Origin of the sequence: Aeromonas bestiarum (assembly GCF_028751155.1) — a bacterium.
GTDB lineage: Bacteria > Pseudomonadota > Gammaproteobacteria > Enterobacterales > Aeromonadaceae > Aeromonas > Aeromonas bestiarum.
Genome location: NZ_CP064746.1, coordinates 2,635,607 through 2,866,292, shown reverse-complemented (window position 1 = coordinate 2,866,292; position 230,686 = coordinate 2,635,607). Strand labels below are relative to the sequence as shown.

Below are 230,686 nucleotides of genomic sequence, written 5' to 3'. Positions count from 1 at the left end.
ACTGGAGGTGAAGAACCTGATGGACAGCCTGGATCTGGCTGGCTTGCCGAGCCTGATGCGCTACCCGCTGATGGATCTTGCCACCTTCATCGAACGTGCGCGCACCGCGTCAGCGCAGGAGCCGCACTCTGCGCCGACGGGCGGGGTCCCGTCTCAGGTGTGATGCCAGGCCCCCGGCATGGTGGCGGTAGTGACTGCGCGCCCAGAGGCAGCGGCAGGCCCAGACGCAAGGGAGCAAGGCCAGCAGGGCAGTGGCGTTGGGGAGGCGGGAGAGCAACAGGCCCAGCGCCAGCCAGACGAAGGGCTGCGCCTCGTACAGCCACTCCGGCTGAAACCAGCGTTTGGTCGGAAAGATGACCAGATCGGTGCGCCGATAGCTGGAGCGCATCATCCAGATGACGGCGCCTGCGACAAACAACAGGCTGCCCGCCAGCCAGAGCAAGGGGGTCTGGGTAAGCGTGAGCGTGCCGACCGCGGTCAGCAGATAGCAGACTGGTAACCTCTCATAAAGCCAGCGCGGGCACATGTTGCCTCCGCTCCTAGATCCACTCATCCTCCAAGTTTAGCCTGCGGTCAGCCTCCGCTCATGATGCTTTGTTCTACACAATGATGGTTTTGTTGTGAAATGGCGCGCCTTTTACGGTGCCAAAATAGCGATTGGCTATGTTACAATTGCGCGCCATTTTTGACTGAAGATTGACTGGGCATGTTGGATCAGATTCGTATCGTGTTGGTAAACACTTCTCACACCGGCAACATGGGCTCTGCGGCACGCGCCATGAAGACCATGGGACTGACTCAACTGGTGTTGGTTGATCCGCAGACCCTGCCAGATGACAGCGCCATGGCCCTGGCGGCAGGGGCCAGCGATGTCCTGGCCAATGCCCGTATCGTCTCGACGCTGGATGAAGCCATTGCCGATTGTGGTCTGGTCATAGGCACCAGCGCCCGTTCCCGGACCCTGAGCTGGCCCATGCTGGATCCTCGCGAAGCGGGGGAGAAGGTGGTGGTGGAGGGGGTGAAGCATCCGGTGGCTCTGGTGTTTGGTCGTGAACGCACCGGCCTCACCAACGACGAGCTGCAGAAGTGCCACTACCACGTGGCCATTGCGGCCAACCCCGAATACAGCTCCCTCAATCTGGCCATGGCGGTGCAGACCCTCTGTTACGAAGTGCGGATGCACTGGTTGCAGGATCAGGCACCCGAGGTGGAGAGCGAGGCGGATTATCCCAGTGCCGATCAGCTGGAAGGCTTCTATCAGCACCTGGAGCAGACCCTGCTCAAGACGGGTTTCATCGCCGATGATCATCCGGGGCAGGTGATGAGCAAGCTGCGTCGCCTGTTCAATCGAGCCCGTCCTGAAACGGTGGAACTCAACATTCTGCGCGGCATTTTGACCTCGGTACAGAAGCCGAAACCGCAGGATTAAACCTGACTGGTTTACTCAACCATATACTTGACTGTTTTAGTCGGGTATGTGACCATATGCCCATATTGATTGGTTCGCAAGACGGTAAGGCATATGAGACTGACCTCAAAAGGACGTTACGCTGTGACTGCCATGCTCGACGTGGCGTTGCATGCAGAGCAGGGGCCCGTGCCCCTGGCTGATATTTCGGAGCGCCAGGGCATCTCCTTGTCCTATCTGGAACAACTGTTTGCCCGCCTGCGCAAGCATGGTCTGGTGAGCAGCGTACGTGGCCCGGGTGGCGGTTATCGCCTCGGTCTGGCCCCTGACGCCATCTCGGTCGGTCAGGTGATCACCGCGGTCGACGAGTCGGTGGATGCCACCAAGTGCCTCGGCAAAGGCGGCTGCCACGGCGGCACCCAGTGCCTCACTCACTCCCTGTGGCGTGATCTCAGCGAGCGCATTTCCAGTTTCCTGGGGGATATCACCCTGGCAGAGCTGGTGGGTCAGGCGGATGTGCGCCGGATCGCCGGCAAGCAAGACGAACAAATGAAAACCGTGTTGTCCCTGGTTGATCGGGCAGAACGCGGCGATGTGAGCTTGAAAGTCCAACTATAAACAAACGTGCTTTCCACAGTCGGTCGATGTGTGACCCTGGCTGTAACGGAGAAAAACATGAAACTGCCTATTTACCTTGATTATTCGGCAACCTGTCCGGTGGACCCGCGTGTCGCAGAAAAAATGATGCAGTGTCTCACCATGGATGGCCTGTTCGGCAATCCAGCATCCCGTTCCCACCGCTTTGGCTGGCAAGCCGAAGAGGCGGTAGACCTGGCCCGTAATCAAGTGGCAGAGCTGATCGGTGCCGACCCGCGCGAGATCGTCTTCACCTCCGGCGCGACAGAATCCAACAACCTGGCCATCAAGGGCGTTGCCCATTTCTATGCTGGCAAGGGCAAACACATCATCACCTCCAAGACAGAGCACAAGGCAGTACTCGATACTTGCCGCCAGCTGGAGCGTGAAGGCTATGAGGTGACCTACCTTGAGCCGATGCCGAATGGCCTGTTCACTCTGGAGCAGATCGAAGGTGCCCTGCGCGATGACACCATTCTGGTCAGCATCATGCATGTGAACAACGAGATCGGCGTGGTGCAGAACATTGCCGCCATCGGCGATCTGTGCCGCTCCCGCAAGATCCTGCTGCACGTGGACGCAGTCCAGAGCGTGGGCAAGATCCCGGTGGATGTGGAAGCCCTGAAAGTGGATCTGCTCTCCATGTCCGCCCACAAGGTATACGGTCCCAAAGGCATAGGTGCCCTCTATGTGCGCCGCAAGCCGCGCGTTCGTCTGGAAGCCCAGATGCACGGTGGCGGTCATGAGCGCGGCATGCGTTCCGGCACCCTGCCGACCCACCAGATCGTCGGTATGGGCGAGGCCTTCCGCATCGCCAGGGAAGAGATGGTGAGTGAAGGTCAACGCATCATGGCCCTGCGTCAGCGTCTGTGGGATGGCATCAAGGACATCGAAGCCGTTTACATCAACGGTGACCTGGAACAGCGTGTGCCGGGCAACCTGAACGTCAGCTTCGCCTATGTGGAAGGGGAATCCCTCATCATGGCGCTGAAGGATCTGGCGGTCTCTTCCGGCTCTGCCTGTACCTCGGCCAGCCTGGAGCCCTCCTATGTGCTGCGTGCACTGGGTCTGAACGACGAGCTGGCGCACAGCTCCATCCGTTTCAGTCTGGGTCGCTTCACCACAGAAGAAGAGATTGATTACGCAATCAAGCTTATCCGTGACTCCATCGGTCGTCTGCGCGAGATGTCTCCCCTGTGGGAGATGTACAAAGATGGCGTCGATCTGAACACGGTCGAATGGGCTCATCACTGATCCACAGGATCAGTGATCAACGGAATTAGCAGGAGTTAGATATGGCTTACAGTGAAAAAGTAATCGACCACTACGAGAATCCCCGCAACGTAGGTGGCTTCGACAAGAACGATCCCAACATTGCGACCGGCATGGTTGGCGCCCCGGCTTGTGGCGACGTAATGAAGCTGCAGCTGAAGATCAGCGACGACGGCATCATCGAAGATGCCAAGTTCAAGACCTATGGCTGTGGTTCCGCCATTGCCTCCAGCTCCCTGGTGACCGAGTGGGTCAAGGGCAAGACCCTGGACGAAGCCGCCGGCATCAAGAACACCGACATCGCTGAAGAGCTGGCCCTGCCGCCGGTGAAGATCCACTGCTCCATTCTGGCTGAGGACGCCATCAAGGCCGCCATCGCCGATTACAAGCAGAAGAAAGGTCTCTAAGGTCAGGAGCGCAGTATGGCCATTACCATGACAGATGCCGCAGCGGCACGGGTTTCCTCTTTTCTGACCAACCGGGGCAAGGGCATTGGCCTGCGCCTCGGCGTCAAGACCACCGGCTGTTCGGGTCTTGCCTATGTGCTCGAGTTTGTCGATGAGCTGGCGGATGAAGATCAGGTGTTTGAGCAAAACGGTGTCAAAGTCATCGTCGATGCCAAGAGCCTGATCCATCTGGATGGCACCGAGCTGGACTTCGTCAAGGAGGGGCTCAACGAGGGCTTCCAGTTCAACAACCCCAACGCCAAGGGCGAGTGTGGTTGTGGCGAAAGTTTCAGTGTCTAACCGATTTGACGCACGGCATGTCTTGCCGCTTGAACTGGCCGGAAACGGCCAGTTCAACATCGCCAGCGCCAAGGGCGAGTGTGGTGATGGCGAACGTGTCTAAGAGGCTTGCATGAATCATTTCGAGCTGTTTGGGCTGGTTGAAGGCTTCGAGCTCGATACCCGTCAGCTGGCGGACACCTACCGTCAGTTGCAAACCCAGTTCCACCCCGATCGTTTTGCCACGGCTCCCGAGCGGGAGCAGCTGGTTGCGGTGCAACGTGCCGCCCAGATCAACGATGCCTTCACGACCCTCAAGGCGCCCCTGCGCCGAGCCGAGTATCTGCTCTCCCTGCGCGGCACCGAACTTCGTGGCGAGCAGCAAACCCTGCAAGACACTACCTTCCTGATGCAGCAACTGGAGTGGCGCGAGCGGCTTGCCGACCTGAAAGGGGAGCCCGAGCCTGAGCGCGCCATCAAGGATTTTCGCCACGAAATCAGGCATGATCACCAGTTGTTGATGCAACGCCTGACGCAGGATCTCGCCGCTGGCGATGATGTGAGCGCGGCTGATTGCGTTCGCAAACTCAAGTTTGTCGACAAGCTCCTCGAAGAGCTGGAACGATTCGAAGACTCGCTGTTCGAGTCTTGATCCTTTAACGCTGGAATTTTGATTACCCATGGCATTACTGCAAATCGCCGAGCCCGGCCAGAGCGCCGCACCTCATCAGCATAAACGTGCCGTTGGCATCGATCTTGGCACCACCAACTCTCTCGTTGCTGCGGTTCGCAGCGGCCACGCCGATACTCTCTGCGACGAGCAGGGACGCGATCTGCTGCCGTCCGTGGTGCACTATCAGTTCGACAATGGTCAGGCTGATGCGATCCGGGTCGGCTTCGACGCCAAGCGCGAGGCGGCCCTCGATCCGCACAACACCATCGTCTCCGCCAAGCGGATGATGGGCAAGGCGCTGGCCGATATCGATACCCGCCAGCAGCCTTATGAGTTCGTGGCCGCCGACAACGGCATGCCCCAGTTGCAGACCCGTCAGGGGCTGGTCAACCCGGTGCAGGTCTCAGCCGAAATCTTGAAGAAACTGGCCGAGCGGGGCGCCGCCGCACTGGGTGGCGAGCTGGATGGCGTTGTCATTACCGTGCCCGCCTATTTCGATGACGCCCAGCGTCAGGGCACCAAGGACGCAGCCCGTCTGGCCAGTCTGCACGTGCTGCGCCTGCTCAACGAGCCGACCGCGGCCGCCATTGCCTACGGCCTCGACTCCGGTCAGGAAGGGGTGATAGCGGTCTATGACCTCGGTGGCGGTACCTTCGACATCTCCATCCTGCGGTTGCACCGTGGCGTGTTCGAGGTGATGGCCACCGGTGGCGACTCAGCCCTCGGCGGCGATGATTTCGATCACCTGCTGGCGGACTGGATCAAGGCGCACGCCGGCCTTGAAGGCCAGCTCGACGCCCGTACCCAGCGCGAGCTGCTGGACGTGGCCGCCGCCGTCAAACACGGCCTGACCGATGCCGATCGGGTGCCCTGTGCCTTTGCCGGCTGGCAGGGAGAGGTGAGCCGCAGCCAGTTTGATGAGCTCATCATGCCGCTGGTCAAGCGCACCCTGCTGGCTTGCCGCCGCGCCCTGCGCGATACGGGGCTGGAGCAGGTGGAAGTGCTGGAAGTGGTGATGGTCGGTGGTTCCACCCGAGTGCCGCTGGTGCGCGAGCTGGTGGGCGATTTCTTCCAGCGTCCGCCGCTGACCAGTATCGACCCGGACAAGGTGGTGGCCATCGGCGCCGCCATCCAGGCCGACATCCTGGTGGGCAACAAGCCCGATGCCGAGATGCTGCTGCTGGACGTGATCCCGCTCTCCCTGGGGCTCGAGACCATGGGTGGCCTGGCCGAGAAGGTGATCCCGCGCAACACCACCATACCGGTGGCCCGCGCCCAGGAGTTCACCACCTTCAAGGATGGCCAGACCGCGATGGCGATCCACGTGGTGCAGGGCGAACGCGAGCTGGTGGCCGATTGCCGCTCCCTGGCCCGGTTCACCCTGACCGGCATTCCGCCGATGGCGGCGGGCGCCGCCCACATTCGCGTCACCTTCCAGGTGGATGCGGATGGTCTGCTGTCGGTCAGCGCCATGGAGAAATCCTCCGGCGTGCAGGCCGAGATCCAGGTCAAGCCCTCCTACGGGCTGGGGGAGGAGGACATACTCACCATGCTGAGCGCCTCCATCGCCAATGCCCAGCAAGACATGGATGCCCGCATGCTGGCAGAGCAGCAGGTGGAGGCCGATCGTGTGGTCGAAAGCCTCAACGCCGCGCTGGCCGCCGACGGCGATGCGCTGCTGAGCGCCGCCGAGCGCGCCGCCATCGACGGTGCTATCACCCATCTGCTGGCCATGCGCGCCACAGGGACAACCAATCAAATCAAAGATGCCATCGAGGCGGCGGACGCCGCCAGTGGCGAATTTGCAGCCCGCCGGATGGATGCCTCCATCCGCAAGGTGCTGACCGGACAAAACGTCAACAAGGTGTAATATGCCAAAACTGATTATTCTGCCCCATCCCGAGCTCTGTCCGGACGGTGCCGCCCTCGAAGGCAAGAGTGGCGAGACCATTCTGGACGTGGCGCTGCGCAACGGCATCGAGATCGAGCACGCCTGCGAGAAGTCCTGCGCCTGTACCACCTGCCACTGCGTGGTGCGGGAGGGGTTCGACTCCCTCGAGCCGAGCGATGAGCTGGAAGATGACATGCTGGACAAGGCATGGGGACTGGAGCCGGAATCCCGCCTCAGTTGCCAGGCCCGTCTGGCGGACGAGGATCTGGTGGTGGAACTGCCCAAGTACACCATCAACCTCGCCTCAGAACGCCATTGATGACGCCTTAATTACACATGAGTGAATTGAGCGTGCAGCATCCCATGGTGCAGTAATGATATGGTGAAGGCCGTGACCCTCGAGGGGAACGGCCTTTTTTGTGCTCGTTATTTCCCTGTTCATGAATGAAAGTGCCAATAAAAAGGAAGCAAGCGAAGATGGCTGACATGATGAAGGTTCTGTTGTCCACCCAGGCCGCCGCCGCCCATTGGGGCGAAGGCGCCCTGCTCAGTTTCAACGATGACCAGGTGCTGATCCATCTGGACCTTGCCCGCCAGGAGCCGGATGCACTGCGTGCCATCCAGCGTGCTGGCCGTCGACTCGAGTCGACCGGCATCAAGTGGGTCAAGCTGGCTGGTGACGCCTGGGATCTGGAGCGCCGCTATGCGTTCGCCCAGGGCTTCTATGCCGCCAAGGGCGTGCGTGAGCTTGACCTCGGTGAGCAGAGTGTTGCTGATGCACGCGAGCTGGATGCGCTGATCAAGGCGAGCCGCTGGGTGCGCGAGGTGACCAACGGTTGCCCGGAAGACATTTATCCCATGAGCCTGGCGGAATCCGCCCTGCTGCTCATTCGCGGTCTGGCCGGGGATCAGGTGACTGCCCGTATCACGGCTGGTGAGGCGCTGCGTGAAGCCGGCCATATCGGGATCTGGTCGGTGGGCCGTGGCAGCGAGCGCGAACCCGTGCTGCTGGAGCTGGACTACAACCCGACCGGGGATCGCAACGCCCCCGTGGTGGCGGCCCTGGTGGGCAAGGGCATCACCTTCGACTCCGGTGGCTACTCCATGAAGTCCTCTGACAACATGCTGCCGATGAAGTCCGATATGGGCGGCGCCGCCATGGTGACCGGTGCCCTGGCGCTGGCCATCAGTCGCGGTCTCAAGCAAAGGGTCAAGCTGATCCTCTGCTGCGCCGAGAACCTGGTCTCCGGCCATGCCTTCAAGCTGGGTGATATCCTCACCTACAAGAACGGTATCTCGGTCGAGATCCAGAACACCGATGCCGAAGGGCGTCTGGTGCTGGCCGACGGCCTGATGGCCGCATCCGACAGTGGCGCCGCCTATATTCTCGATGCCGCCACCCTGACCGGCGCCGCCAAGACGGCGCTGGGCCGCGACTACAACGCCGTGTTTGCCCTCGATGAGACCGAGCAGCAACGCGCCCTGGCGGCCGCCAAAGCCGAACAGGAGAAGGCCTGGGCCCTGCCGCTGGAACCCTGGCATGCCAGCCAGCTCACCTCCGCCTTTGCCGAGCTGGGTAACGTGGCCTCCGCCGAGGGCACGGCCGGTGCCACCACGGCGGCCGCGTTTCTGTCCCGCTTCGTGCGTGACGAGGGGCGGGGCTGGGTGCACCTGGATCTGGCGGCTTCCTATCAAAAATCCGGCAACGATCTGTGGGCGACCGGTGCCAAGGGCCATGGCCTGCGCACTATCGCTCGCTGGCTGCAGGAGGTGACACAATGAGTGTCTGGCTGAATCAAGAATTGGGTGATGGTTTGGGACAACCGGCGCAAAGAGCCACGGCCTGCGCATTATCGGTAGCCCGCAGGCTGCAGGAGGAGACAGCATGAACGTCTGGTTAAGCCGTGAGTTTGCGCCAGCCGAGTGGGGGGAGGGAGCGCTGCTCTCTCACCGCGCCGATGGCATGGTGATCCATCTGGTCACCGCCACGCCACTGCTCGATATCCAGCAGGCGGCGCGTCGTCTGTGCAGCCAGGGGATCCAGAAGGTGGCGCTGGCCGGTCATTGGGAGCGCGAACAGCAGTGGGCCTTCGCCCAGGGGCTGCAAACGCCCAAGGCCGAGGTCGAATTGCAGTGGGCCACCTCGTCGGAAGAGGACAGGGAAGAGCTGGAGGCACGCTGGCTGTGCGGGCGCTGGGTGCGCGAGATGACCAATGCTACCCCGGAGCAGCTGGGGCCGCTGGAGCTGGCGGTGGAGGCGGCGGCCTTCATCACAGAGCTGGCGCCGGACAAGGTGAGCCACCGCATTTTGAAAGGTGAAGCCTTGCAACAGGCTGGCTGGGTCGGCCTCTATCAGGTGGGCCGTGGCAGCGAGCGCGAACCCGTGCTGCTGGAGCTGGACTTCAACCCGGGGCGGGATCCCAAGGCGCCGGTGGCAGCCGCTCTGGTGGGCAAGGGCATCACCTTCGACTCGGGTGGCTACTCCATGAAGAGCTCGGAAGGCATGCTCACCATGAAGTGCGACATGGGCGGAGCGGCCATTGTCACGGGCGCGCTGGCGCTGGCCATCTTGCGCGGACTCGACAAGCGGGTGAAGCTCATCCTCTGCTGCGCCGAGAACCTGGTCTCGGGTCACGCCTACAAGCTGGGTGACATCCTCACCTACAAGAACGGCACCACGGTGGAGATCGTCAACACCGACGCCGAAGGGCGCCTGGTGCTGGCCGATGGGCTGCAACTGGCGAGCGACAGCGGGGCGCCGCTCATCATAGATGCCGCCACCCTGACCGGCGCCGCCGTGATGGCGCTGGGGGGACGTTACAACGCCCTGTTTGGCCTGGACAAGGGGCTGCTGAGCCGGGCCATGGTCTACGCCGATGCGGAGCAGGAGCCGGCCTGGCCGTTGCCGCTGGAGCCCTGGCATCGCCAGCAGTGTCCGTCCCACTATGCCGACACGGCCAACAGTCGTCCGGTCAAGGGCGGCGGTCCGGGTGGTGCTTCCAATGCGGCGGGCTTCCTCTCCCGTTTTGTCGCGAGCGAGGGGCAGGGCTGGTTGCATATCGATCTGGCCGCCTGTTTCAGCGACAACGGCGACAGCCTGTGGGCGCCGGGGGCCAATACCCTGGGCATGCGCACCATAGCGCATACCCTGCTGGCGGAAGCGCGCTGAGCAGAGAGACAATCGTCAAGGAAGGGCACCTGAGGGTGCCCTTTTCAACCGTGCTGGATGAGTGAGCAATAGGCAGGGTTTCAGAGGCTTAACATTGCTATCGTGCACAAGCGCACATTTTTTCCTGCTGCCCTGGGCCAAGATGAGTGGTGATGTTGTTTTAAGGACGTGTTTGTTTAATAAAAAGTTGCTTTTTTGTGTGTTATTTCGGTTTTTGTTTACGTATAATCGCCGCCGAACATGGATTCTAACAATAAAACTCTGTAGTTAAGGAAAGATCTCAATGGCCATCGAACGTACCTTCTCTATCGTGAAACCGGATGCTGTCAGCAAAAACCTGATCGGTGCCATCTACAACCGCTTCGAGAGCGCTGGCCTGAAGGTCATCGCCGCCAAGATGCTGCACATGAGCAGCGAGCAAGCCGCCGGTTTCTACGCAGAACACCAGGGCAAGCCTTTCTATGATGCGCTGGTCAGCTTCATGACCTCTGGCCCTGTGATGGTACAGGTGCTGGAAGGGGAAGAGGCCATCCGCCGTCACCGTGAAATCATGGGGGCGACCAACCCGAAAGAGGCCCTGGCCGGTACCCTGCGTGCCTGCTACGCCGAGAGCATCGACCGCAACGCGGTGCACGGCTCCGACGCCCCGGCCTCTGCTGCCCGTGAAATTGCCTACTTCTTCTCCGACGACGAGATCTGCCCGCGCGGCTGATCTTGCCCTGAGATGATCAAGGGAGCCTCGGCTCCCTTTTGTTTTTTGGCCTTTTGGTCAATATCCTCTTATTCTCCAGCTGGAAAGCCGGACCCATTATTTGTACAATGCCGCCCCCTGACATCGTCAGCCAATAATTTATGTAGTTTGTGGACTGAGGCCTTTGATGAGCGAAATAAAAACCAACCTGCTGGATCTTGATCGGGATGCCATGCGTGCCTTCTTCGTCGAACTGGGCGAGAAGCCATTCCGGGCAGATCAGATCATGAAGTGGATCTATCACTTCGGTTGTGATGATTTCGATCAGATGAACAACGTCAACAAGGTACTGCGCGAGCGCCTGAAGGCGATCGCCGAGATCCGTGCGCCACAAGTGAGCCGTGAACAGCGTTCCGCGGACGGCACCATCAAGTGGGCGCTGCAGGTCGGCGATCAGGAAGTGGAAACCGTCTACATCCCGGAAGAGGACAGGGCCACCCTGTGCGTCTCCTCCCAGGTAGGCTGTGCGCTGGCGTGCAAGTTCTGCTCCACGGCCCAGCAGGGTTTTAACCGCAACCTGAAAGTGTCCGAGATCATCGGCCAGGTATGGCGCGCCGCCAAGATAGTCGGTGGCAAGCGCCCCATCACCAACGTGGTGATGATGGGCATGGGCGAGCCGCTGCTCAACCTCGCCAACGTGGTGCCGGCCATGCGTCTGATGATGGATGACTTCGGCTACGGCATCTCCAAGCGCCGGGTGACCATCTCCACCTCGGGTGTGGTGCCGGCGCTGGATATCCTCGGCGATCAAATTGACGTGGCCCTGGCCATCTCCCTGCATGCGCCGAACGACAAGCTGCGTTCCGAGATCATGCCGATCAACGACAAGTACAACATCGAGGACTTCCTTGCCGGTGTGCGCCGTTATCTGGCCAAGTCCAATGCCAACGGTGGTCGCGTGACGGTGGAGTATGTGCTGCTCGATCATATCAATGACGACATGCAGCATGCCCACGAACTGGCCAAGGTGCTCAAAGATACCCCGAGCAAGATCAACCTGATCCCGTTCAACCCCTTCCCGGGCAACCCCTATGGCAAGCCGAGCAACAGTCGCATCGACCGTTTCTCCAAGGTGCTGATGGAATATGGCTTCACCGTCATAGTCCGCAAGACCCGTGGTGACGACATAGACGCCGCCTGCGGTCAGCTGGTGGGAGAGGTGATAGATCGCACCAAACGCACCATGAAAAATCGGATGCAACAGGATGGGATTTCCGTCAAAATGGTTTAAATTGCTAAGCCATTGTATAGTCAGGGAATGGATACACGTACATTGATCGTAGTGGCAGCGCTCTGCGCGCTGCCAGGCTGTGTTACCGAGACCACTTACGCGGGCCAGAATTCGACCCAGCGTGAGGTGGGTCCCGACCTCAAGGCGGCTGCCCAGACCCGTCTGGACTTAGGCATTCAATATTTGCGACAGGGCAATGCCGAACAGGCCAAGTTCAACCTTGATCGCGCCCTCCAGTACGACCCCGACAACCCTCAGGTCTACATCGGCTTCGCTTACTTCTACCAGCAGGTAGAGGATTACAAGGCGGCCGAGGAGAGCTACAAGAAAGCCCTCGCCATGGATCCGTCCAATGCTGACGCAATGAACAACTATGGTGCCTTCCTGTGCAACCGTGGTCGCTTCGACGAGGCGGAGAAGGCATTCCTGCAGGCGATCAGCCAACCCAATTACATCAAGATTGCCGATACCTATGAAAATGCGGCACTTTGCGCCGCGCAAAATCGCAGAAATGATAAAGCAAGCGAGTACTATCGCTTGGCCTTGGGGTATAATCCCCGCAATCCAAGGTTATTGCTGGACATGGCTGAGCTTTCCATGAAAGATGGCAAGCTGCCTGATGTGCAGGCCTATCTCGCTCGTTTCGCCGATGCGTCAGACGAGAACGAGAGCAGTCTCTGGTTGAGATTGCGGCTGGCTCAGGCCATGGACAAACCGGCACTCCTTCACCAATTCGGGACTGAGCTGGTAAGGCAATATCCCTCTTCGCAACAAGCCAAGCGTTACTTAGCCAATGACTACTGAACAGCCACACGATTTTCAAGACGACTCTCAGGCAGCAGGCCCAGGCCAGCTGCTGCGCAACGCCCGTGAACAGCTTGGCTGGACACGAGAACAGGTTGCGTCCCGCATTCACCTTCGTCTGACCCTGATTGCTGCGATCGAATCAGATACGTATGACAAGCACACTTCCCATACTTTCATTCGGGGCTACCTGCGTACCTACGCCAAGCTGGTCGGCATCCCGGATGAGACCATACTGGCCGCCTACGACAAGCTGGGGCTGACGCCCCCCGACAACATCGACATGCAGAGCTTCTCCCGTCGCTCGCGCCAGCAGGCCAACGACAGTCGGCTCAAGGTGGTGACCTGGCTGGTGATCCTGGTGCTGATCGCGCTCTCCGTCGCCTGGTGGTGGCAGAGCACGGCGCGCCGCTCCGCCGGTGACGAAGCTCTGGCGGCCACTGAAATGAGTGCGACCGCCAACCCGCAGGGGGCAACCCTGTCTTCTGCGGCGGATGTGGTCGACCCTGTGCTCATGCCTGTTGCCTCCGATGCGATGGCAACGGCCGCAGAGCCGACCGTGAGCGGCGCTGCTGCCACGGCGCCGCAGGTTGAGGCCAGCAGTGCCGCCGTGGCGACTGTGACCTCTGCGAGTGTGGCGACGCTGCCGGTCGCTGATGATGATGCGACCGTGGATCCCGCCAAGGCACCTCAGCTCAAGATGAGTTTCACCGCCGACTGCTGGCTGGACGTCAAGGACGCCAAGGGCAAGACACTGTTCAGCGGCCTGAAGAAGGCAAATGATCAACTGGTATTGGAAGGACCCGAGCCGCTCAAGTTCATCATTGGCGCGCCCATGGCGGTCAATATCGAATATCAGGGCAAGTCCATCGACATGAGCCGTTACAACAACGGCCGGACTGCTCGCCTCTCACTGCCGCAGGAGTAATCTGTCCGCCATGTCCGCTCACGAATCTCCCATCATTCGTCGTAAATCCAGGCAGATCATGGTCGGTAACGTACCGGTTGGGGGCGACGCCCCCATCACGGTCCAGACCATGACCAACACCAAGACCACGGACGTGGCCGCCACCGTCGAGCAGATCCGGCGGATCGAGCGGGTTGGCGCCGACATAGTCCGGGTCTCGGTACCCACCATGGAAGCGGCGGAAGCCTTCAAGCTCATCAAGCAGCAGACCCGTATCCCCATCGTTGCCGACATCCACTTCGATTACCGCATCGCCCTGAAAGTGGCCGAGTACGGCGCCGACTGCCTGCGCATCAACCCGGGCAACATAGGCAACGAAGAGCGGGTGCGTGCCGTGGTCGACTGCGCGCGCTACTACAACATCCCGATCCGCATCGGCGTCAATGGCGGCTCTCTTGAGAAAGACATTCAGGAGAAGTACGGCGAGCCGACCCCGGAGGCGCTGCTCGAGTCGGCCATGCGCCACGTGGATTACCTGGATCGCCTCAACTTCGACAACTTCAAGGTGAGCGTCAAGGCGTCTGACGTCTTCCTGGCCATCGGGGCCTATCGCCTGCTGGCCAAGCAGATCGAGCAGCCGCTGCACCTTGGCATCACCGAAGCGGGCGGTTTTCGCGCCGGCGCGGTGAAATCCGCCGTCGGGCTCGGCATGCTGCTGGCCGATGGCATAGGCGATACCATCCGCATCTCGCTGGCGGCCGATCCGGTGGAAGAGATCAAGGTAGGCTTTGATATCCTCAAATCCCTGCGCATCCGCTCCCGTGGCATCAACTTCATCGCCTGCCCCTCCTGCTCCCGTCAGGAGTTCGACGTGATCGGTACCGTCAACGCCCTGGAAGCGCGGCTGGAAGACATCATCACCCCCATGGATGTCTCCATCATCGGCTGTGTGGTGAACGGGCCGGGCGAGGCGCTGGTCTCCGATCTGGGGTTGGCGGGGGCCGCCAACAAGAGCGCCTTCTACGAGGGCGGTCAGCGGGTCGACCGGCTGGACAACAAGGATCTCATCCCGATCCTGGAGCGCCGCATTCGCGCCCGGGCGGCCATGCTGGATCCGGCCAACCAGATCCAGGTGGACGAGGGTTGAGCCAGTGCGGGGCCACCTAGGGTGGCCCCGTCTTTAGGTTGCTGATTTTAAATCCCGCATTGGAACGCCCTGATTTTACCTCTGGGTCGAAAATCCCTATAATGCGGCCAAATTTCACGTCTTTTTCTCGAGTATCAACGTGGCAAAACAGATCCAAGCTATTCGCGGTATGAACGATTGCCTGCCGGAGCAGAGCCCGGTATGGCAGAAAGTAGAACAGATACTGCGCCAAGTGGTCGCCAGCTATGGCTACAGCGAAGTGCGCATGCCGATCGTCGAGCAGACTCATCTGTTCAAGCGTGCCATCGGTGAAGTGACCGACGTGGTCGAAAAAGAGATGTACAGCTTCGAAGACCGCAACGGCGACAGCCTGAGCCTGCGTCCGGAAGGGACCGCCAGCTGTGTCCGCGCCGGTATCGAGCACGGCCTGCTTTACAACCAGGAACGCCGGATGTGGTACATGGGCCCCATGTTCCGCCACGAGCGCCCCCAGAAGGGCCGTTACCGCCAGTTCCATCAGTTCGGGGTCGAGCTGTTTGGCATCAACGGGCCAGATATTGACGCCGAACTCATCATGCTGACCCACCGTCTGTGGCGGCTGTTCGGCATCAGCGATCATGTCACCCTGCAGCTCAACACGCTCGGTCAGAGTGCCGAGCGCGCCGCCTATCGCGATGCGCTGGTGGCCTACCTTGAGCAGTACAAGGATCAGCTGGACGAAGAGAGCCAGCGCCGCATGTACAGCAACCCGCTGCGGGTGCTCGACTCCAAGGATGCCAAGGTTCAGGCCATTCTGGTGGATGCCCCGCGCCTGTTCGATCACCTGGGCGAAGAGAGCCTGGCTCACTTCGAGGGGCTCAAGCACCTGCTCACCTCCGCCGGTATCCAGTTCGAGGTGAACGAGCGTCTGGTACGCGGCCTTGACTATTACAACCTCACCGTGTTCGAGTGGGTCACCAACAGCCTGGGTGCCCAGGGCACCGTCTGTGCTGGTGGCCGTTACGACGGCCTGGTGGAGCAGCTTGGCGGTCAAGCGACCCCGGCGGTGGGCTTTGCCATGGGCATGGAACGTCTGGTGCTGATGCTGGAGACCCTGGAGCTCAATGCCGACATTCGTCCTGCGGTGGATGCCTATCTGTGCATGGTGGGCGAGGGGACTGAGCAAGCGGGCTTCCAGTTGGCCGAGCGTCTGCGCGATGCCCTGCCTGACCTGCGCCTGATGAGCCACTGCGGTGGCGGCAACTTCAAGAAACAACTCAAGCGTGCCGACAAGTGCGGCGCGGCCATTGCCCTGATCCTCGGTGAAACCGAGGTGCAAAACGGGGAGATCACCATCAAATATCTGCGTGGCCAGGCCGAGCAACAGACCGTCACGGTCGACGCCGCCATTGCCCTGCTGGCAGCCAAAGGAGAGTAAGCAGTGGAAGTTTATACCACCGAAGAACAACAGGTTGAGGTCATCAAGAGCTGGTGGAAAGAGAACGGAACCTCGGTGCTCGCAGGAACTGTTATCGGTCTGGTTGGACTCTTTGGCTGGCGTTATTACAACGAGCGTCAGCAGACCAATCAGGAAGCCGCTTCCCAGGCTTACAACGAGATCTCGGCCCAGCTGGCCAAGGGTGATGCCGCCGCCTTCGAACAGGTGCAAGGCTTCATCAGTGCCCACCAGGGTGACTCTTACGCCGAGCTGGCCGCCCTGCAACTGGCTGCCGCTGCCGTCAAGGCAAACAAGCTGGACTTGGCTGCCGAGCAGCTGACCCAGGTGGCAAACAATGGTGATGAGAGCATTCGTCCCATCGCCGCCCTGCGTCTGGCTCGCGTGCTCAACGATCAGGGCAAGGCCGACGAGGCCCTGGCCCAGCTTGGCAAGATCAGCAATGACGCCTTCAAGGCCCAGGTGGCGGAAGTGCGTGGCGACATCCTGCTCAAACAGGGCAAGGCCGAAGAGGCGCGCGATGCCTATCAGGCGGCGGCCGATGCCGGCGGCCTGCAGGGCAGCGCCGAGCTCAAGCTGAAGATGGACGATCTGGCGCTGCCAGCCGTGACCACGGGTGGAGCTCCGGATGCGTAATCTGTTCAAGATGGTGGCGTTGGGGGCGGCAGTCTCCTTCGCCCTGCAGGGGTGCTCCCTGTTCAGCTCGGAAGAAGATCTCAATCCCATGGCGCCTTTGCCCGTGGTTGAGTCTGCCTTCACCGCCGACACGGCCTGGTCCTCTTCCGTCGGGGATGGCATAGGCGACTTCTACTCCCAGCTCAAGCCGGCGGTGGAAGAGGAGCGCATCTATGCCGCGGCCCGCGATGGCGATGTGACCGCCTTCGATCGTGCCAGCGGCAAGGAGCTGTGGAGCGTGGATCTGGCTGACCTGCCCATCAACGCCGACAAGCGCAGCGCCCGTCTCTCCGGCGGTCTGGTTTCTCGCTACGGCAAGCTGTTCCTCGGCTCCGAGAACGGGGTTGTCTACGCCCTGAACGAAGAGAACGGGGAAGTGCTGTGGCAGACCACTGTGCCGGGTGAAGTGGTGGCAAGCCCCGCCGTCGAAGACGGTCGTGTGGTGGTGCTGACCACCTCGGGTCGCCTGGTGGCGCTCGATACCGATGAAGGCAAGTTGCAGTGGACCCTGGCGGAAGAGCAGCCGCCGCTGACTCTGCGCAGTGCCGGTGCCCCCATCATCACCAACGGCGCCGTGCTCTATGGCCGTGCCGATGGCAAGGTGGGCATTGCCCTGCTGAGCAATGGTCAGCCGGTGCGCCAGTCCAAGGTGGCCGATCCGCGCGGTGCGACCGAGCTGGATCGCATGGTGGACGTGGATGCGACGCCGCTGATCGCCGGTGATGAGCTCTATGCCATCGCCTACAATGGTCAGCTGATGGCGCGCAAGCTGATGACGGGTGACGAGGTGTGGAAGCGCAAGTATTCCGGCTACCGCGACATGGCGGTGACGGGCAATGCCATAGTGCTGACCGACAGCCGCAGCCATCTGTTTGCCGTTGACAGACGCAATGGGCTTGAGCTGTGGTCCAATACCCAGCTGGAAAACCGCACCGTGACTGCCCCCGTCATCCTGGGTGACTATGTGGTGGTCGGCGATGTGGAAGGTTACCTGTATTGGCTGGATCGTACCGACGGGTCCATCAAGGCCATGCAGCAGCTCGACAGCAGTGGTCTCTACGCCGCCCCTCTGGTGGACGGTGACACCCTGTATGTGCAGAGCCGTGGCGGCAAGTTGTACGCTATCAAGCGTCCCTGATCGTCCGATAATGTGAATATCCGGCTCCTGGTCTTCGGACCCGGAGCCTTTGTCGTCTTGAGAATGAGGCTTTTATGACTCCTGTAGTAGCCCTGGTGGGCCGCCCCAACGTGGGGAAATCCACCCTGTTTAACCGCTTGACCCGTACCCGGGATGCCCTGGTGGCCGACTTCCCCGGTTTGACCCGGGACCGTAAATACGGTCAGGCGAAGTTGGGCGAGCTGGAATTTATCGTGGTGGATACCGGTGGTATCGATGGCACCGAAGAGGGGATCGAGCTGAAGATGGCCGAACAGTCCCTGCTGGCCATCGAAGAAGCCGATGTGGTGCTGTTCATGGTGGATGCCCGTGCCGGTCTGACCGCGGCGGATCAGGCCATCGCCGAGCACCTGCGCAAGACCCACAAGACGGTGTTTCTGGTGGCCAACAAGACCGATGGCATCGACGGTGACTCCGCCGTGTCCGAGTTCTACGGTCTGGCGCTGGGGGAGGTCTATCAGATCGCCGCCGCCCACGGCCGTGGCGTGCTGAGCCTGTTGGAGCTGGCGCTGGCCCCCCACCTGGAAACCCTGGTCGACGCCGCTGCCGAAGAAGATGCGCAGGATGAAGAAGAAGAGGACTTCGACGAAGAAGCCCTGCTGCGCATGGTAGCTGCCGGTGATCTCGATACCAGGGAAGATACCAAGGAGACCCCGTTCGCCGACTTGCCCATCAAGTTCGCCATCGTCGGTCGCCCCAACGTCGGCAAATCGACCCTGACCAACCGCATGCTGGGTGAAGACCGCGTCATCGTCTATGACATGCCGGGGACCACCCGTGACTCCGTCTATGTTCCGATGGAACGTGACGAGCAGAAGTACGTCATCATCGATACCGCCGGTGTGCGTCGTCGTGGCAAGGTGCACGAGACGGTGGAGAAGTTCTCCGTCATCAAGACGCTCAAGGCTATTGAAGATGCGAACGTCTGCCTGCTGGTGATCGATGCCCAGGAGACCATCACGGATCAGGATTTGAGCATCCTCGGCTTCGTGCTTCACTCAGGCCGCTCAGTGGTGCTGGTGGTGAACAAGTGGGATGGCCTGGATCAGAAGGTGAAAGAGGACGTCAAGAACGAGCTGGACAGACGTCTGGGCTTCATCGATTTTGCCCGTGTCCACTTCATCTCTGCTCTGCACGGCAGCGGTGTCGGCCACCTGTTCGAATCCATCCAGGAGGCGTACCAGTCCGCCACCCGCCGTACCAGCACCGCCATGCTGACCCGCATCATGCAGATGGCGCAGGAAGATCACCAGCCGCCCATGGTGAACGGTCGCCGCGTCAAGCTGAAGTATGCCCACGCCGGTGGTTACAACCCGCCCCGTATCGTGATCCACGGCAACCAGTTGAACGACCTGCCGGATTCGTACAAGCGGTATCTCATCAACTACTTCCGCAAGTCGCTCAAGATCATGGGCTCCCCGATCCGGGTCGAGTTCCAGGAGTCGGCCAACCCGTTCGAGGGTCGGAAGAACACCATGACCCTGAGCCAGGAGCGTCAACGCAAGCGCCTGCTCAAGGCCAAAACCAAGAAGTAAGGCCCAGCGGCTGCCCTCACCGGCAGCCGTTTTTTCTTGGGGAGAGGCGAGGGGGATCTGCTGTGGGGCGACCCACAGCAGATCCACTTTGAGAGGAGTCGAGTATGAGTACCCTGATATGCCCGGCCTGCGGCGCCGAGCTGGATAGCCGCAGTCCCGAGGTCTGCTGTGGCCAGTGCCAGGCCCGTTATCGCATCCGCGCCCTGTGTCCGACCTGCCAGCAGGAGCTGGAGCGGCTCAAGGCCTGCGGCGCCGTGGATTACTTCTGCAACCACTGCAACAGCCTGGTGTCGAAGCGCGCGGTGCACTTCGAGGCGAGCCCGGCAGGGCAGGCGTGAGGCAATAAAAAACCCGGCAAATGCCGGGTTTATGCTGTGTGTTCTGCTATCAGCAAGGTGTAGGAGCGGTTTCTGCGCCATATCTTGCGTTTGGTGTCATTGAGCTTGAGTTTGCGTCTGGGGCTCCAGGCGCACTTTGCTTTTCTGACCAGAGTAGTTCTTCTACGAGCTCGCATCTTGGTCTCCTCCCATTGAATGGCCATCCCGGCCTCGATGAATGGAGCCCATCTGAAAATGCTGTCATCCAGCTGTCAAGCTGCTGAAATCAGGCGATAAAAACAGTTTCGGACAGGCCCCGGCACATCCGGATGGTAACAGAGAACCTACCGGTAAAACAAACTTGTCAACAAGGGCTCAACGCAGGGTGATCTGCTTGACCACTTCGGCGATGACGGTGGGACGTTCGGCACTGGTCGGCTCGCTGCTGTCGTCGTCATCCAGTTCCTCGCGGCGGTGGGCCTTCTGCTGCTCGTTGTCGAGCCAGAGCAGGCTCTGGTAATACTGGCGCACGTTGTTGACGTAGTTGCGCGCCTCGCCGCCCCTGGCATAGCCGTAGCGCGCCTTGCGGTGCCAGCGTGCCTGCTGCAGCAGGGGCAGCACCTCTTTCACGTCGCTCCAGGCGTCGGGATTCTTGCCGAGCTCCTTGGTCAGGCGGCGGGCATCCATCATGTGGCCGTAGCCGATGTTGTAGGCGGTGAGGGCAAACCACACCTTCTCGTCATCGGGCACTGAGGCGGGCACCTTCTCCATCATCTGTTGCAGATAACGGGCGCCGCCCTTGATGCTCTCCTCCGGGTGCAGCCGGTTGTTGACCCCCATCGCCTTGGCGGTGGGTTCGGTCAGCATCATCATGCCGCGCACGCCAGTATAGGAGCGCGCCTCCGGATCCCAGTGAGATTCCTGATAGCTGATGGCGGCCAGCAGGCGCCAATCCACCACGCTGGCGTGGGTCTTGAACAGATCCTGATACTTGGGCAGCAGACTCTTGGCCCGTTGCAGGAAGGTGCGGGTGTCGACGAAGTCGAAGTTCTGCACGTGGCCGAAGTACTTCTCGTCCAGCTTGGCGATGGCGCCATCCATGAAGCGCTGGCCGAAGAAGTCGATGATGCTGGCGTAGAGGCTGTCATCGGGCAGCTTGGTCATGGCCCAGGCCACCGTCTGGTTCTTGGAGAGGGTCAGCCCCTCGGTGAGCTCGGGGTAGTAGCGCTGGGTACGGGCCAGCACAGTATCCTGCACCACTGTGTAATCAATCTTGCCGTCGGCCACCTGCTTGAGCAGCTCTTCCACATCCGCGTCCCGGTTGGTGCTCCACTTCAGGTTGGGGTGCTGCTTGCCGAGCTCCTTGAGCAGATCTTCCCCGGTGGAGCCGGCAGGCACCACTATGGAGCCCTTGAGATCACCAATCCCCTTGGGCTTGGGGGATCCGTTGCGATAGACCAGCTTGGGGGAGACCTGATAAAAGCCGGGGCCGAAGCGAAACAGGGCACGCCGCTCCGGGGTGACCACGATGGCGGCGGCGGCGAGATCCAGCTTGCCCTTCTTGAGCAGCTCGACCAGTTCGGCGGTGGAGTAGACGGGGACTATGGTGAGCTTGACGCCCAACCAGTCGGCATAGCTTTTCGCCAGCTCGTAATCGAAGCCCTGGGCGGTCTCGTCACGCTGGTAATAGGAGGTGGGGCCATAGATGGTGCCAACCCGGATCTCGCCCCGTTGGCGGATCTGTTCCAGCTGGCTGGAGGGGGTGTAGAAGTCACAGCCGACCAGGGTCAGCAGCAACATCAGCCCGATAAACAGTCGAAAAATGCAGCGCAAGTAGGTGAGTACCCTTGTTGAAAAAATCGGCATTTGTCAAAAAAGAGGGACCTTTATACCAGAGAGTGTGCACCGAGTCACACTTGGCAAATCAAGAAAAACGTTTGTCCGGCGTCGGCCTGATCCCTATAATACGCGCGTCTCAATTCCCCCCCACTTTAACACTTGGTGAGAAAGGTCATATGGATATCTTGCGTGGTGCCCCAGCACTGTCTGATTTTCGTGTCCAAAAACTGCTGCAACGCTTCGCACAGATGAGAAAGGAGAGTGGAGTAGAGAGCGGAGTAGAGATAGAGGATGTCTATGCCGAATATGTGCACTTCGCCGAGCTCTCGAGCCCGCTGTCACCGCCCGAGCGAGCGACATTGGGCCAGCTTCTGCGCTACGGCCCGACCATCCCCGAACACACCCCCAGCGGTCAGCTGTTTCTCGTTACCCCCCGCCCCGGCACTATCTCCCCCTGGTCTTCCAAAGCAACCGACATAGCCCACAACTGCGGCCTGACCCAGGTCAAGCGGCTGGAGCGCGGCATCGCCTATTACGTGCAGGCCAAGGGCGAATTGACCCAGGCCCAGTGTGCTGACGTTGCCGCCGTACTCCATGACCGCATGATGGAAGTGGTGTTTGCCGAGATGAGCCAGGCGAGTGCCCTGTTTGCCCACCAGGCGCCGCGCCCCTTCACTCAGGTGGATGTGCTGGGCGGTGGTCGCGCCGCGCTGGCCTCGGCCAACGTGGCGCTCGGTCTGGCGCTGGCCGATGACGAAATCGACTATCTGGTGGAGAACTTCACCAAGCTTGGTCGCAACCCCAACGACATCGAGCTCTACATGTTTGCCCAGGCAAACTCGGAGCACTGTCGTCACAAGATCTTCAACGCCGACTGGACCATAGACGGTGAGCAGCAGCCCAAGTCGCTGTTCAAGATGATCAAGAATACCTTCGAGCAGACGCCGGATCATGTCCTGTCTGCCTATAAAGACAACGCCGCCGTGATGGAAGGCAGCCAGGGTGGCCGCTTCTTCCCGAGCCCGGCCAGCGGCGAGTACCAGTATCATCAGGAGCGCGTCGACATCCTGATGAAGGTGGAGACCCACAACCACCCGACCGCCATCTCCCCCTTCCCGGGGGCGGCCACCGGCTCCGGCGGCGAGATCCGCGACGAGGGCGCAACCGGCCGTGGTGCCAAGCCCAAGGCGGGTCTGGTGGGCTTCACCGTCTCCAACCTGCGGATCCCCGGTTTCGAGCAGCCCTGGGAACAGGACTTCGGCAAACCGAGCCGCATCGTCAGCGCCTTTGACATCATGCAGGAGGGGCCGCTCGGCGGCGCCGCCTTCAACAACGAATTCGGTCGTCCGGCCATTCTCGGCTACTTCCGCACCTTCGAAGAGGAGGTGCCGAGCCACAACGGCGTCGAGGTGCGCGGCTATCACAAGCCCATCATGCTGGCGGGCGGGATAGGCAACATCCGCACCGAACACGTCCAGAAGGGAGAGATCCCGGTCGGGGCCGCCCTCATAGTGCTGGGTGGCCCGGCCATGAACATAGGCCTGGGCGGCGGCGCAGCCTCTTCCATGGCCTCCGGTCAGTCGGCCGAAGATCTCGACTTTGCCTCGGTCCAGCGTGACAACCCCGAGATGGAGCGCCGTTGCCAGGAGGTGATCGATCGCTGCTGGCAGCTGGGGGACGATAACCCCATCGTCTTCATCCATGACGTGGGGGCCGGTGGCCTCTCCAACGCCATGCCGGAGCTGGTCAACGACGGTGAGCGCGGCGGTCGTTTCGATTTGCGCGCCATCCAGAGCGACGAGCCTGGCATGAGCCCGCTGGAGATCTGGTGCAACGAGTCCCAGGAGCGTTACGTGCTGGCGGTGGCGCAGGACAAGCTGCCGCTGTTCAAGGCGCTGTGCGAGCGTGAGCGCGCGCCCTATGCCGTCATCGGCACCGCCACCGAAGAGAAGCACCTCACCCTCTCTGACAGCCACTTTGACAACCAGCCCATCGACTTGCCGCTGGACGTGCTGCTGGGCAAGGCGCCCAAGATGCACCGTGACGTTGTCACCCTGCCTGCCCAGGGCAAGCCGCTGCAGCTCGACGGCACCACCCTCTCCGAGGCGGCCGAGCGGGTACTGCGTCTGCCGACCGTGGCGGAGAAATCCTTCCTCATCACCATAGGTGATCGCAGCGTGACCGGTCTGGTCAACCGTGACCAGATGGTCGGCCCCTGGCAGATCCCGGTAGCCGATTGCGCCGTCACCGCTGCTACCTATGACGGCTATCACGGCGAGGCCATGTCCATGGGCGAGCGCACCCCGGTGGCGCTGCTCTCCCATGCCGCGTCGGCCCGCATGGCGGTGGCCGAAGCGCTCACCAACCTGGCACCGGCTCACATCGGATCGCTCAAGCGGGTCAAGCTCTCGGCCAACTGGATGTCCGCAGCCGGCCATCCGGGTGAGGATGCCGGCCTCTATGAGGCGGTCAAGGCGGTGGGCGAGGAGCTCTGCCCGGCCCTTGGCATCACGATCCCGGTCGGCAAGGACTCCATGTCCATGAAGACCCGCTGGCAGCAGGATGGCAAGGAACAGAGCGTCACCTCGCCGCTCTCCCTGCTCATCACCGCCTTTGCCCGGGTCGAGGACGTGCGCAATACAGTCACTCCGCAACTGCGTACCGATCTTGGTGAGACAGACCTTATCCTCATCGATCTTGGCAACGGCAAGCAGCGTCTCGGTGCCTCCGCCCTGGCCCAGGTCTACCGCCAGCTGGGGGACAAGGCGCCGGATCTCGACAATCCGGTCCAGTTGAAAGGCTTCTTCAACGCCATTCAGGCGCTGGTGGCCGATCGCAAACTGATCGCCTATCACGACAGATCCGACGGCGGTCTCTTCGTTACCCTGACCGAGATGGCCTTCGCCGGTCACTGCGGCCTCGACATCCAGTTGGATCGCATCGGTGGCGAGCTGCTGCCGGCGCTGTTCAACGAGGAGCTGGGTGCCGTCATCCAGGTACGTCGCGACGACAAGGAAGCCGTGATGACACTGCTGGCCGGTCACGGCCTGGCCGCCTGCTCCCACGTGCTGGGCACGGCGCGCGAAGGTGATCTCATCACCCTGCAGCGTGCGGGCCAGGAAGTGTATCGCGCCAGCCGCACTGCACTTCGCACCCTCTGGGGCGAGACCAGCTGGCAGATGCAGCGCTTGCGCGACAACCCGGCGTGCGCCGATCAGGAACATGCCGCCCGTCAGGACGCCACGGATCCGGGTCTGCAGGCCAAACTGAGCTACAACCCGTCCGACGACGTGGCTGCGCCCTATATCGCCCGCGGGGTATCCCCCCGTCTGGCGGTGCTGCGCGAGCAGGGGGTCAACTCCCATGTGGAGATGGCGGCGGCGTTTGATCGGGCCGGGTTCGCGGCGGTGGATGTGCATATGAGCGACATCCTCAGCGGCCGGATCAAGCTGGAAGAGTTCCAGAGCCTGGTGGCCTGTGGCGGTTTCTCCTACGGCGACGTGCTGGGGGCTGGTGAGGGTTGGGCCAAGTCCATCCTGTTCAACGACAACGCCCGCGAGCAGTTCCAGCGCTTCTTCGAGCGTGGCGACACCCTCTCCCTGGGCGTGTGCAACGGCTGCCAGATGATGTCCAACCTGCGCACCCTGATCCCGGGAGCCGATCTGTGGCCGCGCTTCGTGCGCAACCGTTCCGAGCGTTTCGAGGCGCGCTTCAGCCTGGTGGAAGTGCAGGAGTCACCCTCCGCCTTCTTCGCCGGCATGGCGGGTTCAGTGATGCCGATTGCCGTCTCCCACGGGGAAGGGCGAGTGGAGGTGCGTGACGCCGCTCACCTGAGCGCGCTGCAAGCCAGCGGTCTGGTGGGACTGCGCTTCGTGGACAACCGCGGCAAGGTCACCGAGCAGTACCCGGCCAACCCGAACGGCTCGCCGGACGGCATCAGTGCCGTGACCACCACAGACGGTCGCGCCACCATCATGATGCCGCACCCGGAGCGGGTGTTCCGCACCGTGGCCAACTCCTGGCACCCGGACAACTGGGGCGAGGACGGTGCCTGGATGCGGATGTTCCGCAACGCCCGGGTGCAACTGGGTTAATCCCGCAGCGCAATCTGCAACAATAAAAAACCGGCCAGCAGGCCGGTTTTTTTATCTCTGCCTCCTGCTAGCCGTTGCCCAGCTCGTGGGGGGTGAAATCCCCCCGATCCAGAATGCGCAGACAGGCATCCACCACGGCCTCGTCCAACTGGGCTCCCCGCATCCGTATGATGTGTGCCCTGGCCTGGGGAATGCCGAGGGCGGCGCGGTAGGGACGATCCGAAGACATGGACTCGACAATGTCGGCCACGGTGAGAATGCGCGCCTCCAGCAAGATCTGATCCCCCACGAGACCCTCTGGATAGCCTGAGCCGTCGAGATACTCATGATGCTGGTGGATCATCTGGGCGATGGGCCAGGGGAAGGCGATGTCCTTGAGGACCTGGTAACCGGCGCCCGGGTGCTCCTTGACTAGGTTGAACTCCTGGGGGGTCAGCCTGCCCGGTTTGGTGAGGATGTCGACCGGTACCTGGATCTTGCCGATGTCGTGCACCATGGCCCCCAGATAGAGGCCGCGCAGCTGTTTGTCGCCCAGTACCAGCTCGCGGCCTATGGCCATGGCCAGGGTGGCGACATGCTTCTGGTGACCGGCTGTGTAGGGGTCGCGTTGTTCCAGTACGGCGGCGATGGCACCCAGGGCATCCTCCAGCGCCAGCTCCAGCTGACGGGCATGCAGCACCTTGTCCCGTTGTGCGGCGAGATAGGCCTGTTGAGTGCCACGGGCGTGCAGGCCATAGGCCAGGTAATCGGCCAGCTGGCTGAACAGTCGCACCTCCTCCTCGGTGAAGGCCCTGGCCTGCGGGCTGTGGATGAGCAGGGCGCCCCGCACGCTGGAATGCCACGGCAGCGGGAGCAGCAGGCGGGCCCGCAAGGTGGCCGAGTGATGGACAATCTCGCTCGCCAGTGCTTCGTTGCGTGGTTCGTCATCGCGGATGGCCTGACGCAAGGCCGGATCCCGGGTGAGCCAGCGGTCGTTGGCAAACCAGACGGCGTTGCCCGCCTGCGCCAGGATCTGCAGCGCATCCGGCTCCGCGGCCTCCTGCAGCACGGTAACGAGGGGAAAGCGGCCATCGAAGGTGATGGCGTCACAGATCTCCTGCAGCAGCATCTGCTCATTCCCCTGCCTGAGCATGGCATGGTGGGCGCGGCCAATGGCCTCCAGGGTCCAGGTATATTGCAGCAACTGCTCCTGCTGCTGTTTCTTCTCCGTGATGTCATCGAAAAAGACCCCGACGCCGATCACCTGGCCCAGCTCATCGCGCAGGGGAAACTTGGTGGTGCTGAGCCAGCGGGCCTCGCCGCCCTTGAGGTAGGGTTCTTCGTGCCGGTGCGTTGTGCCGTTGGTCATGACCCTGAGATCGTCATCCCGATAGCGCTGGGCCAGTTCGGCCGGGAAAAAATCAGCATCGCACTTGCCGATGATCTGGGCCGGCTCCAGGGCGAGATCATCGGCCAGCAGCCGGTTGCAGGCGGTGAAGACGGAGCGGGTATCCTTGAGCAGGACGCGATAGGGCAGCTGATCCATCACCTGAGCGAAGAGAGGGCCAGCGGGCAACGGCAGCTGGGCGTCGAGCTGATGGCGGGATGAGGGTTCCGGTCTTGAAGTCATCTGTGCTCCTGCGGCTGATCAGCTGGTAGTGAAACGGTAGCCCGCCTGCCACACGGCGAGACAGGCGTTCACCACCTGCTCGTCATAGTGGACGCCGGCATAGCGCGCCAGCTGGGCGAAGGCATCGGTCAGCGACATGGCGCGGCGGAAGGGGCGGTGCGCCGTCATGGCAGCCAGCGAGTCCGCCACCCGGATGATCCTGGCCTCCAGGCAGATGGCATCACTCTGCAGGCCCTGCGGGTAGCCGCTGCCGTCCATGTTTTCGTGATGCTGCTGCACTATGGTGGCGATGGGCCAGGGGAAATCTATCTGCTGCAGGATGTCACAGCCGGCCTGAGGGTGCAGCTTGATCAGTTCAAACTCCACCGGCCTGAGCTCACGGGGGCGGGTGAGGATTTCGGCCGGGATCTGCAGCAGGCCTATGTTGTGCACCATGGCCGCGAGACCGAGCCCATCCAGCCGCTCCTGTGGCAGTTGCAGATGTTGACCTATGGCCAGCGCCAGGTCGTGTACGCGCCTTTCATGGCCGGCCGTGCCGGGATCCTTGTGGGCGATGGCGGAGGAGAGTGCCGCTATGGTTTGAAACAGCAAGGTGCGCTGATGCTGCTCGCTCTCCTTGATATGGGTGATATCGACCAGTGCTCCTATGATGCCGGCCACCTTGCCCTGATGGTCATAGAAGAGATCCTTGAAGTTGAGCACCTGATAACGGTGGCCGCTGCGATCGAGCAGACTGTGCTCGAAATACTGCGGTTGCTTGCTGCGCAGTACCTCCATGTCCCGCTGGCTGTACTCGTCCGCCATCTCGGGCGGCAGAATTTCATCCACGCGTTTCCCCAGCAGCTCTGCCTTGCTGATACCGGTGATCTGGGTAAAGGTCGGGTTGCAACTGATGAAGCGCCCCTCGACGTCCTTGTAGAACACTGGGATGGGGATCGCCTTGAGCAGGGATTCGTTGAAGCGCTGCATGTCCACCAGCTCCGCCTGCTGACGCAGGGCCAGCTGCTCGCTGTCCCGGCACAGCTGGATGGCGCGAGCCAGGTTGCCGAGGATGGGGCTGAACAGGTGGCACAGCTGTTCACCCTCTTGTTCGGCTCTGGGGGAGAGCAGCAGCATGAGGTAGCCCCCTTCGATCCGCAAGCGGTAGGCAAAGGGATAGGGGCGGGAGCCGGGCAGGGGGATGGGGCCGTGCAGGGTGCACTGCTCGCCGTCACTGACCCAGGCGGGCAGCACCAGTGGTTGCCCGTGCTGCTGGATCAACTGCTCGTCCCCGATGGCCTTGACGATCTTGTACTCCCCCTGCGGCAACTGCTGCAGCACGAGACCAACCGGGCAGGCGCAGTGAAACAGAAAGCGTTGCAGCACCTTGGTCAGCAAGGCATCCAGGGTCACCTCGCGTCCGATGCAGAGGGCGAGATCGCAGACGATGGCCATGGCATGGTCGTTGTTCATGACGGCGTTGCTCCGTTGCAGAGAATGGCGCCATTGTGGAAGAGGGGATAATCCCCCGCCCGCAAACTGCCAATCTCGCCGAGTGAGAGGGCGCCGACCAGCTCGCGGGCGCCGCTATGGGTAAACAGCGTGCTCAGCTCGAGCTCGCTCTGCTGGCCAAAATGCTGCTGACGGCCGGCGCAGTAATAGAGCTCCAGCGTGTCGACCGGGCCGTGCTGGCGGAGCTTGCCGGCCAGTTCGATGGCATGGGCGGTCGGGCTATGGGGGGCCTTGAGCAGGGTGAGAATGCTGTGATCCGGCACCTCGCCGACACAGAGCAGGGCGCCCTCTTCGGTGACTGTGACCGGGATCCTCACGACCACGTCGCCATTGGCCCGCAGCAGACCCAGCGGCAGGTGGACGCCGTACTGATAGAACTGCGCCTGGGTCAGAGTCTGCTGAAATTGTTGCCGGACAAGCGACTGGTAGCGGCTGAAGGCGGGCTCCCAGTCGATGAAGGAGACCTTGTTGCCCTCCGTACTGGTGGCAAGCATGGGCTGGGCCATGAGTTGATAGCCATGCTCCAGCAGGGGATAGCTGTGATGGGGCAGTAGGCTGCAGATGACCGCCTGACTCGTCAGGGTCTGGCTGTCGAACAGGCAGGGCATGGCCTTGAACTGGCCGCTGCCCGCATTGACGCCTGCGTAGTTGACCCTGTCCGCCAGCCTGAGATAGATCCCCTCGAGGATGGAGGCGATGTTGGGGATCATGGCATCGAAGGTCAGAAAGAGGGTGGGGGGGCGGGCCGGATCCGGCCATCGCGCGAGCCGGGGCGCCAGCTGTTCGCAGAGCATGGCGGCAAGCCGGTCTGCATCGTCATTTTGGGGTAACGAGATCAGCCGGGGATCGTGGGATGACGGACGGGGCAGCAGCCAGGCGCCCCTGTCATGAAAACCCTGTCGGCTGATGAGGCGGGGAAAGATGGCGCCGGAAAGCGAAATCGCCAGCTGCCGGCATTCTTGCTGCAGCTCGGCGACACGGTCGATATCCTGTTCGGCCAGCAACACATCGAGTCGACCGCCTCGATAGGGGAGCAGTGCATCGACCAGTGAGCGGGCATCAAAGAGGCAAAAGGAGGGCTGCGTCATGGCTCCTGGCTCCATTCCTGTATCTCATGAATATATCAGCAAGGGGCGGGGTGATGATACTCAGCGGTGACCTGCTATGTGACATAAGTGGTTATAAATACGCATAAAAAAAGAGCTTGCCACCTTGCGGCCGTGATCTTGCTCAAGCAGCAATAAAAAACCGGCCACCTGGGCCGGTTTTGTGTTTCTGGCAGAGGCGCTACTTAGCGCAGCACCACGTTCTGGAAGCCCTGCACCAGGCTGATGACGGGTTGGGGGTAGATGCCCAGCGCCACCACTATGATGGCGGAAAGCAGGACCACCATGCCGCCCGAGGAGACGGCCCAGTCGGCCTTGGCATCGCGCAGCTGCATGCCGGGTTCCCGCAGATAGAGGGTGACCATGACGCGCAGGTAGTAATAGAGACCCAGGGCGCTGCCCAGCACTATGGCGCCGGAGAGCCACCACAGCTTGGCATCGACCGTCACCCCGATGAGATAGAACTTGCCGATGAAGCCCAGCGTCATGGGGATACCCGCTAGCGACAACATCATCACCGTCATGACGGCGGTCAGGTAGGGGCGGTGCCAGAACAGACCACGGTAGCTGTGCAGGGAGTCCGCATCCTTGCCGCGATAGGGGCTGGACATCATGCTGATGACGCCGAAGGCCCCCAGGCTGGTGAACAGGTACATCAGCAGGTAGACGCCGGCCGCTTCCACCGGCATCTGGCCGAGGCGGCTGGCGACGATCACCGCCAGCAGATAACCGAAGTGGGAGATGGAGGAGTAACCCATCATCCGCTTGATGTTGGTCTGCAGCAGGGCCAGCAGGTTGCCGATGACGATGGAGACGACCGCCATGGCGGCCAGCAGCCAGTGGATCATGGGATCTCCCGCCGCAGGCACCGCCAGGTAGAAGCGCAGCAGCACGCAGAACACGGCTATCTTGCTGACGGTGGCCAGGAAGGTGGCCACAGGTGCCGGGGCGCCTTCGTACACGTCAGGTGTCCAGAGGTGGAAGGGGGCCAGGGAGAGCTTGAAGGCAAACCCCACCAGCATCAGCCCCAGACCGCCCATCAGCAGCGGGTGGTGAGCCGGGGTGGTGGCCAGGGTCAGGCCGAGATCGCTGAAGCTCAGGCTGCCCGCCTGGGCATAGAGCAGCGCCATGCCAAACAGCAGGAAGGCGGTGGCGGCGGCGGAGAGCACCATGTACTTGATGCTGGCCTCCAGCGAATGGCGCTCGCGGTAGGCGTAGCCCACCAGACCGAACATGGGCAGGGTCAGCATCTCGATCCCGATGAACAGGGAGGCGAGGTGGCGGGAACCGGCCAGCACCAGGCCGCCGGCGGTGGCGATCAGCAGCAGCAGGTAGAACTCTTCCCGGTTGTCCGGATAGCCCTTGAGCCAGGAGCGACCGAAGGTGCAGGTGGCCAGGGCGCCGATGAGCACCAGCCCCATGTAGAAGACGGCGTAGCCGTCTATCTGCAGCAGCGGAGTGACCCCCTGATCACCCTGCGCCATGACGATGGGCAGGGAGAAGAGCGCCAGGTTGAGGCCCGCTATGGTGACGACGAAGGCGGTGTCGTCACAGCGCCGCCAGGCGATGGCCAGCATCAGGGCCAGCATGGCCCCCGTGGTCAGCAGCAGGGGCAACAGGGCCAGCAGTTGAGAAGCTGTGAATGTCATTGCAGTGCTCCTGTAATGGACAAGTAAGGCAACAGGGCCAGCGGTCGGGAAACAGTCAGGTTCATTGCAACGCTCCAGCGGACGGCAGTGCGTACCAGTGCAGCACGCTCATCAGGCTGCTGCCTGCGGTATCGAGCACCGGCTGGGGATAGACACCGAGCAGCACCAGCAGGCCGGCTATGGTCAGCATCATGGCGAGCTCGCGGCTGTCCAGTCCCTTGAGGATCTTGTCGTCCTTGGGCGCGCCGAAGCAGGCCCGTTGCAGCATGATGAGGGAGTAGACGGATGCCAGCACCAGACCGAAGGTGGCGATGATGGTGATGATGGGAGCGACCTGGAAGCTGCCGATGAGGATCAGGAACTCGCCGACGAAGTTGCCGGTACCCGGCATGCCAAGGGAGGCCACCGAGAAGAACAGCATGACGCCGGGCAGGTAGCGCAACCGGCCCCACAGGCCGCCCATCAGGCGCAAGTCACGGGTGTGCAGCCGCTCGTAGAGCTGGCCGCACAGGATGAAGAGGCCGGCGGCGGAGAGGCCGTGGGCTATCATCTGCACCACGGCGCCTTGCAGCGCCAGCTCGCTACCCGAGTAGATGGCGATCATCACGAAGCCCATGTGGGAGATGCTGGTGTAGGCCACCAGCCGCTTGATGTCGGTCTGGGCGAACGCCACTATGGCGCCGTAAACGATGCCGACCAGGCCCAGCAGCATGGCGTAGGGGGCGAACTCGGCGGAGGCCTCCGGGAACAGCGGCAGGGCGAAGCGCAGCAGACCGTAGGCGGCGGTTTTCAGCAAGATGCCGGCCAGGTCCACGGAACCCGCGGTCGGCGCCTGACTGTGGGCATCCGGCAGCCAGCCGTGCAGCGGTACCAGCGGCATCTTGACCGCGAAGGCGATAAAGAAGCCCAGCATCAGCAACCACTGGACGCCCTTGCTCATCGGGGTGTTGAGCAAGTCCTGATAGTCAAAGGTGAACACGCCGGTGGCTGCGTGGTGGGTCAGCACCAGACCCAGGATGGCGACCAGCATGATGAGGCCGCTGACCTGGGTGTAGATGAAGAACTTGGTGGCCGCGTTGATCCTGGACTTGCCGTCGGTGACCGAGTGGCCCCACAGCGCGATCAGGAAGTACATGGGGACCAGCATCATCTCCCAGAAGAAGAAGAACAGGAACAGATCCAGCGCCATGAAGACGCCGAGCACGCCCCCCAGGATCCAGAGCAGGTTCAGGTGGAAGAAGCCGATGCGCTGCACGATTTCCTTCCAGGAACAGAGGATGGCCAGCACGCCGATGAAGCAGGTGAGCATCACCATCAAGAGCGACAAGCCATCCACCGCCAGGTGCAATGAGATGCCGAAGCGGGGGATCCAGGGCAACTGCAGTTCGGCGGCCCAGGCGGACACGCCCGTCTGGGTTGCAAGGGAAAAGTCACCGCTCCACCAGATGGCGCCGGAGAGCAGCAGGCAGGCGCTCATGGACAGCAGGGCGACCCAGCGCACGAAGTATTCACCGAAGCGCTCCGTCTGCCAACAGAGCAGACCGCCGATGAAGGGTATTAACAAGATCCAGAGTAAGGTCACGATATCAGCTCTCGTCTATGTTCTAGTCACTGTGCAGGCCCGTGGGCTTGCTGCGAGTTCAGGGGCTGCATCACGGGATCAGCCGAGCAGCAGCAGGGCCAGGATCAGGGCGGCGCCCATCCCCATGGAGGCTGCATACCAGCGCAACTTGCCGGAAACGGTCCAGGCCAACAGCAGGTGGCCACTCTGTGCCAGCCAGGCCGGCAGGTTCATCATCCAGTCCAGCGGATCCTTGCCAAGCAGACGGGTGCTGAGCAGGTAGGGTTTGACCCACAGCTGATCGTACAACCAGTCAAAGCCCCAGGCATTGAACCAGAGGGTGCTGAGCAGACGGCCAGGCGCGCTGTTCGCCACGCTGGTGGCCAGTCGACGCTCACCCAGGAACAGGAAGGCGGCCAGGGCTATGCCCGCGATGGCGACTATCCCGGAGGCTATTTCCAGCGCATGACGACCCGCTTCTATGTGATCTCCCGGACCGGCCGGCAGTACTCCGGCCAGCGGCGGCACTATCAGGGCCCCGATCCCGGTGGAGAGCACCAGCAGCACCAGCAGCGGCAGCTGGTGGGCCAGACCGTGGCCGGCGTGGGCCTCGGTCTGCACCTTGCCGTGGAAGGCGATGAAGATGAGGCGGAAGGTGTAGAGGGAGGTCAGGAAGGCCCCCACCAGACCGGCCCACAACAGTGTGGTCTGGCCAGATGCCTGCACCTGCCACAGGATGGCGTCTTTACTGTAGAAACCGGCCGTGACCAGCGGCAGCGCGGCCAGCGCCGAGCCCCCGACCAGGAAGCAGGCATAGACCAGCGGCAGACTCTTGCGCAGGCCTCCCATCTTGAAGATGTTCTGCTCGTGGTGGGTCGCGACTATGACGGCACCGGCTGAGAGGAACAAGAGCGCCTTGAAGAAGGCGTGGGTCATCAGGTGGAAGATGGCCCCTTCCCAGGCGCCGACCCCGAGGGCCAGGAACATGTAGCCTATCTGGCTCATGGTGGAGTAAGCCAGGATCCGCTTGATGTCGGTCTGTACCAGGGCCGCAAAACCCGCCAGCACCAGGGTAATGGCACCGACCAGCGCCACCAGATGCAGGATCTCGGGGGCCAGCAGGAAGAGGCCGTGGGTACGGGCGATGAGATAGACACCGGCGGTCACCATGGTCGCGGCGTGGATCAGGGCCGAGACAGGTGTCGGGCCCGCCATGGCATCCGCCAGCCAGGTTTGCAGCGGCAGCTGGGCCGATTTACCGACCGCGCCGCCGAGCAGCATCAGGCAGGCGAACGACAGGGCAGGGGAGCCCTCGGCGAACATCGCGGGCGCGCGCACCAGCAGCTCATGGATGTTGAGGGTGCCCAGCTCCCGGTAGAGGACGAACAGGCCGATGGCGAGGAAGACGTCGCCGACCCGGGTCACCACGAACGCCTTCAGGGCGGCCGCCCCGTTGGCCGGGTTGCGGTAGTAGAAGCCGATCAGCAGGTAACTGCACAGCCCCACCCCTTCCCAGCCGAGGTAGACGAACAGCAGGTCATCGGCCAGCACCAGGAACACCATGCTGGCGATGAACAGGTTGGTATAGGTGAAGAAGCGGGAATAGCCCTCTTCTCCGCGCATGTACCAGGAGGCGAACAGGTGGATGAAGAAACCCACCCCGGTCACCACCCCCAGCATGGTCAGCGACAGGCCGTCCAGCGCCAGGCGGAAGGTGGGATTGAAGCTGCCCACCGACATCCATTGCCACAGGGTCTGGGTGTAGACACCGCCGACCGGCATGGTATTGAGGAAATCGATGCCGACCCACAGGGTGGTGAGGGCCGACAACCCTATGCTGCCGACGCCGATCAGTGCCGAGCTGCGCTCGCCGAAACGGCCGAGGGAGAAGGCCAGCACCAGCCATCCCAGCAGCGGGAATAGAAAAGTCAGGTATAAGAGGCTCATCCGCGCATCTCGCTCACAGTGTCCACGTTGAGGGTGTGGTAACGACGATAGAGCAGCAGTAACAGGGCCAGGCCTATACTGGCCTCCGCTGCCGCCAGAGAAATCACCAGTATGTACATGATCTGGCCATCGGCCTGGGCCCAGCGGCTGCCAGCCACCACGAACGCCAGCGCGGACGCATTCATCATGATCTCGATACTCATGAGGATAAACAGCAAGTTACGGCGGATCAGCAGACCGCACAAACCGATGCAAAACAGCACGGCGGCCAGCAGCAGACCGTGTTCCATGGGGATGCCACTCATTGCTGACCTCCTTCTTGAGATGGACTTGGTGCTGAGCGCACGGCAGTTTTGGGAACGGAAAGCACTTCTCCGCTCTTGTCTTCACGGCCCAGGTGGTAGGCGGTCACCAGACCCGCCAGCAGCAGGATGGAAGCGAGCTCCACCGCCAGCACATAAGGGCCGAACAGGGCGATGCCGACCTCTTTCGCGCTGACGTCGGTCAGACCAAGCTGACCCCCTGTCACGCCGAGGATGCCGTAGGCCAGAAAGCCCAGCAGGACGAGAGAGAGCAGACCCGGACCCACCCAGGTGGTGGGGGTGAGCCAGTTCTTCTCCTGATCTTGGGACGATCCCAGGTTCAGCATCATCACCACGAACACGAACAGCACCATGATGGCGCCCGCGTAGACGATCACCTGCAGGGCTCCCGCGAAGGAGGCACCCAGACAGAAGAAGATCATGGCCACGGCGATGAGCGAAATAATGAGATTGAGCAGCGCATGCATGGGATTGCTGGTGCTGATCACCCGCAGCGTGCTGTAAACGGCTACCAGGGCCGCGGCATAAAATGCCAGTTCCATGATTGACTCCTAGGGCAGCAGGCTCTTGACATCGATAGGTTTGGCTTCGTGCTCGGCATCCCCTTTCGGCTTGCCGTCGATGGCCATACCGCTCATGCGATAGAAGTTGTAATCCGGGTATTTGCCGGGCCCGCTGATCAGCAAGTCTTCCTTCTCGTACACCAGATCCTGGCGGCGGTATTCGCCCATCTCGAAATCCGGCGTCAACTGGATGGCGGTGGTGGGGCAGGCCTCTTCGCACAGGCCGCAGAAGATGCAGCGGGAGAAGTTGATGCGAAAGAACTCCGGATACCAGCGACCATCGTCCCGCTCCGCTTTCTGCAGCGAGATGCAGCCGACCGGGCAGGCCACGGCGCAGAGGTTGCAGGCCACGCAGCGCTCGTCGCCGTCCGGGTCGCGGGTCAGCACGATGCGGCCACGGAAACGGGGAGCGGCATAGACAGCCTCTTCCGGGTAACTCAGGGTTTCGCGCGGGCGCCAGGCATGGGAAAACACCATGCCCAGACTGCGAAGTTGGGTACCGACACCCTTGATTATGCTAACAATTTTCATAGTCGTGCCTCACTGCACATTCATCAGCACCACAGCCCCTGAGCCTTACATCCCGAGCGGGGTGCAAGGCGCGAGGCAAGCAGACGTTCCAGCCAAACGGCATCACAATGTTCATATCCATTCCGGTCTCACTGCGCACTCATCAGCACCACGGCACCCGTGATCAGCATGTTGATCAGGGTCAGCGGCAGGCAGACTTTCCAGCCAAAGGACATCACCTGGTCAAAACGCGGACGGGGCAGGGAGGCCCGCAGCAGAATGAAGAGCACCATGAAGCAGGCGGTCTTCAGGGCAAACCAGATGAAGGGCGGCAACCAGGGGCCGTGCCAGCCACCGAAGAACAGGGTCACTATGAGGGAGGAGATCAGCACTATGCCGATGTACTCGCCCACGAAGAAGAGACCCCATTTCATGCCCGCATACTCGATGTGATAGCCGTCGGCGAGCTCCTGCTCGGCCTCCGGCTGGTCAAACGGGTGGCGGTGGGTGACGGCAACGCCGGCAAACAGGAAGGTGATGAAGCCCAGGATCTGGGGCACCACGTTCCACAAGCCCTCCTGGGCCTCGACTATGTCTCTCAGGTTGAAGCTGCCGGTCTGGATCACTATCCCCATCAGGGAGAGCCCCAGGAACACCTCGTAGGAGAGGGTCTGGGCCGAGGCGCGCAGGCTGCCGAGCAATGAGTACTTGTTGTTGCTCGACCAGCCGGCGAACAGCACGGCATAGACCGCCAGTCCCGCAATGGCCAGTATGTAGAGCAGGCCCACGTTGAGATCCGCCACGCCCCAGGTGGGGGTGAGCGGCACCACGGCAAACGCCAGAATAAAGGCGGTAAAGGCGATGATGGGGGCCAGGATGAAGATCCGGCGATCCGCGAACGGTGGGATCCAGTCCTCCTTGAAGAACATCTTGACCATGTCGGCCGCCAGCTGCAGCAGGCCGAACGGGCCCACCCGGTTGGGGCCGTAGCGATCCTGCCACAGCGCCAGCAGGCGACGTTCGATGAAGCTCATGAAGGCGCCAGCCCCCACTATCCCCACCAGCACGATCAGCGCCTTGCCGACTTCAATCAGCAGCTCCATCAGGGAATCACTCATGCGATCGCCTCCTGCAGGTTGTTGATGTAGGCCTGTTGCAGCGCGGTCGGCAGACCGTTCACGCCGAGCGGCAGACCCAGCAGACCCTGTGCCAGAGCATGGCTTAGCCGCAGCTTGAGGCGCCAGTGGTTGCCACCCCAGGAGAAGCTCACCTGGTTGCCCGCGTTGAGGGCAAGGCGAGCCGCATCGGCCGGGTTCAGCACCAGCTCGGGCTCATTCATGCGGGCCTGGATCACCGGGCTGCGAGCGGAGAGCTCCTCGCCGCCAAACAGCTGGTCATAGTTGACCACCTGCAGGGCTTCCTGAGCCACGAAGGGGGCCGGTATGGCATCAAACCAGCCGAGATTGTCTTCACCCGGTTCCAGCAGGCGGCGACCGGGATCACCGGCGCGCAGCTTGCCGCCCACCTCGTCCTGGAACTTGTTCCAGGCTGACGGGGAGTTCCAGCCCGGCGCCCAGGCAAACGGCACCTGTTGCATCGGCTGGCGGGCACCGGCATAGCCTTCCATGGAGAAGTTGAAGGGGGAGTCCGGATCCTGGGCCACTCTCGGCTCGCTGACGTTCTGATCCGCCAGCATGGAGGTGCGGCCGCTGTAGCGGTGCGGCTCGCGAGCGAGCTTCATGCCACGGATCCGCAGCCCGGCGTTGGGCGAGGCTTCCAGCATGGGGGCGAGCAGCGGCGTCGAGGCGGCGCAGGCACCGCTGATCTCGTCAAGGTTCTGCCAGCGCAGGGGCTTGTTATCGAGAGCCCCCTGCAGCGCGGCCAGCCAGCGCCACCCTTCCCGGATCTGGATATCGGCGTTGTAGAAGGCCGGTGCATAGACCTGGAAGTAGCGCTGGGCACGGCCCTCCATATTGACGAGAGTGCCATCGGCCTCGGCAAAGCTGGCGGCAGGCAGCACCAGATCGGCCTTCTGGGCTGTCTGGGTATCCTGATGATCGACCACCAGCAGGTGTTGCAGGCGGGCGATGGCCGCATCGACCCGATTGCGCGGGGCGCGGCGATAGAGATCGTTCTCCAGGGTCACCAGCGCCAGGTTATCCTGGGCTTCGACGCGCTCAAGGGCAGCTTCCAGCGATTTGCCTGACGACTTGCCTGCATCCAGCATGGCCAGACCCAGACTGTTGGCTTCTTGCGCCACCAGTGCCAGGCTGACGTCCTGACCACGGCCCTTGAGGGCACGGGCTATGTTGCTGGCAGCCTCGATCAGTGCCGGAGTGCGGGCGCCGGAGCCTGCGATGATGAGCGGCTTCTTGGCGTTGCCAAGCAGGTCGGCCCAGCGAGCGGCTTGCGCCTGCTGTTCTTGGCCGAGATCGGCCAGGGCCGGGGCCGAGCTGTCGAGCAGATGGGCGATGGCAAAACCTAGGCGGGCCTGATCCGCGTGGGGGGCGTGCAGTTTTTCTGCCGCCACGTCGTCGAGGCGGGTGCTGTCCAGGCTGGTGATGAGCAGCGGGTAGCGCTCATTCTGGCCCAGGGTCTGCACTGCAGCGACCTGCCACAAGTCCACCTTCATCTTGCGGGCGATCTCGCGCGCCTTGCCCTTGACCGACTGGCGCAGGGCCAGGGCGATACGGGCGGCGCTCATGGTGACATCTTCACCCAGCACCAGAATGGCGTCGGCCTCTTCCATGTCCCGCAGGCTCGGCGTACGAATGCCGCCGTGTTGCAGTATGTGCAACATCTTTTGCAGGCACTCCCACTCGCTCTGCTCGACGCCGCAATAGAAGTTGTCGGCGCCCACCAGCTCGCGCAGGGCGAAGTTGCTCTCCAGCGAGGCGCGGGGAGAACCGATGCCGATGACGCCGGCCGCGGTGCGCAGGGCGTCGGCGGCGCGGTTCAGGGCGCCGTCCACCGTGATGGCCAGCTTGTCGTTGCCGTCACGCAGCAATGGCTGACGCGGGCGATCCGCCAGATTGACGTAGCCATAGCCAAAGCGGCCGCGATCGCACAGGAAGTAGTGGTTGAGGCCACCGTGGAAGCGGTTCTCGATGCGGCGCAACTCGCCGTAGCGCTCGCCCGGGCTGATGTTGCAACCGACCGAGCACTGCTGGCAGATGCTGGGGGCAAACTGCATGTCCCACTTGCGGTTGTAACGCTCGGAGTGGGTCTTGTCGGTGAACACGCCGGTGGGGCAGACCTCCACCAGGTTGCCGGAGAACTCGCTCTCCAGGGTGCCATCTTCGACCCGGCCGAAATAGACGTTGTCGTGGGCGCCATAGACACCGAGATCCTCGCCGCCGGCGTAATCCTTGTAGTAACGCACGCAGCGATAACAGGCGATGCAGCGGTTCATCTCGTGATTGATGAAGGGCCCCAGTTCCTGATTCTGGTGGGTGCGCTTGGTGAAGCGGTAGCGACGGCTGTTGTGGCCTGTCATCACCGTCATGTCCTGCAGGTGGCAGGCGCCACCCTCTTCACATACCGGGCAGTCGTGGGGGTGGTTGGTCATCTGCCACTCCACCACCGTCTTGCGGAACTCCTTCGCCTCCTCGTCCTCGATGGAGATATAGGTGCCATCGGTAGAGGGGGTCATGCAGGACATGACCAGGCGGCCGCGCTTGTCGTCGGCATTCTGATACTGCTTGACCGCACACTGGCGGCAGGCGCCGACGCTACCCAGCGCCGGGTGCCAGCAAAAATAGGGGACGTCCAGCCCTAAGGAGAGACAGGCTTGCAGCAGGTTGTCTGCCCCGTCTACCTCGTACTCTTTACCGTCTACAAAAATGGTGGCCATACAACTTCCCTGACATCAATTAGATAAAACGCGCAGATTGGATTAGCCGGCAGGCGTAATCAGACAATGGCGTCATCAAACATTCGTGAACTCTGGTTTGCACCTGTGTTGCATGAAACGGCCGATCAGGCTTCGCCCATCGGCCCTGCGTCCTCGTCTTACCAGCGTTCACCCAGCAGATTGGGCTGGATCCCTTTGAGCAGCTTGTGATTATCCTGCGGTCCCTTGATCCCGGCCTCGAACTCGGCGCGGAAATACTTGAGAGCACTGCCAAGCGGCTCGACGGCGCCAGGGGCGTGGGCACAGAAGGTCTTGCCCGGGCCGAGGAAACTGACCAGCTGTTCCAGCGTTGCCAGATCTCCTTGCTGACCCTCGCCCCGCTCCAGCGCCCGCAGCAGCTTGACGCTCCAGGGAAGGCCGTCGCGACAGGGAGTGCACCAGCCACAGGATTCACGGGCGAAGAACTCTTCCATGTTGCGCAAGAGCCCCACCATGTTGATGCTGTCATCCACCGCCATGGCGAGGCCCGTCCCCATGCGGGTGCCGACCTTGCCGATGCCGCCGGCATACATCTGGGCATCCAGGTGCTCGGGCAGCAGGAAGCCGGTACCGGCGCCGCCCGGTTGCCACGCCTTGAGGCGGTAGCCGGGCTTCATGCCACCGGCGTAGTTTTCAAACAGCTCGCGGGCCGTGATGCCAAACGGCAGCTCCCAGACCCCAGGGTTGTTCACCTTGCCGGAGAAGCCCATCAGCTTGGTGCCGTGATCTTCGGAGCCCGGCAGCGCCAGCCCCTGATACCAGGCAACCCCGTTGCCTATGATGGCGGGCACGTTGCACAGGGTCTCGACGTTGTTGACGCAGGTCGGCTTGCCCCAGACGCCGGAGACGGCGGGGAAGGGGGGTTTGGCGCGCGGGTTGGCGCGGCGCCCTTCCAGCGAGTTGATGAGCGCCGTCTCTTCGCCGCAGATGTAACGACCGGCGCCCGTGTGGACGAACAGCTCGAAGTCAAAGCCCGAGCCCAGGATGTTCTTGCCGAGCAGGCCGGCGGCCTTGGCCTCTTCCACCGCGCGGCGCAGGTTGATGGCGGCATCCACGTACTCGCCACGCAGGAAGATGTAGCCGCGATAGGCCTTGAGGGCCCGGGCACTGATGATCATCCCCTCGATCAGCAGGTGGGGCAGTTGCTCCATCAGCAGCCGATCCTTGTAGGTATTCGGCTCCATCTCGTCGGCGTTGCAGAGCAGGTAACGTATGTTCATGCTCTCGTCTTTGGGCATCAGGCCCCACTTCACCCCGGTGGAGAAGCCGGCGCCACCGCGACCCTTGAGGCCGGCATCCTTGACGGTGCCGACTATCTCATCCGGGCTCATCTGGCCGAGGGCTTTGCGGGCCGCGTCATAGCCCTGCTTGCTCTGGTATTCATCCAGCCAGACCGGCTGGCCGTCGTCACGCAGCCGCCAGGTGAGCGGATGGGTCTCTGGGGCGCGCGCGATCAGGTTGGCCGTGCCGATGGAGGCGAGAGGCGTGGTCGGCCGTGGGCTCATGGACATAGGTTGGCCTCCGGGGTCTTGTTGCGTTCAAGGCGCATGGGCAGATTGCCCTCGTGAAGACTCATGGGTAGGCCTCCAGGGTCTTGAGCAGGCTGATGGCATCGAGTCCGCCATAGGTGTCGTCGTCGATCATCAGCGCCGGCCCCTTGTCACAGTTGCCGAGGCAGCAGACGGGCAGCAGGGTGAAGCGGCCGTCGGCGCTGGTCTGGCCGGGGGCCAGATCCATCACTTCCTTGAGGCCGGCCAGCAGCCCTTCGTGGCCGTTGATGTAACAGACCATGCTGTCACAGACCCGGATGATGTGGCGCCCGACCGGCTGGCGGAAGATCTGGCTGTAGAAAGTCGCAACTCCTTCCACGTCGCTGGCGGGAATGCCGAGTTCGGCAGCGATGGCATGGATGGCACCGTCCGGCACCCAGCCGCGGGCCTGCTGCACTATCTTGAGCGCTTCTATGCTGGCGGCGCGGGGATCTTCGTAGTGGTGTATCTCATGCCGGATGGCATCGCGTTCGGCCTGGCTCAGGACGAAGCCGTCCCCCTTGCCCTGGCACTCACTTTGCCCCTGCGGGGTCTGATTGTTTTGGCACTGACATTGCTGGCTCATGGCTTAACCTTTTGTGGCTTGTCCTTTTTGTCGCGTAACGGTTGTTTAGTAACAGCGGTTACTCAACGATCCACATCCGACATAACGAAATCGATACTGCCCAGGTAGGCGATGAGATCCGACACCATGCTGCCCCGGATCACCGAGGGGATCTGTTGCAGGTGAGCAAAGCTCGGGGTGCGGATCCGGGTCCGGTAGCTCATGGTGGAGCCATCGCTGGTCAGGTAATAACTGTTGATCCCCTTGGTCGCCTCTATCATCTGGAAGGACTCGGCGGCCGGCATCACCGGGCCCCAGGACACTTGCAGGAAGTGGGTGATCAGGGTCTCTATGTCTTGCAGGGTGCGATCTTTGGGCGGCGGCGTAGTGAGCGGGTGATCCGCCTTGAATGGCCCCTCCGGCATGTTCTTCACACACTGCTCTATGATGCGCAGGCTCTGGCGCATCTCTTCGAGGCGTATCATGCCACGGTCGTACACATCACCGTTGGCACCGACCGGTACCTCGAACTCGAACTGATCGTAGCCCGAGTAAGGACGCCATTTGCGTACGTCAAAGTTGAGGCCGGTGGCGCGCAGACCGCCCCCCGTGATGCCCCACGCCAATGCCTGCTCTGTGGTATAGGGGGCGACGCCTATGGTGCGGCCGCGCAATATGCTGTTGCGCATGGCCGCCTTCTCATAATCCATCAGCCGCTTGGGCAGCCAGTTCAGCAGGTTATCCTGGATGAGACGAGCCCAGCCCACCGGCAGATCGTGCGCCACGCCGCCGATACGGAACCAGGCCGGGTGCATGCGCGCGCCCGTGATGGCTTCGATGATGGTGTAGATCTTCTGCCTGTCGGTGAAGGTGAAGAAGACGGGGGTCATGGCACCCACGTCCTGGATATAGGTCCCGAGGAACAGCAGGTGGCTCTGGATGCGGAACAGCTCCGCCAGCATCACCCGGATCACGTCGACCCGGTTTGGCACCTTGATGCCCGCCAGCTTCTCGACCGCCAGCACATAAGGCAGGTTGTTCATGACGCCGCCCAGGTACTCGACCCGGTCGGTATAGGGGATGTAGCTGTGCCAGGATTGACGCTCACCCATCTTCTCGGCACCGCGGTGGTGATAGCCGATGTCGGGCACGCAGTCGCGGATCTCCTCGCCATCGAGCTGCAGCACCAGCCGGAAGGCGCCGTGGGCGGAGGGGTGGTTCGGGCCGAGGTTCAAGAACATGTAGTCCTCGTTCTCGTTGCCCCGGTTCATGCCCCACTCTTCGGGTTTGAACAGCAGGTTGTCCTGCTCCTGATCCTGTTTGACCGCATCGAGCATGAAGGGATCGAACTCGGTGGCGCGCGCCGGATAGTCTTTGCGCAGCGGGTGACCCTGCCAGCTCTTGGGCATCATGATGCGGGTCAGATGGGGGTGACCATCGAAGTTGATGCCCATCAGATCCCACACTTCTCGCTCGTACCAGTTGGCGTTGGGGAAGTGGCGGCTGATGGTTGGCAGGCTCAGATCGCTCTCTTTGAGCGGCACCTTCAGCATCACATCGGCGTTGCGGTCGATGGAGATGAGGTGATAGAAGACGGTGAAGTCGCTCTCGGGCAGGCCGTCGCGATGGCTGCGCATCCGCTCGTCGGTGGCGCTGAGATCAAACAGCATCACGAACGGGGAGGGGAGCTTGCGCAAGAAGCCCATCACGTCCAGCAGCAGCTCGCGGGAGAGCCAGACCACGGGCACGCCGGTGCGGGTGGTCTGAACAGTGAAGCGCTCGGCGCCAAAGTGGGCAAACAGCTCGCGGACCACCTGGGCATCCTGGTGATCGCTCGGTTGCCACTGGGCCATGGTGTAGTTACTGGGGAATTCTCGAGTCAGTTTCATGATCAGATCTCATCCGGCGTGCGCAGGTTGGTAACGTTGATCCGCTCGCCGCGCTTGCGTTCCTTCTCGGCCTGCATCTGGGGACGGTAGATCCCCTGATCGCCCACCACCCAGGAGAGGGGGCGGCGTTCCTTGCCGATGGAGTCCTGCAGCAGCATCAGGGCTTGCAGGAAGGCCTCGGGACGGGGTGGGCAGCCAGGAATGTAGACGTCGACCGGCAGAAACTTGTCCACACCCTGTACCACCGAGTAGATGTCATACATGCCGCCCGAGTTGGCGCAGGCGCCCATGGAAATGACCCACTTGGGTTCGAGCAACTGTTCGTACAGGCGCTGTATGACAGGTGCCATCTTGATGAAGGGCGTCCCTGCTATCACCATGAAATCCGCCTGACGCGGCGAGGCTCGAATAACCTCGGCGCCGAAGCGGGCCACGTCATGGGGGGAGGTGAAGGCGGTACACATCTCCACGTAGCAGCAGGAGATGCCGAAGTTGTAAGGCCAGAGGGAATTTTTGCGACCCCAGTTGACGGTGTCTTGCAACACCTCCTCGAGACGCCCCATCATGATGCCGCGTTCAGCCTGTTGCGCCAGCGGATCATCGACTGTCTGGCGCTGTTCCTGGGGGTAGCGCTCAACCGGCGCATCCGGGTCAATCCGGGTCAGGGTGTACTTCATGGTGCAACCTCAAAGGGAATATCGGTAATTCAGTCTGGCTTCTTGTCAGTCAGAACGCGTTTCTTTGGTGCCCAGTCGAGGGCGCCGATGCGCCACAGGTAGATAAGACCTACCAGCAGCAGGGTGATAAAGATGGCGGCTTCAATAAAGCCGACCCAGCCACTCTCCCGAACGGAGACGGACCAGGCGAACAGATAGAGTGCCTCTACGTCGAAGATGACGAAGAACATGGCGACCAGGTAGAACTTGGCGGAGAAACGCAGACGGGCATTGCCAACCGAATCTATGCCCGATTCGAAGGGCTTGTTTTTGGCTCGACCGTAGGCACGGCCTCCCAGCAAGGCGGCCAGACCTATCATGATCAGGCACAGGCAAATGGCTGCAACGACATAGATAGCAAAAGCCCAATGCTGGACAGCAATATCAGCAAACATATAGGTTTTCCCTAACCGAATTAATCATGTGACTTAACAAGGGTGTTACGCATTATGCCACTTCCATACTGATTTACATGTCATTTCAAAGGATTAATTATTAATCATGGGGGGAAAAATCGGTTTTTGCTAGCAAGGTCAATTTTCTCATTTGAGAATCATTTTCAATGGCGCGAATAGACCCGGAGAACGGCGCGCCGCAGGGGCCTGTACAGCGTGGCATGCGGGGAAAATAGGGGATGCTGGTCGGATGACTGGGGCGATAACGGTTGGATGAGATGCAAAGAAAACCCCGCTGGGCGGGGTTTGCTGATCAGGGTTTGAGGATGGGGAGCGCCTCTTCGGCGGCCTTGCCCTGGGAGAGGGTGATCTCGACCCGGCGGTTGGCCTGTCGATGCTCAGGCGTGTCGTTGGCATAGCGCGGCTGGGCATCGGCTACCCCCTGAGCTATGACCCTGGTTGCGTCCAGCTTGGGGTTGGTGAGCAGGGTGTGGACGATGGAGGCCGAGCGCAGCACCGACAGCTCCCAGTTGCTGCGATAGAGCTCAATCGGCGCCTGCGAGTTGTCCGTGTGGCCTGTCACTACCACCTTGCCCGGGATGTCGGCCAGTATGCCGGAGATCTTGCTGACCAGCGGAATGAACTGGGGCTGCAGGAAGGCCGAATCGGCCGGGAACAGCGCCTTCTCGCCGATGCGGATCACCAGCTGGCTGCCGAGCTGCTCCACCTCCAGATCCTTGGATTCAATCTGTGCCTTGAGCTGCTGCTCGAGTTTCTTCTTGGTGACCTGTACCCACTCCTGTTCCTTGGTCTTGTGCGGCCAGGCCTCGGTGGCACTCGGCTTCTCCGAGGCCCCTATGGTTTCGTTGAAGGGATCTGCCGCCGCGGTCGGTGCCTCTTTTTCCAGCACGGTTTCTTTATCAGGGCTGCTGGGGGCCGTTCTGGATTCCGGCTCCAGGATCCCGGTGCCGCCCTGCATCACAGGGGAACCCGCAGGTGGAGAGATGAGGCCGATTTTACCCAGCGACTCGATGAAGCCCTGGATCAGCACCCGGGTCTCGGACTGTTTGGCCATGGCAAAGGAGTAGAGCACCACGAACAGGGCGAACAACAGGGTCATGAAGTCGGCATAGGAAACCAGCCAGCGCTCGTGGTTCTCCGGCGCTTCAGGCTTTTTCTTTTTGGCCACCATGGCCTCCCAGATAAGGTTCGAGGGTAACTTGTAACCGGGCTTGCGACTCGCCATCCACGATGCAGAGGATGCCGGTCAAGGTCATCTCCTTGTAGTGGCGGATATCATGGGCAAACCCCTTGTAGCGGTTACCGAAGGGAAGAAAGATCAGGTTGGCGGCACCCACCCCGTAGATGGTGGCGATGAAGGCCACCGCGATGGCACCACCCAGTTTGTCAGGGGCATCCAGCAGGCCCATGGCGTGGATCAGGCCAAATACCGCACCCACTATCCCCATGGTAGGGCAGTAGCCGCCCATGGCTTCATAGAATTTGACTGTTTGCTCGAGATCCTCATGCTCGAACTCGATCTCGTTCTCCAATACCTCGTGGATCTTGGTCTTCTCGTAGCCATCGACCATCATCTGTACCCCTTTTTGCAGGAAGGGATCCTTGATCTCGTCGATCATGCCCTCCAGGGCCAGCATGCCGCTGCGTCTGGCGTTGCCGGCCAGGGTTTCCAGCAACTGCGCCTGCTCCAGCATGTCGAGCTTGGGGGGGGCAAGCAGCCACTTGAAGCGCTTGAAGGTTTTACCGACGACGGAGAAGGGAAACTGGGTCAGTGCGGCACCAATCGTACCGCCTATCACTATGAGGAAGGCTGGCAGATCGAGCAGGGCGCTGGGATGGCCCCCCTCGATGATGTTACCGCCAAGGATACAGATTATTGCAAAAAGAAGGCCAATCAAGCTCATTTTTTGTACGTCCCTGGATATTGATAATGGCTAGTGTAGCTATTTAAGTATCAGTTTTTCAAAATGATATCCAATCGGTGAACAATAAATCAGAGCCGGGTCCGGCGGGAAAATATTTGACGGCGCAGGGCGGAACATCTGTCTGGACAGGGCGAGAAACCAGGCATGCTCATTCCTGGGTGGGCAAGGACGCCTGATAGGAAGGATGTCCCCAGAATAGTGCCTGTGTTTTTCGTGAGGAGGGTGAGAGCATTAGCCGCTCGAGAGCCGATGGCGCAGGCTAGAAAGCAAAAAGCCCGACCAATAGGTCGGGCTTTGCAATTTGGCGGTGAGGGAGGGATTCGAACCCTCGATACGTTGCCGTATACACACTTTCCAGGCGTGCTCCTTCAGCCACTCGGACACCTCACCAAATTTTTGTCTGTTGTTTAGGGTGCTCAGCCAGCACTTTGTTCGCCGCGCCGTTGCGCTGGAACGGGGCGTAATTTAGGGGAAAGGGCTGCCGGGGTCAACCACTTTTCCCCTTATTTTTCATAATCTTTATCGGATGCCTATCCCTTGAACAGAATGCCGGTTTTTTAAACCCGATCAGGGCTTGTCCAGGATGATCAGGCTGTCGGGCAGCTCATTCTGATCCCGGGTCGCCGGGAAGGCATCGGTCAGGATGGCGCTGGTGCGTTCCACGCACTCGATAAATCCCTGCTCCACTTCCCGGTTGCGCACCCGTTGGGTGAAGTCGTCGATGATCGCCTGCCACTGGGCATTGTCGATGTGCTGGGCTATGCCGTCGTCCACCAGTATCTCCACGTAGTGCTCGGCCACCGAGACAAAGATCAGCACCCCCAGCCGGTCTCGGGTGCGGTGCAGACCCTGTTCGATAAACTGCAGGCGAGCCATCAGCGCCGCCCTGTGCCGGCGTACCTTCTTCGGGATCAGGTACATCTTGATGGGGGTCCAGTGGAACAACAGGCTCAGCAGCAGCCAGACCGACCACTGTGCCAGCAGGATCTCGTACCAGCCGAGCCAGAAGCCGAGCTCAAACACCAGCAGGGGTGTGAGCATGGCAATCAGCGCTGCCCACAGGGTGGGAATATAGCGATAACCGTCACTGGCTGGCGCCAGCACTGTGACCAGTTCAGCATCCGTTTCCAGCTCAGCCTCGCGAACCTTGGCCTGCAGCGTGTGGAAGAACTGTTTAGAAATCATGGTGTCGTCTCTTCATTCCTGTATTCCTGTTACCAACCACCGGAGGCTCCGCCGCCGCCAAAACTGCCGCCGCCCCCGCTGAAACCGCCACCGCTGCCGCCACGGCCACCGAAGCTGCCGGCCCCGAAGCCTCCGGTCAGCAAGGCCGCGCGGCGTCGGCCACCGCTGCCCCCCCCCCCGCCACCGCCGCGCAGGTTGTGCAGCACTAGCATCACAATCACCATCAGGATGAACAGCCAGGGGCCGCCCAGCTTGCCCTCCTGTTTGTCGGTGTCCACCGGCGTGTACTCACCCGCCAGCGCCTGCATGATGCTCCGGCTGCCGGCGACCACGCCGGCGACCATGTCGCCACGCTTGAAGGCGGGCAGGATCCGGGTCTGGATTATGTTGGCCGCAATGGCGTCGGGCAGGGCACCTTCCAGCCCATAACCCACCTCGATGCGCACCTTGCGTTCATCCTGGGCGATCAGCAGCAGGACGCCATTGTTCTTGCCCTTCTGACCTATGCCCCAGTGGCGGCCGAGCTGGTAGCCGTACTCCTCTATGGTGTCGCCACCCAGCGTGTCGATGGAGACCACCACCAGCTGGATGCCGCTGCGCTTTTCAAACGCGGCCAGTTGCTGGGTCAGCTGATGGGCCTGCTTGCGGGACATCAGGTTCGCCTCGTCCACCACCCGGCCGCTGAGGGCCGGAAAGGTGGGGGCGGCTTGCAGCGCCGCCGTCCACAGCAGCAGACAGGGCAACAGCCAGCGAACAAGCCTGCTCATTGGAAGCTGACCTTGGGCGCCTCATCGGCACCTGGCTTGGCACTGAAGCTAGGTTTGGCTTCCAGATCCGAATAGAGCAACTTGGACCAGATGACGCCGGGGAAGGTGCGGATCTCGGTATTGAACTGGCGCACCGCCTCTATGTAGTCGCGCCGGGCCACAGAGATACGGTTCTCGGTGCCTTCCAACTGGGCCTGCAGGGTGAGGAACTGCTGATCCGCCTTCAGATCCGGATAGCGCTCGACCACCACCATCAGCCGGGAGAGGGCGCTGGAGAGCTGGTTCTGGGCCGCTTCAAACTCCTTGAGCTGGGCGGGATCGCTCACCTGCACGCTGCCGACCCGGGCACGGGCGTCGGTGACCGCTTTCAGGGTCTCCTGCTCATGGCTGGCGTAGCCCTTGACGGTGGCCACCAGATTGGGAATCAGATCGGCCCGGCGCTGGTACTGGTTCTCGACCTGGCCCCAGCTCGCCTTGACCTGTTCATCCAGGGTTGGAATGTTGTTCATGCCGCAACCCGTCAGTCCCAGCAGCAGGGTCAGGGTCAACAGGCTCTGCGTTGTCCTGCGCCAGAGTGAAGTGGCCATCTTGTTGTTCTCCATTGAAATTTCTAGCGGATATAGGTGCACCATAACAGCTTGTGGTCAACTGCCACAACGGGCGGGCAGCCTGGGTTTGCTGTACGCCATCGAGACCTTGGGCAATTGCGGCTTGTCCTTGAGCCAGGAGGCCAGCTCGGCGCCGCAGCCATTGCCGGGCGGGATAGGGGCCTGGGGCTGGCAATCCGGACTGCCAGCCGGACAGCGCAGGCGCACATGGAAGTGGCTGAAGTGGCCGACCCAGGGACGCAGCTTGGCGACCCAGGGTTCGTCGGCGGCCCGTTTGCACACCTCGCCCTTGAGCACAGGGTTGATAAAGATGCGGGCCACCTCGGGCTTGCTGGCCGCGAGGCGCAGCAGTTCCAGTTGCTGAGGGCCGAAGCGTCCCGGCAAGACCCGGTAACTGGGCTCGTCGATCAGTGCCCACTCCCTGGGGGCATCCTGCTCCCATTTGCTGATGGGCTGGTTGGCCATCCGAAACCAGATGTCGGCATCGAGCCCGGTCTGGTGGCTGCGATGGCCCGAGCTGAACGGGCCGCCGTGGGCCATGGCCAGATCGGCGATATAGAGATCCGGCATGCCGGCCATCCGGGTCTGGTTTGCCAGGGTCGTGAGGTAGTGAATAAGGTCGGGGTGACCGTAGTAGCGCAGTCGTTTGCTGCGGATCACTTGATAGCCGGGCCCTGTCAGCGGCAGGGCCATGCCATTTTTGAGGCAGCCGGCCGAATAGCCGCCAATGGCTTCGGGATCGATCGGGCGGGGGGTCCCGGTATGCAGGGCACTGGCCATGAAGAGCAGGGTGGTAGCAAGCATGAGACTCCCGACAATCACACTAAGAGGTGGGCTCAGATAGCCCCAATCATATCAAGAGTCTGGCAAGGTCGTCACCCGACTTGCCGGTCGGGTTGCATCTTGGCGTCCGGCTCCCGCACAATGCGCGCCACAGCCAGGTGAGCGCACGAGAGCATGAGGAGAAGGAGATGAAGGTGAGTGAGCTGGTGGAGAAGGCGGGGCTCTGTTGCCTGATGCCTCCCGCCCGACGTTTTTATCCTGTGATGGGGGTCTTGCTGCTGGCGAGTCTGGTAACCGTGCTGGCCGCCGTCGGCCTGGGTTATCCGACGATGGGTCTGCTGCCCTGGGTGGGTCTGGTGTTTGGCGGCATAGTGCTGCTGATGATGGTGCTGCCTCGCAACTGGCAGCGCTGGCGACTGGCCGAGCTCGCCTGGGACGATGAGCGCCTCTATCTGCTCAATGGCAGCGATGACAGGGCGCTGGCACTGCCAAGAGCGGCCTTGGTCGGCATAGAGCGGGATCGCAAGGTGGGCCACGACGGCCAGTGGCTGGAGTTCAGCCTGGATCTCAGGCTCGATGGTGAGCAGCTCGCGGCGGCGACCAAACTGATGGGGCTTGGCCGTGAGGGGACCCACGAGGTCGCGCCCGGCATTTATCGCTTTGGCTTTAAACGGGCCTGGCACGGTCGCCGTGCACTCAAGGAGATGCTCAGGGCGCTGCTCCCCATTTGAGCTGACTATTTTCTCGACAATCTACCTCAAAGCTCAGATACTGCCAGTGACTCGAATTGATCTTGCCTGTTCTGTTCGCCCAAGAGATCAATGACTTGAGTGAACAGGACGGGGAGTGCCTCGGCATGATGCCCTGGCAGGTCCGGCATGGAGGTTGTGCCCTTACTTCTGTGTTGGTGATTGGATAGAGAAGGCACCTTGAATCGAGAGTGGATGGCATGAAGATTTACGTAGGTAATCTGTCGTACCGGATGACGGCCGACGAACTGACAACCGTGTTCAGCCAATTTGGGCAGGTAGAAAAGGTCGATATCATCATCGATCGCGATACCGGTCAGTCCAAGGGGTTTGGCTTTATTGAAATGCCTGTCAATGGCGATGCCGAGAAGGCCATCGCCGGTTTGCATGGCACCGAAATCGGTGGCCGCACCATCACAGTCAACCAAGCCAAACCGAAGACAGATGCACCACGTGGTCGCCCCCAGCGTCATCGTTGAGTTGCCTCGATAATGCAAAACGGCATGGGTATCCCCCATGCCGTTTTTGTTGGTGCGGCGCCATGCCGCTGTCACTCAGGGTCAGGGCACGTCATACCCGAGCGCCGCCTTGCGAATGCGGAACCACTGCTGGCGAGTGAGCTCAATGGACTCGGCAGCCACGGCGGCGGCGATCCGCTCCCGCTTGCCTGATCCTATCAGCGGCAACGGCTGGCTTGGCAGCATCATCACCCAGGCGTAGACCAGCTGCTCTATGTGCTGAGCGCCCACTTCATGGCGGATCTGCTCGAGCTCGGCGCGCAGCGGCGCATACTCCTGGCCGTTGAACAGGCGTCCGCCACCGAGGCAGGACCAGGCCATGGGTTTGATGCGCAGTTGCTGGCATTGATCCAGGGTGCCATCCAGGGTGGTGCTCTGGTTCAGCGGCGAGATCTCCAGCTGGTTGGTGACCAGCGGGAAGGGCAGGCGCGACTGCAGCAGCTCGAACTGGCGAGGGGTGAAGTTGGATACCCCGGCGTGCTTGATCTTGCCTGCTTGCCTGAGGGTGATGAAGGCATCGGCCACCTCGTCGGCATCCATCAGGGGGTCCGGACGGTGGATCAGCAGCAGATCCAGATGGTCGGTGCCGAGCTTGTGCAAGGAGGCCTCGGCGCTGGCGATGATGTGTGCCTTGCCGGTGTTGTAGTGGTTGAGGGCATGTTCCGGCCTGGCGGTGAGGGCGATGCCGCACTTGCTGACGATCTCCATCCGCTCGCGCAGGGAGGGCTCGAGGCGCAGGGCCTTGCCGAACGCCTCCTCGCACTGGTAACCGCCGTAGATGTCGGCGAGATCCAGGGTGGTCACTCCCAGATCCAGGTGGTACTTCATCAGGTCGAGCAGCACGGCCGGGGAGAGTTGCCACTCCATCAGACGCCAGTAGCCCATGATGAGGCGGGAGAAGGTCGGGCCTTGATCGTGCAGGGCGACGCGAGATACAGACATGAGTGACTCCTTGGGAAATTAATGCTGCCAGCATCTTGGTCTCTTCTGCCTGGCAAGGCAATAATGCGGTTTTTGTTCACTCGAACTTTGGTTCTGACGGGATATATATGGAAGGATTTGCCGAGCGGTTGCGGAGTCTGATCGGGGCGGGCAGCATCAGTGCGTTTGCGCGTAAAGTCGGCTTGAGCGAAGCCCTGATCCGCAAATATCTGAAGGGGGCCGAGCCCGGCCTTGGCAAGGCAAACCAGATCGCCATGGGGGCCAACTGCTCGCTGGAGTGGCTTGCCACCGGCTGTGGTTATCTTTACCGACAGGCAGAAGTGGTGGATCGGGAGGCGCTGGCCGCCGCAGGCGCCCTGCTGCAGGAGCTGCAGCCGGCGCCATCCCTGCCTGATGAAAGGCAACTGGTCACCCTGCTCGCCTACTACCAGTTCCTGCGCAGCCACAAGAAGGCCGACGGCTTCCTGGATCTGGCGCTGGCGCGCGAATTTGGCAAGCACCTCAATGAGGCATGAACCCGGATGGGCATAGCCGGCCAACTCTTGGCGGCAGCCGGTTATTATTCTGATAACCTCTAAACAGACGGCAGATCCGGGGAGAGGGTGATGGGCTATCTGATCTTGGGCAGTGGTGGATTGGGCACGGCGCTGGCCAGGGAGCTGTCGGACCGGGGCGAGGAGCTGGTGCTGGCGGGCAGGCAACTGCCAAAAGGGCTGGATCCGGCCTGCTACTTCCCGTTGCAGGAGGTGGACCCACTCTCCTTCGATGCGCTGTTCACCCTCTATGACACGACCACCCTGCCGAGCGTGGTGATCAACACCATCGGCCTGCTGCACGACATCAACTTCATGCCGGAGCGGCGGGTGGAGGAGGTCAATCCCAAGTGGCTGTGCGACAGCCTGCTGGCCAATGCCTGGCCACATCTGGCCCTCGGCGCCTGCCTGAGCCGCCGCATGGCCCCGGATGCCAGCTTGTGGCTCTGTTCTCTCTCCGATCTGGCCGGCAGCCTGACCGCCAATGAGACGGGCAGCCGCTACAGCTACCGGATGAGCAAGGCGGCCCTCAACATGGGGGCCAGGACGCTGGCGCTCGAATGGCGGGACCGCTTCCCCTGCGCCGGGGTGATCACTGTGCATCCGGGTCCCATGGATACCCCCATGAACCAGCCCTTTCTCCATGAGCTGGCCCCCGCCAGCCTGCAGGATCCGGCCTGGGTCGCCCCCCGTTTGCTGGATCTGATCGCCGGTTTGTCGTTGGCACAATCCGGCGCCTTTGTGGATCTGCAGGGGCAGCCGCTGCCCTGGTAAGCCGTCACCGGGTTCACATTCCGGCGACGCCCTGCTTGCCAAGCCCGCCCGGGCTGGCTAACGTCGTCCTCCTGCACCAGGAGGGATGTCATGCGCTACATCGATTTACGAAGTGATACGGTCACCCAGCCCACGGATGCCATGCGCCAGAGCATGCTGCATGCCGAGGTCGGGGACGATGTCTATGGGGAGGATCCAGGCGTCAATGCGCTGGAAGCCTATGGCGCCGACCTGCTTGGCAAGGAGGCCGCGCTGTTCGTGCCGTCCGGCACCATGTCCAACCTGCTGGCGGTGATGAGCCATTGCCAGCGAGGGGAAGGGGCCGTGCTGGGCTCGGCAGCCCACATCTATCGCTACGAGGCGCAGGGTTCTGCCGTGCTGGGGTCTGTGGCCCTGCAACCCGTGCCCATGCAGGCCGATGGCTCGCTGGCACTGGCGGATGTGCGGGCGGCCATCGCCCCTGACGATGCCCATTTTGTCCAGACCCGCCTCGTTTGCCTCGAAAATACCCATAACGGCAAGGTGCTGCCCCTGTCTTATCTGCGTGAGATGCGCGAGTTTGTCGACGAGCATGGCTTGCAATTGCACCTGGACGGCGCGCGTCTGTTCAACGCCGTGGTGGCGAGTGGCCACACGGTGCGCGAGCTGGTCGCGCCGTTTGACAGTGTCTCCATCTGCCTCTCCAAGGGGCTGGGGGCGCCGGTGGGATCGCTGCTGGTGGGTTCCCATGCCTTCATCGCCCGTGCCAGAAGGCTGCGCAAGATGCTGGGTGGCGGCATGCGTCAGGCGGGGATCCTGGCCCAGGCCGGCCTGTTTGCCCTGCAGCAGCATGTGGTACGCCTCGCAGACGATCATCGCCGTGCCAGACGGCTGGCCGAGGGGCTGGCGGCGCTGCCCGGCATCAGGCTGGATCTGGCGCAGGTGCAGACCAACATGGTGTTCCTGCAACTGACGAGTGGCGAGAGTGCACCCTTGCTGGCCTTCATGAAGGAGCGGGGGATCCTCTTCTCCGGCTATGGCGAGTTGCGGCTGGTGACCCATCTGCAGATCCACGATGATGACATCGAAGAGGTGATCGACGCCTTTACCGAGTACCTCGGAGCGCATTGATACGGATTGTTTACTACAGAAATAGCACAGGGCGCCGCGGCGCCCTGTTTCATTTTTGAATGATGTTGTTCGTTACGCCTGTCGCTGGCCTGTCATCAGCATGGCCTCGTCGGTAGCATCGTAGATCATCACGGCGATATGGGTCACCTGACCGCCGAAATCGGCCAGCGGCACCAGGGTCAGATTCTGGAACATGTGGGGGGCCGAGCCCGTGATGGGGCGATAGTTGGAGAAACGCAGTAGATAAGGTTTCTGCTCCCAGGTGCTGAAGGCGCGATTGTTGAGCTTGAACACCATGTTGGCCTTGCGTTCGAACCAGGCCCTGTCCACGTCGGGGAAGAGATCGAACAGCACGCCATCGCGCACCTCACCGGCCAGCCGGCCGCTGTGGCTCTCCATGAAGCCGTTCCATACCTGCACCCTGTACTCCTTGTCGAGCACCACCAGCCCCACGTCCAGGTTCTGGACTATGTTCATCAGCCAATGAAATTCACGAATTTCCATGGTCACTCCCTAGAGCATGTGCATGATTTTGTTGTTCATGGTGGCGATGGAATCTTCGGTAAACAGCAGCAGCAGGTCACACTGCACCGCGTAATCCTGGACCCGGTAGTTGATCTCGATGGCCAGGGTGCGGCGCCAGCGGCTCTTGTTGGTGTTGATGAGATCCTTGATGGGCCTGTGCTGGCCGAGCACAACTGGGTGACCTTGGCTGAAGGGGGTATCGAGCTGGCTGGCGTAACCGCGCAGGAAGGCGCCGATCAGCACGTTGGCCGTGTCCATCAAGAGTTCCAGCTCGGCATTGCGATCCAGCGCGCCCTGATGGTTCATCAGCCGGGCCAGATCCTTGAAGCTGGAGTCGTGAAACAGGATCAGCGCTTCACCGGCGATCCCCGCCCCGATGAAGCCCTGGCAGACGGCGGAGAGGGTATCCGAATCGGCGGCGGCCGAGAGGGCCATGTGCAGCTCGGAGACTTCCAGTACGTTGACATTGGGGATGGGCAGCACCACGAAGGCGTTGAGCAGGCGGGCCAGCAGGTCGGCGGCCTGGCCCATGGAAACGTTGGCAAGCTCCTGGTAAACGTCGCGGATCTCGGGGGTGATCTTGACGCCGACATCGGCATCAGGTTCACCTGCCGCCAGGCCTTCGAGCAAGGCAGGCGCAGCGGCGACGCCGTTGGGTTGCCACAAACCGTGTTGTCTGAGCAGGGCGCTCAGGGTCTCGGGGGCGGCGGGTTTCTTGATGAAATCGAGGGCGCCCAGGCTCATGACCCTTTGATGCGCCTCGGGCTGGATGTCGCCAGACACGACGAACACCTTGTTGCGCAGCCCTTCCTGTTGCAGTGTCTCCAGCACCCCGTAGCCGTCCATTTCCGGCATGGTCAGATCCAGAAAGATCAGATCGCCATGCCCCATCAGCACCTGTTCCACCCCTTCGAGCCCGTTTGCGGCGTAATGCAGCGTCACATCCCAGTCGGAAGGAAGGGCGCGGGCCAGCTGCTTACGAGCGAATCCTGAGTCATCACATATCAATACATTCATAGTGTTAGGCTGGCCTGGTCAACGAGGATTGCTATAAGTGTGGCCCGCTGACGGTCAGATGCAATGGGACAAACTGGTTGCCGGTGAAAATTGGTTGTCCCATTGATGGTTCCGGTAGCGCGCTGAGTATTTTTCAACGAATTCAGCGAACATCTTAACACGCAGCGGGGCGAACTGAGGCTGGCAGCGCAACATATAGAAGGGGCGATTGCCGGTTTTCCAGTCCGGCAGCACGGCGACCAGTTGCTCATCCTGCAGGAAGGGGTGCACGTAGTGGCGCGGTGCATTGACTATCCCCAGATGTCGTCTGGCGGCCCTGACAGCCGCCTGGGTCTGGTTGACGGTGAGCTTGGCGGCGCGTTTGATCTGCACCGTCTGCTCGTCCCGGCCGGTCAGTTGCCAGTGCTGATGGGGCCAGCAGTAGATCAGGGAGTGTTCCTCCAGCTGGGCCGGGTGCGCCGGTGTGCCCATCTTTTCCAGATAGAGTCTGGAGGCGAACAGGCCGTATTCGATGTGACCTAGACACTGGGCATTGGTCATGGATTGGGGCAGTTCACCGTTGAAAAACACCAGATCCCGATCGTTGTCGAGCAGGTGTTGATGGTCGTTGGTCTGGGCGATGTCGAACCGCACCGCCGGGTAGTGGAGGCCAAAATCCGCCAGCATGTCGACCAGTATGGTGTTGGAGAGCGCGATGGGCGCGGCGAGGCGGATCACCCCGTTGATGTCGGCTTCCCGGCCCTGGATTTCACCCGTGGCCTGCTCAATCTCGGCCAGCGGGGTGCACAGACGCTCGTAATATCTGAGCCCGTCGTCGGTGAGGCGGAGTTTGCGGGTGGATCTGTGTAGCAAGGAGCAGCCGAGCTGCTCTTCCAGCTGAGAAATACGTCGACTGATGGTGCCGGTAGGCATGCCCAGTGCGGCAGCCGCGTGGGAGAAGCCTCCCTCTTGCACCACCTTGACGAACAGATAGAACTCTTCGATGTACTTCATAAGCGGTGTTCTGGGTGTAACAAGGCAGTGACCTTAAAAAGAGCCGCCCGCCTTGGCAAGTGCAATCCGGCGTTTAATTGATCTGGATTAGATTCGACTCCCGCTGGTATTGGTGCAACAGGCGGACAAATTCGGCCGGATCCCGGTCCAGACTGTTGTCCGGCACCAGCAAATCGTAACCGAGCAGGTCACGCAAGCGGGTCATGCGATTGGCCAGCATGGCGATCACCCCCTCGTAGCGCTGACCAGACGGGGAGCGAAAGTGGCTCTCTTCCAGCAATCCCTCCCCCTGAAAGGCATCACCGCAGCCGCCGCTGGCACAATCTTGTCGTTCACTGCGCAGGGCTTGCAACAGCACGGCCCGCTGTTCGGTCAGCAGGCGCACTGCCAATCTGGGTGTGATCAATGTCAAAAAATCGTCGTAATCTTTTATCTTCAAACCTATGTAGGGCAGGGCGACCAGATCCCAGCCCAGATGAATGCGTGGTTGGTCAATACGTTGAATATTTCTCCATTTCAGGATCCAACCGCCGTATTTATGGTGATATTGCAAACAATCGTGACAGAGCGAGAGGCTGAAATGGGGTTCAACCAGCTTCAATGAGCCGATAAATATCATCATCAGACCCGCCAACAGGCCGGAGACGAAGGGGATTAGTGGTTGTTCACGGAATAAAAAAAGTATAAAAATCATAGTAATGGTTACTATGATGCCCAACAATATCAAGGTGAGTCCGTTTTTCCTGACCATGGGTTTCACATGTAGCGTTTTCATATGAAGTCAGCCCCTGTGCGCATGCTTATTTCCAGATTATGGGCTGGATCCGATTTTGTACCAGCACCGGGCGTCCCGAGAGGGCGTCTTGTTGCAGGGTTTCCCTGTGATCACACATCATGAATCACCATATTAGATGAATACGCTAGACGAACGGTTATTGAACGGGATGGATGTGCTGCATACCCCGATCTGGGTTTATGACATCCGCCACCATCATATCTACTGGGCCAACCGCACCGCATTGGGGGTGTGGGAAGCCAGCTCGCTTGCCGAACTGCAATCGCGTGACTTCTCGGCCGACATGGCCGATGCCATCGACTTGTTGCTGCAACGCTATCTCGGTGATTTTCAGCAGGGGCGCAGCTACAGCGAGTGGTGGACTCTCTCGCCCAAGGGGGTCAAGAAGCAGATCTACCTGCGGCTGTCCGGCATTCAGCTGGCTGGCCGCCTGATGATGATGACGGAGGCGGTGATCGACGCCGATACCCTCTATCAGGAGTCCTCCCTCGCTACCGGCGACACCCTGGCCTGCCTGTTTGACAATCAGGGGCGGCTGGAGAGTGGCAACCACCATTTCGACATGTGTTTCGGTGGCCAGGTCAGCCAGCTCTCCCAGGTGTTTTCCGGCAACGACGAAGCCTTCTACCAGAAGCTCTCCCGACTCGATGAAGTGGTGGCCGAGGGGGAGTGCCGGACGCTCAAGGGGATGCGCTGGTTCCAGTACCAGTTTCGTCATATCCAGCAGGGGGCGCAGATCCTGCTCACCATGCGCGACATCACGGACCGCAAGCTGGAAGAGCTGGAACACCGCCATCTGGCCTGGCACGACTCGCTGACCGGGTTGCTCAACCGTTACGGCCTGATGAAATCCCTCGAGGCATATTGCGGTCTGGGTGGGCGTTTCGCGCTGGTGTTCATGGATCTGGACAACTTCAAGCTGGTCAACGACAACTATGGCCACAAGGCCGGGGATCGGCTGCTGGAGCGGGTGGCCGGTCGGCTCAAGCAGGTTTGTCCGCGAGATGTGGAGCTGGCGCGCCTCGGCGGGGACGAGTTCACCGCCCTGGTGCCGCTGACACACTCCAGCGATCGGGCGCAGGAAGTGGCCGATCTCATGCTCTCCCAGATGACCAAGCCGCTGCAGCTGAGCGGGGTGCCCGAGGTGACCATAGGTGGCAGCATAGGCATCGCCATCTACCCGGACGATGCGGATGACGGCGACAACCTGATCACCCGCGCCGACATGGCCATGTATCAGGCCAAGCAGATGGGGCGCCTGCGCTGGCAGCGTTTCACCCCCAGCATGCAGCAGACCCTGCACCGCAAGCTGACCCTGAAGCAGTTTCTGGCCAAGGCCATAGGTCGGCAGGAGCTGAGCCTCTGCTACCAGCCCCAGGTGGATGTGGCAAAGGGCAAGTTGCTCGGTTACGAGGCCCTGCTGCGCTGGCACAACCCTGTGCTCGGCCATGTCTCGCCGGTGGAGTTCATTCCGCTGGCCGAGGAGATGGGGCTGATCCGGGAGATCGGCAGCTGGGTGCTCTCGACGGCCTTGGCCCAGATGGCCCATTGGCAGCAGCAGTGGCGGGTGCGGGTGCCGGTTTCGGTCAATCTGTCCGGGTTTCAGCTCTCCTCCTCCTTGCCGGAGCTGGTGGCCCAGCAGCTCAAGGCGTATGGCGTGGATGCCAGCCTGCTGACTCTGGAGCTGACCGAGACAGTCCTTATGCTGGACATGAAGGGCTGCATCGAGATCCTCGATGCCCTGAGCGAGCAGGGGATCAAGATCGCCATCGACGATTTTGGTACCGGCTATTCGTCGCTGGCCTACCTGAACCGACTGCCGATCGACACCATCAAGCTGGATCGCTCGTTCGTGGTGGGGCTGAACCTGCCGGTGATCCGCGCCACCGTCGCCATGGCGACCAGCCTGGGGCTTGGCATCATGGCCGAAGGGGTGGAGGATGAGCATGAGCTCGCCGCGCTGCGTGCCCAGGGTTGTCACGTGTTCCAGGGCTTTTTGTTCAGCAAGCCGATGACAGTGGAGCAGGTGGAGGCCAGTGCCTTTCTGGTGTGCTGCAAGGCGGGCGACTATCCGCTGGCGGGATAGGGCCAAGGAAGTGCCTCTGTCATCGTCAGCTGCGAGGGGCCTTGGGCCCCTCCGTTTTTTTGGGTAGAGTGTGGGCTTCTTCCTGGAGGCATCATGAACCCGACCATAGACCTTATTCTCGCCCATAGATCCATTCGTCAATTTACCCCGGAGCCCATCACGGCGAGCCAGCTCGACCAGATCCTGAGTGCGGCCCAGTCTGCCTCCAGCTCCAGTTTCCTGCAGGCGAACAGCATCATACGGGTGACCGACATGGCCCTGCGCGCCCGGCTCGCCGAGTTGGCGGGGCATCAGGCCTATGTGGCCGAGGCCGCCGAGTTTCTGATGTTCTGCGCCGATTATCATCGCCACGGCCAAATCGTGCCGGATGCCCAGACAGGTTTTGTCGAGCAGTTGCTGATCGGGGCCATCGATGGCGCCCTGATGGCCCAGAATGCCCTGCTGGCCGCCCAATCGCTGGGATTGGGTGGCGTCTACATCGGCGGCATTCGCAACAATCCGGTCGCCGTGAGCGAGGCGCTGGGGCTGCCCCATCAGGCGATCCCCCTGTTTGGGCTCTGTCTGGGCCATCCGGCGCAGGCTCCCGAGCAGAAACCCCGCTTGCCCCGGGCGCTGGTGGTGCATGAAAACCACTACCAGGCCGAGCTGGACCGCCCCTTGCTGGCGCAATACGATCAGCAGATAGAGGCTTACTATCAGGCTCGCAGCAGCAATAACAAGCAGCAGACCTGGAGCAGCCAGCTCCGGGGCATCCTCGGCAAGGAGGCGCGCCCCTTCATGCAGGAATTCCTGCAATCGAAAGGGTTCAACCTCAAGTAATGGGCCCGATGGGCGATACTATGAGGTAATGGCAGTGTTGCCATCGCTGCGTGATCCTGATCTCCGCAGCCGATTTGTGGCTCCAAAGCACAATAAATCGTGGGTAAGCGCGGCGGTGCGGACTACCTTAAGTGGGTAAGCTGTTGTAGGATCACGCAATTGGATTGGGACAGGAGTTTGAACATCCTATGATTTTAACCTTGGTATTGCTGTCTATTGGCGCACTCCTGTTTCTGGTGATCGCCTATAACGTGATGCAGCAATATAAGCAGAAGGCAGAGGCCGACAAGCGCCATGCCATCGCTCGTCATAAGGCAGTGGCGGATGAAACCGAAGAGGTGCTGCTGAATGTCAACTTGGTGCCCTTCTCCAAGAACATAGTGCTGTTGCTGCAACACCGTATTCTGGATGCGTACCGGGCGATCGCCCTGGTGATGCCCAATGGCCAGATCAAGCAGCGCATCGCAGACGTGCAGACCCAGATCAAGAATGTGCAGGAGAATTACAGCAGCCAGGATGAGGGGCACTTCAAGACGCCCGAATCCGACCGCCAGGCCATTCAGATGCTGCAACTGGTCAAGAAGATGCGGGCCGTGCTGCGGGTCGAGCACAACAAGGGCAAGATAGATCCCCACGGTTTTGCTCAGGAGGAGCGTCGCCTCGAGCTGATGCAGCTCAAGATCAACATCTCCAATCTGGTCAAGCGGGCCATGGATGCCCAGATCCAGGGGCAATACGGAACCTGTCGTCAGCTCTATACCAAGGGGCTCTCCGCATTGGCCGGGGTGTCTGACAAGGATCCCTACCTGATGGCCCGTGAAGAAGACATGCGCCAGGGGCTGGCCGGACTGGATGCCCATCTGCAGCAGCACAGCGAGAAGGAGCTGCAGAACATCAAGGATAAAGAGGCGGACGAGCTGGACGTCCTGTTCCAACCCAAGAAGAAATGGTGATCATGTCCCACCCACTCGATACCACACTGGGGCCCATGGCCCCATTTGTTTGCCAGCTGCTGGCTGAACTGGCGCAACGGGCCGTCCATGTCGATGCCATCGACGTTGACCACCTCTGTTACCGTGCGGCCACGCTGGTCGAATATCAGGCCCTGAAACAGACCCTGGTGGCGCACGGTGCCCTGCTGGTGGAAGGCATGATAGGGGGGCGTCCTATTGCCACCTACCAGCTGCATCATCCCGTGTGCTGTGGCGACGTCAGCGTGCCCTGCATCGAACTGGCGGCGCCCAAACCGGGTCGCAGCCATCAGGCGGGGCTGGAGCACATAGAGCTGGTGGTGCCGTCACTGCCGGCGCTGGTGGCCGCGCATCCCGATGTGCCGTTCAAGACTGGCAACATGGATGATCTCCGCAACCCTGACGTGGGCTTGATGCTGACATCGGGCCAGATCAAGTTTCACCTGCGCTCTTTGGCCGAGGTGATCGAGGAAGAGCTGCACACTGGCGCCGTGGTGCCTGTGCCCGCCGATTATTACGACAACCTCTGATTGATGCGAGCGCGGGCACGGGTGCCCCTTGATGATGATGCTGTGTAGGCGTGGGGGCCGCTACCCGTGACTACGATGGCGTAAGGAGAGGGGGGGGGTGTTACGCCCCTTCAAGTGACCGAGCCAGAGGCTCAAGCCCGCGGTGATCACCAGCACCAGCTCGATGCCGAGCACCAATCCCCCCAAGCCACCCCGCTCCCAGAAGGGATGCAGGTAGAGGCCTCCCAGGCTGGCACCCAGATAATACCCCACCAGATAGAGTGATGAGGCGAGCGCCCGGTTGTGTTCCACGTGCTGGCCGACCCAGGCACTGGCACAGGCGTGGGCGAGAAAGAACCCGAAGCTCGAGATGAGCAGCCCCGTCAATATGGCCGCCAGCGAGCCGTGCAACAGCAGCGCACTGCCCAGCGCCATCAGCGAGATCCCCGCCAGCAGCAGGCGCTGTGCCCCCCAGCGGTGGGCGCAGCGACCACTCAGGGAGGAGGCGACCGTACCCGACAGATAGGTCAGGAACAGCATGCCGAGCCACTGGGTGGGCAGGGAGAAAGGGGCCTTGGCCAGCAGGAAGGTGAGGTAGCTGTACTGGTTCAAAAACACCATGAAGTTGAGCCCGCCGATGAGATAGGCACCGACCAGCAGCGGGTTGCCGAGGTGGCTGCTGATGGCCTGCCGGAACTGGCCCGGCTCGGCGATGACGGGCACGAAACGGGTCTGGGCCGGCAATAACCAGATGACGAGGGGCAGCAGGGTCAGGCTTATCAGGCCTATGCCGAGAAAGGTGTGCTGCCAGTCGCCAAACCAGCCGGCCAGCAGACCACCGACCACCCGGCCGGCGATCCCGCCGAGCGAGTTGGCGGCGATGTAGACGCCGACTGCGGAGAGCAGGGCGCGCTTGCTGAACTCTTCTCCCATGTAGGCGATGGCGGTGGCGGGCAGCCCGGCCAGCAACACCCCTTGCAGTATCCTCAGCAGCAACAGCGATTCAAACTGGTTCACCAGGCTGATGAGCAGGGAGAGCAGTATGGCGCCGGCCAGGCTCCACAGCATGATCCGTCGCCGACCGAACCTGTCCGCGAGGCGGGCGCAGAGCAGCAGCGAGGCGGCCAGACCTGCGGTGCAGCCAGCCAGTGTCCAGCCCGCCGCCAGCGAGCTGACAGAGAAGACATCTGCCAGCAATGGCAGCAGGGGATGAGTCTGGTAGAGGTTGAGAAACACCAGGAAGGAACCCAGGCTCAGGGCCAGGGTGGCGCGTATCCATTCGCGGCTGCCTACTTCGATCATATGCGGTTGTCCTGACGGCTTTTGTGCAGAGTAGTGCGCCGCAGAGCATAAATATAATATATTTAAGTTATCCAACTAATAAGATTAATTGATATGGATTTGAAACAGCTCACCTATTTGCTGGCGGTGCGGGATGCCGGTTCCTTCACTAAAGCGGCCAATGGCCTCCATATTGCCCAGCCCGCCATCAGCATGGCCATCGCCAAGCTGGAACAACAGCTCGAGTTGCGGCTGTTTGACCGGCAGGATCGCACAGTGCGGCTCACCCCGGAGGGGGAGGTACTCTGCCGTCATGCCGAGCGACTGTTGTTGCAGATGCACCAGGCGGAAGCCGAGATGGCCGAACTGAAAGGGCTGGAGCGTGGTGAGGTGCGTATCGGCATTCCCTACATGATGGGCTCTTACTACTTTCCGCCGATCCTGATGGCCTTCAAGCATCGCTATCCCGGCCTCAAGATCCGGGTGGAGGAGGCGGGCTCGCGTGAGCTGCTGAGCCGCATGGTGGATGGCACCCTGGATCTCGCCATCCTGATCACCAGCGATCTGCCGCCTGCATTGGAAGGGGCCCAACTGCTGCGTGAAGAGATGTTGATGGTGGTGGGAGAGGAGCACCCGCTGCGGCAGGCCCAGGCCGTCTCCCTGACCCAGTTTTTCGGCCAGGAGCTGGCCATGTTCCGGCGCGGTTTCTACCACCGCGAGCACATGGAAGCATTGGCGCAGGGGCTGGGCTGTGAGCCCAATATCGCCTTCGAGAGCAATCTCATCCCGCTGCTCAAGGCGGTGGTAAAGCAGGGATTTGCGGTGACCACCTTCCTGCGGATGGTGCTGGACGAGGAGACTGCCTTGACCGGCGTGCCGTTTGCTCCGCCTATTTTCCTCGATCTCTGCGTGGCGTGGCGGCGGGGGGATCCGCTCTCCATGGCGAACCGCGCCTTGCGGGATTTTTTGCTGGCGCAGGCCCGGCCATAAATGGCCAAGAAGGAAAGGCTATCAGGCAAAAGTTTGTTAGTATTAGTTCAAGTCGCCTTTAGAGCCTAACACCATGAAACTCCAACAGTTGCGTTATATCGTTGAGGTTGCCAACCACAGATTGAATGTGTCGGCAACGGCAGAGAGCCTCTACACCTCTCAGCCAGGGATCAGCAAGCAGGTGCGCATGCTGGAAGATGAGCTGGGGATCCAGATTTTCGAGCGCAGTGGCAAGCATCTGACCCAGATCACCCCGGCAGGGCGGGATGTGATCAAGATAGCCAACGAGATCCTGGGCAAGGTGGAGAGCATCAAGGCGGTGGCGAGCCAGCATACTCATCCCGAGCAGGGCACGCTGCATATCGCGACCACCCATACCCAGGCCCGCTATGCGTTGCCCGATGTGATCAAGGGGTTCATCAAGCGCTTTCCCAAGGTCTCCCTGCACATGCATCAGGGTACCCCGACCCAGATCAGCGAAGCCGTGGTCAAGGGCCAGGCCGACTTTGCCATTGCTACCGAGGCGCTGCACCTGTACGAAGATCTCATCATGCTGCCTTGCTACCACTGGAATCGCAGCGTGATCGTGCCCAAGGGCCACCCGCTGACCCAGGTTGGCAAGCTCTCCATTGCCGATATTGCCCGCTTCCCGCTGGTGACCTATGTGTTCGGCTTCACCGGCCGCTCCGAGTTGGATACCGCCTTCAACCGGGCCGGGTTCGAACCCAACATCGTCTTCACCGCCACCGATGCCGATGTGATCAAGACCTATGTGCGATTGGGGGTGGGGATCGGCGTGATGGCGACCATGGCGCTGGATCCCCAGGTCGATACCGATCTGGTGGCGCTCGATGCCAGCCACCTGTTCGCCCATAGCACCACCAAGATAGGGTTTCGCAAGGGCTCCTTCCTGCGCACCTACATGTATGACTTCATGACCCGTTTCGCCCCGCACCTGACCCGGGATGTGGTGGAGCGCGCCATTGCGCTGCGCTCAAGTGACGATGTGGATGCCATGTTCGCCGATATCGAGCTGCCCATCCGCTAGCGCGGCCAGTCTGAGTGTCTGCCAACAAAAACGCCTCCCGATGGGAGGCGTTTTTCATGCCGGCGTGTGGCGAGCCGGGATCACTTCTTGAACAGGTGATCCAGCTTGCTCGCCTTGGTCGAGAGATAAAACTCGTTGTGGGGATTGCGCCCTTCCTGCAGCGGAACCCGCTCCGCCACCGGAATGCCAAAGCTCTCCATCGCCTTCATCTTGCGCGGGTTGTTGGTCATCAGGCGCAAACTGGTGACGTGCAACGCCTTGAGCATGTCGGCGCAGATGGTGTAGTCGCGCATGTCGGCGGCAAAGCCCAGCGCCACATTGGCCTCAACAGTATCGGCGCCCTGATCCTGCAGGTGGTAGGCCCGGATCTTGTTGAGCAGGCCTATGCCGCGCCCTTCCTGGCGCACGTACAGCAAGACGCCACGACCGGCCTTGGCGATGTTTTCCATGGCGGCCTGCAATTGGAAACCGCAGTCGCAGCGCAGGCTGAACAGGGCGTCTCCGGTCAGGCACTCAGAGTGAATGCGGCCCAGCACAGGCTCATCACCCGTGACATCGCCCATCACCAGCGCAGCATGATCCTTGCCGGTACCGGTTTCCTGAAAGCCTACCAGCGTGAAGGTGCCCCAGGGGGTCGGCAACTTGGATTTGGCCACGAGGGTAACGCTGCTCATAGGTTGCTCCTTACTACAGCTGCTTAAAAAGGGCGGCCAGTTTAGCGCGCCTTGTCCAGAACAACCATAAGAACAAAACCTTGCACTGTTTAATGACTTGAGTCGCTGTACGCAAACCACGCGATCGCGACGGCTTCTGCGCAAATGTGCGCCTTGACGACTGCCAGGCTCGGCACATTTGGGTATAATCGGCGCCCATTACCCCATCCCTTCCGGGATGTGTGCAACAAGTGTGCAGGAGAGAAGTTATGCCTCAGATGGCCCCCGTGATGACAATCGATGGCCCGAGTGGTGCCGGTAAAGGCACTCTGTGCCAGTTGCTGGCTGAGAAACTGGGTTGGCACCTGCTCGATTCCGGCGCCATCTACCGGGTGTTGGCCCTGGCTGCCTTGCATCACGATGTAGAGCTCGATTCTGAAGCCGCATTGGTCCCACTGGCTGCCAACCTGGATGTGCAATTCCAGGTGGACAGCGAGCAGGTCAAGGTGGTGCTGGAAGGGGAGGATGTCTCCCGTACCATACGTACCGAAGAGGTGGGCAATGCCGCGAGCAAAATCGCCGCCTTCCCGCGGGTACGCGAAGCCCTGCTGCGCCGCCAGCGTGCATTTCGTCAGGCACCGGGTCTGATCGCCGATGGACGTGACATGGGAACCGTGGTTTTCCAGGAGGCCGAGGTGAAGATTTTCCTCGACGCCAGTGCGGAAGAACGCGCCCAGCGCCGCTATAAGCAGTTGCAAGATAAGGGCTTTGATGTTAACTTTGAGCGTCTTTTAACCGAGATTCGGGAACGTGACGATCGCGACAGAAATCGCGCCGTAGCGCCCCTTAAACCGGCAGAAGATGCTCTCGTGGTGGATTCTACCGCCATGACCATAGATGAAGTGCTGGCAACGGTACTCGCCTATGCAGAGCAACAACTTGGTGATGCCAGCGCAAGCTGACATCCGGTCGTCTGCACCAAGGATGGCGCAGATTATTTAAAACAGCCCCGCTTGTGCCGGATTGCAAGTGGATGTTTCATTTGTGACATAAACAATGATCGAATCTTTTGCTCAACTCTTTGAAGAGTCCCTGAACTCCGTTGAAACCCGTCAAGGTTCCATCGTCAAGGGTACTGTCGTTGCTATCGAGAACGGTTTCGTACTGGTTGACGCCGGTCTGAAATCTGAGTCCGCCATCCCGGCTGAAGAATTCAAGAACGCCCTGGGCGAGCTGGAAATCAGTGTGGGTGACACTGTTGACGTAGCTCTGGACTCTATCGAAGATGGTTTCGGCGAAACCAAGCTGTCCCGTGAAAAAGCCAAGCGCCACGAAGCCTGGCTGCAGCTTGAAAAAGCTTACGAAGAGCAAGCTACCGTTATCGGTATCATCAACGGCAAGGTCAAGGGTGGTTTCACCGTTGAGCTGAATGGCATCCGTGCCTTCCTGCCGGGTTCTCTGGTTGACGTGCGTCCGATCCGTGACACCGCTCACCTGGAAAACAAAGAACTCGAGTTCAAAGTCATCAAGCTGGACCAGAAGCGCAACAACGTTGTTGTTTCCCGTCGTGCCGTGATCGAGACCGAGAACACCTCCGAGCGCGAGAGCCTGCTGGCTAACCTGCAAGAAGGTCAAGAAGTTAAGGGTATCGTCAAGAACCTGACCGACTACGGTGCATTCGTAGATCTGGGCGGTGTTGACGGCCTGCTGCACATCACCGACATGGCGTGGAAGCGCGTTAAGCATCCTTCCGAAATCGTCAACGTTGGCGACGAGATCGCAGTCAAGGTTCTGAAGTTCGACCGCGAGCGTACCCGTGTATCCCTGGGTCTGAAGCAGCTGGGCGAAGATCCCTGGGTTGCTATCGCCAAGCGTTACCCGGAGACCACCCGTCTGTCTGGCCGCGTGACCAACCTGACCGACTACGGCTGCTTCGTTGAAATCGAAGAAGGCGTTGAAGGCCTGGTACACGTATCCGAGATGGATTGGACCAACAAGAACATCCACCCGTCCAAAGTTGTTAACGTTGGCGACGTGGTTGACGTGATGGTTCTGGATATCGACGAAGAACGTCGTCGTATCTCCCTGGGTCTGAAGCAGTGCAAATCCAACCCGTGGCAGCTGTTTGCCGAAACTCACGCCAAGGGCGACCGTGTTTCCGGTAAAATCAAGTCTATCACTGACTTTGGTATCTTCATCGGTCTGGACGGCGGCATCGACGGCCTGGTTCACCTGTCTGACATCTCCTGGAACAACCAGGGCGAAGAAGCAGTTCGTGAATTCAAGAAAGGCGACGAGATCGAAGCCGTTGTTCTGCAAGTGGACCCGGAGCGTGAGCGCATCTCCCTGGGTGTCAAGCAGATCGAAGAAGACCCGTTCAATAAGTACCTGTCTGATAACAAGAAAGGTGCTATTGTGAAGGGTAAGGTTACCGAGGTTGATGCCAAGGGTGCCGTGATCGAACTGGCTGACGGCGTAGAAGGCTACCTGCGTGCCTCCGATGCTGCTCGTGACCGTGTTGAAGACGCGACTCTGGTACTGTCTGTTGGTGATGAAGTTGAAGCCAAGTTCATGGGCGTTGATCGTAAGAACCGCACCGTAAGCCTGTCTGTCCGTGCTAAGGACGAGGCTGACGAGCGTGTTGCTATCGATAGCCTGAACCAACAAGAAGAAGTTGTGTTCAGCAATGCTATGGCTGAAGCGTTCAAAGCTGCCAAGGGTGAATAATCCTTGATGCAAGAAAAGGGCGGCTTCACGCCGCCCTTTTTTATATTGGCGTAATGAATATTGCATGTGATCGGGGAAGGAGATTTAATGTTATGACCAAATCAGATCTCATCGAACAATTGGCTGCGAGCCGCATGCATATGCCGGCCAAGGATGTCGAAGCTGCCATCAAGGAGATCCTTGAGCAGATGGCATCGACTTTGCAAAACGGCGATCGGATTGAAATCCGTGGATTTGGAAGTTTTTCACTGCACTATCGTGCCCCCCGTGTGGGTCGTAATCCCAAGACCGGGGACAAGGTTGAACTGACCGGGAAATATGTCCCTCACTTCAAGCCTGGCAAAGAGTTGCGCGAGCGCGTGAACATTATTGAATAATGCAGAAAACGGCATACTTGGGTATGCCTTTTTTGTTTTTATGGCCGCTATTGTGCCAATCGTCCGGTTTCTCCAAGTCTTTTCCCATTCGCTCTAGAGTCTGCCCGTGATTTTAAGGATAATCAGCCTTTCATTAGATACTGACAGGGAGCTCCTATGAAGCGTATCTTGGCCCTCATTCCGCTGGTGCTGGTGTTTATTCTGACTCTGGCCATCGGTTCGCAAAATGGTCAGCTGGTGCAGTTCAACTATCTGATTGCCCAAGGGGAGTTCTCGCTCTCCATGCTGCTGGGTTTCTTCTTTGGCGGTGGTTTCCTGCTCGGCTGGCTGGTATTCGGCCTGCTGTTTTTGCGCCTCAAGATGCAAAACCGCACCCTCAACCGCACCATGCGTCGTCAATCCCGCGAGTTGGAGCTGGCTCGGTCGGCAGTCAAGGAATAATGTCCCTCGATGCTTGAACTGCTTTTCCTGCTGTTGCCGATTGCCGCTGGTTATGGCTGGTACATGGGGCGCAGGAGTGTTCGCCAGGACACCCAGAAACAGAGTAACCAATTTTCCCGCCAGTACGTGGCGGGCCTCAACTATTTGCTGTCTGACGAGTCGGACAAGGCGGTTGATCTCTTCATCCAGCTGCTGGAAGTGGACAGCGAAACCATCGAAACCCACCTCTCCCTTGGCAACCTGTTTCGCCAGCGCGGCGAAGTCGACCGTGCCATCAAGATCCACCAGAACCTGGTGACCCGTGAGTTGACCCGTGAACAGCGCCAGCTCGCGCTGCAGGAGCTGGCGCGCGACTTTCTGGCCGCAGGCTTGCTGGACAGGGCCGAGGCGCTCTGGAACGAGCTGTGCGAAGACGGTGACTATGAGGAGACGGCGCTGGCCCAGTTGCTGATCATCCATCAGCAGTTGCGTGACTGGGACAAGGCCATCGAGGTCGCGGTGCGGTTGCAAAAATATCAGGGCAAGAAGCTGGCCGATCCCATCTCCCATTTCTATTGCGAGCAGGCAGACAGTGCCTTGCGCGACGGCGACAAGCCAGCTGGGCTTGCCAAGCTCAAGCGGGCGCTGGGGGTTAACCCTGCCTGTGCCCGCGCCAGCCTGCGGCTGGCCGAACTGGCGATGGAGGCGGGGGAGTATGAGCAGGCCGGCAAGGATCTGCTGCGGGTGTTCGAGCAGGACATCGATTTTGCCTCCGAAGCCATCCCCTGGCTCATCGAATGCTACCAGCGCCAGGGCCGCTCTCTCGAACTCATTCCCTTGCTGGAGCAGGCGGTGGAGGATCACGCCGGCGTCAGCGTGACCCTGGCCTTGGCCAAACTGGTGGAGGAGCGTGATGGCCTGAGTCAGGCCCGCGCGCTGGTGCTGCGCCAGCTGCGCCGTCACCCCTCCATGAAGGGCTTCTACCAGTTGGTGGGCTTCCAGCTTGCCAGCGCGGAGGAGGGGCCCGCCAAGGAGAGCCTGGAGTTGCTGCAGCAACTGGTTGGCGAACAGATCAAGATCAAATCCACCCACAAGTGTCGGCAGTGTGGTTTTGCCACCCACTCGCTGTTCTGGCAGTGCCCATCCTGCCGTCAGTGGGGATCCATCAAGCCGATCCGCGGCCTGGACGGCGAGTAAGAGCCGGATCAATTGAAAGTGAGATACCGGGGCTGCAAGTGCCGCCGCGGTGTCATCAGGTTGAACCTGGGCCTGGATGGTGAAGCCGCGCCCAGATGGTGAACAACAATCAATAGGAAGTGAGATGCTAGATCCCAAAGTACTGGTAGCGCTGGATTATCAGCACGAGGCCGATGCCTTCGCGTTCATTGAACGTATCTCTCCGGCCCAGTGCCGCCTCAAGGTGGGCAAGGAGATGTTTACCCTGTTTGGCCCTCAGTTTGTGCGTCAGCTGGTCGCCAAGGGATTCGATGTGTTTCTGGATCTGAAGTTTCACGACATTCCCAATACCGTGGCCAAGGCCGTGGCCGCCAGTGCCGAGCTGGGTGTCTGGATGGTCAACGTCCATGCCAGCGGTGGTGAACGCATGATGCGTGCCGCCAGAGAGGCCTTGCTGCCCTATGGCGACAAGGCGCCGCTGCTGATCGGGGTGACAGTGCTGACCAGCATGGAGCAATCCGACATGGCGCCCCTTGGCCTGGATGTGAGCCCGGCTGAGCAGGTGATCCGGCTGGCGACATTGACCAGGGCCGCAGGGCTGGATGGGGTGGTCTGCTCCGCCAATGAGGCGAGTGAGCTCAAGGCCCTGCTCGGCGCCGACTTCAAGCTGGTGACCCCGGGCATTCGCCCCACCGGGTCTGCGGCCGGGGATCAACGCCGGGTGATGACGCCGCTGGCTGCGATGCAAGCCGGCGCCGACTATCTGGTCATAGGTCGTCCCATCACCCAGGCAGAGGATCCCGCCGCCATGTTGGCAGGCATCAATGCGGAGCTGGCCGGGCGTTAAGGTTTGAAGGCCGGGTGAGCCCCGGCCTGTCTTTTGGTCAAGGCAACCAGGCGCTGGGCGCCATCACTCCTTGATGGCCTGGTTGCCGAGACTGACCGGCAACAGGCCAAGCAGCAGGCCCGCCACCGAGCCAATCAGATGTGATTCGATGTGAACCCGGGCGCCAATCAGTACAGAAACCGGGCTCTCGCCCGCGCTGTAGAAGTCCACTCCAAGCTTGATGGCCACCCCCAGCAGCATCAGCCAGCCCGAATAGCGGCGATAGCGGATGTCCTGCAAGGCTCCCCATACGAACAGGCCGTGCAAGGCGCCCGACAGCCCCATGTACCACTGGGTCTGCGGGCATAACCACCAGATGCCGAGACCGACGGCACCCCCCAGCAACAGCAGCAATACCGGCAGGCGGCAACCCGTCAGGTATTCACGAAACAGGCTGTAGAGCACGCACAGGCCGCTCAGGTTGAGCAGCAGGTGCCATAAATTGGTGTGGGCCAGATTGCCTGTTATGATGCGCCACCCTTCGCCTTGGGCGATCAGGGGGCGATCGAAGGAGAGCAAATGATTCGGTACTGTGAAGAAAAGCAACAAGCTGGCGAGTGAAAGCGTGATGACCCAGAGCAATCCTGATTTTTCTGACAACATGAAACAGCCCAACGACAAGAACAGCCGATACTGTACACGTTGCACCAGAGCCCTCAAAGCCTGTCTGTGTGATTATATTCGGCAGGTGCCGCATCTCGCTCCCCTCCATATTTTGCAGCATCCGAGCGAAGCGGGGCACCCCAAGGGCACAGCCGCTCTGCTCGCCGCCTCTCTCACCCAGGCCAGCATTCATGTGGGGGAGGATTTTGCCGAGGCGCATTGGCTCAATGCCTTGCTGGCGGATCCCGAGGTGCACTGCTATCTGCTCTGGCCTGACGAGCATGCGCTGGCGCTGGATCAGGTACGCGATCAACGGCATCAGGCAGGGGATCGCCGTCAGGTCTGCTTTTTGCTGCTCGATGGCACCTGGCGCAAGGCGTATCGCATCTTGCACAGCAATCCGGCGCTGCTAAGGTTGCCCAGGATCAAGCTCGGCGCCATACCGGGCCAGTACTCCATTCGCAAGAAGCCGTTTCCCGAGGCGTTGTCGACCCTGGAAGCGGGTTATCATCTGTTATCCCAGTGGGAGGGCGAGCCCGCGCGCTTCGCCCCGCTGATGAACCTCTTTACCCATTTAAACCGGCAGTGGCATGACTTTGCACAAGGTCGCCGTACTTGAACTGCCTGAAGGAGTGATAAACGTGAAAAAAGCCGTCGTAGTATTCAGTGGTGGGCAGGACAGCACCACCTGTCTGGTGCAGGCTCAGGCCCAGTATGACGAGGTGCACGCCATTACCTTTGACTATGGCCAGCGCCATCGGGAGGAGATAGAGACGGCTCGCCGACTGGCCGGCGCGCTTGGGATTGCGGCCCACAAGGTGATGGACGTGACCCTGCTCAATGAACTGGCGGTCTCGGCCCTGACCCGTGACGACATTCCGGTCAGCTGCGAGCTGCAGGACAATGGTCTGCCCAATACCTTCGTGCCGGGCCGCAACATACTGTTTCTGACCCTGGCCTCCATCTATGCCTACCAGGTGGGCGCCGAATCGGTGATCACCGGGGTGTGCGAGACCGATTTCTCCGGCTACCCGGATTGTCGCGACGAGTTCGTCAAGGCGCTCAATCAGGCGGTCTCCCTGGGGCTGGGTCGCGGCATCCGCTTCGATACCCCGCTGATGTGGCTCGACAAGGCCGAGACCTGGGCGCTGGCGGATCACTATGGTCACCTGGAGACGGTGCGCCAGCAGACGCTGACCTGCTACAACGGCATCGCCGGCGATGGTTGTGGCACCTGTCCTGCCTGCGAACTGCGTAGCCGGGGGCTGAATCTGTATCTGGCCGACAAGGCGGGCATCATGGCCCGGCTGTACGGGAAAACCGGGCTGGGCGAGAAAAGCGGACTGTGAGCCTGCGTCTTGCCTTCGCTTGGGGTATAATCCGCGACTTTTGCAACAAGCCGTGACCGAGATGTACTACCCAATCAACGAGATTTTCCAGACCATCCAGGGGGAGGGCATCTTCACCGGCCTGCCCGCCATCTTCGTTCGCCTGCAAGGCTGCCCCGTGGGCTGCCCCTGGTGCGATACCCGCCATACCTGGATTGTCGATCCCGCTCGTGAAGTGGGGGTTCAGGCGGTGCTCGACTGTTCCAATGAATCCGATGGTTGGAGCAAGATGAACACTGAGCAGATCCTGGCCAGTTTCCAGCAGCTCGGTTATCAGGCTCGTCATGTGGTGATCACCGGGGGAGAGCCTTGTCTGTATGACTTGCAGGCGCTCTCTTGTGCCTTGCTGGCAGCCGGCTATCAGGTGCAGATTGAAACCAGCGGTACCAGCGAGATCCAGACCCATGCCAATACCTGGGTCACTGTGTCGCCCAAGATTGGCATGAAGGGGGGCCTGCCCGTGCTGGTCTCGGCCCTCGAGCGTGCCAACGAGATCAAGCATCCGGTGGCGACCGAGCGCCATATCGAGGAGTTGGATGCCCTGCTGGCGACCGCCACCTTGCGACCTGACGTGGTGATTGCGCTGCAACCCATCAGCCAGAAGCCCAGAGCCACCCAGCTGGCGATGGCTACCTGCATCGCCCGTAATTGGCGGCTCTCCATCCAGACCCATAAATATCTGGACATCGATTAATATGGAGTGGCTCTCTGACGAGCGGGTGTTGCTGACCCTGGCCCACAAGATGCCTTACGGCAAATATCAGGGGCGGTGCATCATAGATATTCCAGAGCCCTATCTGGTGTGGATGGCGCGCACCGGTTTTCCCGCTGGCGCGTTGGGCCAGACCCTGGCCCTTGCCTATGAGATCAAGCTCAACGGGCTCGAATCCATGATTGTTCCCATTATTAACAGGATGTCGGTATGAGAATATATACGAGGCAGGGTGATAAAGGCATGACCCGACTGGCCGATGGTGTGCAATTGGCCAAGGACGATATGCGGGTGGAAACCTATGGCTATATCGATGAATTAAATTCTCATATAGGTCTACTCATTGCCGAGGTTCCTGCTGCTGAAACCGGCTTATTAGCCGACTTGTTATTATTGCAACAAGAGTTGTTCGATTTGGGCGGTGAACTGGCATTTTCCAGCGCTGGTCAGCAGGAGGCCATCTGGCAGGTGAATAATGAGTGGACCTTGCGCCTGGAGCGGCAAATTGATGGCTATAGCGCCAATTTGCCCGTGCTGCGCAATTTCATTTTGCCCAGTGGTTCCCGGGCGGTGGCGCAAGCCCATGTGGTGCGCACCCTGACCCGTCGCTGTGAGCGCCTGCTGCTGAGCCTGAGCCGTGCGGAGCAGATCAATCCGGCCATACTGCCTTATATGAACCGGCTGAGTGACTGGTTCTTCACCATAGCCCGCTACCTGCTGGCCTGTACCGCGACGCCGGAAGTGCTCTGGGTCAAGGCGGCAGAACGGAGTTGATGAGCTGATATCAGGCAATAAAAAACCTCGCAGTGCGAGGTTTTTTATTGGAGGTCGTTTGCCTGATCAGATGGCAAATTCTTCGACGGATTTACCGTCGGCAACGGCCTTGGCAATCACGGATGGCATGCGACCCTGACCGGTCCAGGTTTTTTCAATGCCGTTATCCAGATAGCGATATTTGGCCGGGCGAGGGGCGCGCTTGCCTTTGGCAGCTTTGGCCGGTTCAGTGGCAACCGTGCCCACCAGTTCGGCCGGATCAATGCCGGCGGCTTTCAGCATTTCGGCATATTCGTTAATCTTGCGCTGATGCTCTTCACGGGCCTGACGATCGGCGGATTCATCTTGCTGACGTTCGGCAACAATAGCAGAGAGTTTTTCCAGTCCCTCTTCCAATTGCTCCAGGGTCAGCTCACGGCAAGCTGCGCGCAAGCTACGGATATTCAGCAGTACTTTCAAAAATTCGTTCATAGTGTCCACCACGCGAGCAAAGGAGTGAATTAAATAAAAAAGAGTAATTTTGGGTAATTTATACGGCAGCTTGCTATTAAGTCAAGATAAGCGAATTAATAAATTCAGAGTGCAAATTAAGTGAACTATTTTGAATTCAGGCTGGATTCAGCAATATTGGCCGTCATCATACTCGACTGAGTTCTGGATAGATGAAAATAGCGACAAAACCAATATATTTGCACCATTTGACTACCACTTTGCCATTTTAAAACGCCCCATGTGGGGATTTAATCAAAAAACTTGCTATAACGTGCCGGCACGATAAAATGTGCCTCGAATACCTTTAAGTAGAGGCGCGCTGCCTATGACTACTTGTGCGGAGGGTGATGCCTGTGATGCATGAGGAAAGGAGTCAGCGCCGAAGTGGCCAGGCCATCATACCGGGCTGCTGGTTCTGCATCGAACAGGTGCAGGACTGCCATAGTCATCCACTATGGAGCGCTACCTGAAGGGGCTGAGGAGTATAACCTCCCCATGGGTTTTGTTTCTTTATCCTCTCGGTAGATCTCCACCTGCTGTCTTTAGGTGCAAAGAGATCATGGACATCGTTCATTACGCCGACTCCGGTTGGTCTGTCATTCCCCCTTTACTGGCCGTCGCTCTGGCGATAATCACCCGCCGCGTCCTGGTGTCGCTGGGGGTAGGTATTGTTGCCGGCAGCCTGCTGCTCAATCAGTTTTCCCCGCTCGATTCCCTGCATTACATGTTGAATACAGTGCTCAAGATCTTCTGGGTCGAGGGTGCACTCAACCGTGACAACGTCAACATGCTGCTGTTCATGCTGCTGCTGGGCGGCCTCATCAGCCTGATGAGCGTCTCCGGTGCGACCCGTGCCTTCGCCGAGTGGGCAGAGCGTCGTGCCAAGACCCGCAAGGGGGCCAAGGCGCTCACCGGCATGATGGTGTTTGCCTTCTTCATCGATGATTTCTTCCACAGCCTGTCGGTGGGGGCCATCTGCCGTCCGGTCACCGATCGCTTCCAGATCTCCCGTGCCAAGCTGGCCTATCTGCTGGACTCCACCGCGGCGCCCGTCTGCGTGTTGATGCCCATCTCCTCCTGGGGGGCCTACATCATCGCCCTGGTAGGTGGCATCATGGCGGCGCACGGTCTGACCGATCAGAGCCCCATCTCCGCCTTCGTCGAGATGATCCCGATGAACCTCTACGCAGTGTTCACCCTGATCATGGTGCTGGTGGTGATCGCATTCCAGCTCGACATAGGCTCCATGCGTCAGCATGAGCAATGGGCGCTGGAAGGCAAGCTGTGGGACGAGTCCAAGGGTCGCCCCATAGGTCTGGACATGGAGAGCCCGGAAGAGAGCAATGGCGGCATGATCGACATGGTGTTGCCGATCCTGACCCTGACCGCCGCCACCGTCTACTTCATGATCCACTCCGGTGCCGCCGTGCTGAGCGAGAAGGGGCTGCCGTTCAGCGTACTCGGCTCGTTCGAGAATACCAACGTCGGTTCTTCCCTGGTCTATGGCGCCCTGTGCAGCCTGGTGGTCTCCATCGGTCTGGCCATGCGCCTCAAGCTCGGCGCCAAGAACTGGATGAAGGCCGCCCCGCAAGGGATCATGGCCATGCTGCCTGCCATCAATATCTTGCTGTTTGCCTGGACCATAGGCGCCGTGGTGCGCGACGTGGAGACCGGCAAGTACCTGGCCTCCATGGCCAACGGCAACCTGCCGATCGAAGTGTTGCCGGCGGTGGTGTTCATCCTCTCTTGCGCCATGGCGTTTGCCACTGGCACCAGCTGGGGCACCTTCGGCATCATGCTGCCGCTGGCCGGTGACATGGCCGCCGCCAGCGACATCAGCCTGATGCTGCCCATGCTGGCCGCCGTGCTGGCAGGCTCGGTATTTGGCGACCACAGCTCGCCCATCTCGAGCACCAGTATACTGTCGGCCACGGGCGCAGGGTGCCATCACATCGATCACGTGATGACCCAGTTGCCCTATGCGCTGGCCATCGCCTTTGGTGCCGCGCTCGGTTACCTGGTCATGGGGTTGATGCATTCCGTGCTGGCGGGCTTTACGGTCAGCGGGCTCTGGTTTGTGATCTTCTCCGGTTACCATCTGCGCAAGGCTCGGCTCCATCGAGAGCTGGCTATCGCATAAATAGAACAAGGGGCCCACGGGCCCCTTGGTTTTGGCAGGGGCTTTGGTTAGCATGCGCCCCATAAATTCAGTTTCGGAACAACACCATGGCTTCACTGCACTACAAATTTGCCACCATGAATTCAGGCAAATCCACCCAGCTCATCCAGGCCCACTTCAATTATCTGGAGCGGGGCATGCAGCCCCTGGCCATGACTCCGGCTATCGATGACCGCTTCGGCGCGGGGGTGATCAGTGCCCGGGTGGGATTGGAGCTGAAGGTGGATGTGTTCAGTGACGGCTGCGATCTGTTCGAGATGGTGAAGGCGCGCCATGCCGAGAAGCGCATCGATGTGTTCATCGTCGACGAAGCCCAGTTTCTGACCCGCGAGCAGGTCTACCAGCTGGCGCGCATCGTCGATGAGCAGGATATTCCCGTGATGGCCTACGGTCTCAAGACCGACTTTCGCGGTGAACTGTTCCCCGGCTCCTACCATCTGCTCTGTCTTGCCGACAAGTTCGAGGAGCTGAAAAGCATCTGCTGGTGCGGCAACAAGGCGCACATGAACTCCCGGGTCAATGAAGCAGGCCAGGTGATGCGAGACGGCGAGCAGGTGGAGATAGGTGGCAACGATCGCTATGTGTCGCTGTGCCGCAAGCACTATCTGGAAGGACGGGCCTACAAGTGATCCGGCCGGGATAAGAGAGAAGGGCGCCAATCTGGCGCCCTTCTTGTTCGCGACTCAGTCGATCTCGATATCCACCGGCGCAATGATGGGATCGGCCACCGGCAGGCGATGGAACAGCTGGCGAAAATGTTGCTGAACCCGGCCTATGTCCACCAGCGACATGCCGGAGGCGAAGCCGAACCAGACGTAGAGCCCGGTGAGATCGCGAAACATGGGGGGCAGATAGCGGGGGGCATCGATCAGCCCTTCCAGATAGTGCTGATAGAGCACGGGGATGTCGTCCAGGGTCACCTTGCCGACGAACAGCATGGGCAGGATCTCGGGGACCCCTTCCAGCACGGCGCTGCGGATGAAGTTGACCGTCTCCACGTAGCCGCGCACGTAGGAGAGATCCTTGGTAAAGCAGGCGCCGCCGCCCACCATGCCGCCACGAAACACCCGCTGGGTGATCTTGTAGGCGTCGTGCTCGCTGGTGCCCTGTGCCACAAAATGCTGGAACACCTCGACAAAATTGGCGCCTCGCTCCGCCATGTCGATGGCCATCACCCGATCCGAGATGCGCTTGGCCCGATCCGGAAAGGAGCTGAAGGTGAGCGTCTCGATCAGGACCGCCAGCCCCTCCTGACAGGCGGTGATGCGCGGCGAGCCGGCGCTGAGCCAGGTGGCGTAGGGCTGCTGGCGGCCGTTGAGGGTGGTGCCCACGTGCACCCAGCCTTCGTGTACCTCCAGCACTTGCAGATCCAGCTCGGAGAAGCGGGCGTGGGAGTTGAGCTTGATGTAATCGCCGCCAGCGGCGGCGTCTGAGACGATGCCATCGCTCAGTTTGACCTGTACAGTGCCGTCGCTGAAATAGCTCGACAGCTTGCCTTGCAGCTTGGCGACTGCCGCTTCCCCTTCAAACTCCTTGGGGTAGGGGCGCACCAGATGACGGGCACCGGGCAGGGAGAAGATGTCGCACAAGCGGGCTCCCAGCTCCTTGAGGGTCTTGCGATCCCCGCGCAGGTGATCGCTGGCCGAGCCGTACAGCAGCTGGCTGTAGCGCAAGAAATCAGGCTGCCCGCGTTGGCGCAGCATCTCGATCACCACCATGTACTGATCGACCGTCTCTTGCAGGATCCGGCCCAGATCGTCCTGAGGGCCCAGCCGGCGCCGGATCCTGTCCCGCAACTCCTTGAGTTCAAGATACTTGTTGCGGGGATCGAAGCCGAGGGGCAGGGCATCGTAGAAGTGCTGATCGATGGCGGGCAGCGTTTGTCCCCCGTTGGCCAGAAAATCGGCCTGGAGGTGACGGGGCCACTTGATGGCATCCAGAATGCGAATGGGCTTTTGCAGGGCCAGCAGTTCATCCGACAGGGATTTCAGATGCAGGCGGTACTTTTCTTGGATGGTCATCAGGCCTTCTGTGGGGTGAAGGTGGGGCGAGAATGGCTGAGTATATGCATAGTGTTTGCCAAAAAGAAGCTGGCTCCCTGCTTATCCGGCCACTGCACTTTTGGTTGCCGGAAAATTGGTTTAGACTGCGCCCCTTGATCCTTATCGTGTCGTGGAAATGATGAATATCCCCAGCTCTGAAATGATAATGCGTTGGTTGCAGCAGGCTCGTATCGAGCACTATGTCTGCGATCAGTGTCATGGCATCCACATTGTCTCCCTGCAGTCCGTCGACGGCATCCAGGAGAGCCGGATCTTTGTCGAAGAGGAAGGGCTGCTGTTTTCATCCGAGCTGGAAGTGCGTCCCTCCTCGCTGCTGCCGCTGATGGCCGAACTGGGTCGCCTCAACATGCAGTACCCGTCGCTCAAGGTGTTCCTCGACATTATCGATGACAACCTGCCGCGCCTCATCGTGGGCCACACAGTGTTCACCAAGGCGGGTCTCTCAGTGGAACAGTTCCTGCTGTTCGTCGAAAGCACCACGGCCGCGACCCATGAAGTGGTGTCCGAATGCGAGCGCCTTGGCTTCCTGAACCTGCCCGAGATCCTGGTCGCGCCGGAATGCGTGCACTGATTTGTGCGTTAAATGTGCGAACGATTCGTCAGGCAAAAAAAGCCGTTGACGCCGGCGGGGCTTTCCCCTAAATTACGCCCCGTTCCAGCGCAACAGCGCCGTGAACACAGTGTTGGCTGAACACGTTAAACAACAGACCAAAATTTGGTGATGTGCCCAAGTGGCTGCCAGCCGATGATATCGGCAAGCAAGCACGAGCCCATGACTAGAACAAATTGGTGAGGTGTCCGAGTGGCTGAAGGAGCACGCCTGGAAAGTGTGTATACGGCAACGTATCGAGGGTTCGAATCCCTCCCTCACCGCCAAATAAAACAAAAAGGGCCTGTCTTTCGACAGGCCCTTTTTGTTTCTCCAGTGCTTGCTGGTGCAACCCCTATCCAGGCTCGGCAAGCGGACAGGCTCCGCCATGCCGGGTAGCCAAGAGTGCCCCTTGGGCGAGATCCCGCTGACGGTGAGCGCATCCTGGCCGAATGCCACCAAAACTGACCTAATTCACCCGGCTCGGAGCGGCTGGCCAGCGTGAGCCAGCCGCAGCCATCACAGGATCACCCACACCCGGCGCAGTCCGGCTGCGCCGGGTGTTTTTAGATGCCGCCATGCCTCATCTCTCCCGAGTTGAGATGGGGGAGCCTGTGCTAGGCCGTGACTCGCCGGGCGTGGCCTGCATATGAGGGCATATCGGCGTCTGCCAGCGACTGTGCATTGGCGCAGGGCTGGGCAAGCGTGACGAACACCCGGGAGGTGAGGCGGGTCAGCAGTTCATAGGGGATAGTCCCTATCTTCTCCGCCACCTGTTCCACCGGCAGACCCTCTCCCCACAGGATCACCTCATCCCCGCACTGGTCGCTGGCGTGTGGCCCGAGATCGACCGTGATCATGTCCATGGAGACCCGGCCGACGATGGGCACCCGGCGACCATTGACCAGCATGGGCGTCCCCTCGGGAGCCATGCGCGGGTAGCCGTCGCCATAGCCGACCGCGACCACCCCCAGGGTGGTGTCGCGCTGGGCCACCCAATGGGCGCCATATCCTACCGATTCTCCCCGCTTGCACTCTCTGATGGCGATGAGCTGGCTCTTGAGGGTCATGACGGGGCGCAGCCCATGATCGGTGGCCAGCTGACCCCCGAAGGGGGAGGCGCCATAGAGCATGATGCCAGGTCTTATCCAGTCGCTGCGTGAACCCGGCCAGGCCAGGATCCCCGCCGAGTTGGCCATGGCCCGCTCTCCCGGCAGGTGGGCGGTGAGCAGGTTGAATGCCTCGATCTGCTGCTGGGTGGCTTGGTTCTCCTGCTCGTCGGACTGGCCGAAATGGGTCATCAGATGGAAGGGTTGTACCACGCTCCTGCAATGGCTCAGTCGTTCGATGAAGGCGGGCAGATCCTGCGCCCTCACCCCCAGCCGGTTCATCCCGGTATCGAGCTTGAGCCAGACCTTGATGGGGGCCGGCAATTCAGCCTGCTCGAGCAGTGCCAGCTGATCCCAGGTGTGCAGTGTGGTCTGTAGATTGTGCTCCGCCAGCAGCGGCAGCGCCTCGGCCGAGAAGAAGCCGCCCAGCACCAGAATGGGTTTGGTGATGGCATTGGCACGCAGTACCAGCGCCTCTTCGAGTCGCGCCACCGCATAGGCATCCGCCTGGACCAGGGTGTTGGCGACCTGCAGCAGGCCATGACCATAGGCGTTGGCCTTGAGGACCGCGATGATCTTGCTGTGGGGGGCGTGACGCCGCACGACGGCAAAATTGTGATGGAGCGCATCGACATCGATGCTGGCCGTAACTGTGTTCATCATGGGATCGGGTGTCTGCTCGATGAGGGTCTGGGTTGGCTGTTCGTCTCAATCTTGACCCGCTGGCTTGGGCGCCCTGTGTCGGGTCGCCGGAGCACGCAGCGGATGTTTATTTATATGCTTCAAAATGTACGATTATGTTATCAGTTGTTTTTTGTTTGGTAAATTACGTGGCGAATGGGAGCGCATGAATGACCTGAATACGGGATATTCCTCTGTATAAATGTGCTTCCCAACGCTTTGTCTTGCTCCCTATCACGCGATATTTATCACTGGTTATGACCCGCCAAAAGGCAGGGGTTAATGTGGGTTTTTCAGTGAGTTGGCGGCAGGAGCCGGCTCGGGTTGATGGGGTTTGACACGGATTGGGGGCCGAGACCGGCCGGATGAAGGTGTGGGGGAGGGGAAAAGCAGGGCTGCCGGGATGGCAGCCCTTGTTGGCCTGTTACACCTTGAAGAAACCTATGCCCTGGTTGAGCTGGTGGATGATGTCGGTCAGCTGGGAGGCATCGTGGTTGACGCTCTCGGCGGCGGATACGTTCTCCAGCGACATCTGGGTGATCTCCTCGACCGACTGGGCGATCAGCTGGCTGGCGGCGGCCTGCTCATGGAGCATGGAGCTGATCTCCTGGATGAGGCCCACCACCTTGCGGGAACTCTGATCCACCTGGGCCATGGTATCGCTGGAGCTGTCGGTGGTTTCTCGCACCCTGCTCATGCTGTCGGCACAGGCATTCATTCCCTTGACCGCGCCTGTGGCCCCCTGCTGGATCGACTTGAGCATCTCGTTTATCTCTTGCGTCGCCTGGGTCGTCCGCGCCGCCAGGGTGCGCACCTCGTCGGCCACCACGGCAAAGCCACGGCCCATGTCACCGGCCCGTGCGGCCTCGATGGCGGCGTTGAGTGCCAGCAGGTTGGTCTGATCCGCCACTCCCTGGATCATCACCGAGATCTGGCTGATGCGGGTGATGTCATCGAACAGCCCCTGCACCTGTTTGGCCGAGTCGTTGACGGCCGTGGTGACCTTGAGCACCTCTTGCGAGGCGTGCTTGACCTGCTCTTCACCCGAATGGGCAATCTCCCCCGACTGCATCACCACGCTGTTGGCCTGGTTGGCGAAGGAGGAGAGCTGGGAGACCGAGGTGGTCAGCTCTTCGACCGATGCGGCTGTGTTGGCGGTCGCCAGCGACTGTTGCTGGGAGCTGGTGTTGACCTGCTGGGCGGCGGCGACCAGCTGGGAGGAGCTGGCAGTCAACCCTTCGGCGGCACGCTGCATGGTCGAGACGATGTCGCGCAGGCTGTGGCGGGTGCTGCTCATGGCTTGCTGCATCTGGGTCAGCTCGTCGTTGCCTTCCGCACTGTCCTGCGCCGTGAGATGCCCTTGCGCCAGCTGCTTCAGCTCGCTCATGATGGCGAGCAAGGGCAGATTGATGCTGCTGCTGAGCAGCCAGCCCAGCAACAGGGAGAGCATGACGGATCCGGCGAGTATGGTATAGGTGGTGGTGGTGATATCGGTGACGATCACGTCGCTGTCATCATAAGCCTTTTTGCCGAGCCCCTGATTGATGTCCACCAGCTTGCTGAGCAGATCGTCGACCACCTGAAAGCTGGCGGCGGCTTCCCCCTTCATCAACTTGACGGCGGTGTCGTTGTCATTGGCTGCGCTTGCCGCCATGGTTTTTTTCGCCGCGTCCTTGTAAATCGGCCAGGCTCTGTCCACCTCCGCCAACACGGATTTTTCCTGATCGGAGGTTTGGGTTGCCCGGTATTTATTCAGCAGGGCATTCATCTTCTGTTCGTAGCCATCCATCTGGCTGGCGATCTTGTCCATCCCCGCTGGGGTGGGCTCGATGACATAGTCAAACAGCGAACGGTTATGGTAGATGGCCTGCATATTGGCGTTGGAGACATCTGTGATGGGGGTCAGAATGTTGAGATACATGTCATTGAGCATGTCGTTGACGGTGGCGGTATTCTGTTTGCCGTAGAGCCCCACCCCGATCAGGATGAGGTTCAGCAACAGAAAAGAGACGATAAGCCGCGTCTTGATGGAGATCTGGCGAAGTAGGTTGTTCATGGTAGCCTCATGCTTGTTTTATTTGCGTTCCCTGCAGCGAGATTACGACTGCTCTCTTGTCATCCCACCCCTGGCCGGGTGAGCACCACAATATCGTTTCTGCATCCTTGTTATTTCACCCTTCATGTCACCCTGGCTTGCCATTCGGCAAACCAGGACGCTATCTGTGCCACAGGCAAGGGACGGCTGACGTAATAGCCCTGGGCCAGTTCACAGCCCAGCAGGGCCAGTTGCCGCCAGTCCTCTTCGCTCTCAACCCCTTCGGCCACCGTCTTGAGCCCGAGCTTCTGGCTCATGACGATGGCTGAGGTCAATATAGCCAGCTTCTTCGGGCTGCTATGGGCGTCGTGGACAAATTCTTTATCTATCTTGATCTCGGTGAAGGGGCAGCGGGATAACTGCTTCATGGAGGAGTAGCCGGTGCCATAATCATCCATTGCGACGCCAAACCCCCTGAGCCGCAAACGGGCCAGGGTGCCCAATGACATGGAGAGATTGGACATGAAGGTGGTTTCGGTGACTTCAATAATGATGGCGTTGCAGGGCAGTTGATGCTCCTGTACGACGGCAATCATGTTCTCGACCAATTTATCCGTGAGCAGCAGGCTCACCGGCAAATTGATCGAGCAGCTGATGGGGCCGGGCAGGCTGGCCAGTGTCGTGAGCGCCTCACAGGTGGCGTGCAGGAAGTGATAAAAGAAATCCAGCGCCAATTGCCCCTCTTCCAGATGGTGGACGAAACAGACGGGCGGGATCACGCCGTGTTCGGGATGGAGCCAGCGCACCAGGGCCTCAAAGCCATAGAGGCGCGAATCCGCCATCGTGATCTTGGGTTGCAGAAAGGGCACCAGTTGCCGGTTGTCCAGCGCCAGTTGTACATCGTCGGCGGTGAAGGCGAGCTGCATCCACTTCTTGTTCTCCCTGTGCACCAGGGGATCGCAATGCTGCAGCATGTTGCGCAGGTCACTCTGCCTGAGCGGCTTTGACAGCACGCCTATCACCTCCAGGGTACCCGCATCGGCAATGGCGTGGATCACGTCCAGCACATCCCGCTCCACCCCGCTCATCACGGCCACAAACATCCGGTAGTGGGTATTTTTCTCCAGGTTGCTGATGAGCTCCACCCCGTCCATGCCCGGCATGTTGAGGTCGGTCAGCAGCAGATCGATGCGCTCGTCTATGCGCTCCAGCTGCTGCAACTTGTCCAGTGCATCCTGACCATCCTGAGCCACATGAATGTGGCCAAACCCCAGCTCCTGCAACAGGCAGGTCACCTCATACTGCTGGGTGCGGGAGTCATCCACCACCATGGCACTGCGTCCTTGCCATTTTTCCAACGACATAATTACACGCCTCGCTGATCCGGACGGCTGAGCGTCTGGGTGATGTGGGTGAGTGACATGACTTCGTCCACGCCGCCATGGGCTATGGCCTCCTTGGGCATGCCAAACACCACGCAACTGCCTTCATCCTGCGCTATGGTGCGGGCCCCTGTGTCGTGCAGCTCTTTCATGCCCCGGGCACCGTCGTCCCCCATGCCGGTCATGATGATGCCAAGCGCATTGCTGCCCGCGCTCACGGCCACCGAGCGAAACAGCACGTCCACCGACGGGCAGTGGCGGGAGACCGGCGGGCCCTCTTTCACCTCGGCCAGATACTGGGTGCCGCTGCGCTGGATCAGCAGGTGCTTGCCGCCCGGGGCTATGATGGCGACGCCCGGCAGCAGGCGATCGCCGGTGGCGGCTTCCTTGACCTCCAGCTGGGAGAGGCTGTTGAGCCGCTCGGCGAAGGAGGCGGTAAACCGGGCCGGCATGTGCTGCACTATGGCCAGCCCCGGACAGCTGGCCGGCAGGCGGGAGAGCAGGTACTCCAGCGCCTGGGTGCCGCCGGTGGAGGTACCGAGCGCGATGATCTTCTCCGTGGTGCGAAACGAGATCCGATCTGCCGGGGGGGAGAGCATCTCATCGGCATTGCGGCGCGGGACGACCGCAATCGGATTGGTCGCGGGCAGTAGATTGCGCAGCTTGGCGTTGACGGCAGCTCGTATCTCCTGGATGAAGTCGTTGGCCGATTGCTGCAGGAAGCTCTTGATGCCCACGCTGGGCTTGGTGACGATGGAGATGGCCCCCGCCGAGAGGGCCTCCAGGGTGATCATGGCGCCCTCCTCGGTCAGGGAGGAGCAGATGATGACGGGGGTCGGGTGCTCGGCCATGATCTTCTTGAGGAAGGTCAGCCCGTCCATGCGCGGCATCTCTATGTCGAGGATGATGACATCGGGCCAGCACTTCTTCATCTGCTGCATGGCGAAGATGGGGTCGAAGGCGGCGCCAATGACCTCTATGTCCGCAGCCTTGCTCAGCATCTGGGTCAGCACTTCCCGCACCAGGGCCGAGTCGTCGACGATCAATACCCGTATTGTCATGGCGCATCCTTTGCTGGCAGGCGGTGATAGCGGGAAGGGGCCTCCTGCACCAGGGGAAGGTCCTGTTGGCGAATGACCTCTGAGTGCCCGACCAGCAGATAGCCACCGGGTCTCAGCAATTGGCAGAGCTGGGTCAGGACGCGGGCCTTGGTGGTGTCGTTGAAGTAGATGAGGACGTTTCTGAGCAAAATCACATCGAAATTGCGCTCCTGATACTCGCCGCACGACAGCAGGTTGAGGTTGGCGAAGGCGACTTTTCTGGCGAGCGCCGGCTTGACCCGGATCTTGCCCGCGTATTCGTCGTGACCGCGCTGAAAGTAGCGCAGCCACAGATGGGGTGGCACATGGCGGGCCCGCTCGACCGAATAGATGGCGCGCCGGGCAAAGGGAATGACGCGGGTATTGATGTCGGTGCCATGAATGCTCCAGCGTTCGTTGATGCCAAGCTGTTCGGCCAGCACCATGGCGGCGGAGTAAGCCTCCTCGCCGGTGGAGCAGGCCGCTGACCAGACGCGAAGCGGCTGGCTGCGACTGGCGAGCAGCTGCTCGGCATGGTGTTTCAGCCAGCTGAAGTGCTGGGCCTCGCGAAAAAAATAGGTCTCGTTGGTCGACAGCAGATTGATGGCGAGCTGGCGTTCCTGGGGATCGAGGGGCTGGTTTATCCGCTCCCAATAGGCTTGATAGCTGGTGAGCTGCAACGCCCGCAGCCGCTTGGCGAGTCTGGATTGCACCAGCGCCCGCTTGCAGGGGGCGAGATCTATGCCCGCCGTGTTGAGGATGAAGCGTCGAAACAGATCAAATTCGCTCTGACTGAGGGTCGGAACCAGCTCTGGCGTGAACAGCGGCGCCGCCATGTTCATCCGCCTTGCTCTTGCGAGAACAGCTGGCCGGTGGCGGCCTCGGCCATGGCGCTCAGCTCTGTGATGGAGAGCGCCTTGTGCATGTCGAGCAGGATGGCGAACCGCTGATCTATGGTGACCACCCCCTGAATGAAGTCGCCCCGGATGTGGGTGCCGAAGGTCGGGGCCGGTTCTATGGTGTCGGTTCGTATCTCCAGCACCTCGCACACCGCATCCAGCAGCATGCCGATCTCCTGCTCTTCCCCATTGCTGTTGGGCAGGGAGAGGATCGCGACGCAGGTGGTGGGCAGCAACGGGGTCTGATCTCTGCCAAAGCGGATGGAGAGATCGATCACCGGTACCACGGCGCCACGCAGGTTGATGATGCCCCGCACGAAGCGCGGCATCATGGGGACCGGGGTCATGCCTTCGAACTCGATGATTTCACGGATGCAGCCTATGTCGACCCCATACAGCTCCCCCCCCAGCATGAAGGTGACGCAGTGAAAATGGGAAGCCGTGGCAGCAGGAGCAAAGGTATCTCTCATCGGCCTGCTCCTAATAGTTGGTGAACTTGCCATCGTCGATTTCCCGCTCCAGATCCTCTTCGTGGAAGGGCTGTTGACGAGCTGGTCCCTTCTTCGGCTTGATGCGTCTGGCGGCGGAGTAGGTGGCACTGTGCAAGGGATGGGGTTGGCGGTTGTTGCCGCCCCTGAGCGTGAACTGCTGCATCAGCTCCTGCAGTTGCAGGGCGGTGGAGCTGAGCTCTTCCGAGGTGGAACTGAGCTCTTCCGCCGAGGCGGCCGAGGCCTGCATGCCATCGCTTATCTGGGTCACGGCTATGTTGATCTGGGAGACGCTGGCCCGCTGCTCGCGGGAGGCGGAGGCTATCTCCTGCACCAGGGTGGCGGTCTGATCGATGCCGGGCAGCATCTCGCGCAGCAACGAACCCGCCTGCTCGGCCACGCTGACGGAGCGACCCGCCAGCTCGCCTATCTCCTTGGCGGCGGTTTGTGACCGCTCCGCCAGTTTTCTCACCTCGGCGGCGACGGTGGCAAAGCCCTTGCCGTGCTCACCGGCCCTGGCCGCCTCAATGGCGGCATTGATGGCCAGCAGATCCGTCTTGTTGGCGATGTCATTGATGACTGTGATGCGCGAGGCGATCTCCTTCATGGCGTGGACCATCTCGCCAACCGCCTTGCCACTGTCGGTGGCGCTGCTGGCGGCCTTGGTGGAGATGTTCTCGGTCACCCTGGCGTTGTCGGCATTCTGGCTCACTGTCGCCGTCATCTCCTCGACCGAGGCGCTGGTCTGCTCGACGCTGGAGGCGAGCTCGGACGACGTCTGGGAGAGGGCATTGGCGGTGGCGGCCACCTGCTCGGAGGCCGAGCCTATCGCCTCCGACATGGCGCCCACCTCGTTGAGGGTATCGGAGAGGCGGTGGGCCATGCTCTTGATAGCATAGAGCAGGCTGCTGGTGTCGTCGGCTCTGAGCAGCACAGGGGTGGAGAGATCGCCGTCGGCGACGCGGGCTACCACCTGCACCGTATAGGAAGGATCTCCTCCCAGCTGGCGCAATATGCTGCGGGTCACCAGCAGGGACAGAATGAAGCAGATAAGAAAGGCGCTGCAGGCGATGGCGATCAGGATCTGCAGATTGTCCCCATAAACGATTTTGCTGTCGGCTAATGACTGAGTGGCGAGTTTGTCATTCAGGTTGACCAGGTCGGTGAGAAGATCGTCAGCAACATTGAACGCCGGTCGCCCCTGTTCGGCCAGCATGATGGCGGCTTTCTGGTTATTGAGATTGTCCCCCGCATCGGATTGCACAGTCCGTATGATGCTGTCGGCTATGGGTTTGTAAATTGCCCATGCCTGGTCAAAGCGAGCCAACAGATCTATTTCTGGCTGGGTGAGGGAGGTCTTGCGGTACTTGTCGATCAGTTCATTCATATTGCTTTCATAGCGCAACATGTTATTTTCATTTTCTTTTCTTGTTTTTTCGTTGTTTTCAAGCACATAGCGATAGAGGGCCCGACTCGTGTATATGGCCTGCATATTGGCGTTGGCCAGATCCTTGATGGGGATGAGCTGATTGGCATGCATGTTCTCGACCAGCGTTGCCATCTCCTTGGTGGAGGAGTAGCTGGTGAGCGTCAGCACGCCCAGCAACAACATGAGAATGGAAAACGAGAACACCAGCTTTGTTCTGACTTGCAAGTTGTGAAACCAGTCCATGGCTCTACTCCGTAAACCCTGTTAGTGACAGTATGGTCTGTGGTCAATGTCTGATGGTGTACAGGGCGTCGGCCTGCTGATGGAGCAAGTGTTGCTCCCGCCGCCACGCCAGCTGGATGAGTTGGGGTACGTCGAGGATCAGCGCCGGCTGGCCATTGCCCAGAATGGTGGAGCCGCTGACGTAACGCAGGGATTTGAACAAGTCTCCCAGCGGCTTGATCACCGCCTGCACTTCCCCTATCAGGCGATCCACCACGATACCGGCGCGGTTGTCGGCGTAATCGACCATCACCACGAACTCGGGTTCGGTCGCCGCCGGCAGGGCAAACAGTTCGCGCAGGGCGATGAAGGGAACCCACTCTCCGCGCACGTTGATCTGGCGACTCTGGCTGTGCAGGGCATCCGGCGGCAGGTCGATGCACTCGACCATCATGTCGAGGGGGATTACCAGGGAGGCGTGATCTACCTCAATCCGGAAGCCGTCTATGATGGCCAGGGTCAAGGGCAGCCTGAGCCGGAAGGTGGTGCCTGCACCCAGCCGACTCTCTATGGTGGTTTCACCGCGCAGAAAGTCCAGATTGCGCTTGACCACATCCAGCCCGACCCCACGCCCCGAGAGATCGCTGACATCGGCGGCGGTCGAGAATCCCGGCAGGAACAGCAGCTGGAAGATCTCCTGCTCACCGAATACCTTACCCTCCGGCACCATGCCCTGGGCGTGGGCCTTGGCGAGGATCTTGTCGCGATCTATGCCCCGGCCGTCATCGCTCACCTCCACCACAACGGCACCGGCGTCATGGTAGGCATTCAGGGTGATCACCCCTTGCGCCGGCTTGCCGGCCGCCAGCCGCAGTGCCTGATCTTCGAGGCCGTGATCGGCGGCATTGCGCACCAGATGCATCAGGGGATCGGTCAGTTTCTCGACCATGGATTTGTCGATGTCGGTGTCGGCGTTGCGGATCTGCAGCTGGATCTCCTTGCCCGTCTGCTGGGAGAGTTCGTGCACCAGTCGCGGGAAACGGTTGAAGATCTCGTTGATGGGCACCATGCGCAGGGTCAGGGCATCGTCACGTATCCCCTCCACCAGGGTGTTGACGGTGGCGACTGATTCGATGAGCTCCGCATCCCCCCTGAGCCTGGCCTGCAGTGTGGTGGCCGAGGTGGCGATCACCAGCTCGCCGACCCGGTTGATCAGGCGATCCAGCTTGGCCGCCTCGATCCGGATGTAGTGCCCTTCGGCGCGCAGCTGCGGCTTGGCCTGAACCTGGGGGGCGGGGATGGGGGCAGGCTCGGGCTCCGTTGGTGTCGGCGTCGTGGCGGCACTCGGCAAGTCACCGCTCGCGATGCGGGCGGCTTCCGCTTCGGTCAGTGCCTGGGCGGCCACCCAGCGTTGCAGCTGGGCCGAGAGTGGTTCATCCCGCCATGCCGCCAGCCGTTGGCCCTGCTCGGCAAACAGCGCCAGATCCTGATGCGGCGTGAGCACGCTGATGAGGCTGGCGTGGGCGACAAAGTCGAAGGTGCCCAGGATCCGTTCTCTGGGCTCGGCACTGAGCAGGCCTATCTCGTAGCCGAGAAAACATTCTGTGGGATCGAGCAGTTGCAGTGGTGGCCACTCGTGCCAGACTGGCTGGATGAAGTGGATCCGTCCCAGATTGGCCAGGTAGCGGATGAAGGCAAGCAGGTCGAAGCCATCCTGATACAGGGCCGGATAGAAGCGCAAGGAGAGGTGCCAGGGGCGCAGATCCTGCGAGGCGACGGGGGTCGGCGAGGGCATGGCCAGCGGCTCGCTGGGCAGGGTCTGGTGACCCTGCAACTGGGAGAGCAGGGCCAGGATCTGCTGGGTCTCGGTCTGCTGCAGTTCGGGATTGTGTTCGGCGCCCTGCAACAGATCGCGCAGTTGATCGTTGCAGGCCAGCAACAGGTTGATCAGGTGTTCATCCAGCGCTATCTCGCCGCTGCGCAGCCGCTCCAGCATGTTTTCCATGGCATGGGCGAAGCGCACCAGCATGGTCAGCCCCAACATGCCCGCCGAACCCTTGATGGTGTGGGCGGTGCGAAACATCAGGTTGTAGGTGTCGGGGTGGGCCGGATAGCTCTCACGATCCAGCAGGGCATGTTCCAGGTTGTCGCATTGCTCATAGGCCTCTTCGAAAAAGAGGGCGCGGGCCTTATTGATGTCCATGAATCGCCCCCTCTGAGCCTACGTCTGCCCACAACCCCAGCTCGGTCAATACCTCGTGGGCGACACACTCATCGCTCGCCAGCAGCCGCAGCCGCTTGCTCTGCTGGCTTGCTTCCTGCTGCAAGATGGCGATGAGCTGGGCGCCACAGCCGTCGAGCACCTCCAGCGGGTTCAAGTCCAGGTTCAGGTCGGCAAAGTTGAGCAGGCCGAACAGATCGTCCTGCAGATCCCCCAGCGTCATTATGCTCAGTTCACCGCTCAGGGTGGCGGTGGGGGGAGTGTGCCGGGTATCGAGTTCCAGGCTCATGACAGTCGCTCCCGGATCATGGTTGCACCACCTTGTAGACATCATCGAGCAGCTTGAGCGGCTCGAACGGCTTGGTCAGCCAGACCCGGGCGCCGGCCTCGAATCCCTCTCGCTTGATCTGGTCGGAGTCTTCCGTGGTCAGCATGATGAAGGGGAGGTAGCGGGTCGTCTGCTGTGCCTTGACCCGTCTGAGCAGCGTCATGCCATCCATGCCGGGCATGTTGAGGTCTGAAATAATGAGGTGTACGCGTTGGTTGTCCAGCTGAATGAGGGCGGCCTCGCCATCCCCTGCTTCTATCACGTCAAAACCGGCGCTGCTGAGCGTCATGGTGATGGCCGCCCTGATCCCGACGGAATCATCCACCACCAGTATGGTCTTGCCCATAAGTCATCCTCTCGACGCTACATCAGGAGTGGGCCCCAGCGCAGGGGCGAGGCCAGCTCTGGGCCTCAGTGATAATTGTTGTTCAAGAGTCTGATGTTGGAGAGATTTTTTATATTGCAACCAGACCTGGGAGACACTTGGCACTGATTGTGCAACCTCATATGGGGGCTAGGGGTGGAAACGAGGGGAAGGCTCCTGGCAGTGGTGCGATTTTGCCCGAATAAAAGGGAGTTGAATGAGCACTTCCATGAGCACGATATTGATGGAACGACAGCTGATAATAAATATCATTGGCAAGTCTATTCTTGTTGTTTACATATATGATCACAAATAATAAAGGTATATTTTATCGGCCTCTTTCTTTTCTGGCGATCACTCATGGCTGATAACATCAGTGGCCTGGAAAATAGTGTGACAACGCTTTCATTCTGATTATTTAACATCGCGAATTAACGAATGATTTTTATGTTGTTAATTCATAAAGCCACAAAAATAACCCTTTGTGGGTATTTGTTGGTTCATTGCAGTGTTAGCTAACTACATGCTGCATATGGTTTTTTTAATTAATGATGATGAGTTATATATCCGGCTAATGTCCCGCAGCTTGATGGAGATCAACACGGGAGGAGAGGGGAGTCCTTAGCATTTCCGCTATTAAGCATTTATCAAACAAGTGCTCACTAACGGGAATAAGAAGAATGGTCGAGGATAATTTTTTATCGGCTCATGGAATTAATCGCCGTGACTTTATGAAATTGTGCGCCGGGATGGCCGCAACCCTGGGATTAAGCCAGAATGCCGTGGCCAAGATGGCTATGGCGCTCACCAGCCCCGAGCGGCCACCGGTGATCTGGATTGGCGCGCAGGAGTGCACGGGTTGCACCGAGTCACTGCTGCGCTCAACCCACCCCACCATAGAAAACCTGATCCTCAACACCATTTCGCTGGAGTACCACGAGGTGCTCTCGGCGGCCTTTGGCCATCAGGCGGAAGAGAACAAGCGCAACGCCATCGAGCGCTACAAGGGCAAGTATGTGCTGGTGGTGGACGGCTCCATTCCATTGAAAGATGGTGGCGTCTACTGCATGGTGGCCGGTGAACCCATAGTCGATCATATCCGCCGTGCGGCTGCCGATGCGGCTGCCGTCATCGCCATCGGTTCCTGCTCTGCCTGGGGCGGCGTGCCCGCCAGCGGTGGCAACCCGACCGGCGCCGTCAGCCTGGAGGAGGCCCTTGGCAATATCGGCACCCCCATCATCAATATTCCAGGTTGCCCGCCCAACCCCCACAACTTCCTCACCACGGTCGCCTACTACATCACCTACGGCAAGTTGCCGGCGCTCGATGCCAAGAAGCGCCCGCTGTTTGCCTATGAGCGGCTCATCCACGAGAACTGCGAGCGCCGCCCGCACTTCGATGCGGGACGTTTTGCCAAGGAGTTCGGCGACGAGGGCCACCGTCAGGGCTGGTGCCTCTACCATCTTGGCTGCAAGGGACCCGAGACCTACGGCAACTGCTCGACCCTGGAGTTCTGCGACGTGGGTGGCGGCATCTGGCCGGTGGGCATAGGCCATCCCTGCTATGGCTGCAACGAACAGGGGGTGGGTTTCAGCAAGGGGATCTTCCAGCTCGCCAAGGTCGAAAATCCGACCCCGCGGGTGGAGAAACCCGACGTGGCCATTCAGGAGGGGGGGCACATGTCGCCCACCGCCACCGGCCTCATCGGCGGTGCCCTCGGGGTACTGGTCGGGGTGAGCCTGATGACGGTGCGCGAACTCGGTCGCCAGCAGAAGCGCCACGAAGCCGGGCAGCACCCATCACGGGAGGAGTGACCGTGAACAGACGCAATTTCCTCAAGTTTGCCTCCGCCAGCGCGCTGGCGGCAGGGGCCGCCGTGCCCGGCAGCGCCATGGCGGCGGCCAAGAACAAGCCGCCCATTCCCGGATCGCTCGGCATGCTCTACGACTCCACCCTCTGCGTCGGCTGTCAGGCCTGCGTGGCGGAGTGCCAGCGCCTCAACGGCAACCCGGCCAACCCGGCGGGGGAGCAGACCTGGTCCAACAACGACAAGCTGACTCCCTACACCAACAACATCATCCAGGTGTGGAAGAGCGGCACGGGTGAGCACAAGGATCAGCTGGTGGATGGCTATGCCTACATCAAGAAGCAGTGCATGCACTGCGTCGATCCCAACTGTGTCTCCGTCTGTCCGGTGCAGGCCCTTAAAAAAGATCCCAAGACCGGCATAGTCCACTACGACCCGAGCGTCTGCACCGGCTGCCGCTACTGCATGGTGGGCTGCCCGTTCGATGTGCCCAAATATGACTACGACAACCCGTTCGGGGCCATTCACAAGTGCGAGCTCTGCAACCAGCAGGGGCTTGAGCGGATCAATCAGGGCAAGCTGCCCGGTTGTGTCGAGGTGTGCCCGACCGGCGCCGTCATCTTCGGCAGCCGCGAGGATCTGATGGCCGAGGCCAGGCGCCGCCTGCTGGCGAGCCCGGGCAGCGAGTACGCCTATCCGCGCCAGACCCTTAACGCCAACGACCCTTATCTGCATGAAGTGCCGAACTACCAGCCCTACGTCTATGGCGAGAAAGAGGGCGGTGGCACCCAGGTGCTGGTGTTGGCCGGGGTGCCTTACACCAAGCTCGACATGCCGGATCTGCCGGAGCTCTCCTCAGGGGCGCGCTCGGAGCATATCCAGCACACCCTCTACAAGGGGATGGTGCTGCCCATGGTGGTGCTGACCGGCCTCTCTGTGCTCATTCGCCGCAACGCCAAGAAGCACGATCAGGCGCACCCTCATGACGAGGACCCTGCGTCTGGGCAGGGCAAAGAGCCGGGTTCTGACAAGGGAGGCAAGGATCATGAGTAACCACAAGGCACATCCGCTCGGTGGCAAGCTGGTCAGCTGGCCCGTCATAGTGCTGGCGCCCTTCGTCATCCTGTGCGGCATGCTGATCCTCAAACGCCTCATCTTCGGGCTGGGTTCGGTCACTGATTTGAACGGGGGCTACCCCTGGGGTCTGTGGATCTCGTTTGATCTGCTGATCGGCACAGGTTTCGCCTGCGGTGGCTGGGCCCTGGCCTGGGCCGTCTATGTGTTCAACAAGGGCGAATATCACCCCCTGGTGCGACCGGCGCTCCTGGCGAGTCTGTTCGGCTATTCGCTGGGCGGCCTCTCCATCACAATCGATGTGGGGCGTTACTGGAACCTGCCTTACTTCTACATTCCGGGTTTCTTCAACACCTCCTCTGTGCTGTTCGAGACGGCGGTCTGCATGACCATCTACATAGGGGTGATGGCGCTGGAGTTCGCGCCCGTGCTCTTGGAGAAGTTCGGCTGGAAGACTTCCATGGCGCGGCTCAACAAGATCATGTTCTTCATCCTGGCGCTGGGGGCCCTGCTGCCCACCATGCACCAGTCCTCCATGGGATCCCTGATGATAGTGGCGGGAGAGAAGATACATCCGCTCTGGCAAAGCTACGAGCTGCTGCCTGTCTTCTCCTTGTTGACCGCCTTCATCATGGGCTTTTCCATAGTGGTGTTTGAAGGTTCTTTGGTGCAGGCGGGGCTGGCGGGGCGGGGTCCCAACGAGAAGTCGCTGTTCTACAAGCTGACCCAGGTGATCGACATCTTCCTGATCCTGTTTGTGGCGCTGCGTTTTGCCGAGATCGTCATCAACGACAAGTCGGCCTATCTCTCCGAGTTCAACCGCTACGCCGTCATGTTCTGGAGCGAGATTGCGCTGATGATCTTCCCGCTGCTGGTGTTCCACTGGGACAAGAGCCGCCGGGACTCGCGCATGTTGTTCCTGGGGGCCCTCAGCATGCTGCTGGGCGCAGCCCTCTGGCGACTGGATTACTCCCTGCTCGCCTTCAACCCCGGCAATGGCTATCACTACTTCCCCTCCGCGGCGGAAGTGCTGATCTCCTTGGGCTTCGTCGCCATCGAGGTCTGTGCCTATTTGCTGCTGATCCGGCTCTTGCCGGTACTGCCATCACTTGAACGTGTTCACCAAGATTATCAGGCCCGAGGGAAAGCCAACGTATGAGCCAACGTATCACCATAGACCCCATCACCCGTATTGAGGGGCACCTGCGTATCGACTGCGAGATCGAAGGCGGCATAGTCACCAAGGCCTGGTCGTCCGGCACCATGTGGCGCGGAATGGAGGAGATCGTCAAGGGCAACGACCCGCGCGATGCCTGGATGATAGTGCAGCGCATCTGCGGGGTATGTACCTCCATTCACGCCATCGCCTCGGTGCGGGCGGTGGAGAACGCCATCGGTGCCCAGGTGCCGGTCAACGCCCAGTACATCCGCAATCTCATCATCGCGGCCCACAACATCCACGATCACATAGTCCACTTCTACCAGCTCTCCGCACTGGACTGGGTGGACATCACGGCGGCGCTTGAGGCCAACCCGCAAAAGGCGGCGGACATCCTCAAAGGGGTGTCCACCTGGTCCCTCAACAGCGCCGAAGAGCTGACCAAGGTGCAGGACAAGATCCGCGCCCTGGTGGCGAGCGGCCAGCTCGGCATCTTTGCCAACGGTTACTGGGGTCACAAGGCCATGAAGCTGAGCCCGGAGGTGAACCTCATCGCCGTGGCCCACTACCTGCAGGCGCTGGAGTGCCAGCGCGATGCCAACCGCATCGTCGCCATCCTGGGGGGCAAGACGCCCCACATCCAGAACCTGGCGGTGGGCGGGGTAGCCAACCCCATCAACCTGGATGCCCCTAGCGTGCTCAACCTGGAGCGGCTGCTCTATGTGAAGAGCTTCATCGACCGGCTCGGCGAGTTCATCGAGCAGGTCTACAAGGTGGATGCCGCCATCATAGCCGCTCACTATCCCGAGTGGCTGAGCCTGGGGCAGGGGGCCAAGCACTACCTGAGCGTGCCCGAGCTTCCCACCGATGCCAAGGGTGGCAGCTTCCTGATGCCGGGCGGCTACATCGAGAACGGCGATCTGGCGGGCTATCGCCCCATCGAGAGCCATCAGGATGCCTGGTTGATGGACGGCATAGCCGAGAGCAACAAGCACGCCTGGTACAAGGATGACGAACCTCTCAAACCCTGGGAGGGCAAGACAGAGCCGAACTACACCGGCTGGCAGGATGACGGCAAGTACTCCTGGGTCAAATCCCCCACCTTTTACGGCAAGGTGGTGGAGGTGGGGCCGCTCGCAGACTTGCTGGTCAAGCTCGCCGCCAAGCACCCGGAGACTGTGACCCATTTCGATCAGCTGAACGGCCTTTACAAGGCGCTGACCGGTTCTGCCATCAAGACAGAACAGCTGCACTCCACCATGGGCCGCATCATAGGCCGCGCGGTGCGCTGCTGTGTGCTCAAAGACACCCTGGCGCACCAGTGGAAGGCGCTGGTCGACAACATCGGCAAGGGGGATTTCAGCGCCTACATCAAGGCCGAGATCCCGGCGGACAAGGAGTTTCGCGGGGTGGGCTTCGAGGAGGCGCCGCGCGGCATGCTCTCCCACTGGATCGTCATCAAGGAGGGCAAGATCGCCAACTATCAGGCGGTGGTGCCGTCGACCTGGAACTCGGGTCCGCGCAACTTCAACGACGAACCCGGCCCCTACGAGCAGGCGCTGGTGGGCACGCCGGTGGCGGATCCCGCCAAACCGCTGGAGGTGGTGCGCACCATCCACTCGTTCGATCCCTGCATGTCCTGCGCGGTGCACGTGGTGGATACCCAGAATGGTGAAGTGACCCAGGTTAAGGTGCTGTGATGAACACCTTGATCCTTGGGGTCGGCAACCTGCTGCTGAGTGACGAGGCGGTGGGGGTGCGCCTCGTCGAGGCGCTGGGGCGCGAATACCGTTTCGCCCCCAGCATCGAGCTGCTCGATGGCGGCACCGCCGGCATGGAGCTGCTCGAAGCCATGGCCAGTCGTGACCACATCATACTGGCGGACGCGGTACGCAGCGGCAACCCGCCGGGCACTGTGGTGACCCTGCAGGGCGAGGAGATCCCGACCCTGTTTGGCCGCAAGATATCCCCCCATCAGCTGGGGCTGGCGGATGTGCTCTCGGCGCTGCACATGACGGGGGAGTCGCCAAAGCGGCTCACCCTGATAGGGGTGGAGCCTGAATCACTCGAACCCCGCATCGGCCTCACCCCGTTAGTGGCGGCGGCCATGGGGGAGGCGAAGGATAGGATCTTGACCCTGCTGGCCAGCGTCGGCGCCCCCGCCATTGCGCTTTCCGAACAGGAAAAGGCAAAACAGGAGCAGGAGGGCCTATGGCGCAGTCCCATTTGAGCGAGGCTGATGCCGTGCAGGAACGCGTGCAGGAGTTCATCGGTTTTGCCACCAATCCCGCGCCCCTGCTGGTGGCCCAGTATGAGCGGATCGCCCGGGAGCAGATGCAGGCACTGCCCTTCTACCACGCCACCATGCCCATAGTGGCCGAGTGCGTGTTGTTTGAAGAGCAGTGGCTCGGTTGCGTGCTCACCCCCTGGATGCTGAGCCTGGTGGTGCTGCCGGGGCCGGATCAATATTGGCCCGTGCGCAGCAGCAGCGATCGGCTCGCCTTGCAGCTCCCCTGCGGCAACATGACCTTCATGGTGGGCGAACTGCCCGAGACGGGGCAGCTGCTGGCCTGCTCCCTGATGTCGCCGCTGGATCCGCACCTTGGTGCCGAGGAGGGGCGCTCGCTGGTGAGCAGCACCCTCAAGATGCTGCACTCCTTGCCGGTGCAGCAAGGCGCCGCCGGCGTGGATCTGGGGCGCAGACGGCTGTTTGGTGCCCGTCGTGGCCAACCGGCATAGCCGCTAGGTTTCACGCGAAATCAAGTTTAGAATAGGGGCCCGTTTTGGCCCCTCACTCGCTTCTTCGTCCGGCGTTTTTCTTCGAGGTGAGTGGTACAAACGAACAAGGAATATTATGACCATTCAATGCCATGGCCGCCGCAAGGGTGTGCCTGTCGTCGCGGCCACCCTGCTGGCCCTGCTCTCGGGCGGACTCTCTCATTCGGCACTGGCAGCCCAGCCGGTTCCTGCCGAACTCAAGCTCGCCATCGGCGCCGAACCTACCGAAGGGTTTGACCCCCTGCTTGGCTGGAGTCACGGCAGCTACCTGCTGCTGCACAGCCCGCTGCTCAAGCAGAACGCAGACCTCAGTTGGCAGAATGTGCTCACCCAATCTGTGACCCCGAACCAGGATGGCAAGGGGTGGCTCATCCGCCTCAAGCCGGATCTGAAATTCTCCAATGGCGCACCGCTCACCGCCGAAGATGTGGCCTTTACCTACAAGAGCGCTGCCAGGGGCGGCGGCAAGATCGACATGGGCAACTTTGTCTCTGCCAAGGTGCTCTCGCCTACCGAGGTTGCCATCACTCTTAGCGCCCCTCAGAGCACCTTCGTCAACGTGCTGGGATCCTTGGGCATAGTGTCGAAGCGGGATTACGATCCCAAGCGCTACGCCCAGCAGCCCATAGGTGCCGGCCCTTACCGGCTGGTGAGCTTCCTGCCCGGTCAGCAGCTGGTGGTGGAGGCGAACCCCCATTACGCCGGTGGCCGCAATGACTTCAAACGGCTGGTGTTTGTCTTTATCGACGAAGAGAGTGCCTATGCCGCCGCCCAGAGCAGCCAGCTCGATCTGGTGCGCATCCCCCCGTCGCTGGCCCCCACAGTGCCTGCCTCCCTCAAGCTGTGGGTGCGGCCAAGCGTGGAGAACCGCGGCATCGTCTTCCCCATTCCTGCAGCGAGCAAGCGTGGCGAAGAGGCTAAAAAAGATGCCAAGGGGTATCCCATCGGCAACGACGTGACCTCGGATGTGGCGGTGCGCCGCGCCATCAACTACGCCATCGACCGCAAGCTGCTGGCCGATCAACTGCTGGAAGGGCACGCCATCCCCGCCTACAGCGCGGTAGAAGGCTTGCCCTGGCTAAACAAAGCCACCGCCTTCAAGGATGGCGATGCCGCCCATGCCAACGCCCTGCTCGACGAGGCGGGCTGGAAGATGGGCAGTGACGGCATTCGCCACAAGGGCGACCTGCGCGCCGCCTTTACCCTCTGGTACACCAGTGGCGACAGCACCCGCCGGGATCTGGCGGAAGCGGTGCGGGCCATGCTCAAACCCATCGGTCTCGAAGTGAGCCTCAAGTCCGGCAGCTGGGAGCAGGTGGAGCGTGAGATGCACGCCAATCCGGTGCTGATGGGGTGGGGGAGTCTGGATCCCATGGAGCTCTATCACCACTACCAGAGCGGCTCGGGCGGCGTTGAGTTCTACAACCCTGGCTACTACAGCAACCTTGTGGTGGATGGCCACCTCAAGCAGGCGCTGGATGCCCCCGATTGGCAGGCGGCCGTGCCGTTCTGGCAGCAGGTGGAGTGGGATGGCAAGAGCGGCGCCGGGGTGCAGGGGGATGCCGCCTGGGCCTGGCTGCTCAATGTGCAGCACACTTATCTCGCCAACCGCTGCATCGACCTTGGCAAGGGGGCGCCGGAAATTCACGGTAGCTGGTCTTTGCTCAACAACCTGCAGGATTGGCGGTGGACGTGCCGTTAAGTTCGCCCGTTAGCTCTTCCGGTTACATCTTGGTAAAAGCCCTGCTGCGTCTGGCAGGGCTGCTCTGTCTGGTCTCTGTCGCCACCTTTGTGCTGCTGAGCTACTCCCCCATCGATCCCATCAAAGCCTATATCGGCAACGATCTGCTCCATGTGCCGCCCGAGCAGTACGCCCGCATTGCCGCCCGCTGGGGGCTGGATCAGCCGCTGTGGCTGCGCTACTGGCGCTGGTTTACCCAGGTGCTGCAGGGAGATCTCGGCTACTCCATGCTCTACAACGCGCCTGTGGCTCAGGTGATAGGCAGCCGCTTTGCCGCCTCCTTCCTGCTGCTGGCCGGCGCCTGGCTGCTCTCCGGCTTTTTCGGCATCCTGCTGGGGCTCTGCGCCGGTCGCTATCTCAACCGTTGGCCCGATCGCCTTATCTGCCGCTTTGCTTACCTACTAGCTTCCCTGCCCACCTTCTGGGTCGGCCTCTTGCTGCTCGCCCTGTTTGCGGTGCACTGGCCGCTGCTGCCGGTTTGCTGCGCCTGGACGCCTGGCCTATCAGCCGATGAGGCGGACTGGCTGATGCGATTGCGCCATCTGCTGCTGCCGGTGACCACGTTGGCGTTGCTCGGGGTGGGCAACATAGCCCTGCATACCCGGGGGCGGGTGGCCGAGGTGCTGGCGAGCGACTTTATCCGCTACGCCCGCGCCCAGGGGGATGGCGGTTGGCCCATGCTGCGTTTTCACGTGCTGCGCCACGCCCTGACCCCGGCGCTCTGTCTGCAGTTTGCCTCCCTGGGTGAGCTGATTGGCGGATCGCTTTTGGCCGAGAAGGTCTTCTCCTATCCGGGGCTCGGGCAGGCGACCGTGGATGCGGGGCTGCGCGGTGACATTCCCCTGCTGATGGGAATTGTGCTGTTCTGCACCCTGCTGGTCTTTATTGGCAACACTGTGGCCAGTTTGTTGCTGGCTCGCATCAATCTGGGTTGGGAGGGTGAGCATGCTGTTTAATCCGCTCCCCTCAATGTTGCGTCTGGGTTTTGCCCTGATCGGATTGGCGTTGCTGGCCGCCTACGGCTGGAGCCTCTCTCATCAGGATGTGCCCATGGATCTGCTGGCGCGCCAGCAGCCGCCCTCGCTGGCACACTGGTTCGGTACCGATCAGATGGGGCGTGATCTCTGGTTGCGGGCATTTCAGGGCACCCTCACCAGTCTGGAGCTCGGCATCAGCACGGCCCTGTGCAGCGGCCTGCTGGCCATGGTGGCGGCCAGTGTCTCGCTCATCCACCCCAGATGCGATGTGGCGGTGCGCCTCGTGATCGATGCCATGCTGGCGCTGCCCCATATGCTGCTGCTAATCCTCATCTGCTTTACCGCAGGGGGCGGCATGCGTGGGGTGATCCTGGCGGTGGCGCTGACCCACTGGCCCAAGCTGGCGCTCATTCTTTGCGCCGAGGCGCGGCGGATCGCCAGCAGCGACTACGTGGTGCTGGCCCGCTGTCAGGGGATGGGGGCGCTGCGCCGCTGGCGTACCCACCTGCTGCCGGGGCTGTTGCCCCAATGGTTTATCGGCACCCTGCTGATGTTTCCCCATGCGGTGCTGCACAGTGCGGCCTTGAGCTTTCTCGGCTTTGGCCTGGCGGCCCATGAGGCCTCGCTTGGCCTGCTGCTGGCCGATGCCTTGCGTTATCTGGCCGGTGGCGGCTGGTGGTTGGCCCTTTTCCCCGGTCTGATGCTGCTGACCCTGGTTTTACTGTTTGATCAGGCTACCCGGGCACTGCAACAGCTCTGGTTTGGGGGTGAACCATGCTGAGCTTTGACCATGTGACCATAGAGGCCGCCCACTACTCCTGGCTGGGGCGGCGCAGCTGGCAGCCTTTGCTGACCGACATCAGCCTGCAACTGGCGCCGGGGGAGATAGTGGCGCTGGTGGGGGGGAGCGGCGAGGGCAAGAGCCTGCTGCTGCAAAGCGCCCTGACCCTGCTGCCGGACAACCTGCGGATGCGCGGTGCCATTTCCCTCGATGGCACGCCCCTGTGCGACGCCAGCCGGGCCCGTTTGCGCGGCCACACCCTCTGTTATGTGCCGCAGGGAGTGAGCGCCCTCAATCCGTTGCTGACGGTGGAGCGCCAGCTGGGCCGGGCGGCTCGTCTCTGTGGCCAGAACGGTTCCCGCGAACGGCTCGGCCAGCAGTTGCAGCGCTATCAGTTGCCCGCCTCCACGCTGGACAGATACCCGCGCCAGCTCTCCGGCGGCATGGCCAAGCGCATTCTGGCCTGCACAGCGGCGCTCGGCGGTGCCCGCTATATTCTGGCGGACGAGATCACCGCCTGGCTCGACGAGGAGCTGGCCTGTCTGTTGCTCGGTCAATTGCGCGAACTGGCCAATCAGGGCAGCGGCATCCTCTGGGTGACCCACGATCTGGCGCTGGCGGCCCGCTTTGCCGATCGCATAGTCGCGCTGCATCAGGGCCAGGTGAGCGATACCCTGAGCTGCCACCACCTGCGGCAGGGGCAGGGGAGCGAGATGCTGCGTGCTCACTGGCAGGCGCTGCCCGAGTTCAACGCGCTCTTCTCTGCGCCGGAGGTTTCCTGATGTTCGCGTCTCTTAAACAGGCAGCTTGCTGCGCAGCAGATATGCAATGTCCGACATTCAATGGCCGGTGTTGCCGCAGTGCCATTCACCCTTTGTTACCCCAGAGGTCTGCTGATGTTTGAAGTACGGGATCTCACCATCGCCCAGGGGGAACGCCCTCTCTGGCAGGGACTGTCACTGGCGGTGAAGGCGGGCGAGCGGCTGGGGATGTCTGCCCCGAGCGGTTATGGCAAAACCACGCTGGGGCGGGTATTGGCGGGCTGGCAACCGGTTCGGGCCGGTGGGCAGATCCTGCTGGATGGGCAGCCTTTGCCTAAGCAGGTAAAAGGCTACAACCCTATCCAGCTGGTGCCCCAGCACCCCGAACTCACCTTCAATCCCTATCGCACCACAGGGCAGGCGCTGTGGGATGTGTGGCGCCCCGATGATGCCATGCTGGCCCGTTTTATGGTCAAGCCCGAGTGGCTTGAGCGCAAGCCAGGCCAGCTCTCCGGTGGCGAGCTGGCCCGCATCGCGCTGCTGCGCGCCCTCGATCCCCGCACCCGGTTGCTTGTCGCCGACGAGGTGACCGCCCAGCTTGACCCGCAAATTCAACGCCAACTCTGGCAGGAGCTGATGCGTGAGTGCGAGCAGCGCGGGCTCGGCATGCTTGTCTTCAGTCACCAGCAGGCGCTGCTGTGCCAGATCTGCCACCGGGTGCTGCGCTTTGGTGAGGCGTCGCCTGCAACTGGTGTATTGGCTGAAAACGCGGCCTGAGGATTGGTGTTCCCCCTCATCCCCAGCCCTTCTCCCGCAAGGGGAGAAGGGAGCAGAAGGTGCCATCTCGCCAGGATCGGGGTTTGGAATTTGGGAAATATGGCTGGTTGTTATGCTCGCAGACTCTCTCAGAGGGCGAATATTTCGAGCATATTGCCAGCATCCACGCATAGGTTTCCCTTTCCCTGTTGAGACAGAAGAGAAGAATGCGACATCCACGAACCGGTTCCCTCTCCCTGGGGAGAGGGCCAGGGTGAGGGGACGCGAGTGAGAGAGGCCGGCCATTCTGGACAGATAGTACGGCTGGCAAGGTTTGCAGATAAAAGAGAGGGAGGCATCAGCCTCCCTCTTTTGTTATCCACCGTTAGCTACGGCGTTTAACCGGTTCAGGTTCAGGCCGTTGCCAGCCAGTTGAGCCAAGCATCCATCCCTTCGCCTGTGGTGGCGCTGACCTGGATCACCTGAATATAGGGGTTGACCCGTTTGGCGTTCTCGATGCAGCGGGCCACGTCAAAGCTGACGTAGGGCAGCAGATCGATCTTGTTGATCACCATCAGCTGGGCGGCGGCAAACATGTCCGGGTATTTGAGGGGCTTCTCTTCCCCCTCGGTGACGGAGAGGATCGCCACCTTGTACTTCTCGCCGAGATCGAAGCTGGCGGGGCAGACCAGATTGCCCACGTTCTCGATAAACAGGATGCCCCCTTCATTGGCAGGCAGCTGGTGGCAGGCGTCGTGGACCATTTTGGCATCCAGATGGCAGCCCTTGCCGGTGTTGATCTGCACGGCAGGGACGCCGGTGGCACGGATGCGATCCGCATCGGCGCTGGTCTGCTGATCCCCCTCGATCACAGCGCAAGGGCGCTTGTCGGCCAGTTGGCGCAGGGTTTCGCACAGCAAGGTGGTCTTGCCTGACCCCGGGCTCGACACCAGGTTAAGCACCAGCTGGGCCGCCTCATCGAAGTGTTCGCGGTTGTGGGCCGCCAGCTTGTTGTTCTTGGCCAGCACATCCATCTCGATGGCGATCAGCTGACGCTGCCCCATGCCGGGGACCGACAATCCCGCTTCCCCTTTGCCATAGTGCAGATCACCCTGCTGATGGTCATGGTCATGGTCATGGTCATGGTCATGGTCATGGTTGTGATCATGGGGATGCGCGTGGGAATGGCCGTGGTCATGAGAGTGGGCATGATCATGATGATGGTCGTGGGGGTGATCGTGGGGGTGCTCATGACCCTCTGCTCCCACTGGCGCCCGTACCCAGTGGTAGTGGTGATGGACATCCCCCTGATGGTGATAGTGGTGGTGAACGATCAGGGTGCGCGGTGCGCTCTGCTCATGTTCGTGATGAGCATCATGGGCATGAGGGTGGCCGTGCTCATGTTCATGGTGATGATGGTGCTCATGATCGTGAGCGTGGGGGTGTGCATGGTCGTGATCCTCTTCATGGCCGGCAATCCGCGCCTGGCCGCATCCACATACGCTACACATATCAACTTACCTCGATGTCGGTGATGCGCAGGCTATCGCCTTGCGCGACTCGTAATTTGTATCCGCCACACTCGGGACAGGCCTGTCCGCGCTCGGTGAGGGTGACCGTCTGGTTGCAGTCGTAACACCAGGCTTCTGCCGCCTGATGCTGAAAGTGGAGTCGGGCCCCTTCGACGGCGGTGCCCTTGGCGGCGGCCTCGAAACAAAACGCAATGGTGTCCGGGTCGACGCAGGAGAAGCTGCCGACCTCGAGCCAGAGGGCTGTCACCTTGTTAAAGCCCCGCTGTGCAGCCTGTTCGGCCGCCAGATCGATGGCGGCCATGGCCAGAGACATTTCGTGCATGGGTGCTCCTTAACCGATATGGGGAGGAGGAGTGATTCCTCCCCGTGATTGGGTGAACGGCAATGCCGATCAACAGATCCGCGGGAGCAGTTCCCCTTGCGGCAGCTCCAGATAACGGCGGCTGCCCCAGGGGTTGTTGAGCACCACCTTGTGGCGATCGCTCGTCTGCACCACGCCTATCTGGCTGGCGGAGGGGTTGAACTGCCGCAATATGCCCAGCGCGTCCTGCGCTTGTTCGGCAGGCAGAGCCAGCACCATGGTGCCCTCGTTGGCGAGATCATGGGGCTCGAAGCCGTAGAGTTCGCACAGGCCGCGCACCGGATCGCAGACCGGAATGGCGGACTCCTCCAGCTCGATACCTACTTGGGAGGCGGTGCTCCACTCGTTGAGCACGGCGGCGAGGCCACCGCGGGTGGCATCGCGCAGGGCATGGGGGGTAAGCCCCGCTTGCAGCAGCGCCTCCACCTGGGGCCAGAGGGTGGTGCAGTCGCTCTTGAGTGTCGAGCCCAGCTGCAGGGCGTCGCGGGCCATCAGGATGCAGGCGCCGTGGCTGCCGATATCCCGTGACACCAGAATGGCGTCACCGGCCTTGAGGCTCCGCACCGAGATGCCCCGGCTCTGCTCAGGCAGCGGGAAGGTGCCGACCCCGCTGGTGTTGATGAAGATCTTGTCGGCTGCTCCCCTCGGCACCACCTTGGTGTCGCCGCAGACGATGCGCGCGCCACTCTTGGCAAGTTCAGCTGCCATCGACTCGACGATGCGGGTGAGATCCGCGTAGGGGAAGCCCTCCTCGATGATGAAGCTGCAGCTGAGGTATTCCGGTTTGGCCCCCATCATGGCGAGATCATTGACCGTGCCGGCGATGGCCAGCTTGCCGATATCGCCCCCCTCGAAGAACAGCGGCGAGACGGTAAAGCTGTCGGTGGTGAAAGCGACGGGGCCCTCTACCTGCAGCAGGGCGGCGTCTTCACCGCGCAGCAGGATCTCGTTGCCGAAATGGTGGAAGAACAGTTGGCTTATCAGCTGGTTCATCTCGACGCCGCCGCCACCGTGGCTTAACTGAATTTCTCTCATCGGGTCTGGTTCTCCACAAGATTGCCGAAACAGGCTGGTTCATCTCCACCCATCACCCGACCGCCGTGGCTTAACTGAATTTCTCTCATCGCTGCTGGATCCCCATATATCGGTAGTAGGCATTGCAGGCCCCCTCGGAGCTGACCATGCAGCTGCCCATGGGCTGGGTCGGGGTGCAGCCCCGGCCAAAGACCTTGCACTGGTTCGGCTTGGCCAGCCCGCGCAGGATATCGGCGCACTGGCACGCCTTGTGGTCATCGATGGGGGTCTCACTGAGTTGAAAGTGACGCTCCGCATCGCGCCTGGCAAAGGCATCCCGCAGGCGCAGGGCGGAGGCGTTGATGTCCCCCAGACCTCGCCAGCGAAAGTGCTCGCGGGTCTCAAAATATTGGTCGACCAGCCGCTGGGCGGCTTTATTGCCGCTGGCGGTGACGGCGCGGCTGTACTGCACCTCCAGCGCGTAGCGACCCTCCACCTTCTGGCGCACCATCATCAGCAGCGCCTCCATCACATCCACCGGCTCGAAGCCGCTCACCACCACAGGCACCTGATAGCGATCAACGATGGGAAGGTAGATATCGGCACCTGTGATGACGCTGACGTGGGAGGGGCCGATAAAGGCGTTCACCTTGGCAACCCCGTCGGCCATCACGGCGTGGATGGCAGGCGGCACCAGCACATGGTTGATATGAAACAGCAGGTTCTCCACCCCCGCAGCGTCGGCTGCTGCCAGCAGCGCGGCTGTCATGGGGGTGGAGGTCTCGAAACCGATGGCGAAGAAGACCACGGTTTTGTCCGGGTTCTCCTTGGTGATGCGCAGGGCATCGAGGGGGTCATAGACGGGGCGGATATCGCTCCCCTTGGCCCGCTGCTGGGCCAGCGTGCCCTTGGAGCCCGGCACCCGGATCATGTCCCCCAGGGTGACCAGAATGACGTTGGGCTGGCTAGCCAGCTCGATGGCCTGATCGATGCGCTCCTTGGGCATGATGCAGACCGGGCAGCCGGGGCCGTGGACGAACTCTATGCTGGCCGGCAGCAGCTGGGGCAGGCCGTACTTCATGATGGTGTGGGTATGGCCGCCACACACCTCCATCACCCGCAGCGGCTCGGGCAGTTGCTCGGCTAGCGCGTGGATTTGCGCGGCGAGGGCGCGGATCACCTCGGGCTGGCGAAAGCCCTGAAACAAGTCATTCAAGGTCAGCATGGCAAGATGTCCTGCGCAGGGATAAGGGCCACCATCTGGCGGAAGCTCTCGAGGCTGGCCTGCGCCTCCGCTTCGTCAATCTTGCTCATCACAAAGCCGATATGGAGTAGCACATAGTCGCCAAGGTTGAGGGGCTCTTCGAGCAGCATGCAGCTGACGCGACGCTGCACCCCCAGGGTATCGACGGTGACGCAGTTATCTTCTGGGTGCAGCTGCACCACCTGAGAAGGTATGGATAGACACATGGATTTCAGGACTCCGACAAGGTGGCACAACCGGCTGTGGCTGGCTGGTGCGTGGCAATATGGTGGATGGCAAACCAGAGCTGACCGGCGGCTATGCCGCCGTCATTGAGCGGCAGGGTTTCGCTGGTCAATACCTGCCGACCGGCGGCTTCGAGGCCGGGCACAAGCTGATCCATCAGCACCCGGTTTTGAAATACGCCGCCCCCGAGCGCCACCGGATAGCCGGGGAAGCGCCCGGCCAGGGCAACCACCAGATTGCTGATGGCGCGGATAAAACCGGCGGCCAGGCTGGCGGTGGAGGTGCCTTTGCGCCGCTCGCCGACAAGGGTATTGAGCAGCGCGGCCCACTCAATAAGCAGCGGCCCCTCTGCGCTCTGGTTCAGGCCAAAGGCGAGGGGGAAGGGCAGTTCATCGGGGGCCAGTTGCAAGGCAGCTGCCTCCAGCAGGAGCCCGGCTTCTCCCTCGTAATCCGGGGTATCGATCACCCCCAGCAGCGCCGCGACGGCGTCGAACAGTCGGCCGATGGAGCTGGTGTAAGGGGCGTTGCGACCCAGCTGCCAGAGCTGGTGCAGATTGCGGATCCGCTCAAGGGGCAGTTTGTTGATCAAAGGAATATCGAGGGCGCAGACCTCCTCCACGGCATAGGATTCGAACAGCAGCCCCAGCAGCTGGCGCACCGGCTCGCGGATGGCCACCTCGCCGCCGATCAGCTTGAAGGGTTTGAGGTGCGCAACCCGTGTAAAGCCCTTCACATCAGCCAGCAGCAGCTCGCCACCCCAGAGAGTGCCGTCATCCCCAAGGCCGGTGCCGTCAAAGGCAACACCCAGCACAGGGCCCGTGATGTCGTGCTCGGCCATCACAGCCAGCAGGTGGGCGTGATGGTGCTGTACCTCGAGATGGGTCGCACCCTCTGCCGCGCAATAGCCCTTGGCCCACTGGTGGCTGAGATAGCCCGGGTGGCAGTCCGAGACCAGCAGTTCTGGCTTGAGATCGTAGAGTTCGCGAAAGGTGGCCAGGGTCTGCTCGAAGTGGCCCTGCATCGGCAGGCTGTGCAGATCGCCGATATAGGGGCTGTAGATGCGCTGGCGGCCGAAGGCCAGCGCCAGCTGGTTCTTCTGCTGCGCCCCGACTGCCAAGAGCGGCACCCTGACAGCCTGTTTCAGACTGGGGGTGTAGGGGGCGTAGCCCCGGGCGAGGCGCAAAGTCTGGCGCCGCCCGCCTGCCCACTGCACCAGACTGTCGTCGCAGGGGTGCAGTATGGGGCGGTTGTGATCCAGGATGCCGTCGATTTCGCCCCCGAGTTCGCTGACCACAGCATCGCATTCGATCAGAATGGGGCTGCCGCGACCATTGGCGCTGGTGGCCACCAGCGGCATGGCGCATGCGTCCAGCAGCAGTTGATGGAGCGGGGTGTAGGGAAGCATGACGCCGAGGTAGGGAATGCCGGGGGCTATCCCTTCGGCCAGCGGGGCCGCGGTGTGTTGGGATTCTGACGGCCGATCATCCTTGGTGCGCTTGCGCAGCAAGGTGATGGGCCTGGCCTGAGAGGCGAGCAGGTTCCACTCCTCCTCGCTGCCGGTGACATGCAGCCTGGCCTCGGCAAGGGAACCCATCATCACCGCCAGCGGCTTGCGCTCGCGCCGCTTGAGCTGGCGAAGCCGTGCCACGGCGGACTCGCTGCGCGCATCACATATCAGGTGATAGCCCCCCATCCCCTTGACCGCAATCAGCGCCCCCGCTTGCAGGGCGCGGGCAGCCATTTGCAGGGCATGATCGCGCTCGGCCAGGGCATCACCCTTGCCTGTGCGCCAGCTGAGATGGGGCCCGCACTCGGGGCAGCTCACCGGCTGGGCGTGGTAGCGTCTGTCCAGCGGATTTTCATAGGCCGCCGCGCAGCGCGGACACATGGCAAAGCCCGCCATGGCGGTGTGGGGTCTGTCGTAGGGGAGGCGGCGGATGATGGTGTAGCGCGGACCGCAGTGGGTGCAGTTGGTAAAGGGGTAGTGATGGTGGCGATCAACGGGGTTGGCCACATCCGTGGCGCACGCCTCGCACATCCCCTGATCCGGCGAGATGGCGACCGTGGCGGCGCTCTGCTGCTGGCTGGCCTTGATATGAAAGGCACCGTCGTAGTCAGGATTATCTACTCGGGGCAGTTCCCGCTCGTTGAAATGATCGATACGGCTGAGCGGTGGTGCCAGCTCCCGCAGTTCGCGGGCAAAGGCGGCGAGCTGCTCGGGGGAGCCTTCTGCGCCTATGGTGACGCCGTTGGCATCGTTCAGCACATAGCCGGTAAGCGCGTGGCGCAGCGCCAGCCCATAGACGAAGGGGCGAAAGCCGACCCCCTGCACTATGCCGTCGATATGAAATTCGCGGCGCAGTCGGGTTGCTGCAGAATGGGCTGCTAGCGTGGCCGTCATGCCGGCTCCTGCTGCATGGCATCTTGGCTCTCTGGCAGGCGCAGCACCCGACGCTCGTTCTCCTCGCGCCGCACCCAGCCATCCATCTCCATGCGCAGGCAGAACGGAATGGCGTATTTACGCGACAAGCCGGTGATCTCCTTGAGGGATGCCATGTCGATCAGATCTCCCACCTGCTGGCCCGCCAGCACGGCGGCGACCATCTGGTTGTAAAGGGCTGCGTCGTAGTAGATGGGGCCATCGAGCTGCACCAGATACTTGAGTCGCGCCAGGTTGCGCAGCTGCTTTTGCAACGCGCAGTTTTTTTGTAAACCATTGCGCTGCAAGCCCTGCTGTAGGGCTGCGGGCAGTTTGTGGGTGATAAAGGGATCCAGCTCCACGCCGCCGGGGCCCAGTTTACCGGGCTCGTAACCTTCCTTGCCTTGATCTCGCACCACTTTGAGCACCAGCAGCGCCTCTTCCCCCAAATCATCTTCCGACTCGCCGCCGCCCGGCTGCCACTTGTCATGGTGCAGGCGAACAAGCTGCTCCCCCTTGAGTTGCTGGAGCAGGGCGTGAGTGACCGGCAAGGCGATGCCAAAGCGGGTCGCCAGCTCTGCGGCGCTAAGTGGTTCGCTGGCCAGGGTGGCGAGCAGCCGCTCGCGGCTCTGCGCCAGCCAGTGGTTGTCCAGCAGCCAGTCAGCGAGGGGGGTGACTTGGCCCGGCTGCTGGTCAAAGCGGCTGGCCAGCACATAGCCGTTGAGCCCCAGTTGCAGGGTGGCCGGGTTGTAGTTGGCGAGTTCATCGGGCAGCTCGCCCAGCAGGGCGTGCAGCGCCTTGCGTCTGGCGGGGTGAATATCGCCGCACCAGACGATGCGGGCGCCGTGCAACAGTTCGCTGCTGCCGTGGCGAATGATGGCGAGCGGCTGGCCGAAGAAGCAGGGGATGGGGCTGGCAAAGATCAGTCGCGCCAGCCGGGTGTCCTTGATAGGCACGAAACGGGCCCGGCCGTGCCAGCTGCCGAGGGCCACTTCCACCTCGCGGTTGCGTTGCTCCCGGATACTGCCGCCGACCTCGTTCAGTCGCACGATAAGGTGGGTCGCCGCTTCGCACTGGCCGGCGGCGCTGGTGAGGCAGTGGCCGCGTGCCACCTCCTTGTGGGGCACCTTTTTAAGACCCACCGCCACCCGACAGACGGCGCCGATCTCATCGACGCTCTGGTGATAGGCCTGCAGGGAGCGCACCTGCACCTCCCGATCGGCGGGGTAGAGGCGCAGCTTGTCCCCCACCTTGAGGCTGCCCTGCTGCAGGGTGCCGGTGAGCACGGTGCCTGTGCCATTGGCGGTAAAGACCCTGTCCACATAGAGGCGCGGTGGCGCCTCTTCACGAGAGCGGCGCGGCGCGCCCTGCTCGCGGGCAGCGTGCGATGCAGGCAGATCGGCAAGCTTGCCCACGATGGCAGTGTGCAGGGCGGCCATGTTGGCGCCGGTTTTGGCGCTGACGCTGACGATATCGGGCACCATGCCGCTCTCGTCCATCACCCGCTCCAGCAGGCTCTCTTCCAGCAGGGCCAGCTCGTCGGCGCTGACCAGATCGCACTTGTTGATGCAGACCAGCAGGCGCGGCACTCCCATCGCCTTGAGCAGGCGCAGGTGATCCCCTGTCATCGGCATCCACCCTTCGTCGGCGGCGATGACCAGCAGCACCAGATCCAGACTCCAGAGCCCCGCCACCATGTTACGGATATAGCGCTCGTGGCCGGGCACGTCGATGACGCCTATGGTGTTGCCCTGACCGTCATCGAAGTGGGCAAAGCCGAGATCCTGAGTCATGCCTATGGCCTGCTCGTGGGCACGGGCCGTGGTGATGCCGGTGAGGGCCTTGATCAGCAGGGTCTTGCCGTGATCCACGTGGCCGGCAAGGCCGATAACGGCGCGATAGGGGGTCATGGGATCAGGGCTCCTCTGTCGCATTGATCTGGGTGGGCAACAGCAATTCCTTGAGTTGGGCGATCAACAGTGTCATCTCAGCCGGCAGCAGGGTGGCCATATTGAGCAGCACCTTCTGCTGGCGCACCGTGGCGATGACAGGCACCGGCAATTCCCGCAGGGCGTCGAGCAGTTGCTGGGCCGGGCGCGGATCTGTGCATTCGAGCGCCAGCGCCGGGTAGAATTCGTCCGGCAATGTGCCGCCGCCCACCACCAGCTGGGCGGGCACCTCGGCAAAGCAGCCGGGCAGGGCGGCCATCAGCTGCTCGCTCCTGGCCTGCATGGCGGCAGGCTTGCTCAGGGTGCGCTGGGCGATGCCCTCGCCGATGGGGGATTTGTTGAGCTTGTGGATGAGCAGGCGTTCCAGCAGGGAGTAGACGATGCGGCTCGGGCGGAAGGTGCGCATCATGGGGTGTTTTTCCAGCCGCTTGATAAGATCGCTGCGGCCGCTGATGATGCCCGATTGCGGGCCGCCCAGCAGCTTGTCGCCTGAGTAGCAGACCAGATCCGCCCCCGCCTTGATGTACTGGCGCACCGAGGTTTCGTCCGGCGCAAACTCTTCTGTGGTCAATCCCGAACCCTGATCCACCGCCAGCACCACGTGCTCCGGCAGGGCGCGGGCCAGCTCGCCGATGTCGGGGGATTCGGTAAAGCCGCGAATGGCGAAATTCGATCTGTGCACCATCAGCACCAGCGCGGTCTGATCCGTGATGGCATCCAGGTAATCGTTGGCGGTAGTGATATTGGTGGTGCCCACCTCCACCAGTTTGGCGCCGGAGAGGGCCAGAATATCGGGAATGCGAAAACCGCCGCCAATCTGGATCTGCTCGCCGCGCGAGACGATCACCTCGCGCCCCTTGGCCACCTCCTGCAGCAGCAAAAAGAGCGAGGCGGCGTTGTTGTTGACCACCAGCGAATCCTCGGCCTGGGTGAGGCAGCCGAGCAGGGGAGCGATCAGCCCCTTGCGCCCGCCGCGCTTGCCGGTGGCGAGATCCAGCTCCAGATTGTTGTAGCCGGTGTTGAGGTCACGCACCTCGTCCCACAGATCGGTACTCAGCGGCGAGCGCCCCAGATTGGTGTGCACCAGGGTGCCGGTGGCGTTGATCACCCGGGTCTGACGCTGGCGCAACTGCTGTTGGCAACGCTTGGCAATCAGCGCCTCGATCTGCTCGGGGGTGACCCCATGCTGGCGAAAATCTTCGCTCTGGCGCAGTTCGCTCAGGGTGTCGCGCACCGCCTGGGTTACCAGCGGGCGGCTCAGCGCCTCGATAAACCTAGCGAGAAAGGGTTGCTGCAGCAGCTGTTCTACTTGGGGCAGACGGCGCGTTTGTTGCTGGCTGCGGAGTGGCAGTGAATCATTGGCAGTCGACCCTGGCTCGGGCTGGCTGTGGGAGTGGGCTATGGCTGGCGCGTGGGACGGGTTCGGCATGGGATTACCAGGGCAGTGCGTGGGTTTGACATGCACACAGCTTTGCCGATAGAGAGGCCGAGTTGACGGGTTATTTCAGTGCTGGCTGGTTACTGATTCTTGCAAATATCGCGCATGAATTAATGATGAATTGATGCTGATAAATTAATTGTTGGCCAGAACGACAACCTGTAATCGGATTATATTGGCAAGCGGCAAGCACCGTTTTTAAACAAGCATAAACCGGCTTTGAAATGTGGTTGATTCAATTTGTCCAATATATGTAATTGGCGGAAGAGGCAGGAATCGAACCTGCCAAAGCCTTCTCGGCTCACATCGGTTTTGAAGACCGAGGAGGCCACCAGACCCCATCAACTTCCGTAATGGCCACCATTTTGTGGCAAATTTCTGTGACTGGCAACGCTTTTTTTGTCATGAAAAAGCGAGGGTTAGCGGTTTTTTGAAAAATCAAAATAACCTTGTTTTATATCAAATTCAGCACGATTAGCCCGATGTTTTTAATTTAACATCGGGCCTCGATCACATTGGCATAACCGTCAGTCAATAACGCTCGTTAACAACTCGGTAAATAGTTATCGCTCGGCGTTGGAAATATTCCACTGGTCCAGTCGTTCTATTAACAAGCTGGTATCCTTGGCGGCATCAAGGTGCTGATAAAGATAATCCATCGCCCCGCTCACCATCTCTGTCATCGGGAAGGAGAAGGCGACTATGGCCGGTTGCACCCCGACAAAGATCACCTCGGGAACAAAGGTCTTGAGCTCGTCGATCAGGAAATTGAGCGGCATATTGTGGGTCGAGAAGATAAACATCTCGGCTATGGTTTCGGGGGGGATCACCTGCAGGGTGCCCGCCTTCTCGCCGATCTCGGCGGCATCCACCAGCACCACCCGCGCCGGTTGCAGCTCCCGCACCTTGTGGACCACATTTTCCGGCGCTATGCCGCCGTCGATATGGAGCCAGCCGGGCAGGGGGGCGGCTTGCAGCTTGTCCGCCAGATAGGGGCCGGCACCGTCGTCCCCCATCATGGCATTGCCCACGGTCAACACGAGATTGCAGCCCATCAGCGGCTCCTTACCATCAGGTACATATGGGGGTCGTTAAAGAGGGCGGTGAGCTGATCCATAAAGGTGTTGGTCCAGCCCAGCTGCTGCTCATCGAGCACATTGTCGGCTTTGCGCAGTCGGTCGAAGGCGCAGGCCAGCATATGGCAGTGCTCGCGATAGACGGTGATCTCGCCAAAGGTGAGAAACCCCTCCATCTTGCGGCGCGCCTCGCTGCCGGCGGGCAGCTTGGCCACCCAGTCGCGATAGCCTGCCAGCGGGCAGACCAGATCGGCGCTCAGACAGTCGACGATGCCGAGGTGGTGGCCGATGGCGAGGCTGTAGTACATCACCTCCTTGGCCTCCTCGGGCACGTCGAACTGCTCGTCCACGAACTTGCGCGAGAGGCGGTAGAAGAAAACCTGATCAGCCATGCACAGCCTCTCCCTTGCCTGCTGCCCGATTGAGGCAGGCGTTGGCCAGGTTGTTGACGATCTCCGATAGGCGCGGGTCGTCGTGTTGAGCGAGGTAGCTCTGGATGCGCAGATCCACATCCTGCTGGGTCGCCCCTTCGAGCAGGGCCATGAACTCGTCGGCTATGATCCGCCCCTGCCGGTAACCGGCCATGCGGCGCGCTTCGCGCTCTATCATCACCCGGATTTCATTGGGGATGCCGGTGTGGCGCAGCTCGACCCGCTCCCCCGGTTGCACCTGGTGGCTGGTGGCTTTGAGTTTCTGCTCAAGCAGACCGAGCGCCACCGCAAAGCCATAGATGGTGGCGGCCGGCGTGGGCGGGCAGCCCGGAATATAAACATCCACCGGCACTATCTTGTCGGTGCCACCCCAGACGCAGTACAGATCGTGGAAGATGCCGCCGTCACAGCCGCAGGCGCCGTAGGCGATGCAGATCTTGGGATCGGGAGCCGCTTCATAGGCGCGCAGGGCGGGCACTCGCATCGCCCTGGTCACGGCGCCGGTAAAGAGCAGGATATCGGCGTGGCGGGGAGAGGCGACCACCTTGATGCCGAAGCGCTCGGCATCGAACAGCGGTGTGATGGTGGCGAAGATCTCGATTTCGCAGGCGTTGCAGCCGCCGCAATCGACCCGATAGACATAGGCCGAGCGGCGAATGTCTTTCAGCAGTGTCTTCTTGAGTTTGGTGATCTCGGGATCCTGTGCCAGCGGCACGGCGCGGGTATGGGCATGGCCGACAACCGGTTCTATGCCTTTGATCTTGCTCATCACATCCACTCCTGTTGTGTGGCGATCGGTGTGGCAATCGGTGTTGTGGTTATGGCCGAGTCAGGCTGGCTCAGCATGCTCTGTTTTCGTTTGCAGTCGGGGCAGTGGTGCAGGCGCTCGGGATGCGCCAGCGGGGTGGCTGCTTGTACCAGGGTGTCCTCCACCAGTGCCACCAGCTTGCTCGGGGCAAAGTAGGTGCCGCACAGGGTGCAGGGGGCCAGCGCGAAGCGGGCCTCCTCATAGAGATCCGCCTTGTTGGTCACCGCCAGCTCGAACTCGGGGGAGAGGGCGATGGCATGGGTCGGGCAGACCTCTTCGCAGCGGCCGCAGAAGATGCAGCGGGCCATGGAGATCTCCCAGCGCCGTTCGCCGGTTTCCATGTCGACTTCCATCACCAGCGCATTGGCCGGGCAGGCCTTGGTGCAGGCGGCGCAGGCGATGCACTGATCGGCCTGATATTTGGGTTTGCCGCGAAAATCCCGGTTCACCTCATAGGGGGCGAAGGGGTACTTGGCGGTCGGCGTGCCCGCCTGGAGTATGGTCTTGAACAGCTTGATCATGATGACCCCTTACTTGAGCGGAGAGTTTTTGCGGTCGATGCCGTAACGCTCGATCTCCTTGTAGGAGACCACGGTGGACTTGCCCTTCCTGGGGTCGACCAGGGTGACCCGATCGGTACAGGAGTAGCAGGGATCCAGACTGCCGATGATGAGCGGCGCATCGGCGACGGTATTGCCACGCAGCATGTAGCGCAGGGCGGGCCAGTTGGCGTAGGTGGCGGCGCGGCAGCGCCAGCGGAACAGCTTCTGGTTGTCCCCCGTCATGCTCCAGTGCACGTTCTCGCCGCGGGGCGCTTCGGTAAAGCCCAGCGCAAACTTGCCCGGCTGATAGGTGAAGCCTTCGGTGAGCAGGGGCCCTTCCGGCAGGTGCTCAAGGCCAAACTCAATCATGTCGAGGGAGTCGTAGAGCTCGTGGATGCGCACCAGTACCCGGGACTGCACATCGCAGCCCGCCAGGGTCTGGATCTCCATCGGCAGCTCGCGATAGGCGGCAAAGTCGTGCACCCGGCGCACGTCGCGCTTGAAGCCGCTGGCCCGCACCATGGGGCCGACGCAGCTGAAATCACGGGCGATTTGCGGATCGAGCCGGCCTATCCCCACCAGACGGGAGGAGATGTTGGCGGTATCGAGCAGCATGGCCACCAGGGGTTTGAGCTCGTCACGCAGTTCCCGCACCAGCTGGGCACCCTTGATGCGATCTTCCTTGAAGATGTCCCGGCGCACCCCGCCAATCAGGTTGAGGCCGTAGGTCTTGCGCGCGCCGGTCAGCAGTTCGGCCAGGGTCATGGATTTCTCCCGCACCCGGAAGAACTGCATGAAGCCGGTGTCGAAACCGGTGAAGTGGCTCGACAGGCCTATGTTGAGGATATGGCTGTGCAGGCGCTCCACCTCCAGCAGCACGGCGCGGATCATCTTGGCCCGCTCGGGCACCTTAATGCCCATGGCGTTCTCCACCGAGGTGGTGTAGGCGACGCTGTGGGTGAAGCCGCAGATGCCGCAGACCCGGTCGGTCAGAAACGCCACCTCGTTGTAGCCCATGCGGGTTTCCGCCAGTTTTTCCATGCCGCGATGGACATAAAAGAGGCGGTAGTCGGCATCTATGATGTCTTCCCCGTCGACGAACAGGCGAAAGTGCCCCGGCTCGTCCGAGGTGATGTGCAGCGGGCCGACCGGCACTATGCGGTTGGCCTCATTGCCCAGCTCGTTGACGAAGGGGTAGGTCTCTGTGTCCGTGGTGGGCATGGGGCGCTGGCGATAATCCATGGCGTCCTTGCGCAGCGGGTGGATATCCTCAGGCCAGTCGTCCGGCAGCACCAGCCGGCGCTCGTCCGGCAGGCCGACCGCGCGCAGGCCGTACATGTCGCGGATCTCCCGCTCGCCCCACACAGCCGCCGGTATGGTCGGGGTGATGGAGGGGTACTCCTGCTCTATGGCGTTGACCAGCACCTTGACGGTGATCCAGCTCTTGGTGTCGCCCTCCATGGAGAAGACGTGATAGACGGCGAAGTGGCCGTTGAGGCTGCGCTCGTCATTGGCAAATGAAACCGAGAGCCAACCCCCCTGCTTGTGGAAGATCAGGCTGGTGAGGGCCACCAGGCTGGTGGGCTTGACGGTCAGGGTGGCCTGATCGGCGGTCTGCCACTGCTCGTCGATGATGGCGTGGGGCAGTTGCTGTCGCAGTTGCTGGATATAGTCGCAGCCGATGCGATCCGAAATGGCGATGGTCATGCAGTTCTCACTTTATGTTCGGGAATGAGCAATCGGAAAAGGTGAAATCGAAAAAAACAGCTGTGATGGCGGGCATGGCTTATACCCCGACCAGATAGGCGAGCAGCGCCAGCAGCGCCAGACCCAGGCCATAGCGGGTGAGCTTGTGGGTGCGCACGAACTGGGTGCGGGCCATGGCGTTTTCGATGATGCCCGCAAGAAGAAAGGCCACCAGCAGCTTGCACAGCAGGATCAGGGCCGCCACCGCCAGTGCGGGCAGGCTCCAGTTCGCCGCCTTGCCGAAGGGCAGGAAGATCACCAAAAAGAGCTGCACCACCACCAGTTGCTTGAGGCCCATGCTGAGCTTGAGCAGCGCCAGACCGGCACCTGAGTACTCGGTGAGCGGCCCTTCCTGCAACTCCTGCTCGGCTTCGGCGCAGTCAAAGGGCAGCTTGCCCATCTCCACAAAGACCGCGAAGGCGCAGGCGGCACCGGCCAGCAGGGTGGCGATGGGCGCGGCCAGCGGCTGGTTGGCCACATAGCTGCTGATGTTGCCCAGATCCGAGCTGCCTACCATCATCGCCATGATGAAGCAGGCGAGTACCAGAATGGGCTCCACCAGAATGCCCAGCGTCAGCTCGCGGCGGGCACCAATCCCTGCAAACATGCTGCCGCTGTCCAGACCCGCCAGGGAGAAGAAGAAGCGGAAGATGGCGAACAGATAGATGTCGGTAATGAGATCCCCGGCGATGGGGAAGGGGGATTCCTGGGTCAGGGTCGGCAGCGCCATCGCCACCAGCAAGAGGGCTGCGATCAGCAGCGCCGGCATCAGGTTGAAGATGATGCCGGCAGGCTCGGGGGTGACCTCCTGGCGGCGCAGGAGCTTGGCAATATCCCGGTAGTCCTGCAGCAGGCCCGGCCCCTGACGGGAGTGCATTTTTGCCCGCAGCACCCGGTTGAAACCTGTGGCGAGCGGCGCCAGCGCCAACATGGCGATGGCCTGGGTCAGGGCGAGGGCAACCATGCCCCAGCTCGGCATTTCAAGAACAGGCATATCAGACTCCTACAGCCATCAGGATAAAGAGCGCCAGCACAACGCCATGGAGGATCCAGCCAGTGTTGCCGGGGGCGTCGCTCACCCCGTACAGGGCGCTGGCCAGATCGAGCTGCGGCTGCTTGCGATAAAGCGGCGCGCAGAGCTGGCGCAATGTGTGGGTGACACCGCCGGAGGTGAGGCTCATGCGCTCCTCATAGGCGTAACCGCAGGCCCAGGGCGTACCGGCGTGACGACGACCCAGCTTGGGCCCCTTGAAGATGGCCACGACCAGCAGCGGGATCAGGAACAGGCCAAAGAGAGCTATGGCGATAACGGGTGGGGAGAGGATCGCCTGACTGCTATCCAGCGGCAGCAGGGTGGCACCGGTGGCGACGCTCATCTGGCTGTCTACCAAGGCTTGGCCATAGCTGGCGATGTGGGGGGCAATCCAGGGGGCGCCCAGACCCAGCACTAGGCAGACGGCGGCCAGCAGCAGGGTGCCTGCCACCATGGCGTTGGGTACTTCGCGGGCCTGACTCGCTTTCTCGCTGCGCGGTGCGCCGCAGAAGCAGATGCCATACACCTTGACGAAACACATCACCGCCATGGCACCGGTCACCGCCAGCATCACCACCGCCAGCGGGGCGACGACGGAGGTACCGAGCTTGGTCATGGAAAGCAAGGCCTGATAGATAAACCACTCGCTGACAAAGCCGTTGAGGGGCGGCAGCGCCGAGATGGCCATGGCGCCGATGAGGAACGCCAGCGCGGTCCAGGGCATCAGCTTGGCAAGGCCACCCATCTTGTCCATGTCGCGGGTGTGGAGGCGGAACATCACAGATCCTGTGCCCATAAACAGCAGGCTCTTGAAGATGGCGTGGTTGAGCAGGTGATAGAGGGCACCGAGCAGCCCCAGCACCACCAGCGTGGGCTGCTGGTTGGCGATGCCGATCATGCCAATGCCCATCCCCATCAATATGATGCCGATGTTCTCCACCGTGTGGTAGGCGAGCAGCCGCTTGAGATCGTGTTCGGCCAGCGCAAACAGCACCCCGAGCACAGCCGAGCAGGCTCCGAAGATCAGCACCATGTAGCCCCACCAGAGCTGGCTGGCACCGAGAAAATCGATGCTGACCCGCAGAATGCCGAACAGCCCGAGCTTCACCATCACCCCGGACATCAGCGCCGAGATATGGGAGGGGGCGACGGGCTCGGCCACCGGCAACCAGCCGTGCAGCGGCACGAAACCGGCGCGCAGGCCAAAGCCGCAGAAGCTGAGCAGGAACACCAGGGATGCCAATCCGCCCGCCAGATGGTGTTCACGCAGGGCGGCGAACTCCAGCGAGCCGCTTTCGCGGCAGAGCAGCCAGAAGGCGATCAGCACCAGCGCCATGCCGATATGGTTCATCACCAGATAGAGACGGCTCTGCTTGGCGGCGTCCGGGTTGGTCTTGACCAGCCAGTAGGTAGTCAGGGTCACCAGCTCGTAGCAGAGCAAGAAACCCAGCGCGTTGTCGGCCAGCACCATGCCCACCATGGCGAACAGGAAGAGGTTCATCAGCACGCCAATGGCCACATCCCCCTTGCCCTGGTACTCGCGGATATAGGCAAAGGAGTAGAGGGAGACGGCGACGCCCACGAGGGTGATCACCAAGAGCATCAGGGCGGCGAGCATATCGAGGTGCACCGAGCCCAGCAGCCAGAGCTGGCCGTCAATCGGTGCCCCCGAGGTGAGGGTTTGAACGGCAACCACCACACCGGCCAGGGAGCCCAGCAGGGCCAGGCCGCTATTGAGGCGGTTGGCAAGCCAGGGCTGCTTTTGCAGCAACAGACCGGCGGCCGCGCCCAATAGAAAGAGCACGAGTGTGCCCATAACAAGCGGGGACAACATCAGCGAACTCCCTCTGTGATTGAAGCGTCGGGTGAAGGGGGCGTGGCCGCAGTGGTCGTGCATGCAGAGGCCGAGAATGCGGGCGCACCTTCTGGGTGAGCGTTGGCGGCTTGCATGCGACGGTCGCGGGCGGCGCTGGCACAGGCATTGTCGTTGACCATGCTCAGTGACTGGGAGGGGCAGGCCTCAATGCAGGCGGGGCCTTCTGCGCGAAATTCACAGAGGTCGCACTTGACCGCTATGCTGCGCACGCCGGGCTCCCAGCTCAGCAGATCTTCGCCAAAGCAGCGCAGACCGGCGGAGGTGGAGGGGTTGCTGGAGCGGATGGAGCTGGGGATATAGGTGTCGTAGCTGTTGGCCATGGCCACCGGACGGCTGCCACCGCTCTGGATGGCGCCGAACGGGCAGGCCACGGCGCACAGGTTGCAACCGATGCAGAGCGACTCGTTGAGCTGCACGCAATCGCCCGTCTGGGCAATCGCCTCGACCGGACACACCTTGATGCAGGGGGCGTCTTCACAGTGACGGCACTGAACCGGCATGGTCGCCTGCTCGTGTCGCATAACGGTTAATCGGGGGGCTTGCTGCAAACCTTGCGCCTTGTGAACCGTGCTGCAGGCCGCCATACAGGTGCCACAGCCGATACACAGCTTGGGGTCAGCGATAACGAAGCGGTTCATAGCCTACCTTGTCGTGTCGCGAACGGAGAGAATAAGGGCAGGATGGCAAAATGCGGGCCAGATTGACTATTGGCGTAAAATTGATTTCAACTTGCTGTTTTTAAATGACTTTAAATTTTGTGTCGAGCCGTGACCAGGACACGGTACAGTGTCGAAGTGTGACGTTCGTCACTTGTGACGAAGGGTGGAAGAGGCTTCGTCACCTCGGAAAAACAGTGCCGACGGGGAGCAATGCGGGGTCGTAATGAAGGGCGGAAGGGTTATTCGTCTGCGGTAGGGAGTAGGGCGCAAAGAACGAAGTAAATTGCACTGCTCGCAGTGGTTTTCCCCCTTCTCCCCTCGCGGGAGAAGGGCTGGAGATGAGGGGAAAGCCAGCCATATGGTCGCGATGCACTGAACTGCGCCTGTTGCACCCTAGGGTGGGGTGTCTGTGGGGGTCGTCGTGGTTTGCTCCCTTCTCCCCTTGCGGGAGAAGGGCTGGGGATGAGGGGCCGGTAATTGGGGTTAACGGCAAAAGAGAGGGAGGCCAAAGCCTCCCTCTCTTTTGCTGGCGTTCTTTATGCCATCAAAAACGCCATCAAATATCCACCTGCGAGCCCAGCTCGATCACCCGGTTGGGCGGGATCTCGAACTGATCCGGTGCGCGCAGGGCGTTGCGTTGCAGCAGCATAAACAGCTTGCCGCGCAGATAGAGGTACCAGGGGCGCTCCTTCATGATCAGCGACTCGTGGGCCATGAAAAACGAGGTCTCCATCATGCGGCAGCTCAAGCCCTCCGCGTTGCAGCGGTGGAAGATCTCTTCCATGTTGGGGGTCTCGCGCCAGCCGTAGCTGGCCACCACCCGCCAGAAGGTGGGGGAGAGCTGCTCGATGCAGACCCGGCGCACGTTGTGGACGTAGGGCACATCCTCCACCCGCAGGGTGAGCAGGATTATCCGCTCGTGCAGCACCTTGTTGTGCTTGAGGTTGTGGAGCAGCGCATGGGGGATCACATTGACCACCCGCGACATATAGACGGCTGTGCCCGCCACCCGGGTCGGCGGGGATTTTTCCAGCGAGGCTATCATGGGCTCGAGCGAATTGCCGTGCTCGTTCAGGCGGCGAATGAGCTGGAAGCGTTCGCTCTTCCAGCTGGTCATCAGAGTGAACATGACGGCGCCCAGGGTGAGCGGCAGCCAGCCACCGGAGAAGATCTTGCCCAGGTTGGCGGCAAACAGCGGCACGTCGATGGCCAGCAGCAGGGCGAACAGGGCAGCCACCAGATAGGTGGGCCAGCGCCAGCTGTTCTTGGCCACGGAGCAGAAGAGGATGGAGGTGAGCACCATGGTGCCGGTGACGGCGATACCGTAGGCCGCCGCCAGATTGCTGGAGTGCTCGAAGCTCATGATCACGATCACCACTGAGATATAGAGCATCCAGTTGATGACGGGAATATAGATCTGGCCGGACTCCTGCTCTGAGGTGTGGACGATGCGGATGGGTGAGAGATAACCGAGCCGCACCGCCTGCCGGGTGAGGGAGAAGACCCCGGAGATCACCGCCTGGGAGGCGATCACGGTCGCCATGGTCGCCAGCACCAGCAGCGGCAGCAGCGCCCATTTGGGGGCAAGCAGGAAGAAGGGGTTGGCGATGGCCGCCGGGTTGCCCAGCAGCAGGGCCCCCTGGCCGAAGTAGTTGAGCACAAGCGACGGCAGCACCACCACAAACCAGGCGAGCCGGATCGGGTTCTTGCCAAAGTGGCCCATGTCGGCGTAGAGCGCCTCCACTCCTGTGATGGCCAGCACCACGGCGCCGAGGGCAAAGAAGGACGTGGTCTGGTACTCGGCGAAGAAGCGCAGTGCCCAGATGGGGTTCAGCGCCCCCAGCACCTCGGGATTCTGGATGATGCTGCGCAGCCCCAGCACGGCCAGGGTCAGAAACCAGGTGAGCATGATGGGGGCAAACAGCTTGCCCACCATGGCGGTGCCATGTTTTTGAATGGCAAACAGCAGGGTCAGCACCAGCACGGAGAGCGGCACTATATAGGGGTCGAGGGAGGGGGCCATCAGGCTCAAGCCCTCGATGGCCGACATCACCGACATGGCCGGGGTGATCACCACCTCGCCATAGAAGAAGCTGCCGCCAATCAGCCCCAGGATGATCAGCACAGGCGTCCAGCGGGGAGAGGCGTTGCGGGTGGCCAGTGACATCAGGGTGAGAATGCCCCCTTCACCGGCGTTGTCGGCCCGCATCACGAAGGAGAGGTACTTGACCGAGACCACCAGGATCAGCAGCCAGAAGATGAGGGAGAGAAATCCCAGGATGGCGGCGGGTTCGGCCCCGATCCCGAATTGACCCGACAGGCACTCTCGCAGGGTATAGAGGGGGCTGGTGCCGATATCACCATAGACCACGCCAATCGCCGCCAGCGTGACGCCGGACAGGGCTTGTTTGTTATCACAGCTCATGAGGTTATCTTGTTACACGTTTGCCAAAGCACAAGGGCCCGAGCGATCAGGAAAAACCCTGATATTCAATCGGGATAGCATTAAGAAATTGCGATGGGAAAGGGAGCTAACTGGATATAAAGGGGCTCATTATGGGACACAGTCTGTTCATCTGCCGTTAAGCGTATGATGACACACACATCGTGGGTTTATGCTCTGGTATAAATAATCAAAAGGGACTTTTGAACGAAATCATTAATTATCCAATGATTGAAATAACCCGTCGGGACGCGTGCAAGCGTTTGTTTTCTCTGAGTATCCATATTGGCCAGAGTTTTCAATCGGACTGGTTGAAAAATAGACGATAAAATGCTGACCAATAAATTGATGGCGCTGTGGGTAAAGAGGACTGTGTTGGGTGGCGATAGAGTCTTTATTTGGTCTGGGGCAGGGACGGAAGGGAAAAGGATATGACCACCACAACAGCCGCCACTATCAAACAAAGAGAGAGGAGATATACGTAGGGTGCAATGAACGAAGTGAATTGCACCACTAATTGAACATACGTAAGAGGTGTAATTCGCTGCGCTTATTACACCCTACGATTCAGATTATGCTTCATGATAGTGTTTCAATAAAAAGTAACGCTCTGGACTATCTTTAACACCAGTCACCCTACCGACGATCTGAAATCCCATTTTTTCATAAAACTTGGGCGCCTGGAACGACAGAGTATCTACTTGAGCGGCAATACAGCCTCGTGCCTTCGCTTCACGCTCAGCGACCTCCATCAATTGAATGCCGAGCCCCTGACCTCGCTTGTCGTCATGTACCCAAAGCACCTCGATCAAAAGCTGATGATAAATGGTTCGTCCGGCAATGCCACCGACAATCTCGCCGCTATCATCACGTATGACAATTATCAAGGGTTGGGATCTCTCCTCACCCATCATCTTAAAGTTGAATTTTCTCAGATTATCAACAAGTACATTGAAAATCTCATCTTGATGTTTGTTGTAAATTTCTATATTCATCAGGCCTTATTCCATTGAAAATAAAATCAATCGTAGTCATATAGTTCATTCGCGAAGTAAATTGCACCAGAAATCAATAATAATGTTAGGCAGTACAAATTTTCATTGGAAAGCTAATTTTTATGCCAATGATAAAACGTATTCTATAAATGCAGATTTCTTTTTGCGGTACTCGTCTTGAGATAACCCTTCGCACGACTTCTTTAATTCATTGTATTGCTGAGTCAATTGATTATTTGCTTGTAATTTATTACGAAAAGTCAAAAAAAGTTCAAATGTGGAACCATTAGCCACAACTTGCAATGCAACATTATCATCACTAGTGGATTCTAACATGCATAGCTCTGGAGTTCTCAATGTGTCTATTTTTTCTTGGAGTTTCATTGTGGATAGTAATAATTCCACTGAAAAATCAAGCCGGCTAGCCTCGACACCGACGAATATATCCAAATCTCCTTTGGAAATGGCATTAGGGATTGAGGATGAACCAACATGTTCAACTCTTGCATCAGGGATAAGTTTTTGTATATCAAGTTTGTATCTGGAAAACAGCAGCTCGCAAGACTGCTGGTATTGTTCTGCACTATAAAATTTCATGTTTTCTCCAAGGCTACATTGTCATGAATATTACTCATTTCTGCGGATTTAATAGTTGATGATATCAACTGTTCGAAGATATCTCGTTGGCCCGCAGGGAGTAACTGATTTTGAATCACTCTTCGCTTTTCAACATTAAACAATCTTTCTGCGAGCCAACCAATTAAATACATCAGCGAAAGGCAGCCTCCTGCAGTTGCAATATTACCATTAACAACTAGAGGTAAATCTTGCACATCACCGCCAAGTGCTTCTAAAGCAGTTTTTGCATCAGGATTAGTTGTTAATTTTTTATTTTTAAGTAACCCCAGCTCATGCAAAATGAAGGAACCTGCACATATTGAGCCTATAAGCTGTTTGCTGGGGTCCAGTATTAACGAGGACATAAAGTCATGATTCTTAATCGCTGCAGGAATGCCATGTTTACCGCTGGTGATGAGTATGACATCTTGTTCAATTACCTCAGAAATATCACCGTCAGTTTTCACTGAAATTCCAAGGTGAGATTGGTGAAATGGTTTTGTTCCTAAAATTTTTACTGTCCAGCTATCAGTTGTCCTACCAAGTAAATCGTACATTAAGAAGAAGTCTACATCTGTAAAGTCATCAAATAAGACAATTCCTACCTTATACATATATCACCTATAATATTTTGGCCATTATTCTTTCAGCAGCTTTTAACCTGCGTTATTTTATTTCCTATCTGCATGGAAACGCTCCCCCAACGAAGCTGGTTGCCAAGTGGCACATAGTAACTGGACAGGTGAAAAACAGAAGGGGCAGGGACCTAAAACCCGCTCTGGTTCAATAAAATTGACACTAAAGGGCGATTTATCGTTCGGTTTGGCTTGATGAAGCTGGGCTGGCGCGATAGTAAAACCAAACGATAAGCCATTCCGGCATCCTCTTTGATGGTGTTGTTTATCTCCCCGTTCACCACGTGGGGCAGGGGGCTGTCCGCCGGTGTCGAGCTCGTCACTTTTGTCGTGTCGATCACAGTTCGGCGAAGCTGTCATCATCGTCATCGGCCTGAAAGTCGTCGTCCCCGTTTCTGATTACCCCTTTGTTTTCAGCTGGTTGCGAACTTTATTTGGCCCGTTCCCGCTTTTGGTCTGATAAATGCTTTGTGGGTGAGCCGGCTGCGTCGTCGGTGTTCGAGTGTGTGTCCCTGAGGCGATGACACTTGGGCACGCCGGGCGATGCCAGTGCGGCAGTAACGAAACATTTAGGATCCCTCTCTATGAACAGCTTCGTGATTGCAGATCCCAGTCTTTGTATTGGGTGCCGTACCTGTGAGGTGGCCTGCGCCGTGTCACACCAGTCAACGTCCTGCGCGGGTACCGTTGAGCGGGAGGGCGGCCTGCGTCTTGCCATCGAGGATGGACATCTGGTCTCCAAGGACAGCTATTTCCAGCCGCGCCTCAAGGTGATCGTCGGCAGCAAGGTGACCACGCCTGTGCTGTGCCGCCAGTGTGAAGACAAGCCGTGTGCTGTGGCCTGCCCCAACAATGCCATTGTCAGCGAGGATGGTTGCGTCAAGGTGCTGCAGGCGCGCTGCATCGGCTGTAAATCCTGCGTGGTGGCCTGTCCTTACGGTGCCATGGCGGTGGTGGTGAAAGAGGTGGCCCCCGCGGCCGATGCGCTGTTCAAGCGCCCGCAGACCAAGGCGCAAGCTTTGAAGTGCGATCTCTGCCGTCACCGTGAAGCGGGCCCGGCCTGTGTCGAGGTGTGTCCTACCCAGGCGCTGCGCTTGGTGACGCCGGAGTCGCTCGGCGAGCTGAACCGCCAGAAGCAGCTGGCCAGTGCCGAGGCGATGGCGGCCTGTCAGCGTCAGCCGGTGTTGGCACAGGGGTAAGGCATCAAGATGGCGTGCGCAGCCCCTTGCTGGGCGCCGCTTGCGCCTCTGTGCTCTCTACCCCTGACAAGCCATTTTCGTTAAAGGCCTTTTATCGTTAACAGCCTTTTACCGTTAACAAACAAGAGTGTGAGTCATGAAAAAAGTCATTACCGTCTGCCCCTATTGCGGCACCGGTTGCAAGATCAACCTGCTGGTTGAAAACGACAAGGTGGTGGGGGCCGAAGGCGCCAACGGCCGGACCAACGAGGGGCAGCTCTGCCTCAAGGGTTATTACGGTTGGGATTTCTTGAACGACACCAACCTGCTGACCCCCCGTCTCAAGAGCCCTATGATCCGCCGCGAGCGCGGTGGCAAGCTCGAATCCGTCTCCTGGGACGAAGCCATCGACTTTGCCAGCAGCCGTTTGTCTGCCATCAAGGCCAAATACGGTGCCGACGCCATCATGACCACGGGCTCGGCCCGTGGCCCCGGTAACGAAGCCAACTATGTGATGCAAAAATTTGCCCGCGCCGTGCTGGGGACGAACAACGTCGACCACTGCGCGAGGGTGTGACACGCACCCTCAGTCTCCGGTCTGGAGACAACTGTAGGCAACGGCGCCATGAGCAACGCCATTCCCGAAATTCAAGAGACCAAGTGCCTGCTGGTGTTTGGTTACAACGCTGCTGACTCTCACCCCATAGTTGCCCGCCATATCCTCAAGGCGAAGGCGAACGGGGCCAAGGTGATTGTGTGTGATCCCCGCATGGTGGAAACCGCCCGCATCGCCGATCAGTGGCTGCCGCTCAAAAACGGTTCCAACATGGCGCTGGTCAACGCCTTCGGCAACGTGCTGATCGCCGAGAACCTCTATGACAAGGCGTTCGTCGCCAACTACACCGAGGGGTTTGAGACCTACAAGGCGCTGGTAGCCAAGTACACCCCGGAATACGTGGAGGGGATCACCGGCCTCAAAGCCGCCGATATCCGCGCCGCCATTCGCACCTATGCGGCCTCGCCTGCTTCCATGATCCTGTGGGGCATGGGCGTGACCCAGTACGGTCAGGCGGTGGATGTGGTCAAGGGGCTCGCCGGGATTGCGCTGCTGACCGGCAACTTCGGTCGCCGTGGCACCGGCTGCGGTCCGGTGCGCGGGCAGAACAACGTGCAGGGCACCTGCGACATGGGGATGCTGCCGCACCAGTTCCCGGGCTATCAGTCCGTGTCTGATCCTGCCATCAGCGCCAAGTTTGCCAAGGCGTGGGGGGTGGATGCGCTCTCCCAGAAGCCCGGCTATCGCCTGACCGAGCTCAGCCACAAGGTGGAGGAGGGCAAGTGCAAGGCTTTCTACATCTTCGGTGAAGATCCGGCCCAGACCGAGGCCGACCTGGCCCAGTTCAGGCGCACCCTGGGGGGCATGGATCTGGTGATAGTGCAGGACATCTTCATGACCCAGACCGCCGAGATGGCGGATGTGATCCTGCCCGCCACCAGTTGGGGCGAGCACGAGGGGGTTTACAGCTCGGCGGATCGCGGCTTCCAGCGCTTCTACAAGGCGGTGACGCCGCCAGACAACGTGAAGCCTGACTGGGCCATCTTCTCGCTGATGGCCACCGCCATGGGGTATCCCATGGAGTACCGGGATACCAACCAGATCTGGGACGAGATGCGCGCCCTTTGCCCGCTCTATACCGGGGTCAGCTACGACAAGATGGCCGATCTCAAGAGCGTGCAGTGGCCCTGTCCGACCGAGGATCACCCGGGCACCAGCACCCTGTTCGAGGGCAATGTGTTCACCACCCCGAGCGGCAAGGGCCAGCTGATTGCCTCCGAGTGGCGGGCGCCGCTGGAGCAGCCCTGCGCCGAGTATCCGCTGGTGCTCTCCACGGTTCGGGAGGTGGGTCACTACTCCTGCCGCTCCATGACAGGCAACTGCTCTGCGCTGCAGACCCTGGCCGATGAGCCGGGCTATGTGCAGATCCACCCGAGTGATGCGCAAAGGCTCGGCGTGAAGGATCAGGCGCTGGTCTGGATCTCGTCGCGGCGCGGCAAGGTGATCACCCGGGCCAACTACAACGAGCGGGTCAACGCCGGTGTGGTCTACATGACCTACCAGTGGTGGATCGGGGCGTGCAACGAGCTCACCATAGAGCACCTTGATCCCGTCTCCTACACCCCGGAGTACAAGTACTGCGCGGTGAAGATTGAGCGCATTGAGGATCAGCCAGAGGCGGAAGTGTACGTCCAGACTGAATACAGTGCGCTCAAGGCGAAATTGCGTAGCGCCGCCAAGGGGTAATCGTCGTTAAATAAAGTGGATCCAGGCTCTGTTCACAGGGCCCGGATCCTCTCATCCTTTTTTCAGCTGGCAGGTGTCCTTCATGAAAAATGAATTAACTCTCTCATTCGGGATCTTTTATGTTTCCGCTTATTTTCTGGTGATGTTATTGGGGCTGGTCTGCTTCTGGTGGCACGACGAGTTGATATTTCTGCTGGGGTTCGGTTTCTTCGGCTGTTTTATCGCCGCGCGCATCGCCATGGGCGCCGTGCTGGCGGCGCTGAGCGTGCAGGCGGCCTGGCTCATCGCCTTTCTCTCCACCACCCTGGTCAACGGCTTGCTGACGGGCTTGCTGGCGCTGGTGATCCTGCTCACCCATCAGGCGGTGTCTGCAGAAATAGCCGACAATATCAGTGGGTTATTGATTGCATTTCAGCTGCTGTCGGCCGGCTTCATCCTGGGTGGCCTCAAGCTCTACAACTACCAGCTCATCTCCTCCTGACGGGGTGCAGCCATGGGCAAGCGGCGGCTATCCAGTCAACCCATCAAGCGACGCCATGCGGCGACGCGAGCCGACAGGAATTGGCGGAGCACGGCAATATATGTGAGCCAATGTGAGCATATTTGGTAGTGATGGCGGGATATTGGCGCTGGCCTGTCTGGTTGTAATGGGGGTAGGGCTACCTTATTATGCGTCAGGCAGTGAGAAGCTATTTCAAGGCATGTTAGTTTTTATAATTAAGCGTTAAGTTTTTAAAAATTAATTATAACATCTGACGGATCTGGCTGACCTGTTGTTTACCGTCGTTGCTGACCGCAATGTGCCTGCAATCTTTTGCCCATATAGATGTAACGTGAGGCCAGAATGCTGAATGTGAGTGCCATTCCGTTAACCGACATCTCACCCATCTGGGATGACGGCTTTCTCTCTCTCTCCAAGAACCTGCTCTCCGCCGTCACCCTGGATGATTTCATCAAGAAGCTGAACCGGATCGACGCCTGCTTCGCCGGGGTGACCCGGGTCAACCTGATCCTCAATCTGGGGGCGGGGGAGGAGGCCCTCTTCTACTTCATGGGGGAGAAGGGCCCCAAGCACCTGGTCTGCGCCAAGGCTGATCTCCATTTCTCCAGGGAGCAGGCCATAGTGCTGCCCGCGGCCCGCTTTCACAACCGCTGCGAGTTACTGGCGGCGGCCGGGGTGTATGAGGGGTTGCACTCTTACTGCCAGTTGCCCATCACCACGGCCCGCAGCCACCTGGGCGGGGTGGAGTTCATCAGCCCGGCGGCCAATGCCTTCCCGATGGAGACCCTGGCCAAGCTGACCCAGCTGGCGGCCATCGTCGCCATCGCTCTCGAGAACGTGCTCGACAAGGAGCGCACCCTGGAGCAGGCCAACTCCCTGCGTCTGGAGCGCGACAGCTGCAAGATCCTGGTGGATGTCACCAATGCGGTGATCAAACTGGTGCGCATCGCCGAGCTGCCGAGGAGCCTCTTCTCCATACTGCAGCACCACTTCTCCATCAGCAGCCTCTGTCTGGCGGAGTACAACGCCACCTCCGACAGCTTCAAGAGCTATCTGGTCAATCAGCAGCAGAGCGATCAGCCCGGCATCATCAACCACTCCTGCTTCGAGAAGAACTGTCTGCAGGGGGCGCTCGGCCACAGCGAACCCTTCTTCATCTATCGGGAGCAGGGCCACGGCTGCGATTCGAGCTGCCGCTTCAGCTCCCAGATACTGCCGGCCGATGCGGACAGCTCCTGCATACTGCCGCTGCGCTATCGGGGCAACCTGCTGGGGGTCTTGATCCTCTCCCACCCGGATGCCGATTTCTTTGCCGACATCGACATCTCATTGTTGGAGCAGGTGGCGGCCCGCACCGCCATTGCCATGAACAACGTGCAGGCGCAGCAGGAGATCTCCAACACCACGGGTGCTCGCGAGAAGACGATCCGGGTGGCGGAGCTCGAGCCCAACGCCGATTTCTCCAGCATCATCTATCAAAGCGCCGCCATGGAGAGCGTGCTGGAGAAGGTGAAGCTGGTGGCCCAGAGCGACTGCTCAGTGCTGATCCTGGGGGAGACCGGCACCGGCAAGGAGCTGATCGCCCAGGCCATCCATCGGCTGAGCGATCGCCGCGAACAGGAGATGGTGAAGGTAAACTGCGCCGCCATTCCCACCGGCCTCATCGAGAGCGATCTGTTCGGCCACGAGAAGGGGGCCTTCACCGGCGCCCTGGCCCAGCGCATCGGTCGCTTCGAGCGGGCGCACAAGGGCACATTGTTTCTGGACGAGGTGGGGGACATGCCGCTGGACTTGCAGCCCAAGCTGTTGCGGGTATTGCAGGAACACGAGCTGGAGCGGGTCGGCAACAGCAACCCCATCGCCATCGACGTGCGGCTGGTGGCGGCCACCAACTGCGATCTGCTCTCCATGGTCAAGAACAAGCGCTTCAGAAGCGATCTCTACTACCGGCTCAACGTCTTTCCCATCGAGTTGCCGCCCCTGCGCGAGCGGCGCGAAGACATACCGCTCTTGGTCAACTTCTTCATCAAGAAGATCGCCAAGCGGATGCGCCGCAACATTACCTCGATCCCGGCCGATGCCATGAAGATGCTGGTGTCGCTCCCCTGGTACGGCAACATCCGCGAGCTGGAAAACATCATAGAGCGCGCCGTGGTGATGACCCGGGGCCATGTGCTCAACCTCTCGCCGGACGAGCTGATGCCGCTCAAGGGCTATCACAAGATAGAGACCCTGGTCTATGACGAGCCCGAGCAGGCCTTGTTCAAGGGCGGCTGCGGCCAGAGCGAGGGGGTGGAGGACGAGCGCCAGACCATCATAGACACCTTGCGCGAATGCAACGGCATAGTCGCGGGGGAGCGGGGCGCCGCCAACCGGCTCGGCATGAAACGCACCACCCTGCTGTCGAAGATGAAGCGGCTCGGTATCTCGGCGAAAGCCCCCCAGACCCTCAACTAAGGGCTCCAAGATGTTGCTCGAACTCGATAGCGATACGCCGCAGGCGCTTAGCGCCCACCGGGAGGTGGTCCATTACCAGCGCGACGGCGTCACCACGGACAGCGCCATGCAGCTGCCCTGCGAAACTCCGGTGGCGCTGGTCTACAACGGCATAGCCCACAGCGTCATGATGTGTTCGGCCGCCGATCTGGAGGACTTTGCCATCGGCTTTTCACTCTCCGAGGGGATCATCGACAGCCTCCACGATATCCACGACATCGATCAGGTCGATGGCTGCCAGGGGATTGAGCTGCATATCACCCTGGCCAATCGCTGCGTCCATCGCCTGAAAGAGAAGCGGCGTACCCTGGCGGGGCGCACTGGGTGCGGCATCTGTGGCAGCGAGAGCCTGGAGCAGGTGGTGCGCACTTTGCCGCGGCTGCCGGACAGCCAGTGCTTCGAGGTGACTCTGATCGACAAGGTGCTGGACGCGCTGCGGCCCCTGCAGTTGCTGGGGCAGAGCACGGGGGCCACCCATGCCGCCGTCCATGTGGACGGGGAGGGTAATATCCTGGCCATTCGCGAGGACGTGGGGCGCCACATAGCGCTCGACAAGCTGGTGGGGCACCTGCAGCGCACCGGCCGGCGCGACGGCGCCATCCTGGTGACCAGCCGCGCCAGCTTCGAGATGGTGCAAAAGTGTGCCAGTGCCGGTGTGGAGATCCTGTTCGCCATCTCGGCCGCCACTGAGCTCGCGGTCGAGCGGGCCGAGCAGACCGGGCTTACCCTGGTGGGCTTTTGCCGCCCGGGCCGCGCCGAGATTTACAGCGGTCGTCAGCGCATCCTGCTGGGGTAGTGTGGCCGCGGTCACCGCCTCATCCGGTCGGCGACGTCATAGCGCCGGCAGGCACAAGGCCATTGGCGGACGGGGGGCGGCTCGGGTATAGTCCTGCGCCAACAAGATAGGTTCGGCCGGGCGAAGCGCAACCCGCACCCGCAAGGGTTGCCTGAGGTCGCCGTCCGCCGACACAGCGTCAAAGGATACTTAGCCCATGAAATTCAGCCCCTTGCTGGATGAGATGATGAAGGCCCTGCAGGTGCTGCCGGGGGTCGGTCCCAAGTCGGCCCAGCGCATGGCGTTCACCCTGCTCGAGCGCGAGCGCAGCGGCGGCTTGCGACTGGCCCAGCTGCTCAACCGGGCGCTGACCGAGATAGGCCACTGCAGCCATTGCCGCACCTTCACCGAGAACGATCGCTGCGAGATCTGCGCCAATCCCAAGCGCGAAGAGAGCGGCCTGCTGTGCGTGGTGGAGAGCCCGGCGGACGTGGCCGCCATCGAGCACACGGGCCAGTTCTCCGGCCGTTACTTCGTGCTGATGGGGCACCTGTCCCCCCTCGATGGCATAGGTCCGGAAGAGCTGGGGCTGGAGATCCTGGAGCGGCGCCTGAAGGCCGAGTCCATCAGCGAGCTGATCCTGGCCACCAACCCCACCATCGAAGGGGATGCCACCGCCTGGTATATCGCCGACATGGCCCGCGCCGCCGGCGTCAAGGTGAGCCGGATTGCCCACGGCGTGCCGGTGGGGGGCGAGCTGGAGCTGGTGGATGGCACCACGCTTTCTCACTCCTTGATGGGGCGTCAGCCCCTTAATTGAGCCCGCGTCAGCCCCTTAATTGAGGCCGCATCAGCCACTGAGCTGAGCCTGCGCCAGGCTTATTGCTTCCCAAACCCGCCTCGGCGGGTTTTTGTTTGAGCGATGGGCGGTGCCTGGCTGAGTGCTGGCGCAAAAATCGCCATTCGCACCGTCAGCAGACTTGTCCCCCTTGAAATGGGGATCCCAGGCCCCATCTTGTATCAGGAATGTGTTCAACCCGAATCGCCTGAGGATAGTGTCGATGACCCAAAGCGTTCATGCCGAAACCCACGGGTTTCAGACTGAAGTCAAACAACTGCTGAGCCTGATGGCCCACAGCCTCTACTCCAACAAAGAAGTGTTCCTGCGCGAGCTGATCTCCAACGCCTCAGATGCGGCGGACAAGCTGCGCTTCAAGGCGCTTTCCGATGCCTCTTTGTTCGAAAACGACGGCCAGTTGCGCGTTCGCCTGGTGGTTGATAAAGAGAACCGGACCCTGACCATCTCTGATAACGGTATAGGTATGAGCCGGGATCAGGTGATCGAGCATCTGGGCACCATCGCCAAGTCCGGCACCGCCGAGTTCTTCAAGAACTTGTCCGGTGATCAGGGCCGCGACTCCCAGCTGATCGGTCAGTTTGGTGTCGGTTTCTACTCCGCCTTCATCGTTGCCGACAAGGTGACTGTGGTTTCCCGCGCCGCCGGCACCGAGCCTGATCAAGGGGTGCAGTGGGAATCGGAAGGGGAAGGCTCCTTCACCGTGGCCGATGTGACCAAGGAAGGCCGTGGTACCGACGTCATCCTGCACCTGCGTGCCGAAGAGGAAGAGTTCCTCGACGACTGGCGTCTGCGCGCCGTGGTCGCCAAGTATTCCGACCACATCAGCGTGCCGGTGGAAATGTTCAAAGAGGGCACCCCGGACCGTGAAGAGGATGGCGAGACCGTCGTCGGTACCCCGGGCGAGTGGGAGCAGGTCAACCGCGCCACTGCACTCTGGACCCGCAATCCGAAAGAGATCAAGGACGAGGAGTACCAGGAGTTCTACAAGCACGTCGCCCACGACTTCGAAGATCCGCTCTTGTGGGGTCACAACCGGGTGGAAGGGGCGCAGGAGTACACCAGCCTGCTCTACGTACCGGCCCGTGCTCCCTTCGATCTCTACAACCGGGATCAGAAACACGGCCTCAAGCTCTACGTGCAGCGCGTCTTCATCATGGACGACGCCGAGCAGTTCATGCCGGCCTACCTGCGCTTCGTCAAAGGGGTGCTGGATTCCAACGATCTGCCGCTCAACGTCAGCCGTGAAATCCTGCAAGACAACAAGGTGACCGTCTCCCTGCGCAAGGCCTGCTCCAAGCGGGTGCTGACCATGCTGGCCAAGCTGGCCAAGGATGACAGCGAGAAGTACGCCAAGTTCTGGAGCGAGTTCGGCAACGTGCTCAAAGAGGGTCCGGCCGAGGATCACGCCAACCGCGAAGAGATCGCCAAGCTGCTGCGCTTTGCCAGCACGGCGGGCGAGGGCGAAGCCCAGACCGTCTCTCTCGAGGATTACGTTGGCCGCATGAAGGAAGGCCAGCAGAAGATTTACTACATCACCGCCGACAGCTTCGCCGCCGCCAAGAACAGCCCGCACCTTGAGATCTTCCGCAAGAAGGGCGTCGAAGTGCTGCTGATGTGGGAGCGCGTCGACGAGTGGTTGATGAGCCACCTGACCGAGTTCGACGGCAAGCAGCTGGTCTCTGTGACCCGTGGCGAGCTGGATCTGGGGGATCTGGAGGACGAAGCGTCCAAGCAGGCGCAGGAGGAGGCTGAAAAAGCCAACGCCGGTCTGGTGGAGCGGGTCAAGCAGAGCCTGGCCGACGCGGTGAAAGAGGTGCGTGTCACCCACCGTCTGACCGATTCACCCTCCTGCATCGTCACCGACGACCACGGCATGAGCACCCAGATGATCAAGCTGATGCGCGCCGCCGGCCAGCCGGTACCTGAGCAGAAGTACATTCTGGAACTGAACCCCGACCATGCGCTGGTGAAGAAGCTCGACACCATCCAGGACGAGGCGCTGTTCGGCGAGTGGGTCACCCTGCTGCACGAACAGGCCCAGCTGGCAGAGCAGGGCGGGCTGAATGATCCGGCGAGCTTCGTCTCCCGTATCAACCGTCTGTTACTCCAGGCATGATGTTTGGGCCCACTGCATGCAGTGGGCCTTTTTTATGTGGCGCTTGCCCGACAAGGGGCAAGCGCCTCTCTTCGTTATTGGGGGGCGCTGCATTTTCACTCATTTTTTCAGGGTAGCGTTGCGGCTTGAGTCGCCTCGCCGCTGCGGGAACATGGTGAAAAATAAGCCACTCACACGGGGCAAGCTTGTGAAAATGAGCGAAACCGTGTAGTTTTTTGCCTTCTCAAGAATTGAATAACCAATCAATAGGAGCGTGTATGCGCATTGTTCTGTTGGGGGCTCCGGGTGCCGGCAAGGGTACTCAGGCTCAGTTCATCATGGAAAAACATGGTATTCCGCAGATCTCCACCGGCGACATGCTGCGTGCGGCGATCAAGGCGGGCACCGAGCTGGGCCTCAAGGCCAAAGCCGTGATGGACGCAGGTCAGCTCGTCTCTGACGACATCATCATAGGCCTGGTCAAAGAGCGTATCGCCCAACCGGATTGCGCCAACGGCTTCCTGCTGGATGGCTTCCCGCGCACCATTCCCCAGGCGCAAGCCATGAAGGATGCCGGTGTCGTGGTCGACTTCGTGCTGGAATTCGACGTGCCGGACGAAGAGATCGTCAAGCGCATGAGCGGTCGTCGCGTTCACTCCGGCTCCGGCCGTACCTACCACGTGGTGTTCAACCCGCCGAAAGTGGAAGGCAAGGATGACGTGACCGGCGAGGATCTGGTGATCCGTGCCGACGACGAAGAGACCACGGTACGCAAGCGTCTGGACGTGTACCATCAGCAGACTGCGCCGCTGATCGGTTTCTACGGTAAAGAGGCGGAAGCGGGCAACACCCGTTACGTCAAGATCGACGGCACCCAGCCGGTGGATCTGGTCAGCAAGCAGCTGGCCGCCATCCTGGGCTAAGCCTGCCGTTGCCAACCGCAATCGGTCGATAACGAGTCTGAGACAAGGGTCCATCCAGGGCCCTTTCTTGCATCATAACAAGAACGACAAAAACAGCATGACAGGAAGCTAACGTGACCACCAAAACCGGGATCTTGCTCGTCAATCTGGGGACGCCAGCGGCGCCGACCACCTCCGCCGTCAAGGCCTTCCTCAGCCAGTTCCTACAGGATCCGCGGGTGGTCGAAATACCCCGCCTGTTGTGGTTCCCCCTGCTCAACTTCGTCATATTGCCACTGCGTGCCCCCAGGGTGTCCAAGCTCTACCAGCAGATCTGGACCGAGCAGGGATCGCCGCTGATGGCCATCAGCCAGCGTCAGCGCGATGCCCTCGAGCAGGAACTCAAGCGCGAAGGGGTGGATGTGCCCGTGGTGCTCGCCATGACCTATGGCAAGCCGTCACTGGCCGACGGTTGGCAGGCGCTCAAGGCGCAGGGGGTCAACCGGGTGATACTGTTGCCGCTCTATCCCCAATATGCCGCCAGCACCACGGCCGCGGTGTTCGACGGCTGGGCGCGGGTGATGAAAAACGAGCGCCACCTGCCGGTGATGCGGCTCATCCGCGACTATCACAATCACCCCGAATATATCCAGGCGCTGGCCATGAGCGTGCGCCGCCAGTGGGAGCAGCAGGGCCAGGGTGAGCATCTGCTGATGTCGTTCCACGGCATCCCCCAGCGCAGCGAAGACGAGGGTGATCCCTATGGTCATCAGTGCCGCCGCACCGCGACCCTGCTGGCCGAGGCCCTGGGTCTTGCGCCCGAACAGTGGAGCGCCAGTTTCCAGTCTCGCTTCGGCAAGCAGGAGTGGCTCAAGCCTTATACCGATGCCACCATCACGGCGCTGGCGGGGCAGGGGATCAAGCGACTCGATGTGATCTGCCCGGCGTTTTCCGCCGACTGCCTCGAGACTCTGGAGGAGATCCAGGTCGAGAACCGCCACCTCTTCACCGAGGCGGGTGGCGAGCAGTTCCACTACATTCCGGCGCTCAACAGCGATCAGGCCCATATCCGCATGATGGTGTCGCTGATCTGCCGCGAGCTGGCGTGACAGCCCCGGGTTTCAACGTTCAACGATAAGGATTGTCTTCATGATGCATATCACGCTGATCTACGCCGGCCTGCTGGGGCTCTTGTTCCTGCTGCTCTCCTTCTGGGTGGTCAAGCGCCGTGCCCAGTTCAAGGTGATGATAGGAGAAGGGGAGGCGCCCGAGATGCGCTCCGCGATCCGCGCCCACGGCAACTTCGCCGAGTACGTGCCGCTGACCCTGCTGCTGATGGCCCTGTGTGAACTGGCGGGGGTCGGTGCCCTCTGGCTGCACCTCGGCGGTGCGCTCCTGCTGGTGGGGCGAATCCTGCACGCCATCGGCATCCAGATCCCCAAGGCGCCGAACAAGCCCAGGCTGTTTGGCACCCTGTTCTTCTGGCTCTCCCTCGGCCTCTTCTCGGTGCTGGCCCTGGTGCAGGGGCTCTCGTTCGGCTGATCTCCTCATCGTTGCCGACTGAAAAACCACCTCCCGGCGAGGTGGTTTTTTTATGGGAGCGGGATAAACGTTTTCCTCTGCAGCCCTTGTCTATACTGACGCCATATTTTAATCAGGCGACTTTTCGGCGCGGCGGATTGTGTTAAAATCCCGCCCCTCTTTCCCCCAGAGCACAGAACATTGCCATGAAATTTCCCGGTCAGCGCAAGTCCAAACACTACTTCCCGGTCGACAGGCGCGATCCCCTGATCCCGCAAAATCCCCTGCTTACCGAACTTGGCAAAGCCTATGTGGTGGGAATCGATCAGACCCTGGTGGACATCGAAGCCCATGTGGATGAGGACTTCCTGAACCGTTATGGCCTGAGCAAGGGCCACTCTGTGGTGATCAGTGACGACGTGGCCGAACGGGTCTACGAAGAGCTCAAGACCAACAACATGGTGGTGAGCGAGTTTGCCGGTGGCACCATAGGCAACACCATGCACAACTATTCGGTGCTGGCGGACTCCCACTCCATCCTGCTCGGTGTCATGAGCCAGGACATCCGCATCGGCAGCTACGCCTACCGCTATCTGTGCAACACCTCTTCCCGCGTCAACCTCGATTACCTGCAGCCGGTGGACGGCCCGGTCGGTCGCTGCTTCACCTTCATCACAGAGTGCGGCGAGCGCAGCTTTGGCATCAACGCCGGCAAGATGAACCAGCTGGATGTGCACCATGTGCCGGAAGAGGTGATCAAGGGGGCTTCCGCCCTGGTGATCACCGCCTATCTGGTGCGCGGTGACGATGGCGATCCCATGAAAGAGGCCGCCATGGCCGCCGTGCGTTACGCTCGCGAGGCCGGCGTGCCCGTGGTGCTGACCCTGGGTACCCGCTTCGTCATTGCCGACAATCCCCAGTGGTGGCGCGACTTCATCGCCGAGAACGTGACTGTGCTGGCGATGAATGAAGATGAGGCCGAGGCTTTGACCGGCATCGCCGATCCCCTCGGCGCTGCCGACAAGGCGCTGGACTGGGCCGACATGGTGCTCTGCACCGCCGGCCCCATCGGCCTCTACATGGCGAGCTATACGGAGGAAGACTACAAGCGCGAGACCACCCATACCCTGCTGCCCGGCGTCATCCCCGAGTTCAACATGTATGAGTTCAGCCGCCCCATGGCCCGCGCCAAGTGCCGCAAGCCTGCGCGCATCTACTCCCACATCTCCCCTTACATGGGTGGCCCGGAGAAGATCAAGAACACCAACGGGGCAGGGGATGGCGCGCTGTCTGCCGTGCTGCACGACATGGTGGCCAACGCCTATCACCGCATGAATGTGCCGAACTCCGCCAAGCACATGTCCGAGTTCCTGACCTACTCCTCCCTGGCCCAGGTGTGCAAGTACGCCAACCGGGTCAGCTATGAGGTGCTGGCCCAGAGCAGCCCGCGTCTCTCTCGCGGTCTGCCCGAGAAGGAAGACAGCCTGGAAGAGGTTTACTGGGAGCGTTGATCCCGGCCATGGCAAACGCCTCCTTCGGGAGGCGTTTTATCAGGCAAAACACGGCATTGGGCAGTTTTTTGTGCGAATAACCCCAAGATGCTTGAGTCCATGTCACTTTTGCGACACCATTTGGCCACCGCATTGCCACTCGGCACTGCAGTGGCCGCAGCACCCGATAAAGAGAGAGCCCCATGAGTAAGTTAACTGACAATCTTGACGCCAATTTCCAACTGTTCATCGAAGAAGTCCGCGAGTCGGGTCAGGTGTGGGGCTTGCGTTACGGTGAAGACTGGGTCGTCTGCCGCTCTGCCGAATTTGAAGATGCCGATGTGATGCCGCTCTGGTCCGCCGAGGTAGATGCCCGCCTGCATTGCGTGGACGAGTGGGCCGACTACGAGCCGGAAGTGATCGAGCTGGAAGAGTTCCTCGACATCTGGATCAACGATCTGGACGAGGACGATGTGCTGATCGGCCCGAACTGGAATGCCGATCTGGAAGGCCAGGAGCTCGAACCCATAGAGCTGGCCAAGGCACTGGTCGAACTGGACGCCTGAACCGTTCTGCATTGATGGCCACGGCCATCGGATGCCTGAAGAACCGATATCCGCGAGGATGTCGGTTTTTTTATGGCCAGCTTGCAGAATACTGAATGAAAAGGTGATTTGGCTTTGCACCTGCGGGGGGTATGGTCCATCATCAACCTTTTGCCGAGCGGGAGGAGCCATGTTTGTATTCGACGTAACCGGCATTGCAGGGGAGCGCGCCGAGATCCGGGTCCAGGCGCTGGACTGGGGGCAGACAGGCCCAGTCACCTTCAGCTGTGATGACGACCAACTGGCCGTGCTGCTGTTGACCGAGTGCCGCTGCGATGCGGTGGGTTTCTTCAATCTGCTGGCGGGCAGCAAGCCGCTTTATCTCGAACAGTGGCTCGCCTATCTGCAGGAGACAGGCCGCATCGCCAAACAGAGCAGCCAGCTGGAGAGCCCGGCCCAGAGCGACTACCTCGCCAGAGCCGGCTTCGAGCACGAAGAGCTCAATGCCCTGCTGGGCCAGATCTATCAGGTGGCGGGTTTCAACCGCCTGCAGATCAACCGCTACCTCAAGAATCGCCACAATCCCACCACACTGGCGACCCGTTACGATCAGAAGGAGCTGGAACGTTATCGCCAGCTCAACGACATCATTCTGACTCTGCTGAAGTTGAAGCGTCCTCAGTAAACAGGCCAAGCTGGCTGATATCCGGCCGCAACTGCTGGGGCTTGGCGATGAGATAACCCTGCAAGCCGTCCACATACATGCCCTGCAGCAGCTGTTTCTGGCCAAGCTGCTCCACCCCTTCCGCTATCACCTGGCAGCCCATACGATGTGATACGTCCACTATCATCCGCACGAACTGCTGATTGGTCAGATCCTGCTCCAGCCCCGTGATCAGGGCGGGATCCAGCTTGATGTAGTCGGGCTTGAGCTCGCGAAACAGGTTGAACGACCCTATCCCCTTGCCGAAGTTGCAGATGGCGGAGCGACTGCCGTTGCGCCTGAGCAGCTCGAACACCCGCTTGGCCCCCGTCATGTTGCGCTCCAGATGCTCCTCATCCAGCTCGAACACCAGGTTGGCGCTGGTGTTGGGATCCTTGAGCAATTGCCGGTCGAGCCAGATCAGGAAGGCGCTGTTTTGCAACAGGTTGCTGGAGAGGCTGATGCCCCAGCGACTCTGGTTGGAGCCAAATGCCCGGTACTGGCGCATGACGTTGATGACCAGCATCTGCTCCAGCCGCATCACCATGTCCAGTCGCTGGGCCATGGCAAACAGGGTGTCGGTTGGCAGCACTGTGCCGTCGGCGCCGCTGAAGCGGGTGTAGATCTCGTTGTAGGCCAGCATGCTGCGGTGCATGGGCTGGATCGGCTGATAGGTGAAGCTGATGCGCTCCTGCTCCAGCAGATCATTGAGCACCAGCTTCCAGTGGTGCTGGCCCTGCAGTTCCACCACGTCATCGTCCTGTTGAATGGCCCAGCCGTTGACCGTTTCTGTCTGGGCACGGGCCAGCGCCAGATCAGCCCGCGCCAGTATGGCCTCTATCTTCTGCCCGCTGCTCAGGCGCGTCAGCCCCGAGTAGGCGGCGCTCTCCAGCTCGTGTTGCTGCTGATAGTGATCGAAGGCGATTTTCAGATCCCGGCCGAGCAGGGGCGGCGGTATGTTGGCCACCGGCTGCACCAGCACGGCGAAGTCGGCCCCCGAGATGCGATAGACCTGATGGCCCGGGAAGCGGCTGACCACCCGGGTGATGAGATTGGCGATATCCTTGATGTAGGCGTCCCCCGACTGGAAGCCGCGCTGGGCGTTGAGCTTGCCAAGTTCGGTGGCGCGGATCAGCACCAGGGTGGCGGTCTGGGTATCCTGATCCCGCTGCAGCAGCTCCGTCATGTCGCGCCGGAACGCGTGGCGGTTCTGCAACTGGGTCAGCTCATCCTGGGTGGCCTGATTGTGCAGCTCGCTGATCTGACGATGGGCGTCGAGCTCGGCTTCATTGAACCGGGTCAGCAGTTGTTGCAATGCCTCCTGGGCTGCCGGGCTCTCCAGACAGGCGGGATCGCGCAGTCGCAGTGCCTTGAGCCAGACTTGTTCCTGCTGTTCACGCTCGGCGTTGCGGGTGCGATGGGCCAGCATGAACAGCAGGCCAAAGCCGAGCAGGGTAGTGCCGACGATGAGGATCAGGGTGAAGAGGGTTGCCTGTACGGCGAGCCAGATGCCTTGTAACAACAGCAGAGGAGCACAGGTGACGGCTGCGATCAGTAACAGGTTACTCCCGAGCTTGTTCAACATCTTGTCATCCTTGATGATGCGTGTGATGTTGAAATTCTAACCAAGCTCGGGGTGTAAAGCATGGGATCCCGCTCAACTCCTGGAAAAGGGCCAATTGAAATCGGTTAAATGTGAGTGAAACCACTTTCATGGGCACTTAAAAAGGCGAAGATGGGTTGAAAATAGATCAAACAAGGCAGAGGTAAATCATGTTGTTAGAACCCGTAAATACTGCCAAAGCACGGCAATTATTGAATCAGAGTATGGCCTTGGTGCTCGCGGGGGGACGGGGCAGCCGCCTGAAGCAGTTGACAGACAACCGCGCCAAGCCTGCCGTCCATTTCGGCGGCAAGTTCCGCATCATCGACTTTGTGCTCTCCAACTGCATCAACTCGGGCATTCGCCGGGTGGGGGTGGTGACCCAGTACAAGTCCCACAGTCTGTTGCGCCACCTGCAATCGGGCTGGTCCTTCCTGCGCTACCAGATGAATGAATTCATCGATCTGTTACCTGCCCAGCAAAGGGTGGACGAGGTGCACTGGTATCGCGGCACCGCCGATGCCATCTATCAGAACGTCGACATCATTCGCGACTACGGCCCCAAATACATAGTGGTGCTGGCGGGGGATCACATCTACAAGATGGATTACGCCGCCATGCTGCTCGATCACGTGCGTCTCGGTGCCAAGGTGACGGTGGCCTGTATCGAGGTGCCACGGGCGGAGGCCTCTGCCTTCGGGGTCATGGACATAGACGAGCAGCGCAAGATCCGCGCCTTCGTCGAAAAACCGGCCAACCCGCCGGCCATGCCGGGCCATGAGGACAGATCCCTGGCCTCCATGGGCATCTACATCTTCGAGGCGGAGTACCTCTATCAGCTGCTGGAAGAGGACATCCACAATCAGGAGTCCAAGCACGACTTCGGCATGGACGTGATCCCGCGCATCGTGGGAGAGGGCAAGGCCTTTGCCCATCCCTTCACCATGTCCTGCGTCGGGGCCAAGGAGGGGCAGAAACCCTACTGGCGCGACGTGGGGACCCTGGATTCGTTCTGGGAAGCCAACATGGATCTCGCCTCCGTGGTGCCCGAGCTCGACATCTATGACGAGAACTGGCCCATCTGGACCAGCCAGACCATGACGCCGCCCGCCAAGTTCGTGCAGGACAGAAACGGTCAGCACGGCATGACCATCAACTCCATGTTCGCGGGCGGTTCCATCGTCAGCGGCTCCTTCGTGCTCAACTCTGTGCTGTTTACCCATGTGCGGGTGCACTCCTTCTGCACCCTGGATCAGGCCATCATATTCCCCGGGGTCGAGATAGGTGCCGGCTGCCGTCTGCGCCGGGTGGTGGTGGACAAGGGCTGCGTGCTGCCCGATGGACTGGTGGTGGGGGAGAACGCGGACGAGGATAGCCGCCGCTTCTACCGCTCAGAGCAGGGGATCGTGCTGGTGACCAAGGAGATGCTGGCCAAGCTGGCGTGAGAGAGAAGCGTGAAACTGTGTCAGACGTTGTAATGCAAAGGGAGCCGAATCAGCTCCCTTTCTTTATGGCGTGATCGTTGGATTTATCCGCTGACTTATTTCTCGCTGACAATGGCCTTGGCGGCCATCACCATGGCGGTGCCATGTTTGCCACCGGCGGCGGTGACTTGCGGCACGCCGTCTTCGTCCGTGTCGCCACCGGCTCCTTCGATGACGTTCTCACCGGAGTCGCCGATCCACTCGGCCATCTGCATGCCGCCGTTGACCGTGCCACGGAACCAGCTCACGTAGCGCTGGGTCAGCTGGGCCAGTTCCAGCGCAGGGGCCTTCTCTGTCCCCTCGTTGCGCAGGTTCAGCATGGCGGAGCGCAGGGCGCCCGAGATGGCGGCCTGGGTCCAGGGGGTGTATTCGCCCTGCTTGGCCGCAAGCCAGGTGCCTGCCTTGGCATTGAAGTAGGCCTTGTCGGTGGCGATGAAGAGCTCGCGCGCGGCAGTGCGGTACTTGGCATCCGAGGTCGCCAGGAAGGCGGCCGTCAGACCCCGCACGGCGGCAAATTGCGCGTCGATGGATTGACCGGCATCCAGCTTGCCACCCAGGGTCAAACCGTCATGCACCAGACCGTTCTTGCCCTTGAGCTTGCCGAGGATGAAGTCGGCCTGCTGGCGAATGAGCACCAGTGCCTGCTGGCCTTGTGCGGTTTTCAGGTTCAGCTCGCCGTTGTCACCGGCGGCGTAGCCGACCGGCAGTGCATCCTGGGCACGCTGGAAGATCTGCAGGGCGACCAGGGCGTAAGCGGCGTCGAAGGTGGTGACGTGCTTGCCTTGTTTACCTGCCTGCCAGCTGTCGACCAAAGTGCCGGCCTTGGGCTCGAAGTGCAGGGCGTTGAGGTTCTTGAACACCAGGCCGGAGAGGTTCAGGGCCAGGGAGAAGGCGTCGTCGCCGACCACCTGCTTGGCGCTCTGACCCTGGGTGTTGGCGGCCGGGGCGGCGGCAAACGGGGCACCGTCAAACACGGCGTGGAAGGCCGGATTCTGGTTGGTGTTGGCCGTGCGTTGATCGCTGAAGGCGTAGAACTCGGAGAGCGGCCACAGCATCATCCAGGCGTCGCGCAGCTGGGCTGAGCCATCCACCACCTCGAGCTTGCCGATGGCGCCCACGTCATTCTTGCTGGTTTCGGTCACTTTCACCTGATGGGGGAAGTAGACGATACCCTTGGACGGATCGTATTGCGGTGTGATCTTGGCACCCAGCTGCTTGCCATCGAAACCGAGCTGGCCCTGCATGATGGCCAGCTTGTCGATGGACTGCTCGGTCAGCATCATGCCGTTGAAGCCGTCGGCGGCAGAGACGCCCAGCTTGTGCTTGCCGTCCTGATCCATGGTGGCGGACGCGGCTTCCACCTCTTCATCGGTGTCGGCCACGTGCATGCCGCCGAGGAAATCCTGGGACCACATCACCTCTTTGAGCAGTATGCCGCCCACGGCTGCCGGGTTCAGCAGGTTGTCGGCACCGCTCCAGCGCAGGGTGGCGTAGTCGCGGAAGTAGGCCGGCACCTGGGTCTTGACGGTTTTCTCTGTGCCCTTGGCGGTCTTGATGGTGATCTGATCGCCGTTGACCGGGGTGGTGTTCACCGCTTGTGCAAACTCCGGATTGGCGGAGGCGTAGGGCAGGGAGAGGGGGTACATGCCTTGCGGCACTTCATCGGCCGGGAAGCCGACGGCCTCGGCCATGGCCAGCACCCGCTTGCCGAGGTCGGCCAGGGTGCCGCCGCGGGCCAGGTTTTGCGGCCCGTTCACCAGATGGGGGCCCATGCCGGACTGATAGTTCAGCGCGTACATGGCCTCTTCGGAATATTCATAGGATTCGATGCCGGCGGCGAAGTCGAACGGGGTCGGCTCATCGGCGCGGTTGGCATCCAGCACATCGAGATCCAGCCCCAGCGCTTCGGCCAGCGGCTCGCCGGAGAGCTCGAACTCGGTATAGGCCAGCATGTTGGCGGCGGTGTTGAATGTCTTGTCTTCCACCTTGACGGCAGCCTGTGCGGCGCCACTGAGCAGTGCGCAGGCGATCGCCTGTACCAGTACGGTTTTTCTCATGTCCCTTCTCACCATATGTTTGATTTTATTATGACGCTTCTCATGAATCTAAATGAGAATGGTGTGCATTATGTACCAAGGCGATGGGCTTGAGAAGAGAAAAGCCGCGCTCCGAGAGGGGCGCGGCCTGAGGGTCACAGCAGCTTGAAGGGGATGACCAGTCGGCCCGGTTCCACCTTGAGCGCCTCGACCTTCTCCTTGATCCTGGCTTCGTTCTTGCGACTGCCATCCAGCCGATAGACGGGCGTCTGGGAGAGGAACAGCGAGAGCGACTGGTTGAAAGTGGGCAGCAGCGGTGTGAGGGCTGCGCCCACGTCGGCCGGCTCCGTCTTGACCGAGATGAGTTCGAGATCGCGCAGGTAGATGGCGCCCTGCTCGGCCACATAGTCGGGGCGGGCGCTGAGGGAGAAGCGGATCTTCATCTGCTGGCTGCCAAGGGGGCTGCTGACCTGCAGATCACCGGCAGCATCCAGCTCGACCCGATCGGCGCGGGCGCGGCCGATGCGGCTCTGCATCTCGTCCAGGCGGATCTTGCTCGACATGATGCCGGGGATCCCCAGCTGTTTCTCGAAGGCGACCCTCTCTTTGAGGTATTGGTTGATTTCGCCTTCGCTGACGTTGTACTGGGTGAGCGAACAGGCTGCCAGCAGCAGGCTGAGGGGGAGCAGAAGCAGGTGCTTTAACATCGACAGTTCCGTGAGTTGAGATAAGTGACCAGAAAGATGGCGCCATCTTAGGGGGAAATGCCCCTGGCTGCCAGTCTGGGCACACAGCTGCCGTTTTTGTCGCAGCCTCATATGGGGTGTGGGCTGTGTCTTCATACGAGTAACCCCTTCGGTGCCTGGCATGGCAGGCCGCCAGTGGCGCGGCTTGCCCAATATCCACAGATAAGTTCCAGTTTTATCGATATAAAAATCCCATTGACCGGGTGATTTCAAAGCGAGTATTTTACCGCCGCACAAATACAAATTGATAATCATTATCATTTTGAATCATGTTTGAGGGTGTAACGTGGATACTCTTGTGATGGAAAATAGCGCACCTGCCCAGGCTGCGTCTCCGCCCGATTTCTTGTTTACCTCAGGTCAGGGCACGATCAGCGCCTACGATCTGGGCCAGCCTATCACCACCCCCGCCTGCGAATGGCCCCTGCTGGAGCGACAGATAGCCAGGGCGCTGGCGGCGGCCGAGGCCGCAGGGCAAGCCAATCCGCTACTGATCGGTGCCTTCGCCTTCGACCCGGCCGACGCCTCCTGCCTCTATGTGCCCGGCCGTTATGAGCGGGGAGAGCGAGCGCCTGCGGTGGAGCGTGCCGCCGAGGCCAATCAGGTCATCTCGGTGCAGAGCACGCCGGCGGCGGCCGAGTTCAAGACATCGGTCAGCTCGGCGCTGGATGCCTTCGCCCAGGGTCACCTCGCCAAGGTAGTGCTGTCGCGCAAGCTGATCCTCACGCTGCACAAACCCGCCGATCCCGAGCAGGTGCTGGCCCGGCTGATGAGCCAGAATCCCCATGCCTTCCACTTCTCCCTGCCGCTCGGGCAAGATCGCCGCCTGCTCGGCGCCAGCCCCGAGCTGCTGTTGCGGGTCAGCGGGGGCGAGGTGTTCACCCACCCGCTGGCGGGCTCTGCCAAGCGCGGCGGCGAGCCGGCGCAGGACCGGCAGGTGGCCCGGGATCTGCTGGCCTCCCGCAAGGATCAGCATGAACACCGTTTGGTGATCGACGAGATCCGCCGGGTGCTGACACCGCACTGCCGCGAGCTGGCCATCCCCGCCAATCCCACCCTGATGAGCACGGATACCCTCTGGCATCTGGGCACGCCCATCGCCGGCCAGCTGCATCCGGGTCAGGCTTCTGTGCTCTCCCTGGCCTGTCAGCTGCATCCGACCCCGGCCCTGTGCGGTTACCCCACAGAGCTGGCGCGCCAGTTCATCCTCGAGCAGGAGCCCTTTCGGCGCGCCCTGTTCAGCGGCATCGTCGGCTGGTGCGACAGTCAGGGCAATGGCGAGTGGGCCGTGGTGATCCGCTGTGGCGTGCTCGATGGCCATCAGGTGGAGCTGTTTGCCGGCGCCGGCATAGTGGCAGGCTCGGATCCCGCCATGGAGTGGGCCGAGACCGGTACCAAGCTGGGGACCATGCTCAAAGCCCTGGGCCTGAGTCCGGAGGTGGCACAATGACTCAGCCCAACCGCTTCCTGCCCTATACCCGCTGGCCCGCAGAGCTGGCGGATCAATACCGAGCCAAGGGCTATTGGCGCGGTGAACCCTTGACCGCCATGCTGGCGCGCCAGTGCGAAGTGGCGCCGGATGCCGAGGCCATCCTCTGCGGCGAGCGCAGCTTCAGTTATCGCGAGCTGGACGCGGCCTCGAGCCGATTGGCCGGGCGGCTCGCCCGCCATGGCCTGGGGGTGGGGGATACCGCCCTGGTGCAGCTCCCCAATGTGGCCGAATTCTATCTGGTGTTCTTCGCCCTGCTCAAAGTCGGCATAGCCCCGGTCAATGCCCTCTTTAGCCACAACCGGCTGGAGCTGGCCTCTTACGCCGAGCAGATCATACCCCGCCTCTTTATCGGCTCGCTCGCCCATCCGCTGTTTGCCAACGGGGATCGCCACAGTGACCTGCTGCGAGGCATAGGTGCCGAGCTGGTGTTGCTGGATGGCGAAGCGGGCGAACTGGGTCTGGCCCACTGGCTAGGGGCGCGAGATGACATGGGCACGGCGCCCCTGAACTATGGCCCTAGCCCGGCGGACGAGGTGGCCTTCTTCCAGCTCTCCGGCGGCAGCACAGGCACTCCCAAGCTCATTCCCCGTACTCACGACGACTATCTCTACAGCGTGCGCCGCAGCAATGAGATCTGTGAATTGGGGCCCCACACCCGCTATCTGTGCGCCCTGCCGGCGCCTCACAACTTCCCCCTGAGCTCCCCGGGTGCCCTGGGGGTGTTCGAGGCGGGCGGCGCCGTGGTGCTGGCGCCGGATCCCGGCCCCATGAGCTGCTTCCCGCTGATAGCCCGCCACGGCGTCAACCTCTGCTCTCTGGTGCCGCCGGCGGTCTCCCTCTGGTTGCAGGCGGCCGAGGCGGACCCGTCCGTGCGCCGCCAGCTCGAGAGCCTGGCCTTGCTGCAGGTGGGCGGCGCCAAGCTGGCCGAGGCGGTGGCGCGCAAGATCACCCCGCTGCTCGGCTGCCGGCTGCAACAGGTGTTTGGCATGGCCGAAGGCCTGGTCAACTACACCCGGCTGGACGATAGCGATGACAAGATAATCCACACCCAGGGCCGCCCCATGAGCCCGGACGACGAGGTGCGCATCCTTGATGAGGCGGGCAATCCGGTCGCTCCCGGCGAGCCTGGCGCCCTGCACACCCGCGGCCCCTACACCTTCCGCGGTTACTACCAGAGCCCGGCCCACAACGCCCGGGTGTTCGATGCCGAGGGCTTCTACTGCTCCGGCGATCTGGTGGTACAGGATGCCGATGGTTACCTCACCGTGGTCGGGCGGCAGAAGGATCAGATCAACCGGGGCGGCGAGAAGATCGCGGCGGAAGAGGTGGAAAACCAGCTGCTGCACCACCCGGCCATCACCCATGCGGCCCTGGTCTCCATGCCCGATAGCGCCATGGGGGAAAAGAGCTGCGCCTTCATCGTCAGCACGGATCCCGCCTTGAAGCCGCTGGCCTTGCGCAAGTTTCTGCGCGAGCGCGGGGTGGCGGACTTCAAGCTGCCCGACCGTTTCGAAACCCTGGACGCCCTGCCGATGACGGCGGTGGGCAAGATTGACAAGCAGGGGCTGCGGGCGCGCATTGCGCACGCCATCGCCGCCAACCAGTCCCTGACAACAGCATAAAACTAAAAAGGAATCATGACGTTATGGCTATCCCAACCCTGAACAATTACGCCATGCCCAGCCAGTGGAAGGCCAACAAGGTCAACTGGTCTCTGGATCCCAAACGCGCCGCCCTGCTGATCCACGACATGCAGGAGTACTTCACCGCCTTCTATGGCGAAAACAGCCCGCTGATCGCGGATCTCACCGAGCGCCTGGCCGCCGTGCGCAAGCAGTGCAAGGCACTCGGCATCCCGGTCTTCTACACCGCCCAGCCCAAGGATCAATCCCCCGAAGATCGCGCCCTGCTCAACGACATGTGGGGCCCGGGGCTCAACAAGCGGCCCGAGCTGCAGCAGGTGGTGGCAGCACTCTGCCCAGAGCGGGACGACACTGTGCTGGTCAAGTGGCGCTACAGCGCCTTCCAGCGCTCCGAGCTCGAGCAGATGCTCAAAGCGCTGGGACGGGATCAGCTCATCATAGGCGGCATCTACGGCCATATCGGCTGCATGATGACCGCCTGCGACGCCTTCATGCGTGACATTCAGCCCTTCTTCCTGGCGGACGGGGTGGCGGACTTTTCCCTGGCCGACCACCAGATGGCGCTGGACTACGTGGCGACCCGCTGCGGCAAGGTGATCCCCTGCGAGGAGGTGCTGGCCATTGCCCCGGCTTCCACCTCTGCCACCCAGAGCAATCCGTTGCTGACCTACGAGGGGCTCAAGGCGCGGCTGCTGAGCCATATCGACGAGGACGAGGGGGAGTTTGATCCCGACGAGAACCTCATCGACTACGGCCTGGATTCGGTGCGCATCATGTCCCTGCTCACCGAATGGCGCGCCGCCGGGGTGGAGCTCGGCTTCGTGGACTTGGCCAAGCTGCCGACCCTCAACGGCTGGTGGCGCCTGATCGAGAAGAAGCTGGCCGAGCAAAACACCCTGGAGGTGGTGCAATGAGCCGCTTCCCCTTGACCATACCCCAGCAGGGGCTCTGGTCCGGTCATCTGCTCAACGACGACAAGGCGATGTTCAACACCGCCGAGTGCATCGCCTTCGATGGCAAGGTCGACGCGGCCGTGCTGGTGGCCGCGCTCATCCGGGCTGTGGGTGAGTGCGAGGCGCTCAAGGGCCACTTCGAAGAGGATGGGGAGGCGGTCTGCTTCGTTTCGGACGAGGCACAGCTCGCCTATGGCGAGGTGAACCTGGCGAGTGACGACGAGGCCGCCGCCCGCGGCTGGGCCTGGGCCGATCTGCGCCGTCCGTTCGAGTTGACCAAAGAAGCCCCCTGCCGCTTCGCCCTGCTGCGCGGCCCCGGCCGGGATTACCTCTACAGCTGCGTGCACCACATAGCGCTGGATGGCTTTGGCACCACCTTGCTGTTCCAGCGCATCGCCGAACTCTATGGCGAAGGGCTGGCAGGGGCAGTGCCGTCGCCATCGCCGTTTGGCCTGCTGGACGAGGTGCTGGCCGAAGAGCTGGCCCGCGAGGATAGCGGCAAGAACGCCGCCGCCCGCACCTTCTGGCAGGAGCAGTTGCAAGGCTGGCCCGAGGTGAAATCCTTTGGCGAGGCCCGCGCCCCCATCGCCGCCGAGTTTATTCGCGAGAGCCGCCCGCTGCCGGCGGCGCTGTGGCAGGCGCTGACCGGCTTTGCCGACGAGCACAAGTTGGGTTGGCCCGATCTGCTGCTGGCCGGCCTCTCGGCCCAGTTGTCCCTTGCCAGCGGTCAGGAAAAGACCCTGCTTGGCCTGATGATGATGAACCGCATCGGTTCGGCCTCCCTGACCGTGCCCTGCATGCAGATGAACATCACCCCCCTGGCTCTCGCGCTTGGTGAAGAACTGGATCTGGCGGGAGCAGCCGGCGCCGTGGCCAAGGCCAAGCGCGGGGTGCGCAAACACCAGCACTACCGCTACGAACTGCTGCGCCGAGACCTTGGTCTGGTGGGGGGCGACAAGCGCCTGTTCGGCCCACTGGTCAATATCATGCCGTTCGATCATGCCCGCCGGTTTGGCCCCCTCAGTGCCCATATTCTCAACATCAGTGCCGGCCCTGTGGAGGATCTCACCATAGAGGTGCAAGTCGGCGCCGACGGTCAGCCCAGACTGGATCTGGACGCCAACCCCGGTTGCTACCAGCAGGCCGATCTGGCGGCCATCGCCGATACCCTGTTCGCCCTGCTGGGCCGCTGGCTGGCCGAGCCCACCCTGACTCTGGGAAGCCTCAAGGCCGACTGGCTGGCCGAGCAGCGGCTGGCTGCGCTGATCACTAGCCCTGACCATGAAGTGATCAAGGTGCGCCCTGTGCTGGATGCGCTCTGCCACTTCGCCGCCCAGACCCCGCACAAGATTGCCTTGATACAAGGGGAGGTGAGTGTCAGCTACGAGGCGCTGCTGACTCGCTGCGAGCAGATGGCGGCGGCCCTGCAGGCGTCCGGTGTGCAGCCGGGAGATAGAGTCGGCGTCATGCTGGCCCGCACCCCCCAGGCCATCTTCGCCCAACTGGCTGTACTCCTGGCGGGCGCCGTCTATGTGCCGCTAGACCCCGAGCAGCCGCTGGAACGTCAGGGCCACATACTGCGGCTGGGGGAGGTCAAGACCCTGATCACCCAGGCGGAATATCGCCACAAGCTGGCCAGCCTGTTTGAAGGTCGTACTCTCCTGGCGGGGGATCTGGTGAGCGACGATCGGCTCAACCAGCCGGCCGCCGGTCGCGCCGTCGCCTACCTGATGTTCACCTCCGGCTCGACCGGTCTTCCCAAGGGGGTGGCGGTCAGTCACGGGGCGCTGGATCACTTTGCCGCCGCCGCCCGCTGCCGCTATCACCTGGATGAGGGGGCGCGGATGCTGCAATTCGCCCCCTTCAATTTCGACGCCAGCATCGAAGAGGTGTTCGCCACCCTGAGCGCCGGTGCGACCCTGGTGCTGCGCACCGACGCCCTGCTCGAATCCATTCCCGCCTTCGTGGCCGGGGTGGAGGCGCTGGGGATCACCCATCTCGATTTGCCCACCGCCTTCTGGAACGAGTGGGTGGTGTCCCTCGGCGCGGGCCAGGCCCATATCCCGGCCAATCTGGCTACCGTCATCATAGGCGGCGAGGCCGTCTACCCCGAGCAACTGGCCCAGTGGCAGCGTCAGGGCCGCACTGATGTGCGCCTCTTCAACACCTACGGCCCCACCGAGACCACTGTCGTGGTCACCACTCAGGAGTTGCAAGGGGAAGACCCGACTCAGGCCCAGCTGCCCATAGGTCTGCCGCTGCCCGGCATGCAGGCACTGATCCTGGGGGCGGGGGAGCAACCCGCCGAGGAGGGGGAGCTGGTGCTGCTCGGCCCGCAGCTCGCCAACGGTTATGTGGGCAGCGCGCAGAGCGCGAATGTGCAGAGTGCACAGGGCGGTTTCGGTACCCTGAGGGTCGGCGCGCAGGAGCTGCCCGTCTATCGCACCGGCGATAGAGTGCGCTGGGTGGCCGGTCGTCTGGTCTATCTGGGCCGGCGCGACAACGAATTCAAGATCAGCGGCTACCGGATCCAGCCCGGCGAGGTGGAGGCCCAGTTGCTGGCCCTGCCCGGGGTGGACGAGGCCTGCGTGCAGGGGGTGAGCATCGGCAGCGTGCGCCGGCTGGTGGCCTTCGTGGCCGGGTCCGAGCGCGACAGCCGGGTCATCAAGGCGCAGCTCGCCAAGGTGCTGCCTGCCGCCATGATCCCCACGGACTATCGCCACTATGACCAGTTGCCCCGCACCGGCTCCAACAAGCTGGATCGCAAGGCCCTGCTGGCTCAGTACCAGGCGGGGGGGGAAGCCCTGACGCTGGGCAGCGAGACCGAGAACAGGGTCGGCGCCATCTGGCAACAGATCCTGGGGCTGGCCACCATGGCGCCCGCTGACAACTTCTTCGAGCTGGGGGGCCAGTCCCTGCAGACCATACAGATAGTGAACCGGCTCGGCGCCGAGTTCGGGGTACAGGTCAAGGTCTCCGATGTCTTCGATCATCCCCGTCTGGATGAGTTCTGCCGTTTCCTCGATGGCAAGCTGACCGAGGATGAAGAGAGCGTGGAGATGGTCTGGTGATGGGCAAGATGACGAAGGAGCAGCAAAAAATGGCGTTTGATTTCACTGGCAAGCGGGTCTGGGTAACCGGGGCCGGACGTGGCATAGGGTTTGAGGTGGCGCAGCAGTTCGTGGCCGCCGGCGCCGAGGTGATCGGGCTGGATCAGGCCTTCCCCCATGCGGATTATCCCTTCACCACCCGGTTGCTCGACATTCGCGACTCAGGGGCGGTCAATGCCTGCTGCGAGGGACTGCTGGCGGACGGCGGGCTGGATGTGCTGGTGAACGGGGCCGGGGTCTTGCGCCTCGGCCCCACCGAGACCCTGAGCGATACCGACTGGGATGACTGCATGACGGTCAACGCCAGCGGCGTCTTCTACCTGCTGCGGGCCCTGGTGCCCCATTTCAAGGCGCAGCAGCACGGTGCCATCGTCACCATAGGCTCCAACGCGGCCCATGTGCCGCGCATGCAGATGGCTGCCTACTGCGCCTCCAAGGCGGCGGTCACCAGCCTGACCCAGACGGTGGGGCTGGAGCTAGCCCCCTTCGGCGTGCGGGTCAACCTGGTGTCGCCGGGCTCGACGGATACCGAGATGCTGCGCGGCATGCTGCCCGATGAGGGGGCCATGGCCCGCACCATAGCCGGGCTGCCGGCCCAGTTCAAACTCGGCATCCCACTGAACAAGATTGCCACCCCCCGCGAGATCGCCAATACCGTCCTCTTCCTGGCCTCGAGCCTGGCCAGCCACATCACGCTGCAGGATCTGGTTGTCGACGGCGGCGCCACCCTGAGCGCCTGATCCAAGAGGCTGAGATAACTTATGAACAACATGATTGCGTTGCTCCAGCAGCTGGAGCGCCAGGGAGTCAAGCTGGCCCTGAACGACAAGGGCCAGCTCATCTCCCAGTCGAGCAAGGAGGCGGTGACCCCCGCCATCGGCGCCCAAATCAAGGCGCACAAGGATGAGCTGGTGCGCTGCCTGGCGGCCCGCGCCGCCTTCGAGGCGCCTATCGTCGCCCAGGGCGCCCTGCAGGGGCCGCTCTCGTCGTCCCAGAGCGGGCTCTGGTTTATCGAGCAGTACGAGGAGGCCTCCCACCTCTACAACATGCCGGTCTATTTTCGGGTGAGCGGCGAGCTGGACACGGCCGCCCTGGAGTTTGCCTTCGATCACCTGTTTGCCCGCCACCCCAGCATGCGCACCCGTTTCATCAAGGACGAGGCGGGCAGGGGGGCGCAGGAGATACTGCCCCACGCGCCCTTCAAGCTGCAGATAGAGGATGTGAGTGCAGAGCCCGAAGCCGAGCGTGAAGCCTATGTGGCACGGCGGGTGCGCGAGGAGATAGGGCGCCCTTTCTCCCTGACCAAAGGGGACCTCAGCCGGGTGCACCTCATCCGGCTCTGCAGCCGCGAGCACGTGCTGCTGATCACCCAGCACCACATCATCTCCGACGGCTGGTCGGTCAAGAACATGTTCGCGGACTTGAAGCGTGCCTTCCTGGCTCATCAGAACCGTGCGCCCTTGAGCGTGCCCGAGTTGCCGCTCACCTACATCGACTATGCCCGCTGGTTCAACTCGCCGCGTTTTCTCGATTATCACGCCGAGTTCAAGCCGTTCTGGGTCGACCGACTCGGTGGCAGCCCCGAGGTGCACGGCCTGCCGCTTGACAAGCCGCGTTCGGCTCATCAGGCCAGCGGCGGCGAGCTGGTCTTCTCCACCATAGACAACGGGCTGTGGGAGAGCTTCAAGCGGCTGTGCCAGCGCCACAACACCTCCAATTTCATCGGCCTGCACGCCCTGTTCGCCCTGCTGATGGTGCGCCAGAGCGGGGAGAAGGAAGTTGTCATAGGCACGCCGCTCGCCTACCGCGAGCGCCATGAGATAGAGTCCCTGGTGGGCTTCTTCGTCAATACGCTGGTGCTGCGCACCCGGCTCGACGGTCGCCCCAGCTTTGTCGACTACCTGCAGCAGTGCCGGGAGGAGGATCTGGCGGCCTTCGATCACCAGCTCTACCGTTTCGAGGCGCTGGCCGAGGCCATAGGCGCCGATCGCACCACCGCCATCAACCCCATCTTCCAGATCATGCTGGTCTATCAGGCCAAGGTGGATTTCAACGATCTCATCCCCGGCTGCCAGCTGGTGGAGGAGACCTCCCCCGTGCTGCCGGCCAAGACCGACATCTCGGTCAAGGTGACCGAGCTGATGGACTCGGTGCGGGTGGACTGGCTGTTTGCCACCGCCCTGTTCGAGCGGGAAACGATTGAAAGTTATGCGGACAGGCTGCTGCATCTGATGCGCGCCGTGGTGGCCGCCCCCGAAACCGAGATCTGGCAACTGCCCCTGGAGGCGGGCACAGACCAGACGGCGCTGGCCACCGAGCTTGCCAGCCTGCCGAGCGACTACCCGAGCCGCGACACCCTGCTCTGCCATATCGAGCGCCGCGCCGTTCAGTTCCCGGGTGCGCTGGCGGTGAGTGACGACCAGCAACGGCTGAGTTATGGCGAGCTGGAGGCCCGAGCCAACCGGCTGGCCCATTGGCTGCAATCCTGCGGCGTGACCTCGGGCGCGGCCATCGGCATCCAGGCCAAACGGGATGTGGCCTTCGTCATCGCCCTGCTCGCCTGCTGGAAGGCGGGGGCAGCCTATGTGCCGCTGGATCCTGCCTATCCCGCCGAGCGGCTGGCCCATATCCTGAGCGACGCCAGCATTGCGCTGGTGCTCGGGGGAGAGCCGGATGCCCGGCTCGCCGAGGCCATCAAGGGCACAGATGCCGGTTACCACAACCTGCATCGGCTGGCGCTGGATGGGCTGCCAACCAGCACGCCCGCCATCCCCCGGGACGCCGCCATGCTGGCCCAGATCATCTACACCTCCGGCAGTACCGGCCTGCCCAAGGGGGTCATGGTGGAGCAGGGCAGCCTGGTCAACCTGATGGCGGATCACGCAGAGCGCATCGCCCTTGATCAGGACGGCGCCATGTTCAACTGCATGTCCCTGTCGTTCGATGCAGGCAACATGACGGCCCTGTTGCCGCTCTCTTGCGGCGCGGCCCTGCACTTTGGCGAGCCGGGCGAGGGGGTGATCAGTGCCGCGATCGCGCGGGGTGCCAGCCACATGATTTTGCCGACCGCCCTGCTCGCGAACCTGCTGCCGCCGGCGGATCTCGGCTCCCTCAAGGCCATCGGCTTCGGCGGCGAGGCGTGTCCGAGCAGCCTGATGGATCGTTGGGGTGACAGGGTCGCGCTCTACAACATGTACGGCCCGACCGAGTGCACAGTCACTGCGCTCTGCGCACGGCTCGTGCCGGGTCAGCCCATCACCATAGGCAGGCCCGTCAACAACCTGAAGGCGCTGATCCTGGACGAGGGGGGCAACCCCTGCCCCGTGGGAGTGCCGGGCGAGCTCTGCCTGGCCGGCCTCGGCCTGGCCCGTGGCTACCTCAATCTGCCGGAGCGTACTCAAGAGGTCTTTATCGAGCTCGCCTTGGCGGGTCGTACTTGTCGCCTCTACCGCACCGGCGATCGGGCCCTGCTGCGCCGCGACGGCAAGGTCCAATATCTGGGCCGGCTTGACGAGCAGATCAAGCTGCGGGGCTATCGCATCGAGCCCGGCGAGATAGAGACGCAAGTCGCCGCGCTGTGCCCGGCCATCCGCCAGATCAAGGTGGTGGTGCAGGGGGGGCGTCTGCTGGCGTACGCCTGCCTGCATGCGGGGGCGAGCGAGCCGGACGGCGAGGCCCTGCTGCAACGGGCCGGCGAATGCCTGCCCGAATACATGGTGCCGGTGAAGCTCTGTTGGCTCACCGGGATGCCGCTCACCCCCAACGGCAAGCTGGACCTGCGCCGCCTGCCTGTCATTGACTGGCAGGAGAGCAAGAGCGAGCCGCAGAGCGAGCTGGAGCAGACCGTGCTCGCCATCTGGCAGGGGGTGCTCAAGCAGCCCCTCGGGGTGGAGGATGACTTCTTCCGCTTGGGGGGGGATTCCATCCTCAGCATCCAGCTCACCACCCGGTTGCGGGATGCGGGGCTGCACTGCAGCGTGAAGGACGTGTTCGAGGCCAAGACGGTGCGCCGTCTCTGCCGCCAGCTCGGTCAGCAGCAGGCGGTCAGTCACCAGACCGAACAGGGCAACCTGGTCGGCGACTTCCCGCTCCATCCCATACAGCACTGGTTCTTCGAGCAGGGCTTCGCCAAGCCCGGCCACTGGAATCAGGGGGTGATATTGCGCCTGCCCGCCGGGATCTATGATGACACCCTGCACGGCTGGCTGACCACACTGCGCCAGCATCACGACGTCCTGCGTCTGGCGGTGACCCCAACCGGTCAGCGCTATCTGGCCGAGCTGGCGCTGCCGCCCTTGCCGACCCTGGATACAGGAACACTCGGCGGGGCTGAACTGCAGGCCAGCCTGACCGGGCTGCAGGGGGATCTCGAGCCCGCCAGCGGCCACACCCTGGCCTGGGCCCGCCTGCGCAACCTGGCCATAGAGGGTGAGGCCGATCCGGTGGAGGGGCTCTTCCTCGCCTTCCACCATCTGGTTATCGATGCCGTCTCCTGGCGCATCCTGGCCGAGGATCTGGCCCGGGTGAGCAGGGGCGAGCCCCTGCCCGCCAAGGGCAGCAGCTATCGCCAGTGGGGCGAAGGGCTGGCGGCCTACGCCCTGCGCGAAGAGGATCAACTGGCGTTCTGGCTGGCCCAGGGGGAAGGCAGCCAGCAAGGCCTGCTGGAGGCCGAACGCGCCGAAGATGGCCGCGCCGCCGCCAGCCTGCTGCAACTGGACAAGGAGACCACGGCCCGCTTGATAGACCCGGCCAACCAGGCCTTCTTCACCCGGGTGCCCGACCTGCTGCTGGCCGCCCTGACTCGCACTCTGAGCGAGCTGGGTTATGGCGCACGCCACTGCGTGATGCTGGAAGGGCACGGCCGTGAGGCCATCGATGCTGAACTCGATGTGAGCCGCACCCTGGGCTGGTTCACCAGCACCTATCCACTGGCGCTGGCCGATGAGCCGGAGTGGGATGCGCTGGTGTGCACCACCAAGGAGCGGTTGCGGGCCGTGCCGGACAAGGGGGTGGGTTTCAACGCCCTGCGTCTGCACCACCCCCGTGGTTGGGAGCTGCCCGAAGCCCTCATCGTCTTCAACTACCTGGGGGTCAGCCATCAGGGCGTTGCAGGTCAGCCCTGGCAACCCCTGCCCATGGCGCCGGGGGCGCCCTCCTCACCGGACAACCTGCCGCGGGAGCTCATCAGCCTGCACGGGGGCGTCTATGACGGATGCCTCACCCTGCGCCAGGTCGGTGCCCTCAACCAGCAAGGGAGCGACGCCCTGATGGTGAGATTGGCGGCCAACCTGCGTGCCCTGGTGGATCACTGCTGTAGGGTGAGCGCCCCGCGCCACACCCCGAGCGACTTCCCGGGGCTTGGCCTCTCGCAAGCGGTGCTAGACCAGGTGCTGAGCGGGCGCGAGGTGGAGACACTGCTGCCCATGACCTCGCTGCAGCAAAGCATGCTCTATCACAGGGCGCTGGCGCCTCGTGACACGGCTTACCACCTGCAGACCGAGATGGAGTACCGCCAGCCACTGGACCTTGCCGTCTATCGCCAGGCCTGGCAGGCGCAGATCGCCCGCTGGCCGGCCCTGCGCAGCGAGCTGGTGCTGGCGGATGGGGTGGCGCTGCAGCGCATCCTGCGCCATGCCGAGCTGCCGTTCCACCATCAGGATCTGGTGGGGGATGAGCAGGCCGAGGAGCGCATCGCAACCTATCGCCAGCAGGATCTGGCCCGCCCGATCCCGCTTGATCAGGCTCCCTTGTTGCGGGTCGCCTGCTTCAAACTGGCGCCCGATCACCACAAGATCATCTTCAGCGCCCACCATGGCGTGCTGGATGGCTGGAGCGGCCCAGTGCTGCTGGGCTCCCTGCATCGCTGCTACCAAGCCCTGATGAACGGCCTGCTGCCGCAAGCCGAAGCGGATGGGGCCTGGCTCGAATTTGGCCGCCATATCGCGAGCCAAACCCGCGCCAGCGAGGCCTACTGGCAGGGACGCGCCGAGTTGCTGGCCCGACCCAACGATCTCTCCCGCCTGTTCGGGGTGGCACTGGAGCCGCAGCTGACGCAGCACAGGCCTGCGGTGTGCGGCCAGACCCTGGCGCCGCAGGTGTCGGCTCAACTGGAGGCCCGTGCCCGCGAGCTGGGGGTGACCACGGGCTTGCTGGCCCAATACGCCTGGCATCGGCTGCTGGCCCGCCGTTGTGGCGACGACATCACCCTGGTGGGCAACGTGACCCCGGGCCGGGATTTCCCCATCGAGGGGATCACCCAGAGCGTCGGCCTCTATATCAACAGCCTGCCGCTCATCCTGGATTGGCGCACCGAGGCGACCCTGGCCGAGCATATAGGCAGGCTGCAGTCGGACTCGATGGCACTCAACGAGCACGGCACCCAGTCGCTCGCGGCGCTGACGCAGGGCAGGGCTCGCCTGTTCCAGAGCCTGTTCGTGTTCGAGAACTACCCTGTGCCGGCGCTGCCGGAGGAGCCGGAGCCCCATCAGCTAGCGCCACGCTTTGGCGCCGTGGTGGAGAAGGTGGAACTGCCGCTCTCCCTGGTGGTGAACGCCCGCGGTGGCCGGCTCAATCTGCGCCTCGAGTTCGACGGGGATCTGATCCCCATGGCGAAGGCAGAAGTCGTGCTGGCCGCCTGGCTGGCCGAGCTCGGCTGGCTGGCGGGGGCGAGCCAGGCGCTGCCGGCCAGACCCGATGAGATGAGCCTGCCTGCCCCCATGGCCGCGCGCGTCGCGGCGCCAGTCGCTGAGTCCTGCCCGTCCGCGGCCCGTCCGCTGGTGGCCCTGTGGGAGCGCCAGTGCGGCGTGCCCGGCGTCTGGCAACAGACCCTGTGTGAACTCGGGGTGGACTCGGTGCAGCAGCTCGCCCTGCTGGCGGCCCTCAATGCCGCCTTCGCCGGCGAGCGTGCGCCGCTCACCCTGCGGGATCTCAAGGCCCATTCATCCCCCAGCCGGCTCTATCAGCACTGGCTGGTGCGACTGCCCGAGGAGGTGCTATGACGACCCTGACCCCGATTGACCAAGCTCCCGTCAAACCGAGAGCCCATCGGGAGTTGAGCCCTCCGCAAGGCGGGCTGGCAACCGAACAGACCCTGGGCTCGCGCCTGGCCGATTGCCTCGCCGCCACCCCGCTGGCCCCCGCCATCGGCATGGGCGGGGTCAGTGTGAATGAGCGCGGCATGAGTGAGCAAGGCTCGAACGAGGCCGGCCACGGCGCCTGGCTCAACTATGGCGAGCTCAGCCAGCGGGTCGGTCAGATCGCCGCCCGCCTGCAGGGGCTGGCGGTGGGGGAGCGGGTCGGCCTCTATCTGGCGCGAGGACCGGATCTGGTGGCCAGCCTGCTCGCCTGCCTGCGGCTCGGGCTCACCTTTGTGCCGCTCGAGCCGGATTTCCCGGTGGAGCGGTTGCAGGGTATCGCCCGTCAGGCCCGGCTCTCGGCAGTGATCTGTGATGGAGATCGGGAGGTGCCGACCTTCGGCTGTCCGCTGCGCTCCCTCGCCTGTCCCGGTCACGCGGGGACTGCGGCCGTGCAGTGGCCCAAGGTGGACGATTCGCTGACGGCCTACATGATGTTCACCTCGGGATCCACCGGCGAGCCCAAGGGGGTGGTCATCAGCCGGCGGGCTCTGCTCTGCTTCCTCGACGGGATCCGCGAGCGGCTCGGGCTCTCACCTAACTGCCATTGGCTCTTTATCACCACCCCGGCCTTCGATATTTCCTTGCTGGAGATGCTGGGGCCGCTCTGGGGCGGGGGCCGCTTGACGGTGGCCGGCGGCGAGCACAACAAGGATCCGCTGGGAATGATGGCGCTGCTCGAGGCGGATCCTTCCATCAACTGGCTGCAGGCCACCCCGGCCTGCTGGCGCATGCTGCTCAAAGCGGGCTGGCAGGGGCGCGAGCGCCTCACAGCCCTGTGTGGCGGCGAGGCGCTGGACTCGGGATTGGCCGAGCAGCTCTGCAGTCGCACCCAGCGGCTGTGGAACTGCTACGGGCCGACCGAGGCCACCGTCTGGTCCCTGGTGAGCGAGGTGCGCTGGCCGCCGGCGGAGGGGCAGATCACCATCAGCCACAGCCTGCCCGGCTATCGCCACTGGGTGTTGGACGAGGCGGGGCAGCCAGTGGCGGAGGGGGAGTGCGGCGAGCTCTGCATCGAGAGCCCGGCCCTGTGTGAAGGCTACTGGCGCAAGCCCGGGCTGACGGCGGCGGCCTTCCTGCGGGTTGATGCCCATCGCCTCTATCGCACCGGCGATCGGGTGCGCCGACTGGGGGCGGATCGCTTCCTCTACCTGGGGCGGCGCGACGATCAGGTCAAGCTGCGCGGTTTTCGCATCGAGCTCGGGGAGGTGGAGGCGGGCCTTCGCCGTCAACCCGGGGTGCAGGAGGCGGCGGTGCGCCTCTTTGGCGAGGGGGATGAGGCCATGCTGGTGGGCTATGTGGAGGCCAAGGCCGGGGCGCAGCTCAATCGCCTCGCCCTGCGCAAGGGGCTGCAGGCCACGCTGCCGCACTACATGGTGCCGGCGCGGCTCATTCTGCTGGATGCCCTGCCCAAGACTGGCAGCGGCAAACTGGACAGAAAGGCGCTGCCACTGCCTGAATAGGTTCTGCCCGAGTGCCTTGATAAACAAAGAAGCCCGCAAATGCGGGCTTCTTTCTGGCTGCCATATGAGTGTTGGCTTATTGGGTGATGGGGGCCGCGTCCGGTTTGGCCAGCAGCTGCTCGACGTCGTCGATCACCTTGAGGGCCGCCTGGGGGCCGCCGGTGGAGGTCCACAGCGAGCCGTCCACGGCGCCAAAGCGCTTGCCCTTGATGGCGTTCAGTTGCTGGAAGGCCGGGGTCTGCTCGGCCTGCTTCATGGCATCCACCGCATCGCCGCTGGCGCTCAGGGTACCTATCACCAGCCAGTCACCGTCCAGCAGGTTGAGGGATTCGAGGCTCAGGGCCGGGGAGTGGGGGGTCTTGTCGCCGACCTGGTGGGTCGGACGGGCCAGCCCCATCTCTTCCACTACGCTGCTGGCGAAGGTGCCGCCGTGCATGTAGCTCGGGCCCTTCGGGTTCCAGCGCACTATGCTCAGGCGCTCGCCCTGATGCTTGGCAAGCTTGCTGCGGGCCTCCTGCAGGCGGGCGTCATACTGGGCGAGGAAGGCCTTGCCCTCGGCATCCCGGTTCAGCACGTGGGCGCTGCGATTGAAGATCTCCTTCCAGGAATCGCCCCAGTTGCCGGTGACCACTGTGGGGGCTATCTCTTGCAGCAGGGTCAGCAGCTCGGGTTTGGTCTGGCCGGTCAGGATGAGATCCGGCTCCAGATCGATCAGCCGCTCCAGATTGGGGTTGTCCAGATCGCCGACCACGGCGATATCCTTGCCCGCCTTGGTCAGCAGGTAACGGGGCAGTGTGCCCTGGCCGCGACCGTTGACCGTGCCGACTGGCTGCAGTCCCAGGGTCAGGGCCGTATCCAGATCGATTTCGCTCAGCACCACCACCCGCTTGGGCTGGGCGGGCACGAGCTGGGTCTTGCCATCGGCATCGGTCACCTGACGGGTCTCGGTGCCGGCCTGGGCCTGAAAACCGACCAGGCTGGCCAGCATGAGCGCGGCGGCCAGGGGGGAGGAGATCTTCATCGTTACATCCTTCTTGGTGAAATCAGCGAAAAACCGGGCCCCAAACGGGCGGCCTTATGCTATCACAAATTCAAATGATAAAAATTGTCATTTGCGTTTGTGGTGTTTGGACTGGGTGATTTGCTACCATGGCCGCTCTCGAACCAAGGGCTTTTTCGATGCCAATCGCTCCCCTGGCTGCCGGATCCCGAGGCAGCTTTATCCTGCAGGCCGACTGCCTGCCGCTGCCCGGTTTCGCGGAACTTGCGCTGCAGCGGGTCTGCTTCGATCCCGCCGCTTTCACTCCGGCTTGCTATGAGCAAGCTGGGATCCTGCTGCCCGCCAGCTTGCAGCGTGCGGCCCCCAAGCGGCTGGGGGAGTTTCTGGCCGGCCGGCTGGCGGCGCGCCAGGCTCTGCACCGCTTTGGGCTGGGCGATCATGTGGTGGCCATAGGATCGGCCCGCGAGCCACGCTGGCCTGCGGGGTTTGAGGGCAGCATCAGCCACAGCCTGTTGCAGGGGCGCGGCATGGCGCTGTGTGCGGTGCGCCCCGGTCGGGCGGGGATTGGGCTGGATCTGGAGGGCTGGCTGGCAGAGGGGCAGGCGAGCGAGCTCTGGCCCGGCATTGTGGATGATGAGGAGTGGGTGCGGCTGCAGCGCTGTCCGCTCGGTCCGGCCCTGGGATTGACCCTGGTGTTCTCCGCCAAGGAGAGCCTGTTCAAGGCGCTCTACCCCAGGGTGGGGCGCTATTTTGACTTTCTCGATGCCCGCTGGCTGGCCATGACGGAGCAGACCCTCACCCTCGAACTAAAAAGTGCGCTGACCCCGGAGCTGCCCGTCGGCTGGCACTGTACCCTGCACTGGCAACGCTTGCCGGGGGGCGTGTTGACCACGCTTCTGCTCTGAACGTGTCTCTGCCGCTCGGTGTCATGGGATCAAAAAAACCGCCATCAAGGCGGTTTTTTTGATCCTGCATTCAGGCCTGCTGCTGCATGGCAAAGGCGTGCGGGCGGCGGCGCGGCACTATGATGGGGGCGCCATCGCCGGGGGCGTGCAGTATGTCCACGTCCGTCTGGTAGAGGCGGTCGATGAGGGGCTTGGTCACCACCTCGCGAGCCGGGCCCATGGCCTGGATCTTGCCCTCGCCGATGGCGATCAGCTCGTCGCAGTAGCGGGCGGCGGTGGCGAGATCGTGGATGACGATGAGCACAGTCTTGCCTTCGGCGGTGATCTGGTGGATGGCCTCCATCACCTCGGTCTGGTGGCCTATGTCCAGCGCGCTGGTGGGTTCATCGAGCAATATGATGTCTGCGTCCTGGGCCAGCACCATGGCCAGCCACACCCGCTGGGCCTGGCCGCCGGAGAGGGAGCTGGCGCTCTGCGCCAAGATGTCGCCAAGCTGCATCCGCTCGCAGGCCCAGCGCACCATGCGGGCATCCTCTTCACTCCACTGATTGAACCAGCCCTGATGGGGATGGCGGCCGTACTGCACCAGCTGCTCGACCTGAATGCCGGCGGGCACCAGGGGGCGCTGGGGCAGGTAGGCGAGCTCCCGGGCCAGCGCCTTCATGCCGTAACTCTCCAGCGGTTTGCCCTTGAGCAATATCTCACCGGATTGGGGCTGCTCCTGGCCCGCCAGCAGCTTGAGCAGGGTGGATTTGCCACCGCCATTGGGGCCGACGATGCCAACCAGCTTGCCCTTGGGAATGGTGAAGGAGATGTCGTTGAAGACGGGCTTTTGCTGATAGCCGAAGTGGAGGCGATTTAGGGTGAGGGTCATCAGTCGGTTCTCTGTCTGTCTTTGATCAGAATAAACAGCAGCAGTATGCCGCCAAGAATACGGGTCATGATGCCGGTGGCGACCTCATGGGGGCTGGCCAGCACCCGCACCAGGGTGTCGCTCGCCAGCAGCAGCAGGGCGCCGCACAGGGCGGCGATCCACAGCGGCACTATGCGATCCCGGCTCATCCAGGAGGCGAGTATGGGGGCCGCCATGGCGATGAACACCACAGGGCCGCCGATGGCGGTGCCAAGGGCCGCCACGACTATGGCCTGGGCCAGCACGCCGAGCTGCACCCGGTTGACGTTCACCCCCAGGCTCTGGGCCGTGATGGGGCCCAGACGCAGCACGCCCAGGGCGCGGGAGAGATAAATGATCCAGGGGCAGACCAGCAGGATCAGGATCCCCACAGGCACGACTGTGGTGTAGCCCTGGCCGACGAAGTTGCCCATGTTCCACAGGTAGAGGCTGGTGAGGTGCACCAGCGACTGGGTGGACATCACGAACTGACCGATGGCGTTCATCAGCTCGGAGACGCCGATGCCGATCACCACGAACAGATAACCCTGCTCCCCCGGCTTGTTGCACAGGGCGTAGAGCACGGCGGCGGCAAACAGGGCGCCGAGGGGCGCGGCCCACCAGGGCCAGCTGCCCAGGGTGAGGTAGAGGGAGAAGGCGATGATGGCGAGCGACGCCCCCTCGTTGACCCCTATCATGTCCGGGGTGGCGAGGCGGTTGCGAATGAGGGTCTGCACCAGACAGCCGGAGAGGCCCATGGCGGCGCCTGCCACCAAGACGGCGACGATGCGCGGCAGCCGGATCTTGAAGACAGTCACCTCATCGAGCCGGCTCCCCTCGCCAAGCAGGGTCTGCACTACCCCCAGCATGGTGAGCTTGCTTGAGCCCAGGGTCAGCGCCAGCAGGGAGAGCAGCACCAGAGCCACCAGGAGCCCCAGCGTGATCAGCCAGGCACGGCGGTGCAGCAGCAGGGTGCGCTCACCCAGTCGCAGGCAGAGGGTGCCGGAGGGGAGGGAAGCGTTCAGCGGTGTATTCATTGGATTGTTCATGAGGCAGGCGACCTTATTTGACGGCCAGCAGGGAGCGGAAGCCGCCGCTGCGCACCACCATGATGAGCACGGGGGCACCGATCAGCGCCAGGATCACCCCGTTGGGCAGCTCGAACGGCTGGATCAGCCAGCGGGCCAGTATGTCGGCACCGAGCAGGAACAGCACGCCAAACAGGGCGGAGAAACGCACCTGGATGGCGAGGCGTACCGGCTCCACCAGACGGGCGCAGTAGGCGGCCAGGAAGCCGACGAAGCCGATGGGGCCGGCGATGGCGATGGCGCAGGCGGTGAACAGGGTGGCGGCCAGCAGCACGCCGATCCGCACCCGGGTCGGCCGTATGCCGAGCGCCTGGGCCTGGTTGTCCCCCATCTGCATCAGGGTGAGCTGGCGGCACAGGGCCAGGGTCAGCAGCAGACCGGCCAGGGCGAAGGGCACCACGGTGAGCACGGCGTCGAGATCCGAGGCGGCCAGCGACCCCAGGTTCCAGAAGCGGAACTGCTCCAGCACCACCTTGTTGGAGAGCAGCAGGAAGTTGGAGAGGCCGCCAAAGGTGGCGGAGAGGGCGACCCCCACCAGGATGAGCTTGAGCGGATTGGAACGCCCTACCATGAGGCCGAGACCCAGTACTATGAGGTTGCCAAGCAGGGCACCCATGCCGGACCAGAGCAGGTAACCATAGGCGGATTCGACGCCGAAATAGGTCAGCCCTATCACCAGGGCGAACACGGCGCCGGCGTTGACGCCGAGCAGGCCGGGCTCGGCCAGCGGATTGCGGGTGGCGCTTTGCAGCATGGAGGCCGCCAGCGCGAGACAAATGCCCACCACCAGGGCACACAGGGTGCGGGGCAGACGCAGGGTATGAATGATCATGGCGAGCTTTTCATCGGCCATAAGGGCGGGATCGCCCAGCAGAAATCCGGCGACCTCGCGGCCACCATAGACACCGGCACCCGTGGCCAGTGACAGACAGATCAGCAGGAACAGGAGAACAACTCCCAGCCAGAACAGCTGTGTTTGGTGTCTGAGCACCCGGCTACTCCTTATTGTCGAGGCGATAAAACGGAAAAAGGGAGCCCTGACGGGCTCCCGAACGGGGGATTACAGCTTGTAATCCACGCCGGCGTAGACGGTGCGACCTTCCAGGATGAAGTCGGCGTCGGTGGCGACCTGGTCACGCTGGGTGTTGGTCAGGTTGGTGATGCCGAGTTTGAAGTCGAGCGCCGGGGTGACCTTCCACTTGGTGTTGACGTCCAGGGTCTGGTAGTGCTTGGACTTGAGCGCCTGGGAGTTGTGCATCGGCACCTTGATGAACTGGCTGCCCACGTATTGCCAGGCCAGGTTGGTGCTGACGATCTCGGTGGCTTGCCAATCCAGGCTGAGGTTGCCGGTGTGATCCGGGGTCTTGGCCAGATCCTCGCCCGTGCTCTTGTCTTCGGAATCCAGCAGGCTCCAGTTGCCGGTCAGCTTGAGGTCGTCTCGCACGTCGACCCAACCGTTCAGCTCCAGCCCTTTCACCCGCGCCTTCTTGACGTTGAGGTAGGTCATGACGGTCGGACGGTAGCCCGGGCCCCACTGATCGCTCTGGATCAGATCCTCGATGTCGTTGTGGAAGCCGGTCACACCGGCGCCGAAGCGAGCGCTCTCGTAGGCGGTGCCCAGCTCATAGCTGACGGCGGTTTCCGGTTTCAGGTTCGGGTTGCCGACCACCTTGCAGGCGCCACGGCAGGCGGTGGTGGCGAAGCCTTCGCTGGACTGGGCCAGGGTCGGTGCCTTGAACGCCTTGCCGGCGCCACCCTTGATCACCCACTCGTCGCTCAGCTTGTAGAGCGCATAGGCGCGCGGGCTGAACTCGTTGCCATAGGTTTCGTGGTGGTCGAGGCGGCCGGAGAGGGTCAGCGCCAGATCACCCAGGCTGAATTCGTCCTGCAGATAGAGGGCGCTCTGGCTCGCATCCACGCTGCCGTTGGTGATGCTGCGGCTGTGCTCCAGCTCGGTCTTGCGCATCTCGGCGCCCGAGGTCAGCAGATGATCCCCCAGATAGCCGCTCAGCTGGCCATCGACAGTGTGGTTGGTCTGGGTGACATCGGCGGCGCCGCCATTGAGCTGGGAGTCATCCATCAGATCCGTCTGCTCGAAGTAGTAGCGGGCGCGGCTGTCGAAGTGCTCCCAACGGCCGTTGTGGGTGACTCCCAGGCTCAGGCGATCGAGCTTTTGCACGTTGTGCGGAGTGGCCGGTGCGGTCGGGGCACGGGGCACGTTGTTGAAGTAGCTGTCCATGTCGTTCTGGTTGTAGCCCAGATCGAAATCGATATCCTGGTTGTCGCTGACCAGCCATTTCAGGCTGGAGAGCATGTTGACCACTTCCCGTTTCTCCAGCGCATCGGCATCCGGGTTGTTGGACTGATCGCTGTGCCAGCGGTCGCGCTGATAGCCTTCCACCACCACGCTGCCCAGCAGCTTGTTGTCGATCAGGGCTCCGGAGACGAAGGCGCTGCCCTGGTTGGCATCGCCACCGTCGCCCTTGGTGGGCATGGTGTGGGTGTAGCCGAAGGCCGCTTCCGTCTTCTCCTTGGCCTGGCGCAGGATCACGTTGACCACGCCGCCGAGGGCGTCGGCACCGTACAGGGAGGAGACGGGGCCACGGATCACCTCGATGCGCTCTATGGCCGCCATGGGGATGGAGCTCAGGTCGAAGTCATTGCCAAAGGAGCTGCCCAGGGTTTCGCGGGCGTTGACGCGCTTGCCGTTGATCAGCAGCAGTGTGTAGTCGCCGCCCATGCCGCGGATCTTGATCTCGCTGCGGCCCGTGGGGTTGGTGCCTATGATGTTGACACCCGGCACATGCTTGAGGGCATCGCCTATGTTGTTGGCGTTCATCTTGTCCAGATCGGCGCGGGTCACCACAGAGACGCTGGCCGGAGCGGACAGCTCAGTGTGCTGGGTCTGGGTGGCGGTGACCACCATGGTCTCGTTGGCCTTGACCGATTCGGCCTGGGCCAGGCCCGGCAGGGCAAACAGGCCGAGGGAGAGCAAAATCGGGTTCAAGCGAAATACGCCAGGCTGCAACTGCATAGTCAAAACTCCATGAATAAAACAGAGGTTATGGGGTCCGGCTCTGGGGCCGGTAGCTCACTGACTTCCTTGTCTGGCGGCGCCAGACTCGGGGTTATTGTTATTCCTTGTCTGCGCCAGCCCCTTGAGCAGGAGCCAGACACCGCCGCAGGCCAGCAGGCCACAGCCGATATTGATCCAGGCGAGCCCCGCAAAGCCATGCAGGGCGCCAGTGTCATCCGAGAAGAGATACCTGGCCGAGAGCAGGCTGCCGAGACCCGCCGCCACATTGGTGACCGTGCCCTGGAAGGACATGAAGGCGGCGCGCTGATGGGGGGCCGGAATGGCCGCCGTGATGGCTAGCGTGGTGCTGGATCGGGCCGAGCTCAGCGCCATGAAGAGGGTAAACAGCAGGTAGACGGGCACGCCGACGGGGGCGGCGAAGCCGAGCAGGGTGATCATCGCCAGCAACAGGCTGGTGATCAGGATGGCGGCCAGCGCCCGGCCCTGATCGATCCAGCTGCCGCACAGTCGCATGGTCGCCATGCTGGCGAGGCCGCCACACAGGTAGAGGGCGGCGATCTGCTCGCGGGGGAAGGCGAGGTTGAACTGGAAGTAGTTGGCAAAGTGCGGGATCAGCAGGAAGTGACCGAACATCTGCAAACAGAGAATGAGCAGGGCGCCCTGGCAGAGCGGCGAGCCTAGCAGCTGGCGCAAGCCGCTGCCGTGAGGGGCACGGCTGACCGGCAGGGAGGGCAGCAGCCGGGCGCAGAGCAGGGCCAGCAGCAGGCCGCCAGCGCCAAACAGCAGGAAGGGGCTCTGCCAGCCGAGCCACTGGGCCAGCACCAGGGCGATGGGCACCACCAAAATGGCAGCCAGCGAGAAGGCCATGCCCACGTAGGCGAGGCGGCGGCCCCGTTCGGCCGGGGGAACCAGGTCCAGCACGGCGGCCATCAGGATGGCGGAGAGGGGCCCGGCCACGCAGCCTGACAGAATGAACAGCATCAGCAGTTGCTGGCTGTTCTGCACCAGGGCACAGGCCATCAGCAGCAGGAAACGCAGGGTCAGCAGTACCAGCAGGGCGGGTTTACGGTTGACGCGATCGAGCCAGGGAGCGGCGATAAGCCCCATCAGAGCCGCGCCCAGGGTGGCGCCGCCGCTGAAATAACCCGTCTGTTCCGGTTGCATGCCGAGGCTGATGACCAGATCCGGCCCGAGCGGCATCACCATCATCATGCTGCCCATGGAGAGCATGTTGATCAGCATCGCCAGATGGATGATGGCAGGGGTGGTGGTGGCGGTAACAGGCTTCATCAGCGGCTGGCTCGAAAAAATGAGTCCGAATTGTATCCGAGCGATTTTTTCGTGACAACAAATGGTAATCATTTTTATTTGTATTATTTGATCTATCTCCGTCCTTTCGGCTCGCAGGCCGTCAAGGGGGGCGCTCCGGCCCATGCCGCCATCGCCCCTGGGGTGCAAAGTCATTGAAATGCGAGGCAGATGGATCATGATGGTGATAGCCAGACTGGCAGAGACGGTGAGCCGGGCTCCCGGACAGGAGAGAGAGATGAAAAGGTGGCGTTGGAGCGGGATCTTGTTGTTGTGCGGGCTCTGGTGCCTGCCGCTGCGGGCCGAGGTCAAGGTGATCCCGGTATTCGAGGCCCAGGCGGCGGTGCAGACCCTCAAGGAGATCTACCCGGATCTCGGGGTGAGTGCCATGGGCAATCAGCTGGTGCTGAGCGGCAGTGCGGCCCAGTTGCAGGAGGCCGAAGCGACCTTGGCCAAACTCAACCAGCCGCCCCAGAGTCTGCTCGTCGAATGGCGGGTGGATGGCGCCTCAAGCGGTCAGCAGATAGAGGCGGGTATCGGTGGTGATGCGGCCAAACGGCAATGGCTGCTGGAGGGCAATGCCCGGCAATACCAGCGCAGCCAGAACGACAGCTGGCAGGTACGCGGCCTGTCGGGGCGGCCCGTGTTGCTGCAGATGGGCTCCTACCAGCCGGTCACCTTCTATCAGTGGCGCGGTGGTCAGGTGGTGGGCTTGATGCCGCTCATCAACGGTCTCTACGCCACCGCCACCCTGATAGGGGACAGGGTGCAGATAGCGCTCAGCAGCGAACAGGCCAGGCTGGAGCAGGGCACCATCAGCACGGGGCAGAACGCCACCGAGGTGAGCGGTGCCCTGGGGCAGTGGCTGACGGTGGGGGAGCTCTCCACCAGTTCGGCCCAGCAAGGCAGCAGCCTGGGCACCCAGTTGCAGGGGGGGCGCGGCAGCCAGAGCGATCGCCAGACCCTGCAGATCCGGGTCACTCGTCAATGAGTGACCCCTATTTTCTCAGTGAGGTTGATCGGCCGCGTATTCGCGGATCTGGCGGCTGCGCAGCAGATACCAGAGCGCCCAGAGGCTGCCGATCAGCACCAGGGCGGTGGGCCAGCTGAACGACCATTTCTGCAGGTTGAGGCTGTGCAGCTGCATCAGCAGGCCGCTGACGGTGGAGCAGAGCAAGAGGCCGCGGCTGTGGCGCCTGAGCCAGGCGCGCACGCTGTTGGTCTGCTGATAGGTGCCGCCAAAGGCGAGCAGCGCCAGCATGGCGGGCACGTCGGTCAGCAGGCTGATGTAGAGGCTGATCTTGTCCGGATAGAAGAGGGTCAGGATCTCGCTGCCGCTTTCGCGGGTGACCCCGGCCATCAGAAACAGCCAGACCGAGCGGGTCAGCAAGAGGGCGATGGGCCAAAACCAGAGGGGAGGGCGCAACTGGCCGTGATCGTCATATCTGTGTTCGGGGTAGAGGGTCATGGTCGCCCGTTATCCGCTTGGGTTGTGCAAATGATGAAGAGGATATGGGGCAGGCTGGTGCCCTTTGCAAGGTGTGCCGGGGGATACGAATTAATCGGGGGGCCAGTGCCCCCCAATCCATCGTCTCTTTCTATCGCACTTTCTGGCGGCGTTTACAGCCAGCCCTTGCGCTTGAAGAAGAGGCCGGTGCCGAGCGATGACATCACCATCAACACCAGCGAGAGCGGATAGCCATACTCCCAGGCGAGCTCGGGCATGCGCCCAAAGTTCATGCCGTAGATGCTGGCGATAAGCGTCGGCGGCAGGAAGATGACAGCCGCCACCGAGAAGATCTTGATCACCTTGTTCTGCTCCAGATTGGTCACCCCCATGGAGGCCTCCAGCTGGAAGTTGATCTTGTCGAACAGGAACTGGGTGTGGGGCAACAGAGATTCCACGTCGTGCAGCATCTCGTCGATCCACTTGTTCTGCTCGTTGCTCATGCGCTGGCGCAGGCTGCGCTTGAGAAAGCGCAGGGCGCGACGGGTATCGTGCAGGGAGAGGCGGATCTGACCGTTGGCCTCTTCCTGTGCCATCAACTCCTTGAGCATGGGATTGATCTGATCCGGCTCGAAGATCTGATCGGCGGTGTTCTCCAACGTCTTGTAACCGTCTTCGATAAGGTCGGAGAGGTACTCCACCTTGAGGTTCTGCACCTCCAGCAGGATGTCGAGGGCATCCTCCACCTCCAGCCGGTCCTGGCGCATGTAGTGGCGCAGCAGGCGCACCAGGCCGATGTCATCCTCGCGGATGCTGATCAGCAGGTTGTTGCGCAGGGTAAAGGAGACGTGGACACCCTTGGTGTCACGGCCGATCCGCTGGGGGAACAGGGAGTGAATGTGCAGACCATCGGTATCCCAGTAGAAACGGGCGGATGCTTCGATGTCGTCCAGCTCTTCCTTGTCGGGAACCTCTTCCAGAAACAGGCCCGTCAACCATTCTCGCTCCGCCGTGTCCGGCTTGTAGGCATCCAGCCAGACGGTGTTGTCAGGCACTATGTCGTCAGGCCCGAGCGTGACTATGTCCAGTACCTTGTTATTGAGAATGTAGGCGGTGATCATCTGTCCCCCCTTAAGAAGTCATGGGTAATCAGGGATGGTTGCACAGGTCATGCGGCCTAGATCGCATAGAAAGCGATCCCGTGGACAAGCAAAACGGGCCGATGGAAAACCTGAATGCGGCGAACTATACAGGGGCGGGGCGCGCTTGTCAGGGCCTATTCATCCGAGGTTCAGCCTGTTCGCTCAAAAAAACAGCGAGGTCGGATCAGCGGATCCAGCCTCGAAAGTGGCAATGCTTGTTCGACCTCCTTGTTCACCTCTGTGCGAAAGATGACTCGGGTTTACCTGCCGGGATTGCGGGATCCTGAGCCCTCGCGGTGGCGTTCAGACGATGTGCTGGGACTGCTCATCTTTGCTGTTTCCGTAACGCTGCGGGCCTCCCGTCACATATTGGGATAGTTGGGGCCCGAACCTCCCTGTGGCGGTGTCCAGACGATGTTCTGGGGCTGCGCATCCTTGCTATCACCGTAGTTCTGCGGGCCTTCCATCACATATTGGGATAGTTGGGACCAGAGCCACCCTGCGGTGGTGTCCAGATGATGTTCTGGGGCTGCGCATCCTTGCTGTCGCCGCTGATCTGCATGGGCAGTCCCATCACATATTGGGGTAGTTGGGGCCCGAACCTCCCTGCGGTGGTGTCCAGACGATGTTCTGGGGCTGCGCATCCTTGCTGTCGCCGTAGCGCTGCAGACCTTCCATCACATATTGGGATAGTTGGGGCCCGAACCTCCCTGCGGCGGTGTCCAGATGATGTTCTGGCTGGGATCCTTGATGTCGCAGGTCTTGCAGTGAATGCAGTTGGCCGCGTTGATCTGCAAGCGCGGCTGGTTCTCGCTTTCCACTATCTCGAACACCCCGGCCGGACAGTAGCGCTGGGCGGGCTCGGCCCAGGTGGGCAGGTTGACCGCCACCGGGATACTCGCGTCCTGCAACTTGAGGTGGCAGGGCTGATCCTCATCGTGACTGGTGTTGGCGAGATAGACAGAGGAGAGCTTGTCGAAGCTGAGCCTGCCGTCCGGCTTGGGATAATCGATGGGATCGCAGCGGCTGGCCATGCGCAGCTGACGGTAGTCCGGCTCCCGGTCCAGCAGGGTAAAAGAGCCCATCAGGGGTAAGGAGGAACCCCGCTGCTCCAGCCAGTTGAAGGCGCCGCCAAGCCAGGGGCCCCAGCGATGCAGGGCGGCGCCGAAGTTGCGGGCGGTCTTCAGCTCCTGCCCCAGCCAGCTCTGTTGCAACGCATCGCTGTACTCGGCCAGATCCCGGCCACCCTCATCGCCACCGCGCAGCGTCATGGCGACGGTTTTCGCCGCCAGCATGCCCGACTTCATGGCGGTGTGAATGCCCTTGATGCGGGAAAAGTCGAGGGTGCCGGCATCGCAGCCGATCAGCAGACCACCGGGAAAGTGCATGCGCGGCAGGGAGTGCCAGCCGCCCTTGGTGATGGCGCGGGCGCCGTAGCTGATGCGCTCGCCTCCCTGCAGGGTCTGCGCGATGAGGGGATGGTGCTTGAGGCGCTGGAACTCGTCGAACGGGCTGAGCCAGGGGTTGCTGTAGTTGAGATCGACGATGAGCCCGACCGCTACCTGATTGCCCTCCATATGATAGAGGTAGAAGCCACCCTGGATCTTGCTGGCTCGGCGTTCGACCAGCGGCCAGCCGCTGCCATGGAGCACCCGGCCCGGCTTGGCCTGATCCGCTGGCACCTGCCACAGCTCCTTGAAGCCGATGGCATAATGTTGCGGCTGGGCGCTGTTTTCCAGATTGAACTCGGCGATCAACTGCTTGCCCAGATGGCCGCGGGCCCCTTCGGCAAACAGGGTGTAGCGGCCATAGAGCGCCATGCCGGGCACGTGATCCGCCTTGGGATTGCCGGCTCTGTCCAGCCCGAGATCGCCGGTGATCACACCCCGCACCCGCCCCGCTTCCATGATGAGCTCGCTTGCGGTAAAACCCGGGTATATTTCGACTCCCAACTGCTCGGCCTGCTGACCGAGCCAGCGGCAGAGGTTGCCCAGGCTGAGGATATGACTGCCATCGTTGTGCATGCGCGGCGGCACGGCCCAGTGGGGCAGTTGCAGGGCGCGGCTGTCGTTTTGCAACAGATGAACCCGATCATCGTTGACGGGAATGCCAAGGGGCGCCTGCTGCCAGCGGTCCGGCAACAGCTCCTTGAGGGCTATGGGGTCGAACAGGGCGCCGGAGAGCAGATGGGCGCCGATTTCCGCTCCCTTCTCCAGCAGACAGACCGAGAGATCGGCATTGTGCTGCTTCAGGGCGATGGCGGCACTGAGCCCTGCCGGGCCGCCACCGACGATGACGACATCAAATTCCATTGCTTCGCGTTCCATCTTGCCTCTGCGCTTGACTTGGCCTAGGGTAGTGCTGGTAGTTTACGTAAACGTAAAGCAATTGTAAGCAAAAAAATGCGAGGGCTCGTCAATGGATTCACTCAACCGAAGCGAGGGATGCGCGTCATGAAGCTGCTGGTCGCGATCAAGCGGGTACTGGATTACAACGTCAAGATCCGGGTCAAGAGCGATGGCTCCGACGTGGAGCTCGCCAATGTGAAGATGGGGATCAACCCGTTTTGTGAAATTGCGGTGGAGGAGGGGGTGAGGCTGCGTGAAGCCGGCATCGCGACCGAGCTGGTGGTGGTGACCTTCGGGCCTGAGGCGGCGGTCGAGCAGTTGCGCCATGCCCTGGCGCTGGGGGCGGATCGGGCCCGCCATTATGTGACCGATGAGACGCTCACTCCGCTTACCGTGGCGCGCGCCCTGCAACAGGTGTGCGAGCAGGAGCAGCCCGATCTGGTGCTGCTCGGCAAGCAGTCCATCGATTCTGACAACAACCAGGCGGGCCAGATGCTCTCAGCCCTCACCGACTGGCCGCTCGCCACTTTCGCCTCCGCCATCAAGCTGGTGGACGGCGAGTTGCAAGTGACCCGTGAGATCGACGGCGGCCTGGAGACCCTCGGCATGCCGCTACCTGCCGTGGTGACCGTGGATCTGCGCCTGAACGAACCCCGCTTTGCCTCGCTCCCCAACATCATGAAGGCCAAGCGCAAGCCGCTCGAGAGTGCTCCTTTCGCGACCCTAGGCGTCGAACCCGCCGGCCATACCCGGCTGCTTGGGGTGATGGCGCCAGCCGTGCGCCGTGCCGGCGTCAGGGTCGGCTCGGTGGACGAGCTGCTGGAGAAACTCAGGCACGAAGCCAAGGTACTGCCATGAGCGCACCTATGATGGTGAAACATATTGGGTGCCTGCCCCAGGCTGGGATGAGGGCTTGCACGATGAAAAGCGTTGCTAACGATAGGGTGTTGTCATGAGCGTACTGGTTATTGCTGAACATCATCAGGGCAGGCTTGCCGACAACGTGGCCCAGCTGGTCACGGCGGCGGGTCAGCTTGGCGGCGAGGTCCATCTCCTGCTGCTGGGCCAGGGGCTGACCGAGGCGGGCGAACAGGCCGCCAGCCTGCAAGGGGTGGACAGGGTGCTGCTGGCCGAGCATCCCATGCTGGCGGAAGGGCTGAACGACGGCGTCGATCCCCTGCTCGCCCACATAGCACGCGACTATCAGCACTGCCTGATGGCGGCCAGCACCCAGGGCAAGGATCTGCTGCCGCGGGTCGCGGCCAGGCTCGGGGTCGAGATGCTCTCCGAGGTGACCGGCATAGAGAGCGGTGATACCTTCCTGCGGCCCATCTACGCGGGCAATGCCGTTGCCCGGATGGCGAGCAGTGCCCCCATCAAGGTGCTCACCATCAGGCCGACCGCCTTTGCCAAGGCCGAATTCGGGGCTGGGCAGGCGGCTGTCGAGCGGCTGCCGGTGGCCGATGTGGCCTGCCGCACCCGGCTGGTCGAGCGGCGCGCCGTGCGATCCGCCAGACCCGAGCTCGCGGCTGCGCGGGTGGTGGTCTCCGGCGGCCGGGCGCTCGGCTCCAAGGCGCAGTTTGCCCTGATCGAGGCGCTGGCCGACAAGCTGGGCGGCGCGGTCGGGGCATCGCGGGCGGCGGTGGATGCGGGTTATGTGGCCAACGATCTGCAGGTAGGCCAGACCGGCAAGGTGGTCGCCCCCGAGCTCTACATAGCTGTCGGCATCTCGGGTGCCATTCAGCATCTGGCGGGCATGAAGGAGTCGAAGGTGATCGTCGCCATCAACAAGGATGGCGAGGCCCCCATCTTTCAGGTAGCCGACTATGGTCTGGTGGGGGATCTCTTCACCCTGCTGCCCGAGCTCACCGCCAAGCTGTGAATTTGTTGAAAAGGGGCCTTGCCTGTCATTGATGCGGCCTGTCCCCCATTTCCATGCATGTTCCCTGCAAGCCCTGACCCGTTCAGGGCTTTTTTCATCATGGCCTGAGCCGGGCCGGGCGACAAAAGGTTGAGCCAGCTCCCAAAAAGCCTTTGATCCTGGGGCGGCTCTTGTGTAAAACCAGACAAGTCATCGATTACTCTCATCCACTCACGGAAAGCGTCATGAGCAAACAGATTTACAACTTCTGCGCCGGCCCCGCCATGTTGCCGGTTGAAGTCATGGAGCGCGCCCAGCGCGAATTTTGTAACTTCCAGGGGCTGGGAGCCTCGGTCATGGAGCTCTCCCACCGCGGCAAGCCCTACATGGCGGTCGCCGCCAAGGCGGAAGCCGATCTGCGCGAACTGCTGGCGGTGCCGGACAACTACAAGGTGCTCTTCATGCACGGTGGTGGTCGTGGTCAGTTCTCCGCCGTGCCCATGAACCTGCTCGGCGGCGCCAACAAGAAGGCCGATTATCTGCTGACCGGGGTCTGGGCCCAGAGCGCCGTGGATGAAGCCCACAAGTACGGTGACATCCAGACCTTCCCCGGGGTTGCCAAGAACGCCCAGGGGATCTCCCATCTGCTGCCGACCCCGGCGTTTCGCGCCGATGCGGCCTTTGTGCACTACTGCCCGAACGAAACCATAGACGGCATAGAGATGTTCGACATCCCGGCCACCGGCGATGTGCCCCTGGTGGCGGATTTGTCCTCCACCATCCTCTCCCGCCCCATCGACGTGAGTCGCTTCGGCATCATCTACGCCGGTGCCCAGAAGAACATAGGCCCGTCGGGCCTGGCCATCGCCATCGTACGTGACGACCTGCTGAACCAGGCCTGCGCCGACGTGCCCTCGATTTTTGACTACCAGCTCACCGCCAAGAACGACTCCATGTTCAACACCCCGCCCACCTACGCCTGGTATCTGGCCGGTCTGGTGTTCGAGTGGCTCAAAGAACAGGGCGGGCTCGCCGCCATGGAGGCGCGCAACAAGGAGAAGGCCGACTTCCTCTACGGCTACCTCGACCAGTCGAGCTTCTATGGCAACAAGGTGGATGCCAGCTGCCGCTCCCGCATGAATATCCCGTTCCAGCTGAAAAATGCCGAGCTGGACGCGCTCTTCCTGGCCGAGTCGGAAGCCGCCGGTCTGCTGGCGCTCAAGGGGCACCGCATCGTCGGTGGCATGCGTGCCAGCCTCTACAACGCCATGCCGCTGGAAGGGGTCAAGGCCCTGGTGAGCTTTATGGATGGCTTTGCCAAGCGTCACGGCTGAGGCGTTTTTCCCCAATTGCAAACGCCGGGGACTCCCCGGCGTCTGTTTTTTCAGTGGATCCTGATCGGCCGCGAGTCTGGCCCGCTTTTGTGCCACGCGCGGTCTTGCCGAGCAAGGCGCGGGCTGCTAACGTCCGGTCAGGTGAATTATTTGAGACAGTACAGGAAGTTTATGAATTCGTTGCGTTTGGAACCTATTTCTCGTGTGGCCGGTGAGGTCAATCTGCCCGGCTCCAAGAGCGTGTCCAACCGGGCTCTGCTGCTGGCAGCCCTGGCCCGTGGCACCACCCGGCTCACCAACCTGCTCGACAGCGATGACATACGTCACATGCTGGCGGCACTGACCCAGCTCGGGGTCAAGTACAAGCTCTCCGCCGACAAGACAGAGTGCACAGTGCACGGTCTGGGCCGCAGCTTCGCGGTGAAGGAGCCGGTCAATCTGTTCCTCGGCAATGCCGGTACCGCCATGCGCCCGCTGTGCGCCGCGCTGTGTCTGGGCTCGGGCGAATATACCCTGGGCGGCGAACCACGCATGGAAGAGCGTCCCATCGGCCATCTGGTGGATGCCCTGCGCGAAGCGGGTGCCCATATCCAGTATCTGAAAAAAGACGGCTACCCGCCGCTGGTGGTGGATGCCAAGGGCTTGTGGGGCGGTGATGTGCACGTCGACGGCTCCGTCTCCAGCCAGTTTTTGACGGCGTTTTTGATGGCGGCGCCCATGGCGGCGGGCGATACCCGCATCCACATCAAGGGGGAGCTGGTCTCCAAGCCCTACATCGACATCACGCTGCACATCATGAAGCAGTTCGGGGTGGTCATAGAGCACGACAACTACAAGCTGTTCTACATCAAGGGCAACCAGAGCTATGTCAGCCCGGGCGACTTCCTGGTGGAAGGGGATGCCTCCAGCGCCTCCTATTTCCTCGCGGCCGGGGCCATCAAGGGCAAGGTGCGCGTGACCGGCATCGGCAAGCACAGCATCCAGGGCGACATCCACTTCGCCGACGTGCTGGAGAAGATGGGTGCGCGCATCACCTGGGGTGATGACTTCATCGAGGCCGAGCAGGCCCCGCTGCACGGCATCGACATGGACATGAACCATATTCCCGATGCGGCCATGACCATAGCGGTTGTGGCGCTGTTTGCCGAGGGGCCTACTTCCATCCGCAACATCTACAACTGGCGGGTGAAGGAGACGGATCGTCTGCACGCCATGGCCACCGAGCTGCGCAAGCTGGGTGTGGAGGTGGAGGAGGGGCACGACTTCATTACCGTGACGCCGCCGGCCCAGCTCAAGCATGCGGCCATCGACACCTACAACGATCACCGCATCGCCATGTGCTTCTCGCTGGTGGCGCTGTCGGATACCGCCGTCACCATCAATGATCCGGGTTGTACCTCCAAGACCTTCCCGGACTACTTCGACAAATTGGCAAGCGTCAGTCAGGCCGTTTGAGCCAGTTTCGATTGCTCCAAGGCCCGCCTCAGTGCGGGCCTTGTTTTTCAGTCCGCCAACAATTCGCTAGCAGTATTATTGCAACTTGCAAGACTGCGTTGCTAAATTCATTTCATGAAGATGTAATTTTCTATTTACACCGCTGCCCGTGCGGGCTAGATTGAAGTTTCTTTATCGCAGTCATCTAGCAGGAAGCCTTGTCATGCAGCATCAAACCGACGACGTTCGTATCAGTGAAATCAAAGAGTTATTACCCCCGGTTGCGGTGCTTGAGAAGTTTCCAGCCACCGAGACCGCATCAAATACCGTCTTCGAATCCCGCCAGGCCATTCATCAGATCCTGGCCGGTGAAGATCAGCGCCTGCTGGTGGTGATCGGTCCCTGCTCCATCCACGACCCCGCCGCCGCGTTGGAATATGGCAAGCGCCTCAAGACCTTGCGTGATGAGCTCAAGGGTCAGCTGGAAATCGTGATGCGGGTCTACTTCGAGAAGCCGCGTACCACGGTCGGCTGGAAGGGGCTGATCAACGACCCCTACCTCGACAACAGCTGCCAGATCAACGACGGCCTGCGCATCGGTCGCAAGCTGCTGCTGGATCTCAACGACATGGGGCTGCCGACCGCCTCCGAGTTCCTCGACATGATCACCCCGCAATACGTGGCGGATCTGATGAGCTGGGGCGCCATCGGGGCCCGTACCACCGAATCCCAGGTACACCGCGAGCTGGCCTCCGGTCTCTCCTGCCCAGTGGGCTTCAAGAACGGCACGGATGGCACCATCAAGGTGGCCATCGATGCCATCGGTGCCGCCAGCGCGCCGCACCACTTCCTGTCGGTCACCAAGTATGGCCACTCCGCCATCGTCGCCACCCGGGGCAACCCGGATTGCCACATCATACTGCGCGGCGGTCGCGAGCCGAACTACAGCGCCGCGCACGTTGACGAGGTGGTGAAGGGGCTGGACAAGGCCGGTCTGTCGCAGAAGGTGATGATAGATTTCAGCCACGCCAACAGCAGCAAGCAGTTCAAGAACCAGATGCTGGTGGCCGAGGATGTGGCCGGTCAGCTGCGCGCCGGCAGCCGGGCTGTGTTCGGTGTCATGGTGGAGAGCCACCTGGTGGAAGGGCGCCAGGATCTGGTGGACGGCTGCGAGCTCACCGTCGGTCAGAGCATCACGGATGCCTGCATCGGCTGGGCCGATACCGAAGTGCTGCTGCGCAATCTGGCCGATGCGGTGGCCACTCGCAACGCGGGCTGATCCTGATCTGTCCCGGCTGCCTGCGGCAGCAGCAAGGCAATAAAAAGCGCGACCTCGGGTCGCGCTTTTTTGTTGGGGCGCTGCGCCTTACCAGCGGTAGGTCTTGAGCAACTGCTCCAGCTTCTGGCACTGCTCCACCAGCTGGATACTGGCGAGGTTGGCGGCGTGTGCCTGGCCCAGGGTGTCGTTGGAGGTGTTGCGAATGTCGCTCACCGAGCTGTCCACCTCGCTGCAGACCCTGTCCTGCTCCTCGGCGGACTGTGCCATCTGGGCGTTGAGATCGTTGATGCTGGCGATGCGACCTATGATGTTCTGCATGGCGGCCAGGGTCGCCTCCGTTTTGTGGATGCTCTCGTCCGCCTTGGATTTTGCATCCCCGATCACCGCAACGGCGCTCTGGGCCTCTTTTTGCAGGGCGGCGATCATCTGGGAGATCTCCTCGCTGGCGGCGCGGCTGCGGTTGGAGAGGGCGCGTACCTCGTCGGCCACCACCGCAAACCCGCGACCCTGCTCGCCGGCGCGGGCCGCCTCTATGGCGGCGTTGAGGGCCAGCAGGTTGGTCTGATCCGCAATCCCCTTGATCACCTCCAGCACGCCATCAACGGCCAGACAGCGGTTGTCGAGCTGCTGGATCACCCGATCGACCCGTTCAATCTCGGCCGACATCTCGCCCATGTCGGTGATGGAGTGCTGGGCGAGGCGACTGGTGTCGGCCGCATCCTGGTTGGTGAGGGCGGAGAGCTCGGCGCTGTGGCGGGCGTGCTCGCGCACCTCGTGGGAGCTGGCGGCCAATTCGCTGACGGCGGCGGCGACCTGGGTGGTCATGCTCTCCTGCTGGCGGGCCGAGCCTTCGGTCTGGGTCGCGACCTGCCGGATCTGGTTCGACTCCTGATAGAGCTGCCGAGTCGCGTGCTCCACCTCCTGCAGGCTGTGGCGAAAACCCTGCACCATGTCGCTGACGGCGCGGGTCATCTGGCCCAGCTCATCCTGGCTCGGGTTGAGCAGGGGGAGGGAGAGATCCCGCTCCTTGGCCATGCGGGTCATGGTCCGTTGCAGGTGGCGCACCGGTCGCTTGATGTAGCGCTGCAGCACCCAGCCAAGCAGGCCGAACCCGAGCCCGAACACAGCCACCAGGCTGCCGCTCAGGATCAGGTTGTTGTGGCGAATTTCGCCGAAGGTGTGGCTGAGGTCGTAACTGATCCGCACCGCCCCCATGACGGTGCCTTCTGGCACCTGATGGCAGGTGGTGCACTGGGTGCCACGGTACTCCTTGTACGCCTTGAAGGGCTTGACCAGGGTGAGTCGGTTGCCCTGCTGCTCGAGTATGGTCTCCCCTTGCGTTATGGCGCGCTGATCCCAGTTGTCCTCTGCCTGCTGATCCGGGTGACCCGGCCCGAACAAGTCGGTCACGGCGGGGGCGCGGATCAGGCGAGCCTCGACGATCCCTGCCTCGCTCTTGAGCTTGGTCTGCACGATTTGCCGGTTGGCGATGGCTCCCGTCATCATCATGACGTTGAGCTGATCCATGTAGGTGTTGGCGGCGCTCTCGACCTTTTCACCGGCCAGCCGGATGGCGAGATCCCGTTGCAGCCAGGCGGAGAGTTCGAAACTGAGGGCGAAGGTACAGCCTATCACCAGGGTGAGGGGGAGGAAGATTTTCCAGTTCAGTGACAGATTTTGCATCGTTTGCAGGGTCCATGCGCAAGTGGGCGAGCGTCAATGCCGGGCGACTCTCCTCACGCTCGCTCGTCAGGGCGGGGGAGATGGTTCTCTATCGGCACACCCTACCCCATCTTGAGTAAATTATCTGTTAACTGGATCCATGATGGAGGTTAAGGATGGGTAGCAAAGCTGGGTTGTCTGAGCCTGGTTTGATCCAGCACAAGCTCGGCATTAATTGATAGTGGTTATCATTTGCATTATTTCCATGTGGTAACCCAGCCAGTGATGACATTACAACTGACCCCGACCATGACCGGACTCGACACGCCGGATCCCCTCAAATTTGCCTTCGGCGCCAAAACCTCGGCCCATGCCAGTCGCGGTGGCATTCGCCCCTTCACCCTCGACCATGGGGGCTGGCAAGCCTGGTGGCAGCAAGAGAGCGAGGCCGGGGAGCGGGCGCTCTACATCCATATCCCGTTTTGCCGCAAGCGCTGCAGCTTCTGCAATTTCTTCGAAAATGGCGCCAACCCGGCGCGCATGAGCCGTTACATGGCGGCCCTGTGCGCCAGCCTGCAGCAGGCGGCGGATACCCCCTTTGGACAGAGCAAGCCCTGCTCGGCCGTCTATGTGGGGGGCGGCACACCGACTGACATGGCGGTCGAGGATCTGGCGCGATTGGCCAGGGCTATCCAGGGTTTTCCGCTGACCGCAGATGCCGAGGTGACCCTGGAGGGGCGCCTCAATGGCTTTGATGATGCCAAGTGGCAGACAGCACTGGCGGGGGGCTTCAACCGCTTCTCGTTCGGGGTGCAGAGCTTTGATACACAAGTACGCCAGCAGGCGGCCCGCTTCGATGACAGGCAGACCCTGCTGGCCCGGTTGAGCGATCTGACCCGGGATGATGCCGCCGTGATAGTGGCGGATCTCATCTTCGGCCTGCCGGGACAGGATGATGCCGTGTGGCGCCAGGATATCGCGGACGTGATGGCCAGCGGGGTGCACGGCGTGGATCTCTATCAGCTGATCGCCATGGCGGGCACCAATCTGGAACGGGCCGAGGCGAGCGGCAAACTGGGCTGGGCGGCCGATGGTCAGCAGCGAGCCGCCATGTATGCCTATGGCGCCCAGACGCTGGAGCAGGGCGGCTGGCAGCGGCTCTCCTGCAGCCACTGGCGGCGCGGCGATGCCGAGCAGAGCCGCTACAACCAGATGGCCAAGCGCGGCGCCGAGATCCTCCCCTTCGGGGCGGGGGCCGGAGGCAGCGTGCACGGCCATGGCCTCATGTATGGCCGGGATCTGGCCCTCTGGCACGAGGCGCTGGCAGGCGGTGTGCGGGCACCCGGCATGGTGATGGGGAAGAACTCAAATGCCCTCATGGACGGCCTGCTGCGTGGCGCCCTCGACAGCTGCTGGTTGACGCTGGCGCGTCTGCCGGCGCCGCTGCGGGCCCACCTGTTGCCGCTGTTTGAGGCCTGGCAGCGGCATGGGCTGGCGACGCTGAGCGAGGCGCGGCTTGAACTGACCCTGGCGGGGCGTTTCTGGAACGTCAATCTGCAGGCAGGAATGTTTGAGTACTTGCAACTCAATCCGCTGGCGGGATCTGAGGCGGCGCCGGCTCCGGCCGACATGGTGCGCCACTCGCTGGTGTGACGGACAGGCGTCAACGAAAGGGAGGGGGATGAAACGGGGGCGCTGAAAAGCACCCCCGTGTTCAGTTATCGGTTGTGCACCTCTTCCACCCGCACCTGCAGATGCCCCTCGGCGAGCGTGGTGATCAGGGTTTGCCCGGCGTTCACCTGGGCGGCGCGGTTGATCACCTCACCGCTCTGGGTGCGGGTGATGGAGTAACCGCGACCCAGGGTGGCGAGCGGGCTCACACCGTCGAGGCGGGCAGTGAGCATGGCGAGGCGGTGGCTGGCCAGATCCTGGCGTTTGGCGATCAGCGCATAGAGCCGCTCTTCGGCCAGCTGATGGCGGCGCTTGCCAGCGGCCAGCAACCGCTCCGGGCTCTTGCCTTGCAGGCGCAGCTCCAGGTTGGCGAGGCGCCGCTCCCCCTGATGCAACTTTTGATTCATCAGCTGTTGCAGGCGGGCGGAGAGTTCGTCGAGGCGCTGGGACTGCTGCTCCAGCCGCCGTTTGGGATCCTGATGGTCGAGCCGTTTTTGCAGCAACGCGAAGCCGTGGCGGGCGGCGGTTTGGTGGCGGCCTATGCCCTGTGCCAGCCGTTGCCACAGATGGGCGAGGCGCTGGATGCGGGCCTGGTTGTCCGGCGCCACCAGTTCGGCGGCGGCCGACGGGGTCGGGGCACGCAAGTCGGCGGCAAAGTCGCTGATGGTCACGTCCACCTCGTGGCCCACAGCGCTGATGACGGGGATGCTGGAGTTGGCAATGGCGCGCGCCACCGCCTCCTCGTTGAAGCACCAAAGGTCTTCCAGCGAGCCGCCGCCGCGACCTACGATCAGCACGTCCACCTCGGCGCGGCGGTTGGCCAGGGCAATGGCCGCCACTATCTGGCCGATGGCGGCGCTGCCCTGCACCTGGGTCGGGTAGATGAAGACGGGGAGATCCGGGGCGCGGCGTTTGAGCACGGTCAGCATGTCGTGCAGGGCGGCGCCGGTGGCTGAGGTGACCAGCCCCACGGCGCGCGGTTCACGGGGCAGGGGGCGCTTGCGGCCCTCGTCAAACAGCCCTTCTGCGCCGAGGCGGCGCTTGAGCTCTTCGAAGCGCAGGGCCAGCACGCCATCGCCGGCGGGCTGCATGGATTCGATGATGAGCTGATAGTCGCCACGCGGCTCGTAGAGGGAGACCCGCGCCTGCACCAGCACCTGCATGCCATCCTGCGGGCGAAACGCCACCCGCCGGTTGTTGCCCTTGAACATGGCGCAGCGCACCTGGGCACCGAGATCTTTTAGCGAAAAGTACCAGTGGCCCGAGCTTGGCATCGCCAGGTTGGAGAGCTCCCCGGTCAGCCACACCAGGCCGAGATCCTGCTCCAGGATCATGCGCACTGCGCTATTGAGGCGGGTGACGGTAAAGACCTGTTGTTGCTGGCTGGATGGGTTGAGGCGATTCAAGGGGGATCCTGCTGCTGTGCCCCGGGCAAGGGGAGAAAACAATGGCGCCATCTTAGCGCAGTTCGGCGCAAGAGCCGAGCCCTGGCGTGGCCCGGCTTGATCTGGTGGCGGCCGCAGGGGGGTGAGCACCCATTGGGTAAACAACTATCATCAATCGTGTCTTGAACATTCGACCGACTGCCAGAGCGAGCTGGGAACAGCTGATGTCAGCATGGACAAGGGGTGTGTGGCAAGGCGGTTGCGACCAAGCGCCAAGCAAGCAGAGACAGGCCGCATCGACAGTGCTGCAGCAACCCAAATCAACGGTTTTCTCATCGCTGATATTGAATATGTTGGGATGGTTCAGGTGAGCGTAAATAAAACACGCTTGCCTGCACCTGCCCCCTCATTCAGGAGGCATTACCATGAGTATCTTTCACCGGGAAGCGCTATTGCTTGTTCTTGTCTCTTCTTTGTCATGGGGGGGCAACCGATATTGATGTTGCAGTCTACCCATTCAGTCCATTTGTTGAAAAAACCAGTGACAATGAGTGGCATGGGGTGACCTTCGATATTATTGATGCACTCAATGCTGTCCAGTCCGATTATCACTATCGCCCCGTTGTTACCAGCCCTTATCGTGTATATGCAGAAATGTATATGGGACGATTTGACATGCTCCTGTTTCAGGATGTCAGCTGGGGATGGGATGTCAATAAAGTGATTATATCAACCCCTCTGCTGGATTACTCGGAATGCTATGTCGCACGTTATAAAGCGGGTCGGGATCAAAATTTTTTCAATGAGTTAAATAAACTGACAATGATAGGGGTAAGAGGTTTTCATTATTTTGAGAAAAAGACCAGTTTGCTGTTGAGAGATGATAGCCAGATAGTCAATGCCCTGTTGAAAGATCGGGGGGATTTTATCCGGCTGGGTTTTTATCGTCTGCAAGACATGCTGAAGCAGGATCCTGAATTACGGAGCAAACTGATCATATCCATTCATCCGGCACAAAATTATCATTTACGAGCCATATTCGCCGCTACATCCGATATTTCCATCATGGTTTTTCAAGAGCACCTGGCAAGCTTGGCTCGGCTGGGGTTGCTTGACGATATATGGAAGAAATATGGCATTCAGAGTCGGGTCGATGAAGACTCCACCCTGGATTGCAATTTCAAATAAAACGGTCAAGAAACGACGCCGGCATCTTGTGTCGATGCCAGTCCCATGGCACAGAATGACGTTTGTTTCCCCGGTGCCGTGTCACAACGGAAGATTGCTGGCATTTGCTATGGAGTCGCGCTGTGGGCAGGCATGTTGCGGCCCACCCGGGCCGCTCAAGAGTCCTTCATCCGTGCCAGGCCGGCTGCGGCTCTGGTCGGGCTGACCACCAGCCAGACTGCGAGACAGACGATGGCGCCACCGACCACAAAGCCCTCAGTGATGGTCTCCCCGAGCACCAGGTAACCCCACAAGATGCCAAAGGGAGGAATGAGAAAGGTGACCGTCAATGAGCGCAGCGGTCCGATATCTGCGATCAATCTGAAGTAGATGAGGTAGGCGAGGGCGGTACAGATGAGACCGACCGCCAGCACGCTGGCCCACACCTCAGGGATGGCCCAGTCCACCGCAGGCCCCGCCGTCACCGAGTAGCCGAAGAAGGGCAGCAGGAACACGCATGCCCCCAGCTGGCTGCCGAAGGCCACCAGTTTGGCATCGAGGCCGCCGCGCTCCGAGATCCAGCGCCGGGTCAGAAACCCGGCGCAGCTGTAGCAGGCGGTGGCGATCAGGCAGGCCAGCACTCCCGTGATCAGGTTGCCGCTCACATTCACCTCGCTGGTGGTGGTGATGAGGGTGATGCCGACTATGCCCAGCATGACCCCCAGCCATTTGCGCCCGCTCAGTTGCTCGTTGAAGCAGGAGAAGCCGATCAGGGCCCCCATCAGCGGCGTCGTCGCGTTCAGGATGGCCGAGTAACCTGCCGGCAACCAGAGTGCGGCGATGGCGTACATCAGAAACGGGATGCCTGAGTTGATGATACCGAGCAGCATGGCGGATTTGAGCTTGCCCTGGAAGAGCATGGGGGAGCGCAGCAGTAGCAGTATGACGCCAAGCCCCACCAGGCCGAAGAAGACCCGCAGGAAGGCGGTGTTGACCGAACCAAAGGCCGGCGCGGCAATGCGCATGAACAGAAAACTGGCGCCCCAGATCGCGGCCAGGAGCAGCAGTCTCACATAATCCGATGTTCTCATCTTGCTTCCTTGAAATGATGGCCGCGGGCCAACCTGATGTGGGTCAGACTCGGCATCATGCCGGGTACGGGCGTGGGATGGCAACTGCGTGTATGGGGGGCGTCCTTGTGCAAAAGGCATCACCCGGGGTGATGCCTTTTGCACATTGCCAGGTGGCGGGCGCCACAAGGCCGGGGTTAGCCTGCGTCCGGCTGACTGACAAAGGCAATCTTGTGCAATCCATGCTGGGACGCCTGCGCCATCACCCTGGCTATGATGCCGTACTCGACCCGCTTGTCGATGCGCAGCTGGATCTCGGGCAGCTCCCCATCGGCCTTGCCGGCAGTCTCCATCTGGGCAAGCAGGGCGGCCTCATCGACCTCCTTGTCGTTCCAGTAGATCTTGCCTGTGCCATCGATGGCGAGGGTGATGTCCTCCTTCTCCGGCTGATTGAGCTGGCTGCTGGCCTCCGGCAGCTCGAGCTTGACCGCATTGGTGAGCAGGGGGGCCGTGATCATGAAGACGATGAGCAGCACCAGCATGACGTCTATCATGGGGATCATGTTGATCTCGGAGAGGGGCTGATCGTCTCCGTCGTCCGACAATTTGCCAAATGCCATTACCCGTGCCCCTTCTTGGCTTCCCGCTCGGTCAGCTGGGTTACGTTGGAGGGGGCCTGCTCAAATCCCGTCACCAGCAGGGCAAACAGGTCGTAGGCAAAGGCCTCGAGCGCGGCCAGCTTGAGGCGATTGCGCCGCACGAAGAAGTTGTAGACAAGCACGGCCGGCAGGGCGACGGCGAGGCCAAAGCCGGTCATGATCAGCGCCTCGCCCACTGGGCCTGCCACCTTGTCCAGACTGCTCTGGCCGGCGGCACCTATGGCCAGCAGCGCATGATAGATGCCCCAGACGGTGCCAAACAGCCCGATGAAGGGGGCCGCCGAGCCCACGGAGGCGAGGAAGGCCAGGCCGTGCTCCAGCCTTACCCGCTCGTGGGTAATGGCCTGGCGCAGCGCCCGCAACAGATACTCGTCCGGTGAACCCAGCTTGAGCGACACGGTCCGCTCCCCGGCCCGGTTCAGTTGCGCTACCGTCGCCAGCGCAGTGCTGGTCACGCGACCATAGGCCTCCTGCGGCGGGAGATGGGCCAGCTGACGTTCCATATCCTGCACGCTCTCGTGCTGCCAGAAGCGGGTCACGAATTGTGCGTTGAGGCGGCGCTCGCGCTGACCCAGCACGATTTTCAGCAGGGTGTAATAGCAGGTGCCGAGGGACATCAATACCAGCAAAATGAATGGCAGCAGCCCCACACCGGTATTTTGACTGAGCAGATGGGCGACGCCCATCCCGTTGTTTGCGATTTCCGGATCCATATTCAAGCCCTTAATTTAAAAATGATGGTGACCTTTGCCCAGGCCTCGACGGCCGTATTGTTCTGTTTGGCGGGAATAAATCGCCAGCGACTGACCGTCTTGCGCGCCGTCATGTCCAGCCGCCGATAACCGCTGCCCTTGTCTACCTCCACCGAGGAGGCGGTGCCATCGGCCGCCACCAGTACATTCAGGATGACGCGCCCCTCCTCACCCCGTCTTCTTGATTCATAGGGGTAGGGTGGCTCAGGGTTGTTCAGCCGCGCATCGCGGGCGATGGGGGCGCTGCTGCCAGCCCCGCTGCCGCTCTGCCGGGACTTGACCGGCGCTGTGCCACTGCCGCCTTGTTGGGCATTGGCCGCCACCGGCGTGGCAGGGGCCGAGGGCGCCGCGACCGGTTCTGCCCTGGCCACCTGAGTAGCCTTGGGCGTTGGCGGTGCCGGTACCCTGGGGGCCGGTTTGGGAATGGGTTTCCTGACCGGTTTTTTAACGACCTTCTTTTGAACCGGTATGGGCTTTTTGACCATGGGCGGCGCCGGGGCGGCTGCCGGCGCCTTGGCCGGCGCGTCATTGGCGCTGGCCTCACCGACCCAGCGGGCCGACAGGGTCAGCGGCAAGGGCGGGGTGATGGGCGCAGGCTGGTGTTCATAGAGCCACCAGAAGGCGGCAAGATGCAGGACGACCGCGATGGCAAGGCAAGCGAGGCGGGCGGCATCGGGATCGTTGGCGGGCAGTGTTGGCCTCGGGCTGCAGGCTTCCATCACTGCCCTCCATTCCAAATTTTCATGTTCATACTCAAACGGATAGTGTGGTAGAGCCAGTACAGTGCACTAGCATGCCTGATGATGCCAATCGCAAACAACAACCATTATCAATCGCATTTTAATCGAGAGATACCACCGCCAGATGCTGACCGGGCTGTTCCCTGTCGCGCGGGATCCGGTCTGCGCTGGCCAGCCGGATCCTGCTGGCCGGGTGAACTGGGTCGAGTGCCATCAGGATGTTTGCATCTGGCGCCGCAGTTACAGCTCCAGCAGAACCCCCAGCTCCACCACCCGGTTGGCCGGGATATGGAAGAAGTCGGTCGCCTTGAGGGAGTTGCGATTCATCCAGACGAACAAGCCTTCCCGCCAGCGTGCCATGCCGGGCAGGTCGGTACTGACCAGATTTTCGTGAGAGAGGAAGAAGGAGGCATCGCGCATGGAGACCTTCAGGTCTTGCTGGGCACAGGCTTGGAAGATCTCCTCGATGGAAGGGACCTCCTTGTAACCAAAGTGCGCCACGACCTGCCAGAACCCCTCCCCAAGGTGGGTGAGAAGGATGCGCTCCTTGAAGGACAACCAGGGCTCATCCTTTATCTGTATGGTCAGAAAAATGACCCGCTCGTGCAGGATCTTGTTGTGTTTGAGGTTGTGCAGCATGGCGTGGGGCACCACCTGCACCGACTTGGAGAGGAACACGGCTGTCCCCGGCACCTGCAGTGGTGGATGAGCCAGCATGTTGTCGACAAACCCTTTCAGCGCCAGTGACTTGTGCTCAAGCTTGTCGAGAACCAGCTCGCGACCGCGCTTCCAGGTGGTCATCACCACTATGGTCAACAGTGCAAACAGGATGGGCAACCAGCCGCCGGCCAGGAACTTGGTGGTATTGGCGGCAAAGAAGGTGACATCGACCAGCAGGAGAGGGGCTCCCGCGATCACGATCAGCCAGGTTGGCCATTTCCAGCGATGGGCGGCGACCACCATCAGCAACAGGGTGGTGATCGCCATGGTGCCTGTCACCGCTATGCCATAGGCGGCGGCCAGATTGCTGGAGCTTCTGAACCAGAATATCACCAGCACTATGCCGGCCAGCAGCAGCCAGTTCACCACTGGCAGGTAGATCTGGCCAATCTCATGCTCGGAGGTATGGCGGATCTCCTGGCGTGGCAGATACCCGAGCAGGATCGCCTGGCGTACGACTGAGTAAGTACCGGAGATGACGGCCTGGGACGCGATGACAGTCGCCATGGTCGCCAGGATCAATAACGGTATGGCCATCCAGGTGGGGGCGAGCAGATAGAATGGGTTTTCAATGGCGTCAGGACGGCGCAGCAGCAGCGCCCCCTGGCCAAAATAGTTGAGCAGCAGGGACGGCATCACCAGCGAGCCCCATGCCAGCCGGATCGCACCTCGGCCAAAATGGCCCATGTCGGCGTAAAGCGCCTCAGTACCGGTGACGCAGAGCACGACAGCGCCCAGGGTGATGAAGGCCACACCTGGCCGGCTGAACATGAAATCAAGGGCATAGAGGGGATTGATGGCCTGCAGGATGGCCGGGTTTTGCACAATTTCCTTTGCCCCGAGTCCTGCCAGCACGCCAAACCAGAGCAACATGATGGGACCGAAGAGTCGGCCTATTCCTGCCGTGCCGTAATGCTGAATGCCAAACAGTATCACCAGCACTATGAGGGTTATGGGCAAGACGAAAGAGGCCAGTTCGGGGGCAACCACCTGCAGGCCCTCGACGGCAGACAGCACCGAAATCGCGGGTGTGATCACCGCATCCCCGATGAACAAGCCCACCCCGATCAGCCCCAGCAACATGGCCAGGGATCGAGCCTTGGGCGACAGGCGGCGTGAGGCCAGGGAAGCCAGGGTCAAGATGCCCCCTTCACCCTTGTCATCAGCCCTCAATACCAGCAAGACATATTTAAATGAGACCACGATCATGATGGTCCAAAAAAAGAGGGAGATGATCGACAGGATGTCGTCAGGGGTCGGCTGCAGGCCAATATGCCCGGCAAAGCTCTCCTTCAAGGCGTAGAGCGGGCTGGTGCCAAGGTCGCCGTAGACGACGCCCAGTGCGGCCAGGGTAATCGCCATGCGTCCTTGATGATGTCCGTTGCTCATCATGAAATTCCATTTCAATTCAGACTGTTAATCATGATACGCGAGGTTTGGCCAAAGTGAATACTGTGATGGACACTTCGATATTCCCCATGGCATCGAACCCGGCTGATCTGCATGCCGCCATGCGTTGCCTCGGCCATGTCAGAACTGCCTGAGTCGCGTCAGTATGAGTGCCTGGGCGAGTGTCTTGGCAAGCGAGGGGGTGACCTCGGGATCCGGGTTGGCGACTGAGCAGGGGGCCTCTTTGCATAAAATCGCAGTCTGGCAACTCTTCTACCCCCAAAGTGCCTGTTTAGGACTGATAATCTTGTTTTTTTGGCCTTTTGGCACGTCAAACACGGGCTACGCCATAAAAAATTCAAAAAACTTCTTTACCAGTGACCAATCGGTGAGTAAACTTCGTCGGCAATATTTTACACCCCCACTTCCTCAACGGTGAGATATTGCCATGCTCAGGATTGCCAAAGAAGCGTTAACCTTCGACGATGTACTGTTGGTTCCCGCCCACTCCGATGTTCTTCCCAATACTGCCGATCTGCGTACCAAGCTGACCTCCTCTATCAGCCTGAATATCCCAATGATTTCCGCTGCCATGGACACAGTGACCGAAGCCCGTCTGGCTATCGCACTGGCCCAGGAAGGCGGTATCGGCTTTATCCACAAGAACATGTCCATCGAGCAGCAGGCTGCAGAAGTGCGCAAGGTCAAGAAGTACGAGAGCGGCGTGGTCACTGACCCCGTCACAGTACGTCCTGACATGACCATTGCCCAGGTCAAGGAGCTGAGCCACAAGAATGGCTTCGCTGGCTACCCTGTCGTGACCGAGGGCAACCTGCTGGTTGGTATCATCACCGGCCGCGACGTGCGCTTCGTGATCGATCTCTCCCAGACAGTCGAACAGATCATGACCCAGAAAGATCGTCTGGTGACCGTGCGTGAAGGGGCCCCTCGTGAAGAGGTGGTTGCCCTGATGCAGAAGCACCGTATCGAGAAGGTGCTGGTGGTCAACGCCGATTTCAAACTCAAGGGCATGATCACCGTCAAAGACTTCCAGAAAGCCGAACGCAAGCCGAACGCCTGTAAAGACGAGCGCGGCCGCCTGCGTGTCGGTGCGGCCGTCGGTGCCGGTGCCGGCAACGAAGAGCGCGTCGCCGCCCTGGTGGAAGCCGGTGTGGACGTGCTGCTGATTGACTCCTCCCACGGCCACTCCCAGGGCGTGCTGGATCGCATCAAGGCGACCCGCGATGCCTATCCTGAGCTGCAAATCATAGGTGGCAACGTAGCCACCGCCTCTGGCGCCCTGGCGCTGGTCGCCGCTGGCGTCAATGCCGTCAAGGTTGGTATCGGCCCTGGCTCCATCTGTACGACCCGCATCGTGACCGGTGTTGGCGTGCCCCAAATCACAGCCATTTCCGACGCCGTTGACGCGCTGGAAGGCACTGGCGTGCCCGTGATTGCCGATGGCGGCATCCGCTTCTCCGGTGACGTGGCCAAGGCCATCGCCGCGGGCGCCAGCTGCGTCATGGTGGGCTCCATGTTCGCCGGTACCGAAGAGGCGCCGGGCGACATCGAGCTCTATCAGGGTCGCTCCTTCAAGTCCTACCGTGGCATGGGTTCTCTGGGCGCCATGTCCAAGGGCTCAAGCGACCGTTACTTCCAGACCGACAACGCCGCCGACAAGCTGGTGCCGGAAGGGATCGAAGGGCGCGTACCCTACAAGGGCCGCCTGAAAGAGATCATTCACCAGCAGATGGGCGGCCTGCGCTCCTCCATGGGATTGACCGGCTGCGCCACCATCGACGACATGCGCACCAAGGCTGAGTTCGTGCGCATCTCGGGTGCCGGGATGAAAGAGTCCCACGTCCACGATGTGACCATTACCAAAGAAGCCCCCAACTATCGGATGGGCTGATAAAACGGGGCTGCGGCCCCGTTTCTCCACCAGTTTTTATCCCCACACCAGCCTGATGCAGGAATAAAATGACTAAAGACATTCACCAGCACCGTATCCTGATCCTGGACTTCGGTTCCCAGTACACCCAGCTTATCGCCCGTCGTGTCCGGGAAATCGGCGTCTACTGCGAACTGTGGGCCTGGGATGTGACCGAAGAGCAGATCCGCGAATTCAATCCCAACGGCATCATACTCTCCGGCGGCCCGGAATCCGTGACCGAGGCCGGCAGTCCCCGTGCCCCCGCCTATGTGTTCAACGCCGGTGTGCCGGTGTTCGGTATTTGCTACGGCATGCAGACCATGGCCGAGCAGCTGGGTGGCAAGGTGCAATCCTCCACCGAACGTGAATTCGGTTATGCCCAGGTGGAAGTGCTGGGCCAGACCAATGCCCTGCTGCGCAGCATCGAAGATGCCATCGCCCCCAACGGCAATGCGCTGCTGGACGTCTGGATGAGCCACGGCGACAAAGTCACCGCCATCCCCGCCGACTTCACCACCATAGCCCAGACCGCCACCTGCCCCCATGCCGCCATGGCGTGCGAGGCCAAGGGCTTCTACGGCGTGCAGTTCCACCCGGAAGTGACCCACACCCGTCAGGGTGCCCGCATGCTGGAGCACTTCGTCAAGGACATCTGCGGCTGCGAATGCCTGTGGACCCCGGCCACCATCATCGACGACGCCGTTGCCCGCATCCGCGAGCAGGTGGGGGACGACGAGGTGATCCTGGGCCTCTCCGGCGGTGTCGACTCCTCCGTGGTCGCCATGCTGGTACACCGTGCCATCGGCGAGCGCCTGACCTGCGTCTTCGTCGACAACGGTCTGCTGCGCCTGAACGAGGGTGAGCAGGTGATGGAGATGTTTGGCGATCACTTCGGTCTCAACATCATCAAGGTCGAAGCCGAAGAGCGCTTCCTCTCCGCCCTGGCGGGCGAAGATGAGCCGGAAGCCAAGCGCAAGATCATCGGCCGCGTCTTCGTCGAGGTGTTCGACGACGAAGCCAAGAAGCTGAAAAACGCCCGCTGGCTGGCGCAAGGCACCATCTATCCGGACGTGATCGAATCGGCCGCCAGCAAGACCGGCAAGGCCCACGTCATCAAGTCCCACCACAACGTCGGCGGCCTGCCGGCCGAGATGAAGATGGGTCTGGTCGAGCCGCTGCGCGAGCTGTTCAAGGACGAAGTGCGCCGCGTCGGTCTGGAGCTGGGTCTGCCCTACGACATGCTCTACCGTCACCCCTTCCCGGGCCCCGGTCTGGGCGTGCGAGTGCTTGGCGAAGTGAAGAAAGAGTACTGCGATCTGCTGCGCAAGGCCGATGCCGTCTTTATCGAAGAGCTGCGCAAGGCCGACCTCTACAACCAGGTCAGCCAGGCGTTCGCCGTCTTCCTGCCGGTGCGCTCCGTCGGCGTCATGGGCGATGGTCGCAAGTACGACTGGGTGATTGCCCTGCGCGCCGTCGAGACCATCGACTTCATGACCGCTCACTGGGCCCATCTGCCCTATGACTTCCTGGGTCATGTGTCGAACCGCATCATCAACGAGATCAACGGCATCTCCCGCGTGGTGTACGACGTCTCCGGCAAGCCGCCTGCAACCATCGAGTGGGAATAAGCGGCTCACGCCCCTCTGCCCTTCGAGCATAAAAATGCCAAAAAGACGCCCTTGCGGCGTCTTTTCTTTTTCCAATCGTTTGCGCCTCAATTTTCTGCTCGCTAGCCGCTTTCTCGCCCCCTTGCCCCTGTCAGATATGACAGGAGGTGTTTTATGGATCTCGCACTAGGCTCTGCCATGCCAATTGAGACCGGTGCTGTGAGGCGGCGGCCGTGGCAAGAGGGGAAGCTGGGTGCCAGCAGGCCTTCATTCACGCTGCCGGCACCGGACATACTGATACATGGTCGGTATGGCCCCCGGTGGAGTCCGGACACCACTTGAATAAACGGGGCGGAACCCGAACAGCCAAACGAGTAGGGACAAGAGATCACGGAGGGTTTGCTATGTCAGAACAAGCAGTGTTGCTGGGTGGATGGACCGCATACCACAAGCTGAGCGCAAAAGATCAGGCGGTATTTGACCTGGCACTGAAAGGATTTGTCGGGGTGCAGTACCAGCCGTTTGAAGTCTCCACCCAGGTGGTGGCTGGCACCAACTACCGTTTCAAATGCAAAACCACGGTGCCGCTGCCCAACCCGATCCACGGGGAAGCCGTGGTGCAGATCTTCCAATCTCTGGATGGTTCTGCTCATATCACCTCCATCACCCCGATTTGATCCGGTTGTGGGGCTAGGTGGGGAGGGCGTAGAGTGTCCAACCGGTTTACCGCCAACCTCACTAATAAGAAAGACGCCCGAGGGCGTCTTTTTTTTCTTCCACGAGTTTGCGTGTCAGTTTTGTTCTGACAACGGAACAGTGAAGAATGAAACTCATGCGATTGTTGACATGCGCAGATAATTTTTGGTTGAAATATAATCACCTTCCGATATAGGTCACTCCACTTCCTATACAAGTAGATTATTGATTTATATGTGAATAATATAGTTGCTTTCTAACTCGGAAAGATCAGAGGGCATCGTGGCGATTTTTGATATTGAGAAAGATGAATTACTCCGGCTCTCTGATACACAGCTTGAAGAGTTAATAGCGCGTCTTGCTGAAGCGGAAATTTCAGCCCACGGGCATAGCCCTGCCTATGTACACTGGTCAGGCTCTATAAATGCCCCCGACGGCGGTATCGATGTGCACGTTAAAGTACCGGTCGAGCAAATGAGCACAGGCTTTATTGAAAGACCTGATACGATCTTTCAAGCCAAAAAGCATCCAATGCCGAGGGCTGCGATAACCTCAGAAATGACTACTGATGGTGCATTATCATCGATTATCTCTGAGCAAGCGGCAAAGGGAGGGAGCTATATCATCATCAGCTTAAGTGATGATTGTTCTCCTCTTATGAAGAGGGATCGCCTTAAGGCAATGAAGGATGCAGTGACGGATGATCCTAATCGCTCCAATATTCACTTGGATTTTTACGACCGCTCGAAACTGGCGCAATGGTTGCGGCAGCACCCGTCAGTCATGCTCTGGGCCAAAAAAACGCTCGGTCAGGGATATTCTGGGTGGCAGCCATATGGTGCTTGGAGCAATCCGCCTCAGGGGTCAGAAGATACCTTGATTTCAGCACCTGGGGTGACAATTACTCTGCCATCCGGAAAGGGGCAAAAGCTAGCCATTCAGGATGCTATCGGTCCAATGCGTGAGCTGATTCGCTCAACCAATAAAGCTGTTCGCATCACGGGATTATCCGGTGTTGGAAAGACCCGAATTGTACAGGCACTTTTCGATGAATCAGTCGGAGCAGATGCGCTCGATCGTACTATCGCAGTTTATGTTGATACTGGAGAAAGCCCAGAACCCTCTGCAACAGCAATGCTGGATCGACTGATCGCTGAGGGGCGACGGGCCATTATGATCCTTGATAATTGCCCTTCTGAATTGCACACACTTCTAGCCAGTAAAGTAGCGGCCAAAGGTACGATCAGCCTTATTACTGTTGAGTATGACATTAGAGATGACAAGCCTCAGACCACAGAGGTCATCCAGATTGAAGCGGTGGGGCCTGAGGTTGCCGAACAGCTTCTTCTACGTCGTTTTCCCAATATCGGTCGAAATAACGCCCGCCGAATAGCAGAGTTTTCTGATGGTAATGCACGAGTTTCTTTGGCTATTGCCGAGAGAGTTGAGGTAGGTGAAAGCCTGGCCCAGCTGTCAAATTCACAGTTATTTAACCGTTTGTTCGAACAGCGAAACAATCCGGATGAGGGTCTACGGGAGCAAGCTGAAATATTATCTCTAGTCTATTCATTTTCGGTCTCATCGGCTGAGGAAGGTCAAAACGAACTGGAGGTATTGGGATCTATCTCGGGGTATTCCGTAAACCAGTTGTTCCGAGCAACAAGCAAGTTGTCAGAACGCCATATTGTACAGAAGAGGGCTCATTGGCGGGCCATCTTGCCCCATGCAATTGCCAATAGATTGGCTGGGTCAGCATTGAATAGCATTCCAGTCGAACAGCTCAAAGAAACTTTTGAAGCCCCGGATCGTCAGCGTTTACTCATGTCGTTCGCGCACAGGTTAGGGCTGTTGCACGACCACGCTGTTGCGAAAGAAATTGTTAATACTTGGCTTGAACCTAGTGGGTTATTAGGGCGGATAACTACGTTGGATGATATGTCGGCACGAATGCTGGATTATATCGCACCGGTTTCTCCCGAAACTCTTCTCGATAGGATTGAGACCGTACTTATTTCCTCTAGTTTTAATGGTATGAAGCCGGGTTACAATTCACGGCAAACATCAATTATTAATATTTTATGTCAGTTGGCGTATGAACCCAAAGCCTTCGAACGTTGCATCAAACTCCTTGTTCATATGGCTGATTATGAGAAGGATAACGATGGCAATAACCCACTGACAAGGCAGATAACGAATTTCTTTCAAGCATATCTGTCTGGCACACACGCTACTTTAGTACAGCGAATTGCTATTATGAATGAATGTTTTTCATCTGATGTTCCTAGACGTAAATCATTGGGTTTCAAGATGCTTTCGACAGCCCTAGAGGATCGCTGGACTGGTTTTGGAATGAATGCGTTTGGTGCTCGGCCGAGAGACTATGGACTTCACCCTAGTCATGATGAGCTTGTAGAGTGGCGCACCACTTTTATCGACGTAGCCGCACAATTGGGCACTTCTGGCGATCCAGCTCTTGAAGTTCCCGCACGGCAGATTATGGCGAATACATTTCGAGGGATGTGGAGCCAGCAAGCGATAAGGGAAAAACTTATTGACGCTGCCCGCAAACTACATGCACATCGCCCTTGGGGAGATGGTTGGAAAGCCGTCCGCTCTACGATCTATTTCGATCATACCGAGCGAAAAAACGTGAATAATGTCGGGCCCATACCAGATAATCTTGCCACCTTGGAGAAAGAGCTGGAACCTCATGATTTGCTTCCGACAATCATGACGTATGTGTTGAGCAGGGTACATGGCCTGTGGACGCTGGATGCCGATTTTGATCACAATGATCATAACAAGTATCAGGAAGCTGAAAGGCGACTTAAAGCCAAGGCGTTCCAATTGGGTGAGGAGTTTGCGGTCTCAAGTCATAAGTTCGATGAGCTGGGACCTAACATATTTTCCAATGACTACATGCCTTACCGTGCAGTATTCGGGAGAGGTTTGGCCAAAGGGGGGCATGACTTATATACCGCTTGGCTAAAACTTATCGAGCATCTTGAACGGCAGCCAGCAGGCCATAAGAACTTGTCAGTTTTTGAGGGCTTTATCGAAGAAGTTGACCGTATCGAGCCAGCTCTTGCTAAGGCGCTACTTGAGGATTGTGCACTGCATCCTGAACTTCGGCATGGTCTGGTCGATCTGCATCCCCAAAGAAGTTTTACAGAAGCAGATTTGGATCGTTGCATGATGCTTCTTGATGAGCCCGATATTTACCCGAGTATGTACGAACCAATCTTATGGCGGGATGAATATGAGAGTTTGCCCCGAGAGCGTGTACTCGATCTTGCAACACGGATCCTGAGTAAACCAGGTGGCAGCGATGTGGTGCTGCGTGCGCTAAGTATGCGGTTACACAGTGAAGAAGGGGCTGTGGACAAGCTTGGCCTTGATTTTCGACAAATAGGTCTTAAAGCTGCGAGGCTGAGTCTGCCAAAGGATCATTGTGCTTCCTGTGGGGGGGATGGTTACAACATGGAATGCGTCATCAGTGCTGCATTACGTTTCGATGGCAATGAGCCCGAAAAACAGGAGTGGTTGGACGCGATCTTTGCTGTTGTTGACCTGCACTATGGTTACGTCCATTCATATGAAAGTGCCATTGAGACAACAGCTGTGCTGATGCCAGAAGCATTTTTAAACCGAGTCTTTGAAGGCACTGAAGAGCAACAAGAACGACGGCAGTTTTTTATTTGTAACAGCGACTTACGATTCTCACCTCTCGCCAATATTAATATGGATTTTCTGATTGACTGGTGTTGTGCCCGAAATGAGCCCCGCGTATGGATGGCTATTGCAGCAAGTATTAATTTGTGGGGAAAGGATAAAGAAATTGAAGGGCTTGGGATGTCAGAGTTAGCTCTCAGGCTGCTTGAGGCATCTCCTGCCCCTGCTATTGTTCTGGAAATATTCGCCGAGCGTGTCACTCCTTCATCTTGGTCTGGTAGTCGAGCCAAAGTGATGCAGTCCAGAGCTGAGGCAATTCGCAAGTTGGTTGAACATGAAAGAGCAGACATTGCGACAGCAGCCCAAACAGTCTCTGCAAACTTGGTTCAGCTAATCGAGCGCCAGAAAGAGCGAGAACAGCGGGAGGATATGGATCACGAGCAGCGGTTTGAATAAAAACTGTCTGTTTCAAGTCCGTAGGGTGCAATGAACAACGTGAATTGCACCGCTAATTTGCCCACTTCAAACCTTGTTCAAAAGGCACTCTCCAAACGGTGCAATGCGCTGCGCTTATTGCACCCTACCTGTTTCGTCAATTCGACGGGGGCGTTGCTTAGCGCCATACCCCGTCACCAAGGCAACAAAAGGGGCGATCTGCGCCCCGAATTCTTTATAATGCCCCCCTTTAAAACCGCTGGACGCTGGTCCGGCGCGCTCTGATGGCTGGTTGCGCCGTCAGAGCGGTCATCAGGATTGAGAAACGGTTATGCATACTCTGGAACAGCTGCGCGCGGGTGAACTGTGCGGCGCCCGCCATCTGAAGCTTTGTGAAAACCTGACGGAGTTCCCACCCGAGATCCTGAGCCTTAAAGAGACGCTGGAGGTGCTGGATCTCACCGGCAACCAGATAAGTGAGCTGCCGGACGAACTGGCCGGGTTCACCAAACTGCGCATCATTTTCTGCTCCGAGAACCGTTTCACCGAGTTGCCCGAGGTGTTGGGGCGCTGCCCGGCACTCACCATGGTGGGCTTCAAGGCCAACCGGATCGCCACGGTTTCCGCCGCGTCGCTGCCGGCGGGGCTGCGCTGGCTGATCCTGACTGACAACGCCATCGAACAGTTGCCCGATGAGTTGGGTCAGTGCGCCGCCCTGCAAAAGCTGATGCTGGCGGGCAATCGCCTGCGTGAGCTGCCTGCCAGCCTTGCCAACTGCCGTAATCTGGAACTGCTGCGCATCGCCGCCAACCGGCTCGAGACATTCCCCGGCTGGCTGCTCACGCTGCCGCGCCTTTCCTGGCTCGCCTATTCCGGCAACCCCTTTAGTGAGGGGGAGGAGGCGCAGGCCATCGATGTGGATCATGTGGCTCATATCGCCACTGTGCCGTGGCGGGCGCTTGAGTTGGGTGAGCTGCTGGGGCAGGGGGCCTCTGGCGTGATCCATAGTGCTACCCGCATCACTTGCGACGGATTGCAGGGTGATGAACCGCAGGCGGTGGCGGTCAAGCTGTTCAAGGGGGCCGTGACCAGCGACGGCTTGCCTCACTGCGAGATGGCGGCGTCACTGGCGGCCGGCACCCATCCCAACCTGATCAGGGTGTTGGGGAAGGTTAATGATCACCCCTCCGGCATGCCGGCGCTGGTGATGGCGCTGATAGACCCAACGTTTGCCAATCTGGCGGGGCCGCCGAGCCTGGACTCCTGCACCCGCGACGTCTATCCCGCAGGGTTGTCGTTCACCCCGACCGCCGTGCTCGTCATGGCGCAGGGCATAGCGGCTGCCGCGGGGCATCTGCATGAGCGGGGCATCATGCATGGCGATCTCTATGGCCATAACATACTGCACTCCTTGCAAGGGAAGGGCCGGGTGCTGCTCGGCGATTTTGGCGCGGCCTCTTGTTACGACCGCACGGAATGCGTGCTGGCCGAGGGGCTGGAGCGGATCGAGGTGAGAGCCTTTGGCTGCCTACTGGACGAGTTGCTGGCACGCTGCCAGCCACAGAGCGAGGCGCTGCAGGATCTGGCCCTGCTGGCCCGGGCGTGCCTCTGCGAACAGATGTCGCAGCGTCCCTCGTTTGCGCAGATCTCGGCCAGGATAACGGCGGTGGCGGCCATGATGGTGGCCGAGCCCCTCTGTGCCTGAGCCTGTGCGATTAACGGGCATCTGACTGACGGCGAGCAGGGGCTGCACAGCACGCAGCACATCCTCATGACACAAAGATGGCAAAAAGACGCCTTGGAGCATCTTTTCATGTTGCAATCGTTTTTCTGGCAAAAATCACCCATAGGCCCGGTGCAAGGCTTGCGTGCGCCGGGTTAAGTTGTGATATTGAGGCATCTTCAGATAACAGGGGTATTAGGATGGAAGCTGCGTTTTGGCATCAGCGTTGGGAAGAGAACCGGATTGGCTTTCATCAGGCAGACTTCAATCGCTGGCTGCAATCCTGGTGGTCTGCCCAGCAACAGGATGAACCCGTGCTGGTGCCCCTGTGCGGCAAATCCCGCGACATGCTCTGGCTCAATGGCCTGGGCCACCCTATCGATGGCTTCGAGCTCTCGGCGCTCGCCATCGAGCAGTTTTTCAGTGAAAACCGGCTCACCGATACCCTCAGCGAGTTGGGCCCCTATCAGTGTCATCAGCACGGCTCCCTGCGCATCCATCAGGGGGATTTCTTTGCCGCCCCCGAGCTGGGGCGCCGCTACCGGCTGGCCTATGACAGGGCCGCCCTGATCGCCTTGCCGACGCAGATGCGCCGCCAGTATGCGGAGCTGATGAGCCGTCTGATGGAAACCGGTGGCCAGATCCTGCTGGTGACCCTGGAATATCAGCCGGAGCAGCAGAAACAGCCGCCCTTCTCGGTGGGGGAGATGGAAGTGCGTACCCTGTTCGAGCGCGATTTTCGGGTGGAGGTGCTGGGCCGTGCCGCAGAGGTGGATCACCCCAGGGTGCTCTCCGGCCAGCTCTCCTACTTCGATGAAGTGGCCTATCGCCTGATCCGCCGGGGCTGAGGGGCGGCTGAAAGTGTGATCCCGCGCGACAAAGCCGCAGGTCACGGACTCTTTGCTACCTCCTTTGACATAGATCAACGTGGCAAGGGAGGCTAATCCCTAAGATGAGCCTGTTTCTCAATCACTGTTGGCATCGGCAGATGAGCTCTGGTTTGAACCATATGGCCGATCATCAACTCAGTGTCTGATTTTCACGCTCATGTTCACTTTTGGCGGCTTAGGTCGCAATTGATTATGGTTTTTCCAGCCGACCCTCAGGGGTCGGCTTTTTATTGGGCGGGATAGGCTGATGGGCACGCTGCCTGCTCAGGCTTCGAAGGTGCTGGCGTTGAGCCGAAACGCCCTGGGGTCATCGATAAACTGGCCCGTGATGCGCTCGTCGTGTTCGTGGCCCTGGCCATAACTGCAGAGGATCAGCCGATCCGAGGTGCGTGAGCGCAACTGTATGATGAAGCGCACCAGATCGGCGCGGCTCAGCATGCCTACCTCCTCGCACACCCTTTCGCGCTGATCGAAGCCCAGATCCTTGTTGCCTATGCTGACCCAGAGCCGCTGGCCGCGACTGCGCAGGTTGGCATCCCGCTCGCTCAATTGGGCCTGCAGGCCCACCTTGCTGTCTTGCCATTGCTGCTCGGTAAGCTCCAGCATGGCCAGCGGGAAGAGGTCGATGAACTCTTCCACCGCATCCAGCAGGTGTTGGGGGCCAGCCACCGGCGACTGGATATAGAAGATGAGGCCGGGGTGGCGGTTGAGGGGCAGGTTGCCGGCACCCACCACGTAGCCGAGCTGCTGGCGGGTGCGCAGTTCGTGGAAGAAGGTGGATGACATTATGTGGTTGGCCAGGGTGAAGCAGGCGAGATCTCGCGCCCGAGTGGTGCGGGACTGGTAGTAGACCAGCAGCGCCGAGTCTTCGTGTTCACAACCCTGCTCGCGAATGAGTGTCCCCCTGTCCTGGATGGCGATGAGCGGGCGGCGGGTTTCGGCACTGGGCTGGCTGTTGGCACCGAGATGGCGCTCCAGCAGGGCGGCCAGTTCGAGCGCCTCGGTGGCGTCCCAGTCACCGTGTACCAGGGCTTCTATGTGCACCTCGCCAAACAGCTGGGCGACAAACGCCGGCATCTCGTCAAGCTCCACTGTGCGCAGATGGCGCAGCAACTGCTCGAACGGCGGATTGTTCGGCTGCAACAGGCTGGTGAGCTGGTTGAACAGCTGGGAGATGGGCCGCGCCTTGGACTGGTTGTCCCAGTTGCGGATGAGCTGCTCTTTTATCTCGGCGAAGCGGCCCGGATCCGGATAGCCCAGGGTGCGGTTGCCGAGGATCATGTCCAGCAGCAGCGGCTGCTTGTCGGCAAAACCGCTCAGGTTGATGGTAAAACCGCCCTGGTGGGCATAGATCTGGTAGCCGAGCCCCGCCAGCTCCGCCGGGTAGGTGAGGGCGTTGAGGTGATCGGTAAGCAGCTCCACCGCGAGCCGTGCCATGGCAATGTGGCGCGGACTTTTGACCGCGTGCTCGCTGTCGATGGAGATGTAGAGGTTGCCCTTGGGCACGCTGAACTGATGCTCGTGCAGATGCCAGAGTCGAAACCCTGGCCTGTCGATGAGGCAGGCGGGCATGTCGGCCTGCAGCGCCGGCTGGCGCGGATCGAGCCGGCTGCTGATAAAGGGGTTCGGCAAGGGCAGGGCGAGGGCCGGTTCAGGCTCGCTCTGCTGCCAGTGGATCTTCTCCGCCTCCGTGATGACGTCGACGCCATAGGGTGTCTGATACCAGCGGGCCAGGCGATCCGTGGCCAGCTCAGGCGCCGTGATGGTCATGCGCAGGTTGTGTGGCGTGAGCTTGGCGAGCAGGCGGCGGATCAGCGCCTCGTCGTACTCGCGCATCATGTAGTCGCCGTAGAGCAGATCCTCGGGCGTGTAGCTGAACAGGTTCAACACCAGCCCGGAGACGGTGTCGAGGGCCCGGCCCCGCTCCTGGAAGCGGAACGCCGACTCGAGCACTGTGCGCTTCTCGTCGTAGCGCCAGCTTTCCACCCCGCCGCGCTCGATGAGCTTCAGGTAGCCGAACAGGGCGGCCACTATCTCGTTGACGTGTTCGAGTCCGAGCGGCGTGAGGCCGAAACTCACCCCGAAATCCTTGAAGTTGGCACCGCTGATGCCGCCGCCGGCTGAGAGCTGGTTGACCCAACCTTTCGCTTTCAGCAGGGAGAGCAGGCTGCCATCCCCTTCATAGCCGATGAGGTGGCTCAGGAAGGTGAGGGGTTTTTTGTCATAAAACTCGTCGACGTTGGGCAGCGGGAAGGTCAGCGCCAGCTTGCGGGTCTCCTTGACCGGATTGATGCGGATGCGGATGCCGAGATCGTCGAGGCGATAGAGGGGGGTCGTCAGGGTCGGTATTCCCAAATTGCGATTCAAAATGGGAGCGAAAAAGCGATCGCACCAAGCCATCTGGGTCTTTATGGATTCAGGCGAGATCATCACCAGCGCCATGCGATCCGCGCTGTAGTGAGATTCGTAGAACCGGATGAGATCGGCGCGCAGATCCCGACCGGGCAGATCCGCCAGGGTATCCAGGTTGCCGACCGAGAACTTGGAGAAGGGGTGGGCCGGGTTGACCGTCTCTTTATGTACCTGGTAGCTGCGGCGCACATCGTCCTGCAGCTTGAGGCGGTACTCTGAGTCGACCGCGTTGCGCTCCTTGTCCACCCACTCGGGGGTGAAGGTGGGGCAGATGAAGAACTGGGAAAAACGGTCGAGCCCGGCCTCGAAGAAGCCGTTGTCTATCTCGAAAAAGAAGTTGGTGAACTCGGTGCCGGTCCAGGCATTGTTGCTGCCGCCATGACGGCTCATAAATTGCTGGTACTCACCAGGCTTGGGATAAGTACGAGTGCCAAGGAACAGCATATGCTCAAGGAAATGAGCCATCCCCTGCCGATCGGCCGGATCGTCGAAATGACCTGTGTTGACGGCCAGGGAAGCGGCAGACTTGTCGGTATCGGGATCGCAGATCAACAAGACCCTGAGCCGGTTTGCCAGCTCCAGATAGTGGTACTGCCGATGGTCATTAGGACTGGCATATGGGCTCATTGGGGCGTGACTCATGTTGGATTTATTTGAATTTAAACATGATTATCGACCCCGCTATCCAGTGAGGCAAACCCTTTTCTGAGAGGTAGCGCAATTGTTTCCCCCGGCATGGCGGGGTAAGATCCCCCCGCTATCAAAACAGGCCCCTTGGGCGAGGTTGTAATGAAAATCTACATAATGCGTCATGGCCAGGCTGGCATGAATGCGAAAACAGATGAACAGCGTCCACTGACCGAGCAGGGCATCGAAGAGTCCATTCACATGGCCAGTTGGCTGGCCCCTCAGCTGGATGGCGAACTGGATTTGGTGGTTCACAGCAATTACCTGCGTGCGAGACAAACCTGGCAGAGCATATGCAGTGAATTACCCAAGGCCGCCAGGGTCGAGGAGAGCAGCGAGATCACCCCCTATGGCGACCCGGCGTTTGTCGCGAGTTATCTCACTGCGTTGGCGGCAACACATGACAATATTTTGATGGTCAGCCACCTGCCGCTGGTGGGTTATCTGGTGCAGAGCCTCTGTCCGGCGGCGGGTGCGCCCATGTTTGCCACCTCGGGTCTGGCCTGTATCGAGTGGCAAGATGACAAGGGGGTCTTGCTCTGGCTGGAAGGACCACATACAATACGCTAAAAGTTAATAAAAAGTTATAAATTGGTTTTTTGGGGAAGAGAGTCGCGATTTTTCCGGATTTTTATATAGAATTTACGGAATTATTTCGCAGAAGCTGCTGTCATACGGATACAACTGCAAGAGGTTGCAAACGATGAGAGTGTTCAAGAAGTACCTGCCACTCATGGTGGCAAAACATGTCAAAACCTTCTTCAAGGGACGGATCTATATCCACGGCAGGGGGCGTTTTGATTTCAAGTCAGGCTTGCTGATGATGCCAACGCCAGCTGACATTCCCCACCGCCAGACCGTGGTCGAGGTCAACGCAATGATCTCCAGACTGCACATGGATGCGGCGTGATACTTTCACTATCCCATCCAGACGCTTCATGCCCGCCACCGTGCGGGCATGATTGTTTTTGGCCCTGATCTGCCCGAGTCGGCTCTGTTCGATTCCGTTTCAAACCAGCCTGCATCGGCAAGGCCGGCAAGCACTTGCTAATCCTGTTTGCCTCTCTATACTTCCCGCCGGAAATACCCGCTGCTTTCTTCTGGATATAGTGATGCCCCTTGCCTTCTTGTTTCCCTTCTCCTGCATGGCCATCTGGGCCGGCAACGCCATCGTCAGCAAGTTGGCGGTGGGCGTGCTCTCACCTGCGGCGCTGGCCTGGTCACGCTGGATGGTGGCCGCCATCATCTTGACGCCTTTCCTCGCGCACCGCGCCTGGCGGGATCGTGCCAAGCTGCGGGCCGGCTTCTACCAGCTGGCGGCGCTGGCCCTGCTCGGCATGGTGTTGAACCAGACCTTCGGTTACTACGCGGCGCAAACCCTGGGGGCGACCGAAATCGGCCTGATGATGGGGCTGACCCCGCTGATGACTGTGGTGCTCAGCATCTGGCTGCTGCGCGAGCGCCCAACCTGGGGCGCCCTGCTCGGCGGCGTCATCTCCATTCTGGGGCTGGCCATCTTGCTGGGGCAGGGGGATCCCTCCCGCTTGATCACCCAGGGCATTCACATCGGCTCCGTCTATATGCTGCTGTCGGCGGGCACTTATGCGCTCTACAGCGTGCTGCTCAAGAAGTGGGATCTGGGGCTGGACAACTGGTCCATGCTCTATGGCCAGGTGCTGTGCAGCCTGCTGTTTCTCACCCCGTTCTACCTGCTGGTGGACGGGCAGTGGCCAGATGGCCGCGCGTTCTGGCTCATCCTCTACGCCGGTATTCCTACCTCGGCCTTGTCACCCTGGCTCTGGATGCAGGGCATAGCCCTGCTGGGGGCGAGCCGCACCGCCATCTTCATGAACCTGTTGCCGGTGATGACGGCGGCGCTGGCCATCAGCTGGCTCGGGGAAAAGCTGACCAGTTATCACCTGATAGGGGGCGGCATGACGCTGCTCGGGGTCTTGCTGGCGCAACTGCTGGTACAGCCTGTGGTGCTGGGCCGGCGCCGGGTGGCGCTGGCCGCCTGCCGGGAAGATTGAAAAAAAGACCGCCTTCGAGGCGGTCTTTCTATTCAGGGGATCAGGGCGTCACTGCGCGATGAGATAGAGGTCTTTGGAGTAGACCACGTCTTGCGGGTTCTGATAGGGATAGCCCTTGATGTTGGGCTTGAGCAGCCGCGACTTGACGTAGAAATAGACGGGGGCAATGGGGGCCTCGTCATCGATCAGTGCCTCGGCCTGCTGATAGAGCTGGTTGCGCTCGGCTGGGTCCTTGGAGTCATGGGCCTTGGCCAGCAGGGCATCATACTGCTTGTTGAACCACTTGCCGCTGTTGGCGCTGCTGCTGGAGGTCATGATGTCGAGGAAGGTTGAAGCATCGTTGTAATCCCCGTTCCAGGAGTAGCGGCTGACGCCGAAATCCCCCTCGTTGAGCACTGACACCATGGTTTTCCACTCCATGTTGTTGAGCCGGGCGCTGACTCCCAGGTTGTGCTTCCACATGGAGGAGATGGCCAGGGCTATCTTCTTGTGCCCCTCGCTGGTGTTGTAGAGGATGTCCACATCCAGCGGCTTGCCCGGGCCGTAGCCCGCCTCGCTCAGCAACGCTTTCGCCTGCTTGATCCTCTCTTCCTTGCTCAGCAACTGGCTGGCAGGGCGCTTGAGTTCGAAGCCGTCGACGCTCGGCGGGGTCAGGCTGAAGGCGGAGATCTGACCCTGTCCCAAGATCTTCTCGGTGATGGTGTCCCTGTCGATGGCCAGCGACAGTGCCTTGCGCACCTTGGGATTGTCGAACGGTTTGCGCTGGGTGTTGAACACATAGTAATAGGTGGCGAGCATGGGGGCGTTGACAAGCTCCTCCGGGCTCTGGCTCTTGAGCTGCTTGTACTGCTCCAGCGGATAGGTGGTGTAGTGCAGCTCACCGGCGCGATAGCGGTTGTAGGCGGCGGTGTCCGAGACTATCTCCAGATAGAGCACCTTGTTCAGCACAGTATGCTGGTTGTCCCAGTAATGGGGGTTGCGCTCGGAGATGAGCCGCTCGTTGGGGGTCCACTCCTTGAGCACGAAGGCGCCGTTGGAGACTATGTTGCCCGGTTTGACCCACTCGTGACCGAACTTCTCTATGGTCGCCTTCGGCGCCGGGAAGGTGGTGTAGTGAGAGAGGGTTTTGAGGAAGAAGGGCACAGGGTTCTTTAAGGTTATCTGCAGGGTATGCGCATCCAGGGCCTTGATGCCGAGGGTATCCGGGCTCTTCTTGCCCTGCACCACGTCACTGGCGTTGGTGACGCCGGTCAGCTCGATGAACCAGGCATAGTTGGAGGCATTCTTGGGATCCGCCGCCCGCTGCCAGCCATAGACATAGTCTGCCGCCGTGACTGGCTCGCCGTTGGACCATTTGGCCTCGGGTCTGAGCTTGAAGGTGTAGACGGTGCCCGTGCTGTCGAGCTCGTAGCCAAGGGCGCCGGCGGCTTGCAGCTTGCCGTCGCCATCCAGGGTGTAGAGCCCCTCGAACAGGTCGTTGACTATGTCGCTGCCTGCGTTCTCTTCCACCATCTGGGGATCGATGGAGGCGGGTTCAGTGCTTATATTGCGCACGAAGGTTTGTTGATCGGCGGCTAGCAGCTTGGTGCCGGGCGGTACCTGGGCGGCCAGGGCGGGTAATGCGAACAGGGCGGCAACCGTGCCGGCAATGAGTGTCCTTTTCATTGAATATCCTTATGTTTTTTTGCTTCCAAAGCCTGGCCAGTGTGCTGGATTGATCTGGAGATCTCAAGAGGGGGACGCTGACCTTGCCGTCCGCTACCCAGATAGGGGGCCAAGTGGGCTGTTGCACCCACCATGGCGGCCTGTTCGTGACTTTTCACCACGAATTAACATGGTGAAAGTCACCGATTGGCACCGATTAAAGGGGGTTTTGACAGGGGCTCGACGGCCAGGGTGCGCATTTATCCAGCGGCTTAATTCGCTGCAAAAACAAAAAACAGGCGTTACATTAGGTTACAAAACAAGGCTGCCGAGGATCGGCACTTTTTTTGTTGACGCGTGCAAACGTTTTCAAAGCCAACGGAAACGATCTTAAAGGAACAATAATGCGAAACATGATCACCATGGGCGAGTTCATCGTCAAAAAGCAGGCGGATTATCCCACCGCGACCGGGGAGCTGACCTCATTGCTCAGTTCCATCCGCCTGGCCGCCAAGGTGGTGAACCGGGAGATCAACAAGGCGGGGCTGGCAGACATCATCGGCTCCATGGGCGCTGAAAACGTGCAGGGCGAGGTGCAGCAGAAGCTGGATGTGTACGCCAACGAGCGCTTCAAGGCGGCGCTGGAGGCCCGCGGCGAAGTGTGCGGCATGGCGTCTGAAGAGGAGGAGGATTTCGTCTCCTTCGATTCCGAGCTCTCCCGTCACTCCAAATACGTGGTGCTGATCGACCCGCTCGACGGCTCCTCCAACATAGATGTCAACGTCTCGGTCGGTACCATCTTCTCCATCTACCGCCGCGTCAGCACGCCCGGTGCCGGTGTTACCCTGGAAGACTTCCTGCAGCCGGGCAACCGCCAGGTCGCCGCCGGTTACGTGGTCTACGGCTCCTCCACCATGCTGGTCTACACCACCGGCTTTGGTGTCAACGGCTTCACCTACGACCCCTCCATCGGCTGCTTCTGCCTTTCCCACGAGAACATCCGCATCCCGGAGGAGGGCAAGATCTACTCCATCAACGAGGGCAACTACATCAAGTTCCCGGACGGGGTGAAGAAATACCTCAAATATTGCCAGGAGCGGGACGAGGCGACCCACAGACCCTACACCTCCCGCTACATCGGCTCACTGGTCTCCGATTTCCATCGCAACCTGCTCAAGGGCGGCATCTACATCTATCCGTCCGGCACCAATTCTCCGAACGGCAAGCTGCGCCTGCTCTACGAGTGCAACCCCATGGCGTTTCTGGTGGAGCAGGCCGGTGGCAAGGCGTCCGACGGTTTCGGCCGGATCATGGATGTGCAGCCCACAGCACTGCACCAGCGCACCCCTTACTTCGTCGGTTCCACCAAGATGGTGGAGCGGGCCGAGGCCTTCATGCGGGAGTTCTCCGCCCATGAGGATCCTGCCAGTCAGGGGTGATGCCAGGATGTCGTGCCTGCGATGAGCAGATAAAAAACGGGAGCCAATTTGGCTCCCGTTTTGTTTGGGTGAGGTCGCTTGCCTCAGTGACTGGTATGGCTGGCAAGATCCGCCAGCAAGCCATCCACCAGTTTCAGGCGCATGGCGCGGTCTTGGGTCGGCACCTGGAAGCGCAAGCGGGTCGGCCCATCCATCTTGTAGATGCGCGGCTGCTCGGAGAGCAGCTTGACCAGATAGCCAGGGTTGACCCGGGTCTCCTGGGTGAAGTCCAGGTAACCGCCGCGCTCGCTCATCTCCACCCGGCGAATGCCAAGGGCGGTGGCACGCTGGCGGAAGGCGGCCAGCTCCATCAGGGTTTTGGTTGCCTCCGGCAGCAGGCCGAAGCGATCGATGAGCTCCACCTTCAACTCGCGCAGCTCCTGCTCGTCCGCCGCGCTGGCGATGCGCTTGTACATGGAGAGGCGCATGTTGACGTCCGGTATGTAGTCGTCCGGCAAGAGCGCGGGCAGGCGCAGCTCCACTTCGGTGTGCTGGCTCATCAGCTGCTCCAGCGACGGCTCCTTGCCATTTTTCAGCGCCTCGACCGCCTGCTCCAGCATCTCCATGTAGAGGGTGAAGCCGACCGATTCGATCTGGCCGCTCTGATCGTCGCCCAGCAGTTCGCCGGCGCCGCGGATCTCCAGATCGTGGGTCGCCAGCGCAAAGCCGGCACCGAGATCTTCGAGCGAGGCGATGGCCTCGAGCCGTTTGACCGCATCCTTGCTCATCAGCTTGGGATGGGGGGTGAGCAGGTAGGCATAGGCCTGGTGGTGGGAGCGGCCAACCCGGCCCCGCAACTGATGCAGCTGGGCCAGCCCCAGATGATCGGCGCGGTCCATAATGATGGTGTTGGCACTCGGCACGTCTATGCCGGTCTCTATGATGGTGGTGCAGACCAGCAGGCTGAAGCGCTGGTGGTAGAAGTCCGACATGACTCGCTCGAGATCGCGCTCGCGCATCTGGCCGTGGGCGATGCCGATGCGCGCCTCGGGCACCAGTTCGGCGAGATCGCTGGCGCATTTTTCGATGCTCTCCACGTCGTTGTGCAGGTAGTAGACCTGGCCGCCGCGCTTGAGTTCACGCAGCACGGCCTCGCGGGTGACCGCGGGCTCCTGCTGGCGTACGAAGGTCTTGATGGCGAGCCGCTTGGCGGGCGGGGTAGCTATGATGGAGAGATCCCGCATGCCGGCCATCGCCATGTTGAGGGTACGCGGGATCGGCGTCGCCGTGAGGGTGAGAATATCCACGTCGGCCCGCAGCGCCTTGATCTTCTCCTTCTGGCGCACCCCGAATCTGTGCTCCTCATCGACGACCAGCAGCCCCAGATCCTTGAAGGTGAGCTCTGAACCCAAGAGTTTGTGGGTGCCTATGATGATGTCGACCTTGCCCTCGCGCAGCTCTTTCATGACGGCATTCTGCTCCTTGGCGGAGCGGAAGCGGCTCAACACATCGACCCGCACCGGCCAGTTGGCGAAGCGATCGCGGAAGTTGTCGTAGTGCTGCTGGGCCAGCAGGGTGGTCGGCACCAGCACGGCCACCTGCTTGCCGCCATGGACCGCCACGAAGGCCGCTCGCATCGCCACTTCCGTCTTGCCAAAGCCCACGTCGCCGCATACCAGCCGGTCCATGCTCTTGGCCTGACACATGTCCCCCAGCACAGCGTTGATGGCGTTGAGCTGATCTTCTGTCTCCTCGAACGGGAAACCGGCGGCAAACTGGCGGTAGGCCTCCCTGTCGTGCTGGAAGGCAAAACCGTGACGGGCCGCCCGCAGGGCGTACACATCCAGCAGCTCGGCCGCCACGTCGCGCACTTTCTCCGCCGCCTTGCGCCGCGCCTTGACCCAGGCCTCGCCGCCGAGCTTGTGGCTGGGCGGGTTGTCAGAACCCGTATAGCGGCTGATAAGATGCAGACTGGTCACCGGCACGAACAGCTTGTCGCCACCGGCGTATTCCAGGGTCAGGAACTCGGTGGGCAGACCGCCGGCATCTATGGTCTCGAGTCCGAGATAGCGGCCGACCCCGTGATCCAGGTGCACCACAGGCTGGCCCTGGGTCAGCTCGCCGAGGTTGCGGATCACGGCGTCCGAGCTCAGGTTCTTGCTCTTCTCCCGCGCGCGTTTGCTGCGGACCTTGCCCCCCAGCAGTTCGGTTTCGGTGATGAGGGCGAGCGCGTCTTTGCCGCTCTCCTGCAGCAAAAACCCCCGCTCCAGCGGCGCTACCAGCAGGCCGTGGCGCGCCTTGCTCGCCATGAAGGCATCGAGGGAGGCGAACTCCTTGGGTTGCAAGGATATTCGTGCCAGCAGATCGCCGAGCACTTCCCGGCGCCCTTCGGATTCCACCGCAAACAGGGTGCGACCCGTGAAGCTGTCCAGGAACTGGCCCAGCGCCAGCATGGGCTGCTCCTTGCTGTGATCGAGCTGCAGATCGGGCAGGGGGGCTATGGGGAGATCCCGCTGGCCGGCCCCGCCGTCGGTGGCGGCTTCTTGCAACCGCACGGCGCCATAGTGGCCCAGCGCCGCAAACAGCTGCTCCACCGGCAGGTAGATCTGTTGAGGGGGCAGCAGCGGGCGGGTGTTGTCCCAGCGTCTGTCCTCATAGCGCTGGCCTATGTCGTTCCAGAACCGCTGGGCCGCGGGATAGATATCCCCTACTGTGAGCAGCAGGGTGTTGTCCGGCAGATAATCGAACAGGCTGGCGGTCTGGCTGAAGAAGAGCGGCAGATAGTATTCGATGCCGGCGGGCCAGCGCCCCTTGCTCACCTCCTGATAGACGGAGCCCTCGGCGCGCGACAGCTCGAACTGTTCGCGAAATTGGCCGCGAAACAGCTCAATGGCCGCCTCGTCGGTGGGAAACTCCCGGGCCGGCAGCAGGCTGACCGTCTTGACCGGTTCGCTGGAGCGCTGGGTCTCGGGATCGAACGGGCGTATGGAGTCCACTTCGTCATCGAAGAAGTCGATGCGATAGGGGCTGTTGCTGCCCATGGGGAAGAGATCGAGCAGTGAGCCACGGGCGGCAAATTCCCCGTGCTCCAGCACCTGCTCCACCGCCACGTAGCCGGCTTCGGCCAGGCGCCCCCGCAACTGTTGCAGGTTGAGACGCTGGCCGGCCTTCACCATCAGGCTGTACTTGTCGAGATAGACCCGGGGGGCGCAGCGCAGCATCAGGGTGGAGATGGGCACGATCAGCACGCCGGCGCTCATCTGCGGCAGCTTGTAGAGGGTCTCGAGGCGCTGGGAGATGATGTCCTGATGGGGGGAGAAGGTGTCGTAGGGCAGGGTCTCCCAGTCCGGGAACATCAGCACAGGCAAGCCCTGATCTGCCAGCAGGAACTGCAGCTCCTGCTCGAGGCGCAGGGCACTCGGGGTATCGGCGGTCACCAGCAGGACGGGGCGGTCGGCCTCCTGGGTGAGGCGGGCGGCAACCAGCGAGAGGCTGCTGCCTGTCAACTGGCCGAGCGTTAACTTTTGGCCCGCCTTGGCGGGCAAGGCGGGAAGCTTCATTGGCATCATTCGATTCTTTTAACGTTGGCGGTCTTGCGCACGAAGTTTGAGTTGCTTGGATTGCACATGCAGGCTGGCACGCACCAGCAGTTCGCGGTCATCCTCGCGGATCCGCACATAGTCGAGCACCACGTGCATGCCGTGCTCGCTCGGTTCCAGCTGCTTGACCTGGCCGTAGCAGTAGATGGCGGAAGCCTCTTCCCGCAGGAAGATCTTGAGCCGCACTATCTGGTGCAGGTGCGGTGGCTCGCCATGGCCCTGGCGTGGATGCAGGTAAGTGAGTTGGCCGGCGCCAAAGCGCAGGGTGTGGAAGCGATGCTCGGGGTGATCCTGCACCGACAGCACATAGCCCATGATCATGTCGATCTTGCGGGACTGCTGATTGACTATCTCCACCAGGTCGTGCATCGACTCGTTCTGGTTGCGCATCAGGCGACTGGTCACCATGTCGATGGAGGTGATCGAAGAGGCGATGCGAAAGGGTTCGGGCAGTTCGGCTTCCAGTGCCTCCAGCGTCGGCAGATGAAAGTCACCGGGCATGGGGATCACATTGACCGGGGTGGCATGGGTGACGCTGAAGAACTGTTCCTGCATGGAGGCTATCCCTTGTTGTCATGGACGGTTTCCCTTTATTATCCGGTATCTTATTTTGTTGGCAACGTAGATATCCTTGAAGACTGGACTTTTTCAGCCGCTGTCGCTGGCCATAGGCCTTCGCTACGCAGGCTCACGACGCAGTAACCGCTTCGTTTCATTCATCTCCCTGTTCTCCACCTTTGGTATCGCCATCGGGGTCGCGGCCCTGATGGTGGTCATCTCTGTGATGAACGGCTTCGAGGGGCAGCTCAAGGGGCGCATCCTGGGAGTGATCCCCCATGTGGTGGTGACCAATCAGGCTGGCCGCATCGACGCCCAGCCCGCAGGCTTGCCCGATCTGGCCAAATTGCCCCATGTGATCGCCAGCGCCCCCATGCTCGACAGCGAAGGCATGCTGCAGAGCCCGGGTCAGCTCACCGGCGTCAGCGTGCAGGGCATAGATCCGGCCCGCTGGCCAAAGGATGACATACTGCACGCCCAGATGCAGATGGGACGCCTCGACAGCCTGCAGCGCGGTGAATACCACATAGTGCTGGGGCAGGGGGTGGCCAATCGCCTCAAGGTCTCCATGGGCGACCAGGTTCGTCTGATCCTGACCGAAGGCACTCGTTTCACCCCCTTTGGCCGGGTGCCGGCCCAGCGGCTGTTTACCGTCTCCGGGATCTTCGGGGTCGGTGCCGATGTGGACAGCCAGGTCGCGCTGATCGCGCTGGGGGATGCCCAGCGCCTGCTGCGCCTGCCGACAGAAACCGTCGGCGGCATTCGGCTCTGGCTGGACGATCCCTTCGCCGCCGACCAGGTGATAAAGACGGCGCTGCCGGACGGACTGGAGTGGCAGGACTGGCGCCGCGAGCGCGGCGAGCTGTTTCAGGCCGTTGCCATGGAGAAGCGCATGATGGGGCTGATGCTGGTGCTGATCATCGCGGTCGCCACCTTCAACATCCTCTCCGCGCTGGTGATGGTGGTCACCGACAAGGAAGGGGAGGTGGCCATCTTGCGCACCATGGGCATGAGCGAGGCAGGGATAGTCAAGATCTTCATGGTGCTCGGTGCCTCCAGCGGTGTGATCGGCGCCCTGCTCGGCGGTCTGGCCGGGCTCGGCCTCTCGCTTGGCCTCAATCCCCTGCTCGATGCGGTGGGGCTCAACCTCTACATGACGGCCGGTGGCAGCGGTCTGCCGGTGATAGTGGAGCCGGCTCAGGTCATCACCATCTTGCTGGGGGCCGTGCTGCTCAGCTTCAGCGCCACCCTTTACCCGGCGGCCCGTGCGGCGCGGGTGAAACCGGCCGAGGCGCTGCGTTATGAATAATTCATCTTCTATTGTTACATCCGGCGTTAGTGGAGCCCCGTTTATGAATGAACCCTTCTCCTGTGAACCTCTGCTGCGTTGCCAGGCACTGAATCATGTCTATAAAGAGGGCGAGCTGGAGACCCAGGTGCTCAAGGGGATCGACTTGTCCGTCGCCCCCGGCGAAATGCTGGCGGTGGTGGGCAGCTCGGGCTCGGGCAAGACCACGCTGCTGCACCTGATGGGGGCGCTGGACAACCCGTCAAGCGGCGCCGTGCTGTTCAAGGGGCAGGACATCCACCACTGGGACAGTCGCACCCAGGCCAGATTCCGCAATCAGGAGCTGGGCTTCGTCTACCAGTTCCACCACCTGCTCGCCGAGTTCACCGCACTGGAGAACACCGCCATGCCGCTGCTGATCGCCGGCGAGTCTGTGGCCAGCGCCACCGACAAGGCGACGCGCATGCTGGGGCGGGTGGGGCTCTCCCATCGCCTGAATCACAGGCCCTCCGAGCTCTCGGGTGGCGAACGCCAGCGGGTGGCCATCGCCCGCGCCCTGGTCAATGAGCCGAGTCTGGTGCTGGCGGACGAGCCCACCGGCAACCTGGATCATGCCAGTGCCACCGCCGTCTACGAGCTCTTGTGCGAGCTCAATCGCGAGCTGGGCACGGCATTCGTGGTGGTCACCCATGATCTCAGCCTGGCTGCCAAGCTCCATCGGCGGGTGACCCTGGTGAGCGGCATCATGGCGGAGGTCGCCTGATGTTCAAACCGCTGCCCCTGTTTCTGGGCCTGCGTTACAGCCGCTCCCGTCGTCGCAACGGCTTCATCGCCTTTATTTCCGCCTCCTCCCTCATCGGTATCGCCCTCGGGGTGATGGCGCTCATTCTGGGCTTGTCTGCCATGAACGGGTTTGAGCGGGAGCTCAAAGACAGGGTGCTCTCTGTGGTGCCTCATGGCGAGCTGATGGGGATGGAGGCACCGTTGCCCGACTGGCCAAAACTGCGGGATTACCTGCTGGCCCAGCCCGGTGTGGAAGCCGCCGCGCCCGTCATCCGGCTCGATGGGCTGCTGGAGCACGGCAATGCCCTCAAGGGATTGCAGGTGCGCGCCGTACTGCCCGAGCTCGAAGCCAATCTGTCCGATGCGGGCAAGTACATGACGGGACGCGGTCTGCGCGAGCTGCAGGCCGGTGAGCACGGGCTCATTCTCGGCAAGACCATAGCCGACAAGCTGGGGGTCACCATCGGGGATACGGTCGCCCTCTTGCTGCCCCAGGCGGGCGATGCGTCCGCCATCAAGAACCCGAAACGGGAATCCCTCAAGGTGGTGGGACTGCTGGAGATCGGCGGCCAATTAGATGGCGTGTTGGGCTTTATGCACCTGGCCGATGCCCAGGCCATCACCGGTATGGGCAGCGCTGTGGAGGGCTTCAGCCTCAAGGTGAACGACGTGCTCAAGGCGCAGTCCATCACTGTGGCCGCCGCCCAGAAATTCCCGCACTACGTCTATATCAGCAGCTGGATGAGCCGCCAGGGCTATCTCTATCAGGACATCCAGATGGTGCGTACCGTCATGTACGTGGTGATGCTGATGGTGGTGGCGGTGGCCTGCTTCAACATAGTCTCCACCCTGGTGATGGCGGTGAACGAGAAGCGCAGCGAGATCGCCATCTTGAAGACCATGGGGGCGAGCCCGGGCCAGATCCGGCTCACTTTCGTCATTCAGGGCATGGTGAACGGGGTGCTCGGCGCCTTGCTCGGGGCCCTGCTCGGCGGCCTGCTCTCCAGCAAGCTGACCCAGATCCTGAGCTTCATCGAGGGGCTGATAGGCCACAGGTTCCTCAACCCCGACATCTACTTCATCGACTTCCTGCCGACCGAACTGCACATGCAGGATCTGCTGATCGTGACCGGCGCGGCCATGCTGATGAGCCTGCTGGCGACGCTTTACCCCGCCTGGCGGGCGAGTGGTCTGGTGCCGTCCCGGGAGCTGGGACACTGATGCACGCAGCTGATTGGCTGATAAAGAACGAAGGGCCCGCCGGTGCAAACCGGCGGGCCCTGCTGTTTTCTGGTCGTTTGGACTGACTTAGTGGGCGTTGAGCTCATCCAGCGGCAGCGAGAAGCTGGCCACGAAGACGTCGATGAAGTAGCGCATCTGCGGGCTCATCCTCGCTTCCAGCATGGCTTCGAGGCGCTTGCGCGCCGGTTCGAACTCCCGGTTGCCAGCGTTGATCTCCTCCAGACACTTGGTGTAGGCGCAGAGGGTATCGGCATCCTTCACCAGCCGTGCCAGCTCGGCATCCTGCGCGCCCGAGTCCAGCAGGGGGCGAAAATCCTCCACCAGTTCCGGCGGCAGCATGGCCAGCAGGCGCTGCTCGGCGGCCAGCTCTATCTTCTTGTACTCCCGGGCAATTTCGGGATTGAAGTACTTGACCGGGGTGGGCATATCGCCGGTCAGCACCTCGCTGCTGTCGTGATAGAGCGCCATCACGGCGGCGTGATCCGCATCGACCTTGCCCCCAAACAGCCGATTGTGGATGAGCCCGAGGGCGTGGGCCACCATGGCCACCTGCAGGCTGTGCTCGGCGATGTTTTCGGGTTGTATGTTGCGCATCAGCGGCCAGCGATAGATGAGTTTCATGCGGGCGAGATTGGCGAAGAAGTGGCTGGGAAGCATGGCTGGCCTCGGTCGGTGGCAATGAAAAAGGGCAGACCCTAGTCTGCCCTTTTTTTGCGGCGCAGGCAGCTTGCCTGTGCGATTTTCGTGGCGCTCAGCGAATGTAGCGACCGGATTCGGCTTCGTGGTTGGTCACCACCATCTGACCTATGGGAGCCAGGGCAATCAGCGCCAGCTTGAGGTGCTGGATGCCGAACGGAATGCCTATGATGGTCACGAAGCAGGCCAGCGCCGAGGCGATGTGGCCGATGGCCAGCCAGATCCCGATCACCAGGAACCAGAGGATGTTGCCAATCAGCCCCAGGGTGCCTGTGCCTATGTCACTCTGCCCCGTCATGCTCTTGCGGCTCACCGCCTGCTTGCCAAAGGGGAAGAAGGTGAAGGTGCCGATGACGAAGCAGGCGCGACCCCAGGGGATCCCGATCAGCGAGACAAAGCAGAGCAGCCCGGCCAGCCACCAGGCCAGCCCCATGAAGACGCCCCCCAGTACAAACCAGAGCAGGTTAAACAAGAAGCGGAAAAAGGCCATGTTGGTCACTCCAGACTCATAAATTTGGCTGTCACCATAGCGAGCAGCAGCCATGGACGCAATGGTTGATGTGATGGGGTGGACAATTTGGGTCGCAGCCTGCGAGCCGGGTGGCTTTTTAGCGGGAAATGAGGTGAAAAAGTAGGCCTTTGCGCGAAAAAAGGTGAGCAAGTGCAAATTCTTGTGCATTGCGCGCTTGAAGTCAGGCCTGGGCTTCCCCATATAAGAGTCAGATTTGCGCGAATTGTGCCATCGGCACCCCCGTTGGGGGATGTGTGGCTCGACTCGACCAAAGTGCGCCGCTATAATGTCGCGTCATATTTTCTCATCACAAAGACAGTCGTTGTCTTTATAAACAGGAAGACTCCGGGCTTTGCCCAGGGGCAATAAGGGTCAGCACACAGTGCTGAGTTGAACGAGGTAAAAGAATGCAAGTTTCTGTAGAGACAACCCAGGGTCTGGAACGCCGTCTTACCATCACTGTACCGGCTGCTACCGTTGACGCTGCCGTGCGTAAAGAATTGAATGGCCTGGCCAAAACCCGTCGCATCGACGGTTTCCGTCCTGGCAAGGCTCCGGTGACCATCATCAAGAAGATGTTCGGTGCCATGGCTCACGCTCGCGTTGCTGATGAAATGATGCAGAGCAACTTCATCAAGGCCATCATCGAAAACAAACTGAGCCCGGCCGGTGCCCCGACCATGGATCCGAAAGAGATCCAGGAAGGTCAGGACTTCGTATTCAGCGCCACTTTCGAAGTGTACCCCGAGTTTGAAGTGGCTGGCCTCGAGACCATCAAGGTCGAGAAGCCGGTTGCAACCGTCAAGGATGAAGATCTGGCCAACATGATCGACACCCTGCGCAAGCAGCACGCCACCTGGGCTGATGTTGATGCCGCCGCTGCCGATGGCATGCGTGTGACCATGGACTTCATCGGTTCCATCGACGGTGAAGAGTTCGACGGCGGCAAAGCCGAAGGCTTCAACCTGGTACTGGGTGCCGGCCGCATGATCCCTGGCTTCGAAGACGCCATCATGGGCAAGAAAGCAGGCGACGAGTTCACCATCGACGTGACCTTCCCGGCTGACTACCACGCCGAAAACCTGAAAGGCAAGGCGGCCAAGTTTGCCTCCAAGCTGAACAAGGTTGAAGAGCAGATCCTGCCTGAGCTGACCGAAGAGTTCGTCAAGCGTTTCGGCATCGAGAGCGGCAACGTTGAAGAGCTGAAAGCCGAAGTGCGCAAGAACATGGAGCGCGAGCTGGCTCAAGCCCTGAAAAACAGCGTGAAAGAGCAAGTGCTGAATGGCCTGGTTGAAGCCAATCAGATCGATCTGCCGAAGGCTGCCGTTGCTCAGGAAATCGATACCCTGCGTCAACAGGCCCTGCAGCGTTTCGGTGGTTTCCAGGGCGGCAACGCACCTGAGCTGCCGGCCGAGCTGTTCCAGGCCCAGGCCGAGCGTCGTGTTCGCGTAGGTCTGCTGCTGGGTGACGTCATCCGCACCAACGAGATCAAGGCTGACGATGCCCGCGTGACCAGCATCATCGAGTCCATGGCCACTGCCTACGAAGATCCGAAGGAAGTGATCGAGTACTACCAGAAGAATGAGCAAATGCTGAATGGCGTGCGCAATCTGGCGGTTGAAGATCAAGCCATCGACCTGATCCTGTCCAAGGCGCAAGTGAGCGAGAAAGAAGTTGCCTTTGACGAAGTGATCAACAAGTCCGGTGCCGCTGCCTAAGAACATTTGACTTAAGGTCAAGACTGTTAAGTATAATGGCTCGTGTGATCTCCACTCGGGCCATTTTATTTTAGGGACAATGCCTTATGTACAAGAACTATAACGATGTGACTGAATCCCCACGCAATGCGCTCATCCCCATGGTGGTAGAGCAGACTGCAAAAGGGGAGCGTTCCTACGACATCTATTCTCGTCTGCTGAAGGAGCGGGTGATCTTCCTGACCGGTCAGGTCGAGGATCACATGGCGAATCTGGTGGTAGCCCAGCTGCTGTTCCTGGAGTCAGAGAACCCTGATCAGGACATCAGTATCTACATCAACTCTCCGGGTGGTGCCGTCACGGCCGGCATGTCCATTTATGACACCATGCAGTTCATCAAGCCGGATGTCAGCACAGTTTGCATGGGGCAGGCCTGTTCCATGGGCGCCTTCCTGCTGGCCGGTGGTGCCAAGGGCAAGCGCTTCTGCCTGCCCAATGCCCGCGTGATGATCCATCAGCCGTTGGGCGGTTTCCAGGGCCAGGCATCTGACATCCAGATCCATGCCCAGGAGATCCTGAAGATCAAGAATACCCTGAACGATCGTCTGGCCTTCCACACCGGACAGGACATGGCCACCATAGAGCGTGATACCGACCGTGACAATTTCATGTCGGCCGATCAAGCCGTGGCCTATGGCCTGGTAGACGGTATCCTGAGCCAGCGCGGCTGAGCAGGGTGTCCCGGACTGTTGTAAACTCAACAGGACGATCCATCCTCTATTGATAAAACGAGGTTGCTGAATGACAGAAAAACGCAAGGGTGAGGGCGACAAGCTGCTTTATTGCTCTTTTTGCGGCAAAAGCCAGCATGAAGTGCGCAAGCTGATCGCTGGCCCTTCCGTCTACGTATGTGATGAGTGTGTCGAGCTGTGCAACGACATCATCCGCGAAGAGATCCGCGAGATCTCTCCCAAGCGCGATGGTAGCGAGCTGCCGACCCCTCATGAAATTCGTGCGCACCTGGATGACTATGTGATTGGCCAGGAGTATGCCAAGAAGGTGTTGGCCGTCGCCGTCTACAACCACTACAAGCGTCTGCGCAACAGCAGCGAAGCCGGTGGTGTGGAGCTGGGCAAGTCCAACATTCTGCTGATTGGCCCGACCGGTAGCGGCAAGACGCTGCTGGCCGAGACACTCGCTCGTCTGCTGGATGTGCCCTTCACCATGGCCGACGCCACCACCCTGACCGAAGCCGGTTATGTGGGCGAAGACGTGGAAAACATCATCCAGAAGCTGCTGCAAAAGTGTGACTACGACGTAGAGAAGGCCCAGCGTGGCATCGTCTACATCGACGAGATCGACAAGATCTCCCGCAAGTCAGACAACCCCTCCATTACCCGCGACGTGTCCGGGGAAGGGGTGCAGCAGGCCCTGCTCAAGCTGATCGAAGGCACTATTGCTTCCGTCCCGCCGCAAGGTGGACGCAAGCACCCGCAGCAGGAGTTCTTGCAGGTCGATACCTCCAAGATCCTCTTCATCTGTGGTGGCGCCTTTGCCGGTCTGGACAAGGTCATCGAGCAGCGTTCCGTCAAGGGCACCGGCATAGGGTTTGGCGCTGACGTCAAATCCAAGAATGCCAGAGCGACCCTGAGCGAGAACTTCGCCAAGGTGGAGCCGGAAGATCTGATCAAATACGGTCTGATCCCCGAGTTCATCGGTCGTCTGCCCGTGGTTGCGACCCTGACCGAGCTGGACGAGGCTGCCCTCATCCAGATCCTGAAAGAGCCGAAAAACGCGCTGACCAAGCAATATGCCGCGTTGTTCGATCTGGAAGGGGTGGAGCTGGAGTTCCGTGACGACGCCCTGAACGCCATTGCGCGCAAGGCGATGGAGCGGAAAACCGGTGCCCGTGGTCTGAGATCCATAGTGGAAGCCGTGCTGCTCGATACCATGTATGACCTGCCCTCCCTGGATGGCGTCAGCAAGGTGGTGATCGACGAGACGGTGATCAAAGGGGACTCCGCGCCCTTGATGATCTACGAAAATCCCGAGACCCAGGCCGCCGCATCAGAGTAACAGTCTGATTTTTAATCAAATGAAAGGGGCTTTTTGCCCCTTTCATGCTTTTTACGGTTTCGGCGATTGAATCTCATCTCTGCGCCCCCATATACTCAGCCAAGCGCTTTGCCAACGGTATAACAAGCCGAGAGGACATATATGAACCTAGAGCGTTCAGAACGCATCGAGATTCCCGTCCTGCCTCTTCGTGACGTGGTGGTTTACCCCCACATGGTCATTCCACTCTTTGTGGGGCGGGAAAAATCCATTCGCTGTCTGGAAGCGGCCATGGAGCAGGACAAAAAAGTTCTGCTGGTGGCCCAGAAGGATGCGTCAACCGATGAGCCGACGGTCGAGGAGATCTTCTCCGTCGGGACAGTGGCCAATATTCTACAGATGCTCAAGCTGCCGGATGGCACCGTCAAGGTGCTGGTGGAGGGTGGCCAGCGTGCCCGTCTTGAGCGGATGATCGATGACAAGGACTTCTTCGTCGGTGAGGCGCAGTACATCGCCTCCACTGCCATCGACGAGAAGGACCAGGATGTGCTGGTGCGCTCCGCCATCGGTCAGTTTGAAGGCTATATCAAGCTCAACAAGAAGATCCCGCCCGAGGTGCTGACCTCGATTTCGGCGATCGACGACGCTGCGCGTCTGGCCGATACCATGGCCGCGCACATGCCGCTCAAGCTCGAAGACAAGCAGAAGGTGCTGGAAATCGCCTCTGTGTCCGAGCGCATCGAGTTTCTGATGGCGATGATGGAGTCGGAGATTGACCTGCTGCAGGTCGAGAAACGCATCCGCACTCGCGTCAAGAAGCAGATGGAGAAGAGCCAGCGTGAGTACTACCTCAACGAGCAGATGAAGGCCATCCAGAAAGAGCTGGGTGAGCTGGAAGACAGCCCGGATGAATTCGAAGCCCTCAATCGCAAGATTGAAGAGGCGGGGATGCCGGAGGAGGCCCGTGACAAGGCCCAGGCCGAGCTCTCCAAGCTGAAGATGATGTCTCCCATGTCTGCCGAAGCCACAGTCGTGCGCAGCTACGTGGACTGGATGGTGCAGGTGCCGTGGAAGGCGCGTTCCAAGGTCAAGAAAGACCTTGGCAAGGCGCAAGAGGTGCTGGATGCGGATCACTTTGGCCTGGAGAAGGTCAAGGATCGCATCCTCGAGTACCTGGCGGTGCAGGCGCGGGTGAACAAGCTCAAGGGCCCCATCCTCTGTCTGGTCGGGCCTCCCGGTGTGGGCAAGACCTCGCTGGGCCAGTCCATCGCCAAGGCGACCGGTCGCAAGTACGTGCGCATGGCGCTCGGCGGCGTGCGTGACGAGGCGGAGATCCGCGGTCACCGTCGTACCTATATCGGTTCCATGCCCGGCAAGCTCATCCAGAAGATGGCAAAGGTTGGCGTGAAGAACCCGCTGTTCCTGCTCGATGAAATCGACAAGATGAGCTCGGACATGCGCGGCGATCCCGCTTCCGCCTTGCTGGAAGTGCTGGATCCGGAACAGAACAACAGCTTCAACGATCACTACCTGGAAGTGGATTATGACCTGTCGGACGTGATGTTCGTGGCCACCTCCAACTCCATGAACATCCCGGGTCCGCTGCTGGACCGGATGGAAGTGATCCGTCTCTCCGGTTACACCGAAGACGAGAAGCTCAACATTGCCAAGCAGCATCTTGTTGCCAAGCAGATCCAGCGCAACGGCCTGAAAGAGTCCGAGATCACCATCGAAGATTCTGCCCTGGTCGGGGTGATCCGCTACTACACCCGCGAGGCGGGGGTGCGGAATCTGGAGCGCGAGATCTCCAAGATTTGTCGCAAGGCGGTCAAGCGCATCCTGCTGGACAAGAGCATCAAGCATGTTCAGGTCAATCAGGCCAACCTCAAGGAGTTCCTCGGGGTACAGCGTTTCGATTACGGCAAGGCCACCGACCAGAACCAGGTGGGTCAGGTATGTGGTCTGGCGTGGACCGAAGTGGGGGGCGATCTGCTCACCATCGAGACCACCAACATGCCGGGCAAGGGTAAGCTCACCTACACCGGTTCGCTCGGTGACGTGATGCAGGAGTCCATCCAGGCCGCCATGACGGTGGTGCGGGCCCGTGCCGAGAAGCTGCGCATCAATGCGGACTTCTACGAGAAGCGCGATATCCACGTGCACGTGCCGGAAGGGGCGACCCCGAAAGACGGTCCGAGCGCCGGTATCGCCATGTGTACCGCCCTGGTCTCCAGCTTGACCGGCAATCCGGTCCGTGCTGATGTGGCCATGACGGGGGAAATCACCTTGCGCGGCGAAGTGCTGCCCATCGGCGGTCTCAAAGAGAAGCTGCTGGCGGCGCATCGCGGTGGCATCAAGCGTGTGCTGATCCCGAAAGAGAACGAGCGGGACCTCGAGGAGATCCCGGACAACGTCAAACAAGACCTTGAAATCTATCCGGTTCGCTGGATTGACGAGGTGCTGGAACTGGCGTTGCAGGACAATCCGCAGGGGTTTGAGCGCGTTTCTGTCGTGTAAATGTTGATGCGCCGCAAATTTGGCGCATTCGGGGGGTGGTTAAGGCTTGCATGCGCCGGGTAACGGAAGTAGCCTTGACCACCGATCGGGTACTCATGATGAGTCGCAATGCGTGATGTGGCGCGGGTTTGCGCTAGATTGTCACTTGCAACTGATCAGGAGGCTTGCTATAAAACCTCCACTTGTTGTGGCCAGGGAAATCGGCGCCGCAGCGATGTTCGATAAAAGGGGAATATAAGAGTGAATAAATCTCAACTGATTGACAAGATTGCAGACGGTGCTGATATCTCCAAAGCCGCTGCTGGCCGTGCGCTGGATGCTTTCATTGACGCCGTTGGTGAAGCCCTGAAAGAGGGTGACCAGGTTGCTCTGGTGGGTTTCGGTACTTTCGCCGTGCGCGAGCGTGCTGCCCGTTCTGGCCGTAACCCGCAAACTGGCGCGACCATCGAAATCGCCGCTGGTAAAGTTCCTGCCTTCAAAGCCGGTAAGGCCCTGAAAGACGCTGTCAACTAAGTCCGGGCGCTGATATCACATCGGCCACCGTCCTTGGTCGCAGACCAGACAAGTGAGAGGGCTCTCCCTCATACTGATTGACCAAGGCGCATCGCAATCGGTGCGCCTTTTCATTATTTACGCCCATCGAGTTCGGGAGCATAAGTACAAACATGATGTTGGATAAACTACGCGAAGGGGCGCAGGGCAAGGTAGCCAAGGTTA

Annotated in this window: 197 protein-coding genes, 3 tRNA genes and 1 riboswitch (2 of these 201 cut by a window edge); of the genes, 109 read left to right on the top strand and 91 right to left on the bottom strand. The window is 61.1% G+C overall.

The features are described from left to right. Positions 1–163 carry the end of a ubiquinone anaerobic biosynthesis accessory factor UbiT gene (gene ubiT, locus IU367_RS13270; RefSeq protein WP_043137002.1) on the top strand. Its footprint begins 377 nt before the window's first position, so 163 of the gene's 540 nt are visible here — the last part of the coding sequence; the start codon falls outside the window, past its left edge; it ends in the stop codon at positions 161–163. Here the strand turns inward: ubiT and IU367_RS13265 are convergent. Beyond that, positions 110–526, bottom strand: a complete 417-nt coding sequence (locus IU367_RS13265; RefSeq protein ID WP_043136773.1) for a hypothetical protein — start codon at positions 524–526, stop codon at positions 110–112. The two genes, ubiT and IU367_RS13265, sit on opposite strands and share 54 nt — an antisense overlap. Positions 527–706: 180 nt before the next feature. Between IU367_RS13265 and trmJ the strand changes: the two genes are divergently transcribed. The 20 genes from trmJ (at position 707) to IU367_RS13165 (ending at position 19,774) form a co-directional block, all read left to right on the top strand. Further along, positions 707–1,429 carry a tRNA (cytosine(32)/uridine(32)-2'-O)-methyltransferase TrmJ gene (gene trmJ, locus IU367_RS13260; RefSeq protein WP_274452130.1) on the top strand — a complete coding sequence of 241 codons (723 nt, stop codon included), beginning with the start codon at positions 707–709 and terminating at the stop codon, positions 1,427–1,429. Between the two features lie 93 nt (positions 1,430–1,522). After that, positions 1,523–2,026, top strand: coding sequence for a Fe-S cluster assembly transcriptional regulator IscR (iscR, locus tag IU367_RS13255; protein WP_042865866.1), 504 nt, complete (start codon positions 1,523–1,525; stop codon positions 2,024–2,026). Between the two features lie 57 nt (positions 2,027–2,083). Continuing rightward, positions 2,084–3,298, top strand: coding sequence for an IscS subfamily cysteine desulfurase (locus IU367_RS13250; RefSeq protein WP_043136767.1), 1,215 nt, complete (start codon positions 2,084–2,086; stop codon positions 3,296–3,298). A 41-nt stretch (positions 3,299–3,339) separates the two neighbouring features. Further along, on the top strand, positions 3,340–3,723 hold the full coding sequence (gene iscU, locus IU367_RS13245; RefSeq protein ID WP_005310405.1) for a Fe-S cluster assembly scaffold IscU: 384 nt from the start codon (positions 3,340–3,342) through the stop codon (positions 3,721–3,723). 15 nt (positions 3,724–3,738) lie between these two features. Continuing rightward, positions 3,739–4,062, top strand: a complete 324-nt coding sequence (gene iscA, locus IU367_RS13240; RefSeq protein ID WP_042865868.1) for an iron-sulfur cluster assembly protein IscA — start codon at positions 3,739–3,741, stop codon at positions 4,060–4,062. 112 nt (positions 4,063–4,174) lie between these two features. Next, a complete protein-coding gene (hscB, locus tag IU367_RS13235) occupies positions 4,175–4,693 on the top strand; it encodes a co-chaperone HscB (protein ID WP_043136762.1) in 519 nt (172 codons plus the stop codon). A 28-nt stretch (positions 4,694–4,721) separates the two neighbouring features. After that, a complete protein-coding gene (hscA, locus tag IU367_RS13230; RefSeq protein WP_274452129.1) occupies positions 4,722–6,584 on the top strand; it encodes a Fe-S protein assembly chaperone HscA in 1,863 nt (620 codons plus the stop codon). 1 nt (position 6,585) lies between these two features. Continuing rightward, a complete protein-coding gene (fdx, locus tag IU367_RS13225) occupies positions 6,586–6,924 on the top strand; it encodes an ISC system 2Fe-2S type ferredoxin (protein WP_005310414.1) in 339 nt (112 codons plus the stop codon). A 158-nt stretch (positions 6,925–7,082) separates the two neighbouring features. Continuing rightward, a complete protein-coding gene (gene pepB / locus IU367_RS13220) occupies positions 7,083–8,387 on the top strand; it encodes an aminopeptidase PepB (protein WP_274452128.1) in 1,305 nt (434 codons plus the stop codon). A 103-nt stretch (positions 8,388–8,490) separates the two neighbouring features. Beyond that, a complete protein-coding gene (gene pepB, locus IU367_RS13215; protein ID WP_043136753.1) occupies positions 8,491–9,774 on the top strand; it encodes an aminopeptidase PepB in 1,284 nt (427 codons plus the stop codon). A gap of 283 nt (positions 9,775–10,057) precedes the next feature. Next, a complete protein-coding gene (gene ndk / locus IU367_RS13210; RefSeq protein WP_274452127.1) occupies positions 10,058–10,486 on the top strand; it encodes a nucleoside-diphosphate kinase in 429 nt (142 codons plus the stop codon). A gap of 166 nt (positions 10,487–10,652) precedes the next feature. Then, positions 10,653–11,756, top strand: a complete 1,104-nt coding sequence (gene rlmN / locus IU367_RS13205) for a dual-specificity RNA methyltransferase RlmN (protein WP_098984356.1) — start codon at positions 10,653–10,655, stop codon at positions 11,754–11,756. A gap of 12 nt (positions 11,757–11,768) precedes the next feature. Next, positions 11,769–12,560: a PilW family type IVa pilus biogenesis/stability lipoprotein TapF gene (gene tapF, locus IU367_RS13200; protein ID WP_098984355.1), complete on the top strand. Its 792-nt coding sequence runs from the start codon at positions 11,769–11,771 to the stop codon at positions 12,558–12,560. Beyond that, entirely contained in the window at positions 12,550–13,488 is a 939-nt protein-coding gene (locus IU367_RS13195) for a RodZ domain-containing protein (RefSeq protein WP_098984354.1), read from the top strand. The genes tapF and IU367_RS13195 overlap by 11 nt, the downstream gene beginning before the upstream one ends. A gap of 10 nt (positions 13,489–13,498) precedes the next feature. Continuing rightward, on the top strand, positions 13,499–14,614 hold the full coding sequence (gene ispG / locus IU367_RS13190) for a flavodoxin-dependent (E)-4-hydroxy-3-methylbut-2-enyl-diphosphate synthase (protein ID WP_098984353.1): 1,116 nt from the start codon (positions 13,499–13,501) through the stop codon (positions 14,612–14,614). Between the two features lie 139 nt (positions 14,615–14,753). Next, complete coding sequence (gene hisS / locus IU367_RS13185) at positions 14,754–16,031, top strand: histidine--tRNA ligase (RefSeq protein ID WP_098984352.1); 1,278 nt, start codon at positions 14,754–14,756, stop codon at positions 16,029–16,031. Between the two features lie 3 nt (positions 16,032–16,034). After that, positions 16,035–16,685 (top strand): YfgM family protein, encoded by a 651-nt coding sequence (locus IU367_RS13180; RefSeq protein WP_042865878.1) that lies wholly within the window; start codon positions 16,035–16,037, stop codon positions 16,683–16,685. Next, positions 16,678–17,862: an outer membrane protein assembly factor BamB gene (gene bamB / locus IU367_RS13175; protein ID WP_043136735.1), complete on the top strand. Its 1,185-nt coding sequence runs from the start codon at positions 16,678–16,680 to the stop codon at positions 17,860–17,862. Before IU367_RS13180 ends, bamB begins: the two co-directional genes overlap by 8 nt. A 74-nt stretch (positions 17,863–17,936) precedes the next feature. Further along, on the top strand, positions 17,937–19,436 hold the full coding sequence (der, locus tag IU367_RS13170) for a ribosome biogenesis GTPase Der (RefSeq protein ID WP_274452126.1): 1,500 nt from the start codon (positions 17,937–17,939) through the stop codon (positions 19,434–19,436). A gap of 104 nt (positions 19,437–19,540) precedes the next feature. Next, on the top strand, positions 19,541–19,774 hold the full coding sequence (locus IU367_RS13165) for a zinc ribbon domain-containing protein (RefSeq protein WP_098984350.1): 234 nt from the start codon (positions 19,541–19,543) through the stop codon (positions 19,772–19,774). A 354-nt stretch (positions 19,775–20,128) separates the two neighbouring features. Here the strand turns inward: IU367_RS13165 and mltF are convergent, their stop codons facing one another. Then, positions 20,129–21,619: a membrane-bound lytic murein transglycosylase MltF gene (gene mltF / locus IU367_RS13160; protein ID WP_103472950.1), complete on the bottom strand. Its 1,491-nt coding sequence runs from the start codon at positions 21,617–21,619 to the stop codon at positions 20,129–20,131. A gap of 149 nt (positions 21,620–21,768) precedes the next feature. Between mltF and purL the strand changes: the two genes are divergently transcribed. After that, positions 21,769–25,686 (top strand): phosphoribosylformylglycinamidine synthase, encoded by a 3,918-nt coding sequence (gene purL / locus IU367_RS13155; RefSeq protein WP_274452125.1) that lies wholly within the window; start codon positions 21,769–21,771, stop codon positions 25,684–25,686. A 67-nt stretch (positions 25,687–25,753) separates the two neighbouring features. Here the strand turns inward: purL and IU367_RS13150 are convergent, their stop codons facing one another. From IU367_RS13150 to mepA, 23 genes are all read right to left on the bottom strand, one after another. Further along, positions 25,754–27,295: an HD domain-containing phosphohydrolase gene (locus tag IU367_RS13150; protein WP_274452124.1), complete on the bottom strand. Its 1,542-nt coding sequence runs from the start codon at positions 27,293–27,295 to the stop codon at positions 25,754–25,756. 18 nt (positions 27,296–27,313) lie between these two features. After that, the gene (locus IU367_RS13145; RefSeq protein ID WP_274452123.1) at positions 27,314–28,747 is read right to left on the bottom strand and encodes an HD domain-containing phosphohydrolase; all 1,434 of its coding nucleotides are present in this window, start codon (positions 28,745–28,747) and stop codon (positions 27,314–27,316) included. Beyond that, complete coding sequence (locus tag IU367_RS13140) at positions 28,744–29,874, bottom strand: FIST signal transduction protein (RefSeq protein ID WP_274452122.1); 1,131 nt, start codon at positions 29,872–29,874, stop codon at positions 28,744–28,746. The genes IU367_RS13145 and IU367_RS13140 overlap by 4 nt, the downstream gene beginning before the upstream one ends. Positions 29,875–30,077: 203 nt before the next feature. Continuing rightward, a complete protein-coding gene (gene nuoN, locus IU367_RS13135; RefSeq protein ID WP_043136710.1) occupies positions 30,078–31,541 on the bottom strand; it encodes an NADH-quinone oxidoreductase subunit NuoN in 1,464 nt (487 codons plus the stop codon). A 61-nt stretch (positions 31,542–31,602) separates the two neighbouring features. After that, on the bottom strand, positions 31,603–33,123 hold the full coding sequence (gene nuoM, locus IU367_RS13130; RefSeq protein ID WP_103472933.1) for an NADH-quinone oxidoreductase subunit M: 1,521 nt from the start codon (positions 33,121–33,123) through the stop codon (positions 31,603–31,605). A gap of 78 nt (positions 33,124–33,201) precedes the next feature. After that, positions 33,202–35,049: an NADH-quinone oxidoreductase subunit L gene (gene nuoL / locus IU367_RS13125; protein ID WP_274452121.1), complete on the bottom strand. Its 1,848-nt coding sequence runs from the start codon at positions 35,047–35,049 to the stop codon at positions 33,202–33,204. Next, positions 35,046–35,354, bottom strand: coding sequence for an NADH-quinone oxidoreductase subunit NuoK (gene nuoK, locus IU367_RS13120; RefSeq protein ID WP_042034381.1), 309 nt, complete (start codon positions 35,352–35,354; stop codon positions 35,046–35,048). The genes nuoL and nuoK overlap by 4 nt, the downstream gene beginning before the upstream one ends. Next, positions 35,351–35,914 (bottom strand): NADH-quinone oxidoreductase subunit J, encoded by a 564-nt coding sequence (gene nuoJ / locus IU367_RS13115; RefSeq protein ID WP_241278166.1) that lies wholly within the window; start codon positions 35,912–35,914, stop codon positions 35,351–35,353. Before nuoJ ends, nuoK begins: the two co-directional genes overlap by 4 nt. A gap of 9 nt (positions 35,915–35,923) precedes the next feature. Further along, positions 35,924–36,466, bottom strand: coding sequence for an NADH-quinone oxidoreductase subunit NuoI (gene nuoI, locus IU367_RS13110; protein WP_043136700.1), 543 nt, complete (start codon positions 36,464–36,466; stop codon positions 35,924–35,926). 128 nt (positions 36,467–36,594) lie between these two features. Further along, positions 36,595–37,563: an NADH-quinone oxidoreductase subunit NuoH gene (gene nuoH / locus IU367_RS13105; protein WP_043555312.1), complete on the bottom strand. Its 969-nt coding sequence runs from the start codon at positions 37,561–37,563 to the stop codon at positions 36,595–36,597. Beyond that, complete coding sequence (gene nuoG / locus IU367_RS13100) at positions 37,560–40,298, bottom strand: NADH-quinone oxidoreductase subunit NuoG (protein WP_274452120.1); 2,739 nt, start codon at positions 40,296–40,298, stop codon at positions 37,560–37,562. The genes nuoH and nuoG overlap by 4 nt, the downstream gene beginning before the upstream one ends. 158 nt (positions 40,299–40,456) lie before the next feature. Then, positions 40,457–41,842, bottom strand: a complete 1,386-nt coding sequence (gene nuoF / locus IU367_RS13095; RefSeq protein ID WP_274454383.1) for an NADH-quinone oxidoreductase subunit NuoF — start codon at positions 41,840–41,842, stop codon at positions 40,457–40,459. A 67-nt stretch (positions 41,843–41,909) separates the two neighbouring features. Continuing rightward, positions 41,910–42,452 (bottom strand): NADH-quinone oxidoreductase subunit NuoE, encoded by a 543-nt coding sequence (gene nuoE / locus IU367_RS13090; RefSeq protein ID WP_043136692.1) that lies wholly within the window; start codon positions 42,450–42,452, stop codon positions 41,910–41,912. 62 nt (positions 42,453–42,514) lie between these two features. Further along, the gene (gene nuoC, locus IU367_RS13085) at positions 42,515–44,320 is read right to left on the bottom strand and encodes an NADH-quinone oxidoreductase subunit C/D (protein ID WP_274452119.1); all 1,806 of its coding nucleotides are present in this window, start codon (positions 44,318–44,320) and stop codon (positions 42,515–42,517) included. A 2-nt stretch (positions 44,321–44,322) separates the two neighbouring features. Then, entirely contained in the window at positions 44,323–44,997 is a 675-nt protein-coding gene (locus IU367_RS13080) for a NuoB/complex I 20 kDa subunit family protein (protein ID WP_042034369.1), read from the bottom strand. Between the two features lie 29 nt (positions 44,998–45,026). Beyond that, positions 45,027–45,431 carry an NADH-quinone oxidoreductase subunit A gene (locus IU367_RS13075; RefSeq protein ID WP_042865893.1) on the bottom strand — a complete coding sequence of 135 codons (405 nt, stop codon included), beginning with the start codon at positions 45,429–45,431 and terminating at the stop codon, positions 45,027–45,029. A gap of 313 nt (positions 45,432–45,744) precedes the next feature. After that, positions 45,745–46,623, bottom strand: a complete 879-nt coding sequence (locus tag IU367_RS13070) for a flagellar motor protein MotB (protein ID WP_043555315.1) — start codon at positions 46,621–46,623, stop codon at positions 45,745–45,747. Then, positions 46,598–47,356, bottom strand: coding sequence for a flagellar motor protein (locus IU367_RS13065; RefSeq protein WP_042865895.1), 759 nt, complete (start codon positions 47,354–47,356; stop codon positions 46,598–46,600). Before IU367_RS13065 ends, IU367_RS13070 begins: the two co-directional genes overlap by 26 nt. A 323-nt stretch (positions 47,357–47,679) precedes the next feature. Continuing rightward, positions 47,680–47,767, bottom strand: a tRNA-Ser gene (locus IU367_RS13060). A 177-nt stretch (positions 47,768–47,944) separates the two neighbouring features. Then, positions 47,945–48,562: a TPM domain-containing protein gene (locus IU367_RS13055; protein ID WP_274452118.1), complete on the bottom strand. Its 618-nt coding sequence runs from the start codon at positions 48,560–48,562 to the stop codon at positions 47,945–47,947. A 29-nt stretch (positions 48,563–48,591) separates the two neighbouring features. Continuing rightward, entirely contained in the window at positions 48,592–49,329 is a 738-nt protein-coding gene (locus IU367_RS13050) for a TPM domain-containing protein (RefSeq protein WP_043136681.1), read from the bottom strand. Continuing rightward, complete coding sequence (locus tag IU367_RS13045) at positions 49,326–49,931, bottom strand: LemA family protein (RefSeq protein WP_172955367.1); 606 nt, start codon at positions 49,929–49,931, stop codon at positions 49,326–49,328. Before IU367_RS13045 ends, IU367_RS13050 begins: the two co-directional genes overlap by 4 nt. 42 nt (positions 49,932–49,973) lie before the next feature. Then, entirely contained in the window at positions 49,974–50,741 is a 768-nt protein-coding gene (gene mepA, locus IU367_RS13040; RefSeq protein WP_274452117.1) for a penicillin-insensitive murein endopeptidase, read from the bottom strand. A gap of 167 nt (positions 50,742–50,908) precedes the next feature. Here mepA and IU367_RS13035 point away from each other — a divergent pair, with 167 nt between their 5' ends. Together IU367_RS13035 and IU367_RS13030 are read left to right on the top strand one after the other, a co-directional pair. Then, a complete protein-coding gene (locus IU367_RS13035; RefSeq protein ID WP_274452116.1) occupies positions 50,909–51,451 on the top strand; it encodes a hypothetical protein in 543 nt (180 codons plus the stop codon). 218 nt (positions 51,452–51,669) lie between these two features. Then, on the top strand, positions 51,670–51,948 hold the full coding sequence (locus IU367_RS13030; RefSeq protein ID WP_080741091.1) for an RNA recognition motif domain-containing protein: 279 nt from the start codon (positions 51,670–51,672) through the stop codon (positions 51,946–51,948). Between the two features lie 81 nt (positions 51,949–52,029). Here the strand turns inward: IU367_RS13030 and IU367_RS13025 are convergent, their stop codons facing one another. After that, the gene (locus IU367_RS13025; RefSeq protein WP_274452115.1) at positions 52,030–52,929 is read right to left on the bottom strand and encodes an aldo/keto reductase; all 900 of its coding nucleotides are present in this window, start codon (positions 52,927–52,929) and stop codon (positions 52,030–52,032) included. A gap of 107 nt (positions 52,930–53,036) precedes the next feature. Between IU367_RS13025 and IU367_RS13020 the strand changes: the two genes are divergently transcribed. From IU367_RS13020 to ltaE, 3 genes are all read left to right on the top strand, one after another. Beyond that, on the top strand, positions 53,037–53,444 hold the full coding sequence (locus tag IU367_RS13020) for a helix-turn-helix domain-containing protein (RefSeq protein ID WP_043136665.1): 408 nt from the start codon (positions 53,037–53,039) through the stop codon (positions 53,442–53,444). Positions 53,445–53,534: 90 nt separating this feature from the next. Continuing rightward, entirely contained in the window at positions 53,535–54,236 is a 702-nt protein-coding gene (locus IU367_RS13015; protein WP_274452114.1) for a Rossmann-fold NAD(P)-binding domain-containing protein, read from the top strand. Between the two features lie 90 nt (positions 54,237–54,326). Further along, positions 54,327–55,346, top strand: coding sequence for a low-specificity L-threonine aldolase (gene ltaE, locus IU367_RS13010; protein ID WP_274452113.1), 1,020 nt, complete (start codon positions 54,327–54,329; stop codon positions 55,344–55,346). Between the two features lie 72 nt (positions 55,347–55,418). Here the strand turns inward: ltaE and IU367_RS13005 are convergent, their stop codons facing one another. From IU367_RS13005 to IU367_RS12990, 4 genes are all read right to left on the bottom strand, one after another. Then, entirely contained in the window at positions 55,419–55,850 is a 432-nt protein-coding gene (locus IU367_RS13005) for a PAS domain-containing protein (RefSeq protein WP_042871318.1), read from the bottom strand. Between the two features lie 9 nt (positions 55,851–55,859). Beyond that, a complete protein-coding gene (locus IU367_RS13000; protein WP_043555334.1) occupies positions 55,860–56,888 on the bottom strand; it encodes a response regulator in 1,029 nt (342 codons plus the stop codon). Positions 56,889–56,942: 54 nt separating this feature from the next. Next, entirely contained in the window at positions 56,943–57,881 is a 939-nt protein-coding gene (locus tag IU367_RS12995; RefSeq protein ID WP_043136656.1) for a LysR family transcriptional regulator, read from the bottom strand. Between the two features lie 73 nt (positions 57,882–57,954). Continuing rightward, positions 57,955–58,656: a DUF2982 domain-containing protein gene (locus tag IU367_RS12990; protein ID WP_043555338.1), complete on the bottom strand. Its 702-nt coding sequence runs from the start codon at positions 58,654–58,656 to the stop codon at positions 57,955–57,957. Positions 58,657–58,825: 169 nt separating this feature from the next. Between IU367_RS12990 and IU367_RS12985 the strand changes: the two genes are divergently transcribed. The 4 genes from IU367_RS12985 (at position 58,826) to IU367_RS12970 (ending at position 63,083) form a co-directional block, all read left to right on the top strand. After that, entirely contained in the window at positions 58,826–60,763 is a 1,938-nt protein-coding gene (locus tag IU367_RS12985; RefSeq protein WP_043136650.1) for a putative bifunctional diguanylate cyclase/phosphodiesterase, read from the top strand. 93 nt (positions 60,764–60,856) lie between these two features. Then, on the top strand, positions 60,857–61,582 hold the full coding sequence (nfsA, locus tag IU367_RS12980; RefSeq protein ID WP_274452112.1) for an oxygen-insensitive NADPH nitroreductase: 726 nt from the start codon (positions 60,857–60,859) through the stop codon (positions 61,580–61,582). 188 nt (positions 61,583–61,770) lie between these two features. After that, complete coding sequence (locus IU367_RS12975) at positions 61,771–62,535, top strand: hypothetical protein (RefSeq protein WP_043136644.1); 765 nt, start codon at positions 61,771–61,773, stop codon at positions 62,533–62,535. Then, a complete protein-coding gene (locus IU367_RS12970) occupies positions 62,529–63,083 on the top strand; it encodes a VOC family protein (protein WP_274452111.1) in 555 nt (184 codons plus the stop codon). Before IU367_RS12975 ends, IU367_RS12970 begins: the two co-directional genes overlap by 7 nt. 60 nt (positions 63,084–63,143) lie before the next feature. Here the strand turns inward: IU367_RS12970 and IU367_RS12965 are convergent, their stop codons facing one another. Beyond that, positions 63,144–64,364, bottom strand: a complete 1,221-nt coding sequence (locus IU367_RS12965; protein WP_274452110.1) for an MFS transporter — start codon at positions 64,362–64,364, stop codon at positions 63,144–63,146. Positions 64,365–64,457: 93 nt separating this feature from the next. Between IU367_RS12965 and IU367_RS12960 the strand changes: the two genes are divergently transcribed. Continuing rightward, positions 64,458–65,333 (top strand): LysR family transcriptional regulator, encoded by an 876-nt coding sequence (locus tag IU367_RS12960; RefSeq protein WP_098984333.1) that lies wholly within the window; start codon positions 64,458–64,460, stop codon positions 65,331–65,333. 73 nt (positions 65,334–65,406) lie between these two features. After that, positions 65,407–66,381: an HTH-type transcriptional regulator CysB gene (gene cysB, locus IU367_RS12955; protein ID WP_043136635.1), complete on the top strand. Its 975-nt coding sequence runs from the start codon at positions 65,407–65,409 to the stop codon at positions 66,379–66,381. Between the two features lie 80 nt (positions 66,382–66,461). Here the strand turns inward: cysB and ribA are convergent, their stop codons facing one another. Beyond that, positions 66,462–67,055, bottom strand: a complete 594-nt coding sequence (gene ribA, locus IU367_RS12950) for a GTP cyclohydrolase II (protein WP_043555348.1) — start codon at positions 67,053–67,055, stop codon at positions 66,462–66,464. 248 nt (positions 67,056–67,303) lie between these two features. Here ribA and cmk point away from each other — a divergent pair, with 248 nt between their 5' ends. From cmk to pyrF, 6 genes are all read left to right on the top strand, one after another. Then, positions 67,304–67,996, top strand: a complete 693-nt coding sequence (gene cmk / locus IU367_RS12945) for a (d)CMP kinase (protein ID WP_042871343.1) — start codon at positions 67,304–67,306, stop codon at positions 67,994–67,996. Positions 67,997–68,090: 94 nt separating this feature from the next. Next, entirely contained in the window at positions 68,091–69,761 is a 1,671-nt protein-coding gene (rpsA, locus tag IU367_RS12940) for a 30S ribosomal protein S1 (RefSeq protein ID WP_042034339.1), read from the top strand. 92 nt (positions 69,762–69,853) lie between these two features. Next, positions 69,854–70,138, top strand: coding sequence for an integration host factor subunit beta (gene ihfB, locus IU367_RS12935; RefSeq protein WP_005299934.1), 285 nt, complete (start codon positions 69,854–69,856; stop codon positions 70,136–70,138). Positions 70,139–70,294: 156 nt separating this feature from the next. Beyond that, positions 70,295–70,579, top strand: a complete 285-nt coding sequence (locus IU367_RS12930) for a LapA family protein (RefSeq protein ID WP_042034338.1) — start codon at positions 70,295–70,297, stop codon at positions 70,577–70,579. A gap of 9 nt (positions 70,580–70,588) precedes the next feature. Next, positions 70,589–71,755, top strand: a complete 1,167-nt coding sequence (lapB, locus tag IU367_RS12925; protein ID WP_274452109.1) for a lipopolysaccharide assembly protein LapB — start codon at positions 70,589–70,591, stop codon at positions 71,753–71,755. Positions 71,756–71,879: 124 nt separating this feature from the next. Further along, positions 71,880–72,581 carry an orotidine-5'-phosphate decarboxylase gene (gene pyrF, locus IU367_RS12920; RefSeq protein ID WP_274452108.1) on the top strand — a complete coding sequence of 234 codons (702 nt, stop codon included), beginning with the start codon at positions 71,880–71,882 and terminating at the stop codon, positions 72,579–72,581. A 63-nt stretch (positions 72,582–72,644) separates the two neighbouring features. Here the strand turns inward: pyrF and rrtA are convergent, their stop codons facing one another. After that, positions 72,645–73,223: a rhombosortase gene (gene rrtA / locus IU367_RS12915; RefSeq protein WP_274452107.1), complete on the bottom strand. Its 579-nt coding sequence runs from the start codon at positions 73,221–73,223 to the stop codon at positions 72,645–72,647. On the opposite strand from rrtA, the gene IU367_RS12910 reads away from it, so the two are divergent. The 5 genes from IU367_RS12910 to IU367_RS12890 all read left to right on the top strand — a co-directional run bounded on the left by IU367_RS12910 (position 73,153) and on the right by IU367_RS12890 (position 76,097). Further along, a complete protein-coding gene (locus IU367_RS12910; RefSeq protein WP_274452106.1) occupies positions 73,153–73,842 on the top strand; it encodes a tRNA-uridine aminocarboxypropyltransferase in 690 nt (229 codons plus the stop codon). The two genes, rrtA and IU367_RS12910, sit on opposite strands and share 71 nt — an antisense overlap. 22 nt (positions 73,843–73,864) lie before the next feature. Beyond that, positions 73,865–74,572 (top strand): 7-cyano-7-deazaguanine synthase QueC, encoded by a 708-nt coding sequence (gene queC / locus IU367_RS12905; protein ID WP_274452105.1) that lies wholly within the window; start codon positions 73,865–73,867, stop codon positions 74,570–74,572. Between the two features lie 61 nt (positions 74,573–74,633). Beyond that, positions 74,634–75,305 (top strand): 7-carboxy-7-deazaguanine synthase QueE, encoded by a 672-nt coding sequence (gene queE / locus IU367_RS12900; RefSeq protein ID WP_241278150.1) that lies wholly within the window; start codon positions 74,634–74,636, stop codon positions 75,303–75,305. 1 nt (position 75,306) lies between these two features. Next, entirely contained in the window at positions 75,307–75,537 is a 231-nt protein-coding gene (locus tag IU367_RS12895; RefSeq protein WP_274452104.1) for a DUF3820 family protein, read from the top strand. Continuing rightward, positions 75,534–76,097, top strand: a complete 564-nt coding sequence (locus tag IU367_RS12890; RefSeq protein ID WP_274452103.1) for a cob(I)yrinic acid a,c-diamide adenosyltransferase — start codon at positions 75,534–75,536, stop codon at positions 76,095–76,097. The genes IU367_RS12895 and IU367_RS12890 overlap by 4 nt, the downstream gene beginning before the upstream one ends. A gap of 66 nt (positions 76,098–76,163) precedes the next feature. Here the strand turns inward: IU367_RS12890 and IU367_RS12885 are convergent, their stop codons facing one another. Continuing rightward, entirely contained in the window at positions 76,164–76,568 is a 405-nt protein-coding gene (locus IU367_RS12885; RefSeq protein ID WP_042871358.1) for an H-NS family histone-like protein, read from the bottom strand. Between the two features lie 322 nt (positions 76,569–76,890). Further along, positions 76,891–77,062: riboswitch (Lysine riboswitch) on the top strand. Positions 77,063–77,148: 86 nt separating this feature from the next. On the opposite strand from IU367_RS12885, the gene IU367_RS12880 reads away from it, so the two are divergent. Together IU367_RS12880 and IU367_RS12875 are read left to right on the top strand one after the other, a co-directional pair. Next, positions 77,149–78,729 (top strand): Na+/H+ antiporter NhaC family protein, encoded by a 1,581-nt coding sequence (locus IU367_RS12880; protein WP_274452102.1) that lies wholly within the window; start codon positions 77,149–77,151, stop codon positions 78,727–78,729. Between the two features lie 86 nt (positions 78,730–78,815). Next, complete coding sequence (locus IU367_RS12875) at positions 78,816–79,397, top strand: thymidine kinase (protein WP_043136617.1); 582 nt, start codon at positions 78,816–78,818, stop codon at positions 79,395–79,397. Positions 79,398–79,451: 54 nt separating this feature from the next. Here the strand turns inward: IU367_RS12875 and IU367_RS12870 are convergent, their stop codons facing one another. Beyond that, positions 79,452–80,789, bottom strand: a complete 1,338-nt coding sequence (locus IU367_RS12870) for a flavohemoglobin expression-modulating QEGLA motif protein (protein WP_274452101.1) — start codon at positions 80,787–80,789, stop codon at positions 79,452–79,454. Between the two features lie 157 nt (positions 80,790–80,946). On the opposite strand from IU367_RS12870, the gene IU367_RS12865 reads away from it, so the two are divergent. Together IU367_RS12865 and IU367_RS12860 are read left to right on the top strand one after the other, a co-directional pair. Then, positions 80,947–81,402 (top strand): type III secretion system chaperone family protein, encoded by a 456-nt coding sequence (locus IU367_RS12865; protein ID WP_084214039.1) that lies wholly within the window; start codon positions 80,947–80,949, stop codon positions 81,400–81,402. A gap of 217 nt (positions 81,403–81,619) precedes the next feature. Next, a tRNA-Ser gene (locus tag IU367_RS12860) sits at positions 81,620–81,707 on the top strand. Between the two features lie 330 nt (positions 81,708–82,037). Here the strand turns inward: IU367_RS12860 and alr are convergent. The 10 genes from alr to IU367_RS12810 all read right to left on the bottom strand — a co-directional run bounded on the left by alr (position 82,038) and on the right by IU367_RS12810 (position 93,639). Beyond that, complete coding sequence (gene alr, locus IU367_RS12855) at positions 82,038–83,192, bottom strand: alanine racemase (RefSeq protein WP_274452100.1); 1,155 nt, start codon at positions 83,190–83,192, stop codon at positions 82,038–82,040. Positions 83,193–83,634: 442 nt separating this feature from the next. Beyond that, complete coding sequence (locus tag IU367_RS12850; RefSeq protein WP_274452099.1) at positions 83,635–85,266, bottom strand: methyl-accepting chemotaxis protein; 1,632 nt, start codon at positions 85,264–85,266, stop codon at positions 83,635–83,637. Between the two features lie 122 nt (positions 85,267–85,388). Further along, entirely contained in the window at positions 85,389–86,609 is a 1,221-nt protein-coding gene (locus IU367_RS12845; RefSeq protein WP_274452098.1) for an EAL domain-containing response regulator, read from the bottom strand. 2 nt (positions 86,610–86,611) lie between these two features. Continuing rightward, on the bottom strand, positions 86,612–87,688 hold the full coding sequence (locus IU367_RS12840; protein ID WP_274452097.1) for a protein-glutamate methylesterase/protein-glutamine glutaminase: 1,077 nt from the start codon (positions 87,686–87,688) through the stop codon (positions 86,612–86,614). Continuing rightward, positions 87,685–88,548 (bottom strand): CheR family methyltransferase, encoded by an 864-nt coding sequence (locus IU367_RS12835; RefSeq protein WP_274452096.1) that lies wholly within the window; start codon positions 88,546–88,548, stop codon positions 87,685–87,687. Before IU367_RS12835 ends, IU367_RS12840 begins: the two co-directional genes overlap by 4 nt. Beyond that, positions 88,545–89,075: a chemotaxis protein CheW gene (locus IU367_RS12830; protein WP_098984283.1), complete on the bottom strand. Its 531-nt coding sequence runs from the start codon at positions 89,073–89,075 to the stop codon at positions 88,545–88,547. Before IU367_RS12830 ends, IU367_RS12835 begins: the two co-directional genes overlap by 4 nt. Positions 89,076–89,085: 10 nt before the next feature. Further along, positions 89,086–90,765 (bottom strand): methyl-accepting chemotaxis protein, encoded by a 1,680-nt coding sequence (locus IU367_RS12825; RefSeq protein WP_103472367.1) that lies wholly within the window; start codon positions 90,763–90,765, stop codon positions 89,086–89,088. Between the two features lie 43 nt (positions 90,766–90,808). Then, positions 90,809–92,947, bottom strand: coding sequence for a chemotaxis protein CheA (locus tag IU367_RS12820; protein ID WP_274452095.1), 2,139 nt, complete (start codon positions 92,945–92,947; stop codon positions 90,809–90,811). Further along, positions 92,934–93,254: an STAS domain-containing protein gene (locus IU367_RS12815; RefSeq protein WP_098984280.1), complete on the bottom strand. Its 321-nt coding sequence runs from the start codon at positions 93,252–93,254 to the stop codon at positions 92,934–92,936. The genes IU367_RS12820 and IU367_RS12815 overlap by 14 nt, the downstream gene beginning before the upstream one ends. A gap of 16 nt (positions 93,255–93,270) precedes the next feature. Next, positions 93,271–93,639, bottom strand: a complete 369-nt coding sequence (locus IU367_RS12810; RefSeq protein ID WP_042871385.1) for a response regulator — start codon at positions 93,637–93,639, stop codon at positions 93,271–93,273. Between the two features lie 698 nt (positions 93,640–94,337). Here IU367_RS12810 and hybO point away from each other — a divergent pair. The 11 genes from hybO to IU367_RS12755 all read left to right on the top strand — a co-directional run bounded on the left by hybO (position 94,338) and on the right by IU367_RS12755 (position 105,512). Further along, a complete protein-coding gene (gene hybO / locus IU367_RS12805) occupies positions 94,338–95,471 on the top strand; it encodes a hydrogenase 2 small subunit (protein ID WP_043136597.1) in 1,134 nt (377 codons plus the stop codon). Between the two features lie 2 nt (positions 95,472–95,473). Then, positions 95,474–96,517, top strand: coding sequence for a hydrogenase 2 operon protein HybA (gene hybA / locus IU367_RS12800; RefSeq protein ID WP_043136595.1), 1,044 nt, complete (start codon positions 95,474–95,476; stop codon positions 96,515–96,517). Beyond that, positions 96,510–97,697, top strand: coding sequence for a Ni/Fe-hydrogenase cytochrome b subunit (hybB, locus tag IU367_RS12795; RefSeq protein WP_274452094.1), 1,188 nt, complete (start codon positions 96,510–96,512; stop codon positions 97,695–97,697). Before hybA ends, hybB begins: the two co-directional genes overlap by 8 nt. Beyond that, positions 97,694–99,397 carry a hydrogenase 2 large subunit gene (hybC, locus tag IU367_RS12790; RefSeq protein WP_274452093.1) on the top strand — a complete coding sequence of 568 codons (1,704 nt, stop codon included), beginning with the start codon at positions 97,694–97,696 and terminating at the stop codon, positions 99,395–99,397. The genes hybB and hybC overlap by 4 nt, the downstream gene beginning before the upstream one ends. Continuing rightward, positions 99,397–99,927 (top strand): HyaD/HybD family hydrogenase maturation endopeptidase, encoded by a 531-nt coding sequence (locus IU367_RS12785; protein WP_274452092.1) that lies wholly within the window; start codon positions 99,397–99,399, stop codon positions 99,925–99,927. Before hybC ends, IU367_RS12785 begins: the two co-directional genes overlap by 1 nt. Then, entirely contained in the window at positions 99,909–100,436 is a 528-nt protein-coding gene (gene hybE / locus IU367_RS12780) for a hydrogenase-2 assembly chaperone (RefSeq protein ID WP_274452091.1), read from the top strand. The genes IU367_RS12785 and hybE overlap by 19 nt, the downstream gene beginning before the upstream one ends. A 115-nt stretch (positions 100,437–100,551) precedes the next feature. Continuing rightward, positions 100,552–102,177, top strand: a complete 1,626-nt coding sequence (locus IU367_RS12775; RefSeq protein ID WP_274452090.1) for an ABC transporter substrate-binding protein — start codon at positions 100,552–100,554, stop codon at positions 102,175–102,177. Further along, entirely contained in the window at positions 102,162–103,172 is a 1,011-nt protein-coding gene (locus tag IU367_RS12770) for an ABC transporter permease (protein ID WP_274452089.1), read from the top strand. Before IU367_RS12775 ends, IU367_RS12770 begins: the two co-directional genes overlap by 16 nt. Further along, positions 103,162–103,974 carry an ABC transporter permease gene (locus IU367_RS12765; protein ID WP_274452088.1) on the top strand — a complete coding sequence of 271 codons (813 nt, stop codon included), beginning with the start codon at positions 103,162–103,164 and terminating at the stop codon, positions 103,972–103,974. Before IU367_RS12770 ends, IU367_RS12765 begins: the two co-directional genes overlap by 11 nt. Next, positions 103,968–104,756 (top strand): ATP-binding cassette domain-containing protein, encoded by a 789-nt coding sequence (locus IU367_RS12760; protein WP_274452087.1) that lies wholly within the window; start codon positions 103,968–103,970, stop codon positions 104,754–104,756. The genes IU367_RS12765 and IU367_RS12760 overlap by 7 nt, the downstream gene beginning before the upstream one ends. Before the next feature lie 114 nt (positions 104,757–104,870). Further along, positions 104,871–105,512, top strand: a complete 642-nt coding sequence (locus IU367_RS12755; protein ID WP_274452086.1) for an ATP-binding cassette domain-containing protein — start codon at positions 104,871–104,873, stop codon at positions 105,510–105,512. Positions 105,513–105,904: 392 nt separating this feature from the next. Here the strand turns inward: IU367_RS12755 and hypB are convergent, their stop codons facing one another. Continuing rightward, complete coding sequence (gene hypB, locus IU367_RS12750; protein ID WP_274452085.1) at positions 105,905–106,759, bottom strand: hydrogenase nickel incorporation protein HypB; 855 nt, start codon at positions 106,757–106,759, stop codon at positions 105,905–105,907. Between hypB and IU367_RS12745 the strand changes: the two genes are divergently transcribed. Continuing rightward, positions 106,640–107,026 (top strand): hypothetical protein, encoded by a 387-nt coding sequence (locus IU367_RS12745; protein WP_274452084.1) that lies wholly within the window; start codon positions 106,640–106,642, stop codon positions 107,024–107,026. The genes hypB and IU367_RS12745 overlap by 120 nt on opposite strands. Here the strand turns inward: IU367_RS12745 and hypA are convergent. The 20 genes from hypA to IU367_RS12645 form a co-directional block, all read right to left on the bottom strand. Beyond that, positions 107,004–107,345 (bottom strand): hydrogenase maturation nickel metallochaperone HypA, encoded by a 342-nt coding sequence (gene hypA, locus IU367_RS12740; protein ID WP_098984267.1) that lies wholly within the window; start codon positions 107,343–107,345, stop codon positions 107,004–107,006. The two genes, IU367_RS12745 and hypA, sit on opposite strands and share 23 nt — an antisense overlap. Before the next feature lie 69 nt (positions 107,346–107,414). Then, on the bottom strand, positions 107,415–108,419 hold the full coding sequence (gene hypE, locus IU367_RS12735; RefSeq protein ID WP_274452083.1) for a hydrogenase expression/formation protein HypE: 1,005 nt from the start codon (positions 108,417–108,419) through the stop codon (positions 107,415–107,417). Between the two features lie 85 nt (positions 108,420–108,504). Next, the gene (gene hypD, locus IU367_RS12730) at positions 108,505–109,623 is read right to left on the bottom strand and encodes a hydrogenase formation protein HypD (RefSeq protein WP_274452082.1); all 1,119 of its coding nucleotides are present in this window, start codon (positions 109,621–109,623) and stop codon (positions 108,505–108,507) included. Then, on the bottom strand, positions 109,617–109,868 hold the full coding sequence (locus IU367_RS12725) for a HypC/HybG/HupF family hydrogenase formation chaperone (RefSeq protein WP_103472383.1): 252 nt from the start codon (positions 109,866–109,868) through the stop codon (positions 109,617–109,619). Before IU367_RS12725 ends, hypD begins: the two co-directional genes overlap by 7 nt. Before the next feature lie 5 nt (positions 109,869–109,873). After that, positions 109,874–112,288: a carbamoyltransferase HypF gene (gene hypF, locus IU367_RS12720; RefSeq protein WP_274452081.1), complete on the bottom strand. Its 2,415-nt coding sequence runs from the start codon at positions 112,286–112,288 to the stop codon at positions 109,874–109,876. Continuing rightward, complete coding sequence (gene selB, locus IU367_RS12715) at positions 112,285–114,216, bottom strand: selenocysteine-specific translation elongation factor (RefSeq protein ID WP_274452080.1); 1,932 nt, start codon at positions 114,214–114,216, stop codon at positions 112,285–112,287. Before selB ends, hypF begins: the two co-directional genes overlap by 4 nt. Before the next feature lie 4 nt (positions 114,217–114,220). After that, a complete protein-coding gene (gene selA / locus IU367_RS12710; protein WP_274452079.1) occupies positions 114,221–115,684 on the bottom strand; it encodes an L-seryl-tRNA(Sec) selenium transferase in 1,464 nt (487 codons plus the stop codon). A 267-nt stretch (positions 115,685–115,951) separates the two neighbouring features. Continuing rightward, a tRNA-Sec gene (locus IU367_RS12705) sits at positions 115,952–116,043 on the bottom strand. A gap of 213 nt (positions 116,044–116,256) precedes the next feature. Beyond that, the gene (gene hycI / locus IU367_RS12700; protein WP_274452078.1) at positions 116,257–116,748 is read right to left on the bottom strand and encodes a hydrogenase maturation peptidase HycI; all 492 of its coding nucleotides are present in this window, start codon (positions 116,746–116,748) and stop codon (positions 116,257–116,259) included. Next, positions 116,748–117,161, bottom strand: a complete 414-nt coding sequence (locus IU367_RS12695; protein WP_274452077.1) for a formate hydrogenlyase maturation HycH family protein — start codon at positions 117,159–117,161, stop codon at positions 116,748–116,750. The genes hycI and IU367_RS12695 overlap by 1 nt, the downstream gene beginning before the upstream one ends. Continuing rightward, the gene (locus IU367_RS12690) at positions 117,154–117,969 is read right to left on the bottom strand and encodes an NADH-quinone oxidoreductase subunit B family protein (protein WP_169045970.1); all 816 of its coding nucleotides are present in this window, start codon (positions 117,967–117,969) and stop codon (positions 117,154–117,156) included. The genes IU367_RS12695 and IU367_RS12690 overlap by 8 nt, the downstream gene beginning before the upstream one ends. Beyond that, positions 117,969–118,529: a formate hydrogenlyase complex iron-sulfur subunit gene (locus IU367_RS12685; protein ID WP_241278119.1), complete on the bottom strand. Its 561-nt coding sequence runs from the start codon at positions 118,527–118,529 to the stop codon at positions 117,969–117,971. The genes IU367_RS12690 and IU367_RS12685 overlap by 1 nt, the downstream gene beginning before the upstream one ends. 9 nt (positions 118,530–118,538) lie before the next feature. Beyond that, entirely contained in the window at positions 118,539–120,257 is a 1,719-nt protein-coding gene (locus tag IU367_RS12680; RefSeq protein ID WP_241278118.1) for a hydrogenase large subunit, read from the bottom strand. Positions 120,258–120,336: 79 nt separating this feature from the next. Then, the gene (locus IU367_RS12675) at positions 120,337–121,290 is read right to left on the bottom strand and encodes a respiratory chain complex I subunit 1 family protein (protein WP_274452076.1); all 954 of its coding nucleotides are present in this window, start codon (positions 121,288–121,290) and stop codon (positions 120,337–120,339) included. Between the two features lies 1 nt (position 121,291). Further along, on the bottom strand, positions 121,292–123,163 hold the full coding sequence (hyfB, locus tag IU367_RS12670) for a hydrogenase 4 subunit B (RefSeq protein ID WP_274452075.1): 1,872 nt from the start codon (positions 123,161–123,163) through the stop codon (positions 121,292–121,294). Next, complete coding sequence (locus IU367_RS12665; RefSeq protein WP_274452074.1) at positions 123,163–123,843, bottom strand: 4Fe-4S dicluster domain-containing protein; 681 nt, start codon at positions 123,841–123,843, stop codon at positions 123,163–123,165. Before IU367_RS12665 ends, hyfB begins: the two co-directional genes overlap by 1 nt. Before the next feature lie 577 nt (positions 123,844–124,420). Next, on the bottom strand, positions 124,421–126,289 hold the full coding sequence (kup, locus tag IU367_RS12660; protein ID WP_098984253.1) for a low affinity potassium transporter Kup: 1,869 nt from the start codon (positions 126,287–126,289) through the stop codon (positions 124,421–124,423). A 590-nt stretch (positions 126,290–126,879) separates the two neighbouring features. After that, positions 126,880–127,302 (bottom strand): GNAT family N-acetyltransferase, encoded by a 423-nt coding sequence (locus IU367_RS12655; RefSeq protein WP_274452073.1) that lies wholly within the window; start codon positions 127,300–127,302, stop codon positions 126,880–126,882. 120 nt (positions 127,303–127,422) lie between these two features. Continuing rightward, a complete protein-coding gene (locus tag IU367_RS12650; protein WP_274452072.1) occupies positions 127,423–127,899 on the bottom strand; it encodes a GrpB family protein in 477 nt (158 codons plus the stop codon). Next, positions 127,896–128,534 carry a DJ-1/PfpI family protein gene (locus tag IU367_RS12645; protein ID WP_274452071.1) on the bottom strand — a complete coding sequence of 213 codons (639 nt, stop codon included), beginning with the start codon at positions 128,532–128,534 and terminating at the stop codon, positions 127,896–127,898. Before IU367_RS12645 ends, IU367_RS12650 begins: the two co-directional genes overlap by 4 nt. A 605-nt stretch (positions 128,535–129,139) precedes the next feature. Here IU367_RS12645 and IU367_RS12640 point away from each other — a divergent pair. The 13 genes from IU367_RS12640 (at position 129,140) to IU367_RS12580 (ending at position 143,905) form a co-directional block, all read left to right on the top strand. Then, complete coding sequence (locus IU367_RS12640) at positions 129,140–129,754, top strand: 4Fe-4S dicluster domain-containing protein (RefSeq protein WP_043138358.1); 615 nt, start codon at positions 129,140–129,142, stop codon at positions 129,752–129,754. A 136-nt stretch (positions 129,755–129,890) separates the two neighbouring features. Further along, positions 129,891–132,035: a formate dehydrogenase subunit alpha gene (gene fdhF, locus IU367_RS12635; protein ID WP_274452070.1), complete on the top strand. Its 2,145-nt coding sequence runs from the start codon at positions 129,891–129,893 to the stop codon at positions 132,033–132,035. Between the two features lie 82 nt (positions 132,036–132,117). Then, complete coding sequence (locus IU367_RS12630) at positions 132,118–132,516, top strand: hypothetical protein (RefSeq protein ID WP_065403213.1); 399 nt, start codon at positions 132,118–132,120, stop codon at positions 132,514–132,516. A gap of 363 nt (positions 132,517–132,879) precedes the next feature. Beyond that, a complete protein-coding gene (locus IU367_RS12625; RefSeq protein WP_274452069.1) occupies positions 132,880–134,994 on the top strand; it encodes a sigma 54-interacting transcriptional regulator in 2,115 nt (704 codons plus the stop codon). Between the two features lie 10 nt (positions 134,995–135,004). Then, complete coding sequence (gene fdhD / locus IU367_RS12620; RefSeq protein ID WP_274452068.1) at positions 135,005–135,829, top strand: formate dehydrogenase accessory sulfurtransferase FdhD; 825 nt, start codon at positions 135,005–135,007, stop codon at positions 135,827–135,829. A gap of 196 nt (positions 135,830–136,025) precedes the next feature. Next, positions 136,026–136,628, top strand: coding sequence for a recombination mediator RecR (recR, locus tag IU367_RS12615; protein ID WP_043138375.1), 603 nt, complete (start codon positions 136,026–136,028; stop codon positions 136,626–136,628). Positions 136,629–136,869: 241 nt separating this feature from the next. Further along, positions 136,870–138,783 carry a molecular chaperone HtpG gene (htpG, locus tag IU367_RS12610; protein ID WP_098984246.1) on the top strand — a complete coding sequence of 638 codons (1,914 nt, stop codon included), beginning with the start codon at positions 136,870–136,872 and terminating at the stop codon, positions 138,781–138,783. Between the two features lie 257 nt (positions 138,784–139,040). Then, positions 139,041–139,685 (top strand): adenylate kinase, encoded by a 645-nt coding sequence (adk, locus tag IU367_RS12605; RefSeq protein ID WP_043138383.1) that lies wholly within the window; start codon positions 139,041–139,043, stop codon positions 139,683–139,685. A gap of 113 nt (positions 139,686–139,798) precedes the next feature. Further along, entirely contained in the window at positions 139,799–140,773 is a 975-nt protein-coding gene (gene hemH, locus IU367_RS12600) for a ferrochelatase (RefSeq protein ID WP_274452067.1), read from the top strand. Positions 140,774–140,813: 40 nt separating this feature from the next. Then, positions 140,814–141,206 (top strand): MAPEG family protein, encoded by a 393-nt coding sequence (locus tag IU367_RS12595; protein ID WP_103472403.1) that lies wholly within the window; start codon positions 140,814–140,816, stop codon positions 141,204–141,206. A gap of 185 nt (positions 141,207–141,391) precedes the next feature. Beyond that, the gene (locus tag IU367_RS12590; RefSeq protein ID WP_043138387.1) at positions 141,392–142,696 is read left to right on the top strand and encodes an inosine/guanosine kinase; all 1,305 of its coding nucleotides are present in this window, start codon (positions 141,392–141,394) and stop codon (positions 142,694–142,696) included. 182 nt (positions 142,697–142,878) lie between these two features. Beyond that, a complete protein-coding gene (locus tag IU367_RS12585) occupies positions 142,879–143,241 on the top strand; it encodes a DUF2750 domain-containing protein (protein WP_042034251.1) in 363 nt (120 codons plus the stop codon). A 169-nt stretch (positions 143,242–143,410) separates the two neighbouring features. Beyond that, positions 143,411–143,905 carry a hypothetical protein gene (locus tag IU367_RS12580; protein WP_043138390.1) on the top strand — a complete coding sequence of 165 codons (495 nt, stop codon included), beginning with the start codon at positions 143,411–143,413 and terminating at the stop codon, positions 143,903–143,905. Here the strand turns inward: IU367_RS12580 and IU367_RS12575 are convergent. Continuing rightward, positions 143,868–145,508, bottom strand: coding sequence for an EAL domain-containing protein (locus IU367_RS12575; RefSeq protein ID WP_274452066.1), 1,641 nt, complete (start codon positions 145,506–145,508; stop codon positions 143,868–143,870). The two genes, IU367_RS12580 and IU367_RS12575, sit on opposite strands and share 38 nt — an antisense overlap. 188 nt (positions 145,509–145,696) lie before the next feature. Here IU367_RS12575 and glgC point away from each other — a divergent pair, with 188 nt between their 5' ends. Continuing rightward, positions 145,697–146,971, top strand: a complete 1,275-nt coding sequence (gene glgC / locus IU367_RS12570) for a glucose-1-phosphate adenylyltransferase (protein ID WP_043555434.1) — start codon at positions 145,697–145,699, stop codon at positions 146,969–146,971. Positions 146,972–147,066: 95 nt separating this feature from the next. Here glgC and IU367_RS12565 read toward each other — a convergent pair whose 3' ends face one another. Together IU367_RS12565 and IU367_RS12560 are read right to left on the bottom strand one after the other, a co-directional pair. Then, positions 147,067–149,067 (bottom strand): hypothetical protein, encoded by a 2,001-nt coding sequence (locus tag IU367_RS12565; protein WP_274452065.1) that lies wholly within the window; start codon positions 149,065–149,067, stop codon positions 147,067–147,069. A gap of 134 nt (positions 149,068–149,201) precedes the next feature. Next, on the bottom strand, positions 149,202–149,753 hold the full coding sequence (locus tag IU367_RS12560) for a lipoprotein (RefSeq protein ID WP_043138398.1): 552 nt from the start codon (positions 149,751–149,753) through the stop codon (positions 149,202–149,204). 325 nt (positions 149,754–150,078) lie between these two features. Between IU367_RS12560 and IU367_RS12555 the strand changes: the two genes are divergently transcribed. From IU367_RS12555 to IU367_RS12525, 7 genes are read left to right on the top strand one after another with little or no spacing between them, the layout of a single operon-like run. Beyond that, positions 150,079–151,242, top strand: a complete 1,164-nt coding sequence (locus tag IU367_RS12555) for an isochorismate synthase (protein WP_274452064.1) — start codon at positions 150,079–150,081, stop codon at positions 151,240–151,242. Next, a complete protein-coding gene (locus IU367_RS12550) occupies positions 151,239–152,906 on the top strand; it encodes a (2,3-dihydroxybenzoyl)adenylate synthase (protein ID WP_274452063.1) in 1,668 nt (555 codons plus the stop codon). Before IU367_RS12555 ends, IU367_RS12550 begins: the two co-directional genes overlap by 4 nt. Before the next feature lie 23 nt (positions 152,907–152,929). Then, positions 152,930–153,841, top strand: coding sequence for an isochorismatase family protein (locus tag IU367_RS12545; RefSeq protein ID WP_274452062.1), 912 nt, complete (start codon positions 152,930–152,932; stop codon positions 153,839–153,841). Continuing rightward, complete coding sequence (gene amoF / locus IU367_RS12540) at positions 153,838–156,951, top strand: amonabactin biosynthesis non-ribosomal peptide synthetase AmoF (RefSeq protein ID WP_274452061.1); 3,114 nt, start codon at positions 153,838–153,840, stop codon at positions 156,949–156,951. Before IU367_RS12545 ends, amoF begins: the two co-directional genes overlap by 4 nt. 29 nt (positions 156,952–156,980) lie before the next feature. Continuing rightward, a complete protein-coding gene (gene dhbA, locus IU367_RS12535) occupies positions 156,981–157,730 on the top strand; it encodes a 2,3-dihydro-2,3-dihydroxybenzoate dehydrogenase (protein WP_274452060.1) in 750 nt (249 codons plus the stop codon). A 21-nt stretch (positions 157,731–157,751) separates the two neighbouring features. Further along, positions 157,752–163,988, top strand: coding sequence for an amonabactin biosynthesis non-ribosomal peptide synthetase AmoG (gene amoG, locus IU367_RS12530; protein WP_274452059.1), 6,237 nt, complete (start codon positions 157,752–157,754; stop codon positions 163,986–163,988). Continuing rightward, a complete protein-coding gene (locus tag IU367_RS12525) occupies positions 163,985–165,586 on the top strand; it encodes an amino acid adenylation domain-containing protein (protein ID WP_274452058.1) in 1,602 nt (533 codons plus the stop codon). Before amoG ends, IU367_RS12525 begins: the two co-directional genes overlap by 4 nt. Positions 165,587–165,662: 76 nt before the next feature. On the opposite strand, the gene IU367_RS12520 is transcribed toward IU367_RS12525, so the two are convergent. Then, positions 165,663–166,607: an amonabactin ABC transporter substrate-binding protein gene (locus IU367_RS12520; RefSeq protein ID WP_274452057.1), complete on the bottom strand. Its 945-nt coding sequence runs from the start codon at positions 166,605–166,607 to the stop codon at positions 165,663–165,665. Positions 166,608–166,765: 158 nt separating this feature from the next. Here IU367_RS12520 and amoD point away from each other — a divergent pair, with 158 nt between their 5' ends. Next, the gene (amoD, locus tag IU367_RS12515) at positions 166,766–167,491 is read left to right on the top strand and encodes an amonabactin biosynthesis phosphopantetheinyl transferase AmoD (protein ID WP_274452056.1); all 726 of its coding nucleotides are present in this window, start codon (positions 166,766–166,768) and stop codon (positions 167,489–167,491) included. A gap of 70 nt (positions 167,492–167,561) precedes the next feature. On the opposite strand, the gene IU367_RS12510 is transcribed toward amoD, so the two are convergent. The 5 genes from IU367_RS12510 to IU367_RS12490 all read right to left on the bottom strand — a co-directional run bounded on the left by IU367_RS12510 (position 167,562) and on the right by IU367_RS12490 (position 173,798). Next, positions 167,562–168,365 (bottom strand): amonabactin ABC transporter ATP-binding protein, encoded by an 804-nt coding sequence (locus tag IU367_RS12510; protein ID WP_043137045.1) that lies wholly within the window; start codon positions 168,363–168,365, stop codon positions 167,562–167,564. After that, entirely contained in the window at positions 168,365–169,432 is a 1,068-nt protein-coding gene (locus IU367_RS12505) for an amonabactin ABC transporter permease subunit 1 (protein ID WP_274452055.1), read from the bottom strand. Before IU367_RS12505 ends, IU367_RS12510 begins: the two co-directional genes overlap by 1 nt. A 13-nt stretch (positions 169,433–169,445) precedes the next feature. Beyond that, complete coding sequence (locus IU367_RS12500; protein WP_274452054.1) at positions 169,446–170,462, bottom strand: amonabactin ABC transporter permease subunit 2; 1,017 nt, start codon at positions 170,460–170,462, stop codon at positions 169,446–169,448. Positions 170,463–170,531: 69 nt separating this feature from the next. Continuing rightward, on the bottom strand, positions 170,532–172,505 hold the full coding sequence (locus tag IU367_RS12495) for a siderophore amonabactin TonB-dependent receptor (protein WP_098984231.1): 1,974 nt from the start codon (positions 172,503–172,505) through the stop codon (positions 170,532–170,534). A gap of 57 nt (positions 172,506–172,562) precedes the next feature. Further along, a complete protein-coding gene (locus tag IU367_RS12490) occupies positions 172,563–173,798 on the bottom strand; it encodes a siderophore amonabactin export MFS transporter (RefSeq protein WP_274452053.1) in 1,236 nt (411 codons plus the stop codon). A 256-nt stretch (positions 173,799–174,054) separates the two neighbouring features. On the opposite strand from IU367_RS12490, the gene IU367_RS12485 reads away from it, so the two are divergent. Then, entirely contained in the window at positions 174,055–174,807 is a 753-nt protein-coding gene (locus IU367_RS12485; RefSeq protein WP_098984229.1) for a hypothetical protein, read from the top strand. A 15-nt stretch (positions 174,808–174,822) separates the two neighbouring features. Here IU367_RS12485 and IU367_RS12480 read toward each other — a convergent pair whose 3' ends face one another. The 3 genes from IU367_RS12480 to IU367_RS12470 all read right to left on the bottom strand — a co-directional run bounded on the left by IU367_RS12480 (position 174,823) and on the right by IU367_RS12470 (position 178,732). Then, positions 174,823–175,284: a DUF2919 domain-containing protein gene (locus tag IU367_RS12480; protein ID WP_042871506.1), complete on the bottom strand. Its 462-nt coding sequence runs from the start codon at positions 175,282–175,284 to the stop codon at positions 174,823–174,825. A 152-nt stretch (positions 175,285–175,436) separates the two neighbouring features. After that, positions 175,437–176,384, bottom strand: a complete 948-nt coding sequence (gene corA / locus IU367_RS12475) for a magnesium/cobalt transporter CorA (RefSeq protein WP_011705843.1) — start codon at positions 176,382–176,384, stop codon at positions 175,437–175,439. A 698-nt stretch (positions 176,385–177,082) separates the two neighbouring features. Further along, the gene (locus IU367_RS12470) at positions 177,083–178,732 is read right to left on the bottom strand and encodes an electron transfer flavoprotein-ubiquinone oxidoreductase (protein WP_274452052.1); all 1,650 of its coding nucleotides are present in this window, start codon (positions 178,730–178,732) and stop codon (positions 177,083–177,085) included. 126 nt (positions 178,733–178,858) lie between these two features. On the opposite strand from IU367_RS12470, the gene IU367_RS12465 reads away from it, so the two are divergent. The 5 genes from IU367_RS12465 (at position 178,859) to aroG (ending at position 184,661) form a co-directional block, all read left to right on the top strand. Beyond that, complete coding sequence (locus IU367_RS12465) at positions 178,859–179,611, top strand: electron transfer flavoprotein subunit beta/FixA family protein (RefSeq protein ID WP_274452051.1); 753 nt, start codon at positions 178,859–178,861, stop codon at positions 179,609–179,611. A 94-nt stretch (positions 179,612–179,705) separates the two neighbouring features. Beyond that, positions 179,706–180,635, top strand: coding sequence for an electron transfer flavoprotein subunit alpha/FixB family protein (locus tag IU367_RS12460; RefSeq protein WP_043137068.1), 930 nt, complete (start codon positions 179,706–179,708; stop codon positions 180,633–180,635). Between the two features lie 224 nt (positions 180,636–180,859). Beyond that, on the top strand, positions 180,860–181,948 hold the full coding sequence (gene serC / locus IU367_RS12455; RefSeq protein WP_274452050.1) for a 3-phosphoserine/phosphohydroxythreonine transaminase: 1,089 nt from the start codon (positions 180,860–180,862) through the stop codon (positions 181,946–181,948). A 171-nt stretch (positions 181,949–182,119) separates the two neighbouring features. Then, a complete protein-coding gene (gene aroA, locus IU367_RS12450; RefSeq protein WP_172955359.1) occupies positions 182,120–183,403 on the top strand; it encodes a 3-phosphoshikimate 1-carboxyvinyltransferase in 1,284 nt (427 codons plus the stop codon). A gap of 202 nt (positions 183,404–183,605) precedes the next feature. After that, positions 183,606–184,661 carry a 3-deoxy-7-phosphoheptulonate synthase AroG gene (gene aroG, locus IU367_RS12445; RefSeq protein ID WP_274452049.1) on the top strand — a complete coding sequence of 352 codons (1,056 nt, stop codon included), beginning with the start codon at positions 183,606–183,608 and terminating at the stop codon, positions 184,659–184,661. A gap of 87 nt (positions 184,662–184,748) precedes the next feature. On the opposite strand, the gene IU367_RS12440 is transcribed toward aroG, so the two are convergent. After that, positions 184,749–186,344, bottom strand: coding sequence for a methyl-accepting chemotaxis protein (locus tag IU367_RS12440; RefSeq protein ID WP_274452048.1), 1,596 nt, complete (start codon positions 186,342–186,344; stop codon positions 184,749–184,751). A gap of 264 nt (positions 186,345–186,608) precedes the next feature. On the opposite strand from IU367_RS12440, the gene hutW reads away from it, so the two are divergent. Continuing rightward, positions 186,609–187,976, top strand: a complete 1,368-nt coding sequence (gene hutW, locus IU367_RS12435) for a heme anaerobic degradation radical SAM methyltransferase ChuW/HutW (protein ID WP_274452047.1) — start codon at positions 186,609–186,611, stop codon at positions 187,974–187,976. 65 nt (positions 187,977–188,041) lie between these two features. Here hutW and xseA read toward each other — a convergent pair whose 3' ends face one another. Then, positions 188,042–189,400 (bottom strand): exodeoxyribonuclease VII large subunit, encoded by a 1,359-nt coding sequence (xseA, locus tag IU367_RS12430; protein WP_274452046.1) that lies wholly within the window; start codon positions 189,398–189,400, stop codon positions 188,042–188,044. A 435-nt stretch (positions 189,401–189,835) separates the two neighbouring features. Here xseA and IU367_RS12425 point away from each other — a divergent pair, with 435 nt between their 5' ends. Next, a complete protein-coding gene (locus IU367_RS12425) occupies positions 189,836–190,567 on the top strand; it encodes a type 2 periplasmic-binding domain-containing protein (RefSeq protein WP_274452045.1) in 732 nt (243 codons plus the stop codon). Positions 190,568–190,722: 155 nt separating this feature from the next. On the opposite strand, the gene IU367_RS12420 is transcribed toward IU367_RS12425, so the two are convergent. The 5 genes from IU367_RS12420 to IU367_RS12400 form a co-directional block, all read right to left on the bottom strand. Beyond that, the gene (locus tag IU367_RS12420) at positions 190,723–191,637 is read right to left on the bottom strand and encodes a DMT family transporter (RefSeq protein ID WP_274452044.1); all 915 of its coding nucleotides are present in this window, start codon (positions 191,635–191,637) and stop codon (positions 190,723–190,725) included. Positions 191,638–191,813: 176 nt separating this feature from the next. Then, positions 191,814–192,236 carry an ExbD/TolR family protein gene (locus tag IU367_RS12415; protein ID WP_103472428.1) on the bottom strand — a complete coding sequence of 141 codons (423 nt, stop codon included), beginning with the start codon at positions 192,234–192,236 and terminating at the stop codon, positions 191,814–191,816. After that, entirely contained in the window at positions 192,236–192,988 is a 753-nt protein-coding gene (locus IU367_RS12410; protein WP_042871531.1) for a MotA/TolQ/ExbB proton channel family protein, read from the bottom strand. Before IU367_RS12410 ends, IU367_RS12415 begins: the two co-directional genes overlap by 1 nt. A 2-nt stretch (positions 192,989–192,990) precedes the next feature. Next, positions 192,991–193,746: an energy transducer TonB gene (locus IU367_RS12405; RefSeq protein WP_274452043.1), complete on the bottom strand. Its 756-nt coding sequence runs from the start codon at positions 193,744–193,746 to the stop codon at positions 192,991–192,993. 261 nt (positions 193,747–194,007) lie between these two features. Then, positions 194,008–195,876 (bottom strand): potassium transporter Kup, encoded by a 1,869-nt coding sequence (locus IU367_RS12400; RefSeq protein ID WP_241278068.1) that lies wholly within the window; start codon positions 195,874–195,876, stop codon positions 194,008–194,010. Positions 195,877–196,324: 448 nt separating this feature from the next. Between IU367_RS12400 and guaB the strand changes: the two genes are divergently transcribed. From guaB to IU367_RS12370, 6 genes are all read left to right on the top strand, one after another. After that, on the top strand, positions 196,325–197,788 hold the full coding sequence (gene guaB / locus IU367_RS12395; protein ID WP_043140671.1) for an IMP dehydrogenase: 1,464 nt from the start codon (positions 196,325–196,327) through the stop codon (positions 197,786–197,788). A gap of 68 nt (positions 197,789–197,856) precedes the next feature. Then, positions 197,857–199,437 (top strand): glutamine-hydrolyzing GMP synthase, encoded by a 1,581-nt coding sequence (guaA, locus tag IU367_RS12390; protein WP_241324815.1) that lies wholly within the window; start codon positions 197,857–197,859, stop codon positions 199,435–199,437. A 383-nt stretch (positions 199,438–199,820) separates the two neighbouring features. Then, entirely contained in the window at positions 199,821–200,093 is a 273-nt protein-coding gene (locus tag IU367_RS12385) for a hypothetical protein (protein WP_043140676.1), read from the top strand. Between the two features lie 301 nt (positions 200,094–200,394). Then, entirely contained in the window at positions 200,395–204,240 is a 3,846-nt protein-coding gene (locus tag IU367_RS12380; protein WP_274452042.1) for a P-loop NTPase family protein, read from the top strand. 310 nt (positions 204,241–204,550) lie between these two features. Then, positions 204,551–205,924, top strand: coding sequence for a leucine-rich repeat-containing protein kinase family protein (locus tag IU367_RS12375; protein ID WP_274452041.1), 1,374 nt, complete (start codon positions 204,551–204,553; stop codon positions 205,922–205,924). Positions 205,925–206,142: 218 nt separating this feature from the next. Further along, a complete protein-coding gene (locus IU367_RS12370) occupies positions 206,143–206,790 on the top strand; it encodes a thiopurine S-methyltransferase (protein WP_241278063.1) in 648 nt (215 codons plus the stop codon). A gap of 306 nt (positions 206,791–207,096) precedes the next feature. Here the strand turns inward: IU367_RS12370 and IU367_RS12365 are convergent, their stop codons facing one another. Beyond that, positions 207,097–209,871, bottom strand: coding sequence for an insulinase family protein (locus IU367_RS12365; protein ID WP_274452040.1), 2,775 nt, complete (start codon positions 209,869–209,871; stop codon positions 207,097–207,099). A gap of 162 nt (positions 209,872–210,033) precedes the next feature. Between IU367_RS12365 and sixA the strand changes: the two genes are divergently transcribed. From sixA to IU367_RS12350, 3 genes are all read left to right on the top strand, one after another. Beyond that, complete coding sequence (sixA, locus tag IU367_RS12360; protein WP_043136349.1) at positions 210,034–210,501, top strand: phosphohistidine phosphatase SixA; 468 nt, start codon at positions 210,034–210,036, stop codon at positions 210,499–210,501. A gap of 133 nt (positions 210,502–210,634) precedes the next feature. Further along, the gene (locus tag IU367_RS12355) at positions 210,635–210,841 is read left to right on the top strand and encodes a DUF1107 domain-containing protein (protein ID WP_274452039.1); all 207 of its coding nucleotides are present in this window, start codon (positions 210,635–210,637) and stop codon (positions 210,839–210,841) included. Between the two features lie 202 nt (positions 210,842–211,043). Beyond that, positions 211,044–211,961, top strand: a complete 918-nt coding sequence (locus IU367_RS12350) for a DMT family transporter (RefSeq protein ID WP_274452038.1) — start codon at positions 211,044–211,046, stop codon at positions 211,959–211,961. A 48-nt stretch (positions 211,962–212,009) separates the two neighbouring features. Here the strand turns inward: IU367_RS12350 and IU367_RS12345 are convergent, their stop codons facing one another. Next, on the bottom strand, positions 212,010–213,626 hold the full coding sequence (locus IU367_RS12345) for a peptide ABC transporter substrate-binding protein (RefSeq protein WP_274452037.1): 1,617 nt from the start codon (positions 213,624–213,626) through the stop codon (positions 212,010–212,012). Between the two features lie 383 nt (positions 213,627–214,009). Here IU367_RS12345 and fbp point away from each other — a divergent pair, with 383 nt between their 5' ends. Further along, positions 214,010–215,044, top strand: coding sequence for a class 1 fructose-bisphosphatase (gene fbp, locus IU367_RS12340; protein WP_043555489.1), 1,035 nt, complete (start codon positions 214,010–214,012; stop codon positions 215,042–215,044). An 83-nt stretch (positions 215,045–215,127) separates the two neighbouring features. Here fbp and mfd read toward each other — a convergent pair whose 3' ends face one another. Beyond that, positions 215,128–218,592: a transcription-repair coupling factor gene (gene mfd, locus IU367_RS12335; protein WP_274452036.1), complete on the bottom strand. Its 3,465-nt coding sequence runs from the start codon at positions 218,590–218,592 to the stop codon at positions 215,128–215,130. A gap of 9 nt (positions 218,593–218,601) precedes the next feature. Continuing rightward, on the bottom strand, positions 218,602–219,177 hold the full coding sequence (locus IU367_RS12330) for a PilZ domain-containing protein (RefSeq protein ID WP_042871557.1): 576 nt from the start codon (positions 219,175–219,177) through the stop codon (positions 218,602–218,604). 76 nt (positions 219,178–219,253) lie between these two features. On the opposite strand from IU367_RS12330, the gene IU367_RS12325 reads away from it, so the two are divergent. The 3 genes from IU367_RS12325 to lolE are packed head-to-tail and all read left to right on the top strand — an operon-like array spanning position 219,254 to position 222,472. Beyond that, positions 219,254–220,489, top strand: coding sequence for a lipoprotein-releasing ABC transporter permease subunit (locus tag IU367_RS12325; protein ID WP_098984206.1), 1,236 nt, complete (start codon positions 219,254–219,256; stop codon positions 220,487–220,489). 43 nt (positions 220,490–220,532) lie between these two features. Then, positions 220,533–221,231 (top strand): lipoprotein-releasing ABC transporter ATP-binding protein LolD, encoded by a 699-nt coding sequence (gene lolD / locus IU367_RS12320; protein WP_043555492.1) that lies wholly within the window; start codon positions 220,533–220,535, stop codon positions 221,229–221,231. Further along, positions 221,231–222,472: a lipoprotein-releasing ABC transporter permease subunit LolE gene (gene lolE, locus IU367_RS12315; RefSeq protein ID WP_098984204.1), complete on the top strand. Its 1,242-nt coding sequence runs from the start codon at positions 221,231–221,233 to the stop codon at positions 222,470–222,472. Before lolD ends, lolE begins: the two co-directional genes overlap by 1 nt. Before the next feature lie 87 nt (positions 222,473–222,559). Here lolE and yfbR read toward each other — a convergent pair whose 3' ends face one another. Both yfbR and IU367_RS12305 read right to left on the bottom strand, forming a co-directional pair. Further along, positions 222,560–223,150, bottom strand: a complete 591-nt coding sequence (yfbR, locus tag IU367_RS12310; protein ID WP_274452035.1) for a 5'-deoxynucleotidase — start codon at positions 223,148–223,150, stop codon at positions 222,560–222,562. Between the two features lie 94 nt (positions 223,151–223,244). Next, on the bottom strand, positions 223,245–223,679 hold the full coding sequence (locus tag IU367_RS12305; RefSeq protein ID WP_011898663.1) for a YccF domain-containing protein: 435 nt from the start codon (positions 223,677–223,679) through the stop codon (positions 223,245–223,247). 428 nt (positions 223,680–224,107) lie between these two features. On the opposite strand from IU367_RS12305, the gene tig reads away from it, so the two are divergent. The 6 genes from tig to ppiD form a co-directional block, all read left to right on the top strand. Next, a complete protein-coding gene (gene tig, locus IU367_RS12300; protein ID WP_043555496.1) occupies positions 224,108–225,418 on the top strand; it encodes a trigger factor in 1,311 nt (436 codons plus the stop codon). An 86-nt stretch (positions 225,419–225,504) separates the two neighbouring features. Next, a complete protein-coding gene (gene clpP, locus IU367_RS12295) occupies positions 225,505–226,128 on the top strand; it encodes an ATP-dependent Clp endopeptidase proteolytic subunit ClpP (RefSeq protein ID WP_042871569.1) in 624 nt (207 codons plus the stop codon). A 70-nt stretch (positions 226,129–226,198) separates the two neighbouring features. Beyond that, complete coding sequence (gene clpX, locus IU367_RS12290) at positions 226,199–227,473, top strand: ATP-dependent protease ATP-binding subunit ClpX (protein ID WP_098984202.1); 1,275 nt, start codon at positions 226,199–226,201, stop codon at positions 227,471–227,473. Between the two features lie 141 nt (positions 227,474–227,614). Continuing rightward, positions 227,615–229,969 (top strand): endopeptidase La, encoded by a 2,355-nt coding sequence (gene lon, locus IU367_RS12285; RefSeq protein WP_043136319.1) that lies wholly within the window; start codon positions 227,615–227,617, stop codon positions 229,967–229,969. A gap of 240 nt (positions 229,970–230,209) precedes the next feature. After that, complete coding sequence (gene hupB / locus IU367_RS12280) at positions 230,210–230,482, top strand: nucleoid-associated protein HU-beta (protein WP_005315375.1); 273 nt, start codon at positions 230,210–230,212, stop codon at positions 230,480–230,482. Between the two features lie 152 nt (positions 230,483–230,634). Further along, positions 230,635–230,686: the 5' end (the start) of a peptidylprolyl isomerase gene (gene ppiD, locus IU367_RS12275; RefSeq protein ID WP_274452034.1), read on the top strand. It continues 1,862 nt past the right edge of the window; 52 of the gene's 1,914 nt are visible here — the first part of the coding sequence; its start codon is at positions 230,635–230,637; its stop codon lies beyond the right edge, outside the window.

Coding starts and splice junctions, on each gene's coding strand:
- IU367_RS13265 (WP_043136773.1), bottom strand. CDS start 526: ATGTGCCCGCGCTGGCTTTATGAGAGGTTACCAGTCTGCTATCTGCTG.
- trmJ (WP_274452130.1), top strand. CDS start 707: ATGTTGGATCAGATTCGTATCGTGTTGGTAAACACTTCTCACACCGGC.
- iscR (WP_042865866.1), top strand. CDS start 1,523: ATGAGACTGACCTCAAAAGGACGTTACGCTGTGACTGCCATGCTCGAC.
- IU367_RS13250 (WP_043136767.1), top strand. CDS start 2,084: ATGAAACTGCCTATTTACCTTGATTATTCGGCAACCTGTCCGGTGGAC.
- iscU (WP_005310405.1), top strand. CDS start 3,340: ATGGCTTACAGTGAAAAAGTAATCGACCACTACGAGAATCCCCGCAAC.
- iscA (WP_042865868.1), top strand. CDS start 3,739: ATGGCCATTACCATGACAGATGCCGCAGCGGCACGGGTTTCCTCTTTT.
- hscB (WP_043136762.1), top strand. CDS start 4,175: ATGAATCATTTCGAGCTGTTTGGGCTGGTTGAAGGCTTCGAGCTCGAT.
- hscA (WP_274452129.1), top strand. CDS start 4,722: ATGGCATTACTGCAAATCGCCGAGCCCGGCCAGAGCGCCGCACCTCAT.
- fdx (WP_005310414.1), top strand. CDS start 6,586: ATGCCAAAACTGATTATTCTGCCCCATCCCGAGCTCTGTCCGGACGGT.
- pepB (WP_274452128.1), top strand. CDS start 7,083: ATGGCTGACATGATGAAGGTTCTGTTGTCCACCCAGGCCGCCGCCGCC.
- pepB (WP_043136753.1), top strand. CDS start 8,491: ATGAACGTCTGGTTAAGCCGTGAGTTTGCGCCAGCCGAGTGGGGGGAG.
- ndk (WP_274452127.1), top strand. CDS start 10,058: ATGGCCATCGAACGTACCTTCTCTATCGTGAAACCGGATGCTGTCAGC.
- rlmN (WP_098984356.1), top strand. CDS start 10,653: ATGAGCGAAATAAAAACCAACCTGCTGGATCTTGATCGGGATGCCATG.
- IU367_RS13195 (WP_098984354.1), top strand. CDS start 12,550: ATGACTACTGAACAGCCACACGATTTTCAAGACGACTCTCAGGCAGCA.
- ispG (WP_098984353.1), top strand. CDS start 13,499: ATGTCCGCTCACGAATCTCCCATCATTCGTCGTAAATCCAGGCAGATC.
- bamB (WP_043136735.1), top strand. CDS start 16,678: ATGCGTAATCTGTTCAAGATGGTGGCGTTGGGGGCGGCAGTCTCCTTC.
- der (WP_274452126.1), top strand. CDS start 17,937: ATGACTCCTGTAGTAGCCCTGGTGGGCCGCCCCAACGTGGGGAAATCC.
- IU367_RS13165 (WP_098984350.1), top strand. CDS start 19,541: ATGAGTACCCTGATATGCCCGGCCTGCGGCGCCGAGCTGGATAGCCGC.
- mltF (WP_103472950.1), bottom strand. CDS start 21,619: ATGCCGATTTTTTCAACAAGGGTACTCACCTACTTGCGCTGCATTTTT.
- purL (WP_274452125.1), top strand. CDS start 21,769: ATGGATATCTTGCGTGGTGCCCCAGCACTGTCTGATTTTCGTGTCCAA.
- IU367_RS13150 (WP_274452124.1), bottom strand. CDS start 27,295: ATGACTTCAAGACCGGAACCCTCATCCCGCCATCAGCTCGACGCCCAG.
- IU367_RS13145 (WP_274452123.1), bottom strand. CDS start 28,747: ATGAACAACGACCATGCCATGGCCATCGTCTGCGATCTCGCCCTCTGC.
- IU367_RS13140 (WP_274452122.1), bottom strand. CDS start 29,874: ATGACGCAGCCCTCCTTTTGCCTCTTTGATGCCCGCTCACTGGTCGAT.
- nuoN (WP_043136710.1), bottom strand. CDS start 31,541: ATGACATTCACAGCTTCTCAACTGCTGGCCCTGTTGCCCCTGCTGCTG.
- nuoL (WP_274452121.1), bottom strand. CDS start 35,049: ATGAGCCTCTTATACCTGACTTTTCTATTCCCGCTGCTGGGATGGCTG.
- nuoK (WP_042034381.1), bottom strand. CDS start 35,354: ATGAGTGGCATCCCCATGGAACACGGTCTGCTGCTGGCCGCCGTGCTG.
- nuoJ (WP_241278166.1), bottom strand. CDS start 35,914: ATGGAACTGGCATTTTATGCCGCGGCCCTGGTAGCCGTTTACAGCACG.
- nuoI (WP_043136700.1), bottom strand. CDS start 36,466: ATGAAAATTGTTAGCATAATCAAGGGTGTCGGTACCCAACTTCGCAGT.
- nuoH (WP_043555312.1), bottom strand. CDS start 37,563: ATGAGTGATTCCCTGATGGAGCTGCTGATTGAAGTCGGCAAGGCGCTG.
- nuoG (WP_274452120.1), bottom strand. CDS start 40,298: ATGGCCACCATTTTTGTAGACGGTAAAGAGTACGAGGTAGACGGGGCA.
- nuoF (WP_274454383.1), bottom strand. CDS start 41,842: ATGAGCCCACGGCCGACCACGCCTCTCGCCTCCATCGGCACGGCCAAC.
- nuoE (WP_043136692.1), bottom strand. CDS start 42,452: ATGAGCCAGCAATGTCAGTGCCAAAACAATCAGACCCCGCAGGGGCAA.
- nuoC (WP_274452119.1), bottom strand. CDS start 44,320: ATGAAACTGACTCGAGAATTCCCCAGTAACTACACCATGGCCCAGTGG.
- IU367_RS13080 (WP_042034369.1), bottom strand. CDS start 44,997: ATGAAGTACACCCTGACCCGGATTGACCCGGATGCGCCGGTTGAGCGC.
- IU367_RS13075 (WP_042865893.1), bottom strand. CDS start 45,431: ATGTTTGCTGATATTGCTGTCCAGCATTGGGCTTTTGCTATCTATGTC.
- IU367_RS13070 (WP_043555315.1), bottom strand. CDS start 46,623: ATGGTGGCCAAAAAGAAAAAGCCTGAAGCGCCGGAGAACCACGAGCGC.
- IU367_RS13065 (WP_042865895.1), bottom strand. CDS start 47,356: ATGAGCTTGATTGGCCTTCTTTTTGCAATAATCTGTATCCTTGGCGGT.
- IU367_RS13055 (WP_274452118.1), bottom strand. CDS start 48,562: ATGATTTCTAAACAGTTCTTCCACACGCTGCAGGCCAAGGTTCGCGAG.
- IU367_RS13050 (WP_043136681.1), bottom strand. CDS start 49,329: ATGAGCAGGCTTGTTCGCTGGCTGTTGCCCTGTCTGCTGCTGTGGACG.
- IU367_RS13045 (WP_172955367.1), bottom strand. CDS start 49,931: ATGGAGAACAACAAGATGGCCACTTCACTCTGGCGCAGGACAACGCAG.
- mepA (WP_274452117.1), bottom strand. CDS start 50,741: ATGCTTGCTACCACCCTGCTCTTCATGGCCAGTGCCCTGCATACCGGG.
- IU367_RS13035 (WP_274452116.1), top strand. CDS start 50,909: ATGAAGGTGAGTGAGCTGGTGGAGAAGGCGGGGCTCTGTTGCCTGATG.
- IU367_RS13030 (WP_080741091.1), top strand. CDS start 51,670: ATGAAGATTTACGTAGGTAATCTGTCGTACCGGATGACGGCCGACGAA.
- IU367_RS13025 (WP_274452115.1), bottom strand. CDS start 52,929: ATGTCTGTATCTCGCGTCGCCCTGCACGATCAAGGCCCGACCTTCTCC.
- IU367_RS13020 (WP_043136665.1), top strand. CDS start 53,037: ATGGAAGGATTTGCCGAGCGGTTGCGGAGTCTGATCGGGGCGGGCAGC.
- IU367_RS13015 (WP_274452114.1), top strand. CDS start 53,535: ATGGGCTATCTGATCTTGGGCAGTGGTGGATTGGGCACGGCGCTGGCC.
- ltaE (WP_274452113.1), top strand. CDS start 54,327: ATGCGCTACATCGATTTACGAAGTGATACGGTCACCCAGCCCACGGAT.
- IU367_RS13005 (WP_042871318.1), bottom strand. CDS start 55,850: ATGGAAATTCGTGAATTTCATTGGCTGATGAACATAGTCCAGAACCTG.
- IU367_RS13000 (WP_043555334.1), bottom strand. CDS start 56,888: ATGAATGTATTGATATGTGATGACTCAGGATTCGCTCGTAAGCAGCTG.
- IU367_RS12995 (WP_043136656.1), bottom strand. CDS start 57,881: ATGAAGTACATCGAAGAGTTCTATCTGTTCGTCAAGGTGGTGCAAGAG.
- IU367_RS12990 (WP_043555338.1), bottom strand. CDS start 58,656: ATGAAAACGCTACATGTGAAACCCATGGTCAGGAAAAACGGACTCACC.
- IU367_RS12985 (WP_043136650.1), top strand. CDS start 58,826: ATGGATGTGCTGCATACCCCGATCTGGGTTTATGACATCCGCCACCAT.
- nfsA (WP_274452112.1), top strand. CDS start 60,857: ATGAACCCGACCATAGACCTTATTCTCGCCCATAGATCCATTCGTCAA.
- IU367_RS12975 (WP_043136644.1), top strand. CDS start 61,771: ATGATTTTAACCTTGGTATTGCTGTCTATTGGCGCACTCCTGTTTCTG.
- IU367_RS12970 (WP_274452111.1), top strand. CDS start 62,529: ATGGTGATCATGTCCCACCCACTCGATACCACACTGGGGCCCATGGCC.
- IU367_RS12965 (WP_274452110.1), bottom strand. CDS start 64,364: ATGATCGAAGTAGGCAGCCGCGAATGGATACGCGCCACCCTGGCCCTG.
- IU367_RS12960 (WP_098984333.1), top strand. CDS start 64,458: ATGGATTTGAAACAGCTCACCTATTTGCTGGCGGTGCGGGATGCCGGT.
- cysB (WP_043136635.1), top strand. CDS start 65,407: ATGAAACTCCAACAGTTGCGTTATATCGTTGAGGTTGCCAACCACAGA.
- ribA (WP_043555348.1), bottom strand. CDS start 67,055: ATGAGCAGCGTTACCCTCGTGGCCAAATCCAAGTTGCCGACCCCCTGG.
- cmk (WP_042871343.1), top strand. CDS start 67,304: ATGCCTCAGATGGCCCCCGTGATGACAATCGATGGCCCGAGTGGTGCC.
- rpsA (WP_042034339.1), top strand. CDS start 68,091: ATGATCGAATCTTTTGCTCAACTCTTTGAAGAGTCCCTGAACTCCGTT.
- ihfB (WP_005299934.1), top strand. CDS start 69,854: ATGACCAAATCAGATCTCATCGAACAATTGGCTGCGAGCCGCATGCAT.
- IU367_RS12930 (WP_042034338.1), top strand. CDS start 70,295: ATGAAGCGTATCTTGGCCCTCATTCCGCTGGTGCTGGTGTTTATTCTG.
- lapB (WP_274452109.1), top strand. CDS start 70,589: ATGCTTGAACTGCTTTTCCTGCTGTTGCCGATTGCCGCTGGTTATGGC.
- pyrF (WP_274452108.1), top strand. CDS start 71,880: ATGCTAGATCCCAAAGTACTGGTAGCGCTGGATTATCAGCACGAGGCC.
- rrtA (WP_274452107.1), bottom strand. CDS start 73,223: ATGTTGTCAGAAAAATCAGGATTGCTCTGGGTCATCACGCTTTCACTC.
- queE (WP_241278150.1), top strand. CDS start 74,634: ATGTACTACCCAATCAACGAGATTTTCCAGACCATCCAGGGGGAGGGC.
- IU367_RS12895 (WP_274452104.1), top strand. CDS start 75,307: ATGGAGTGGCTCTCTGACGAGCGGGTGTTGCTGACCCTGGCCCACAAG.
- IU367_RS12890 (WP_274452103.1), top strand. CDS start 75,534: ATGAGAATATATACGAGGCAGGGTGATAAAGGCATGACCCGACTGGCC.
- IU367_RS12885 (WP_042871358.1), bottom strand. CDS start 76,568: ATGAACGAATTTTTGAAAGTACTGCTGAATATCCGTAGCTTGCGCGCA.
- IU367_RS12880 (WP_274452102.1), top strand. CDS start 77,149: ATGGACATCGTTCATTACGCCGACTCCGGTTGGTCTGTCATTCCCCCT.
- IU367_RS12875 (WP_043136617.1), top strand. CDS start 78,816: ATGGCTTCACTGCACTACAAATTTGCCACCATGAATTCAGGCAAATCC.
- IU367_RS12870 (WP_274452101.1), bottom strand. CDS start 80,789: ATGACCATCCAAGAAAAGTACCGCCTGCATCTGAAATCCCTGTCGGAT.
- IU367_RS12865 (WP_084214039.1), top strand. CDS start 80,947: ATGATGAATATCCCCAGCTCTGAAATGATAATGCGTTGGTTGCAGCAG.
- alr (WP_274452100.1), bottom strand. CDS start 83,192: ATGATGAACACAGTTACGGCCAGCATCGATGTCGATGCGCTCCATCAC.
- IU367_RS12850 (WP_274452099.1), bottom strand. CDS start 85,266: ATGAACAACCTACTTCGCCAGATCTCCATCAAGACGCGGCTTATCGTC.
- IU367_RS12845 (WP_274452098.1), bottom strand. CDS start 86,609: ATGTCGTTGGAAAAATGGCAAGGACGCAGTGCCATGGTGGTGGATGAC.
- IU367_RS12840 (WP_274452097.1), bottom strand. CDS start 87,688: ATGACAATACGGGTATTGATCGTCGACGACTCGGCCCTGGTGCGGGAA.
- IU367_RS12835 (WP_274452096.1), bottom strand. CDS start 88,548: ATGAACATGGCGGCGCCGCTGTTCACGCCAGAGCTGGTTCCGACCCTC.
- IU367_RS12830 (WP_098984283.1), bottom strand. CDS start 89,075: ATGAGAGATACCTTTGCTCCTGCTGCCACGGCTTCCCATTTTCACTGC.
- IU367_RS12825 (WP_103472367.1), bottom strand. CDS start 90,765: ATGGACTGGTTTCACAACTTGCAAGTCAGAACAAAGCTGGTGTTCTCG.
- IU367_RS12820 (WP_274452095.1), bottom strand. CDS start 92,947: ATGGACATCAATAAGGCCCGCGCCCTCTTTTTCGAAGAGGCCTATGAG.
- IU367_RS12815 (WP_098984280.1), bottom strand. CDS start 93,254: ATGAGCCTGGAACTCGATACCCGGCACACTCCCCCCACCGCCACCCTG.
- IU367_RS12810 (WP_042871385.1), bottom strand. CDS start 93,639: ATGGGCAAGACCATACTGGTGGTGGATGATTCCGTCGGGATCAGGGCG.
- hybO (WP_043136597.1), top strand. CDS start 94,338: ATGGTCGAGGATAATTTTTTATCGGCTCATGGAATTAATCGCCGTGAC.
- hybB (WP_274452094.1), top strand. CDS start 96,510: ATGAGTAACCACAAGGCACATCCGCTCGGTGGCAAGCTGGTCAGCTGG.
- hybC (WP_274452093.1), top strand. CDS start 97,694: ATGAGCCAACGTATCACCATAGACCCCATCACCCGTATTGAGGGGCAC.
- IU367_RS12785 (WP_274452092.1), top strand. CDS start 99,397: ATGAACACCTTGATCCTTGGGGTCGGCAACCTGCTGCTGAGTGACGAG.
- hybE (WP_274452091.1), top strand. CDS start 99,909: ATGGCGCAGTCCCATTTGAGCGAGGCTGATGCCGTGCAGGAACGCGTG.
- IU367_RS12775 (WP_274452090.1), top strand. CDS start 100,552: ATGACCATTCAATGCCATGGCCGCCGCAAGGGTGTGCCTGTCGTCGCG.
- IU367_RS12765 (WP_274452088.1), top strand. CDS start 103,162: ATGCTGTTTAATCCGCTCCCCTCAATGTTGCGTCTGGGTTTTGCCCTG.
- IU367_RS12760 (WP_274452087.1), top strand. CDS start 103,968: ATGCTGAGCTTTGACCATGTGACCATAGAGGCCGCCCACTACTCCTGG.
- IU367_RS12755 (WP_274452086.1), top strand. CDS start 104,871: ATGTTTGAAGTACGGGATCTCACCATCGCCCAGGGGGAACGCCCTCTC.
- IU367_RS12745 (WP_274452084.1), top strand. CDS start 106,640: ATGGTCATGGTTGTGATCATGGGGATGCGCGTGGGAATGGCCGTGGTC.
- hypA (WP_098984267.1), bottom strand. CDS start 107,345: ATGCACGAAATGTCTCTGGCCATGGCCGCCATCGATCTGGCGGCCGAA.
- hypE (WP_274452083.1), bottom strand. CDS start 108,419: ATGAGAGAAATTCAGTTAAGCCACGGTGGCGGCGGCGTCGAGATGAAC.
- hypD (WP_274452082.1), bottom strand. CDS start 109,623: ATGCTGACCTTGAATGACTTGTTTCAGGGCTTTCGCCAGCCCGAGGTG.
- IU367_RS12725 (WP_103472383.1), bottom strand. CDS start 109,868: ATGTGTCTATCCATACCTTCTCAGGTGGTGCAGCTGCACCCAGAAGAT.
- hypF (WP_274452081.1), bottom strand. CDS start 112,288: ATGACGGCCACGCTAGCAGCCCATTCTGCAGCAACCCGACTGCGCCGC.
- selB (WP_274452080.1), bottom strand. CDS start 114,216: ATGACCCCCTATCGCGCCGTTATCGGCCTTGCCGGCCACGTGGATCAC.
- selA (WP_274452079.1), bottom strand. CDS start 115,684: ATGCCGAACCCGTCCCACGCGCCAGCCATAGCCCACTCCCACAGCCAG.
- hycI (WP_274452078.1), bottom strand. CDS start 116,748: ATGGGCTGCAATCTCGTGTTGACCGTGGGCAATGCCATGATGGGGGAC.
- IU367_RS12695 (WP_274452077.1), bottom strand. CDS start 117,161: ATGGCTGATCAGGTTTTCTTCTACCGCCTCTCGCGCAAGTTCGTGGAC.
- IU367_RS12690 (WP_169045970.1), bottom strand. CDS start 117,969: ATGAGCAAGATCAAAGGCATAGAACCGGTTGTCGGCCATGCCCATACC.
- IU367_RS12685 (WP_241278119.1), bottom strand. CDS start 118,529: ATGATCAAGCTGTTCAAGACCATACTCCAGGCGGGCACGCCGACCGCC.
- IU367_RS12680 (WP_241278118.1), bottom strand. CDS start 120,257: ATGACCATCGCCATTTCGGATCGCATCGGCTGCGACTATATCCAGCAA.
- IU367_RS12675 (WP_274452076.1), bottom strand. CDS start 121,290: ATGCCTGTTCTTGAAATGCCGAGCTGGGGCATGGTTGCCCTCGCCCTG.
- hyfB (WP_274452075.1), bottom strand. CDS start 123,163: ATGTTGTCCCCGCTTGTTATGGGCACACTCGTGCTCTTTCTATTGGGC.
- IU367_RS12665 (WP_274452074.1), bottom strand. CDS start 123,843: ATGAACCGCTTCGTTATCGCTGACCCCAAGCTGTGTATCGGCTGTGGC.
- kup (WP_098984253.1), bottom strand. CDS start 126,289: ATGAGCTGTGATAACAAACAAGCCCTGTCCGGCGTCACGCTGGCGGCG.
- IU367_RS12655 (WP_274452073.1), bottom strand. CDS start 127,302: ATGAATATAGAAATTTACAACAAACATCAAGATGAGATTTTCAATGTA.
- IU367_RS12650 (WP_274452072.1), bottom strand. CDS start 127,899: ATGAAATTTTATAGTGCAGAACAATACCAGCAGTCTTGCGAGCTGCTG.
- IU367_RS12645 (WP_274452071.1), bottom strand. CDS start 128,534: ATGTATAAGGTAGGAATTGTCTTATTTGATGACTTTACAGATGTAGAC.
- IU367_RS12640 (WP_043138358.1), top strand. CDS start 129,140: ATGAACAGCTTCGTGATTGCAGATCCCAGTCTTTGTATTGGGTGCCGT.
- IU367_RS12630 (WP_065403213.1), top strand. CDS start 132,118: ATGAAAAATGAATTAACTCTCTCATTCGGGATCTTTTATGTTTCCGCT.
- IU367_RS12625 (WP_274452069.1), top strand. CDS start 132,880: ATGCTGAATGTGAGTGCCATTCCGTTAACCGACATCTCACCCATCTGG.
- fdhD (WP_274452068.1), top strand. CDS start 135,005: ATGTTGCTCGAACTCGATAGCGATACGCCGCAGGCGCTTAGCGCCCAC.
- recR (WP_043138375.1), top strand. CDS start 136,026: ATGAAATTCAGCCCCTTGCTGGATGAGATGATGAAGGCCCTGCAGGTG.
- htpG (WP_098984246.1), top strand. CDS start 136,870: ATGACCCAAAGCGTTCATGCCGAAACCCACGGGTTTCAGACTGAAGTC.
- adk (WP_043138383.1), top strand. CDS start 139,041: ATGCGCATTGTTCTGTTGGGGGCTCCGGGTGCCGGCAAGGGTACTCAG.
- IU367_RS12595 (WP_103472403.1), top strand. CDS start 140,814: ATGATGCATATCACGCTGATCTACGCCGGCCTGCTGGGGCTCTTGTTC.
- IU367_RS12590 (WP_043138387.1), top strand. CDS start 141,392: ATGAAATTTCCCGGTCAGCGCAAGTCCAAACACTACTTCCCGGTCGAC.
- IU367_RS12585 (WP_042034251.1), top strand. CDS start 142,879: ATGAGTAAGTTAACTGACAATCTTGACGCCAATTTCCAACTGTTCATC.
- IU367_RS12580 (WP_043138390.1), top strand. CDS start 143,411: ATGTTTGTATTCGACGTAACCGGCATTGCAGGGGAGCGCGCCGAGATC.
- IU367_RS12575 (WP_274452066.1), bottom strand. CDS start 145,508: ATGTTGAACAAGCTCGGGAGTAACCTGTTACTGATCGCAGCCGTCACC.
- glgC (WP_043555434.1), top strand. CDS start 145,697: ATGTTGTTAGAACCCGTAAATACTGCCAAAGCACGGCAATTATTGAAT.
- IU367_RS12565 (WP_274452065.1), bottom strand. CDS start 149,067: ATGAGAAAAACCGTACTGGTACAGGCGATCGCCTGCGCACTGCTCAGT.
- IU367_RS12560 (WP_043138398.1), bottom strand. CDS start 149,753: ATGTTAAAGCACCTGCTTCTGCTCCCCCTCAGCCTGCTGCTGGCAGCC.
- IU367_RS12550 (WP_274452063.1), top strand. CDS start 151,239: ATGACTCAGCCCAACCGCTTCCTGCCCTATACCCGCTGGCCCGCAGAG.
- IU367_RS12545 (WP_274452062.1), top strand. CDS start 152,930: ATGGCTATCCCAACCCTGAACAATTACGCCATGCCCAGCCAGTGGAAG.
- amoF (WP_274452061.1), top strand. CDS start 153,838: ATGAGCCGCTTCCCCTTGACCATACCCCAGCAGGGGCTCTGGTCCGGT.
- dhbA (WP_274452060.1), top strand. CDS start 156,981: ATGGCGTTTGATTTCACTGGCAAGCGGGTCTGGGTAACCGGGGCCGGA.
- amoG (WP_274452059.1), top strand. CDS start 157,752: ATGAACAACATGATTGCGTTGCTCCAGCAGCTGGAGCGCCAGGGAGTC.
- IU367_RS12525 (WP_274452058.1), top strand. CDS start 163,985: ATGACGACCCTGACCCCGATTGACCAAGCTCCCGTCAAACCGAGAGCC.
- IU367_RS12520 (WP_274452057.1), bottom strand. CDS start 166,607: ATGAAGATCTCCTCCCCCCTGGCCGCCGCGCTCATGCTGGCCAGCCTG.
- amoD (WP_274452056.1), top strand. CDS start 166,766: ATGCCAATCGCTCCCCTGGCTGCCGGATCCCGAGGCAGCTTTATCCTG.
- IU367_RS12510 (WP_043137045.1), bottom strand. CDS start 168,365: ATGACCCTCACCCTAAATCGCCTCCACTTCGGCTATCAGCAAAAGCCC.
- IU367_RS12505 (WP_274452055.1), bottom strand. CDS start 169,432: ATGAACAATCCAATGAATACACCGCTGAACGCTTCCCTCCCCTCCGGC.
- IU367_RS12495 (WP_098984231.1), bottom strand. CDS start 172,505: ATGCAGTTGCAGCCTGGCGTATTTCGCTTGAACCCGATTTTGCTCTCC.
- IU367_RS12490 (WP_274452053.1), bottom strand. CDS start 173,798: ATGAAGCCTGTTACCGCCACCACCACCCCTGCCATCATCCATCTGGCG.
- IU367_RS12485 (WP_098984229.1), top strand. CDS start 174,055: ATGAAAAGGTGGCGTTGGAGCGGGATCTTGTTGTTGTGCGGGCTCTGG.
- IU367_RS12480 (WP_042871506.1), bottom strand. CDS start 175,284: ATGACCCTCTACCCCGAACACAGATATGACGATCACGGCCAGTTGCGC.
- corA (WP_011705843.1), bottom strand. CDS start 176,384: ATGATCACCGCCTACATTCTCAATAACAAGGTACTGGACATAGTCACG.
- IU367_RS12470 (WP_274452052.1), bottom strand. CDS start 178,732: ATGGAACGCGAAGCAATGGAATTTGATGTCGTCATCGTCGGTGGCGGC.
- IU367_RS12465 (WP_274452051.1), top strand. CDS start 178,859: ATGAAGCTGCTGGTCGCGATCAAGCGGGTACTGGATTACAACGTCAAG.
- IU367_RS12460 (WP_043137068.1), top strand. CDS start 179,706: ATGAGCGTACTGGTTATTGCTGAACATCATCAGGGCAGGCTTGCCGAC.
- serC (WP_274452050.1), top strand. CDS start 180,860: ATGAGCAAACAGATTTACAACTTCTGCGCCGGCCCCGCCATGTTGCCG.
- aroA (WP_172955359.1), top strand. CDS start 182,120: ATGAATTCGTTGCGTTTGGAACCTATTTCTCGTGTGGCCGGTGAGGTC.
- aroG (WP_274452049.1), top strand. CDS start 183,606: ATGCAGCATCAAACCGACGACGTTCGTATCAGTGAAATCAAAGAGTTA.
- IU367_RS12440 (WP_274452048.1), bottom strand. CDS start 186,344: ATGCAAAATCTGTCACTGAACTGGAAAATCTTCCTCCCCCTCACCCTG.
- hutW (WP_274452047.1), top strand. CDS start 186,609: ATGACATTACAACTGACCCCGACCATGACCGGACTCGACACGCCGGAT.
- IU367_RS12420 (WP_274452044.1), bottom strand. CDS start 191,637: ATGAGAACATCGGATTATGTGAGACTGCTGCTCCTGGCCGCGATCTGG.
- IU367_RS12415 (WP_103472428.1), bottom strand. CDS start 192,236: ATGGCATTTGGCAAATTGTCGGACGACGGAGACGATCAGCCCCTCTCC.
- IU367_RS12410 (WP_042871531.1), bottom strand. CDS start 192,988: ATGGATCCGGAAATCGCAAACAACGGGATGGGCGTCGCCCATCTGCTC.
- IU367_RS12405 (WP_274452043.1), bottom strand. CDS start 193,746: ATGGAAGCCTGCAGCCCGAGGCCAACACTGCCCGCCAACGATCCCGAT.
- IU367_RS12400 (WP_241278068.1), bottom strand. CDS start 195,876: ATGAGCAACGGACATCATCAAGGACGCATGGCGATTACCCTGGCCGCA.
- guaB (WP_043140671.1), top strand. CDS start 196,325: ATGCTCAGGATTGCCAAAGAAGCGTTAACCTTCGACGATGTACTGTTG.
- guaA (WP_241324815.1), top strand. CDS start 197,857: ATGACTAAAGACATTCACCAGCACCGTATCCTGATCCTGGACTTCGGT.
- IU367_RS12385 (WP_043140676.1), top strand. CDS start 199,821: ATGTCAGAACAAGCAGTGTTGCTGGGTGGATGGACCGCATACCACAAG.
- IU367_RS12375 (WP_274452041.1), top strand. CDS start 204,551: ATGCATACTCTGGAACAGCTGCGCGCGGGTGAACTGTGCGGCGCCCGC.
- IU367_RS12370 (WP_241278063.1), top strand. CDS start 206,143: ATGGAAGCTGCGTTTTGGCATCAGCGTTGGGAAGAGAACCGGATTGGC.
- IU367_RS12365 (WP_274452040.1), bottom strand. CDS start 209,871: ATGAGCCCATATGCCAGTCCTAATGACCATCGGCAGTACCACTATCTG.
- sixA (WP_043136349.1), top strand. CDS start 210,034: ATGAAAATCTACATAATGCGTCATGGCCAGGCTGGCATGAATGCGAAA.
- IU367_RS12355 (WP_274452039.1), top strand. CDS start 210,635: ATGAGAGTGTTCAAGAAGTACCTGCCACTCATGGTGGCAAAACATGTC.
- IU367_RS12350 (WP_274452038.1), top strand. CDS start 211,044: ATGCCCCTTGCCTTCTTGTTTCCCTTCTCCTGCATGGCCATCTGGGCC.
- IU367_RS12345 (WP_274452037.1), bottom strand. CDS start 213,626: ATGAAAAGGACACTCATTGCCGGCACGGTTGCCGCCCTGTTCGCATTA.
- fbp (WP_043555489.1), top strand. CDS start 214,010: ATGCGAAACATGATCACCATGGGCGAGTTCATCGTCAAAAAGCAGGCG.
- mfd (WP_274452036.1), bottom strand. CDS start 218,592: ATGATGCCAATGAAGCTTCCCGCCTTGCCCGCCAAGGCGGGCCAAAAG.
- IU367_RS12330 (WP_042871557.1), bottom strand. CDS start 219,177: ATGCAGGAACAGTTCTTCAGCGTCACCCATGCCACCCCGGTCAATGTG.
- lolD (WP_043555492.1), top strand. CDS start 220,533: ATGAATGAACCCTTCTCCTGTGAACCTCTGCTGCGTTGCCAGGCACTG.
- lolE (WP_098984204.1), top strand. CDS start 221,231: ATGTTCAAACCGCTGCCCCTGTTTCTGGGCCTGCGTTACAGCCGCTCC.
- yfbR (WP_274452035.1), bottom strand. CDS start 223,150: ATGCTTCCCAGCCACTTCTTCGCCAATCTCGCCCGCATGAAACTCATC.
- IU367_RS12305 (WP_011898663.1), bottom strand. CDS start 223,679: ATGGCCTTTTTCCGCTTCTTGTTTAACCTGCTCTGGTTTGTACTGGGG.
- tig (WP_043555496.1), top strand. CDS start 224,108: ATGCAAGTTTCTGTAGAGACAACCCAGGGTCTGGAACGCCGTCTTACC.
- clpP (WP_042871569.1), top strand. CDS start 225,505: ATGTACAAGAACTATAACGATGTGACTGAATCCCCACGCAATGCGCTC.
- clpX (WP_098984202.1), top strand. CDS start 226,199: ATGACAGAAAAACGCAAGGGTGAGGGCGACAAGCTGCTTTATTGCTCT.
- lon (WP_043136319.1), top strand. CDS start 227,615: ATGAACCTAGAGCGTTCAGAACGCATCGAGATTCCCGTCCTGCCTCTT.